Origin of the sequence: uncultured Eubacterium sp. (assembly GCF_934525195.1) — a bacterium.
Taxonomy (GTDB): Bacteria; Bacillota; Clostridia; order Oscillospirales; family Acutalibacteraceae; genus Eubacterium_R.
In genome coordinates, this window is the sequence record NZ_CAKSZA010000003.1 from 57,672 (window position 1) to 288,357 (window position 230,686).

A 230,686-nucleotide genomic window follows, 5' to 3' on the forward strand; every position below is an offset into this window, starting at 1 on the left:
GCACTTTTGGGTGCACTTTCCGCTCAAATCGGCTACAACACTCCGTCAATCGGCGGTAAGGACTCAATGAGCGGCAGTTTCAACGACCTTGATGTTCCTCCGACCCTTGTTTCATTTGCAGTCGGAATCAGCAAGGCAAGCGAAACCGCATCTGCACAGTTCAAGCAGAACGGCTCAACCGTTAAACTTGTTAAACTTCCTATTGACGAAGCAACAGGACTTCCAAAATACAACGAAGCTCTCGACCTTATGATCGCTGTTGCAGAGGGAATCAAGAACGGCACAGTTCTTTCGGCAAGCGTAGTCAGAGAGGGTGGCTCGGCAAGTGCTGTTTGCAGAATGGCATTCGGCAACAAGACAGGCTTCACCTTTGCTCAAAACCTTGACAGCAAGGATTTGTTTGCACCGCTTCAGGGCAGTTTTGTGCTTGAACTTGCAGACGAAAACGCATTTGACGGCGTTGTTTTGGGTACTACAAACGATAACAGCGTATTCATCATTGACGGCACGGTTTACACCTGTGACGACCTCATTGAAGCGTGGGCAGGCAAACTTGAAAAGGTGTTCCCAACCGATTCCGGCAAACAGGCAAAAATGTACGAAGATGTGCCTCTTTACAAGGAGCGTTCAATCTTTGTTGCAAAGAACAAAATTGCAAAGCCGAGAGTATTCATTCCTGCATTCCCGGGCACAAACTGCGAGGTTGACTCTGCCCGTGCATTTGAAAAAGCAGGCGCAGATGTTTCCGTTCTTGTTGTAAACAACCTTTCATCATCAGCCATCAACGAAACAATCGACAAAATGGCTGAAGAAATCGAAAAGAGCCAAATCATTATGCTTCCGGGCGGTTTCTCCGGCGGTGACGAGCCTGAAGGTTCGGGCAAGTTCATTGCAACAACATTCCGCAATCCGAAAATCAGCGAGGCTGTTCAAAGACTTCTCAACTGTCGTGACGGTTTGATGCTCGGTATCTGCAACGGCTTCCAGGCACTCATCAAGCTCGGTCTTGTTCCGTACGGCGAAATCAAGACAATCAACGAGGACGACCCGACTCTTACATTCAACACAATCGGCAGACACATTTCTTCTATGGCATACACAAGAGTTACAAGCGTTAAGTCACCTTGGCTCTCAAGCGTAAATGCAGGCGATATGTTTGCAGTGCCTATCAGCCACGGCGAGGGCAGATTTGTTGCAAACGAAAATGTGATGAAGAAACTTATCGAAAACGGCCAGATTGCAACTCAGTATGTTAACCTTGACGGCGAAGTTGTTGCCGATATGCCGTTCAACCCTAACGGCTCTGTTTGCGCAGTTGAGGGTATCACATCACCTGACGGTCGTGTACTCGGCAAGATGGGTCACTGTGAGCGTAAGGGCGACAATCTCTACAAGAATGTTCCGTTTAAAAAGGATATGCTTCTCTTTGAAAGCGGTGTAAAATACTTTAAGTAATCGGCAGGTACAATATGAGTGATTCAAAGCACAGACATCACCATCATCATTCCGAGGAGCACAGGCGTGAGGTTTCAAACCGTCTTGCCCGTGCCATCGGTCACTTGCAAAAGGTCAAGCAAATGGTTGACGATGACGAGGATTGCAGTGATGTGCTGATTCAGTTGGCAGCGGTCAAATCCGCAATAAACAACACCGGCAAGGTGATACTGAAAGACCATATGGAACACTGCATTGTTCACGCTGTTGAGGACGGCGACACGGATATGATTGCCGAACTCAACGCTGCGATTGACAAATTTATGAAATAAAGGAGAAGCTATGCCTACTTTAGCACTCAGCCCAATGCTTATATTGGAAATTACAATCGCCTTTTCGTTTGTAATCACATCAATATTTATGTTCAAACCAAAGGGCAACGAAACCGTGCACATCATATTCTTTTGGCTTGCGGTTGCACTCAATGTGCTTGTAACATTCATCAGTGCCACCTCTCTGCCCGACAACTATATGCGTGAGGTCATCATTGCTTGGTGCGGACTGATAATTTCCGCTGTCGGCATAGTCATCCGCATTGCCAAGGGCAAAACAAGTGCTGTCGCAAACATCCTTGTTATGCTCTCCACAGTTTACGGCGTGCTCGGATACTTTTTGTTAGCGTAAAATTTTGATATAACACAAATACGGCTCCCCTAATGGTTAGGGGAGCTGTCGTACTTTAGTACGACTGAGGGGTTATCATATAAAACCCCACCGCTTCGTTGCACTCAGCACCTCCCCTTGCTTCAAGGGGAGGCAAAAAATAAGGCTCCCCTAACCATTAGGGGAGCCGTTTAATTATATATTATTTTTTATATATTCTATATACCTATTTATAATGTCAATGTCGGTGAGGTCATAGACCATTCGTGCGCCGACAGTGTCCTCAAATTCGTTGAACACCGCTTTGCCGTGATTGAACACAAAATCAACGCCGTAATAGTGTGCACCGAGCGGAGTGGCATAATCAATGATTTTTTGCACCAATTCTCGTTCTTCGGTTGACAAATCATACAGTTCCGCCCTGCCGCCGAGGCAATAATTTGAGCGAAAATCGGTATCCGACACACGCAAAATCGAGGTGACGATTTCTCCGCCGAGCACCCACACTCGCAAATCTCGACCCAGGTCGGAAGCAGGTTTTTGGCACACCTGATTTTCATCGTATTCCTCTGCGCTGTGGCACATCACAACACCGTTTCCGCCGTGAGAATTCTTCGGTTTTTTCACAAAAGGAGGGGTTGAATACCTTATCGGCATAATCTCAATTCCACATTTTTGCACAAAATCATAGCTTGCCTGTTTGTCGTTTGCAAGACGGGTAAATTCCGCACCGTTAAAGACCTTTGCCCCCATTTTGCTGTAATAATTTGCAACCGCAAAATCATTGCTTCGGTTGATGACAACATCCGCCCGCACCCTCTCTGTCGGGTCAACAAGATCTGCGCCAAGCTGTTCCTCAAATTTTTTCACAACAAAAGAATTACGTTGCGCTTCTTCGAGTGAATAAACCAAAATCGTTTTCATATCTGCTTAATTCTCTCTGATATCTCGTCAAAAATCAACGGTGCAACATCCACGCCCGTTGCGTTCATAATGTTGATTATATGGGCATTTGAATTGACCTCGCACACCGCACCGTTTGGCAAAATATCAACTCCGCCAAAAGTCAATCCAAGTTCTTTGCACACTGCAACCGCCGTGGCAATTTCGCTGTCGGTCGGGGTGTATTTCTCGGCAACACCGCCGTTTGTGATGTTTGAACGAAAGTCGTTTTTGTTGCTTCGCTTCATACTCGCAACCACCCTGTCGCCCACAACTTCGAGCCTTACATCCGAATTGTTGCACTCAACATATTCCTGCAAAAGAAACGGCTTGCCGTTGATGCAATTCATCACCTCGTCAACCGTTCGGCACAAATGCACCTGCTCACCGAACGAACCGCAACGCTCCTTAAAAACAACGGGAAATCCGAGTTTTTCCACCGCTTTGCCGACAAACTGTGAATAATCCACGGCAAAAAACGAAAGCGGTGCAATGATTGTTTTCGGCTGGCTGAATTTATTTTCAAGGGCAAGGTAGGTTTTCGCCTTGTCATCGCAAATTTCGATTGAGCGTGACGAATTAAAAACAGGAACGCCCCTGTTTTCAAAAGCCTTTGCAAGAATTGTGTCCTTGTCCCAAAAAAGCACAAAATCAGGTTTTTCGTCCAAAAAAACCGCATTTTCGTTGGTCACAATCTCCAAATCTACACCTTTTAATTTAGCTGTTTTCAACAAATGCTCGTGCAGTTCGTTGTACTTTCCGCCGTGCAAATAGTGATTAACTACCAAAAAGCCGTGCATTGCCTCGCCCCTTTTCTACATATTGTCTTAAATATTGTATCATTCTCACTTGAAAACTTCAACAAAATATTGTACAATAATAACCTATGGTAATTTTATTATAGAATAACTATCTAAAATTATAGGAGTGTAGTAATGACAGAGTATAAGTTGAAATACGGATGCAACCCAAACCAAAATCCGGCAAGAATTCATATGGACGGCAAAGAGCTTCCGTTCACCGTTCTTAACGGTGCGGCAGGTTACATCAATTTGCTTGACGCTTTCAATTCGTGGCAACTTGTCAGAGAATTAAAAGAAGCAACGGGACTTCCGAGTGCCGCAAGCTTCAAGCATGTTTCTCCGGCAGGCGCAGCAGTTGCACAGCCACTTGACGAAGCAGACAGAAAGGTTTGTATGGTTCCCGACGGTCTTGAGCTTTCTCCGATTGCACAGGCTTATGTCAGAGCAAGAAGCACAGACAGACAATCATCATTCGGCGATTTTGTTGCTCTTTCCGACGAGTGTGACGAATCCGTTGCACAGTTTCTTATGAAAGAGGTGTCGGACGGTATCATTGCTCCGTCATACAGCGAAAAAGCACTTGAGCTTCTCAAATCAAAGCGCAGAGGCAACTTCCTCATCATCCAAATGGACAGCGATTATGTTCCTGAGGAGATGGAAACAAAGCAGGTTTTCGGCATTAAGTTTGAGCAAAAGCGCAACAATGCAAAAATCACTATGAGCCTTTTTGACGATATGCCTACAAAGGTTAAGGAAATTCCCGAAATCGCAAAAATCGACTTGCTCATTTCTATGATTACACTCAAATATACTCAGTCAAATTCTGTTGTTTACGCACAGGGCGGTCAAACCCTCGGTGTCGGTGCAGGTCAGCAGAGCAGAATTCTCTGCACAAGAATGGCAGGCTCAAAGGCAGATATGCTTTGGCTCAGAAGAAACGAGAAAGTTCTCAATCTTCCGTTTATTGACGGCATCAGAAAGTGCGATGCAGACAACGCTATTGACCTTTATATTTCGGACGATTACGAGGAACTCCTCAAAGACGGCGTTTGGGAGAGATACTTCACAGTTAAGCCTGAACCGTTCACAGCAGAAGAAAAAGCCGCATGGCACGAAAAGATGGACAATGTTGCACTCGGTTCGGACGCATTCTTCCCGTTTGAGGACAATATCGAGCGTGCCGTTAAGTCGGGCGTTAAGTACATTGCACAGCCGGGCGGTTCGGTCAGAGATGAGAATGTTATCGAATGTTGCGACAAGTACGGCATCGCAATGGCAATGACAGGAATTCGTTTGTTCCATCACTAATTATATTCATCAAACCTATTTAGCCTCCACTTATTGTAAGGGGTGCGGGTCTCCTGTGGAGACCTCTGCATTTTTAATGCAGAAGCACCGACCGAACCGGTAGGTGAGACGGTGGCAACACGAAGTGTTGACGGTAGGGTTAAACAACCAATATAAATTTATATAAAAATCACCAATTTATCACTAAGGAGAATAAAAATGGTACGAGCAATAGTAGGCGCCAACTGGGGCGACGAAGGCAAGGGTAAAATCACAGATATGTTTGCTGAAAAGAGCGACATCGTTATTCGCTTTCAAGGCGGTGCAAACGCAGGTCACACCATCATCAACGAACACGGCAGATTTGCACTTCACTTGATGCCGTCAGGTGTGTGCTATGACCACACAACCTGCATCATCGGCAACGGTGTTGCACTCGACATCAACAAGTTTATTTCTGAACTTGAGGATATCAAAAAGGCAGGACTTAATCCAAAGCTTCTTGTAAGCGACAGAGCACAAATCCTTATGCCATATCACATTTTACTTGACACATACGAGGAAGAAAGACTCGGCAAAAACGCATTCGGTTCAACAAAGAGTGGTATTGCGCCTTTCTTCTCAGACAAATATTCAAAAATCGGCATTCAGGTTAACGAGCTTTTCGATGACGAAACTCTCAAAGCAAAGCTTAAGAACATCTGCACACTCAAGAACCTTACTCTTGAGCATGTTTACCACAAACCGCTTCTCAACGAAGAAGAACTTTACAACACCTGTGTTGAGTACAGAGAAAAGATTGCACCATATGTTTGCGACACTCACAAGTACATTGCACAGGCACTCAAAGACGGCAAAAACATCTTGCTTGAAGGTCAGCTCGGCACTCTCAAAGACCCTGACTTCGGCATTTATCCAATGGTTACTTCATCATCAACACTTGCAGGCTACGGCTGTGTAGGTGCAGGCATTCCGCCTCACGAGGTTAAGGACATTGTTGTTGTAACAAAGGCATATTCTTCTGCAGTCGGCGCAGGTGAATTTGTTTCTGAAATTTTCGGTGACGAGGCTCAGGAACTCCGTATCCACGGCGGCGACAAGGGCGAATTCGGCGCAACAACAGGCAGACCGAGAAGAGTCGGTTGGTTCGACTGCGTTGCTTCTCGCTACGGCATTGAATGTCAGGGCGCAACTCAAGTTGCTATGACTGCTCTCGACTGCCTCTCATATCTTGAAGAAATCAAGGTTTGCGTCGGCTACGATATTGACGGCGAAATCACAAAGGATTTCCCGACAACTCCTGTCCTCAAAAAGGCAAAGCCTGTCTTCAAAACACTCAAAGGCTGGCACTGCGACATCAGAGGCATCAAGGACTTCAACAAGCTTCCAAAGGAAGCACAGGACTATGTTCTCTTTATTGAAAACGAACTCGGCCATAAGATTAATATGGTTTCAAACGGCCCTGAAAGAGAAGCAATCATCTACAGAGACTAAAATTAAATATTTCGTAGGGGCGAACTGTGTTCGCCTCAGACTGTCGATAAAGTTCCTGAAACACGCCAAAATATAATTAACCGAATTATGCCTCCTCTTATTTATAAGGGGAGGTGGCAACACGAAGTGTTGACGGTGGGGTTTTAAAATGCTGTAAGTTTGATACTTACAGCATTTTTTGGCGTTTTTCGTTTTTTGCTCAGTCGAGGTATTTATATACATCTTCCCTCGCAAGAAAACGAAATTCAGAACCTTTCTCAACAGCCTGTTATCCATCAAAAACACTTTTCCTATAATAAAATAATACTTTTCCAATAATAAATTGTTGTTGAAATAATGTATCTTAAAATATATAATATAGGTATGAGAGAGCAAAAGAAGTTAAACACGATTAGAAAAATTGAATCAAAAAACAGCGAAGCATTCTTTCTTGTGATAAGAGGGCTTGAGGTTGGCTTGGTTGCCGGCTTGATTGCAGTACTGTACCGATATATGTTGTCCGTAGCGGAGGACGGACTCAACAAGGTTTTAACCTTTATTCACGGTAGCTGGTGGAAAATTGCAATTTGGTTTGGCATTTTATGGCTGATTGGCACTTTTGTGTCGTACATCATCAAATGGGAGCCTGCTGCCGGCGGTTCTGGTATTCCGCAAGTTACGGGTGAAGTAAAAGGCAGAATGTCGCCGTCTTGGTGGATGGTACTTGTTGCAAAGCTCATCGGCGGAACTGCGTCGGTGTTTGCGGGTCTTTCACTCGGCAGAGAAGGTCCGAGCGTTCAGCTTGGCGGTATGGCGGCAAAGGGCGTTGCAAGAATCACAAAGGCAGACAAAACAACCGAACTTCGTATGATTTCCTGCGGTGCAGGTGCAGGTATGGCGGCTGCGTTCAACGCTCCGCTTACAGGAATTATGTTTGTGCTGGAGGAAATTCATCATTCTTTTGACAAAAACATTCTTTGTATGGGAATTGTTTCGACCGTTATTGCCGACTTTGTGTCAAAAATGTTTTTCGGTCAAAACACAATTTTCAACTACAGCACCGTTACATTCCCGCTCAAATATTATTGGATTCTTATTTTGCTCGGAATCATTCTTGGACTTTCGGGTGTTGGATATACAAAAATTATGCTCAAAATTCAGGACTGCTTCAAGGGACTGAAAAATATTCCGAACAATGTAAAACTTCCGATTGTTTTCGTTTTCAGCGGAATTGTCGGTCTTATCTGCCCACAGGTGCTTTGCGGCGGACACTCAATGGTTGAGTTTTTGATGAACGAAAAGCCGGGATTCGGTGTGATGTTCACTCTGCTTGTTGCAAAGTTTTTATTTGGCGCAATTTGTTTTGCGTGCGGTGCGCCGGGCGGAACACTTTATCCGCTTTGCATTTTGGGCACATATCTCGGTGCGTCATTCGGTATGATTGCACTCAACATTTCGGGGCTTCCAAACGAATTGTGGCAGGAATTTGCCGTTATCGGTATGGCAGGATTTTTCTCGGCTACAATAAAAAGCCCGATTACGGGCATTGTTTTGGTGTTTGAGTTGACAGGAAATATGAACAACCTGCTTCCGCTCGTAACCGTTGCGCTCATCAGCTTTGCGGTGTCCGACCTTATGGGAAGTGAGCCGATTTACGAAGCTTTGCTTGCAAGACTTTCGACTACTCCGGAAGAAATCAAAGAAAAAGACATTGCCAAAAGAGAAAAAATCATCAAGTCCTTTGTTATTCCGACAGGAAGCGACCTTGCAAACAAAAAAATCAAAGACATTGATTGGGGCAGACACGCTCTCATCATCACGGTTGAGCGTGGCGAGGACAGCATAACGCCAAACGGTGATGTTGTGCTCAATGCCGGAGATGAAATAGTATTTTTGGTTTCGCAGAGGCGACTTGCAAAAACAAGCGAGCACCTTGAGAAACTGTTTGAGGACCAATACAAACCGTCAACAACTGCATAATCCAAAGGAGAAATGCTATGACCTTTAAAGAAAAATTCAACGACAAAATCGGAAAAATAGTGACCAAATTCACCTCTGTTTCGCAAGACGAAAACGGAAATACCGATGTTGAAAAAACAATAACAGACGGTATGCCGGAACTTGCCCGTCAAGCAGCGGCAGAGGGTGCGGTTTTGTTGAAAAATGACAATGTTTTGCCGTTAAAAGAGGGCACAACCGTGTCGCTTTTCGGCAGAACATACAAAGATTACTTTTTTGTCGGCTACGGAAGCGGCGGAGATGTAATCAGACCGTACAACATTGACATTGCACAGGGAATTGAAAACTGCAACAAGCTGAATCTCAACTACACCCTGCACAACATTTATATGGAATGGCGAGAGAAAAACCCTGTATCTCACGGATACTGGGCACATTGGCCGCTGAGATACGAAGAAATGCCGTTGACTGACGAGATTGTTGCATCTGCAAGGACAGAGAGCAACACGGCGGTTGTCACAATCGGTCGTTCATCGGGCGAGGACAGAGATTGCGACCTTGCAAACGGCAGTTATTATCTTGATGACGAGGAAATCGAAATGCTCGACCTTGTCACCGCCCATTTTGAAAAGGTAATCGTCATCCTCAATGTCGGCAACATCATTGATATGAGCTGGGTTAAGCATTACGGCAAAAAAATCGGCGCTGTTATGTACGCTTGGCAGGGCGGAATGGAAAGCGGAAACGCTGTTGCCGACTTGCTTTGCGGAAATGTCAACCCTTGTGGCAGACTGACCGACACCATTGCAAAAAACTACTATGATTATCCGTCATCGGCACAGTTCGGCAACAAAAAAACCAACGAATACACCGAGGATATTTTTGTAGGCTACAGATATTTTGAGAGTTTTGCAAAGGAAAAAGTGCTTTATCCTTTCGGCTTCGGTTTGAGCTACACGGATTTTGACATCAAGTGCGACAAGGCAGAAGCTGTTGACAACGGCTTTGAATTTGAGTTCACCGTTACAAACACGGGCGAAGTTGCAGGCAAGGAAGTTGTGCAACTTTATCTCAACAAGCCTTGCGGAAAACTCGGCAACCCTAAAAGAGAGCTTGTCGGCTTTGCAAAAACCGAACTTATCGAGCCGAACGGCAGTCAAAAAATGACTATAAGCGTTGATATGTATCAGCTCACATCGTATGACGACTGCGGTTCGACAAACAACGCAAGTTCGTATGTAACGCAAAAAGGCGAATACGATTTTTATGTCGGCAAAAATGTGCGTGACACCGAAAAAGTGTTTACATATTATCAGGAAAACACCGAACTTTGGGAACAGTTGAAGCAAGTTTGTGCACCAAAAACCGATTTTCTTGTGTGGCGTGCGGAAGAAAAGCACGGCAATTACTTCCTCAGCACAAAAATGGTTGCAAAGGAAAAATACGACCTTGCAACAAGAATTCTCAACAATCTCCCTGCCGACATTGAACAGACGGGCGACAAGGGAATCAAGCTTCAAGATGTAAAAGACGGCAAGGCAACACTTGACGAATTTGTGGCACAGCTCAACAACATTGAACTTGAAGCAATCACAAGAGGCGACTACAAAATCAATTCTCCGCTTGGAGCAAACGGCAATGTGGGCGTTTACGGCGGAGTGCTTGAAAGCCTGCGTGACAAGGGCATAAAACCGATTTGCACAACTGACGGACCGTCGGGAATTCGACTTGTTTCGTGCTGTTCGTTGCTTCCTATCGGCACACTTCTTGCGTGCACATTCAACACCGAACTTGTTGAAAAAATATACACAGTCCTTGCCGGAGAAATGAAAGAAAAGGGCAGTGATGTACTTCTCGCTCCGGGTATGAATATCCACAGAAATCCGCTTTGCGGTCGAAACTTTGAATATTTCTCGGAGGACCCGTATTTGAGCGGAAAAATGGGAAGTGCCTGCGTAAAAGGTATTCAATCCCTCGGCGGTTCGGCGTGCCCAAAGCACTTTGCCTGCAACAATCAGGAACTTGCACGCACAACAAACAATTCGCAAGTCAGCGAAAGAGCGTTGCGTGAAATCTACCTCAAACCTTTTGAAATCTGCATAAAAGAGGCAAAACCTAAAAACATAATGACCTCATACAACAAAATTAACGGCGTGTGGAGTCACTACAACTACGACACCTGCGTGACCGTTTTGCGCAGAGAATGGGGCTACGAGGGCAATGTTATGACCGACTGGTGGATGCACCCGTCAAAGAGCATTGAATTCCCAAAAATGCGTGACCAAGCATACAGAGTCAGAAGCGGTGTAAACCTGCTTATGCCGGGCGGTGACAGAGTTACAAACGGCAGACCCGACGGCACATTGTTTGCAACACTCGGCAAGCCGTTCGGTATCACTGTCGGCGAGGTTCAACAAAGTGCAAAATGGATACTCAAATCCGTTATGGAAATTGAATAACAACGTAGGGCGAACTGCGTCGCTACAAAAAGCGTAGGGGCGAACTGCGTTCGCCTCAAACTGAACTATAAAAAAAGGTTGATATTTGTTTATCAATGTATTATACTATAATCGAATGAGTAGGAATACTCAAAATTTAACAATATAGGAGAGTAAAATTATGTTAGTTTCCGCTACAGAAATGCTTAAAAAAGCAAAAGAAGGCCACTATGCAGTTGGTCAGTTCAATATTAACAACCTTGAATGGACAAAGTCTATTCTTCTCACAGCACAAGAACTCAACAGCCCTGTTATCTTGGGTGTTTCAGAGGGTGCAGGCAAATATATGACAGGCTTTAAGACCGTTGCGGCTATGGTTAAGGCTATGGACGAAGAACTCGGAATCACAGTTCCTGTTGCACTTCATCTTGACCACGGCACATACGAAGGCTGCTACAAGTGCATCAAGGCAGGCTTCACATCAATTATGTTTGACGGTTCACACTATCCAATCGAGGAGAATGTTGCAAAGACAACAGAGCTTGTAAATGTTGCTCACAACCTCGGTCTTTCTATCGAAGCAGAAGTTGGTGCAATCGGCGGTGAAGAAGACGGCGTTATCGGTGCAGGTGAATGTGCTGACCCTAACGAATGCAAGATGATTGCAGACCTCGGCGTTGATATGCTTGCTGCAGGTATCGGCAACATCCATGGTAAGTACCCTGCAAACTGGGCAGGTCTTTCATTTGAAACTCTTGATGCTGTTCAGCAAAAGACAGGCGCTATGCCACTCGTTCTTCACGGCGGTACAGGTATTCCTGACGATATGATTAAGAAGGCTATCGACCTCGGCGTTTCAAAGATTAATGTAAACACAGAGTGCCAGCTCGTATTCCAGGAAGCAACCCGTGCTTACATCGAAGCAGGCAAGGATTTGGAAGGCAAGGGCTTCGACCCTCGTAAACTCCTCGCTCCTGGTGCACAGGCAATCTGCGACAAGGTTAAGGAAAAGATGGAACTCTTCGGTTCTGTAAACAAGGCATAAGGTTAAACCTATCTCGGCTCCCCTAATGGTTAGGGGAGCTATTTTTACTTATCAAGGCACCCCTTGTTGCAAGGGGAGCTGGCAAACCGCAGGTTTGACTGAGGGGTTAATTTTAGTAAGATAAAACCCCACCGTCTTTTTGCTTTGCAAAAATCCACCTCCCCTTACATTTAAGGGGAGGCAAACTTTACATAAACGATGCAACGGTGTCAACTATATCCGACATTTTGTTCATCGTTTTTTTCATAAATTTTTTGGTTGATGACGAAGCGGAATTTGAACAACAACCGCCTGCAACTGCCATCACCGAGCAAATTGCGAGCGTTGCACCGACGCACTTCATCATTATTCTTGATGTTCTGACATTCATAAAAATACCTCCGTTTTCATTACAGCGTTTTTGCCATATCGGCAATAATAGTTTGTGCTTTTGGCTGTAATAATAACAGAGGTAATTTTTTTATTTTATATCGATTTTGTCTGCGACTCTGACGAACTGACCGTCAATTTCTTCCGCCGATTTAAGGAATTTATTTCCAAAAAATTCGCCGTTCGGGAACAACTCCAAAAGCGGTTCAAGAACAAATCTGCGTTCGGAATATCGAGGATGAGGGCAAACAAGATTTTCGGTGTTTATAACCTTATCTTCCGCAAAAATAAGGTCGATATCCAAAACTCTCGGACCGTCTTTAATCACTCTTATTCTGCCAAAACCTGCTTCAATGCCGAGGCACACGCCGAGCATTTCGTGAGGGTCAAGCTCGCTTTCAACAAGAACAACCGCATTGTAAAAATCGTCCTGCTCGTCATAGCCGACAGGCTCTGTTTCGTAAATTGAGGAGCAAGCGATAACCGAAGTTTTAGGCACAAGATTTATCGATTCAACCGCATTGTCGATGTTTTCTTTGCGATTGCCGATATTTGTGCCGAGTGCAAGAACATAAGTCATAATTTTCCACCTTGTATTACCTTTCTCTTGTGATTGAAACCGCAACATAATCAAAATCGGCGCTGATTGGTGCTTCCGGCTTTTTGAGAGTCACTTCAACCTTGAAAATGTCCTCAAATTCATCAAGCACCGCATCTGCGATAACCTGACTCGCTCTTTCGATTAAATCATATTTTTCTGCGATGAACACACGGCGAATTGTTTTGACAACTTTTGCATAGCTCACCGTGTCGTCAAGGCTATCCATTTGGCAAGCCTTGTTTATGTTTACATAATAATCCAAATCTATAACAAAATTTTGACCGTTTTCTTTTTCCTCCGGATTCACTCCGTGGTAGGCAAAAAGTTTTAAGCCTTTGATTGAAATCTTATCCATAATTATCCTTTACTTTGCATTTTTTTGATTGCGTACGCCATATCTATGCCCTGTTTTTCGGCTTTTACATTGTGCAGGCGAATTATATCAACTCCGCCCAAAATTGCCGCCGTATCGGCTGCTATGTTGCCGTAATCACGGTTTTTAGCCACGCTCTCGCCGCCGTACTCGCCTATAACACGCTTTCTGCTCGTTCCGAGTAACAGAGGGTATCCGTCAACCTTATAGTCGCTTACACGGGAAATCAGAGCCAAATCCTGCAATCTGTCCTTGCCAAAGCCGATTCCCATATCAAAGCAAATCTGTGCCCTGTCAATTCCGAGTGCATCGCACTGCTGTGCGGATTCAACGAAAAATTTGTTAACCTCATCAACTCCGCCTGCTCCGTTGTGCATAATTATCCAACCCGCTTGGTTATTTTTCACAACATTTGCCATCTCTTTGGTTACAACACCGCTGACATCATTGATGATGTTTGCGCCCCATTCAAGCGTGTTAAGCGCAACAACAGGAAAATAGGTGTCAATGCTTATCGGCACATCCGTCTGTGCTCTGACTTTTGAAATAATCGGTTCAAGCCTGTCCAATTCTTCAAGAGGCGTAATCTCGGTGTAGCCGGGTCTGGTGCTCTGTGCGCCAAAATCCAAAATATCGGCTCCGTCCTCTACCAATTTGAGAGCACATTCAATCGCCGATTCTGGCGAAAAATGGTCGCCGCCGTCCGAAAAACTGTCGGGTGTGACATTCACAATGCCCATAACAAGCGGTCTGTCACCGTATTCAATATTTTTGTCCGTACATTTCCAAATCATAACTTTACCTTTCTGCCGAAAATATTTCATATACAAAATGCGACAGCTCCCCTAAACTAAGGAGAGCCGTATTTGATTTTATCTTTGAAGCAAGGACAAAACCTCTGCTCTTGTGCGTGCGTCTTTTTTCATAATTCCACGGAGTGCGGAAGTCATTGTTGACGAACCCGAAGCCTTTGCACCTCTGATGTTCATACATGTGTGTTCCGCTTCAACGATAACAGCGACTCCCTTTGGCGAAAGATTTTCTTCCAAAAAATCGGCAATGTCCGAGGTCAATCTCTCCTGAACCTGCGGTCTTTTTGCAAAATTGTCAACTATTCTCGCAAATTTTGAAAGCCCGATAATCTTATTATCCGACGGAATATACGCAATATGTGCCTTGCCGACAAACGGAAGCAAATGATGCTCGCACATTGACGAAAACGGAATGTCACGCACAATGACCATCTCGTCATTTGATCTTTCATCAAACAATTTGAGGTGTTGCTTTGCGTCGCTGTCAAGTCCGGCAAACATCTCCTCATACATATTTGCCACTCTTTTCGGCGTTTCGATAAGTCCCGGACGGTTTACATCCTCGCCCACCGCTTCAAGAATGTCACGAACGGCATTCATAATTTTTTGCTTGTTTTCTTCTGTAATCATAATAATTCCTCGTTATAGTTTTGTATAAAACAATATTTACTTGCTGAAATAACCCTTGATTTCCTGCACGGATTTCGGAGTGAGGACATTCGACTGCGAATACTTGACCTTTGCCGAATAAACCGCAATATCTCTGTTCTTTTTGCAAAAGACCTCAAGGGAGTCAATATTATCCTGAAAATCACGAACCGTGATGTTTGTTGTTGAACTGTTAATGAACAATCTGAATATTGCCTCGGCATTTTCAAAATTATCTGCGTTAAACAGCTCTGTAAGCCCGTAAAGGATAATTTGATTTGCTTTGGAATAATCTACCATATCATTTGAATAATAACGCAAAATATCGGCTGTTTCGGAGCCTGACAGTTTTTGTTCGCCTTTGCCGATACGAACCGAATATTTGTCGTCCTCATTTTCATTGCTGAATCTGATTGCCTCGGTTGACGGATAAATATATGTGCCGAGTTTGTTGACGAATTCGATGAAATCATCCGTTTTCATTGAAGCGTAGTAATCAATGTCCACGCCGAAATAAGCGGTTAACTTTGTTTGAATTGTTGCTCCTCCGCCGAGCGAATACAAATCATAAAGCGATTGACCGTCAATGTCGGTGTTAGGCGAAAGAGTGCAGACCTTGTAGCTTTGAGTATCCTTGTCTGCCTGCACCAAAAATGCAAAGTGAATGACCGACTCCTCGTTATCTGTTTCTATAATCAAAAAGTTGCTTTTGCCGGAAATTTTAGGCAATTCTTCAATCGCATTTGCCTGTTCGGTGACGGTGACATTTTCGCCTGCAAAAAATTCCTTGACCGACGAATATTTCTGCGACAATATGCCGAAAAAAGCAACTGTAAATATTACAATTACCGCAAGCAGAATAAGCAAAATATGCTCTTCTCTGCTCTTTTTACCGTTTGATTTGCTGATATAAATATCACCACGGTGTTTAAAAATTTTCATATTCTGTCTTTCCTATATTTTATATTGGATTTTATTATAAAATAAATACATTCAAATTGCAACCTAAAATGAAAGATGTTGACCCTGCCGTTTTTGTTTGGTTTTGCTCATACATCTTATACAGTATATATATTATAGAAGTATATAATTATTATTTTATTTTAAATATTTATTGACTTAAAGTCTTTTATTTATTATAATAGATTATGTATTATTGTCTCAATCTTGTTTTAAGCAAAATACATTTTAATATTTTAATAAAAACAAATTTTTACATAACGGAGATTATTGAATTTTATGGATACATACCAAGAATTATGGCAAAATGTTCTCCTTTATTGCAAAGAGCAAACAAATCAAACAGCATACAATTTGTGGTTTGCTCCGATAGAAATGACTGAATTTAACGGAAACGAGGCAACTCTCAAATTTGCCAACGAGTTTAAGAAAAACACGGTTGTCGGCAGATACGGAAAATTGATTGAAGAAGCATTTATGGTTATTTGCGGATTTGAAGTTAAAATCAATTTTTATTGCCCTGAGGACGAAATGAGTCAGAAGCAAAAAACGGAAATCAGCTTTGCCGATTTTAAAAACGAAACTTTTACGTTTGACAATTTCATTGTCGGTCCGAGCAACAGATTTGCTTATGCGGCGGCAAAAGCAATTGCGGCAGACCCTGCGGGTCAAATCAGCAACGGTGCAAAATACTACAACTACAATCCGCTTTTCATTTACGGCTCGAGCGGTTTGGGCAAAACTCACTTGCTCAACGCTATCAGCTATGAGGTCAGCCGTAATTATCCTGAAATGCGAATTGCATATGTTAAGGCAGAAAATTTTGCAAACGAATTTATCGAAAGTCTCGGCAAAAAAACCGTAGACGAATTCCATAACAAATACAGAAACAATATTGATTTGTTTTTGGTGGACGACGTTCAGTTCATCGCAGGTAAAACACAGACGGAAGAAGAATTCTTCCACACATTCAACAGCCTTGTTGACAACGGCAAACAGATTGTGTTGACCTCCGACCGTCCGCCGAAAGAAATTAAATCTCTCACCGAACGTCTTTGCTCAAGATTTGAAAGCGGACTTTTGGCAGATGTTCAGTCCCCTGAATTTGAAACAAGATGTGCCATCATCAAAAGAAAGGCACAGCTTCTTGATTTTAAAATTGAGGACGACAATGTTGTTGAATACATTGCTCAAAACATCAAAACAAATATTCGTCAACTTGAAGGCATCACAAAAAGATTGCACGCAATATGCAAATTCAGCGAGCAAACACCGACCATTTCGCTTGCACAGGGTGCAATTAAGGCGGTTCAAAATGATGTTCGCCCAATCGGTGATGTGCTCAAAATCATTGTTGAAGAAGTCAGCAGAACAACAGGCGTTTCTGTTGAGGATATTTACAGCAAGAAGCAGACAAGCGATGTTTCCATTGCAAGAAAAATGTGCTTCTACATTATCCGTGAAGTAACCGATATGAGTTTTAAGGCAATCGGCGAAAAGTTCGGCAAGGACCATTCAACAGTTATGTACAATGTGGAAAAGTTTGAAGAAAAAATGAAAAACGATTCCGCACTTGAATATCAGGTCAGCGACATAATCAATAATGTAAAAGAATAACAGGCGAACTGTGTTCGCCCCAGACTGTTGATAAAGCCCCTGAACCACGCCAAAATTATTTCAGCGTGATTTTATAGGGGATAGGCAAGCCTATCCCGAAACATTATTGTTTCAATAATACTATTTAAAGAAAAGTGCCGCAAACATTGAGTTTGCATCACTTTTGGCGTTTTTCGTTTTTTGCTCGGGGGCGGTACCATCGTACAGCTCCCACTCGCAAGAAAACAAAATTCAGAAACTTTCTCAACAGCCTACAACGTATCAATAATACTTTATTATTTTAGGGTGCGTTTTAGATAATTTATTACAATTATTTTCCACAAAATTTTAAGTTTCCACACTTATATTTTTCACACAGTAGGTGGAAAACCAAAATTTTACACATTTTAAACATTTTTTTCACAAACGGTATGTTAAAATTTTTTGGAGCAAAATGCTTTGTTTAAAACGGTTTTGAGAGTTTTACACATTTTGCACCGCCTCTAATATTATTACTACAATAATGATATATTGTGATAGCAAATTGCATTCCCAAAGTCAAAATAAGGCAAATAGCCTTGTAAATTTTCAACATAGATAAAAAATAAATTAATTAGCCGTTTATAGCTATATCATATAAGAGGAGCATCGGTATGAAATTTATATGCAATACAAAAGAATTATCGTCTGCCTGCAACAATGTAATCAGAGCGGTAAGCACAAAGGTAACAATTCCTACCATTGAGGGTATACTCATAGAATGCGGAAGCAACACATTGAGCCTTACGGGTTACGATTTTGAATTCGGAATCAACACAATTATGAGTGTTGACGTTATTGAGCCGGGTGCAATAGTAATTAATGCAAAAGTGCTTTGCGATATTATCCGCAAACTTAATAATGAAGAAGTTACTATTGAAACAAACGGTAGTTCTGTATCAATCATCAGCGGTGCGGCTCAGTACAATATTTCGGGCATTGACGCAGAGGACTACCCTGAACTTCCGTCTGTTAACAACGGTGACAAGATTGAGCTTGACCAAAAGCTTATGTATTCAATGATAAGTCAAACTGTATTTGCGGTTGCAGACAACGAATCATCAAAACCTGTTTACACAGGTCTAAAGTTTGAAATTGCAGACGATACAATCACAATGATTGGTGTTGACGGTTATCGTCTTGCTATCAGAAAAGAAAAAATCAGTTATAACGGCGAACCTCTTGACTTTGTTGTTCCTAAAAAGACAATTAAAGAAATCACAAAACTTTTCAATTTGGAAGAGGACAAGAGCGTGAATATGCTCATCAGCAAGCGTCATATTGTGTTTGAAATTGAAAATTACAGCATTATCAGCCGACTTCTTGACGGTGAATTTATTGATTATACAGCCGCAATTCCAAATGTACAAAAAACAACCGTGCTTATCAACACAGATGATGCGATTGATTGCATTGAAAGAACATTGCCGGTTATTGAAAATAATCAGAAAAACCCGATTAGATGCTTGTTTGACGGCGACCAAATGAGGGTGTCAACCGTATCAAGCCTCGGCAGAGTTGTGGACTACACACACGCAAACACTTCCGGTGACAGAGTTGAAATCGGCTTTAATTCAAAATTTATGCTTGATGCACTCCACGCAAGCGACACAGATGAAGTGAAGATTGAACTTTGCGGACCTGTAAGCCCTGCGGTTATCAAGCCTATTAACGCAGACAACTTTATTTTCCTTGTACTTCCAATGAGGTTAAAAAATGAGAATTAAGGTAAAAACAGCAGAACATCAAAAAGAAACGGTAAAAATAAATACCGAATTCATACAATTGCAATCATTCCTTAAATTTAAAGGAATTGCAGAAACAGGCGGTCAGGCAAAAGAATTCATACAAGACGGAATTATCCGTGTGAACGGCGAAGTTTGCACTGCAAGAGGTAAAAAAATCAGAAACGGCGATGTTGTAACGGCATTTGCGGTTGACTATACAATAGTAAATGAAGATTAATTCAATTACACTTGAAAATTATAGAAATATAAAAGAACTGTCGGTTGATTTTGATGATGTGAACATCATTTGGGGCGAAAATGCACAGGGCAAAACCAATTTGCTTGAAGCAATATATTTGTTCAGCGGTGCAAAAAGTTTCAGAGGTGCAAAGGACAAAGAACTTGTTAAATTTGATTGCGACTACGCAAAAATGAAACTCGATTTTTTTGCGAACGGCAGAGAACAAACAGCCGAAATCAACATTAAAGACAGAAAAACGGTGACCCTCAACGGCATTAAAAAAAGAAGTTCGGCAGAACTCGGTGACGAAATCAAAACGATTATTTTCAGTCCCGACCATCTGAATATGATTAAAGAAGGACCGAACGAACGCCGAAAATTTATTGACGGGGCACTGTGCCAAATAAAAAGCAATTATCGTACATTGCTGAAAAATTACGGCAGAACTCTTGTTCAGAGAAATTCTTTGCTCAGAAATGCAGAGAGCGTTGATGTGGTTGCACCTATGCTTGAAGTGTGGGATATTAACCTGGCAAACTTGGGTGCAAAAATAATTTATCAACGAATTATGTACCTAAAGGCGATTAAACCGTACCTTAAAGACATATTTGAGGGCATCAGCGGTGGTAAAGAGGACATTGAGCTTGTTTATATCGGAGCAGACACTTACACGGATGATGTGAATGATATTGAACAAAGGCTGTATAATAAAATCAGAAGCCACAGAAAAATTGATGTGCTCAATCACACGACAACCAAAGGTCCGCACCGTGACGACATAGAAATTATGATTAACGGCAGGAGCGTAAAATCCTTTGGCAGTCAGGGTCAGCAAAGAAGCTCGGTGCTTGCGCTCAAATTGGCGGAAGCAAGTCTGCTTCGAGAAATGACAGGCGAAAATCCGATTGCATTGCTTGACGACGTTATGAGCGAGCTTGACGAAAAACGACAGGATTATATTCTGAACCACATCAAAGATTTGCAGGTTTTCATTACCTGCTGTGACAAGGAAACCGTGCTTCGACTGAAAAAAGGCAAAACTTTTCATATTGCAAACGGAGCACTCTCGGAGGGCTGACAATGTATTTGCACATAGGCGAGGACACCCTCGTGAGAGATAAGGAAATTATCGGTATTTTTGATATGGACACCTCGACCGTAAACAAAGCGACAAGGGACTATCTCAAAAAAGCCGAAAAAGATAAAAGAGTAATTTATGTAAACTATGACTTGCCGAAATGCTTTGTCGTTACGGACAAAAATATTTTTGTAAGTCCGATAAACACGGGCACACTCAACAAGCGTGCCAAATAAATGGGGTTAAAAAATGGAAGAAGAAAAGAACTTAACCAACCTTGAGGAAGAGGATATCAACACCGTTGTAACAGAAGAATACAATGCGGATGATATTCAGGTACTTGAGGGACTTGAGGCGGTTAGAAAAAGACCGGGTATGTACATAGGCTCAACAGGACCGAGAGGACTCCACCACCTTGTTTACGAGATTGTGGACAACTCTATTGACGAGGCTCTTGCAGGCTATTGTACTCATATTGAAACCGAGATTTTGCCGGGCAACATCATCACAGTTCGTGACAACGGCCGTGGTATTCCGACCGGTATTAATGAAAAAACAGGGCTTCCTGCCGTAACCGTTGTTCTCACGGTTCTCCACGCAGGCGGTAAATTCGGCGGTTCGGGCTACAAGGTTTCGGGCGGTTTGCACGGTGTTGGTTCATCGGTTGTAAACGCACTTTCGGAATGGCTTGAAGTTGAAGTAACTCAAAACGGCCACATTTATGCACAGAGATTTGAAAGAGGCATACCTGTAAATGATTTGCACATCATTGGCGACAGTGACGGTCAAGGCACATTTATCAAATTCAAGGCGGATGACGAAATTTTCCAAGAAACAACACAATATGATTTTGACATCCTTGAAAGACGACTTCGTGAGCAGGCATTCCTCAACGCAGGTCTTTCAATCAGCCTTACAGACAAGAGAGAACTTGCCGAAAAGCCTGAGGGCGACAAGTACGGCGAGGATGAACACACTGCCGTTTATTGCTACGAGGGCGGTATTCGCTCATTCGTTGAATGGATAAACGAAAGCAGAGGACTTACTCCTATTCAGCCTGAGGTTATTCATATCTCAACCACAAAAGACGACAGAAGTGCGGAAGTTGCACTTTGCTATACAGACAGTTATTCCGAAACAAAACTTTCATTTGCAAACAACATCAACACTGTTGACGGCGGTACTCACGAAACAGGATTTAAGACTGCCCTTACAAGAGTGTTTAATGATTACGGCAAAAAATACGGAATTCTCAAGGACAGCGACAAGAAATTTACAGGTGACGATGTTCGAGAGGGTATCACCGTTGTAATTTCGGTTAAACTTACAGAGGCTCAGTTTGAGGGTCAAACAAAGGGCAAACTCGGCAACACAGATATTACGGGTCTTGTGTCGGGTCTTGTTTACGACAAACTTATGACTTATTTTGAGGAGCACCCGCAGGTTGCGAAAACACTCCTCAACAAATCGCTTGACGCTTCCCGTGCAAGAGAAGCAGCAAGAAAAGCAAGAGAAAACGCAAGAAGAAAATCCCCGCTTGAGAGCAACTCTTTGCCGGGCAAACTTTCGGACTGCACATCAAAAGAACCTGAAAAATGCGAAATCTACATCGTAGAGGGTGACTCTGCGGGAGGTTCCGCAAAGCTTGGCCGTGACCCTAAATATATGGCAATTCTTCCGCTTTGGGGTAAGATGCTCAACGTTGAAAAGGCACGACTTGACAAGGTTTACGGCAACGAAAAACTTGTGCCTGTAATCACGGCACTCGGCACGGGTATCGGCGAGGACTTCGATATTTCAAAGCTTCGCTATCACAAAATCGTGCTTATGGCGGATGCCGATGTCGACGGTGCACATATTACAACTCTTTTGCTCACATTCTTCTTTAGATATATGCCGGAACTTATCGAACACGGACATATCTATTTGGCAATGCCACCGCTCTTTAAGGTAACAAAGAATAAAAAGAGCGAATACGCATATTCCGACGAGCAGAGAGATGAAATCACCCAAAAAATGGGCGGAGATTGCGATGTTCAGCGATACAAGGGTCTTGGTGAAATGGACCCTGAACAGCTTTGGGAAACCACAATGGACCCTGAGTTCAGAACAATGAAGCGTGTTACTGTTGATGACGCACAGATTGCAAGCGAAAACTTCTCTATCCTTATGGGTGAGGATGTTGAGCCGAGACGACAGTTTATCGAGCAAAACGCAAAGTTCGTTAAGAACCTCGATATTTAATTTTAGAATAGGAGATATTACAAAATGGCAAGAAAAGAAGTAGTGCGTGACAATATTGACTATTCTAACCAAAAAATAGTTGATGTTGAAATCAGCAAGGAAATAAGAAGCGCCTTTCTTGACTACTCAATGAGCGTTATTGTTTCCCGTGCCCTCCCTGATGTCAGGGACGGCTTGAAGCCTGTTCACAGAAGAATACTTTATGCAATGTACAACACCGGACTTTATCCGGACAAGCCTTACCGTAAGTGTGCCACCACCGTCGGTGAAGTGCTCGGTCACTATCACCCACACGGTGACGCATCCGTTTATGATGCTTTGGTAAGAATGGCACAGGACTTTTCGCTCCGTCATCCGCTTGTTGACGGTCACGGAAACTTCGGTAGCGTTGACGGCGACCCAGCCGCCGCATACAGATATACAGAAGCAAGAATGAGCAAAATTTCGCTCAAAATGCTTGAAGATATTAAAAAAGACACAGTAAACTGGGTTCCTAACTTTGACGACACGGAAGTTGAACCCGAAGTTTTGCCTACAAAGTTCCCGTGCTTGCTCATCAACGGCTCATCGGGTATCGCAGTAGGTATGGCAACCAATATTCCGCCTCACAATATGGGCGAGGTTGCAGAGGGTGTTTGCTGTCTTATTGACAATCCCGATGCCGAACTTGAAGAAATTATGCAATACATCAAAGGTCCGGACTTCCCGACCCACGGTATTATTATGGGCGCAAAGGGCATCAGAGAAGCATATTCAACAGGCAGAGGCAAAATTATTGTTCGTGCAAGAGCCGAAATCAAGGAAACCAAGAACGACAGATACAAAATTATCGTTACCGAACTTCCTTACAGCGTAAATAAAAGACGACTTATCGAAAAAATTGCCGAACTCATCAAGGACAAGAGAATTGAGGGCATTGCCGATTTGCAGGACTATACCGACAGACACGGTATGCATATCGAAATCACAATAAAGAGAGATGCAAACGCACAGGTTGTGCTCAATAATCTTTACAAAATGACCGAAATGCAGACAACTTTCGGCGTTATCCTCCTTGCTCTTGACGGAGGAGTTCCTAAAATTCTCACACTCAAGCAAATTCTTCAAAAATACATCTCGTTCCAAGAGGAGATTATCACAAGAAGAACAAGATTTTATCTCAAGAAAGCCGAAGAGCGTGCTCACATTTTGGAGGGTCTTGCAAAGGCGCTCGACATTGTTGATGAGGTTATCGCAACAATTCGTGCCTGTCGTGGCGGACAGAGCGAAGCAAAGCAAGCCATTATGGACAAGTTCGGATTTGACGACCCACAGGCAGCAGCTATCGTTGCTTACCGTTTGGGTCAGTTGGCAGGTCTTGAAATCGAAAAGATTTTGAACGAGTTGGAAGAACTCCACGAAAAAATCAAGGACTACCATGACATTCTCAACAACGAGCAGAGAGTGCTTGAAATCATCAAGACGGAAATCCGTGAAGTTGCCGACAAATACGGTGACGAAAGAAGAACGGAAATTTCCGCATTCACAGGCGATGTTGACGATGAGGATCTTATTCCTGTTGAAGATTGTATTCTCACACTCACCGAGCGTGGCTACATCAAGCGTCAGACAGTTGACACCTACAAAGCTCAAAACCGTGGCGGCAAGGGCATTATGGGTATGTCAAGACGAGAAGAAGATGTTGCAAAGAATATGTTTACATGTTCAACTCACGATGCTATACTCATCTTTACTAATATGGGCAAGGTGTTCAAGCTGAAGGGTTATCAAATTCCCGAAGCTTCAAGAACAAGCAAGGGTATGAATGTCATCAACCTTTTGCCGATTGAACAAGACGAAAAAGTTACTGCAATGGTTAAAGTGCCAAAAGAGGGCGACAGAGAATATCTCTGTATGGTCACACGAAACGGCGTCATCAAGCGTACAGCACTTGACCAATACAACAACATCAGAAAAACAGGCATTATTGCCATCAATCTTGACGAGGGTGACGAACTCTGCTGGGTTGAAATCACAGACGGCGAACGCAATCTCATTGTTGCCACTCATGACGGTATGGCTATCTGCTTCAAGGAAGAGGACGCCCGTCTTATCGGCAGAACCGCAAGAGGTGTAAGAGCTATTCAGCTTGCCGAGGGCGACTATGTTGTCGGCTTTGCAGTCGCAGTTGAAAATATGCAACTCCTCACCGTATCTGAAACAGGCTACGGCAGAAGATCAGATTTTGAGGATTATCGTGTTCAGGGCAGAGCCGGCAAGGGACTTATCAATTACCACACCGACAAATACGGCAAGGTTGCTATGATTGCTCCTGTTATGGAAGAAAATGATGTTATTATGATTACCTCCGACGGTGTAGTTATCCGCACCCACGCCGACCAAATCTCGCTCATCAAGAGAGGCGGCAAGGGCGTTAAGGTAATGACCGTTAAGGACAACGAAAAGGTTGCAACAATAGGTATTGTTGAACGAGCAAACGATGAGGAAGAAATCACCGCTCCGGAGCAAACAGATGCCGAGGCACAGGATGAAGATGTGCCGAACGAGGAATAATAACCGTCAGTGATGACGACAGAGGAGTAATTTATGGAAAAAGGATATAATATCGACGATATTCTCTCGGAGGTGCAAAAACGCCGTGAGGAAAACGAGGCTCAGATTAAGTCGGACAGCGAAGCCGCAAAAAGAGTTGTTGACGAAATCATCAACAGCAAAAAATCAGAGCCTGTCGTTGAGGATATAACTCCAAGCGAAGAGCCTGAGGAGGAATCGCAGGATACTTATTCTCAAACCACAAATGATGAAACACAAGAGCCTGTTCAAGAGGCACAGCCTGTTAATCGAAAAGTGCCTGAAATCAAAGAGGAAAAGCCTGTAAAAAAGGCTGAACCGCAGGCTCATTCTGTAAAAAAAGTACCAAAAACGGACACAGCTCCGCTTGAACCGATAAATTTTGCACCGAGAAAGAGCAAGAAAAAGGCAAAAAAAGCGGATGACGAGGACTTTGTTGATGTTAAGGAAATAGTTGACCAAAACAACGACTACGAAAATTACTACATCAACACTTCCGACAAGGATGCCCGTGACAGAGCCCGTGCAAGAAAGAAAAAGAAAAACGAGAAGAAGAAAAAGAAGAACACCGCAGTTCGTGTTATTCTCATTCTGCTTGTTATCGTTCTTTGTGCAGGAATCGGTGTTTATTGGTATGTCAACAATATTTTGGAGACCGTGACGGACGATAATGCGGACAAGCAAGTCAGCGTTACCTCATTCAGAATGGACGAGCGAATTGAGAGCTTTGACCCGATTGAAGAAGCAGACGCATCGGAAATCGGCTCGCTCAAAGATATGATTAAGAAGTGGTACAGGAACGGTTCGCCTGCATCGTCAACAAGAGTGCTCAACATTATGCTCATCGGTGAGGACACCCGTGGCAAAAAGGTGCTTGAAAGCGGAACAAGAGCCGATTCTGCAATCATTGCAAGCGTAAATCTTGACACAAAGCAGATTAAACTCACATCAATTCTCCGTGATGCCTACGCTTATTGGGAAACCACACCGGGTGACGAATCAACAGGTCATTTCGGCAAAATCAACGGCGCAATGTCAACTTACGGCGGCGATATTCACACCTACATTTCGGCAGTTGAAAATCTTTATAAGATTAAGATAGACAACTATGTCATTGTTAACTTTACGAGTTTTGAAAAGATAATCGACAATTTGGGCGGTGTTGAGCTTGAACTCACAAGTTCTGAAATTAACGAAATCAACAACCACCAAAAGAGATACGGCGGTGTTCACATCGACAAAACCTTTGACGGAAACAAGGGCACTCTCAAGCTTTCGGGCAAGCAGGCTCTCGCTTATTGCAGAATCAGAAAGATTGACTCCGACAATATGCGTGCAAACCGTCAAAAAATTTGTATCACCAAGGTGCTTAATAATTTGAAAAACGCTTCAAGCGTTCAGCTTCTCAAAATTCTCAACGATATGGTGCCTTATATCCGCACCGATATGCCAAAGAGCAATATCGTTTCAACCGCAAAATATGCGCTCAAAGAGGGCTGGATGAACTATGCCGTTAAGACATCAAATCTTCCTGAATACAGAAATGACGAGAACGGCGCAGGCGGTAGCTTTTACGGTGCTTGGTGCTGGAAAGCCGACTATCCGATGGACGCATATATGCTCCAAATGGATATTTACGGCAAGAGCAGTATCACACTTGCACGCACAAGAGTTGATTACATCAATTGCCGTGAAACAGGTTTTTATTCGGAAACAGGCTATGCCGTGCAGGCAACCTACACCAATGAAAACTACGGCGAAGTAACCACCCGTGCACCGGAAAAAACCGACGAAGAATAAACCAATTAAGGCTCCCCTTGCAACGCATACAAAAGGGTAAAGCTGTCGCAAATATAAACCAATTATGGCTCCCCTTGTTGCAAGGGGAGCTGTCGTGCTTTATGCACGACTGAGGGGTTAAAAGGAATAATTAATATAAAACCCCACCGTCTTTTTGCTACGCAAAAATCCACCTCCCCTTTTTTAAAAGGGGAGGCATAAATTTTAGGCGAACACAGTTCGCCCCTACGAAATAAAGAAACGACCTATTAAATATAATAGGTCGTTTTTGTTGACAGATATTTCAGAATAATATATAATCTTTTTCGGACAAGGAGATTTGTCTTGAAAAACGGATAGGCGGTTAAATCTTACCTCCGAACTTCATTTGAAGAACGAGGAGGTGGTATTATGGATTATCTTATTATTTTAACGGTTTTCGTTATAGTATATACAGGATACATAATTGAAATAAAGAAGAAGTAATCGCCCAAACTTCCAAATGAGTGCGATTACTTCATTGCTCAATCAAGGAGGTTGACCGTCTGTCGGACTGCTCCTTGTTCATTTTTATTATATATAATTAGTTTGAATTTGTCAACACTATGTTATTTTTCCAATTCGCTCAACGATACGGGTACGGTGTCGATGACTTCAACTTTTTTGCCCTGCATCCAAATTGACGGTGTGATGCGGAGCTTGTAGCCATAGCCGGCATCCATTTGCCAATGCGCCATAGGTGCTTCGGGCAAGCCATAGCACGACAAAATCGTCATCAAAACTCCTGCGTGCGACACGATGGCAAACTTTTCCGTGCCTGTTGACACGCAACCCTCAACGACCTGTTCAAACGCTTTGCAGACTCTCTGCACAAATTCTGCGTTGCTTTCGCCAAACGGCGGGCGTGCATACATATCGCCGTGAAGCCAGTTTTTGAAGTCCTCGTTGTCTTTCAAATCCTCTGCCGTCAGTTCCTCAAACTCGCCAAAAGAGTACTCGATGAAGTTATCTATTACAATTTTGTTATTTTTTGGATACATAATGTCAGCCGACTCCATTGCCCTTTTTAGTGGAGAAACGAACACGGCATCCACCTCCGGGTATGGGTGCTCTTTTTTTATCTCTTTGAGTTGTTCTATACCAAATGTGGACAAAGGATAATCCGTGTGCCCAATATACTGTGCGTTAAGATTGCCTTTTGTGAGTCCGTGTCTTAATAAATACACTGTGTATGATTTCATTATTTAAAACCTCCGTGAGAGTGATTTTTAACCAAATTATTACAAATATACAACAAATAGAAAATAGTTCTTTACAAAATGTATAACGAGTGGTAATATGTATGAGGATTACAAATTGTATAGTGTTGAAAAGAGAACTATCGCTTTGTTCTAATATTTATGAATTGACATAAGGGGAAGCTATGAAGAACGAAACAGAAAAGCTGTCCAAATTCTCCCAAATGCTTTCAAAAATGAGAAAAGAGAGAGGCATCAGCCAAAAAAAGGCTGCCACCGATTTGGGTATTTCTCAAGCACTTCTTTCTCATTACGAAAAGGGCATAAGAGAATGTGGGCTTGATTTTGTTATAAAATGCAGTCGATATTACGGAGTCACTACCGATTATCTGCTTGGCGTGAGCGAAAGCAGAAACGGATTGAACGGTGACGTGCTTTCCGCTCTTAACAGCAACGGTGAGGGTCGTTCAATCAAATCTATGGCTCTCGCAACAAAATATTTGCTTGAGCTTGCAACCGCAGGCACAAACAATACACAAAGCAATTTTGTGTACGATTACTTTATGCTTTGCATATATCGTGGTGCATTGACCCTTGCAAAAGCAGGTGATTTGCCAAAAGAGTTGTTCAGAATTGATTATTCTGTTGCCCGTGACTTGGCGTCGGCGGCTATTGCCGTGCAGGATGCAAAGTTTGTGCTTATCGAGGATAAGTCACGCACAGGCTTTGAGGAAAACCAATTTGCTCCGCTCAAGGACTTAATCACCGAAGCAGAGGAATACATTTTGTCAAACTACATTTTAGAGTAAACTATCAGGCTTTGCCTGAGCAAGTCAGATTGCAATATATATCGAAACGGAACGGCAGTTGTTGCCGTTCTTTTTCATTGACGGTGAATTTTCCGAATATTTTGATATGTTCGTAGGGGCGTTATTGTTAGGCGAACACAGTTCGCCCCTACGGTTTTGTGGATGATTTGTCGTTTGATTACAATTCAAACTGTGTTTTTTGGGTTTTGATGTATTCAAGGATGATGTCGGTGCTGATTTTGGCAGCAATCATCTTGAAGGTCGGATAATCCATCTGTGCATTTGCGTCGCCGCCGTCGCTGATAGAACGCAAAACAGCGAACGGAACGCCGTTTGCCTTGCAAGTGTGACCGATTGCTCCGCCCTCCATTTCTCCGCAAATTGCGTTAAACTCGGTTGAAATAAGAGTTTTAAGTTCCTGCGATGCAATAAAGGTGTCGCCCGAAGCAACCGTTCCCCTGTGGATTTTTTCTCCGCAACGGATTGCACATTGGCTGAGCGCTTCTGAAATCTCCTTGTCGGTTTCAACCTTGATGACGTTCAGTCCGTTGATAAATCCCCTCGGTTCGCCGAGGGCGGTTATGTCAATGTCGTATTCGCATACATCGTTTGCAATGACAACGTTTTTGATGATTACATCGCTTGAAAGCGAACAGCCGACACCCACGTTGATGATTGCGTCAGGCTTGAAGCGGTCAATCATAATCTGTGTGCACAGCGAAGCGTTCACCTTGCCCGGTGAGCACTGTGCCACAGTGACCATAACATTTTCGATTGTTCCGCAAACAAAGACTATGCCTGCAATTTCGGTTTCAACAGCATCCTTGACCTTTGCCTTGATGCTTGTTACTTCCACATCCATTGCTCCAATGATTCCCAGCATAATTCGTTCTCCTTGATTTTTTCTATTATAAATTTGTAAATCACACAGCCGAGGATTGCCCCCAGTGCGTTGAGTATAACATCATCTATATCGGGGTCGCCGCATTTAAAAAAGTATTGATAAAACTCCATTGAAATGCTGATGACAACGGGCAAACAAAAGCCCCAAACCGCTCTGTGACGCTTTGCAAATTCTAAAATCACAATAGCCATAGCGGTGAAAAACATCACATTGCCCGCATCTCTGACAAGAAGTTCGGGAGCACCGCTTTTTATGAATTCGCTCATTTCACCCTGAAAAGGAATGAAGTTCGGCTCGCTGAAGTTACTGTTATAATATCGTGTGACAATATAAATCATAAAAAAGCCGACAAGCAAAACCGCAGTTGCGCCCGAAAAAAACGCTCTTGAAGCTTCGACATAATGATTGTTTGGCTCTTTGTTGCGTTGCCTGATTATAGTAATCAGTGTCATCACCACAAAAACAGAAAAAAACGTTTCGAGTCCGTAAGTGAGATGATACAGCGAAAGCGTTTTATCGAGCGACCACATAACCCGAAAGGTCAGGCTGTCAAGCACAAACAAAACGGAAAACAAAACCATAACCGTTGCCGTTCGGTCGGCAATAAAAATCAAATTGTGATTTATTATATAATGAATAACCGTAATCGCTGTCGGCAAAACAAATGAAAGCAGAATTTTCAGCCATTTGTAATCGTATTTTGCAATGGCTAAATTTATCTGCAAAGCGTCAATAAAACAGCACGAGGTGAAAAAAATGGTGAAAGTGAAGATGAAATTTGAAAACTTTTTTATGTTAAATTTCGTCTTTTTAGTTGTTGACACCATACTCACCCCCAACATATAGTGCCATTATATAATATATTTAGAATAAATACAAGTTTTTGTTGACAAATTGACATATTTTATAATATAATATCAAGGCTAATAGTATGTGTGGTAGTTTTGCCACATATCAAAAAAGCGTTTTGCCTGTGCTATACCGCACAGAGATTATAAAAGATTAAGACGAGTTTAGTCTTTGCGAAAGGTAGTGAAAAAGAATGAAGAGAACATTTCAACCAAAGAAGAGACATGCACAGAAGGTTCATGGCTTCAGAAAGAGAATGTCAACAAAGAACGGTAGAAAGGTACTTGCTCGCCGTCGTGCAAAGGGCAGAAAGTCACTTTCTTACTAATTAGCAAGTAAAGGAACGATTTTGTGAAAGGTCAAACCTTAAAGGAAAATAAGGATTTTCGCAGATTGTATTACAGGGGCAAAAGCGAAGCAAGCTCTGCGCTTGTTACCTACGGAATGAAAAGCCGTAGGGGCGGTGTCCGTTACGGAATAACCACAAGCAAAAAAATTGGCGGTGCAGTTCAGCGCAACCGTGCTCGCCGAGTTATTCGAGTAGCCTTTAGGAACATTGAGCCACTCATCGAGGGCAGTTGGGATTTTGTTTTTGTTGCAAGAACAAGAACAACCGAGTGCAAGGAGGATGTTGTGGAGAGGGCTATGCTCAAGCATATGCAGGCAATAGGTGCTGTTAAGAATGAAGAAGATTAATGCTTTTATCAAAAAGATTATGATATTTTTGATAAGAATCTATCAGGTGACTCTGTCGCCGAGGTTTTCGCACGGTGCTTGCAGATACACACCAACCTGCTCGCAATACGCCATTGAGGCAATACAAATTCACGGAATATTCAAGGGCACATTGCTTGCCATAAGGAGAATATTGCGTTGCAATCCTTTTTTTAAGGGTGGATACGACCCTGTTCCGATGAAAAAAACAAAGCAAGAGGACAATTATCGGTGATAACTACTATTACTATGGCTGTATCAAACGGTATGGGTTTGTTTAAACCGCTGTACTGGCTGTTCGGTAAGTGTATGGAAGGCTTGTTGATGCTTTTCAACGACCAATATTTCCTTGCTCTTATTGTGTTCACCATCGTCACCCGTTTGGTATTGTTCCCATTAAACCTCAAACAGCAAAAAACAATGGCAAAGACATCCCGTCTTCAGCCGAAAATTCAAAAAATTCAAAAGAAGTACGCAAATTCAAACGACCCGAGAGACCGTCAGAAAATGCAAGAGGAAATGCAGGAGCTTTACAATCGTGAAGGTCATAATCCTATGAATATGGGTTGCGGTCCTATGGTCTTTCAAATGGTATTTTTGATGGGTATTATCGGTATTATTTACTATCCTATCCAATATATCATCGGCGTTGATATTGCGTCAAACAGTGATGCGATTTTCAAGGCACTCAACAAGGTGCACGAAATTAAGGGCAATTATTTCCAGATTGAAATTCTCCAGAATTTCGATATTTACAAGGATGTGCTTGCAAACAAGTTCCCTGAACTTTTCACTGAGGCGAAGCTTAATGCGATTGCCGACTACAAGGCACATATGTTTATCGGAAACCTTGATATGACTCAAATTCCGAACTTTAAGAACTGGAAAGACCCTATAATCATTATCCCAATTCTCTGCTTGGTTACTTCTTTTGGCTCAACACTGTTGTCACAGCAGATTCAGAAAAAGCAAAATCCGGCAGCTGCCGCTCAAGGTCAGCAGATGATGATTATGATGCTTATGATGCCGTTTTTCTCTTTCTACATCTCATTCAAGGTTTCAGCCGCAGTAGGCTTCTATTGGATTATTTCCAACCTTGTTGCAACTGCACAGCAGGTGTTTATGGCAAAATTCTTCCCGCCAAAGCGCAATGTTGCCCGTCAAATGATTGAGTCAACTATTGAGCGCCGTTCGAGAGAAGAAAGCATTAAAAAGACAAAATAAATCGGAGATTTATATATGATTATAGAAAGAATCGGTTCCGGCAAAACCTTGGAGGACGCTGTTGCCGCCGCAAAAGCATTGCTCAATGCTCCTGTAGGCGCCGACATAAAGACCGAAGTGCTCCAAACAGGAAGCAAAGGTTTTTTAGGTTTCGGCAAAAAGGACTTTGAGGTTAAGGTTTCTTTCGATGACGGCAAACGCCCTGAAAAGGCAAAAAAGCCGACTCCGGAGAAGAAACCGGCACAGCAAAAGCCGGCACAAAAAAAGCAAGTTGCTCCAAAGAAGCCACAAGCTCCAAAGAAGCAGGAAGCTCCGGCAAAACCTGCTCAGGCGCAAGAGGCAAAGAGCGACCAGCCTAAAAAGGAATATCCAAAGAGCGTAGACCTTGAATATGCAAAGAGCTACTTCTTGACAATTCTTGAGGGCTTAAAGATTGTTGACCCAAAAATTGAAGCGTCTTATGCCGAGGGCGTTGTAACAATCGACCTTGATTGTGAGGATTACGGAATTGTAATCGGTCACAGAGGCGAAACACTCGACAGCATTCAGTATCTTCTTTCTCTTGTTATTAAGAAGAGCACTATGGAATATGTCAGAGTTGTGATTAATGTCGGCAACTACAGAGAAAAGAGAGCTTTGACTCTCTCAAATCTTGCAAAGAAAAACGCTCAGAGAGTTCTTCGCACAGGCAGAAGATACACATTTGAGCCGATGAATCCGTACGAGAGAAGAATTATCCACACAGCAGTGCAGGAAATTGAGGGTGTTGAATCCCGCTCAATCGGATACAATCAGGACAGACGAGTTGTTCTTGAGCCGACAGGCGGTGCAAAGAGAAACGGAGGTAACGGCGGAAACTATCGCAGAGGCGGTAGAAATCAGGCTGTAACAAAGGCTCCGGAAAATCACACACCAAAGGCTGACAGAGCAGATTTGCCAAAGTTCGGCAAGATTGAAGTGAATAAATAAAGAATGTTGAGAAAGTACCTGCATTCCGTTTTCTTGTGAACGGGTGCTGTACAAAGGTACTGCCCCTGAACAAAAAACGGAAAGCACCAAATATATTTTGTTTGCAAAATATATTTACAATCCCTCCGTCAACACTTCGTGTTGCCACCTCCCTTTACACAAAGGAGGCGGAATAAGGTTTGTTTTATTATATGGTGCGTTGCAGGGAGTTTATCGACAATCTGTAAGCAGGTGAAAGGTGCAGTTACTTATTATTGTAATAGGTATTTTGCACCTTTTTTGCATAAATTTTTAGGAAGTGGGAGAAGGAGTATGTCAACTATTGCAGCAATAGCAACCGGTAACGCGGCAGGCGGAATCGGTGTAATCAGAATAAGCGGTGACGAGGCAACAGCGGTTGCGGACAGAGTTTTCAAGGCTATGGACGGCAGTTTGCTTGCAAACCTCGGTGGATACAGAGCAAAATTCGGCAATGTTATAATCGGCGGTCAACCGAGCGACAATGCGGTTGCGCTTGTGTTCAAAGCTCCAAAATCCTACACGGGCGAGGATGTTGTGGAAATCAGCGTCCACGGCGGACTTCTTATAGTTCAAAAAACCTTGGAAGCCGTGCTTGATGCAGGTGCAAAGCCTGCCGAGGCGGGCGAATTTACAAAGAGGGCGTTCCTCAACGGCAAAATGGATTTGACCCAGGCGGAATCGGTGGCAAGCCTGATTTCCGCACAGGGCGAAGCGGGAATGAAAGCCTCTTTCAATGCCTTGCAGGGTTCTTTGAGCGATAAGATTAATTCGGTGCTCCAAAAATTGCTTGATATGTCGGCACTTATGTCGGCTTGGGTTGATTATCCCGATGAGGAAATTCCCGAACTTGAAGAAACAGAATTGCTTGCAACTCTAAAAGAGTGTGAGGGCGAGCTTGACGAGCTTCTTCAAAATTACGACAACGGTCAAACCGTGATTGACGGAGTTGACACGGCAATTGTCGGAATGCCGAATGTCGGCAAAAGCAGTTTGATGAATATGCTTGTCGGCAGGGACAAGAGCATTGTCACCCAAATTGAGGGCACAACCCGTGACATCGTTGAGGAGAGCGTTCGCCTCGGCGACCTTGTTCTTCATCTGCGTGACACGGCAGGTCTGCGTGAAAGTGATGATGTGGTTGAAAGCATCGGAATTGACAAAGCGTACAAGGCGCTTGACGAAGCACAGCTTGTTCTTGCGGTTTTTGACAACAACAAACCGCTTCAACGACAGGACAGAGAAATTCTTGAAAAGGCAAAAAGCAAGCCTGCCGTTGCGGTCATCAACAAGGTTGACCTCGAACAAAGGCTTGAAACAAACGAGATAGAAAACGCATTTGCCAAGGTGGTTTACATTTGCGCAAAGGAAAACAAAGGGCTAAAGGAGTTGTCCTCGGCGGTTGAGGAATTGCTCGGCGTTCAGGATTTTGACACGGGTGCTCCGATTTTGGCAAATCTTCGTCAAAGACAGAATTGTCAAAATGCCAAGGAAAACATTGCCGAAGCAATCGGCGGAGTCGAGATGGGCGTGACCTATGACGCAGTCAATGTTATGGTTGACAGTGCGGTTGAGGAGCTTCTCTCGCTCACAGGCAAAAAGGCAACAACAGAAGTAGTTAACAACATTTTCAGCAAGTTTTGTGTTGGAAAATAATTTTAGTGGAGAATTATGGAATATTTTGGCGGAAAATATGATGTAATAGTTATCGGTGCAGGCCACGCAGGAATTGAAGCGGCGCTTGCATCTGCAAGGCTCGGCGTGAAAACCGCCGTGTTTACAATAAATTTGGATTGGGTCGGCAATATGCCGTGCAATCCGTCAATCGGAGGCACAAGCAAGGGTCACCTTGTCAGAGAAATTGATGCCCTCGGCGGTGAAATGGGCAAGGCGGCGGACAAATATTCACTCCAAAGCAGAATGCTCAACCTCGGCAAAGGCCCTGCGGTTCATTCGCTCCGTGCTCAAATTGACAGGCGTGAATACTCGGCAGGAATGAAGCACACCCTTGAACTCACCGACAATCTCGACATTCGTCAGGGCGAAATCGTTGACCTCTACAAAGACGGTGACGAGTGGATTGTTAAGACAAGGCTTGAAGCGTTGTTCAGCGCCAAGGCTGTTATTATTGCGACAGGCACATTTTTGGGTGGCAGAGTTTACATCGGTGATGTAACATACGAGAGTGGACCCGATGGTATGTTCCCTGCCAACGAACTCAGCAAGGCACTTTACAAACTCAACATTCCGCTCCGCAGATTTAAGACGGGAACTCCGAGCCGTGTCAACAGGCGAAGCATTAACTTCGACGGTCTTGAAGTTCAAGAGGGCGACGAGGTTACCGTTCCGTTTTCGTTTGAAACCGAGAAGCGCCCCGAAAACAAGGTGGTTTGCCACATCACATATTCAAATGAAAAAACGAAGCAAATCATTCTCGACAATCTCGACCGCTCACCGATGTACAGCGGAAAAATCGAGGGCAAAGGACCTCGCTATTGTCCGAGCTTTGAGGACAAAATCGTTCGATTTGCCGACAAGGAAAGACATCAGCTTTTCATCGAGCCTTGCGGCGAAAACACAGAAGAAATGTACTTGCAAGGTTTGAGCTCCTCGCTTCCCGAGGATGTTCAGCTTGCGTTTATCCACACAATCAAAGGTCTTGAAAATGCGCAGGTTATGAGGGCGGCTTACGCCATTGAATATGACTGCGTTGACCCGACCGCACTCAAAGCGACTCTTGAATTTCTCGACATTCCGGGTCTTTACGGCGCAGGACAGTTCAACGGTTCAAGCGGTTACGAGGAGGCTGCGGCACAGGGTCTTGTTGCAGGAATCAATGCCGCACTCAAAATTAAGGGAGAAGAACCGCTCATTCTCGACCGTGGAGGTTCGTACATCGGTACTTTGATTGATGACCTTGTTACAAAGGGTTGTTCCGACCCGTACAGAATGATGACGAGCCGAAGCGAATACCGTTTGGTGCTCCGTCAGGACAATGCGGACATTCGCCTCACCCCGACAGGTCACAAAATCGGACTCATCAGCGACGAAAGATTTGTCGAGTTCAACAAGAAACAGGAACTCATCAAGCAAGAATTCAATAGAGTTAAGAATTTGTCCGTGCCGATGACCGATGAGGTTCAGCAAATTTTGACATCCAAGGGTACTGCCCCACTCAAAACGGGTTGCAAAATGATTGAACTTCTCCGCAGACCGCAGATTACATATGACGACCTCAAAACGATTGATGTTGACCGCCCGGAACTTCCGCTTGAAGTTTTTGAGCAGGTTGAAATCAGCATAAAATACGAGGGCTACATCAAAAAGCAGGAAGCGCAAATCAAGGAAATGCGCCGAATCGAGGCAAAGCAAATTCCTGCCGATATTGATTATACTGCCCTGAAAGGCTTGCGACTTGAAGCTATTGAGAAGCTGTCAAAAATCCGTCCGCAAAATCTCGGACAGGCAAGCCGAATCAGCGGAGTTAATCCTGCCGACATTACGGCGCTGAATATTATTTTGGAGAGTATGCACAATGATTGACAAAAATCGACTTTGTTCCCTTGCAAAAGAAAACGGAATAATTCTTGACGAGCAGGCACTCGACAGGTTCGACAGGTACGCCGAGATTCTTGTGGAGTGGAACGGCAAGATGAATTTGACCGCAATCACCGAGCCTGAGGAAATCGAGGTTAAACATTTTCTCGACTGCCTTATGCTCCCAAAATATTTTGATTTGGAAAATGTCAAAACGGTCATCGATGTCGGTGCAGGAGCAGGCTTCCCAAGCGTGCCGTTACTCATCTATAAACCAGATTTGTGTCTAACTATGATGGACGCTATTAACAAAAGATTAACATTCTTGGATACAGCCATCCACGCTCTCGGACTTGAAGCACAGCTCATTCATTCTCGTGCAGAGGACTCAGGACAAGACAAAAATTACCGAGAAATGTTCGATTTGGCGACAGCAAGAGCCGTTGCGCCTATGAATGTGCTCGCCGAGTACTGCCTGCCGTTTGTAAAAGTCGGCGGATACTTTGTTGCTCTCAAAGGAAGCAGCGACGACACCGAATCGGCAAAGGACGCAATTTCAACCCTTGGCGGTGAGGTTGTAGAAAATATTTCATATAAACTTAACGGAACAGAACCACGCTCAATTGTTGTGATTAAAAAAATATCGCAAACTCCGACACAGTTCCCCCGTAAGTCCAAAAAAATATCAACAAAGCCTTTGTAAAAAGCGACTTTTTGACGAATTATAGGGATTTCTCTCGATGAGAAATCCTTTTCTTTTTGCTATGTTTATGATAATATAGATATATCGAAAGGACAGGCTTATGAACAACATCTCATATATAGCAACCGAAAAGCTGTTGCCTAATCCGAATCAGCCGAGGCATCAATTCCAATCCGAAGAAATGCTTGCACTCGCCAATTCAATCAAAGAAAACGGAATACTTCAACCGCTGCTTATTCGCAGAATGAACAACTCCGACTATTGCGAAATCATTGCAGGAGAACGCAGACTTCGTGCGGCAATTTTGGCAGGCATAGACACCGTGCCGTGCATAGAAATGGAAATCGACCGAGAGCAATCGGCGGTCTACTCCATTCTCGAAAATGTGCAGCGAGAGGATTTGTCCTTTTTTGAAGAAGCGGTGGCAATCGGACAGCTTATGACGGTGTTCGGGATGACCCAGCAGGACATATCGAAGGCGCTCGGCAAGAGCCAATCGGCACTTTCAAACAAGGTGCGTTTGCTCAAACTTCCCGTTGATGTGCGGTATTTTATCGAAAAAGAGCACCTCACCGAGCGACACGCAAGGGCGCTCCTTGCCATTGAGGACGAAAAAGACATCTGGACGGTGCTCAATGTAATCAAGGACAGACACCTGAATGTTGCCCAAACGGAAAGCTATATTGCAACTTTTTATGCAAAGCCAAAGCCTAAAAAACGAACAAATCATCCTATATACAAGGATTTCAGAATATTCGTCAACACGGTCAACAAGGCAATCAAAACGATGCAGGAATCTGGAATTGATGCCATATCCGACCAAACGGAAACCGATGAGTACATTGAGTATCGAATTAAGATACCAAAGGCTGTCGGTCAAAAATCGGCTTAAAATGGGTAACACCATTTTAAACATATTCTCCTCTTTTCATCACAGCGGAACGGACAGGTTATGCCTGTCCGTTTTGCGTTGTTTCACATGAAACATATTTTGCTTTTTTAGCTTTTATCTGTAGGGGCGAACTGTGTTCGCCTATCAGAATGATAACATCCTCCAACGAATATATAATAATAATGTTTCACATGAAACGTTCAAATCCACATATTGATGTTTCACGTGGAACATACACCATATATTCACCTTGATATATAATCGGTATAGTAGTATAATAATATCAGTATAAAAATGAGGTGACTTTATGAGCAAAACTGTTGCAATTTTTAATCAAAAAGGCGGAGTCGGCAAAACCACAACCTGTGTTAATATGGCTGCCGGTTTAGGTCAAAAGGGCTACAAAACCCTCCTTATTGACATCGACCCACAGGGCAATTCCACATCAGGTGTCGGCATTGACAAAAGCGAAGTTGAGTTCAGCACATACGATGTGATGATTGGCGAGCAAACCGCCCGTTCCGTTATGATTGAAACCGAGTTCAAAAACTTGTATCTTCTCCCTGCCAATATGAATCTTGCAGGCGCAGAGGTGGAAATTGCAGAGCTTGAAAACCGCAACAGCGTGTTGAAGCGTTCAATCGCAACTCTGATTATGGAGTTCGATTATGTAATCATCGACTGTCCGCCGTCACTCGGATTGCTGTCAATCAACGCTCTTGTGGCAGCCGATACGCTCATTGTTCCGCTTCAATGTGAATATTATGCACTTGAGGGACTCAGCCAACTCATTTCAACTGTTCGCACAATCAAGCAGCACTACAATGAACACCTCGAACTTGAGGGCGTTCTCTTCACAATGTATGACGGCAGATTGAGGCTCAACCAAATGGTAATTGACGAAGTGACTCAATACTTTCCGGGCAAGCCGTACAAAACGGCTATCCCTCGTTCAGTCAAGATTGCGGAAGCGCCAAGCTTCGGCAAACCTGTAATCTATTACGAAAAATATTCAAAGCCGTCATTCGCATACAAAAAATTTGTTGAAGAATTTTTGAAAAATCAATAATACCAACCGCCTTAATATGAAAGTGATAGGGTGATGCTATGAAAAAGCCTGTAACAGATAAAACGATTGCAGTCATATTTGAAGTGATTGCAGGACTTTTGTTGCTTATTAATTTAAGCAATGTTCTTGTCGGCATAAATTCTTACTTTGGAATATTCAGTTCCATATACTATATGTTGCCGTCGGTTCTTGGCTCTTTGCTGTTGCTTGTAATTATGCTTTCGAGAACCTCATCGCCAAGGTTGATTTCGGCACCATTCTTTTTTATCGGTTTTGCCGACTTGGTGAAATTTGCATATTTTGCAATCATCTTAGCACAGGTCGGTGATGATTGGATGGTTGCTTGTGCAATTAAAATCTCCACACTTATTGTGTGCGGATTCATTTCGCAACGGTGCCATCAAAACAGCAATAAAATGAGGTATTGCCTGTTCCTGCCCGTGCTTCCGTCAATCTATCAATCTCTGGCTGTTATTAATAAGCACGATGAAATTTTTACTTACGGCATTGATGCGTATAATGATATGTCGTATATTTTGAGGGAGATGGACGCAGGCGAATGTCTTGTTATTCTTGCGGTTGCACTCTTTGCGTTTTCTCAAACCGACTTGAGCAGGCTTGTGCAAAGTATAAATAATGTTTCAGCGAAACGACAGCAGAAAGAGAAAACGATTGTAATTCCTCGTGTGGCTTGGCAGAAAAATCCGAGCGTGGACTTTTCATTGGACATTTCGCAGGAAAAGATAACGAACAAGGCAAGTTTTGCCGTTTCATTCGTGTTTTTCGCAATATCAATCATTATGCAATTTGTCATTGCAATGGTCTTTGTTCTCGATAATTGGTTTAATTTTAATAACAAGTTCTGTTTGGATTATATGATTTACGGCGGAAGTTCAAGCGTACTTACATTTCTTATGATTTTGCTTATCGGTGTAGAATTAGGCTTGTGCATTTATTATGCCGTTAAGGCTTCACAACGAACATTTATGTTGAGAAATACGACAGCGTATTTTCTTTACGCACTCGTTTCACATTTTTTGCTCGGATTTATAATTATCAATGCGCTGGGCGGTATAGGCGAAGGTTTGTTTGAAATGCTCGGCGGATTTGCTGTGTATTACTTTTCCACTCCGATAATCCTTGTGCTTTTCATCGTGCTTATCAGTTTTGCACGGCGTGGACCTGTTTTTGATGTAAACGGCAATGTGGTGTACAGGCAGGAATACAGAGCGGTAATGTTTGTTTTGTCGGTTTTGTTTTTCTTGGCAGTCGGCATAGCGATAAGCGTATCGGGACTTACTTATTACGATTTTGATTATGGATTTGTAGATATGTTCGGGTGGAAAAGCGCTCCGATTTACTTGTACGGCGAATCGGGAAAACCTATCTATTACGACAGCATATTCAATGTGATAGTGATTATAAAATATATAGCATTGGGATTGGGTGTCGGTTGTGTAATCGAATCCGCCAACCGCAACAATTTCAAAATAGGAGGAAAATATGGCAAAAAAGTCAGGACTCGGTAAGGGTTTGGGTGCGTTGATGATTGAAAACAACACCGATTCGATGGTGTCAACAAGCACTCTCAACATCAACGAAATCACCCCGAACAAAGAACAACCGAGAAAAACATTTGACGAAACGGCACTTGAAGAACTCGCCGATTCCATTCGTCAGCACGGTGTGCTTCAACCGCTTTTGGTTCGACCGCTTACAAGCGGAGGCTATCAGCTTGTTGCAGGTGAGCGCCGTTGGAGAGCGAGCCGTTTGGCAGAGCTTAAGGAAGTTCCGGTAATCATCAAGGAACTTTCCGACACCGAGGCTATGGAAATAGCTATCATCGAAAACTTACAGCGTGAGGATCTTAACCCGATTGAAGAAGCGGAGGGACTTCAGGCGCTTATCGACAAATGCGGATACACTCAAGAACAGGTGGCAACATCTGTCGGCAAGTCAAGACCCGCAATCACCAACGCTTTGCGACTTCTCAAATTGCCTGAAGAGGTAAGAGATATGGCAAAGGACGGCACAATCTCGGCAGGCCATGCGAGGGCACTTCTTGCATTTGACAATCAGCCGATGATGATTGAATGTGCAAATCAAATCGTTTCAAAGAAACTTACTGTACGTGATGTTGAAAAAATGGCAAAGCGTCCTGCATCAAGTTCAACAAAAACAAAAACCTCTCAAAGACGAGACAGTTTTTATGACGAAGTTGAACTTTCGCTTACGGAGGCACTCGGCACAAAGGTAAAGGTGTACAATGGCAGAAACAAGGGAACACTCGAAATTGAATTTTACACCCTTGATGACCTAAAAAATATTGCAAATGCCATTGCAAAGTAATATAATAAATATTTGTAACAAATAAAAATAGGAGATAATAAAATGCTCGATATTAAGTTTTTAAGAGAAAATCCTGACGTTGTTAAGGAAAATATCAAAAAGAAATTCCAGGAGCACAAGCTTCATCTTGTAGACGAGGTTATTGAGCTTGACGAGGAACGCCGTCAGGTTATTGCGAGAGCAGACGAACTTCGTGCAAACAGAAACAAGATTTCAAAGGAAATCGGTGCTCTTATGGCACAGGGTAAAAAAGAAGAGGGTATGGCTCTCAAAGAAAAGGTTACCGCTCAGGCAAAGGAACTTGACGAACTTGCAGGCAAGGAAACCGAGCTTACAGAGGAAGTAACAAAAAGAATGATGATGATTCCAAACATCATTGATGAGTCTGTTCCGATTGGTAAGGACGACAGCGAAAATGTTGAAGTTCAGCGCTTCGGCGAGCCTGTTGTTCCCGATTTTGAAATCCCTTATCACACCGATATTATGGAAACATTCGACGGCATTGATATGGAGGCTGCCGGCAGAGTTGCAGGCAACGGTTTCTATTATCTTATGGGCGACATCGCACGACTTCATTCTGCTGTTATCAGCTATGCCCGTGACTTTATGATTGACCGTGGTTTCACATATGTTGTGCCTCCGTTTATGATTCGTTCAAACGTTGTAACAGGCGTTATGAGCTTTGAGGAAATGGACGCAATGATGTACAAAATCGAGGGCGAGGACTTGTATCTTATCGGTACTTCCGAGCACTCAATGATTGGTAAGTTTATCAACACTATCACACCTGAAGAAAAACTTCCTCTCACTCTCACTTCGTATTCTCCTTGCTTCCGTAAGGAAAAGGGTGCTCACGGTATTGAGGAGCGTGGTGTGTATAGAATTCATCAGTTCGAGAAGCAGGAAATGGTTGTTGTCTGCAAGCCTGAAGAATCAAAGATGTGGTTCGACAAACTTTGGCAGAACACCGTTGATTTGTTCCGTTCACTCGATATTCCTGTAAGAACACTTGAATGTTGTTCGGGCGACCTTGCAGATCTCAAGGTTAAGTCGGTCGATGTTGAAGCATGGTCACCAAGACAGAAGAAGTATTTTGAAGTCGGCTCATGCTCAAATCTTACAGACGCACAGGCAAGACGCCTCAAGATTCGTGTTAAGGGCGAAAAAGGCAACTACCTTGCTCACACTCTTAACAATACAGTTGTTGCTCCGCCGAGAATGCTTATTGCATTCCTTGAAAACAATCTCAATGCAGACGGCACGGTTTCAATTCCTGAAGCCCTCCGTATGTATATGGGCGGTAAGGACAAAATCGTTCCTAAAAAGGACTGTTGATAAAGTCCCTGAAACACGCCAAATTATAAATTACCACATTAGCCTCCTCTTATTTATAAGGGGAGGTGGCAACACGAAGTGTTGACGGTGGGGTTTTAAAAATGCCGTAAGTATTGAACTTACGGCATTTTTGGCGTTTTTCGTTTTTTGCAAACAAGCAAATATAAGGCTTCCAAAAAATCTGTGGATTTTTTGGAAAGAGGAAAAACATATGTAGTATACTTACAAAACTTTGTTTTGTTCTATACGGAATATGTTTTGACGAGGTACAGCTCCCACTCGCAAGAAAACGAAATTCAGAAACTTTCTCAACAGCCTATAGCGTGTCGAAAATACTTTATCGACAGTCTGGGGGATAGGCTTGCCTATCCCTTTGTTCATATAAAAAAGGGTCAAGCAAGCCTGACCCTTACAAATAAAAAAAACACTCACCGATTTTGGTGAGTGTTTTCGTTTGGAGCGGATTACGAGACTCGAACTCGCTACCTTCACCTTGGCAAGGTGACGCTCTACCGGATGAGCTAAATCCGCAATTGCAAGACTTATTATAACCAAGATAGTTACATTTGTCAAGCATTAATTTTATTTTTATGAATTTTTATATTCTTTAAAATAAGCCTTTGGCACTTTGCAGAGCGGACAAACCTCAGGTGCGGACTTGCCGACAACGATATGACCGCAGTTCATACAAATCCAAATTGCCTCGCCGTTTTTGGTGAAAACCTTTTGATTTTTCACATCTGTCAAAAGCTGACGGAACTTGCTTTCGTGCTGGGATTCCACCTTTGCGACAAGGTCAAAAAGCTTTGCAATTTCTGTGAAACCCTCCTCCGACGCCGTCTTTGAAAATTCTGGATACATATTCACCCATTCAAAATTTTCGCCGTCTACCGCTTCGGTCAAATTTGTTTGTGTGTCGGGCATTTCATCGCCGTGGAGATACTTATACCACAATCTTGCGTGGGCAAGTTCGTTTTTTGCGGTCTGCTCAAAAATGTTGGCAATCTCGTTGTAGCCGTCATTTCTTGCCTTTGTCGCAAACAGCGTGTACTTTGTGTTCGCCTGTGTTTCGCCGTTGAACGCAGCAATCAAATTTGCTTCGGTTTTTGTTCCCTTGATACTGTGCATAAAAAAATCCTTTCCGTTTTTTATTAGTTTTAGAAAAAACGAAAAGGATATTCATAATGTTTGAAATTATTATATCTCCATAATCTGCTCGATTGCGTAGGCGATGCCGTCCTCGGTGTTCGCTTTTGTCACAAATCTTGCGTGGCTTTTACATTCGTCGGTTGCGTTGCCCATTGCAACTCCGTATTTGCAAAATTCGAGCATTTCAATGTCGTTGCCTGCGTCACCGAATGCCATACACTCAGCATTTGTGATGCCGAGCACCTTGCACATTCCCTCAATCGCCGTGCCTTTGTTGACATTTGCCATTGTGAACTCCATACTTTTCGGAAACGAGGAAGCAAGATACAGTTCCTTAAAACCGCTCAAATAATTCCACGCTTTGTCGTAGTCGGCTCTGTCGTCAAAATATGCGGTGAATTTTTCAATCTCATTGCCCTCAAGTACAGCTCTCAAATCTTCAACACCGCTCATTTTTCCGAGCAATTCGTCAACGAATTCCTGTGGCAAAGCATGCTTTGGATAAAATTTTTCTTTGTCGAGTTGATAGTAGCTTACGCCGTCAACATACACTTCAAAGAATGTCGGCATTGTGTTGAGCGTGTCGTAAATCGGTGCAACAAGCTCCCACGGCATAAATTTGGAATATATGATTTTTTGGTTGCGTCGGTCAAGAACGCCCGCTCCGTTTGAGTAAATCACATAGTCAATTTCGGGAACTTGCTGACAGATGTCGCCGATAATCGCAACGGTTCTGCCTGTGGCAATAGAAATCTTTGCTCCGGCGTCGTGGGCACGCTTCAAGGCGTCCCTTGTTTTTTGTGTAACAGTCATATGGTCGGCAGAAGTGAGCGTGCCGTCCAAATCAAGTGCAATTAATTTTACCATATCATCATCTCCAAATATAAATCATCAAACCTTATGAGCCTCCTCTTATATCAAGGGGAGGTGTCTGCGTTGATATGCAGACGGTGTGGTCTATTCAATAATTCCACGTAACAAGGCCGATATATACTCTATAATCTAATAATACACCACTTTGGCAAAAAATTTCAAGGTGACAAAATGCACGAACAAAGGCGTGAGTTTGGGCTTTTCTTTGTGACGGATAGATAAAATAGTTAAAAAAGTGTGTCAAAGTAAAAAAACTGTTGAATTTTGTTCCTTTATAATATAGAATATATGTGTATTTTGGAAGATAGGTGGATGTAACTATGGATTTGTTAAAGAAGAAAATTCTTGAAGAGGGACAGGTTTATGCCGGTAACATCCTAAAAGTAGACTGTTTTCTCAACCACCAGATAGATTGCGGCTTCTTGGCAGAAGTGGGCAAAGAATTTCATAGATTATATCAAAATGAGGGCGTCAATAAAATTCTGACTATAGAGGCATCGGGTATTGCTATCGGTGCGATGGTAGCACAGGAGTTCGGATGCCCTTTAGTATTTGCAAAGAAAAACAAAACAAAGAATATTGCCGGTGATGTGTACACTGCTCCTGTTGAGTCGTTCACTCACGGCACAACCTATAATATTATGGTCAGCAAAAAGTTCCTCAATCCGGGCGATAAGGTTCTCATTGTTGACGATTTCCTTGCTATCGGCAATGCACTTAAGGGCTTAATCAGCCTTGTCAAAGAGAGCGGTGCGGAACTTGTCGGCTGTGGCACGGTTATCGAAAAGGGCTATCAGCACGGCGGTGACCAGCTTCGTGCAGAGGGCATTCGTGTTGAATCACTTGCAATCATCGAATCTATGGATGCCGATAAGGGCGAAATTGTGTTCAGAGATTAAACTTTATGATGCTTAACCCCACCGCCTCGTTTCACTCGGTACCTCCACTTATTGTAAGGGGGAGGCATATGCGGTTTGGTTTAACTATTTTTTCATTTGGTTATATGGCAATAGTGCCTGTAATATAAATCATTTTTTTCAACGGAGGAAAACGAAATGAAACTCACAAAAAAAGTTTTGGCTGTTCTCCTTGCTGCTTTGTTTGTAGTAGCTGCATTCGCAGGCTGTTCTGCTTCAAAGAGCAACGATGACGCTCAAGACAAATCATCAGACGCAAAAACAGTTAAGTTCGGTTTGATTACTCTTCATGATGAAAACTCAACTTACGACAAGAACTTCATCTCTGCTGCAAAGGAAGCTGCTGAAGCTTGCGGCGTAGAGCTTGTTCAGAAGAACAACATCGAAGAGGGTCAGGCTGCATATGAAGCAGCTGCTGAACTTGTTGACGAAGGCTGCAACCTCATTCTTGCAGACAGCTTCGGTCACGAGGACTACATCATTCAGGCTGCTAAGGAATTTACAGATGTACAGTTCCTTCACGCAACAGGTACAAAGGCTCACACAGAGAACCTTCCAAACTACCACAACGCTTTCTCTGCAATCTACGAGGGCAGATACCTTGCAGGTGTTGCAGCAGGTGAAAAGCTCAACCAAATGATTGCTGACAAGAAGATTACTGCTGACCAGGCTAAGATGGGTTATGTCGGTGCATATACTTACGCTGAAGTTATTTCAGGCTACACTTCATTCTATCTTGGTGCAAAGAGCGTTTGCCCATCAGTAACAATGAAGGTTACATTCACAGGTTCATGGTATGACGAAACAGCCGAAAAAGAAGCTGCTCAGAAGCTTATCAACGACGGTTGCGTAGTTATTTCACAGCACGCTGACTCAATGGGTGCTCCAACAGCTTGCGAAAAGGCTAATGTTCCAAATGTTTCATACAACGGTTCAACAGAATCAGCTTGCCCTAACACATTCATCGTTTCTTCAAGAATCAACTGGGCTCCTTACTATGAGCACTGCATCAAGGCAGTTCAAGAGGGTAAGGAAATCGAGGCTGACTGGGTTGGCACACTTGCTGACAATTCTGTATGTCTCACAGACTTCGGTGCAAAGGCAACAGCTGACGGCACAGCAGAAGCAGTTGAAAAGGCAAAGAAGGGTCTTGAAGACGGCACAATCCATGTATTTGATACTTCAACATTCACTGTTACAGTAACAAAGGACAAGAATGTAAACGCTAAGGTAGATGCTGACGGTCACCTCACAAGCTATATGGCTGATGTTGACACAGACGCTGACTACACTCCTGATACAGAGGCTGTATCTGACGGTTACTTCCACGAATCAGAATATCGTGCAGCTCCATACTTCGATGTTCAAATCGACGGTATCGAATTGCTTGATGTTGCTTTCTAAGTAACGCTTTAATAAACTACACTCCGTGGCGAGGGATTACCCTCGTCACGGTATAGTTGTTTATACAGAAGTATAAAAATGTCAAAATTTATTCTTTTATGATGATTTAAGAGGTCACAATGAAAAACAAAATAGCTTTGGAATTAAAGGGTGTCACCAAAAGATTCGGCAAGGTTGTTGCAAACAACAATGTTTCGCTTGTGGTTCACCACGGAGAGATTTTGGCTATTCTCGGCGAAAACGGTTCGGGCAAAACCACACTTATGAATATGGTTTCCGGCATCTATTTCCCTGACGAGGGTCAAATCTTTGTTGACGGAGATGAGGTTGTCATCAAATCTCCTAAAGACGCATTTAAGTATAAAATAGGTATGATTCATCAGCACTTCAAACTTGTTGATGTTTTTACCGCTACCGAAAATATAGTTCTCGGTGTAGAGGACGGCAAAAAATATAATATCAAAGAGGCAAAAAAGCGTGTTAAGGCTATCACGGATAAGTACGGCTTTAACATTGATTTGGACAAAAAAATCTACAATATGTCTGTGTCCGAAAAGCAGACCGTAGAAATCATCAAGGTACTTTACAGAGGTGCGGACATTCTCATTCTTGACGAGCCGACCGCTGTTCTTACCCCACAGGAAACAGAAAAATTATTTGATGTTCTTCGCAATATGCGCAAGGACGGTAAATCAATTATCATAATCACTCACAAGCTCCACGAAGTTTTGGAAATTTCCGACCGTGTTGCAATTCTCCGCAAGGGCGAGCATGTTGACACCGTGCTCACAAAGGATGCCAACGAGCAATCACTTACAGAGGCAATGATGGGTGAAAAGGTAGACCTTAATATCATAAGAGAAGAACCGAAGAATGTAAAAGAGCGACTTGATGTTGAGCACCTCACCGTCATCAAGCGTGACGGCACAAAGGCGCTTGACGATGTCAGTTTCAAGGCTTACGGCGGCGAAATCCTTGGCATCGCAGGCATCAGCGGTTGCGGTCAAAAGGAATTGCTCGAATCAATCGCAGGACTTCAGCAAACAACAAAGAAGTCGAGCATTTTGTACAAGCCCGATGATTTAGGTCCGCAACAGCTTGTCGGCAAATCACCGAGAGAAATCAGAAAACTCGGCATTGCTCTTTCGTTCGTTCCGGAGGACAGACTCGGTATGGGTCTTGTCGGCAATATGGACATTGTTGACAATATGATGCTCCGTTCGTACAAGGGCGGAAAAACCGCATTCCTCAGCAGAAAAGAGCCGAAACATTTGGCAGATGATATTATCGAAAAACTCGAGGTTGTCACTCCGAGTGCTTCAACTCCTGTAAGACGACTTTCGGGCGGTAATGTTCAAAAGGTTCTTGTCGGCAGAGAAATTGCGTTAGGTCCAAAGGTTCTTATGGTTGCTTATCCCGTAAGGGGTCTTGACATCAACTCATCATACACCATTTACGGATTGCTTTCTGAACAAAAAGAAAAGGGCACAGCCGTTATTTTCGTCGGTGAGGATTTGGATGTTCTCATCGAGCTGTGCGACAGAATTATGGTTATTAACTCAGGTGTTATCACCGGAGTGGTAGATGGCAAAACCGCTACAAAGGAAGAAATCGGTCTTTTGATGACCAAAAACGTTGACAGGGAGGTAAACACAGATGGCAAAGAATAATTCAACCGTGCGTGAACCTCTTTTTCATATAGTCAAAAGGGACGGAGTGTCAAAGGCAAAGTCCTGGGCAATCAGAATTATTGCGATACTCCTTGCTCTCGTTTTTTCGGGCATTATCACAATGCTCCTCACAGGCGAAAATCCAATCAGCGTGTACGCCACAATGTTTGAGGGCGCATTCGGTTCAAGCCGAAAGGTGTGGAAACTTCTCCAAAACCTTGCAATGCTCCTCTGCGTTTCGCTTGCGCTCACCCCTGCGTTCAAAATGAGATTTTGGAACATCGGCGGTGAGGGTCAGGTGCTTATCGGCGGTTTGGCAACAACCGCTTGTATGGTGCTCCTCGGCAACAAAGTGCCAAACGCACTTCTCATCATCATTATGATTGTTGCTTCCGTTGTTGCAGGTGCTCTTTGGGCACTCATTCCTGCCGTGTTTAAGGCAAGCTTTAACACAAACGAAACCTTGTTCACTCTTATGATGAACTATGTTGCGATTCAGCTTGTTTCGTATTTCTGTATGCTTTGGGAAAATCCAAAGGGTGCAGGCAAAATAGGCATCATCAACCGTGAAACAGAGGCAGGCTGGCTTCCTGTAATCGGGGATAAAACCTATCTCCTCAATATCTTGATTGTTCTTGCAATCACAATTGCAATGTACATCTATCTCAAATATTCAAAGCACGGCTACGAAATTTCGGTAGTCGGCGAATCTGAAAACACTGCAAGATATATCGGCATCAATGTTAAAAAAGTTATTTTGAGAACTATGGCACTTTCGGGTGCTGTGTGCGGTATCGCAGGACTTCTCCTTGTCGGCGGCACAGACCACACAATCTCAACCACAACTGCCGACGGTAGAGGCTTCACCGCAATTATGGTGTCGTGGCTTGCAAAGTTCAATCCTATTTATATGATTTTGACCTCGCTTCTTTTGGTGTTCCTCGAAGCAGGCGCAGACCAAATCTCAATGATTTTCGGTCTTAATCAGAGCTTTTCGGAAATCATCACCGGTATAATTTTGTTCTTCATTATCGGCAGTGAGTTCTTCATCAACTACAAATTGCAGTTCCGCACTTCATCAAAAAAGGAGGTAAAGTAATATGTTTGCAACTTTGATTACTTTTCTTCACAGAGCCATTATGCAGGGCATTCCGCTTTTGTTCGGCTCAACAGGTGAAATTATTACAGAAAAATCGGGCAACCTCAATCTCGGTATTCCCGGCATTATGTATATCGGCGGTATGAGTGGCGTTATCGGTGCGTTTTTCTACGAAAATTCACTCACCGACAAGGCAGACGCCAACGGCTTTCTTGCAATTTTTATTCCGCTCATTTCTTGTATCTTGGGTTCGCTCATCGCAGGTATGATTTATTCGTTCCTCACCGTAACCCTCAAAGCTAACCAAAACGTAACGGGTCTTGCGCTCACAACTTTCGGCACAGGCTTCGGTAATTTCTTCGGCGGTTCGCTCATCAAGCTCACAGGCGCAGATGTTCCGTCGGTTGCTCTTTCAACAACTTCTGCTTATTTCAGCAAAACTCTCCCTGTTGCAGAAACAACAGGTTGGTTCGGCAAGCTGTTTTTGAGCTACGGATTTTTGGCATATCTTGCAATCGTCATTGCTCTTGTTTGTTCATATGTGCTCAACAAGACAAGGGTTGGCTTGCATCTCCGTGCAGTAGGCGAAAACCCTGCAACTGCCGATGCAGCAGGCATTAATGTTGAAAAAACAAAGTACATCGCAACAAGTATCGGCTCTGTTATCGCAGGTCTCGGCGGTCTTTACTATGTTATGGACTATGCAAACGGCGTGTGGTCAAATGACGGCTTCGGCGACAGAGGTTGGCTTGCAATCGCACTTGTTATCTTCGCAGTGTGGAAGCCGAATATGAGTATTCTCGGTTCAATCGTTTTCGGCGGACTTTACATTGTTTATCTCTATGTTCCGAGCGCACTCCGCACACAGGAACTTTTCAAGATGATTCCTTATGTTGTTACAATTCTTGTTCTCATCCTTGTCAGCGTAAGAAAGAAGAAAGAGGATCAAGGTCCTGCCGCTCTCGGATTGTCTTATTTCAGAGAAGAACGATAAATTTTAATTGATAAAAGGAGATTACTATGGCTAATCTTGACGATAATATTGAAAAAGTGCTTGTCACCAAAGAGGAGCTTGAAGCAATCAACGCTCGCCTCGGTGCACAAATCACAAAGGATTTCGAGGGCAAAAACCTCCTCGTTGTCGGCATTCTCAAAGGCTCGATTTATTTCTTGTCCGACCTCACAAGATATATCGATTTGCCGCTTAAACTCGACTTCCTTGCAGTTTCAAGTTACGGCGGCGGCACTCGCTCATCAGGTGCGGTAAAGATTATCAAGGATATCGACATCGACCTTGCAGGTTATGATGTTTTGCTTGTTGAGGATATTCTCGATTCGGGCAGAACTCTTGAATATGTCAGCAAAATGCTTTCTGCAAGAGGTGCAAACAGCATTTCAATCGTGACACTTCTTGACAAGCCTGAACGCAGAGTTGTTGACATTCACCCTGATTATGTCGGCTGTGATGTGCCTGATGAATTCGTTGTCGGCTACGGTCTTGACTATGACCAGGAATACCGCAACATTCCGTATATCGGCTCACTTAAAAGAGAAATTTACGAATAATCGCAATATATAATAAGAATGTAGGCAGATTTAGTTTTGCCTACATTTTTTGTAATATAGTGGATTTTTTATTAATAGTATGTTATTATATAAAAAAAGGAGGTTTTTTTATGAAAAAAGCTTTATCCGTTTTATTATCATTAGTTTTAGCAATCGGTATGTTCGGCGGAGTTTCCGCAACGGCTTTTGCCAAAGACCAAGAGGTTGTAACCGTAAAATTTGAACAAACCGAAGCACGCAAAATGCTCACACTTGTCAATGAATTCAGAACATCGGGTTCGTGGTGTTGGGATGAATCAAATTCAAAAAAGGTGAAATATCCTGCTGTTAAAGCGCTCAAATACGACTACGATTTGGAAAGGTCGGCTATGATTCGTGCGGCGGAAATCACCAAATTGTATGACCACACCCGTCCAAACGGCAAAGGACCCGAAACTGCACTCAACGATTACGGCACCTGCGGTGAAAACATTGCGTGGACAGAGGGCTACGGTTTAAGTGCCGAGCATGTTTTCGGCCTTTGGAAAGAGGAAGACAAACTTTACGAAGAGCAAGGACACAGAAGAAATATGCTCAACGGCGAATACGGCGCAATCGGCATCGCTTGTTGCTATGTAAACGGCAGATATTATTGGGTGCAGGAATTCCGTGATTTTGTTATCGACCCAAACAAGTCACCGGCAAATGACGGCTACACCGATGCCACTATCGATTACACCGGCACCGTCAAGCCAAGCCTTGTGGGAGTCAAAGCTCCGGCGCTCAAAGCACCGACCGTCAAGGTTACTTCTCCAAAGAAAAAGGCTGTTAAAATCAGCTGGAATTCTCAGCCGAATATCAAGAACTATCAGCTTCAGTATTCCTATAGCAAAAAGTTCAAGAACAAAAAGACAAAGAATATTGACGAGCGTTACGGCTCAATGACCATCAACGGAATGAAATCAAAGAAAACCGTTTATGTTCGTGTGCGTGCAAAGAGCAAATCAACAGGCAAGTACACAAAATGGTCAAAGGTCAAAACCGTAAAAATTAAATAAATAATTTTACCTATCTGCCTCTCTGTTTAAGGGAGGCAGATTTTTTGTTGCAAGCCTCACATTGATGTTTTTCTGCCTCCCCTTGAAGCAAGGGGAGGTGCTGAGTGCAACGAAGCGGAGGGGTTTTACATTGTCTTAACCCCTCAGTCGCACATAAAGTGCGACAGCTCCCCTTACCATAAGGGGAGCCGTGATTGGTTTATACGATTTATATTTACGACAGCTCCCCTTGCAACAAGGGGAGCCTGCATATCAAATTCGTATTTATTTTATGAGTTCGAGCACATCTTCTTTTTCGATGTAGCCGATTGATTGGATGACCTGCTCGCCGTTTTCAAAAACAATGAGGTTCGGGATGGTCATAATGCCGAATTGAAGCGCAAGATCTCTCGCTTCGTCACAGTTGACCTTGCAGAATTTGACATCGTCAACTTCTTCCGAAACTTCCTCGATTACAGGGCCGAGCATCATACACGGTCCGCACCATTCTGCCCAAAAATCAACAAGCACCTTGCCTTTGTAATTGAGCACTTCTTCATCAAAATTTTGTGCTGTAACTTCAACAGTCATTGCCATACCTCCTATTGTTTGTTTTGTCCTGCAAGTGATGTGAGCATCGCAAGAAATTCCTTGTCCTCCTCACACACTCTGAAATTTGTGCGAATTTTGTTGCCGTCAGGGGTCGTGACAGAAAGTTCAAGCACAGCGCCCGTGTCTATTCTGCTTCCTGCGTCTTTAAAAAACATTGCCAGCTTCGGGTGGCGAGAGTTGAAACCCTCTGCCTTTTCCTTGATTTGAAGCAATGCCATTGGATTGAATGCCATAATTCTTCGGATTGCGTGGTGAATTGAGCACCTCAATGCACGCCTCGCAGTCCCACTCCTTTTTAATTACTGTACCTTTACTGTAATTCAAAAGTCGAATTATGTCAAGAAAAAGAAAATGAATTTTGTTTTAATAATCCAAATCAAGCTCACTTATGATGTCTTTGAGCATTTCGGCAGATTTTTTAACCGCCGTTTCTTCTTCTGCATTGAGGGACACTTTTACATTTTTTTCAACGCCGTTTTCGCCCACAACGGCAGGCATACTTAGTGCAACATTTGATATTCCGTGTTGCCCCGTCTGTATGCACGATACGGGCAAAATCGATTTTTGGTCAAGCACCACCGCCTCGCATATGCGTCTTACACTCATCGCAATGCCGTAGTAGGTGGCTTTTTTCTTTTTGATGATTTCGTACGCCGAATTCTTTACATCTTCGGCAATTTTTTTCATTTTGTCTGCGTGGCAGATGTTGCCGCAGTTGTCGGTACAAAACTGTTTGAGCGGAATACCCGATACATTTGCACTGCTGAATGCCGCAATTTCGCTGTCGCCGTGTTCCCCCAAAATAAATGCGTGCACGCTTCTCGGGTCAACTCCGAGGTGTTCACCGAGCAGATATTTAAGCCTTGCCGTGTCAAGCACCGTGCCCGAACCGAACACTCTGTTTGACGGCAAACCCGACAATTTAAGTGCTGTATAGGTCAAAATATCCACGGGGTTTGATACTATCAGCAGTATGCCTTTGAAGTTTCGCCCTGCGATTTGCGGAATAATTGATTTGTAAATGTCCACATTTCTGTGCACCAAATCAAGTCTGGTTTCACCTTCTTTTTGCCCTGTTCCCGCCGTTATGATAATGATTGATGCGTCGCTTATGTCGTCGTATGTGCCTGCGTAAATCTGCATAGGCTTTGAAAAAGGCAGACCGTGGCTGATGTCGAGTGCCTCACCCTCGGCTCTGTCTGTGTTTGCGTCAAGCAAAACAATTTCGCTGAAAAGTCCGCTTTCCATAAGTGCAAACGCACACGCACTGCCTACAAAGCCGCAACCGATTATCGCAACTTTTCTTGCGTTAGAATTTGTCATATTGTCACCCTCTTACCAGACTGTCGATAAAGCCTCTGAACCACGCCAAAAGATAACTACATTTGCCTCCACTTGAAGCAAGGGGAGGTGGCAACACGAAGTGTTGACGGTGGGGTTTTAAAAATGCTGTAAGTATCGAACTTCAGCATTTTTTGCGTTTTTCGTTTTTTGCGAACAAGCGGTACCATTGTACAGCAAAGTTCGCAAGAAAACGAAATTCAGATCCTTTCTCAACAGCCTATGTTTTAAATAAATATCCGTCTTTTACATAATTTTAATCCGTTATTAAATGCAAAACCTGTGGTTGCCGATTTCCTTGATTACCGTGCGGGAGTGCATAAATTTGTCGTTGGTTTTGGCAGGGTTGAAGTAGTACACCGCACCGCCCGATGGGTCCCATCCGTTGAGTGCGTCCGTGGCGGCACGCTTGCTTGATTCTGCCACAGGCTGATACCAGTTGCTGTCGTTCACGCAGGAAAATGCACCTTTTTGATACACTACACCCGACAACGAATCGGGGAATGACGGGTGTGCAACTCTGTTGAGGATGACCGCACCGACCGCAACTTGCCCTTCGTAGCTTTCGCCACGAGCCTCTGCCGAAATCACTTTTGCAAGCAATTCAACATCCGCACTCGAATATGCACCGTTTGAACTGCTTGATGACGAACCGCCGAGTCCGAGATACAAAAGCGTGGTTTTTCCGCAAATACCGTCTGCCGTCAGTCCGCAATTTTTCTGAAAAGCGGTGACGGCTTTTTTCGTTGCCGAACCGTAAATGCCGTCAATCGCACCGTTGTAGTAGCCGAGAGATTGAAGTTTTTGCTGAATTTTCTTGACTTCACTTCCGCTTGAACCGAGCTTTGACAGGGCATAAACGCTTGTTTCTTTGATGAATGTGTCGTACACAATCAGTCCTGCTCCGGCAAAACCAAAGATGATTGCAAACGCAAGCATAAGGCTGACTAAACTTTTGATTATCTTGTTTTTCATAACTTTCTCCTTGTTTTTTATAAAATGTTGAGGTGGCTGAGCAAAAATGTAATCCCTGCTCCCGACAGCACGGTCATTGCGGAATAGCCGATAATCACCGCCGCTTTTCGCCCGTCAATTTTTTGTTTCGGCGGTTTCACGGCGGTTGAAGTTGAGATTTTTTCAGCCTCTTTGTGTAGCTTTTTTGCGTCTGTATTTTGTGATGACGGCCGTACAAAAAAGATGATTTTTTCAAAATACGGCGATTCGGGATTGGTGATTTCGAGTATTTGCTTGTTGACTCCCTTGAGCATAAACATCTTCCTTTTTTGCGTGCCAATTTTTCGGCACTTAATTATACAAATAGTGTTTGAATATTACACAAAATTTATACATTTCCGCTTTGGGCATTTTCTACATTTCGAACAGATTTTTACCCTTGACAATCGTTTTCAAAAAACTTTTCGTATTATTCCACCGATGTTTAAAATGTGGAAAACTATGTGGAAAAGGTGTAAAACTTTCACCGAAAACACTATATTTAAGCACTTTTAGGGTGTTGAAAACTTAAAATATGCAAATCTTTCAACATTTTACACATAGTTTTCAACAAAAAAGTTTTTTCAAAAATTTTGTATAAATTGCTGTTTTTCACTTTTAGTCTTGACAAAAAAATGATATAATTCAATTATTACAAATAGTCAAAAAAGGAATTTTGATTTTTGCAAACGGCAAAATTTTTGTTGTCGTTTGGCAAAGCGGTATATATAATATGAAAGTAAAAGTTGAAAAAAATAATATAATTGTAAACGAGGTTTCGTGCCTTGACCTTGACTTGACTCTTGATTGCGGTCAGGCTTTTCGCTGGGAGCGTCAAGAGGACGGCTCATACAAGGGTGTTGCCGGCGGTCACTTTTTGCACATTGCAAAGGACGGCGACTCGCTCATTTTTTATGATACGGACGAGGCGGTCTTTTATTCCTTTTGGGTGAATTATTTTGATTTGAATAAGGACTATGATGAAATCTGCAACCGTTTGAAGCAGGACACCTTGCTTGCCTCAACGATTGATGAATATTACGGCATCCGAATTCTCAATCAGGACAGTTGGGAAGCACTCTGTTCTTTCGTCATCAGCCAGCAGAATAATATAAAAAGGATAAAGCTGATTATTTCTCGGCTGTGCAAAGCGTACGGTGACGAGGTTGCAGACGGTTGGTATTCGTTTCCGTCAGCCGAAAAGTTGAGTACGCTCGGCGTTGAGGACTTTGAGGCTCTCGGCACAGGCTACCGTGCAAAATATCTTGAACGCCTGTCAAAATCCGTTGCGTGCGGTGAGGTTGATTTGGATTATATAAAATCATTGCCACTTGCCGAAGCGAAAAAAGAATTGCTCAAAATCTACGGCGTCGGCGAAAAGGTCGCAAACTGCGCCTTGCTTTTCGGTATGCAGTTTTATTCCTGTTTTCCGCTTGATGTGTGGATGAAAAGGGTGATGGCGTATTATCCCGACGGCTTGCCTCGGTGCTTTGACGGCGTTGAGGGCATAGCACAGCAATACTTGTTCTATTGGGCAAGAGAAAATTTATGAGGTGAAAAATGCAAAAGTTATTTGTTGAAAATATCAGCGATGAAAAAATTATTCTTGACGGCGAATCTGCCCGACATATCGCAAAATCCCTGCGTATGAGGGTGGGCGATGTGATTTGCGTAACCGACGGCGGCGGAGAGGACTACGGCTGTCAAATCGAGGAAATCACAAAAGATGAGGTTGTCCTAAAGGTCTGCTACAAGCAGGCTTGCGAAAGTGAGCCGACTTGCAAAGTGACGATTTATCAGGGTGTGCCGAAAAGCACAAAACTTGAGGATATAATTCAAAAATGCGTGGAACTCGGCGTAACAGAAATTGTGCCGACTCTCACAAAGCGTTGCGTTTCCCGTCCCGATGACAAATCGGCAGGCAAAAAGAATGTCCGTTATCAAAAGATTGCGCTTGAAGCTGCTCAGCAAAGCGGAAGAGGCATTGTGCCGAAAATCGAAAATATGAAAACCTTAAAACAGGCTTTGGCAGAGGACAAAAGCGAAGTCAAAATCGTGTTCTTTGAGGGCGGCGGCAAAAAACTCACCGATATAATAGATAAAAATACAAAGAGTGTGAGCATTTTCATCGGTCCTGAGGGCGGATTTGAGGAGGCGGAAGTTGAGCAAATCGAATCGGCGGGCGGTGTCCGTGCAACCCTCGGCAAGCGAATTCTACGCACCCAAACCGCACCTGTTGCAGGGCTTACGGCTATTATGCTCTTGACGGGTAATTTAGAGTAAAAATATTTATGGGTAGTATAAAGAATTTTTATTGATTGTAAAAAGTCGGTAAAAATGTTTCATTATGAATGTGGCAAATCCTGTTGACTTTAACGCTTTTAGGTGCTAAACTGAATGAAAATAAACCAAAGGACAGGAGATTTCCACAATGAGAAAATTAACAAAGAAAATTGCGGCAGTTGTTCTTTCGGCGGTAATGGTTGGCGGTGTATTCGCAGGCTGTTCCGCTACAAAGGACAACAATGAAACCCCGGAAAAGAAAACATCATACAAGATTGGCATTTGCCAGCTTCTTCAGCACGATGCGCTCGATGCGGCAACCAAAGGATTTGAGGACAAACTCAAGGAGCTTGGCGAGGCAGAGGGAATTACATTTGAATTCGATTATCAAAACGCTTCAAACGATTCCGCAAACTGCACAACAATCGCAAACAAGTTCGTTTCGTCAGGCTATGATTTGATTATGGCAAACGCAACACCTGCACTTCAGGCTTGCACAACAGTAACAGCAGCTTCGCAAATTCCTGTTGTCGGCACATCCGTAACCGATTATGCGGCTGCACTCGACATTGATATGGGTCCTACAGACGCAACAGGCATCAATGTAACCGGTACAAGCGACCTTGCACCGCTCGACCGTCAGGCAGACCAGATTATGGAACTTTTCCCTGAAACAAAGAAAGTCGGCGTAATCTTCTGCTCGGCAGAAACAAATTCAAAGCCACAGGCAGACGGTGTTAAAAAAGCACTCGAAGCAAAGGGCGTTACTTGCGAATACTATGCTTTTTCCGATTCAAATGATATTTCGGCAGTTGCAAAGAAAGCCGCTTCAGAGGTTGATGTAATCTATATTCCAACCGACAACACAGCAGCTTCAAACGGTGCGGTAATTGATGACGCTTGTTCACACGCAAATGTTCCGATTATCGCAGGCGAAGAGGGTATCTTTAAAAACACAAAAGCCGTTGCAACTCTTTCAATTTCGTACTACACACTTGGACAGATAACTGCTCAAATGGCATATGATATTCTTGTAAACGGCAAGAATCCTGCTGAAATGAACATTCAGCAAACATCGGATCTTACTTACAAGTACAATCCTGACCAAGCAAAGAAGTTTGGCGTTACAATTCCTGACGGCTACGAGGCTGTAACCGAGGAACCAACCACAGAAGAATAATTAATTTATTAATTAAAAAAGCTCCCCTTGTTGCAAGGGGAGCTGTCGTAAATATAAATCATATAAACCTATCAAGCCTCCCCTTATTATGTGATTAAGGGGAGGTGTCTGCATTTGATATGCAGACGGAGGGGTTAAAAGGACATAACAAGGAATTAGGCGAACACAGTTCGCCCCCTACGGTTTGTCGAAAAATCAATAATCAAATACAATCAGTTATGTGCAAATTAACAGTTGACTAATTCAACGCTTTAAAGTATAATGATGAAGTATAATTGAATTTTGGGCTTTTGTTTAGAAGTCCGAGAAATGAGGTAGAATTTATGGGATTCTTAAATGCTCTGCCGGGTGCTGTCGGTCAGGGACTTATATGGGGCATTATGGCAATCGGTGTGTACATCACATTCAGAGTGCTCGATTTCGCCGACCTTACAGTTGACGGAACTTTGGCAACAGGCGGTGCTGCTATGGTTATGTCACTTATGGCAGGATGCAATGTTTATCTTGCACTTCTCATCGCATTTGTTGCGGGATGCTTGGCAGGACTTGTGACGGGTATACTCAACACGGCGTTCGGTATTCCGCCGATTTTGGCAGGTATTTTGACACAACTTGCACTTTATTCAATCAACTTGCGTATCTTGGGCAAGGCAAATCAGCCTGTTTCGGGATATAAGTACAATCTTATTTGCTCAATGACAAAGCTCAATCAAGCGCTCATTGTTGCAACAATCTTTGTTTTGGTCATCATTGCATTGCTCTATTGGTTCTTCGGCACAGAAATCGGCCACGCAATCCGTGCAACAGGCACAAACGCCAATATGGCTCGTGCAAACGGTATCAACATCAATTCAACAAAAATCATCGCACTTGTGCTCTCAAACGGCTTGGTAGCACTTGCAGGCGGACTTCTTGCACAGTATCAGGGCTATGCCGACATCAATATGGGCAGAGGCGCAATCGTTATCGGTCTTGCCGCCGTAATCATCGGCGAAGTGCTTTTCGGCAAGATTTTCAAGAACTTTGCGCTCAAGCTTTTGGCTGTTGCAATCGGCGGTATCATCTACTATATCGTTATGCAGTTCGTTATCAGCCTCGGTCTTAACACCGACGACCTCAAGCTTCTCACAGCGGCAGTAGTTGCTGTATTCCTCGGTATTCCATACATCAAGGGCAGATATCAGGAAACTCATATTAAGACTGCAAAAAAGGAGGTTAAGTGATATGTTAGAAATTAAGAATGTACATAAAACCTTCAATCCGGGAACTATTAATGAAAAAAAGGCGCTCAACGGCATTGATTTAACTCTCAACGAGGGCGATTTTGTCACTGTAATCGGTGGCAACGGCGCAGGTAAATCAACAATGCTCAATATGGTTGCAGGCGTTTATCCTGTTGACTGTGGCTCAATCGTTATTGACGGTGTGGATGTCACAAAACTTCCGGAGCACAAAAGAGCAAAATATATCGGCAGAGTTTTCCAAGACCCAATGACAGGTACTGCTGCCAATATGCAAATCCTCGAAAACCTTGCGCTTGCTTCAAGAAGAGGCAGTCACAGAGGTCTCGGCGCAGGTGTAAAGCGTAAGGAAAAGGAAGAATACAAAGAGGTGCTCAAGCATCTTGACCTCGGTCTTGAGGACAGACTCACTTCAAAGGTTGGTCTTCTTTCGGGCGGTCAGCGTCAGGCTATCACACTTCTTATGGCAACTCTCCGTAAGCCAAAACTTTTGCTCCTTGACGAGCATACTGCTGCGCTCGACCCAAAAACCGCAAAAAAGGTGCTTGATTTGACAGAAAAAATCGTTGAAGAAAATCACCTCACAACTATTATGATTACTCATAATATGAAAGACGCAATCAATATCGGCAACCGCCTCATTATGATGAATGACGGCAAGATTATCTATGATGTTCAGGGCGAAGAAAAGAAGAAGCTCACCACAGCGGACCTTCTTGCAAAGTTCAAGTTGACATCGGGCGAGGAATTAGAGGACGACAAAATCCTCCTTTCCGAAGCAGAAAATTAACAGCAAACTAATCAGCCTCCTCTTTTTAAGGGGAGGCGTTGCATATTAATAGGATAAAATAAGGAGGTGCGCATTATGCCTTTGCCAAAAGACCCGTTTATTCTTTTCAGTATGATAAATATGAAACTGCGTGACAGCTATTCGTCACTCGATGCACTTTGTGATGATATGCACGAAAATAAGGACGAGATTATAAGAACGTTGTCGGCAGTCGGCTTTGAATATGACGAAGCCACAAATTCATTCAAATAATAAGGCTCCCCTTGTTATGTAATCAAGGGGAGCTGGCAAACCGCAGGTTAGACTGAGGGGTTAAAAGGAATTAGGCGAACACAGTTCGCCCTAGCGTGTCGAAAAAGTGTTTTCGACACGCTGTAGGCTGTTGAGAAAGTTTCTGAATTTCGTTTTCTTGCGAGTGGGAGCTGTACATAGGTACCGCCCCCGAGCAAAAAACGAAAAACGCCAAAAATGCTGTAAGTTCACTACTTACAGCATTTTTAAACCCCACCGTCAACACTTCGTGTTGCCACCGTCTCACCTACCGGTTCGGTCGGTGCTTCTGCATTAAAATGCAGAGGTCTCCACAGGAGACCCGCACCCCTTGCTTCAAGAGGAGGCATAATTCGGTTGATTATATTTTGGCGTGTTTCAGGAGCTTTATCGACAGTCTTAAAAAAATCCTTGACATCTTGCTTGTCAACTGCTATAATACTAACACTTGCAGTATGTCTTAATGCAAGTAAATTTTCCTTGCGTATGGATAATACGCCAAAGTCCAAAAGGAGGTGCTGAAGAATGGCATTAAAAGACTATGAAATCGTAATGGTTTTCTCTCTTTCAAAGGGAGAAGAGGCAGTAAACGCTCTCAAGACAAAGTTCACTGACCTCATCTCAAAGAATGGCACTCTCGGCGAAGTAGAGGAGTGGGGCAAGAAGAAGCTTGCTTACGCAATCAACTACGAAACCGATGGTTACTACGTTCTTATCAACTTCTCATCAGATGAGTCTTTCCCTGCTGAGCTTGACCGTGTAATCAACATTACTGACGGTGTACTTCGCTCACTTATCGTCGCTAAAGGCGAATAATTAGGAGGCATACTATGATTAATATGGTAGCCCTTATGGGTAGACTTACCTTTGAGCCGGAACTCCGTACAACTCCAAGCGGTGTATCTGTTCTTCGTTTTCAGGTAGCGTGCGATAGAAATTATCAGCGTTCGGGTCAAGACAGACAGGCAGATTTCATTGACTGTGTTGCATGGCGTCAAACTGCGGAATTTATCAGCAGATATTTCCACAAAGGCTCAATGATAGCTGTTGAAGGTTCAATCCAAACAAGCAGCTATACAGACAAAAACGGTAACCAAAGAAAACAGGTCGAGGTTGTTGCAAACAACGTATCATTCTGCGGTTCAAAGAACGATTCGGGCACAGGAGCTTCTGCTGTAAGCGGTGGTTTCAATGAGCCTGCACCGTCTTATGCAAGCGCAGACAACAGCGATTTTGAAGAAATCGTTGATGACGATGACGACCTTCCGTTCTAACATCTTATTTTAATTAAGGAGGAAACCAAAATGGCATATAACGCTAAGGGCCCAAGAAAGAGCCGTAGAAAAGTTTGTCAATTTTGTGTAGATAAGGCTGAAAGCATTGATTACAAGGACACAACAAAGCTCAAGAAGTTCGTTTCTGAGCGTTCAAAGATCCTTCCTCGTCGTGTAACAGGCACTTGTGCAAAGCACCAGAGAATGCTTACAACAGCTATCAAGAGAGCAAGACATCTCGCTCTTTTGCCTTACACATCAGACTGATTAAGCAAATAAAAGAAAGCAGTTCATTGCGAACTGCTTTTTTTATATGCCTCCCCTTGAATGTAAGATGAGTCTTGATGTTTTTCTGCCTCCCCTTGATTACATAACAAGGGGAGCCGTATTCGGTGGTTTTTTATAACAAATCCGCTAAGGTTTTGGAATTGAGGAAATTCATAATGATTTCGTTCAGCTCGTTCCACATCGGACGGGTGAGGCAGGATTCCTCTTTTTTGCAGGCGTCACAATCAACGCACGCAACGGGTGCAAGCGTTTTTTCGGTCAAAACCAAAATTTCGCCCACAGAATATTCCTCCACTTTGCGGTTGAGTTTGTATCCGCCGCTTTTTCCTCGTGCGCTGTCAACAAGCCCGCCCTTTGAGAGCTTTGCGATAATCGCTTCAAGGTATTTCATAGAAATTTCGAGTCTTTCGGAAATATCTTTGAGTGAAATGTAACTGCCGTCGTCGTGTGCGGCAAGGTCGAGCATAATGCTTAAGGCATATCTGCCCTTTGTTGAAATCATCATAATGTTTTGCTTCCTTAAAATATTCGTCAATCTCTGCGATTAACGGTGATTATTATTCAAAAAATTCTTGTGCAATTCTGACGCTTTCCATTGCGTCTTTTGCGTACCAATCGGCGTTTATCATCTTTGCGTAATCTCTTGTGAGCACCGCACCGCCGACAAATACCTTTGCGTCGGTGTTGTCGTGCAAAAGTTTAATTGTCTTTTCCATATTCGGAACGGTCGTTGTCATAAGTGCCGACAAGCCGACAAGTTTGACATTTTGCTTGATTGCTTCTTCAAGTACAAGTTCGCATTTGACATCCTTGCCGAGGTCGATAACATCAAAACCGTAGTTTTGCAAAAGCACCTTAACAATGTTTTTGCCGATGTCGTGGATGTCGCCCTCAACGGTGGCAATGATGATTTTGTCGCCCTTGACCTGCGGAGTTCCGCTCATAACAATGTGGGCTTTAATCTCGTCAAATGCCGATTTTGCGCTGTCCGCACTCATCAGAAGCTGAGGCAAAAACAGCGTGTTTTTCTCAAATCCGTCACCCACAAAATCAAGTGCCGGAATGATGTAGTTGTTGATTATTTCAAGGCTGTCCGTGGTTTGAAGAAGCTCTTTTGCGCACTTTGCACTTTCCTCTTTCATACCCTTGATGATAGCCTGCTTCAAATCAATTTTTGCACCCTCGGCAACAACCTCAACAGGGGTCGCCGATTTGATGTATTCCTCGCAGTTGTCGTCAAGTCCCGCAAGTGCCTTGTAGCTGTAAAATGCGTTCATCATCGACTTTGATTTTGGATTGATGATGCCTGCCGATAAACCTGCGTTCATTGCCAAGGTGTAAAACGCCGTGTTGATTGCCTCTCTGTTCGGCAAGCCGAAACTGATGTTCGACACGCCCAAAACTGTGTTCACGCCGAGCGTGTTGCGGATGTAATCAACAGCCTTTAATGTTTCCACAGCGTTGTTTTTGTCGGTAGAAATCGTCATAGTTAAAGCGTCAACAACAAGGTCTTTCTTGTCAATTCCGTATTCCTTTGCGGTGTTGATAATCTTCTCTGCAATGGCAATTCTGCCCTCTGCGGTTGACGGAATACCGTCCTCGTTAAGACAAAGGCACACAACCACACCGCCGTATTTTTTGGCAAGCGGAAAAATCTCTTTCATACACTTTTCCTTGCCGTTTACGGAGTTGATCATTGCCTTGCCGTTGTATATGCGGAGCGCCGATTCCATAGCTTTTGCGTCCGATGAGTCAAGCTGAAGCGGTGTCGGAAGCACGGATTGAAGCTCAAACACCGATTTGCACAGCATTTCTTCTTCGTCAATTTCAGGCAAGCCCATATTCACATCAAGGATGTGCGCACCTGCGTCTTTTTGGGTGATGCCCTCACGCAAAATGTAGTCCATATCCTTATTGCGGAGTGCCTCTTTGAGCAGTTTTTTGCCTGTCGGGTTGATTCGTTCGCCGATAACCACACCGTCGGAAATGTTAACGCATTGAGAATAAGAGGTAACAAGCGTGTCGGTCTTGAAATTCGGTACTCTGTCGGAAATGTCCTTTGTTGCCTCAATCATAGCTTTGATGTGTTCGGGCGTTGTGCCGCAGCAACCGCCGAGTATAGAAACGCCCATTTCGGCAATTTGCTTCATATAGTCGGCAAATTCCGTTGGGTCAACATTGTAGATTGTTTTGCCGTCAACGCTTTCAGGCAAGCCTGCGTTCGGCATAACAATGATAGGGGTTGAACAGCATTTTTCAAGCTCCTCAACAAGCGGAATCATCTGCTTTGGACCTAATCCGCAGTTGAATCCGATTGCGTCTGCACCGAGTCCCTCGGCAACCGCACAGGCGGTTTTTACATCCGCACCTGTCAGCAATCTGCCCTTGTCGTCAAAAATCATAGACACAACAAGTGGCAAATCGCAGTTTTCTTTGACCGCAAGCATAGCGGCTTTCAGTTCGTAAACATCGCCGAAAGTTTCGCAAAGAACAAGGTCTGCGCCGTCTTTGCCTGCCTTGACCATATCGGCAAAAACATCCACGCATTCCTCAAAATCAAGGTCGCCCATCGGTTTCAACAGTTTGCCTGTCGGTCCTATGTCGAGCGCAACTTTTTTGCCTGTTCTGCGTGCATTTTGCACGGCAGCCCTGACGAGTTCGTCTGCGTTGTCGTATTTCAATTTGTTTGCGCCGAAAGTGTTGGCTGAAATAATGTCACAGCCTGCCTCGGCATATGCCTTGTGGATGGCAAAAATTCTCTCCGGGTCGGAAAGATTCAAAAGTTCGGGAAGCTCACCTGCTTTGAGGTTGAGCATTGTTCCCATTCCGCCGTCAAAATATTTTATCATAATTCGTCAATTCCTATAAATGCCGTAACGCTCTTTGTCGGCAACATTTCGTATGTGTCCGTGAGCGTCAGTCCGATTCGTTTTTGTAATTCGAGCAGAGAAAAGAATTTCTTTTGTTCCTTGATGTCAAGGTCAAAGTACCCCGGTGAGTATCTTTGACGGAGCGAAACCCCGTGTTTTGCGATGATTTCCTGCTCAAGATTGTCGCAAACCTCCTCGATTTTGTCTGCCGAGGTTGCCTGCAATGCCATTGCAAGTGCCACATCCGTTGCCGTTGCGATTTTTATCTGCCTGTCACATTCCGTGCCGAGTGTTGCACCAAACACAACCACCCTCTTACAGCCCTTTAGGTTATCCGCAAGTCGGGTGCTGAAAAATTCGGTGTCGCCGATAATCAGCGATTTGTCCGTCACCTTGCAGTCAAAAATTCTGTACAGCGTTTTTGGTGTAACAGTTGAATTGATGATGTCAATCGCCTTGTCAACAAGTGCCAAAATCTGCGGGTCGTCGGTTTTTGACGAGGTTCGCATATATCTTAAAATGTCTGCCTTATTCATTGATGATGCTCGAAAGTCCGCCCATGATTGCCGCCGCAACATCAGGCTTGTTCATTGTGTAAATGTGGATGTTGTTGAAACCGTTTGCCATAAGGTCAATGATTTGCTCGGTGGCATAGACGATTCCTGCTTGCTTCATCTTGTCAGGATCGTCACCGAACCTCTCCATAATTCTGAAGAACTTTGGCGGAACGCTCGAATTCGAAAGCTCAATGCTTCGTTTGATTTGGTTTGCGTTTGTAATCGGCATAATGCCTGCGATAATCGGCACATTTATGCCTTTGATTTGGCACATTTCGTAAAAATTGAAGAACTTTTCGTTGTCAAAAAACATCTGTGTTGTCAAAAATTCAACGCCATAGTCAACCTTTTCTTTGAGTCGTGCAATGTCATCAACTCTGTTTTTGCTCTCAGGATGTAATTCCGGATAGCACGCCGCACCGACACAAAGGTTTGGGTTCATTGCCTTAATTTCGTTTACAAGCTGGTATGCGTGAGTAAAATATTGCTTGTCCGTAAATTCAAATCCTTGCGGAATGTCGCCTCTGAGCGCAAGGATGTTTTCAATTCCGTTCTCCTCAAGTTCGCCGACTACCTGATGAATTTTGTCCCTTGTGGAAGTCAAACAAGTGAGGTGCGAAAGCGGAGATACGCCGCAATTTTTTATCTCGTTCGCAATTTCTGTTGTAAATCCCGATGTTGTGCCTGCCGCACCGTATGTCACCGACATAAATGACGGGGAATATTTGCACATTTCTTTTACTGTATTTTTTGTTGTTTCAAGCTTGTCCCACTGCTTTGGCGGGAATACTTCAAACGACACGGTTACTCTGTTGTTTTTGAGTATTTCGCTTATTTTCATATCCTGTCCCTCACATATATTTATATGTATATAGTATAAATTATTATAATAGTCATTTCCCACTTTGTCAATAGGAATTGAAAGGAGGCTTAATATAAATTATGGAAGCAAAAAGACGGTGGGGTTTATATTATGACTTTACTTATTATTTTTGCAAGTTTGATATTTTTTCCGTGTATCGGTTGCAAGTTTTGTGTAAATGTGATAAACTTAACTTGAAATATTCATTTGGAGGTCTTGTTATGGATTTAACAAAAATTATTAACAAAAAAGACGAAGCCGCTCAATATATGATTGACGAAATCACTCATATTATCAAGACTTTTGACAAAAGAGACCCCGGCTCAAAGGGTGAACGTCAGGCTTGCCAATATATGGCAGAGGTTCTTCAAAAGGATTGTGGCTGTGAGCAGGCAGATGTTGAGCCGTTCAAGGAAAATCCGGGCTCATTCTATGGCTGGATTTATTTCACCATCACATTTGTAATCGCAGGTGTTGCACTTTCATTCTTTGCACCGATTTTGAGCATTATTCTCATTGTTGTCGGTCTTGCAATTGTAATTGCACAGTTCGGTTTTTATCTCAAACTCATTGACTGGGCTTTCCCTGAAAAAACAGGTCACAATGTAACTGCTATCAAAAAGTGTGCAAGCGGCACACCAAAAAGAAGAATTCTTTTCAACGGTCACCCTGACGCAGCTTGGGAATGGCCTATGAACTACAAGTTCGGCGGTGTCGGCTTTGAGGGTCACGCTATTCTTTGCGGCGTAGGTGCACTTTATTATCTTGTAATCGCAATCATCAAGTGCGTAAAGTTCGGTGTTTTCGGCACAGTTCCTGCATCCGAACCAATCGTTAAGGCAAGCCTTATCGGTCTTATTTTCCTCATTCCGCTTGTTGGTCTTTATTGGATGGTTAACTATCGCAGAGTAGTTGACGGTGCAAACGATAACCTTTCGGGTTGCTATATGGGTATCGCTGTTATGAAAGCACTCAAGGACGAGGGTATCGACCTTGAAGATACAGAAATCGGTTGCGTTCTCACAGGTTCCGAGGAAGCAGGGCTTCGTGGTTCAAAGGCTTGGTGCGAGGCTCATAAGGGCGAATTCCAGGATTGTCCAACTATGATTATCTCTTATGATACAATCCACGACCCTAAATATTTGATGGTTAACTACCGTGACCTTAACGGTACCGTAAAGGCTGATAAGGATTATTCCGACCTCTTTATGGAAGCTGCTGAGGCAGTAAATGTTCCTTGTAAAAAGGGTTGGGTTCCACCACTTGGCGGTGCAACCGATTCAGCTGCTTTTGCACAGGCAGGTTTCCGTGCAGCAGGTATCACAGGTCTTAACCATAATCTTGAAGACTACTATCACACCCGTCGTGATACATACGACAATATGAACGCCGAAGGTCTTGCTAACTGCTATGCAGCAACAGTAAAGGCTTGCGAAATGTTCATCAACGGTGCAAAGCAATAAAACCTTAAATGGGCGCTTTTCACTTTTTCGCTCGGAGGCAGTATCTTCATACAGCTCTCCTCCCGAGAAAAGCGAAAATCATCCCATTTCTCATAATACTAAATATAAAATGCCTTGATTTTCAAGGCATTTTTCTTTTCCGTTTTTTGCTCAGTCGAGGTATCTATATACATCTTCCTTCGCAAGAAAACGAAATTCAGCTCCATTTATGGTCTTATTATTTGTTATACCGATTTATAAATTTTATATTGCTATTTCGTAGGGGCGAACTGTGTTCGCCTCTTTGTTTTTGCTTTTACACCGTTACAATTAAAAAACGGACGGAATTTCCGTCCGCTTTTATTTACTTTTCAATCACACCGGAACAGGAACAACTGTCAGGCTTTTCAGGAGGGAAGAACTCATCCACAGGGAATTCCACACCCTGAAATGCACTGCACGGGTCTTGCGTTGAGCAGTTGCACTCTCTGTCAGGAATGCAAAAATCATATGCAGGAATGGTCATTTGCACATCTCTTTCCATTTGAATAATCGAGAAAAGTCCGAGCGTTACTAGCACGGCTCTGCTTGATGCAACAGGAATTCCGCCCTCGTTTGAGCCTTGCATAATGCTTTGTGGGAAGCAGGTGCAAAGCGGAATCGGGCAGTTGCAGGTTTCCACAACTTCGCTTGAAAGCACAACCGGGTCAACGGCTTGCACCTTTGCGGTTGGGTTTGTGTACTGCGGTGCTTCGGGGCAGTCCGTTCTTTCGTCACAAAGGTTGGATGTAAAGATTTTGACATCACCCTCCGAGCCGTAGAGTATGCACTTCTTTTCAAAATCGGTGTAGCCAACAGCCACCTGCGGTGTTGAGCACGGCGAGTTGTAGCAATCAAAGCAGAGCATAAAGTAAAAATGCACATTTGCGCTGTAAAATCCTCTGTTGAACGGCACTTCGTCAACATCAATGCTCACCGCTTTAATCACACAGCTGCGGCATTTTACGGTTGTTGCCTCGTCAATAAGTCGCTGGCTTGCACCAAAAAATGTAACTCTTAAATCTTCCAAGCAGTCCTTGCTGACGCACGAATCGTAAATTCGCTTTGTGTCAATGCAAACCGCCTCGCTTATCTGTCTGTTGCAATTTTTAATAATAGGATTGTCGGGCATAAAAATTCTCCTTCACAGTATTGTAAGATAAGGATGTTATCCTTTGCTTCACTTCATACTATGAGGGAGAATTGTTTTTGTTACTGCAAAAAATTATTTTACCGAAAATCTGAATTCGGTTGTGGTTTTGAATTCCTCATTTGCTTTTACAAAGCGTGATGGGAATACATCCGCAAAATGCACGGTGTCAGGGTAGAACTGTGTTTCAAGTGCCGCACCTCTGCGGTATGTTACTTTGCCGTTTGCCTTGCCCGGATTGCCCTGCTTTGCAAGCCATCCGCCGCAATAAAGCTGAATACCCGGCAAATCTGTGAAAACTTCAAGCACTCTGCCAGATTCTTTGTGCTCAAGCACAGCAGCTTCTTGAAGTGTAAAATCTTTTTTGTACAGGCAGAAATTGTTGTCGTATCCGATTCCGTCAATAACGGCTCTGAACGGCTTGTCGATATCTCTGCCGATTTGCTTGCTCTCTCTGAAATCCATCATTGTGCCCTCAACCTCGGCAAGCTCACCTGTCGGAAGCTGGTCGTCATCGGTTTCGGTGAAATAGTTTGCGTTGATTTTGAGGAAGTGAGTTTCAACGGTTTCGTCAGGATTGCCCGAAAGATTGAAATATGAGTGGTTGGTAGGGTTTGCAACGGTGTCCTTGTCCGAAAGAATGCTGTATTCAAGTCGGAGCGTGTTGTCCTCGGTGAATGTGTACTTCACTCTCATTGTGATGTTTCCGCCAAAGCCGTCCTCTCCGTCAGGTGAAAAACGCTTGAAAACAACACAGTTTTCGCCTGTTTCTTCAACATCCCACGGCGTAAAGCTGAAACGACCGCCACTGTGCAAGGTCCACTTTCCCTGATTCATAGGTGTTGTGTATTCCTTACCGTTGAATGTGAACTTTGCGCCTCTGATTCTGTTTGCCCATCTGCCGACAATTAAACCCTGATAGCCAAGGTCGGGATTTGTGTAATCTTGCGGATTGTCAAAACCGAGCACAACATCTGCAAGCACGCCGCTTTTGTCGGGCACATTGATTGATTGAATACCTGCACCGAGAGTTTGAAGCGTTACATATGCACCGCTTTTGTTTGTAATTTTGTAAAGGTCAATAGCTGTTCCGTCGGCAAGAGTGCCGAAAATGCTTTTTTCTACCATTTTTTATTCCTTTCTTAAATTTGATACACATATATTATAGAATAATTGTTAACAATTTTCAAGTAACTTGACAATTTCGGCAAAACTTAATAAAATTATTATGTATTAGCTTGTCTAAAATGCTTTTTTGGCATGCTGTAGGCTGTTGAGAAAGTCCCTGAACCACACCAAAAGATAACTACATTTGCCTTCACTTGAGACAATGGGAGGCATAATTCGGTTGAATATATCGGCGTGTTTCAGGAGTTTTATCGACAGTCTAAATGTATTATAAAGAGGGGTATTTTATGGACTACCTTATTATGATTTTGCGATATATTGCTCCCGTTGCCGCCGTGGCAATCCTTTCAACCTGTATTATATCGCTGTTCCGCAACCGCCCGAGAGTCCACAAACTTGCACGGCTCATCGACCAAAATGACGGCAGTATTGTGGAAATCACTCATTGGGAAACTTCAATCGGCAAGAGCAAGGCTAACGATATTGTTCTTCCGCTTCCGACCGTTGCCCGCTTCCACGCAGTTATTGCAAAAAAGCGAAACGATTGGGTTGTAACCGACACTTCCGCCCGTGCAATCGGCATTTTGGTGAACGGCGAAAAGGTGGACGGCAGTTGCGTAATTGAAAACAACGATATAATCACAATCGGCAATATTCCGCTTCGCTTTGAATGTGAGGAGGCTCTTTCTTCACGCAGTAAAAAGCAGATTAGAAGCGAGGCACAGCCAAAGAGCGACAGGGCAAAAACCGTTGCTTACGGCGTTCTTGTTGACATAAAAACAAAGAAGCCGATTTACCTCAAAAAACAGGATGTCCTCATCGGCAGGGGCGAGGACGCAGACATCAGAATTATGTCGCAGGCGGTCAGCTCACATCACGCCCGAATTTACAAAACATCGAGAGGTTGGGCACTTTCCGATTTGGACAGCCACAACGGAACAAAGCTCAACGGCAGATTTTTGACACAGTCACAGCTTATTTTTGATGAAGATATGATAACATTCGGCGACCGAGTGTTCATCTTCTATGAGAGGTAAGATTATGAAAGATAAAATTAAAAAGCCGGTCAGAATAAAGCCGGTCAATAACTTTGCGTTGCTGTTTGTGCTGTCACTTTTTCAGCTTGTAACAGGCTTTGCGGGCGCAAATTGCGGTGACGCTTTTGAGCCAAAAGTTATGATAGCGTTGGCACTTCTCATTGCAACGGAATGGGTGTATTTGATTTTCTTTTACACCGTTTTTCACAGACGAAATTTTGAACTCGAAATCATTGCGTTTTTCCTGTCGGGAGTGGGTCTTGTGACCATCGGCAGTAAAAATGCGGACGCCGCTTTGAAGCAGTATTTTATGATTTTGGCAGGAATTTTGATTTTCATATTTTTGATGTTCTTGCTCGGTTATGTTGATTTATGTATGAAACTGCGTTTGTATGTGGCAATCGGTGCGCTTTTGCTCTTGCTTGTCAATCTCGTTATTGCAAAAACAACGAATGGCGCACGAAATTGGATAACCATCGGCGGAATTACGCTCCAACCGTCGGAATTTGTCAAGGTTGCGTTCATTTTTGTCGGCTCGGCAACGCTCGAAAAAATCCAAACTTCAAAGAATATCATTGCATTCATCGGCTTTTCAATGGCAGTTGTCGGCTCACTCATCATCATCAAGGACTTCGGCACGGCGCTGATTTTCTTTGTCACTTTCCTCATCATTGCATTTATGAATTCCGGCGACATCAAAACCATTATTTTGGCAGTTGCTTCGGCTGTGATGGGCAGCACTATCGTGCTAAAATATCGTAGCAATATCAAGAATAGATTTGCGGTTTACCGCCATGTTATGGAGCCTGAATTCTACTATTCAACAGGCTATCAGCAGAGCCGTGTGCTTGTCGGCCTTGCAAGTGGCGGACTGCTCGGACTCGGCATCGGCAACGGCAATGTTCGCAATATCGGCGAGTCAACAAACGACCTTATTTTCGGCGTAATTTGCGAGGAATGGGGCTATCTTTTCGGTATCGCACTTGTGCTTTCTTTCGTGTGCATTGCGGTGTCGGCGCTGATGAATTCCATTGCTTCACGCTCAACATTTTATTCAATCGCTTCCATTGCAAGTGCGGGAATGTTGCTTTTCCAAACCGCACTTAACATTTTCGGCATAACCGATATTTTGCCGCTCACGGGTGTAACGCTTCCGTTCGTCAGCCAGGGCGGTTCAAGTATGATGTGCTGTTGGGCGGTGCTTGCGTTCATCAAGGCTTCGGATGTCCGTACCTACAATTATCTTGGAGGTGCAAAGAAGAAATGAAAATGATTACCAAACGAGGAATTTTCCTCTGGATTATGTCGCTTGCGTTCGTTGTCGGTCTTGTTTTTATGACCGTTTCACTTGTGCAAAACGGCGACACTTGGGTTATGAAACGCTTTAATCACCATGTTTACAGCAACGGCGAACTTATCGGCGCAGGCACGATTTATGATAAGGACGGCGACGTTCTTGCCGAAACGAAGGACGGCGACCGTGTTTATTCCGATTCTGCCACAACCCGAAAGTCAACGCTCCATGTTGTCGGCGACCCAAAGAACTTTATTTCAACAGGCGTTCAGTCTGTTTATTCCGCAAGGCTCACGGGATACAGCCTGCTTTTTGGCGTGCATAATATTCAAAAATACGGCAAGGGCAACGACCTCAAACTCACAATTGACCGTGATATTTGCGATGAAGCGTACAAGGCGCTTGACGGCAGAAAAGGAACTGTCGGAATCGTAAATTACAAAACGGGCGAGATTGTTTGCTCCGTTTCGTCACCGTCGTATGATGTTGAGGATGTTCCCGACAACCTCTTGACAAGCGAAAAATACGAGGGCGTTTACATCAACCGCCTTTTGGGTGCTCACTATGTTCCCGGCTCAACTTTCAAGCTTGTCACAGCAATCTGTGCAATAGAAAATATACCCGATATTTATTCGAGAGAATGGGTGTGCAACGGCGAATATCAGCCTAAAAGCGGTGTCGCAATCAAGTGCAACGCAAATCACGGCAAGCACATCAATTTTAAGGACGCACTTGCAAAGTCGTGCAACTCTGCATTTGCCCAAATTGCCATTGAACTCGGTCAGGAAAAACTTGCAACCACCGCAAAGGAACTCGGTATCGGCTCTGCCGTAACCGTCAGCGGAACGATTGATTCCTATGCAGGACATTTTGACACAACCGATAAAATCAAACTCGGTGTTGACGCTCTCGGTTGGACAGGCATCGGTCAGGGTAATACCCGAATTGCGCCGATAACTATGCTCAGAATTGTGTCGGCTGTTGCCAACGGCGGAAATGCCGTTTCGTTCAATATTGTTGATTCTCTTGCAAATCAGGCAGGCAAGGCGCTCGATTTCACTTTGCCGAGCAATCAGCTTTCCATGATGAATTCCGATGTTGCGGCAAAACTCAAGGAAATGATGCGCTATAATGTCACAAATCATTATGGCGAAAGCAGATATAAAGGGCTTAATCTCTGTGCAAAATCAGGCACGGCGCAGATTGACAGCAACGAAAATCACAACATTGCGTGGTTTGTCGGCTTTATGGACGACAGCGAGCATCCGTATGCCTTTGTTGTGGCTATCGAAAACGGAAATTCAGGCTCACAAACAGCAGGCCCTGTTGCAAAACGAGTCCTCACAAAGCTTGTCGAAACCGATTAAGGCTCCTCTTGTTGCAAGGGGAGCTGTCACGAAGTGACTGAGGGGTTAAACAACTTCAACACGAGGCGGTGGGGTTTAACCTATTCAATTTAATTCATAACAACCCTGATATTCGCATATAATCCTTTGGTGATAATATGCGAATGTTAACTTTTAAACTAAAACCCAAAACTGCGTTCGGTCTGATTCTTCTCCTGACGGGAGTAATCGTAATTCTTGTGACCTTTGTCGGCAATCATCCGGCAAAACCTGCTTCAAAATTGCAGACGGTTTCGTGCAAAACAGCCGAGGAACGAGTGAATTATATCAATTCTCTTGGCTACAAAACCGATTCTTGCGAGGAAAGCAAGGAGATAATCATTCCGCAAAAATTCAACGAAGTGTACAATAAATACAACGAAATTCAAAAACAGCAGAATCTCGATTTGACCGCCTACAAGGGCAAAACTGCTGTGATGTACACATATCATATTACAAATTACGGCGATAACGACAATGTTATTGCCAATCTGATTGTCCTTGACGGCGAGCTTATAGGCGCAGATTTGTGCGATACCTCGGCGGATGACGGATTTTTGGTAGCACTCAATGACAAGACTTGACAAAATTTTATCCACACAACTTAATATTTCACGCACCGATGCCAAAGCGCTGCTCAAAAAAGGCAGGGTTTCGGTCAACGGCACGGTCACAAAAACGGCAGACACCAAGTGTGCCGACAGCGACATTGTCACAGTTGACGGCGAGCAAATTGCGTACTCAAAATTTGTCTATATTATGATGAACAAACCGCAGGGCGTGATTTCCGCTTCCGACGGTAAGGGCGAAAAAACCGTGGTTGATTTGCTCCCCGATGATATGAAAAGGCGAGGTCTTTTTCCGGCAGGCAGACTTGACAAGGATACAACCGGCTTTGTTTTGCTCACGGATGACGGCGAGTTCGCTCATTCGATTTTGTCACCGTCAAAGCATATCGACAAAACCTATGTTGCTCACCTTGACAAGCCGATTACCGCAGAATTGGTCGAGGATTTCAGGGGTGGAATGACCCTCAACGGCGAAAAATTACTTGAAGCCGAGGTCACCCCGATTGACGGCGATTTGACCGTCTGCAAAGTTGTGCTTAGGCAGGGTCTGTACCATCAGGTCAAGCGGATGTTCAAAAAGCACGGCATAACCGTCACCGCACTTGACCGTGTAAAAATGGGCAATTTGTCGCTCGATTCCTCTCTCAAACCGGGCGAAAGTCGATATTTGACCGCCAAAGAGCTTGATTTGATTTGCGGTAAATAGTGGTTTTTTGCTGTCCAAAACACAATATATTGTGTTTTATGTAAACTGTTAGTCAAATAGCACAAAATTTATAAAAATATTTGGTAAAAAGGTTGCAAATTCGTCAAACCTCTTGTATAATATATACAACAGGTTTGATATTTTTTTGTGCAGTATTTGAATGTGTTGCACATTGGAGGAGTTTTTATGCCTAATAGATTATTCCAAACGATAATTAATCAAATGCGTGATGCAACAGACAGAACAATCGGCGTTGTTGACGATACCGGCTCTGTTATTTCGTGCAGTGAACTCGGTCTTATCGGCGAGTCACGCAAGGGCGTTGTTGCAGCAGGCGTTTTCAGCGGTGCGCATGTTTGTGTTGACACCTGCACATACAAGGCTTTCGGTGATGAAGTTCATCCTGAATATGCTTGTTTTGTTGACGGCACGGACGAAACCGCACGCCGTTATGTGTCAATCATTGCGGTTGCACTCGACCAAATCAAAAAGAATAATGATGAAAAGTTTGACCGTTCAAACTTCATCAAAAATGTAATTCTCGACAATATTCTTCCGGGCGATATCTACATCAAATCCCGTGAGCTTCGCTTCAACAACGATGCTACCAGGGTTGTGTTTATCATCCGAGTTGCGGAGCACACAGATGTTTCCGTGTTCGATGTTGTGCAAAATTTCTTCCCGGACAAAACAAAGGACTTCGTCATCAGCATCAGCGAAACCGATATTGCGCTTGTCAAGGAAGTTCGTCCAAATGTTGATTCAAAGGATTTGGAGAAGCTGGCGCAGTCCATTTGCGACACACTCTCAACCGAGTTCTATTGCCAGGCTGTTGTCGGCATCGGCACTTGCGTAACAGGCATCAAGGACCTTGCAAAATCTTTCAAGGAAGCACAGGTTGCACTTGAAGTTTCCAAGGTTTTCGATAATGAAAAAACTATCATTAACTATGATAATTTGGGTATCGCCCGTCTTATCTATCAGCTTCCTACCACACTTTGCGAGATGTTCCTCAAGGAAGTGTTTAAAAAGGGCAGTATCGAGTCGCTCGACCAGGAAACATTGTTCACCATTCAAAAGTTCTTTGACAATAACCTCAATGTTTCCGAAACTTCAAGAAAGCTCTTTGTCCACAGAAACACCCTTGTTTACCGTCTTGAAAAAATCAAGAAGCTCACAGGCCTCGATTTGAGAGAGTTTGACGACGCAATCGTGTTCAAAGTAGCACTCATGGTTAATAAATATCTTGACTCTACTCCAATAAAGTATTAATATATAATATATACCTATTATATAAACCCGTAGGGGCGAACTGTGTTCGCCTAATACTATGGAATTGTTGGTTTTATATATTTCGGCTATATCCGACTTTGTCGGTTTGGCATATAAATGTAATCGGCTTGATTGAGTCATTCCAAGGTATGTGTATTTTGTACATAGACAAAGCTAAGCAATTATTGTCCTTTAAATCTTTTTTAATAAAAAAATGATTTTTAGGAAAATTTTTGTTGACTTTTTTGTACGCTTATACTATACTTATGGTGTGATCTAATCAAGAACTTTGGATTGCAATCTGATTTGGGAGGTAATAATTTAAGAATTAACACACTAAAGACTGCAGAACGAGAACAATCTGCGAAACAAACAAAAACAAAAATTCAAGGAGGAGTTTTATAATGAAACTTGCAAAGAAAACATTATCAGTTGCACTTGCTGCTGTTATGGCTGCTTCTTCACTTGCTGGTACAGTTTCAGCTTTCGCTGCACCAAACTTCTATGTACCATCAGAAGCTAAGTATCAGAACGTAACAGTTGGTACAACAACAATTACACCAGACGTAAAGTTTGACACAAAGTATGCACAGAAGAAGGCTGACATCACTGATGCTAACAAGAACATGAACAATCAGATCGATCAGACTACTCTTAACAACTACTATGCATTCACACCTGCTAAGACCGGTGTTTACACAATCAGCGTAACTTCAACAGCTGTATTCAAGGGTATCGATAAGAGAACATATGATGCTGCTCCATCATACTTCAACGATGCAGAGAAGAAGGAAGCTGCTACAAAGTATGCAAGCAAAGTTGACGGTCTCTACAAGACTGGCACATGGGCTGAAGCTGACAAGCTTACAGCTGCTGATGCACTCGACTCTGTAACAATTTCTGATGTTAAGGGCAAGGATGCTTTCCTTACAACAACAACAGTAACAAGCAAGGACACATCAACATCAACTCCAGTTGTATTGTCATACAAGTATGACGCTGCAAAGAAGGCCATTGTAGTTGAGAAGGAAGTTAAGACAACAACAGTTGGCAAGCCTGTAGCTGTAAATGCTGCATATCTTGTTGCTGGTAAGACATATTACTTCCAGGCTACAGTTAAGAATTTCCTTGAGACTGAAGAAGTTAAGGATTCTAAGGGCGACGTTTATGTAAACGTTAAGAAGTCTGCTGCAGCTCCATCTGCAAAGCTTACAATCGCTATGGAACAAGGCGAAAAAGTTGATACAACATACACAACAACTACTCAGAAGGTTGAAGTACCTTTCGATTTCGTTGGCGGTAATTATGATGCAAAGACAGGCAAGTACTATGTAGAAAAGACTGTTTCTGTTCCTGCAAAGACAGTTACATATGCTGGTCTCGCAACAACATACACAGTTAAGGATACAGTTGACGGCGTTAAGGTTGAGAAGTTTGTAAACAACTCATCAATCAGAACACTTACTCTTGGTAAGTTCGTTAAGACTGTTGAAGGCTGCAACAAGTCTGTTCTTAAGAACGTAACAATCACAAACCCTGATTTCGTTGTTAACTTCGGTGACTTCAATGCAGAGGCTAAGCTTGTAGTTCCTGCAAACTCAGTTGCTCACTACACAGCAGTTAAGGCTGGTTATGATGTAACAACAGCTTGCACTCACAAGTGGGGTGTAACAAAGGCTGCTACAATCTTCGCTGCTGGCGAAAAGAAGTGCTCAGAGTGCGACAAGGTTGAAGCTATCGCTAAGCTTGCATTCGCTCCAACAGCTAAGGCTTCTAAGAAGAAGATCGTTGTTAAGGGCAACGCTGGTAAGGTAGCTAAGCTTGCAGTATGGGTTTACAATTCAAACGGTAAGCTCGTAAAGAAGCAAGTTAAGAAGAACGTTACAAAGAACACAGTTAAGGTTGCTAAGGCTGGTAAGTACACTGTAAAGGTTAAGGCTTACGGCACAAACGGCGCTAAGACTGCTTCTGTAAAGAAGACTGTAAAGGTAAAGTAAGTTTTTAGTGTATTTTAAAATTAAATTATTATAGTTCTCAAAGTGGCCCGGTACTCTGTTAAAGAGTACCGGGTTTTACTCTGTCCAAATAAGGAACACAGCCTCCCCTTGAAGCAAGGTGATTCCCCCGTTAATCGGGGGAAATGTCTGCAAGGCAGACAAAAGGGGGCGTCTACGCAGTAAAGGTGGCAACACAAGGTGTTGGCGGTGGGGTTAAATATAAAAAACCCACGGAAGAATCTTCGTTCTTCCGTGGGTTGTATTTATTTGTTCAATTAGTCAGAAAATACTTCCTTGAAAATGTCAACATTTGCCATTCTCATAATTGAGCTGAAGAGCTTTGAGCCGTAAACAGGCATAAGGCGGTTGAAAACGCTCATTGCGTGTGCGTCAAAACCGTGAACCTGCATAGGTGTCTTGTGCTCAATGCCGAACATAATCATTTTAACCATCTTGTCGCAGTCGGTTGAAATCATATCCATAACCTTTGCGCCGTTGCTCATATCAGCATCGCCCTGACCGGAGAAAATGTCTGTCTTTGTGAAGCCCGGGCAAACAAGACCAACATACATCTTGCCTTGGAACTCAACACGAAGTGCTTCTGTGAAGCCCTTGAGTGCAGCCTTTGAAGCAGAATACATTGATGTGCCTGCAAGTGTCATAAGAGCGGCAGATGAGTCAATGTTGATGATAGCCGGTGTGCTTGACTGAAGAAGCATCGGCAACATTGTCTTAACCGAATATACGCAAGAGTAGAAGTTGATGTTCATTGCTCTTTCGATTTCTTCATAAGAATATCTGTCAAATCTCTTGAACTTTGGAAGAATACCTGCGTTGTTGATAAGAACATCAACCTTAACGCCCTTTTCCTGAAGCTCCTCTGCAAATTTTTCCCAATTTTCTTTTGAACTTACATCAAAAAGCTCATAAGAAAACTTCTTTGCATAAGTTTCGCCAAGCTCATCAACGAACTTAAGCATTTTCTTTTCGTTTCTTGCCACACCAATAACGGTACAGCCGTGTTTTTTAATAAGAGTTGCGGCAATGCCTGCACCCATACCGCCTGAAGCGCCGGTAACAACAACAGTCTTGCCTTGAAGCCAACATGTGCTCATATTTATTTCCTCCGTTAATATATTATCATACTCAATAATAATACACCATTTTTTGCTAAAAGTCAATTATATTATAAGATAGATTGTTGAGAAAGTTTCAGGAATTTTATCGGCAGTCTGACATTATAGGTACAATTTTATGTTCATCAACTTGATATATAATGTATTATAATGTATAATCATATCGTAGGGGCGAACTGTGTTCGCCTATCACGGGATGAACTGTGTTCGCCTACCGAACATATTTTGATATTAACCAAACGAAAGTGAGATATATTATGAATTTTAACGAACTGCCAAACGGTATGGTTGAGGGCTTTGTGCTCCTCAAAAAATGTGATGAAAAAAAGACAAAATCAGGCTCAATTTATCTTGATGTCATCATTTGCGACAAAGACGGAGAAATGAGCGGAAAATGGTGGGATTATCAGCCAAACGGCATTTTTTCATCAGATATGATTGTCAAAATTCGTGGCAATCTCGAACAATACAACGGCAGGGATCAGTTCAGAATTTCACAGATGCGACCTGCTTCTTCAAATGATAATTACAGCCTTGCCGACCTTGTGCCAAGCGCAGAAGTCGGCGGTGCACAGCTTTTTGATATGCTCCACAAAAGGGTTGAGGCTTTTGCAGACAAGGACTTGAAAGCAATCGTGCTTGCAATTATTGACGACAAAAAGGACAAACTCGTGACCTATCCTGCCGCACTTCGACTTCACCACGCAATCGTCGGCGGTCTTATGTACCACACAATGAGCATCGTGCGTATGGCAGAGGAAATCTGCAAAATTTATCCAAACATCAACAAGGATTTGCTTCTTTCGGGCGCAATTCTTCACGATGTCGCAAAAACTTGGGAGCTTGAAACCGCACAATCGGGACTTGCAAGCGGTTACAGCACCGAGGGTGAACTTATCGGACACCTTGTAAAAGGTGCAATGTATGTTGAGGAAACCGCTAAAAAACTCGGCATTTCAGGCGAAAAGGTGACTTTGCTTGAGCATATGATTTTGTCGCACCACGGCGTGCCTGAATACGGTGCAGCAGTTCGCCCGATGTTCCTTGAGGCGGAAATCTTGTCAACTCTTGACTCGCTTGACGCAACGATTTATGAGATTAACAACGCAATTGACGGCGTTGAAAAAGGCGGTTTTTCGGACAGACAGTGGGCGCTCGACAACAGAAAATTGTATAATCACCATCTCGGCGACCCAAGCCACAAGGTAAATTTCTGATTAAAGGAGAAAATTATGGGAATGACTAATGCAGTTGAGCAGGACAGCTGGACGGAAATCGCTGTTACTGTTGACACAAAAGACATCGAATCCGCAGGCGACATTGCAAATATGGTTGTGCCGTACGGAATTTATATTGAGGACTATTCCGCTCTTGAAGAGGAAACAATGGAGATTGCCCACATTGATTTGATTGAAGAATCCTTGCTTGAAAAGGACAGAACAAAGGGCATAATTCATATTTATATCAATCCTGATGAAAATCCGCTTGAGTCCACATCGTTTATCAGCGAGCGACTTGATGCACTCGGAATTAAGTACGAAATCACAATTTCCGACTGTAAAGTTGAGGACTGGCAGAACAACTGGAAGCAGTATTTTCACCCTATGCTGATAGGTAAGAAGTTACTTATCCGCCCTGTTTGGGAAGAAAAATATGATGCGGGCGACCGCAAGGTGCTCGATATTGAGCCGGGTCTTGCTTTCGGTTCGGGCTCTCACCCGACAACACAACTTTGCCTCGAAACGCTCGAAAAATATGTTGACGAAAACAGCACCGTGCTTGACATCGGTTGCGGTTCGGGTATTCTTTCTATCGCAACGCTTCTTCTCGGCGCAAAGACCGCATTCGGCGTTGACATTGACGAACTCGCTGTCAAAACTGCCAAGGAGAACGCACTCCAAAACGGCTTTGGTGAGGACAGATTCACCGCAGTTCAGGGCGATTTGTCCGATAAGGTGAGCGGCAAGTTCAATGTTGTTGTTGCAAATATCGTTGCCGACATTGTTATGCAGTTTAACACACAGGTTGGCGAATTTCTCACAGATGACGGCGTTTACATCACGGGCGGAATTATCGAAAGCCGAGAGGACGAAGTGCTTTATTCCTTTGCGCAAAACGGCTTTGAGGTTATGGAACGCCTCGAAAACAACGGCTGGCTCGTTTTCGCCCTCAAAAAAGCATAATAATTGTTAATTTTGCACTTTGTTAAAATCAAAAGTGCAATTTTGCACAACAAAAAGGTTCCCACATTGGGCGCACTACATAAAGAATAAATGCTCAAAAATCAAATAAACAGCGAAATACTGCGTTAAATTTACAGTGAAGGCGGTAAGCTTGCCCTGTAAATTATGCCTTGTCCTTCATCTGTTTCTTTGGCTTTTTGAGTGCAAGGCAGTTTAAGCAAACTGATTTTGTTCAGTGTGCATTAACAAAATCCCGTTAATACGCAAGTATTGACGGGATTTTTTAATAGTGCAGTGGGCAAAACTCAGAAAGCTTAAACCAATTACTTCCTTATGCAGTGTGCCCAATGTGAGAACCTTTTTGTTAATTAATCTTGATAATCTGTATACGAATTCGGGCTGTCGGAATATTCAAAAATAATATATTCCGTGCCGTTTTCCGTTTGACTTGTTATTTGTGCTATATTGTTTTCACTTGTATAAGTGTAGGTGTCGGTTGTCAATTCAAATTTTTCGGTATCTGTGTTATATGAATTTGTAACTACCGAAGCGACATTGCCGTCTTCATCATACGAATATGTAGTTTCACATCGCATTTCTTCGGTTGAATTGTCGTCAACTAGGTATTTTGTTTCATTTATAATTCGATTTTGCTCGTCATATTCGTACACAAATTTTAAAGTGACATTATTGTTAAATTTGTAATCATTGCAAAATTCCGTTACAACGGATATATTACCGTTTTCGTCTTTTTCATAGGTGAATGAATATGAATCATATGCATCTAACAAATCGCCCGTTTTGTTTGACAACTGTCCGTCACTGTCATAGGTGAAATAACTTTCTGTGTTTGTATCATCGGAATATTTGCTTAATTTACCGTCGTCGTCATAAGTGTATCCGTAATACTCATCATCGTATTCTGTACCGGTTTTTCCAATATCATATGAATGATAAGCTTCTAATTTATCATTATGATTTATTCCACGAATAAAAAAGTATTTATAACTTAGCCTTGCCTCTTCACCGATTTCATCTCGGTAGGATAGTTGAACCTGTATTGATTTGTTTTTTGAATCACCATCTAAGAATGAATATGTGTATTTTTTGTGGTAATTGTTTTCGTAATCATTAGATATTTCGTTCGGGTCGACTTTCAAATAATAAATATTGCTTAAATATTCTTTTCCGTTTGTTTGTGCATAATTATAATATTTTTTAGTGTTTGTCGGTATTGTTTTTTGCAAAACATTTTTTACTGTATATTGCTTATTTGTGCCTTTTTCGGTTGGCTCAATAACAGAACTGTTTGATGAGCCGTAATTATTTGCGGAATGTGAGAAACAACCTGTAAACATTGTTATTATACAAGCAATGGATATTATTATTGATATTGATTTTTTCATATGTTCTCCTCCTAAAAAAGGCTCTCAAATTTATTACATTTTGAGAGCCTGCGTTGTTTTTATTTTGCTTTTACGCTTTTAACATTTGACCATGCACCGTAGATCTTTGAGCCGTTTGCGGTTTTGTACGCTCTGACTCTTACATAGTACTTTTTGCCCTTGGTAAAGTTTTTGCCTGTGCATGATGTTGCGTTTCCGACAGCTTTGCCTGCAACATATTTTTTGCACTTGCTGTCTTTGTACCAGCAAACCTGATAGCCACTCGCCTTTGAAGCCTTGCTCCAGCTTGCGCTGATTTTGTGGCCTTTTTTAGTGGCTTTTACTGATTTTAATGACGGCTTACCCGGTTTGCTTACAGCAGGTGCCTTTTTAGGAGAGTTTATTGAAAATCTGTAAAAAGCTCCATCGTACTTATTGTTATCATAAACTTTCAAGCAATATGTTCCGCTGCTTAATGACACACTCATTGAATCTTGTGCATATCCGGTTGAATCATTTACAGAAAAACATGAACGAGTAATATTTTCGCCCGTCATTGTATATATTCCCATACCAAAATAACCATCTGATTTTACATTGATTTTATATGTCCCCGATGATACTGTAAAACGGTAAAAATCTTGAGGATCAAAGCGACCGATTGCCCCTTTGTACGATGTATTCAAAGAAATATCATTTGCATTTCCGATAATGTCATCGTCAGTTGACAGACTTTCATAAAAGCTTTCGTTTGCAGATTCGAAAGAAGTTGAGATTGAGTAATTTTGATTATCGCTACCATCTACTTTAAAATAATATGTTCCTCCCACAAGCATAATTGTATATTCATCATAGCTTTTTCCTAAATTATCGTTAAAATTAACATTATTATAGTCAAAACGATATGATAAGTCATTTTCGGAATAAATATCATAGTGATACGATTTTGAACCCGAAGCGGTAATTGACAATCTGCCTGACTCAAATAATGTGAATTTGATGAAATCACCGTTGCTGTTTTCTGCAAATGTTCCGCCGATTGTTGAACCTATGGTGTAATCCCTTGCCTTTGCGACGGTGTCATACGCACCTGCGGCATAAGCCGTAATGCCTACGCTTGCAGTAACGCTCAGCGCCATAATCATTGACAAAACCAAACTTAAAAATTTTTTCATAATTTTTTCTCCTTTAATTTTACTTATTAAAATTATATTATCATATTTTCGTGTAAATTACAAGTATAAAATTAAGTGCAAAAATAGCATATATAAAACACCCATAAAGTAATATATACTATTACCGTGAGGTGATATTGTGTTTAAAGTAAAAAAAGAAGAATTTACAAACAAAACATTTCGTATGCCCAATGATTTGATAGAACAACTCCAAAGTGTTGCACAGGAGCAGAGCGTGTCACTCAATCAGCTTGTTATACAGTGCTGTCAATATGCACTTGATAATTTGGAAAAGTAAGAATTTTGCAGCAATGCAAAGTTCTTTTTTGTTTTGGACTATTATCCCCTTGCATTAATTTGGGATATACTATATAATAATTGTGTATTTAAAATTTTTAGATTGCGAGAAAGATATGGAAAAGATTTTAGTTTTGGACTTCGGCGGTCAGTACAATCAGCTTATTGCCCGTCGTGTGCGTGACCATCATGTTTATGCCGAAATTTTGCCTTATACCACCCCGCTTGACACTATCAAAGCAAACGGTTACAAGGGCATTATTTTTACAGGCGGACCTAATTCGGTTTTTGATATGTCGTCACCGCATTATACAAAGGATATTTTGGAACTCGGCGTGCCTATTCTCGGCATTTGCTACGGCTGTCAGCTTATCGCTTGGATGGGCGACGGCGAGGTTAAAACCGCTCCTGTGTCCGAATACGGCAAGATTGAACTTAATGCCAAGGACTCCGTGCTTTTCAAGGGCGTGCCTGAAAAGTCGGTAGTTTGGATGAGTCACACAGACTATATTGCAACTCCGCCGCAGGGATTTGAAATTATCGGCTACACCGATGACTGTCCGTGTGCCGCAATGGAGAACAAGGCAAAGAATATTTACGCTGTTCAGTTCCACCCTGAGGTTACTCATTCCGAGTACGGCAAGCAGGTGCTTTACAACTTCCTTTACGAAGTTTGCAAGTGCTCGGGCGACTGGGTTATGGATAATTTTATTGACAATACTGTTAAAGAACTTCGTGAAAAAATCGGCGATAAGCATGTAATTTTGGGCTTGTCGGGCGGTGTAGACAGTTCCGTTGCAGCAGGCTTGCTTTCTCGTGCAGTCGGCAAGCAACTCACCTGCGTTTTTGTTGACCAAGGCCTTATGCGTAAGGACGAGGGCGACTTTGTAGAAAAGACTTTTACAGAGCTTTTTGATATGAATTTTGTTCGTGTAAATTGCGGCGACCACTTTATGGAATGTTTAAAGGGCGTTACAGACCCCGAGCAAAAGCGAAAGATTATCGGCACGGAATTTTACAAGGTATTCTGGGACGAAGTCAGAGCAAGAGCCGCAGAGGGATTCTTTGCACAGGGTACAATTTATCCTGACAGAATTGAGTCCGGCAAGGGCAAAAGTGACGGCAAGGCACAGACTGCCGTTATCAAAACTCATCATAATATGGTTGAAAAGCCAAAGGATATTTTGTTTATTGACACAATCGAGCCGCTCGGCGACCTTTTCAAGGACGAAGTAAGAGCAGTAGGTGAAAAACTCGGAATTCCTCACGAGCTTGTATGGCGTCAGCCGTTCCCGGGTCCGGGTCTCGGCGTCAGAATTATCGGCGAAGTTACTGCCGAAAAAGTAAGAATTTTGCAGGATGCCGATTGGGTACTCCGTGACGAAATGAGCAAAAACGGTTACGAGAGCAACCTTGCGCAGTTCTTCTGCGTTCTTCCGGGCGTCAACTCCGTAGGCGTTATGGGCGACCACAGAACATATGACAATGTGGTTGTCATCAGAGCCGTTACAACCGATGACTTTATGACTGCCGACTGGGCAAGAATTCCGTATGATATTCTCGCCAAAGTCAGCAACCGCATCACAAACGAGTGTGCGCATATCAATCGAGTGGTTTATGATATAACCTCCAAACCACCCGGAACAGTTGAGTGGGAGTAACTCCGCTGACTCGATTAACGCCCTATTTACAAGGCGTTCGGGAGTTTTGCAATCCAAAATGGCAACATTTTGGCAACAATAAAATATTCACATAAAACTAAGAGCTATCAGACATCAAGTCCGATAGTTCTTTTTGTGTTGGTAATATTCTATTTTATATTTGGTATATCATTAAATTGGGAATCGACAAGTGCAAAACAAATCATTCTATGTTTATATGTTCTTTTAATCATAAATCCCATTTAAAACAACTCATCAAGCAAAATATAATACTTATATTTCTGTTCATCAAAATTCATACCCAGTTCGTCTAAAAGCATTTGAGGATTGAAATCAAAAATCTTATCTCCGCCGGTATATTTGCCGTCAAAATTGTGCTTTAGGCTTCTTATTGCGATGGCGACATCCTGCCATCGGTCAGCCGGTCCCATTTTGCCGATGTCTATGAATCCGCTTATTTCATTTTCTTTTACGAATATGTTAGGCAAGCAATAATCACCGTGAGTAAGAACAATATCCTCTTCCGGTTGATTACTTCTCAACCAATTAAGAAGCTCCTTTGGATTGGCGAAGCCATTTTTCCCAAAGGTTTCAGGCTCCGCACTGCTTAAATCAACCAAATTATTATACACATTATATTCTGCGATTTTCAATCGTTCATTAAGTCGGCTCGTTTGATACGGGCAATCTTTTACATCAAACTTCCATAGTTGCTTTAAGCCCTGTGCAGCAAGATTTATCAGTTTTTTCGGTTGTTCAAGGTACTCGGCAGAGCAGAGCATTTCCCCTTTGATTTTAGTCATAAGCGTATATGAAATACCGTTCACAATACAATATTCAATTATTGTGGGAATCGGGATTTTATTGCTGACCCACCTCGCAATTTCAGCCTCGTTGCCTGTTTCTATGCTTTGCGGTTGAATTTTTAAGACAAATTCATCATAAATACGCACTTGCGAGTCCGACATTCCGACATTATCCACCGAATATTCCTTTGTGCCGATAATCGACTGAATTATTTCTGGAATACAAACCTGCTCCATTTATCCTCTCCTCTTTTGGTATCATCTGCTATCAGACTTCTATATGCTTACCTATACAATCATTTCAATAGTATGTTCAAAATAATATGAACGATGTTTTTTGTCAATGATTTACTGATTTTCTGCACGCACTTTTTATTGTTTGCGTGATTTTATTGTAACACAAGGCAATGAAAATTTACAACTATTTTTACACGAATATAAATGTTATGCGTGTAAAAAATAAAAAGCGGGTGCAAGATTTCCGACTTTGTATCTAAATGACACTAAAAATATTTTTCGACAAAATCTTTGTAAAAGTTGAATTTTTGGGAAAGGGTCTTTCAATTGTTAACAAAATGATAAAAAATGCGACAATTTTCTTGGGAAGCATTGACAAAAATTGGATTATATGATATCCTTTTTAAAGATATAATTTTAGGAAATTTACACAGAAAGCGGGGCGTTGCTTTGTACGGGTTGCACAAAAGAATGCACGCTTTTTCTTTTTTTACGGCATTTTTGATTTTGATTTCTTGCGCCGTCGGCACTGATGTTTATGCCTATAATTCGACTCGTTTGGACGACTCTTCGTGGGTTGATAATGAGTCGGCTGTGACGAAAATTCTTAATTATGACAATGGCGAAAGCGGAACGATGGATTGTGCGGTGTCTTATCTTGTTGATGAGGCAAACAGCGCAGTCTATTTTCAAATTCTGACAAGTAATTTTGAAGTTTCAAAAAACAGCGATATTCGTATTTATTTTGATGTGGCTTCCGACGGTCAACATCATTTATTTTATTTTGATAAAGACGGAATTCATTGCGACAGCAAAGACGAAAAATTGTTTTCGGGCGGAAGCAATTTTCGCACGGCAAGCACCATCGGTGCAGGCACTTATCTTATTGCACTTGATGTAAAGACAAAAGCAAATACTAATGCCTTTCATTCGTATTTGTCGATTAACAACAAGAAATACGACTTGATCGAGGGCGTTGTTCTGAATAAACCGACAACAACGAAAAAGCCCGCTACAACAAAAACAAAGTCGATAGCCGTAAATTCAAACAAAAACAAACATAACACAGCCGAAAACACAACCGGTGTGGACATCAATGTTGACAAGCTTGATGACAAAAAATCATCTGCCGAAAAAGAAGCCGTCACCAAATTCAGAGGGCAAAACAAATATCACACAACGACAAAAATCGGCAAAAAACACAAGCAATCATCCGCAACTGTTTATCCAGATAAAGTCGAGAAAACAGAACTTAATGCAACTTCGCCTGTTTGGAACACATACAGCCGAAAGTCGGCTTTAAAAATCAATAAAAACAAGGTTATATTTATATCCGCAATAGTTGTCGGAACGGTCGGATTGGTCTTTATGGGATTTGCACTTGGTAAACTTTCGGTCAAATCGGAGGATGAATAATATTTATGATAAAGCAAGAGTTGCAAAAGGTTTGTGAGCAAATCATAAATATAATTTATGTAGATAAAAGTGTTTAAGATTGATTTACAGGGGGCGAGTGTGAATAATTAACAGAAGGCTTGAAGTGGTTAGGGGACTGAGTTTTGAGTGTTTGACGACTTCGTTCAAATGATGTGTTTTTGATATTTGTCCGCTAATCAAATACAAATATACCCCCATAATGTATGATGTGGTTCATATGTTAGGGGGCATTTTTATTCGGCGTTTTTACTGCGTTTATCAGTTGGGTTTGTTCAATTTGCACAGATGGTCGGAGATATGTTTGTGAGGAGAGAGCCTGTTTTGTTGTTTTTATGACATAGTTTTGCATATCGGTTGATTTTAGGTTTTGCTATGATATAATTTAATTGAAAAGAAAAACGCGTTTTCTTTATTGAATAACAAAGGAGGCGACTTTATGAAAAATTTGTTTAATAACTTAAAGCCGATTATTGTCTATTGGGCAAGTGTTTCGATATATTTATTATCTTTGCTTTCTGATATTTTGAGTTTCGAAAGCTGTGTTGCTGTTTTGTGGATTTCATTTTTGGTTTTGAGTATTATTATGAGCGTTTTTAACAAGTTGAAAGATATATTCATAGGAACGATAATACTCGAAGTTCAGTTTTTGATTTGCGGTGCGATTTTTCTGTTTGAAGCAAGCAAATCTCCGCAAGAACCATCCGTAACTCAAAACATTGCAAGCTTTGGCAACTTCTTTATGGTAGGCTTTAAAAATCATAATGTTTGGGAATTATTGGCGACAATGCTTATGCCGTTGATACCGCTGATAATTGTTGGGATAAAGCAATATATAGGCGTTGGGGATGACGAAAAAATAAACGATTTCAAGAAAAACGAATCCGCCAAAGCCTTGCTTAATAATTTGAAACCTATCGTTGTTTATTGGGTTTGCGTGGTGCTGTATTTCAACATCGGTCTTTTTGATTATTTCAGCTACAAAACCCTTTGCATAATTATGTGGAGTGCGTTTGTGATTTTCAACATAATTATGGGCTTGTGCAACAAACCGAAAGATGTTTATATCGGAATGATTATTGTTGAACTGCAATTTATGATTTGCGGAGCAACATATATGTTCTTCAGCGGAACTATTAAATCGGGTGAGGATATGACAATTCTTCAGGAAATTATATCGTATGGCAACTTTATGATGACTTGCTTTGACGATATTAATGTTTGGAGGCTTTTGTTGACTTTGCTTTTGCCGTTGACAGCTTTTGTGGGATTTGAGTTAAAAAATCTGTGCGAGCAAAAGAAAAAAGCCTGATTTTTGAGCATTTATTGCTTGTGTAATTGTGTTCTTTAATATTGAATTTTATTTTGTCAGCTTTTAGGTTTGGAAAAAATATTCATCAAAAAAACAACCCCGGGGGAGGGTTGCCTTGGATTTTTGGGTATGATAATATACAAGTGTATAAATTATATTTAAGGAGAAATGTTATGCACATTCCTGAAAACTACCTCTCCCCGGCTACTTGTGCGGTTATGACAGCCGCCGCTATTCCTGCGTGGGGATATTCAATAAAAAAAGTATCTAAAGAAATCACAAAGGACAAAATGCCTCTTTTGGGTATCTTTGCCGCTTTTTCATTCGTTGCAATGATGTTCAACATTCCTATTGTCGGCGGTTCAACCGGTCACGCAGTAGGCGGAACGCTGATTGCCATATTGCTTGGACCGGAGGCGGCGTGCCTGTCGGTCAGCGTAACGTTGATTTTGCAGGCGCTGTTGTTCGGTGACGGCGGTGTGCTTGCAATCGGCGCAAACTGCTTTAATATGGCGTTTGTTTTGCCGTTTGTCGGCTATGCCGTGTATAATCTTATTACTCGCAAAATGAAAAACAAGACCGGCAAGTTTATCGGTGCGGCAGTTGGCAGTTATGTCGGCATCAACTGTGCGGCGCTTTGTGCGGCTGTTGAGTTCGGTATTCAACCGCTTCTGTTCAAATCCGCAGACGGTCAGGCGCTTTATTGCCCATACGGACTCAATGTTTCACTCCCTGCAATGATGGCGGAACACCTCACACTTTTCGGTTTGGCAGAAGCAATTTTCACAGTTGCAATGCTTGCATTTGTTGAGTCAACTTCGCCTGAAATTATGGCAAAAAAGCCAACAACCAAAAAGGGCAACACCTTTATCGGAGTACTTCTTGCAGTGCTCACCCTTGCAACACCTATCGGACTTTTGGCAACAGGAACAGCCTGGGGCGAATGGGGTGCAGACGAGATGACCGACCTTGTCGGCTATGTTCCGAGCGGTCTTGAAAACGGCCCACTCTCCGCATTTGAAGCAATTTGCCCGGACTATTCAATCGGCGGTTTGCCTGATTGGGTCGGATATATTTTGTGTGCAGTAATCGGAATTGCACTTTCAACAATTCTGTTCAAGCTCGCAAGCACATTTATGAAATCAAAGGTTAACTATGACTGAAAATGAAATACCGTCTTGGTTGACGGTAAACGAGGACTACACACCGCCAAAGGACAAAAGCGGATTTATCACAAAATCGCAAAAATCCGTTGTGGCGGTGATGTCAAAATTTAAAGTTAACAAAGGCTTATATAAGACGAAGGAGGCGAACACCTCTGTTCGTCTTTTTGCCGTTTTATTGCTGATAATTCTCACAGCATCGGCAAAAAATTACAGCTTCGTTTTCTTTATGCTCGGCATAACTGCGGTGAGAGTTGCCCTGCTCAAAGCAGAAAAAATCAAAGCACTTTTGCGTGTTTTGTGCCCTGCATTGTTGATTTCAGCCGTCATTCTGCTTCCTGCCGTTTTTATGGGACATCCTAAAACATTGCTGACCGTTCTCGGCAAGGTTGCCGTCAGTACAAGCTTGATTATGGCAGTCAATTTGACCGCACCGTTCAACAGCATAACGGCATCGCTCAAATCGTTTCGTGTTCCCGATGTGGTAATTTTCACCTTTGACATCACGATAAAATACATCTTCATTTTGAGCGAAATCTGCCTTGAAATGCTTGACGCACTGAAAATCCGCTCAATCGGCAAGAACGACAACAAAAAAGCATCCGCTTCGGGAATACTCGGCACGGTTTTCATCAAAGCTAAACAATCGGGCGAAGAAACAGTCAAGGCTATGGAATGTCGAGGATTCAGCGGAAAATACACGGTCACACGGCACGAAAAATTAAAAGCGAGAGATTTTTTGTACCTCCTGCTGATTGCATGTGCGGTGGGAATATTTGTTTATTTTGAGGTGATTGCAAAATGATAAAACTTGACGATATTTGCTTTGCGTACGACAGCACCCCCGTGTTGAAGCACTTCGGCACGGAAATCGCAGACGGCGAATTTGTTGTCATCAAGGGCGACAACGGCTGTGGCAAAAGTACACTTTTGAATATTATAAACGCTCTTGAATTTGCCGAAATCGGCACTTACACCTTTGACGGCACCGTGATTGACAAAAAGGCTATGAAGGATGAGCAATTTGCAAAAGCCTTTCATCAAAAAATCGGATATGTGTTCCAAAACACAGACGCACAGCTGTTTTGTTCAAGCGTGTACGACGAAATTGCCTTTGCTCCACGCCAAATGCAACTTGACGAAGCGGAAATTGCAAAGCGAGTTGACGATATGCTGAAACTCACGGGCACGGAACACCTCAAAGAGCGTGCACCGTTCCACCTCTCAATGGGCGAAAAGAAAAAAGTTGCCGTGGCGTCGGTGCTTGCAATGAATCCGCAAGTTCTCATTCTTGACGAACCGATGAATTTCCTCGATAAAAAAGCAAGGCAATGGCTTGTTGATTTTCTGAATCAAATGCACTCTGTCGGCAAAACAATCATAATCGTGTCGCACACCGATGATTTTGACAAAATGGCAGACAAGGTTATAAATTTATAAAGGATTGTAAGTAGGTTAAGTGGTTGAATGAAATATAGTCATAATAAAAAACTTGTTCCAAATGCAAAAGAGTTACGAAAAAATATGACCAAAGAAGAACGACATTTATGGTACGATTATTTACGAAACAAAGACCTTAGGTTTGTTCGTCAAAAAATAATAGGTAATTATATAGTTGATTTTTATTGTGCGAAAGCAAATTTGGTGATTGAAATTGATGGCTCTCAGCATTTTGAGAAAGAAGCAATTAGATATGATACCGAGCGAACAAAATATCTTGAAGAATTAGGACTTTTTGTTGTTAGAATTCCTAATAACGAAATTAATACTAATTTTGGTGGTGTTTGTGAATATTTGGATAAAATAATATTGAAATCCCTCAGTCACTTACGGTGACAGCTCCCTTTACAAGGGAGCCTAATGGCTTTTAGTGCCTCCCTTGTAAAGGGAGGTGGGTGCGATTTATCGCACTCGGAGGGATTATAAAGTATATAAATTATTATTTAAGGTAATTTATTATTTAACACAAAAAAGCTCCCGATTGGGAGCTTTTTATGTATGACATTTAATTTATCAGTCGATTTCAACAATCCAGCCTTCAGGAGCTTCGATTTCGCCCATCTGAATGCCTGTGAGTGTTTCGTAAAGTTTCTTAGTGTATGGACCCATTTCTTCCATACCTGACGGGAAGCAGATTTCCTTGCCGTGGTCAACAATCTTGCCGACAGGAGAAATAACAGCTGCGGTTCCGCAAAGACCACATTCTGCAAAATCCTTGAGTTCGTCAAAATAAACCTCTCTGTGTTCAACAGGCATATTGAGATAGTGCTCTGCAACATACACGAGTGAACGGCGAGTGATTGACGGAAGAATTGAGTTTGACTTTGGAGTTACAAGCTTGCCGTCCTTTGTGATGAAGATGAAGTTTGCACCGCCTGTTTCCTCAACCTTTGTACGAGTTTGAGGGTCGAGATACATATTTTCGTCAAATCCGCAATTGTGAGCGTCAACAATGTTGTGGAGCGACATAGCATAGTTAAGACCTGCCTTGATGTCGCCTGTTCCGTGAGGAGCAGCTCTGTCAACATCGGAAACTCTGATTGTAATCGGTTTTGCGCCACCCTTGAAGTATGGACCTACAGGAGTTGCGAAAACTCTGAATTGGAATTCGTTAGCCGGTTTTACACCGATGATTGAATCATAGCCGAATACGAACGGACGAAGATACAAGGTTGCGCCTGAACCGAACGGCGGCACATAATCCTCGTTTGCCTTAACTACCTGTTTAACCGCATCAATAAATTTTTCTTCAGGTACTTCAGGAATTTCGAGTCTACGGCAAGATTCCGCAAGTCTTTTTGCGTTCATATCAGGGCGGAAGCAAACAGTTCTGCCGTCCTTTGTTGTGTATGCCTTCAAGCCCTCAAATACTGTTTGAGCATATTGAAGCACGCAAGCACACTCGCTCATTGAGATGTTAGCGTCCTTTGTGAGAGCGCCGTCATCCCATTTGCCGTCCTTGAACCACGAAACATATCGTTCGTCTGTCGGAATATAACCGAAGCCGAGGCTTGACCAGTCAATATTCTTTTTTGCCATTTTAAACATCTCCCTTGTTTGTTATAAATATAATTTTATTATAGCACTTTGAATGATTTTGTAAAGAGTAAATTATTCTGCTGAGCAGGTGATTTTGCCGTTGTGATTTGATGATACAAATCCAATGTAAGACTTGCCCTTATTGACCGAAAGAGTGTTGCCCACAGCGTCTTTTAAAACAAGCTTGCCGTCTGCAACCTCCCAAGTGATGTCGGTTACTGTGCCGTTAGAAATATATTTGCCGCTGCCCGATGTCCACTTGTAGTTCAAATAAGTTGTGGTTGAGCCTTTGTACGGTACGGTGATGTAGGTTGACTCGGCTTTCAAGATGATGAGATTTTGGAACTTAACCTTTTTCTCCCAATCGTTTGTGCTGTACTTGCCATCCTCTGCGTTGTATGTAAATTTTCTTGTGTCGGTTCTGTCAGAGAATTTTACGCCGACAGAAGTTGCACCGTCCGCACCGGCAGGAGCAACGGTTGAATTGAAGTGAAGCTGTGAGAAAGAACTTTCTTTAAGTTCGGTTCTGTAGCCTTTTTTCTCGATGGCTTTGCTTATTTTTTTTCCGTTGAGAACGCCTCTGTGCTCGCTCGACACTTTTCTTGATGTGTCACGGCTGAAAAGTTCGCCGCCCGACATACCGTCAATATCGTTGACTTTTTCTTTTTTGATTGTTTCGTATCCGCCTGTGTAGTTCTTTGTGCTGTGGCTTCCGCCCCAATGGATGAAAATCGCATCAAAAAACTTGCTGAATTTTACATAGCTTGGTCGTGCAGAACGGAGCGGACCGACCTTTTCGGGTACATCCTTGACATCTGCATAGAGCCAAAGCATACGGCTGATACCGCCCTCAACTTCGCCCTCACAGATGATGTCGGGTGAGGTGATGCCCCATTGCGGTCGTGCAGGACGGAGGTTTTCAACAACGATTGCAATCGGTCGCTTGCCGACTGCCGATTCGGAAAAGCCCTCATCGCCTGTCAACGGATTGAGCACGGGCGCTTTTGTTGTGGTTTCGGTTACAGGCTGTGTGGTTGTCGGTTCTTCGTCTTGCTTTGCCGAGCAACCAAACAGTGCAACCACCATTAATATTGCCAATAAAACTGCTGTGATTTTCTTCATTTTTCATATCTCCCAAAAGTTAATATAAAATAATTTTACCACTTGGAATATACAATTTCAATCGGTTAATAGGTAGAAATTCACAGCAAAATTTTGTACAGATTGAAAGATGACGAAAATCGGATTGTTTAATTGTTCGACTCCTCAACCATTGTTTGCGCAAAAACGGCATAGCCTTTTTGCGGATTGCCGACAATAACATGGGTGAGTGCGCCCACTAATTTGCCGTTTTGAACAATCGGCGAGCCTGACATTCCTTGAACTATTCCACCCGTTTTATCGATTAAATCCTTGTCCGTCACCTTGACAATCATATTTTTTTCACGGTTGTTTTCGTTGAAACCTATTCGGGTAATTTCAATTTCGTATTCCTTTGGCTGTCCGTTTTCAACAGTTGAAATCACGGTCGCCTTGCCTTTTTTCACCTCTTGAATTGATGCAACGGGGTATTCCTTTGCACAGTCCGACACCTCGGCATATGCGCCGAAAATTCCGCAATCCGTGTTTCTGAGAAGTCTGCCGAGCGTTTGATTTGTAAAATCACATTCGAGCGAACCCGTTGTGCCCCTCGTGCTTTTTTCGATTTTTGAAACCGTTGCCCTGACCGCTTCGCCGTCAAGCATCGGCATAATTTCCTTTGTGTCAACATCATTGATTTGGTGACCGAGCGCCCCGAAAATTCCGCTGTTTTTGTTGTAAAAAGTGATTGTGCCGATACCCGCCGTGGAATCTCGCACCCACATTCCTGCCTTGTAGCACCCCTCTCGTTCGCAATAAACGGGAGTCACTGTGAAATCCCTGAACCTCTCGCCTCTCTTGATTTTTACATCAAAACTGCCGCCGTTGTTTGCGCCCAGAATTGCTTGAACCAGGTCGGAAGTGTAGACATTTTCGCCGTCAATGGCAACGATAATATCACCCACTTCTATCCCTGCCGAACCTGACGGACTCTTTTTACCCGAATCGGTTTGAACATCCTGAATACCGACAACAATCACGCCGTCTGTGTACAGTTTTATGCCGAAAACTTCACCGCTGACCATAACGGTTTGCTGTGCTTTTTCGGTTACGCTGACTTCTTTGACTGGGATAACGCCAAACATTTTCAGGTTTTCCCGTCTGGGACTTGACGACTGCCTGTCCACCGCAAGACTTGTGTCCTTTGCCGTGTATGTGAACACCTTTGCAATGGGCGAATTGTTGCCGTCATATGTCACAACTCTGTCGGGCAGGGCAATATTTCCCCAAATGATCACGCCGAAAATCACACTGCAAACAAAAAACAAAATTACATCAAAAATTCTGATTGCTTTTTTCAAATTTAACACCTCGTTATAGTTTTGCCGAGTCAAGCAAAATTCATACTTGAAACCATATATTATATGTGCTAAAATATTTTGTGTATAAATCTGACAGAAAGGTATTTTTTAATTATGAGCGGACATAATAAATGGAGCACCATTAAAAGAAAAAAAGGTGCAAATGACGCTGCAAGAGCAAAGGTATTTACAAAAATAGGAAGAGAACTTGCCGTAGCGGTTAAAAACGGCGGTGCAGACCCAAACAATAACGCAAAGCTTCGTGATGTTATCGCAAAGGCAAAGCAAAACAATGTGCCAAACGACAATATCGACAGAATGTTAAAGAAAGCTGCAGGCGACGCAGACACCACAAACTACGAAGAAATCGTATACGAGGGCTACGGTCCGTCAGGTGTTGCGGTTGTTGTTGAGGCACTTACAGACAACAGAAACAGAACTGCCGGCGAAGTAAGACATTATTTTGACAAGGCAGGCGGAAATATGGGCAACCCGGGTTCTGTAACCTTTATGTTTGAAAAACTCGGTGTAATCATCATCGAAAAAGAGGACACAGACGAGGATCAGCTTATGGAGGACGCACTCGAAGCAGGTGCTTCCGATTTCCTCACCGATGAAGAGGATATTTTCGAAATCCGCACAGAGCCAAACGATGTCGGTGCAATCCGTGATGAACTTGAAGCAAAGGGCTACACGGTTATTTCAAGTGAGGCCGCATATGTTCCAAGCACCTACACCCGTCTTGAAAGCCAGGATGATATGAAGAAAATGGCAAAGATGATTGAAATGTTCGAAGAAAACGACGATGTTCAAAACATCTACCACAACTGGGAAAACGAAGACGAATACGAAGAATAATGATTATAACAAACAGCTCTCCAATAAGGGGAGCTGTTTGCTTCTTATATGCAGTTTTAGGCGAACACAGTTCGCCCCTACGATTTGTGTGGAATGTCAGACGACATTCCGTTTTATTTCACCCAAACACGACATCCAAAATCATCATCACGCAAAATCCGATTGCAAAGGAGAAAGTTGAAACATTGTTGTGCGTGCCGAGGCTTGCTTCGGGGATGAGTTCGTCCACCACGACATAAATCATTGCGCCTGCCGCAAATGCCAAAAGATAAGGCATTGCAGGCGAAATTATGCTGAACATCAAAAGGGTCAGCACCGCAAAAATCGGCTCGACAGCACCGCTTAAAGTTCCAATCAAAAAGGCTTTTCCTCTGCTTTTGCCCTGTGCAAGTTCGGGCAGGCTGACTATTGCGCCCTCTGGGAAATTTTGAATTGCTATGCCGATTGACAATGCCATTGCGTCTGCCAAAGTCACATTACATTCGGGCGACAACATTCCCGCAAAAACTATGCCGACCGCCATTCCCTCAGGGATATTGTGCACGGTTACGGCAAGGACTAATTTTGCGGTTTTGGACAGATTAAGCCTCGGCAGGACTGCATCAACCGCAGGCAAAAGACCCACTCCGCACATCAATCCAATCGTTGCAGGCAAAAACGACAGTTTGCCCATTTTCTCGCTCTGCTCTATGGCAGGGATGAGTAACGACCACACGGAAGCCGCCACCATAACTCCTGCCGAAAATCCCAAAAGCGGTTTTTGGAGCGACGGTTTCATTTGTTCCCTGAACAAAAGCACACACGCCGCACCGAGCGTTGTTCCCAAAAACGGAATAAGTATTCCTAAAAATGTCATAGTATCACCTATCTATACTATGAACAGACTCAAAACTTTGTTAGTAATATTCTACCAAAAAACAAAAAGGCTCCCCTTGTTATGTAATCAAGGGGAGCTGTCGCACTTTATGTGCGACTGAGGGGTAAAAAGGAATTAAATATAAACCCCACCGTCTTTTTGCTTACGAATCGTAAAAAGTCTGACCGTGCTCGGTTTGAATTCGCTCCTCAACAGGATATTCAAACCCAGGATTGTCGTTGAGAATGTCGGCAAAAAGTTTTGCTTCATACTTTGCCATATTCAAATCGTGAAGAATATAGTTGCCGCAGTTCTTTGGATTTGCACCCGGAACTTCGCCCTCATAATCCGCACAGTATTCAAACGCTCTGATCATCAAAGGCAAAATCTCCTGCGGAGTAGGATGACCTTTAACAATCAAATAACAGCCTGTGAGGCAACCCATAGGACCCCAATAAATAATTCTGTCCTTCCACTCCTCATCATTGCGAAGGAATGTTGCAACGATATGCTCGATTGTGTGCATAGCGTTTGGATGAATGACAGGCTCTGCGTTTGGCTTCTTCATTCTTATGTCAAAAGTTGTGGCAAACTCATCGCCGAGAGTGTCGAGCCTTGATTCATAAATACCCGGCACAATGCGGTTGTGGTCTACCTGAAAGCTTGGAATTAAGTCCATATTATATCTCCTTTGTTTGTTGGTTTTTGTATTTTAATATTACAAATTCAACGGTCAAATCAATGTCGCCTGCTGTTTTCAGGCGATTTTTGTTTTCTTCGCTTGTGCGATAAAAATACGGTGTCATAGAAAACAGTTCGTACAAATCATCATTTGAGATGTGCACCGTGTTTGCCACCTTTTCACGCTCAACAAGTTGCAAAATCTCGCTGTCGGGAGCTTTTTCGTCATTTCTGTACGGAACATCATACAAAAGCTCTTTCATCTCGATAAGATGATTTTCGCCCGGAATAACGCTGTAAAGCACGCCGTCATCCTTGAGCACCCTTGAAAACTCCCTGTCGTTGAACGGAGCGAAAAGGTGAATTGCCGTGTCTATGCTTTTATCTTCAATCGGAATTTGCGAAAGGTTCGCAACAAAATATTTGCCGTTTTTATTGCTCTTTGCGGCAAGTCGCACCATTTCTTTGCTCAAATCAAAGCCGTAAAGCTCGCCTTTATATGTATCGTAATACCCCTCGCCGCAGCAAATGTCAAGAACCGTGCCTTGCATCTTTTTGGCGATGGCGTTTTTGAGCACATCATAATAACCCTTTGCCAAAAAATTATGCCTTGCGTGTGCAGACTCCCTGCTGTCGCCCTTTTTGTCACCGCTCTTGTTGGTGAGGAGCAAATTAACATACCCCTCCCTTGAAAAATCAAAGGAGTGGTTGTTAACACATCTTAAACTGTTGCCGTCAATGCTCAGCTTTTCTCTGCACTTTGGACAAATAACAATCCCCATCACTTTGTGAAGAAAGTCAAGAATGCCTTGTACGCCATATAAACATCAACCTTTGCAACAACCTCGTAAGGTGCGTGCATAGAAAGAACAGGCACACCGACATCAATTGTGTCTACATCCAAATTTGCAATATACATAGCGACAGTTCCTCCGCCGCCTGCATCTACCTTGCCAAGCTCGCCTGTTTGCCACAAAACATGGTTTTCTTCAAGCAAAGTCTTAACCCAGCTTGCATATTCGGCGCTTGCGTCCGAAGTTCCGCTCTTGCCTCTTGCACCCGTAAACTTTGTTACGCAAACACCGTTGTTGATGAAGCTTGAATTGTTCTTTTCAAACGGAGTTGACCAAGTTGGGTCGTAGGCTGCATTTACATCTGCGCTGAGGCACTTTGAATTGCGAAGAACATCTCTGCCCTCGTATCCCTCAAGTCTTGCCAAATCTTCAATGAAATATTTGAGATAAGAAGAATTAAGACCTGTGTTTCCGTCAGAGCCTGTTTCCTCCTTGTCGGTAAGAACCGTGATTGCCGTGTATTCGGGAGCGTCATCAATGTTGAGAATAGCCTGAAGTGCCGGGTATGAGCAAACTCGGTCGTCATGACCGTATCCGCCAATCATACTTCTGTCAAAGCCGATATCGTCAACGGTGAAAGCAGGCACGAGTTCAAGCTCGGCAGAAAGGAAATCACGCTCAACAATGCCGTACTTTTCATAAAGAATTGAAAGAAGATTGAGCTTGATTCTTTCGCTTTCTTCATCATCCTTGAACGGACGGGAACCGATGACAACATTGAGTTCCTCACCCTTTACAAGTTCGTTTGGCTTACGAGTAAGCTGGTCTGCACAAAGGTGTGGGAGAATGTCTGTAATGCAGAACTTTGGCTCGCCTTTTTCTTCGCCTATACGAACATCAACAAATGTTCCGTCATTCTTGCAAATTCTGCCGTGAAGTGAAAGCGGAATAGCTGTCCACTGATATTTTTTGATTCCGCCGTAGTAGTGGGTCTTGAAATATCCCACACCGTCCTGCTCGTAAACAGGACATTGTTTGAGGTCAAGACGAGGTGAATCAATATGAGCGGCAGAAATTCTTACGCCGTCTTTGATGCTTCTCTTGCCCTTTACGCAAAGAATGATTGCCTTGCCTCTGTTCATATAGTAAACTTTTTCGCCCGGTTCAAGAGCGTCGCCGAATTCATCAAAACTTTGGAAACCGTTTGCCTGAGCCAAATCCTCAACCCAAGCGGCAACCTCTCTTTCGGTTTTGCAAGTGTACAAAAAGTCCTTGTAGCCCTCGCAAAAATCATCACATTCCTTGAGTTCGTCGTCGGTCATAAAATCAACACCGCTCTCTTTTTTGTTAAAAAGCATTTCTTTCAACTGCTTTGCCTTTTCACTCATAAGATTACCTCCAAAATGTTATCTGTTTGAACGGCAACATCTTCGCCGTTGTTATAAATTATATAGTCGCAATTGTCAATAAAATAATCCCTGTCAAGCTGTGCCGACATACGAAGCCGTGCCTGCTGTTCGGTTATATTATCCCTTGCGACAATCCTCTTTATTCTTATATCGTCATCGGCAAGAACACCGATTACCTTGTAGCAATCGTTTTGCAAATTTGCCTCAAAAAGCTGTGACGCATCAAGCACGGTCAAGCCGTTTGCCTCCTCCTTGCACTTTTTGATAATTGCAGGGTGAAGAATTGCGTTGAGCCTTTTGGTGTGCTCCGCCGTGTCAAACGCTCTTGAAGCAAGAAGTTTTCTGTCAAGTTCGCCGTCTTTGACAACATCCTCGCCGAATTCCTTTGCAAGTTCTGTCAAAATCGGAGCGTTTTTCGCAGTCAGTTCGTGTGCGATTTTGTCGCAATCAATCACCTTGAAGCCTTTTTGCCTGAAAATTTCGCAAACATAGCTTTTGCCTGCACCTGTCGGACCCGTAAGTCCAACGGTGAACGGCTTTGTCAAATCGATAATGCAAAAAGCCGCCGCACGAATCAGTCGATTGTAAACCGCCATACCTACTCCGTCTTTGTGCGGAATTCGTGCATAAACCTTTTTTGCGCCCATTTCGTCAAGTTCTCGCAAAGCGTCAAAAAGTTCCTTTGCCTGACTCAAATCATTGTTTTCTTTGCCAAAAGTTATCTTTGGAATTGTCACCTCGTCATCATCAAAGCAAAGCGCAAAAGCGTCTTTTCGGGAATTCACAAAATCCTCATAGGTCTTTTTGTCTGCATTGACGATAACAACCTTTGCCTTTGGTGCGTAGTGCTTGTATTTCATACCCGGTGAAGCGGCAACTTCATCGTTTTTCATTCCCTCAAGCACAGCGGGAGCAACCGTGATTTCGCCGATTACTTCTTCAATCATTTCCTTGGTAACTGCACCCGGACGAAGCAAGGTCGGAACATCGGTTGCAAGAGTGATGACCGTACTTTCCACACCGTACTCACAATCTCCGCCGTCAATAATTCCGTCAATCTTGCCCATCATATCATCAATGACATATTTTACCCTTGTCGGTGACGGCAAACCCGAAGTGTTTGCGCTCGGTGCGGCAATCGGACAACCGCTCGCCTTAATCAGCTTGCGTGCAATCTCATTTTTCGGCATACGCACGGCAACGGTGTCAAGCCCTCCGCTGACCACTTTGCCGACTTTGTCGGATTTTTTCAAAATAATCGTAAGCGGTGCAGGGAAAAACGCATCAATAAGCGCCTTTGCCTTTGGCGTCACCTCTTGCACAAGAGGCACAATATCTTCTTTTTCTGCAATGTGAACAATCAGCGGATTGTCCGACGGTCTGCCTTTTGCAAGGTAGATATTACGCACCGCTTCTTCATTGAGAGCGTCTGCACCCAAGCCGTACACGGTTTCGGTAGGGAAAGCAACAAGTTTGCCCTGCGCAATCATTTTGCCCGCCTCGGCAATATCATATTCACTTGTGCCGAACAGCTTTGTGTCAATCATTATTCTTCTCCCTGTGAAGCCTTTAGTTTTTCAGCGGTGTCCGCCGTGATAAGTGCGTCAATAAGCTCGTCCATATCGCCGTTGAGGATTTGTTCAAGCCTGTACAATGTAAGTCCGATTCTGTGGTCGGTAACTCTGCCCTGCGGATAATTGTAAGTTCTGATACGCTCGCTTCTGTCGCCTGTGCCGACCTGTGCCTTGCGCTCGCCTGCGATTTCTGCATTTTGCTTTTCTCTTTCGGCATCAAGAAGTCTTGCACGGAGCACAAGAAGTGCCTTTTCTTTGTTTTGGTGCTGTGAACGCTGGTCCTGACATTCAACAACCGTTCCTGTCGGAATATGTGTTACTCTGATGGCGGATGATGTTTTGTTGATGTGCTGACCGCCCGCACCCGAAGCACGGAATGTGTCTATCTGCAAATCCTTGTCAAGAATTTCAAAATCAACCTCTTCCGCCTCGGGAAGCACCGCAACAGTTGTTGTTGAAGTGTGAATTCTGCCCTGACTTTCGGTTTCAGGCACACGCTGAACTCTGTGAACGCCCGATTCAAACTTAAATCTTGAATAAGCGCCGTCACCCGTGATGCTAAAGCTGATTTCCTTATATCCGCCAAGCCCTGTTTCGCTTGCAGACAAAACCTCTGTCTTGAAACCCTTTGACTCTGCGTACATAGAATACATACGATAAAGCACACCTGCGAAAAGTGCACTTTCCTCACCGCCTGCACCGCCACGGATTTCAACAATAACATTCTTGTCATCGTTAGGGTCACGAGGAAGGAGAAGCACCTTGAGTTCTTCGCCGAGTCGCTCCATTTCGTCCCTGCTGCTCTCGAATTCTTCCTTTACCATAGCGGCAAAATCTTCGTCAAGAGAGCTGTCGCCGAGCATTTCACGGCTTTCCTCATTTGTTTGCTTTGCGGTTTTATATTCTCTGAATTTTTCAACAATCGGAGTGAGCTGTTTCATCTCTTTCATCAAAGCGGTGTAGCGTTCCATATCTGCCACAACCTCGCTCTGACAAACAAGCTCATTCACTTCTTCAAATCTCTTTTCTACTTCTTCAAGCTTATCAAACATTGCAAGTCCTCACTAAAATTATTCTTCGTTCCGCTTTACATTGCGGATGTTTTTTTCTATCTTGCTTCGTGCAACGGTAACAAGATGTCCGCAACCGAGGCATTTTATTTTGAAATCTGCGCCGACACGCAAAACTTCAAACTCCTTGCTTCCGCACGGATGCGGTTTTTTCACCGTCAAAACATCGCCTATTTGAATATCCAAAATGTCACCGTCCTTAATTAATCTATAACTAAAATATTATATCACTATTTTATATCTTTATCAATAACATATTTTGTTGCGTTCTCTCATAGACTTTACTACTAAAGTAAAGGAATGATTAGAATGAATTATTATCCGGAGGGTATAAATTTTACGGACAAAAAATTCACCACGGTGAAGGAAATCAAATCGGCAATTGCAAGCGGTGAAATCATCGAGGGCAAAGTTTTGTTGTGCGACAGGGAACATAATCTTCACATTGATTTGGGGGTTATGAGCGGAATTATTCCGAGGTGCGAGGGTGCTCTCGGAATAGAGGAAGAAACCGTGCGTGACATTGCTTTGATAAGCAAGGTGAACAAGCCCGTAGCCTTTAAAATAGTGGCTGTTCGACAGGATGACTACGGCAACGACTATGCGGTTTTGTCACGCAGAATTGTTCAGCTCGAATGTATGCGTGACTACATTTCTCCGCTTGAATGCGGCGACATAATAACCGCAAGAGTGACCCACCTTGAACGGTTCGGAGCGTTCATAGATATAGGTGCGGGAATCAACTCGCTGATACCGATTGATATGCTGTCGGTGTCACGAATCAGTCACCCGAGAGAACGAGTATACATAGGACAAATTATACAAACCGTATTAAGAAAAAAGGAAGAACACAAAATGACCTTTTCTCTTAAAGAGTTGCTCGGCACTTGGGAGGAAAATGCGTCGATGTTCAGCGTTGGCGAAACCGTGACGGGAGTTGTGCGAAGCATTGAAACCTACGGCGTTTTTGTTGAGCTTGCGCCAAATCTTGCAGGTCTTGCCGAGCCTTGCAAAAACCTTGAACCGGGGCAACGGGTGTCGGTGTTTATCAAATCGATTTTGCCCGATAAAATGAAGGTAAAATTGGTCATCGTGGAAGCATTTGACGATTTTGATCCCCCTGCCGAACTTTCGTATTTTATCGACAGCGGAAGAATATCGCATTGGAAATATTCACCCGATAACGCAATAAAACTGATTGAAACAAAATTTTAGCTTTTTCGAGGCAAATCGGTTGATTATTTTTCGGCGTGGTTCAGGGAGTTTATCTACAATTTAAAAGTCTATTGCAAAAATCAATCTTTTATGTTAGTATGTAAAATAGATTTATATGCTTTATAAGAGGAGGTGATATTATGCGCAGGCAGAAATACAACTACTTTGACGACGACCCCGAGGAGGAAAAACTCCAAGAGGAAATTCAAGAACTTGTTGACGGGTTCACGGAATCGCAAGAGCAAGTGCCGATCCTGATTGAGCACAAGGCGAAAAAGCATTCGGTCATCCACAAAATCATCGACTTTTTCAAATCACTGTTTTTGGGTTTGGTGCTTTTGGTAACAAACACCTACAAGAGCATCAAAAAAGACATTGACGACACAGCCGAAGAAGCAAGGGTTGAAGAACTCAAAGAGCAGTACGAAGAAGAGCTTGAAGCCGACGGCGAAGCTCCCGATGAAGCACGGAACGAAGCGGAATTGATGTACGCCGAGACTGAAGAAGAAATCCTGCAAAGACGCACAATGTCACCGTGGCTCAGGGCAATTATCGTATTTTTGACGGCAATCATTTTGATTGTTGTAATCATTGTAACTGCGGTTATGAATTCGGCAAACGCTGTTAATTCCAGACACCACGAGTTTGAAAAGGACGCCAACAAGGTCTACACTCAGTACACCGAAAAATACGGCATTGCAAACTATAAATATATGAGCGAATACGAAGTTAAGGGTTATATGCTCACAGGCGTTTGCATTGTCAGAGAAATTGATTTTGACGACAACGGCAAGTCCGAACTTCTCATTTGCTACAACGACAACGACGAATATTACGAAGATGTTTGGGGCTACAAGGGCAACAATTTTGAACAGCTCTATCACAAAAAAGTTCCTCAGTCATCGAACAGAAATGATGATGTATGGGTAAGCGTTTATTCAAACGGCAAAACTTTTTATCTTTCCGAGCACAGCGCTTCGGATTTATCAAAAGTCACCCTTTTAAAACTATCCGGCGGTGAGTTTAAGAAGAAAACAACCGCTGTGTACAATACGGAAAAGTATTCGTTTGCAATCAAATCACGCAATGTGACCGACAATTTTGAACGCATAAAATTTGCGGTTTTGCGTGAAAATGCAGCGTCAACCACCGTTGACAGAACGCTTGACGCAACAGATTCTTATGCAGAAAAGACCACGAAAAAGCACATTCAAAATTCTGCCGACACGGCAAAATCCGCATACTATTCAATAGTTAAGGACTACACCGCAAAATACGGCGAAGCAAAGCTTGAATCAAGCGCAAAAATGCCGTACATCAGCGGTCTTGCAGGGGTTAATCTTATTGACTTTGACGGTGACGGGCAAGAGGAATTGATGCTCATTTATAAGCGTTCTGTCAGCGAACGTGATGAGGACTACGAGGGCAACTATGTGTCCGTTGAAAAGGAAAAATATTATTGCGACATCTATTCGTGGAACGGTCACAATGCCATTCAGGTTTATCAGGATGACGGAATAAGCAATTTGTATGATGACGAGGACTGCGCATATTACATCCTCAAAAAAGACGGCAACAGATATTTTTATTGTTCAAACAAGTTCAAATCGGATGATTACGGCAGAACCGTAACGGCAACATCTAAGATGATGCGTTTCAACGGTCAAAGTTTTGAACAGCAGTTCAAAGCAAACTACGAAACCGAATACGGCTACACGAAGTATTACATTGACAACGAGCGAGAATATAAAAATTCGTTCACTAAAAACGGCGGATACACCGTTCCGTTCTTTGACGGCGAGAATGAATTTGACAACAGCAAGTGGAATGTATGCTTCTTGAAAGGCGACAAGGAACGACTCAACAACATCAAGCTTCAGCTTGAAAAAACGCAAAACAACATCAAATCGCTTCAACAAAAAGATTGATATATCCGTTCAAACAAAACTCTCCTTAAATTAAGGGGAGTTTTATTTTTTTAAAATCATCTGTATTTGAATATTTTGTCGGATAGTAAATTTTTTATAAAGTAAATATAAAGTTATTGTAAAGGATTTTTTTGAGTGTTATAATATTTTTGTTTAATTTTTTAATAAAGGAGTTTTTCTATGGCTAAAAACAAAAGCGCTGTTGCGGAAAAGCCGACAACAGGAGCAAAAAAGTACATGAAGCCATCAGAGATTGCCACCTTTGGTATCGGACTGTTCGGTGTCGCTTTGCTGACCGGATGGATGCCTGACTACACGATGACATTCTTTGCTGACTTTGCATTCAAGGGCAAGGGATTTGATTCCGCCCAACTTGCACACGTTATCCCGATTGTTTTCGGTGTTGCCGGCATTGTCGGTGCGTTGTGCGAACTCATCATCGGTGTTTTGGTTGACAGAACACGAACACCGCTCGGCAAGGTTAAGCCTTGGGTCGGCTTCGGTGCAATTCCGCTTGCCATCATCTCAATGCTTGTGTTTGTTGCACCAAACACATCATCATTCACCCTTGCAACAATTTGGATGTTTGTGATTTACGCACTTTACACTGCGATTTCCTGTGCGGTTGAATCACCGTCAAACTGCTTCGGCGCACTCTGTTCGCCAAATCCGAGCGAGCGTTCAACAGCGATTTCCATCGCTTCGTTCCTCCGTTCGGTAGGTCAATCGGGCGGCCAGGTTGTAATCATTGTTGTTCCGCTTATTATGAAAGCGCTTATGGGTCAACAGCAATACAAAAACGCCGAAGGTCAAGGTCTTGACCTCATCATTTCAACGGCTGTTTGTGCTCTCGGTATGGTAATCTTTGTTATGATTTTCTTTGCAAACAACAAAGAGCGTGTGCCGTACACAAGCGAAAAAGTTTCGCTCAAAGAATCCATCAAGCTTGTTTTCACAAACAAAAACCTGCTTATGGTTTCGCTCACAAAATTGTTCGGCTTCGGTCGTGGCGTTTACGGCACAGTTTCGCTTTACATAGCCGTTTATCTCCTCGGCTCAAAGGGACTCAAGCTTGCACTTATGCTCCCTATGGGTATCGGCACAGCGGTCGGCACTTTGCTTGTTAACCTTGTGCTCAAAAAGTTTTCAACAAAGCAAACATTCATCCTTTTCTGCGTTTACGGTGCATCTGCAATGGCAATTTTGTACCTTGTATCAAAGGGTGTAGGCTTCAACAGCAACCTCATTGTTCCGTTCCTCATTCTCAATTTCTTCTGCGGAATTCAGCACGGCAACACAAACACAACACCAAACATTATGATTGCCGACTGTATTGACGAAATGGAATACAAAACAGGCAAGCGACAAGAGGGTCTTGCTTATGCCGGCTACGGTCTTTTCTCAAAAATCGCATCGGCAGGCACAAAATATCTTGCTCCTTTCCTTGTTTATACTTGGTCGGGCTACCACTTCTCAACAAGCCAAAATGTTGCTTATGCCGCACAGTCGGACGAGGTTCTCACAAAGTTCCTTGCAATTTATACGGTAATCCCTGCTATCTTTGTAATTCTTCAATTTGTCCCTATTCTTTTCTATGATATGGTAGGCGAAAAGAAAGAGAGAATTACCGCTGCCCTCCTTGAAAAGAGAGCAAAGGAAGAAGCAGAAAAAGCAGAAGAAGCCGAAACCGTTTCGGCAGAAATTGCGGAATAAGGAGGGATATGCTATGACAGAATCAAAAAAAGGCTTTAAAGCAGGACTTTACGGCTTAGTTGCAGGCATACTTTGTGCCGCAATTCTTGTTGGAATGACTGTTTTTGCATTCACCACCAGATACAATGCTTTTTCTCCTGAAAAAGTTGCACAATCTTATGCCGACACAATCGTTCAAACAGGCGACGGCTACAATGCACTCAAGGTTTCCTTGGTTTCCAAAAATCAAAAGTTCGGCAATTTTGTAATCAACGCTTATATGGCTCCTTATGTAAACGACAATAAGGGCAAGAAAAAGGGCGAAAAAAAGATTGAGCAGAACAAAGAAATCGGCACAGGAAGCAAGAAAGAAGCAAAGCTCCTCGACACAGTTTACAACACAATGTACGACTACTATGACGAGCTTATGAAAACAGTCGGACTCCAAAATTACGACGAGTTTTACAGCCTCTATTTTGCAAAACTCAAAGAGGTCAGAGTGGCTGTTCTTCAAGACGATTATATGGACACAGACTTTATGTTCAGCGTGTTTGAATCCAATGTTCAGACCTATGCAAACAAATTGACAGGCACGGAAAAGAAGCTTGCGGCTGATGAAAAAACCGTTATCCAAAAGGCTTCGACAGGTGTTTATCAAGAACTTTACGGTAAAAAATACAAGCTCACAACAACCGTAACCGACACAAAGGAATTACCTGCCGACGAAGTTAAGGCTTATGCCAAAGGCTACAAGGACAGAGTTGCTCCTATCATCCAAAAGAGCGAAACGGTTGCCGACACGCTTGATGACAAAAAATCCGAAGCAATGAAGTCTGCGTTTGAAAATCTCGATGTTGCAGACAGCATTGAAGCTGTTGACGAGTGCACCGTTGAGGTTACAAATCAAAACGGTGATGTCGTTGCAAACACAAAGGTTTATGTTGTAAGAATCGGCAACAGCTGGTATGTTGACAATTCAAACACCGACACCACTCCGCTTTACATCACTATTGCATAAATAAAATCAACGACCTTCCCTTTGCAAAACAAGGGGAGGTTTTTATTAGCCAATTGGAAATATTTACAAATGTGTTACAAAATTTACAAAATGGCAACATAAAATACTTGATATTTGTGTGATTATGTTATATTATATATATACTTATTGGGTAAAACCGAATTTTACGATTTTTATTACTTGATATAATTATTCACAAAAAGATAGGAGTGAGCGCTGTGATAGAATTTAGAGATGTAACAAAAGTCTACGGCAGCAACGATACACACGCTCTCGAAAATGTAAACATCAAAATCGAGGACGGCGAATTTGTATTCATTGTCGGCTCATCGGGTGCAGGTAAAAGTACTTTCTTGAAACTTATTATGCACGAGGAAAAGCCGACTTCGGGTGAAGTTATTGTAAACGGATATGCTTCAACAAAAATGAAAAAGCGTCAGGTTCCGTACTACAGAAGAACAATGGGAATAGTTTTCCAGGACTTCAGAATTATTCCGAAAATGACCGTTTACGATAATGTTGCATTTGCAATGCGTGTTATCGGAACAAAAGAAAAAGAAATCAGAAAAAGAGTGCCATACATTCTTCAGCTTGTCGGACTCAGCCAAAAGGCACGCTCAATGCCAAACGAATTGTCGGGCGGTGAGCAACAGAGAGTTTCGCTTGCGAGAGCACTTGTTAACAATCCCGACCTCATCATTGCGGACGAGCCTACAGGAAATGTAGACCCTGAGATGAGCCACGAGATTGTTGAACTTCTTACAAAAATTAACAACAACGGCACAACTGTTGTTATGGTTACACACGAGCACGACCTTGTGCGTACATTCCAGCGCCGTGTTATTGTTATTCAAAAGGGTAAGGTTGTATCAGATACCCCTGACCCGACTTTTGCAAAATTCAAGACCAAAGAAACAAAGAAAGAAAACGATATGTTCTACTTTGAGCAGGATGTCAAAAACGAAAACCTGACAGAAGTTTTTGAGGACTTGGAAGAAAGTGATGCACTCAACACAGACGGCATTGCTTCATTGGCAGACGACAAAACCGAGGGCACTGTTGACCTCAACGAATTGGCACAGGGAGGTGAGCAATAATGTCCGGAGCAAGTTTCAGATACCTTGTAAAAGAGGGCTTTCGCAACACTTGGACAAACCGTATGATGTCTGTTGCATCAATATGCGTATTGCTCAGCTGTTTGGTTCTCATCGGTTCGGCTTCAATGATATTTTTGAACATCAATTCTCTTGTTCAAAAAATCGAAAACGAAAATGTTATTATGGTGTACATTGATGATGAAGCAACAGATGCCGACATCGACGAATTGGGCATTGAACTTCAAAACCTCAACAATGTGCAAAAAATCGAATTTGTTGCAAAAGAGGACGCTTGGGCAGAGCAAATTGCAACAATGGACGAAGCTCAGGCAGAATTTTTCACAGAGCAAACAGATGAAATTCCGTTGCCTGACGCATACAAAGTTACGGTTAAAGATTTGGAGCAATTCACCTCCACGGTTAAGCAAATCAAAAAGCTTGACCATATCGACACCGTAAGACAAAACACCGACCTTGCAAAGAAGCTGGCAAAGATTTCAAACGGAATCAGCATTATTTCAATCGTTATAATTTCCGTTCTCTTTGCAATTTCTCTGTTTATTATTTCAAACACAATCAAACTCACCGTATACTCTCGCCGACTCGAAATCAGCATTATGAAATCGGTTGGCGCAACAAACAGCTTTGTTCAGCTTCCGTTTGTTGTTGAGGGCGTTATTCTCGGCGTTGTGGCAGGAGTTTTGTCGTTGTTCGCTGTTTGGGGAATATACGAGCTTGCCATCAGCAGATTTGGAGATGTGTTCAACTCCATAGGCTTAGATCCGCTTAACTTTATGGATTACGCTTGGATTATGCTCGGCGTATTTGTTGCTATCGGCATTGTCAGCGGTGTCGGCGGTTCACTCATTACTATGAGAAAATATCTTACAAAGGAAGGCAGTGAGATAAGTGCGGTTTAACGGTAAAAAAATAATTTCTTTGATATTGTCATTGGCATTTGCTTTCAGCGTTGTGGGCGGAACATCATCCACCTACGCCGCAAGCACTTCTGCCCTTCGTGACAAGCAGAAAAAAATTCAAAGTCAGATTGACGCAGCTCAATCAAAAATCAACAAACTTGCCGGTCAAAAGAAAAACACAGAGGAGTACATATCTGCTCTTGATGTAAAAATTCAAGCACTCAAGGACAAAATCAGCACCCTTAAAGCAGAGTCGAATGCACTCCAAAGCAACATCGACAAGGTTAAGAAAAACATTTCGGACACAGGTGCGCAAATCGACAAAATACAAGCCGACATTGACGCAAAGCAGGCTGAATTTGACAAGACCTTTGACGAATATTGCCAAAGACTCCGTGCAATGTATGTTTCCGGTCACGCAAGCAACCTTGAGGTGCTTCTCACAAGTTCCGACATCAGCTCAATCCTCACTCGTTCGGAGATGATTAAGTCTGTTTCGCAAAAGGACAGCAAAACTCTCAACGACCTTATGGACAAGATGAATGAAATTGAAAAAGACAAGGCAGACCTGGAACAAAAAAGAGCAGAACTCAAAAAAGACAAGGAAAAACTCCAGTCACAAAAGAACAAGCTCGACAGCAACATTGCAACAGTCAACGCTTCAAAGAAAGAACTTGACAAAGAGGTCAGCGAAGCAAACGCAATGATGCGCAAACTCAACAGCCAAACTGCCGAATACAAAGAAAGCATTTCGGACAACGAAGATGAAATGGCTCGAATTGAGGCACAAATTGCAGAAGAAATCCGCAAGGCTCAGGCTGCAAACACAGGCTCAACAAGCGGTTCGCACGGAAGCGGTGCATACAGTGGAACTCTTGGTTATCCAACAAGTTCACGCAGAATTTCCGCAGGCTATCCAAACTATTCAAGCGGTCGTTACCACGGCGGTGTTGACTTCCCTGTTCCGTCAGGTTCAGCGGTTCATGCTGCTGCATCCGGCACGGTAATCATTGCCAAAAACCTCAACTACAGCTATGGTCACTATCTCGTAATCGACCACGGCAACGGACTTTCAACTCTTTATGCTCACAACACCACACTTCTTGTAGGTGTCGGCTCACATGTCACAAAGGGTCAGGTTATTGCTCGCAGTGGTTCAACAGGAAACTCAACGGGTCCGCACTGCCACTTTGAGGTGCGTGTGAATGGTACAAGAGTAAATCCATTCAACTATCTATAAATTAAACCTTATTACGGCTCCCCTTATTAAGGGGAGCTGTCGCACTTTATGTGCGACTGAGGGGTTAAACTAAAACCCCACCGACTCGTTATACTCGTCACCTTTACTGCGTAGACGCCCCCTTTTGTCTGCGTTGCAGACATTTCCCCCGATTAACGGGGGAATCACTTTGCTTCAAGGGGAGGCATATTGTTATGTCATCAATAGAAGTTTTTATTCATAAAATAAGCATAATTCTTTATTTTTTAATATAATGTAAAAAATATAAAAAATAAATAAAATTCCTTTTACTTATAATACTAATTGTGGTAAAATTATTATGTAGAATTTTACGGAGGTGCGGAATGAATAGATATGTTAAAAAATTAGTTTCTGTTTTGATGAGCGCGTGCTTGATATGCACAAGTGCGGCAATCTGCACACCCGTTGGCGCAAGTCCCGCAAAATCGCAGGAACAACGCAAGGAAGAACTCGAAAAGCAGCTTGAAGAAACAAACAAAAAGCTTAAAGAACTCGGAAAAGAAAAAACCGATGCACAGGAATATCTTGATGTAATTGACACCAAGCTTGATACACTCAAGGAGCAGTATTCAATCACCTTGAGTGAAGTGAACGAAACCGAAAACAGAGTGCATAAAACTCAGCAAAGCATAAGTACAAACACCCAAACGCTCAAGGAAATTGAAGTGAGCCTAAAGGATATGGAGGCTCAGTCGGCAACACTTGAAGCGGAATACGATGATGTTTGGCAAAAATACTGCCAAAGAGTCAGGGCGATTTATGTTAGCGGCGAAACCGAAAGCGTGCTTACATTTTTGCTTTCTTCCGACGGAATTCAAAATTTTTTGACAAGACTTGAAATGGTGTCAGCCGTTGCAAAAAAGGACAGCAAACTTCTGAAAGAAATGAACACAAAAATTGAGCAAATTCAGACTTCACGCAAGGCGCTCGGCGAAAAGCGAGAGGAACTGAACAAAACTCAAAAGGTGCTCAAATCGGACACCGAAAGTTTGAAAGTTCAACAGGTTTCGCTCAACGAAAAAGAAGCCGAAATGAAGAAGAAAAAATCGGCTATGGAAAAACAACAGATTGAGGCAAACACAACACTTCAAAAAATCAACGACCAAACAAAGGAATATTCGGAACTTCACGACATAACTCAGGAGGAAATTGACCGAATCGACAACGAAATCCAAGAGGCAATCAAGAAGTACCAAAACAAGCAAACAACGACCAAAAAGAAAAAGAAGCCGACCACAACAAAGCCGACTACGACCAAACCGACAACAACAAAGAAAAACGAAACAACCACAAAGCATGTGACGGAAACAACGACCGAGGAGGAAACAACCGAGGAAGAAATTCCCTCCGACTTCATCAATATGACCTATCCTTGCCCTGATCACACAAGAATTACCTGCCCGTTCCACGGCTACACGGGTCACAACGGTTGCGACTTTTCAACAAGCGGAACAACGGGTCACAAAATCGTTGCTGCAGACAGCGGTACGGTCATCATTTCTAAGGACATCACCTGCAATCGCAACACCTGCAAAAAAAGTTACCACGGCAACGGATATTGCAGCTACGGCAGATACATTGTTATTATGCACGACCACCCTAACCGAAACGGACAAACCGTTTACTCACTTTATGCGCACAACAGCGTTCGCACCGTATCGGCGGGTCAGCATGTAAGCAAAGGTCAGCAAATCGCACTCAGCGGTTCAACAGGAAATTCAACAGGACCTCATCTTCACTTTGAGGTCAGAGTCGGCGACGGCTCATACGGCAGCGCCGTAAATCCGGCAATTTATTTGCCATAAATCTAAAAGCAATCAAAACAAGGGGTCTTCACTTTGAAACCAATTATAAAAAAATCCGTAGCAATCATACTTTCTTTGACAATGCTGTCAACCGCAAGTGTCAGCGTGTATGCAAACGAAAGCACCACAGCAAGCCAAAATTCAACCGAAAAGCAAACCACCACGGGTGTGGCAATGACCGACGCAAACGGCAAGGCAGTCACCAACCAAAGCGGTGAAGCTGTGACAATGTCGCCAGAGGAGGCACTCAACCAACAAAAGGTTGACCTTGAAGCAAAGCTGAAAGAAAGCGAGGAAAAACTCGCAAAATATCAAAAAGGTCAAATGGCAACCGAGGAATACATCAATTCGCTTGATGAAAAAATCGGATATATGAACCAAGATTTGAGTGTGCTCGACAGCCAGATTTCCACCGCCCGTGAAAAAATCAGGGGCTTGAAGCAGGAAACAAAGCAGTTGAAAAAAGCGATAAAGTTGGTTCAAAAACAGTATGACGAAACTACTGAAGAAATTAACGCGCTCAATAAATCGTTCCAAAAAACCTACAACGCATATTGCCTGCGAATGAGGGCAATGTACATATCGGGTTCGGACAGCATACTTGTTGCTCTGCTCACAAGCAAGGACATCGGTCAATTTTTGTCACGATACGAAATGATTAAAGCTGTGTCAAAATCAGATGCAAAGCTGCTCAAAGAAGCAAAGAAAAAGACAAAGCAAATCAGCGAAAAGAGCAAGAAAATCGCAGAACAAAAAGCAATGCTTGAAAACAGCAAGGCTGTGCTTGACGAAAAAAGCGCCATCATCGAAAACGAGCGTGACGGAATTGAAAGCAAGCAGTCTGAAATCGCACAAAAGAAAATTATTCTTGCTCAGGACAGAGCCGAAAGTGACGCACTTCTTGCGGAATATGCACAAAAAACTCAGATGTATTCCGAATATAAATATGAGGATGAGGAACTTTTGAAGCAGGTTGATGAGGAAATCAACAGCGTTTTGAACGGACTCAAAACCCCTGAGGAAGCAACCACCGCCGTAAAGAGCGACAAGAACAACAAAAAGCACAACACCGCAAGCGAAAGCAATTCTTCTCCGCTTTACTACAATTCGGCAGGTGTGCTCAACATGACCTACCCTGCACCGGGGCATTATTCCGTTTCCTGTGCATTCGGCAGATACAGTTCGGGCAAGGCTCACACGGGTACAGATTTTCCTTATCCTGTCGGGACAAAGGTTGTTGCCGCACAAAAGGGTATCGTAATCAAAACGAGAGAACTTAATTATTCATACGGCAAATATGTTATGATTTATCACGGCACAGATAATTTGGGCAGAAAAATAGTAACCCTCTATGCCCACAACTCACAGCTTCTTGTAAGCACGGGACAGACCGTTGCCAAGGGTCAGCAAATCGCAAAGGGCGGTTCAACAGGTAATTCAACAGGACCTCACTGCCATTTTGAACTCATAATTGACGGAAACAAGGTGAACTCTGCACCGTATTTGAGCAAATAAAATGAACAAGATAAATTGTCAAAAGGAATTAGACAAAATCACAGACAGCCTAAACGGAGATGTTCCAAAACTGTTTTTGCATTCGTGCTGTGCTCCGTGTTCAAGCTACACGCTGGAATATTTGAGCAATTATTTTGACATCACGGTGTACTATTTCAATCCGAATATCTCACCGAAGGCGGAGTTTGACAAAAGATACGCAGAGCAAAAAAGGTTGATAGATGCTCTGCCGTCAAAGCACCCGATAAAGTTGGTGCGTGGCGAATATGACTACAACGATTTTTTGGAAATAGCAAAAGGCTACGAGGATGTTCCCGAGGGCGGAGAACGCTGTTTCAGATGCTACCGTATGCGACTTGAAAGCACGGCGAAGCTTGCAAGGGAGCAGGGATTTGATTACTTCTGCACAACGCTTTCAATCAGTCCGCTGAAAAACAGCCAAAAAATCAACGAAATCGGCTATGAAGTTGCAGAAAAATATGGCATAAAATGGTTGCCGTCGGACTTCAAGAAAAAAGAGGGCTACAAGCGTTCTATCGAACTCAGCCGAGAATATCAGCTTTACAGACAGAATTTCTGTGGCTGTGTTTTTTCAAAGGAGAACAAAGATGAATAAACCGTTGGCAGACAGAATAAGACCAACCGAACTCTGCGATGTTGTGGGGCAAAAGCACCTGCTCTCCCCCGACAAAGCACTATATAATATGATTGAAAACGGCGACATTCCAAACCTGATATTCTACGGGCCTTCGGGTGTCGGCAAAACAACGGTCGCTTCTATCATTGCAAACAAAACAAAGCGTGCGTTGAGAAAGCTCAACGGCACATCGGCTTCAACACAGGATATCAAGGATATTGTGGCAGAAATAGGCACTTTTTCCGCTCCGAACGGAATTTTGCTTTATCTTGACGAAATTCAGTATTTCAACAAACGTCAACAACAATCCCTCCTTGAATACATAGAAAACGGCAAAATCACACTTATTGCCTCCACCACCGAAAACCCGTATTTTTATGTGTATTCGGCAATACTTTCCCGCTCAACGGTTTTTGAATTCAAAGCACTTGACTGCGATGATGTTATGCCAGCCGTGGAGCGAGGTTTTAAATTTTTGGAAAAAGAAAACGACATCAAAATCACCTATCCCGATGAGGTTGTAAAAAAGATTGCGCTCGGCTGTGGCGGTGATGTTCGCAAAGCGCTCAACAGCGTTGAAAATTGCTATTTTGCCACTCCGACGGTTGACGGCGAAAAATCAATCACAATCGAAACTGCGGAAGAACTTACGCAGAAATCGGCAATGCGCTACGACAAGGACGGCGAGGAGCACTATGACATTGTGTCGGCATTTCAAAAAAGTATGCGTGGCTCGGACACAAATGCCGCTTTGCACTATCTTGCAAGATTGCTTGAAGCGGGGGATTTGCCGTCGGCTTGCAGGCGACTTATGGTGTGTGCCTGCGAGGATGTCGGGCTTGCGTATCCGCAGATTATTCCGATAGTCAAGGCGGCGGTTGATGCGGCAATGATGGTCGGCTTGCCGGAGGCGAGAGTTCCGCTTGCCGATGCGGTTGTTCTTGTTGCCGAGTCGCCAAAATCAAACAGCGCCTACGAAGCGATAAACTCGGCAATGTCGGATGTGAAAAAAGGCAAATTCGGCCCTATTCCACGACAGCTTCAAAACAAGCATTATGACGGCGAGGACGCAGAAATCAAGGGACAGCACTATGTCTACCCTCACGATTTTCCAAATCATTGGACTGAGCAACAATATCTGCCGGACAAACTCAAAGATGCAAAATATTACGAATACGGAACAAACAAAAACGAACAGGCTCATAAGGATTATTGGAGCAGAATAAAAGGCGAAAAATGACGAAAAAGGAAAGAGCGTTAAACGCAATAGAGGTTCTGAAAAAAGAATATCCCGAAGCGATTTGCTCACTCAATTCCTCAAATCCGTTTGAGCTTTTGGTGGCGGTCAGATTGTCGGCGCAGTGCACCGATGCAAGAGTAAATCTCGTCACCCCTGCGCTTTTTGAAAAATACAAAACGCTTGACGACTACTGCAACGCCGATGTCAAGGACATTGAAGAAATTATCCGTTCCTGCGGTTTTTATAAAAGCAAGGCGACTTCCATAATTGATATGGCTCACGGCGTGCGTGACCGATTCGGAGGAGTCGTGCCCGACAATATTGATGATCTCATCACCCTCAACGGAGTTGGCAGAAAAACGGCAAACCTCATTGTCGGCGATGTTTACGGCAAGGAGTCAATCGTTGTTGACACTCATATGATTAGAATTGCAAACCGAATCGGACTTGTGAATGAAAAAGATCCGAAAAAAATAGAGTTTGCTCTCAAAAAAATAATTCCGAGCGAAGAAGGTTCGGATTTCTGTCACAGAATTGTGCTTTTCGGCAGAGATATATGCTCGGCAAGAAAACCGAAATGCGAAATCTGTCCTATGGAATATAACTGCAAAAAGGTTGGACTAAAGTAATGAACAGGGAAAACATAATATTGATTGGAATGCCGGGCAGTGGAAAAAGTACTTGCGGTGTGCTTGCTGCCAAGGCTTTGCTGAAGAATTTTTTTGATACGGACCTGTTGTTTCAGGGTCTTGAAGAAAAGAAACTTCAGGATATAATTGACGACAACGGCATTGAATATTTTTTGGATGCCGAGGAGCGAACAATTTTGTCGCTCGACATAAACGCAACCGTTGTTGCAACGGGCGGAAGCGTTGTCTACAGCGACAAATCTATGGAACACCTAAAGAAAAGCGGAAAAATCATTTTCCTGAATTTGAGCTACGACACTATGGTTGATAGAATAAAAAACATCACAACCCGTGGAGTGGTTGTCAAAAAAGGCGATTCGCTCAAAGATATGTACAACGAAAGACTGCCTATGTATCAAAAATGGGCAGATGTGGTTATTGATTGCGACAACAAAACAGTTGAGGAAACCGTAACTGAAATTGTAAAAGTTGCCGAGAAATAAAAAAGTCTTGATTTCATACACTTAAAATGGTATGATAGATAAAATATTCTAATATTATAATTTAATGGGAGGTTGTTATGAAAGAATACGGTGAAAAATTTGTAAAGGAAGGACTTACATTTGATGACGTTTTGCTTATTCCTGCAAAATCCGATGTAACTCCTGACGGTGTGTCGCTCAAGACAAAACTTACAAAGGATATTAGTCTTAACATTCCGCTTATGACTGCGGCTATGGATACTGTAACCGAATCAAGAATGGCTATTGCTATTGCTCGTGAGGGCGGCATCGGTGTTATTCACAAAAATATGACAATCGAGGAGCAGGCTACCGAGGTTGATAAGGTTAAAAGAAGCGAAAACGGCGTTATTCTCAATCCGTTTTATCTCTCCCCTCATCACAGCGTAAAAGACGCAGATATGTTGATGGGTAAATACAAAATCAGCGGTGTGCCAATCTGCGAGGACGACGGCACTCTTGTTGGTATCCTCACAAACCGTGACCTTCGATTCATTCAGGATTACAGCGTAAAAATCTCTACCGTAATGACTCCAAAGGAGGAGCTCATCACAGCTGTTGCAGGCACAACTCTTGATGAGGCAAAGAACATCCTTATGAAGTCAAAGGTTGAAAAACTTCCTCTTATTGACGAAAACGGCAAACTCACGGGTCTTGTTACAATCAAGGACATTGAAAAAGCCGTTAAATATCCAAACACAGCTCGTGACAGCAAGGACAGACTCCTTTGCGCAGCTGCTCTCGGTGTAACAGACGATGTGCTCATTCGTGCACAGGCTCTTTACGAAGCAGGCGTTGACGCATTTGTTCTTGACTCGGCTCACGGTCACTCGGAAAATATCATCAGAAATGTTGCAAAAGTTAAGGAAGCGTTCCCTGATGTTTCTCTCATCGCAGGCAACGTTGCAACTGCCCAAGCAACAGAAGCTCTCATCAAAGCAGGTGCAGACGCTGTTAAAATCGGTATCGGTCCGGGTTCTATCTGTACAACTCGTATCGTTGCAGGTATCGGTGTTCCGCAGATTACAGCTATTTACGATTCAGCTGCTATGGCTGACAAGTACGGCGTGCCTGTAATCGCAGACGGCGGTATCAAGTATTCAGGTGAAATCGTTAAGGCTATCGCCGCAGGCGGCAGCGTTGTTATGGTTGGTTCACTCGTTGCAGGTTGTGACGAAGCACCGGGCGAAACAGAAATTTATCAAGGCCGTCAGTTTAAGGTATATCGTGGTATGGGCTCACTCGGTGCTATGAACCACGGTTCTGCCGACAGATACTTCCAGAAAGGCTCAAAGAAATTTGTTCCGGAAGGCGTTGAAGGTCGTGTTCCTTACAAGGGAGCTGTATCAGACACAATCTATCAGATGATGGGTGGTTTGCGTTCGGGTATGGGCTATGTCGGTTGCCACACAATCGAGGAGCTTCGCCAAAACGCACAGTTCATCAGAATCACAGGCGCAGGTCTTGTTGAATCACATCCTCACGATGTTTACATCACCAAGGAAGCACCAAACTATTCGGGAAATAAATAAGATTACATCAATCACACAAAAACCGCCTGCACACATTGCCGGCGGTTTGATGTTCTGACAGGGTGAAAATATGGCGAAATCGGAGAAACGCAAAAAACGAATAGAAAAGTTTAAGCGGTTTTTAAAACGGAATATGACACCCACATGGGCAAAGCGGTTTACATATCAGGTTGTGGCGTTTTTGGTCAGCGTTTCAATGCTTGTTGTGGTGGTGTCTTATGCCTTCAACAAGACTTTTGATGAGCACGAACTGACGTTTGTTGACGGCTTCACAATCACGGCTCACACGGGTGCATACAACACTCCCGACAACTCCATGGAATCTCTTGAAGCGGCGATTGCCCACGGCGACCAATCTTTTGAAATGGATGTGCGACAGCGACCTAACGGCACAATCGTTATGAGCAGCGACATCATCAACACAAATTCCGACGGCACGGAAATCACTGCCGCATTTCAGTTGGCTAAGGAATCGGATTTGCACCTTAATTTGAATATTAAGGAAACAAGGGTGCTCAAATCACTTCACGATTTAATAGTCGATTATAGCCTGACCGACCGTGTAACTCTTACGGGAATTGAGGTTTTTCAGGCAAATAAGGTTAAGGAAAATTGCCCCGGAATTGAATACTATGTCAATTATATGCCGAGCAGAATTAATATTTTTACCGAAGATTATCAGCAAAAGATCATTGAAATGCTTGAAAAAACGGGAGCAATCGGCATAAATTGCAACTATAAGTATGCGTCACGAACATTGTCGTTGTTGCTTCACAAAAACGGCTATAAGCTTTCTATTTGGACGGTTGACAGAAAGTACCAAATCAAACGTGCACTCATCAACACCGCCGATAATATTACAACCCACAATCCACCAAAGGTTCAGCACATCATCAACAAATGGGGCAAATAGCCTTATAAAACAATAATTAAAACCTCCTACGGCAGAGCAAACTGCTGTGGGAGGTTTTGTTAATTATGATTACATTTTATCGGTTGTTTTGTGCTTTTTGTCGGTGTAAACCTCAGGTTGCCATTTTGACGAAAGCCAATATGGATTGTGCTTTTTGTGAACGTCGTACCAAACCTGCGGATAGTGAACCTTTTTGTTTTTAACCGCATCGGTGTATGGGGTTACTTTGCCGTCAACTTCAACGCAAAGAATGACAAATTTAAAGCTTTCCATAAAATCGGTATCAACATTTATGCTCAAATATTTGTCGGTATATGACATATCAAATGCTGAATGATAAAGCGAACGGCAGTAAACTCTGTCCTCGTATTCGTTAAAGCTGTCTTCGGTCAAATCACCGTGGGCATAGTAAGGAAAAATGTAGCCGTTGTCGTCGCTTGCGTTGATGTTTGCATAGTATGCGGCGATTACTTGGTAGGTCTTTCTTTTGCCGTAAATATCGGTGAGCGTAACTTTTTGAGTGCAGTTGTTGTAGCCTTTAACGGATGAATATAACTTTTCGATTTCGGTTGATGAGCTGTCAAGTCCGATTGATTTAATCTGCTTGTTGTCATCAATAGCCGAACCCGAATCGAAGTGATTTCCGCTTTGATAAACGTCACTGGTTATAAACATCTTTTCGTCGGTATCGTCAAAGCACAACATTCCCGAAACTTCGGAATTTATGCCGTAAGCATCGCAAAATTCTTCTGCAATGTGACGAGGATATTTGATGTTGTATTTCTTTTCGTACGGTTTCAAATAAGCTGTAGTAGCGGCATTGATGATTGCAATGGCAATCAAAACCGCAATTAGCGAACCGATACAAATAATAGGAAGTTTATATTTTTTTACCATTTCGGCAGATGAAGATTTATTTTCCTTTTTCATTATTTAATCACTGTCTTTCTTGCACCTTCAACAGCTCTTTGGATGAGAGCTTCGCTGTCGAGTGCTTTTTCTGCTTCAAGTATTTCTTCGATTTGTGGTCTTGTTTTTGGATGCTTTGGAGTGAATACTGTGCAACAGTCCTCGTACGGCAAAATTGAAGTTTGGAATGTGTCAATTTCTCTTGAAACTCGCACAATTTCGTCTTTATCCATACCGATGCAAGGTCTGAATACAGGAAGTTCTGTCGCAACATCGGTGCAGCCGAGTGCGTAGATTGTTTGGCTTGCAACCTGACCCACGCTTTCGCCTGTGATGAGTGCGGAACAATTTTGGTGCTTTGCAATGATTTCCGCAATTTTCATCATATATCTTCTCATAATGATTGTGAAGTAAACTTCAGGGCACTTGTCCCTGATAGCCTCCTGAAGTTCGGTAAACGGCACAACATAAGTTGTAATCGGTCCGCTGTACTGTGCAACTTTGTGGAGCAAGTCCATAACCTTTTGCTCGGCAAGTTCGGTTGTGTACGGAGGGGAAGCAAAGTGAACGGAAACAAGTTCAATTCCACGCTTTGCCATCATATAAGCTGCAACAGGGGAGTCGATTCCGCCGCTGATGAGCACCGCACCTCTGCCGCTTGTGCTGACAGGCATACCGCCTGCGCCCTTGATATTGTTGCCTCTGATGAAAGCATATGTATCTCTGATTTCAACCGTAACGGTGAGTTCCGGATTGTGCACATCAACCTTTAAATCGTGGTAGTTTGAAAGAATGTGACCGCCGAGTTCTCTGCAAATTTCAGGTGATTTGAGCGGAAACTTTTTGTCGCTTCGCTTTGCTTCCACCTTAAAGGTTTCTGCATCTTCAAAACGCTCACCGAGGTATTCAATGGTCTTTGCCTTGATGTCGTCCATATCCTTTTTGGCAACAAGTGCTCTTGAAAGTGCCGCAATGCCGAAAACTTTTTTGAGACGCTCAACTGCATCATCAAGGTCGATGTCGTCATCATTCGGCTCAACCATAATTGTTGACTGACTTTTTTTGAAGGTGAACTCGCCGATTTCGGCAAGTGCCTTGCGCATATTTTTTATGAGAATGTCCTCAAAGGTGTTTCTGTTGAGTCCCTTGAGCACAAGCTCGCCGTTTTTGATAAGTATAATTTCTCTCATTTTTTGTTCCTGTTGTGTTGAAAGTTTGTTATGTTCCGAGCGGATGGGATCCGCCCCTACGGTCGTTATAGTGGATATTTTTCCACAGTTTCCCTGATTGCCGAAGCAAGTTCGTCAATGTCGGTTTTTGTGTTCATTCTGCTGAGGCTGATACGGATTGATTTTTCAATTACCTTGTCGCCGAGTTTCATAGCCGTGAGCACGTGGCTCTTTTTGCCTTTTGCACAGGCTGAGCCGTTGCTGACGTAAATTCCGTATTGGCTCGAAAGGTGCTGAACAATCGTCTGGCTTGTCATAAAACTTGGGATGTACACATTGAGAATGTAATCCGATGAGTCGGTGCTGTTGTTGATTTTGACACCGTTAATTTTTTCAAGCTCCGCCCTTGCATAAGCGTTTAATTCGTGAATTTCGGCAGTCTGTTTTTTGAGGTCGGGGAACAGCGAAACCGCTTCGCCGAATCCTGCAATAAGAGGGGAAGCCTCTGTGCCGGGTCTGATTTTGTGTTCTTGTTCACCGCCGTATGTTCTCGGCACAATTCGTGTGCCTTTTTTGATGTATAACGCACCCGTGCCCTTTGGGCCGTGCACTTTGTGAGCCGTGATTGTCACCAAATCCGCACCCAGTTTGGCAGGTCTGATTTCGTACTTGCCGTATGCCTGAACGCAGTCGATGTGCACAAGTGCAGGTGCTTTTGCTTTTTTGACAGCTTTTCTTATGCTTTTGACAGGCAAAATCGAGCCGACCTCGTTGTTGACATACATCATCGAAACAAGGATTGTGTCGCTGTTGACAGCCTCAAAAATCTGCTCCTCGCTGATGTTGCCGTCGCTGTTCGGTTCAAGCCTGATAACCTCAAATCCCTGTTTTTCAAGCTCTGCCACCGATTCAAGCACACTTTCGTGCTCAATGGCTGTTGTTACAATTCGGTTGCCCTTGCGCTTGTTTGCCATTGCCGAGCCAAAGATTGCAAGGTTGTTTGCCTCCGTGCCGCCCGAGGTGAAGAAAATCTCTTCACTCTCGCACGACAGAGATTTTGCGATTATATCTCTTGCTTTGCGAACCTCCGCATTTGCGTCCAATCCCTCTTTGTGGAAAGATGACGGATTGCCAAAATGCTCGGTCAACATTTGATAAACTTTTTTTGCAACTGCCTCCTCAGGCTTTGTGGTTGCGCTGTTGTCTAAATAAGCACTCATTATTTTATGTTTCTCAATTCCTTTAGTTTAAATGCGGCTGCAATGGTTTTTGCATCTGTGATTTCACCGCTCATAATTTTTGCGATAAGGGTGGACAGCTTCATCTTTGTCACCTGCAAAAATTCGTCCTCGTCAAGTTCTTGCTCAACCTCGGTCAAGCCTGTTGCCGCATAGAGGTAGATTTCTTCGTTTGTGTAGCCCGGTGACGGATAAATTTTGCCGAGGTCAATATAATTTTCTGCTATAATACCGCATTCCTCGTGGAGTTCTCTCTTGCCTGTTTCAAGCGGGTCTTCGCCTTTTTCACGCTTGCCGGCAGGTATTTCGTATATGGTTTCCTTGTACGGATAGCGGAATTGACGCACCATATATACGCACTCGTCGTCGCTCAATGCGATAATTCCAACGCCGCCCGGATGGTCAACAACCTCTCTGTTTGCCTTGTCGCCATTGCAAAGTGTGATGTCGTCAACGTGGAAGGTGAGTACTCTGCCGTTGTAAATGCCTTGTGAATTCTCGGTTCTTTCATACATACCGAGAGCAATGGATTCAACGTCCTCAATCTTGTCGATAACATAATCCGCACCGCTTTCGATAAGTTCAAACTTGTTGCCAAATCCCCACAAAACGCCTACGCTTGGAACTCCGGCTTCTCGTGCACCGTCAATGTCATAAAATCTGTCGCCTACCATAATTGCATCGCAAGGTTCAATGCCGAGTTCATTTAGGCAACGGCTCAAAATACTCTGCTTTGATTCGCAGTCCGCATTAAAGCTGACCGCACTTATGCAGTCAAAATATTCCTTGAGATCTGCTTTTATCAAAAGTTCCTCAACATAGTTGATAGGCTTTGATGAGGCAACGCCAAGCTTGAAGCCCTCGTTTTTGAGTGCTTTTAAAAGTTGTGGGATTCCCTCGTAAAATTCGCTTTCGTATAGTCCGATGTTTGTATATCTTTCGCGATATTTTTTAACAAGTTTTTCAGCGTCCGTCACGCTTTGGTTGAATTTTTCCTGAAATGTCACAAGCAATGGAGGTCCGATAAAGAAGTCAAGCTCCTCCCATTCGGGAGCATCGATATCAAAAGCGTCAAGCGCGTATTTTGCACTTTTTTTAACGCCTACTCCGGTGTCGCAAAGTGTGCCGTCAAAGTCAAAAACAACTGCCTTAACCATTATTTTGCCTCCACTTTTTTCATAAAACGCACGCTGTCAACAACAAATCTTTCGATTGTGCCTTTGCCGATTACCGTGCCGTCCTCCTCGCAAGCCTTAACGTCAAAGATGAGCTTTCTGCCCTGCGTTTCTCTGAGTGTTGCGTAAGCAATTACAACTGTGCCCACACCGCTCGCCTTGTCGTGAGTGACATTGATTGCTGTGCCGACAGTTGTTTCGTCACCTTCTAAAAAATCAGAAATAGCCGTGCAGGTTGCCTTTTCCATAAGTGCAATCATAAACGGTGTGCCAAAAACAGGCAACGAACCGCTCTGTGCCGCAATGGCGGTGTTGGTGGAATTAACAATAGTAAGAGCCTCGCCCTTAACCTCTGTAAAAATCTCTTGCATAAGTTCACCTCGCAATTTATTCGATATATTATAACATATAATTGTAATTAATACAATATATAGGCAGAGTTTATTTGTGTTAACAAATTGCCTGATATTAGGATTTTGCAGGCGAACACAGTTCGCCCCTACGGCATTTTTAAAACCCCACCGTCAACACTTCGTGTTGCCACCTTTACTGCGTAGACGCCCCCTTTTGTCTGCGTTGCAGACATTTCCCCCTATTAACGGGGGAATCACCTTGCAACAAGAGGAGGCAAATCGGTTGAATATATTTGGCGTGTTTCAGAGACTTTATTGACAGTCTGGGGCTGTATAAAGAAAAAAGAGCAGGTGTAACACCTACTCTTTTCCCTCTCTGTCTATAACAAACTATAGGAGGACAGGTTACCCAAAACGGTTGCGGCTCCGTTTCGAGCGTACCAACATTATAGTAGAAATTTACCAACTTGTCAAGTGAAAAGTTAAAACATTTTTGGTAAAATATACAAAAACGGGAATGAAATTTTATGATGAACCTCATAAAATTAAATTATCACCTTTTAATAGACAAAAACAACAATATTTGTACCATTTGTCGATTTTTGTCGAGAAGTTTTTTGGACTTTTTATTCAAAAAATATTGACACAATACAAATGTTCGACTAATATATGCAGTAGACATTGCGAAATTTGAACATAAGTTCGATAAATGCTTGTCTAAAATCGACAAACCACTCAAGTTGATTAATATATATGGAAAGAAGGGCAGAAGATGACAATTAATGAATTGGCTCATGAATATGAGCAACAATACAAGGTGCTTAGCGCAAAACTTGACGCAATGAAGCCGTTGCTGTCTGTGTATCGCGGCGAAGACCTTGTGTCGTTGAGAAGAAAAATTAAAATATATTACGATATGGCTTGTGAATGCAGAAGAACGGCATCAATGCTTTTTGGATATTATGAGGAGGATCACGACAATGATAGACTTTATCAATAATTATTATTACGAGGACTATTCTGCGGTGGAGGGAATGGATAGGGAAAAGGCAAAGAAAAAGGCATTTTCGGCTGTTTTGCCTTTGATTATGCAGGAGGAATTGACGCCGATGCAGAGCGTTTGCCTAAGATATAGATACGAAAACAACAAAACACAGGCTGAAATTGCGAATTTGCTGAAACTTTCTCAGCCGACAGTTTCGCGACATATTTCCTCCGCTAAGGAAAAGATGAACAATTCGCTCGGCTACTGCTATATTGCACTTTCAAAAGCGATTGATGAATACGACCGCCTTGCAAATTCGTTGGAATAAAGCGATATATGTTATCAGGCAGAAAATGACAGCTATTCACGGCATCACGCACTGTCACCCCGTATTTGCCTGTTATCTTACATAATATAATATGAAAAAAAGGGCTTTACGGTTACACGCCGTAAAGCCTCAGACTGTCGATAAAGCCCCTGAAACACGCCAAAATATAATCAACTGATTTACACCCATTTAAATGTAAAGGAAGCCGGTAATACAAAGTGTTGACGGTAGGGGTCTAAAAAAAGCTGTAAGTATTGAACTTACAGCTTTTTTGGCGTTTTTCGTTTTTTGCGAACAAGCGAATATAAGGCTTCCAAAAAATCCTTGGATTTTTTGGAAAGAGGAAAAACATATGTAGTATACTTACAAAACTCTGTTTTGTTCTATACGGAATATGTTTTGACGATGTACAGCAATGTTCGCAAGAAAACGAAATTCAGAAACTTTCTCAACAATCTTTTATAAAATATCAGATGTACTTTTGGATTTTGATTTTGTCGAGGACTGCACCAACGATGATGAATACGATTGCCGAGCCGACTGCCTGAATGCAAGAAAACGGAACGGATGTGATTGCTGTCGGGAACGAATACATAATGCCCTCTGCCAAGAGGTATCCGCCGACTGTGATAAGACCCGAAACTATGGTCATCGGAACTGTCCATTTTGTGATGATTTTGTGATTTGTATTTCTGCAAATAAGGATGAACGGAACTGCGTTGAGCGCCTTGATGACTGCGGTTGCCGGTGCCCATTGCGGTGCTCCGGAAATGACATCTGCAAGCGCACCGCCGATAGCTGCCGCAAGGGAAGCCCACGGACCGAGCAAACATCCTGCAAGATAAATCATACTGTCGCCAAAGTGAAGATAGCCTGAATTTATGCCTGTCGGCATTTTGATGAAAGCGGTTGCAACGCAAACAAGTGCCGCCATAAGACCAGTTATGCAAACACGCTTAACCTTGTTGTTTTTTGCTGTTTTTTCCATAAAATATTCTCCTGTCGGTTTATTATGAGAATATTATATAGTATGCTTAACCATTTAAAAAGATATAATATTAATAAAATTTAGGTGTACAGATTAATAAGTCTTAATCATTTCAAAATCCATAGATTTGAGGGTGTCGAGCAAATCGGCGTTGTTGCGAATCGGCTTTTCGGTGATGATTCCGCCCCTTGCAAGCTGTTTCGGCACATGAAAATCCGAACCCGACACCATCAGCTTATTGTGCTTTTTCGCCCAAGTCTCCGCTTTTTCGTTTGACTCCTTTGGAGTTTTGCCGTTGTAGACCTCAATTCCGTCAAGGTAGTCGGGATTGCATCGTGTAATCGCAGGTCGAAACGGGTGAGCCTGATACACCAAGTAGCCCTGACTGTGCATAAGCTCGCACATCTGCTTTTCCCAAAGTGCAAGCAGATTGCCCTGTTTTCTCAGCCAGTTTTCGTCAACACCGTAAACAAGGTAGTCGTTTGCGGTTGCATAGTGGCGAATTTCCATTCCGAACATAACGGAAAAATGCTCGTCCTCGTATTTTTTCATTTCAAGATACGGGTCGATATAGCAGTCGATGAACTTTTGCGGATTGAAATATCCGTGAGCCAAATCAAAAGTCAGCGGGCTGTAATGGTCGGTTAGGACAATGCCCGAATAGCCTTTTTCCTTGTACATTCTTGCAATGTCTTTCGGCTCGGTTCTGCCGCATTGACGAGAACCGTATTTTGTGTGAGTGTGTAGTTCGTATTTGTATTTCATCAGTAATCCGTCTTTCTGAACATATCGGAAATTTGCCTGCAAAGCTCAGGGAAATTGTCAAGATTCGGGTCGTCTTTGAGGATGAATTTTGCACATTCTTGGCATTGCTCAAGAATTTTTGTATCCTCAAGCATATCCGCAATTTTGAGCTGTGGCAAACCGTGTTGTCTTGTGCCGAAGAAGTCGCCCGGACCTCTTGTTTTTAAGTCGTAGTCCGCAATTTTAAAGCCGTCATTGGTTGATTTAAGCAATTTTAAACGCTCAACAGATGACTCCGATTTGTTGTCGGACACCAAAATGCAAAAGCTTTTGTCCTTGCCTCTGCCGACTCTGCCACGAAGCTGATGAAGTTGCGACAAGCCGAAACGGTCGGCATTTTCTATGAGCATAACGGTTGCGTTCGGCACATCAACGCCAACTTCAACAACCGTTGTTGAAACAAGAATTTGAACATTACCTTTTGCAAATTCCTGCATAACTTTGTCTTTTTCTTTCGGCTTCATTTTGCCATGGAGAAGTCCGAGATTATATCCCTGAAAAACCTCGGTTGAGAGCTTGTCGGCATATTCTTTTGCCGAAAGCAAATCGCTGTCGTTGTCGTCAACAAGTGAGCAAACAATGTATGCCTGATTGCCGTTGTCAACAGCTTTTTTGATAAATTTATATATGCGTTGATGGTAAGCGCTCGTCACCAAATCTGTGCGAATTTCCTGTCTGCCCGGTGGTAGTTCGTCAAGCACGCTAATGTTTAAATCGCCGTAAATAATCAACCCCATTGTGCGTGGAATCGGGGTTGCCGACATAACAAGCAGGTGCGGATTGTTGCCTTTCATAGCAAGGCTGGAGCGTTGCTCAACACCGAATCGGTGCTGCTCGTCCGTGCACACCAATCCTAAGTTTTTGAATTCAACATCATTTTGAATAAGTGCGTGAGTGCCGATAATCAAATCAATTTCGCCGTCGTAAAGTGCAAGCTTGATTTTCTTTTTTTCAGCCGCCTTTGTTGAGCCTGTCAGCAGGGCAATTTTTATATCCGTGCGGTCAAACAGCTTGCAAAAGCTCTCGTAGTGCTGGGTTGCAAGGATTTCGGTAGGCGCCATCATTGCGGTTTGAAATCCGTTTTTTATGACGGTGTACATAACCGCACCCGCAACGGCGGTTTTGCCCGAACCGACATCACCCTGAATAAGTCTGTTCATCTGCCTGTCGCCGTTTAGGTCGGCAATGCAGTCGGCAACCGCTTTTTTCTGTGCGTTTGTCGGGTCAAACGGCAGAAGCGAATAAAATTCTTCGCTGAAATCAAGAGGCATTTTCAACAAATTCTTTGTTGCTCTCTTGCTTTTTAGTTTCATCAAACCGAGTTGGAGGGTCAATAGTTCCTCAAAAATCAGCCTGCGTCTTGCGATTTCGATATTTTCCTCTTTGTCAGGGAAGTGAATTTGCCTGATTGCGAAGTTGAGCGAACAAAGATTGTATTCGGTCAGCAGATATTCGGGCAGAGTGTCGGGAATTGCTCCGACTTTGTCAAGACCCACCTTGACCACCTTTTCGATAATCTTTGACGAAAGGTTTGTGGTTGCGGGATAAATCGGCTCAATGCCTGTCGCTTTTTCTGCTTTTTCGATTTGAGGCGAGCTCATAGACGCCTCAGTGAATGTTCTGTCAACCTTGCCGTAAAGAATGTAGTCGTCAAAGGTTCGCAAGGCTTTTGCAAGATAGGCGTTGTTGAAAATCGTAACGTGGATGACGGTTTCGCCGTCTGTAAAATTGCATTTGTAGAGGGTGAGTCCTTTTCTTATTTTTGCCTCTTTCACAGGGGTAATCATAGTTGCCTTGATGAAAGCAGACTCTCCTGATTTGACATCTTTGACCGTGAGCGTTTTGCTCCAGTCAATGTATTTTCGTGGATAATAATTGATAAGGTCCTGCAAAGTGTAAACGCCCAACTTATTGAAAAGTTGGGCTCTTTTATCTCCTACACCTTTTATGAATTGAATGTTGTAATCACTGTAATCCATAATTATTGACCTTTAATAGAAAGCGAACGCAGTTCGCCCCTACGATGTATTATTCTACCGAAATAAGATAGTAGTACACAGGCTGTCCGCCGTTTACGATACTTACCTCGATGTTGCTTCCGTATTTTTCGGTGAGTTTTTCTTCAATCTTTTGTGCGTCCTCCTCGGTTGCGTCCTCACCGTAAATAATTGTCACAAGTGCGTTTTCGTCAGGGTTGAACAGTTCGTCTGTTGCGGAAAAAGCAATTTCCTCTCTGTCCTCGCCGATGAACTTGATGGCGCCGTTGCAAAGTCCCATAATCTGGCCTTCTTTGATTGGTTTGCCGTCAACCTCGCTGTCACGAGCCGCAAAGGTAACCGATGCGGTTTGAACATTGCCTGCCGCCTGCATCATTGTGTCAATATTTTCTTCCTTGTCTGCCGTTTCGTCAAAGGCAAGCATAGCGGAAATTCCCTGAGGAACTGTCTTTGTTTCAAGCACAACAACCTCTCTGTCGTTCACGCTGTTCTTTGCCATTTGCGCCGCCATAATGATGTTCTTGTTATTTGGCAAAACATACACAATTTTTGCCGGAACTTTCATAATAGCCTTAATGATGTCGTCGGTTGACGGATTCATTGTTTGACCGCCGCTGACAACAATATCTGCACCGAGGTCGGAGAAAAGTTCCGTGAGTCCCTCGCCTGCACAAACCGATACAAAGCCGTAGTCATTTTCAGGCTCTGCAATTTCGTTTTCGTCGGTTTCGTTTTGCTCCTCCTGTTTTGGAGTTGCAAGATTTTGAATGTTTATGTCAAAAAGTTGACCGTATTTTGTGGCAGTTTGCACAATAGTGCCGAGTTGCTCACTTGTCACCTTAACGGCGATTTTGCCGTTTTCCTCGTGAACTTCAACGTCACTGCCGATAGCTTCAAGATAAGCTCTGAGTTTGATTGAGTCGCTCTCTTTTGCACCGTGTTCCTTTTGAATAACAAATTCGCAACGGTATCCGCTTTGAGCCTCATCGCTTGCAGAAGATTTTTTGTCTGTGATTGCTTCCTCACCGATAGGGCGGATAATCACATTGTTGATGAACACCGATTTCATACCCTCAAGGATGAGTAAGAAGCCCTGACCGCCTGCGTCAACAACTCCTGCCTGCTTGAGGACAGGGAGCATTTCAGGTGTTTTTGCGAGCGCTTCCTTTGCCGCTTCAATTGCCGCTAAGAATACTTCGATAGGTTCGTTGTTGCTCGGTGCAAATTCTTCTGCCGCCTCTGCAGCACATCTCACTACTGTGAGGATTGTGCCCTCGGTTGGCTTCATTACTGCCTTGTATGCCGCATCGCTTCCCATACGGAATGCGTGTGCAATATCGTTGCCGTCAGCTTTTTCAATACCCTTGAAAGCCTTTGAAAAGCCACGGAATATAAGTGAAAGAATAACGCCCGAGTTTCCTCTTGCGCCGCGAAGAAGGGCTGAAGCCACTCTTTTTGCAACATCGCCGAGGTTGCTGTCGTCCTCCATATTTTTTATATCGTCCGATGCCGATGCAATTGTCATCGACATATTTGTGCCCGTGTCACCGTCAGGAACGGGGAAAATGTTGAGTGCGTCAACTGCCTGTCTGCTGTTTGCTATGTTGTTTGCGGCGGAAATAACACCGTCACGAAACATCTGTCCTGTAATCATGGTTGTCCTCCGAGTTTAGTTAATACTGTCGATGCCTTCGACATGAACATTTACTTCGGAAACCTTCAAGTCTGTGGTGCTTTCGATAGTGTAGCGAACTTTGTTAACAATGCTGTCCGCAATGGCATTGATGTTTACACCGTATGACACAGCGATAGAAAGGTCAACCACTAATGCGCCGTTGACGCTCTTGATTGTTACGCCCTGATTTGATGTGTCAAGGTCAACGCCGTCAACTCTGCTTTTGATGGCATACTTTATTGTTTGCACAGGGTTTGCATTCACCATTCTTGTAACGCCGAAACAGCTTTGTGCCGCATTACCGACAAGTCTGGCAAAATAGTTGTTGGTGATTTCTATATATCCGTTTGGATTTTCGTATTTAATCATAGATTTCTCCTTTTCGATTAAGTCGGTGAAAATATTAATTATAGTACCAATCTTCAATGTTGGCAAAGAAATTGCCGTAATATCCCTGCATATCTCCGTGCATAGCCTTTGAATAGCAGATAACTCCTTTTCTGTACACAATCGGCACAAAAGGAATTTCGTTTGAAAATGAAAGAATGAATTTTCCCAGCTCACCGCCGTTGTTGAGATAATCTCTGTATAGCTTTGCGGTTTCGCTCTCGGTGCTCATACCGTAATGAGTTTTGCCCGATTTGTCAAAAAATGACGAGAGCCTCATATCGTTCGGTATTTTCGTTTCGGCAATATATATGTCGTAGTTGTTGTATTTGAGTGCTTGCTTGAACACCTTTTGACTGTAAACCTTGACGGTCGCCTTGAATCCGACAGCCTCCAACTGCTGTGCCGCAAGTTTCGCTATCGCAATTCTGCTTTCGTTTTCGTTCACAACGATTTTAAGAGTGAGTTGGCTTGATTTGTATCCGCTTTTTGCGATTGCCTGCTTTGCCGCCGCCGTGTCTGCCGAATCAGAAAAAATCTTTGTTTCCCGTCCGAGTTTCGACATTGGATTGAACAGGGAAGTTGCAGGTCGTGCGTAGCCTTGATAAGCACTTTTTGCAAGTATGCCACGGTCAACCGCAAGCGAAATCGCACGGCGAATGTCTGCATTTGATGTGATTCCCATTGAGTTGCGAAGTCCCAAGTAAACCATATTGTTCAGGTTAACCTGTTTTTTGTTGCACTTGAGCCTTGCCACCGTGTCATTGCTGACATCACGGTATGCATAACTGATGTTGCCTATGTTCATAGCGTTGTTGATTGATTCCGCCGACGGAACATTGACAAGCTGAATTTTTGTAAATCTCGGATTGAAGCTTTCTTTGTATTCCTTGTTTTGCTCAACATACAGTTTGCCGTTTTCTTCAAGGAATTTGTACCGTCCGCTGCCGAGCGGATATTTTGATTTTGACGAATTCTTTGCAACATAAAATGTCAAAAGCTGATGTGCATACGGGTTTGCATACGACAGTTTGAATTTTACTGTCGTGTCGCTCACAACCGATGCGGAATATATCGGCTTCAGGCTGTTTTTCCATCTTGGCGAAGCCTGAGCCTCGTGGAATGAACTTACAACATTGCTTGCCGTAAGAGGTGACCCGTCCGAAAACTTGAGACCGCTGACTATGGTGATTGACAGCGTGTGCGAATCTTCATATGTGTATGAACTTGCAATTTCGGGAACTGCCTCAAACGATTCATCTATTCTGAACAGCGGTTCGTACACAAGGTCGTTCGCTGTTTGGTTGTTTAGTGTGTCCGCCTCAAACGGATTGAGCGAATCCGACTGGCTGTAGCTGATTTTGAAATTGTCTGTGTCTTCGGTTACCTTTGCCGTGGTTTGCAAAACAAGTTCGTGTTTTTGCTCGGGCACATTGTTTTTACAGCCTGTGAATAAGGCGGTGATTATGGCAATTACACACAGAATTGCCACTGCCTTTTTGGTCATTTTCTGAACCTTTCTATATGAGTGGTTTTGCCGGTCGTTTCGTCTATTTCAATCACAATGCCCTCCAAGGTGCACGGACCGTCGGGGTTTGTAAATCTAACCGGCAAATTTGTTTTCATTTTTTGTATTGCAACTTCGGGAGTGACGCCCAAAACGGAATAATACGGACCCGTCATACCGATGTCGGTGATGTAGCCCGTGCCGTTTGGCAAAATCTGCTCATCGGCGGTTTGCGTGTGGGTGTGAGTGCCAAAAACAGCGGAAACCTTGCCGTCAAGGTAAAATCCCATACCCTTTTTCTCTCCCGTTGCTTCTGCGTGAAAGTCGATTATGATAATGTTTGCGCCGTCATCCTTGACCTTTTTGATTTCGTCATCAATGCTGTCAAACGGATTGATGATGTTGTCAAGATAAACAGCACCTTGCAAATTGATGATTGCCACTCGGTTTTTGCCCTTGTCGAGAATAACCGAGCCGTTGCCCGGAGCAGAAGAATGGTAGTTGCACGGACGGATGATGAATTCGTTTTCGTCAAGAAAATCCGCAATTTCGGGTCTGCGAAGCGAATGGTTGCCGAGGGTGATAACATCTGCACCGCTTGTAAAAATATGCTGTGCACTTTTTGGTGTCACGCCGTTGCCGACTGCGCTGTTTTCGCCGTTTACAATAACAAAATCTGCCTGATACTCTCTTTTTAGCTTTGGCAAATTATCACGCAAATAATCACAGCCTTGACTCGACACAACATCACCGATGGCTAATATTTTCACTTTTTCACCGCCCATTACCGTATAATCGATTTTATTATATATTATATTATTCTAAAAAACAATATATAATTTGTAAATAAATTTGGCTCCCCTTGATTATATAACAAGGAGAGCCGTGATTGGTTATTATTTTACATGTTCGTTGAGGTGTTTCTTGAACGCCTCCAAGGTTTTGTCGGAAATGACATGTTCCATTTTGCAAGCGTCCTGCGCTGCTGTTTCCTTGTCAACACCAAGCAAAACAAGTGTTTTGGTGAGGATTGTGTGACGCTCGTAAATCTTCATTGCCAAATCCATACCCGAGTCGGTAAGTTCAAGATAGCCTTTTTCGTCAACGGTCAAATATCCGTCACGCTTGAGTATGTTGACGCCTCTGCTGACGCTCGGTTTTGAAAATCCCATTTCCTCTGCCACATCAATGGAACGGACATTCTGCTGTTTTTGATACAAAACATATATCGTTTCAAGATACATTTCGCCTGATTCGTGCAATTTTTACACCCCTTTTTTGTGAAAATTACTTGATTTTTTTAACTTCTTCAAATGCCTTGATAATATCCTCGTCAGGAGCTTTTGTGCAAAGTGAAACAATAACGTTCACCGCAAGACCTGTAAGGAATGCCGGCAAGAGTTCGTAGATGTTGAAAATCGGTGAAAGTCCCGCAATGACAAACTTCCAAAGGAAGACCATTGCACCGCCTGCAAAGATACCTGCGATTGCACCGTATTTGTTTGAACGCTTCCAGAAAAGTGAAAGAAGAACAACAGGACCAAACGCAGCACCGAAACCTGCCCAAGCAAACGAAACAATGCCGAATACGGAACTGTTTGAATCCCAAGCGATTACAACGCCGATAACTGAAATGATGACAAGAGTGAGTCTTGCAACAACCATTTTTGCGGTTTCCGAAAGGTCAAGTTTGAAAAGACCGCCGAGGAGGTTTTCGCTTGCCGATGACGAAGCAGCCAAAAGCTGACTGTCCGAAGTTGACATTGTTGAAGCAAGGATACCTGCAAGGATAACACCTGCGATAAGAGCCGGAACAATGCCCTCTTGACTCAATGCATTTGAAATTTGGATGATGATTGTTTCGCTGTCCTTGAAGTGCTCGATTGCACCGTTTGCAACCATTCCTCTGCCGACAACGCCGATTGCGATTGCGATGAACATAGAAATTACAACCCAAACAGAAGCAACACGGCGGGAAATCTTGATTTTGTTAGGATTTTCGATAGCCATAAATCTGAGGAGAATGTGAGGCATACCGAAGTAGCCGAGTCCCCAAGCGAGGGTTGAAACAACGCTTATTGTGCTGAATGCCGTTGATGTGTTGCCCTCGTCGTGGTGCACGGCGAACAGGTCGAGATAGCCGTTGAGCTGGTGTGCGTTGTTCATAACAGCGTCAATACCGCCTGCCTTTGAAACACCGAAAACAAGCACGATAACAAGTGCAACTGTCATAATGATTGATTGAATAAGGTCGGTTACGGAAGCAGCATTAAATCCGCCGAGTGAAGTGTAGCCGACAATGATGATTGCCGACACAACCATTGCAATGTGGTAGTCAATGCCAAACAATGTGCCAAAGAGTTTTCCGCAGGCGCTGAAGCCCGAAGCCGTGTAAGGAACAAAGAAAATGATGATAATCAACGCTGCAAGAGCCATAAGAATTTTCTTGTCGTCCTTGTATCTCAATGAAAAATAATCGGGAATTGTGATTGCGCCAATGTGTGCCGAATAGTTACGAAGCTTTTTTGCAACGATGAGCCAGTTGAGATAAGTGCCGACTGCAAGACCAATAACAGTCCAGCCAACCTCTGCACAACCCGAAAGATATGCAAGTCCCGGCAAACCCATAAGCAAATAACTGCTCATATCCGATGCCTCGGCGCTCATTGCAGTAACGATAGGACCAAGCTTTCTTCCTCCGAGATAAAAGTCGCCTACATTTTTTGTCTTTTTTGCATACACAATGCCTATCAACAGTACGCTGAGTAAATATACCACGATAGAAATCATTATACACACTTGTGCTGATGTCATAAATACTGTCCTCCATTTATATGATTTAAAAATATACCATAAAATTATATCATAAATAGTATAATAATGCAAATATTTTGAACATTGAAAAATCATTTTGTATGTGATATTATCATATTCAGTAAAGATAAATTGTCAAAGAAGGCGTAAAAATGAACAACAATCCAATCGGATTTTTAGATTCGGGAATAGGCGGAGTGACCGTTTTGCGAGAAACGGTCAAGCTTTTGCCAAACGAAAATTATTTCTTTTTCAGCGACTCGGCACACAATCCGTATGGCGACAAAACAGATGAAGAAATCATTGCAAGGTGTGACGAAATCGTGAGCCTTATGCTCCAAAAAAATTGCAAGGCGGTTGTCATTGCGTGCAACACCGCTTCGGCAAAGGCGGCAAACTTTTTGAGAGAAAAATACAGCCTGCCGATTATTGCAATTGAGCCTGCCTACAAAATGGTGCACGACCTCAATCCCGACGGTGCAACCCTTGTTATGGCAACAAAGGGCACTATCGAAAGCGAAAAATTCCACAGGCTTTTTTATAAATATTACAATGAGAATACTGCTCTTATGCCGTGTGTCGGTCTTGCGGATATTATCGAACAGGGCGACAAGGAAAAAATCAAGGCATATCTGAAAGAAGCACTTTCGGATTATGTCGGACTGATTGACAATGTGGTGCTCGGTTGCACTCATTATCCGCTGATAAAAGACGAAATCAGCGCCGTTTTGGGTGATGTAAAATTCTTTGACGGTTCTGTGGGCGTGTCGAAGCAACTAAAAAGAGTGCTTGCAAAAGACGACCTTTTGTCATCATCACAAGCACCCGGAAGTGTTGAATTTTTTGACAGTTCGGCGGACGAAACTATCCGAATTGCAAAGCAAAAAAGATTTTTTGAGTTTTTAGAATAAATTATTGCCGTGTTTTTACCTTAGGGGCGAACTGTGTTCGCCTCTGAGTGTGTCAAAAATTCGGTGGGTTTAAAATAATTACTTTTATAGCTTACATTAAATTATATAAATGAATGTTCGATCACCATCACAAGTTCAAGTGATGGGTCTTTTTCTTTAAAGCGTTTTGTGAGGTCGGCGCTGATTTTTGCCTTTTCGCTGTCGTCACAAAACGGGATAATCAAATCAAAAATGAGGTTTGTGTGCGTTTCGCCCTTTACAACCCTAAAATCGTGGAAGGTGAAACTGCTGTCGTAATCTGCAATAATCTCTTTTGTAAGAGCCTTGTAGCGGTCAACCTCTTTGTCGTCAACAACAATCGGGTCCATATGTATGCACATAATTATGCCGAGTTCCTTGTTGATTTTTGATTCAACATTGTCGATGACATCGTGGAGTTTCATCACATCAATGTTGGACGGAACTTCTGCGTGAGCACTTGCGATAATTCTGCCCGGTCCATAGTCATGAACAATCAAATCGTGTACGCCGAGGATGTATTCGGGCTCAAGCATAATGCGTTCGATATTGTCAACAAGTTCTTTTTTAGGCGGTTGACCGAGAAGCGGAGAAATAATCTCCTTTGCAATGTCGATACCGCCCAAAAGAATGATAACAGCAACGCACAAGCCGATTGCACCGTCTATCCAAGCAATCTTGAAAATGTGGGTTATGCAAAGTGCAAGGATTGTTGCGCCTGTTGAAATGCAGTCGTTGAGGCTGTCCTGACGAACTGCTTTTAGGTTGATGTTGTCGGTGTGCTTGTAAAGCTTGTTGTTGAAATATGCCATCCACAATTTAACAAGGATTGACGCACCGAGAATAATAATGTATACAAAGCTGAAATTCAGTTCTTCGGGATTGATGATTTTTTGCACAGAACTTTTTGCAAGTTCAAAGCCCATAATGAGGATAAGTGCCGATACGGCAAGAGCCGAGATGTATTCCATTCTGCCATGACCGAAAGGGTGTTCCTTGTCCACAGGCTTTTTTGAAAGCCTTGCACCGACGATTGTGACGCCGTTTGACGCAACATCAGAAAGGTTGTTGAGTGCATCAGCCGTGATTGAGATAGAGCCTGACAACTTGCCGACTATGAATTTAAAAACAGCAAGAAAAATGTTGCAAATAATGCCCACTCCGCCGCTCATAACCGCAAAAGCTTCTCTGTCAAATTTTTTCTTTTCACCGAGATTGATTAAAAATCGAGTCAACATATTCACCTCGTTAGATAATATTTTTATATTATACCAATTATTACAGGCATTTTCAACCAATATATACAATCTCAGCCCATACTTATGCGGTCAAAAGTGAATTTATTATAAAATAACTATTAATAATTGCTAAAAAGGTGGATTTTTATTTATTAATTAGTTATAATACCGATACATCGCAAAGATTAAGGAGATATGCTATGAACACACCAAAAGCACCATGGCTCAAATATTTCGGAGATATGCCGGCTCATCTTAATTATCCGACAGGCTCAATGTATGAAGCAGTAAAGGAGTCTGCCGAAACAAAAAAGAAGATGAACAGCGTTGCGTATGAGTTCCAAGGTAAAAAGACCAACTACAAGCAATTTTTGAACAAGATTGAAACTCTCGGCAAGGCTTACAAAAGCATCGGTATCAACGAGGGCGATATGGTCACAGTTTGTATGCCGAACACTCCGCAGGGCGTTGACACATTCTATGCTCTTAACCGAATCGGTGCTGTTCCGGCAATGATTCACCCGCTTTCGGCAGTAGGCGAAATCGCATTTTACATCAACACAACTCAAAGCAAGGCTGTTTTAGTTCTTGATTTGTTCTACGAAAAGGTGCTTGAAGCACTCAAGCAAGTCAAATACCCTGTTAAGGTGGTTGTTGCTCACATCAAGGACGAACTTCCGTTCCCACTCAATATGCTTTATCCGCTTACGGTAAAGGATAAGCCGGCTCCGCTTCCAAAGGATAACATGAATGTAATAGACTGGCCTGATTTCATTTCAGGAGGCAAAAAGGTTACTCTTACAAACGAACTTCCAAAGGCAGAGGACACCGCTGTTATTCTTTTCTCGGGCGGTACAACAGGCACATCAAAGGGTATTCAGCTCACAAATATGAATATGAACGCACTCGCAGCACAGGTTGCGGCAAACGCAGGCTTCACAATGGAGGGACTTCGTATGTTCTCCGTTATGCCTTTGTTCCACGGCTTCGGCTTGGGTGTCGGCATTCACACAGCACTTATGGCAAGCGGAACTTGCATCATTATTCCGCAGTTCACAATCAAGACCTATGCACGAGATGTCAAGAAGTATAAGCCGAATGTTATCGTTGGTGTTCCGACACTTTATGAGGCACTTCTTCGCAGTGACGGCTTCAATTACGACCTTTCATTCCTTCGTGGTATGTTCTGCGGCGGCGACTCACTTTCTGTTGAGCTTAAAAAGAAAGTTGACAAGTTCCTCAAGGAACACAACGCAACAATTCAGGTAAGAGAGGGTTATGGCACAACAGAGTGCGTAACAGCTTCTTGCCTTACTCCGTATGATATGTACCGTGAGGGCAGCATCGGTATTCCTCTTTCTGATACATATTATGCTATTGTAAATCCAAATAACGACACCGAACTCCCATACGGCGAAGAGGGCGAAATCTGCATTTGCGGTCCGACAGTTATGAAGGGCTATCTCAACAACGCAGAAGAAACCGCTTCAACTCTCCGCAGACACGAGGACGGCAACTTGTGGCTCCACACGGGCGACCTCGGATATATGGATGAGGACGGATTTGTTTATTACAAGCAGAGAATGAAGCGTCTCATTATCGTTTCGGGCATCAATGTTTATCCGTCACAGGTTGAAAATGCGATTGATGCACATCCCGATGTTCTTCTTTCTTGCGCTGTCGGTATTCCTGACCCATACAAAATGCATGTTGTAAAGGCATTTGTTGTTCTCCGTCAGGGCGTTGAACCGTCAGACGAGATTAAGAAAGAAATCATCGAAAACTGCAAAAAGAATGTTTCTCGCTATGGTGTTCCGAGAGAAATCGAGTTCCGCACCGAACTTCCAAAAACTTTGGTAGGCAAGGTTGCATACAGAGTTCTTGAGGAAGAAGAAGCCGCAAAGTACGAAGAAAAGAAAAAAGCAGAAACCGAAGAAAATAAGCAATAAATCTGTCGCAAATATAATAATACCTACTAAGGCTCCCCTTGTTGCAAGGGGAGCTGTCGTTATTTATAACGACTGAGGGGTTAAAAGTTAAAATCTCCTCGTCATTTTTGTATTTTGCACAAAAATCAATAGGCAAATATAGAAATAACGATAATTGTATTTTGTATGGTTATGTGATAATGTATAATTAAACAGAATATAAAATAAAAGGAGGGCTTATATGAAATACGAAATCAAAGGCGGAAATTTTCCTGCCGTAGTTTGTCAGCTCGATTCGGGCGAAACAATGGTAACCGAAAGCGGCGGAATGAGTTGGATGTCGCCGAATATGAAAATGGAAACCGTGGGCGGTGGACTCGGCAAGATTTTTGGCAGAATGTTCTCAGGCGAAAGAATGTTTCAAAACAAGTACACAGCAGTTGGCGGATGCGGAGAAATTGCGTTTGCAAGCAGTTTTCCGGGTGATATTTTGGCATTGGAAATTTCACAGAACAATGAATATATCGTGCAAAAATGTGCGTTTCTCGCTTCAACAGACGGTGTTGATTTGTCTGTTTTCTTCCAAAAGAAATTGAGTTCAGGCTTTTTCGGTGGCGAGGGTTTCATAATGCAAAAACTTTCTGGCAACGGCGTTGCTTTTGTCGAAATTGACGGAGCTGCCATTGAATATGAACTTGCAGCAGGTCAGCAGATTATTGTTGACACGGGTCATGTCGTGATGATGTCAGGCTCGTGCACAATGGAAGTGCAAACCATCAAGGGCGCAAAGAACATAATTTTTGGCGGAGAGGGACTTTTCAACACGGTTGTAACCGGTCCTGGCAAGGTTGTTCTCCAAACAATGCCGACTATCAAACTTGCGGAGGCGCTCATTCCGTATCTTCCCACTCAATCATCTTCAGATTAATTTGAAAAATTAATAAAACTCTAAAAGACCGTGACGCAGGGCATTTCGCTTTGCATCACGGTCTTTTTATGTGTGCAATGCGGTTAAAATAAGAAAATCGGTATTAATTGCGATTTGTTGTACAAAATATTACAGTAAAAATGAAAATGAATTGGAGAGGTAAAAATGAAAGCAACAGGTATTGTCAGAAGAATTGACGATTTGGGCAGGATTGTTATCCCAAAGGAAATCCGCCGTTCGTTCAGAATTAAAGAGGGTGACCCGCTGGAGATTTATACGGACAGCGAGGGGGAAGTTATTTTTAAGAAGTATTCGCCGATTGGGGAGTTGTCCAATTTTGCGGGGCAGTATGCCGAGGTGCTCCACAAGGATGCTGGGATGCCTATCGTTATTACGGATAACGACCATGTTATCGCCGCTTCGGGCATCAGCAAAAGGGAAGTGCTTGAACGCAGAGTGAGCAAAAGTCTTGAGGAACTTATGGAAAATCGGCAGATTCACATCAAGACCGACAAAGTGCCGTCGATGAATGCTATTGAGGGTTTTGACCGCCGTGCGCAGATTGTTTATCCTATAATTTATGGCGGCGATGTGAGCGGTGCGGTGGCTGTTTTTGATGACGAAAACGGAGCATTGCCGAGCGAAGCAGACATAAAACTTGTGCAGGTGGCAGCTTCTTTCCTTGGCAAACAGATGGAATAACATTGTGCAATTTGCACAAAAATTTCAATCTAAGTTTGTGTATACTATCCAACACATAGAATATGATAAAATCCTCTTGCATTTTTTGAAAAGGATATTATAATAGGGTGCAAGAGAGAGGAAAGTTAGGCAAATGATTGGATTTGTCAAGATTACGAGGCGTATTCTATGAAGAAATTTGAAAAGGAAGCATATGGCTACATCAAAGATATGTTCGTTCAGCATAATATGTTCAAGCGAATTGTCTTTACGGTAATTTCAATTATCGTTATGGGCTTTGGAATTGCACTTTTCAATGTTTCCGGATTTGGTGTTGACCCCTTTACATCAATGAATATGAATATTTCCTCCACCTTGGGAATCGGCTACGGAACATTTCAGCTGATTGTCAATGCCGTAATCATCGTTTTTGTCGTGATAGTTGCTCACAGAGGACTTATCGGCGTAGGCACGGTGATAAATATGGTTGGCGTCGGTTATTGTTGCGAATTCTTCAGCGGTCTTATTTCTCCTCATGTAAGTAATAGCTTTGCGGTTCGCATCTGTCTACTTGCGGCAGGCATAATTGTTCTGTGCTTTTCCTGCTCTCTGTTTTTTGTTTCAAACATCGGCGTCGGTCCTTATGACTCGATTAGCTTTATGCTCAGTCAATTTACTCCTATACATTACAAATGGCTGCGAGTTATGACGGATTTAGCCGTGATTATAATAGGTCTTGTAGTGAGCGGAGGTTTAACCTCGCTCCTCAAGGGCGATGTTTCGGGCGTAAAGAACATCGGTATCGGCACAGTTATCACAGCCTTTATGATGGGACCGCTCGTAAACTTCTTTTCAAAGCATATCACATCAAAGATTTTGGATGTTGATTATGCCGGATTAAGCCGTGATATTGCATTCTTTATGATTAAAGGCGCAATGGTTAAGAACAGAGTTCCTGATAATTATGACCCGTCGGAGTTGAACATTGACTCTCCTGATTGTATGGTTATCACTCAAGGCAAAATTACTGAGCTGAAAAATGCAAAAGAGATTAACAACGCAACCAAGGTTGTATGATTAATTTCATCAACCTTTTAATATAGCCCCTTTTAGATTTTTATATAAATTTACTCCAAGTGCTTGCTACAAGCACGAAAAAGCGACTCTCGAATGATTCGAGGGTCGCTTTTTCTATGCAGATATTTGTTAAACCCCACCGTCTTTTTGCTGTGCAAAAATCCACCTCCCCTTAATTTTTAAGGGGAGGCTGTTAGGTTTAATTATAGATTAGAAATTCTGAAAACCTTTACATCGTGAGATGCAACGGCTGTTTTGATTGTGTCGGAGTGGAAGATTTCCTCGCTCCAAAGGTTCTTGATTTGAGCCTTGCCGATGCGTGAAATGTTGAGATATTTCTCGTCTTTAAGAGTTGAAAGGTCAAACTCGATTTCCTTTTTGTTTCTGCCCATATTGAAGAAGCAGAGAGCAATGTCGCCGTTTGAAAGCGGTCTTGCAAGAATGTCGATTGTGCCTTTTCTTGCGATACGCTTTGCAGGTTTTACAAGTGAGTCTTGGTCAACTCTGATAAGGTTTTCGTTTGTAACAATTTTGAGGATTGCGTCGTTTTTCTTTGAGCCGTTGGTGAGTTCTCTCAAATCGTTGCCCAAAACAAGCGGAGCAGCCATCATACACCACAATGTGAAGTGTGCACGGTTCTCCTCGATAGTGAGTTTGCCGTTGCCGACTTCAAGCATATCGGGGTCGTTTACATGCCCCGGAGAAGCGTTTTTGTAAAGTCTGATTGTATGGTTATAGATTAAGTAAATGCTGAACCATTTTGGCATAATATCGTGGGTCGTACGCCACATATTGCCGGCCTTTGCACCCCAAGTCCAAGGGTGGTTTGTGCCCCATTCGCAGATGGAATATGTGATTGGCTTTTGAGGTTCGCCCGAATACATTGACCAAGCGTGAGAAGCATCTTCAAGTGCCTTGCCCATTCGTCTGTACTGAATGTATGATGAATCGGCACGGGTGACAACAGGGTTTTGAAGTGTAATGATGTTTTCGCCTGGCGAAAGCTTGATGACTGTCTGAAGTCTTGCATCGGGAGTGAATGCCACACTTGGCGGGAAGAACACTTCGTTGATGTTGCCGTTGACATCAATTTGAAGATAGGTTTCTTTTTTGCTTGCAAGTTTTTTGAAATGAATTGTGAAAACATATTCTCCGCTTTGAGGAATGTCTACCTTGAATTGCGCCTTGCCTGCGCCGTGGTTCAAGAAAGCAATACCTTTTTTTGTAGGAAGTTCATTGACGGCGATTTTCTTTGCTCTGCCAAAATACTTTGCACGGTCGGGAGTGAGCTTGATTGACTCTCTTTCGCCTCTGCGGCTGATTCCCACGTATTCAATAATCGGAGTTTTACCGCTGATGTATTGGTGGTGGCAGAAGTCGTATTTGAAGAATTCTGCACCCCAAGATGCAAAAGTCTTTGCGTCAATTTCTTCGTTGCCGAGAGAAGCAGGCAAGTCCTCACAGGTGAGCGAGCCGTTAGATGCGTAAAGACCCATTTTAAGACCGAGTTGATTGATTTTTCTGCCGAGTTCTGCCATACCGCTCGGGAAAGTTTCAAGGTCGCCCTGAAGCATTCCGTTTTCATCTCTCATAGAACTTTGCCAGCAGTCGTCAATGTTGATGTATTCGTAGCCTGCGTCTGCAAGACCGGTGTCTACCATAGCTTTGCCCATTTCAAGGATAGTGTCCTCGTCAATGTGGTTGCGCAAGGTGTTCCAGCTTGACCAACCCATAATCGGCGTTTTGCTGCCGCCGTTGTAGTCCTCGTCTTTTTTGTAATCGATAGTCACTTTTGACGGCGGAAAAGCCTTCAATGCACAGAGCGGACAGTTTCCGTCTGCCTTGGTTGAGAAAAACCAAGTAATAAAACCAACAACTGCCACTGCGAGCAGTACAATCAAAATAATAAGGAAAATCATAATAATCCTATCTCCTCAAAGTAATCAATCTCTTTTTGTGCCTCTCGCTTTGTTTCATCACTGCCAAGGCCGGAGGTCGCTTCAATCAAAAAATCTTTTTTGTTTTTTAAGTTATATATAATTCTGTATATCCATCCAAACGGAAGCAAATACGGTCTGCCGTCTATAAACTTTGCATACGGAATATTTTTCATTTTTTTGTATGACGGAAAAAGAAGCGTCAGTTTTGTCATAAAACCGGTTTCGTGACCGTCCTCAATCGCTTTGCGCCTGACAACAACTGCTTTGTTGCGATTGATGTTGCCAAATGCACCGAAGCTGATCAAGAAATTTTTTGTGCTGTCGGTGTCGGCAGTGAAGCTTTTGCCCACCCCAAACCAATCGTAGCAGATTGAAAGGATGATTTGCGAAAAGCGTTTTAGTTTCAGTGCGTCCATTTTTTCAACAACAATGTCGAGGTTGGGCGACAACTGTTTGATGAACACCGCAAGGTCAAGTATCATCTTGACTCCCGCACCGTAAAACCAAAAATGGTGAGCAATGTGAGTCAGCAGATACATCAAATAGTATTCGGAATTGAATTTTCCGCAAAAATTGTCAAAACTTGCGTGATTGATTGCATCTTCAAAATAAGATTCTGCATCTGCGTTGCCGACCTTACCGCTGACAATCTTTGTGTGACATTCGAGTATTTGGTCGTTTTTGCGGTAGTTATAAACAGGACCGTTGTCCTCGGTCAATTCAAAGCCGTTGTCGACAAAAAGCTTTTTAACTTTTGGTCGGTCTTCAAGCCTTATCAGCACGTCAACATCGCCCATAAGCCTAAGCTCAGGGGACGGATAAAGTTCTTTTAACTGTGCACCTTTGAAAAATATGTGCTCAATTTTGTTTTCGGTCAGCAAGCTGTCGACCTCGTCAATAATTGCTTTTTGCATATCGTAGGTGACGATTGCATCGTAAAACGTATCTTTAAAGGCGTTATAAGCTGTTTCGTTCTTTTGAAAGGAACGATTATCTCTGATTACAGAAAAGACAATCGGGGCTAAATTGTGAGCCGTAGAGAACGAATACAGCTTGTTCCAATTAACGTTGTAATCAATATTCGGTTTTTCTTCGTTAAAATATGCTCTCAAACAGGCGAGCAAACATTTTTGTTCATTAATCATCAAAATACTGCCATATTAAAAACTTTGGACAAAATTGTCATTATCACTCCGGCAAAGAAAACACCGATGCAAATTACGCCGAAGCTCTTTTTTCTGTCAAGATTGAGCAGGGAAGCGAGAAGCGAGCCTGTCCAAGCACCTGTGCCCGGCAAAGGAATGGCAACGAAAATGAGTAATCCCCAAATGCCGTACTTGTCAATTTTGTCTCTTTTTTTCAGTGTCTTGGCTTCAAGCCAATAAATCGGTTTGTTTATTCCCGGAATTTTTTTCAGCCACTCAAAAATCTTGTTTATGAGAAGCAGAATGAACGGAATAGGTAATATGTTACCTAAAAAGCTGATAATGAAGCCTTTAAAAATATTCATTTGAAGCAGGCTGATTGCCGTGAACATACCGAGTCTGCATTCCAAAACAGGGCAGACGGATATGATGAAAACAACAAGCCAATCCGGAATACCGTGCGAAGTTAAAAATTCCTGAAACGTTGTAACAAACTCGTGCATAAAATCACCTTTAAATTATATTGTGTTCATTAAGAAAATTATATGCACCTGAGAGAATGTTTTTGTCATTTTCAAATCTAAGCAAATTCATTGCCTTGTCATAGGTCAGCCAAATATAATCTTCAATTTCTTCTTTTTGAATAACGGTTGATGTGTCTTGCGTTGTGCCGACAAAGATGGTAACCATTTTGTCAATCTTGTCGCGGATTTTGTACTTTGACACACAGCTGAATCCGTCAATCAAATTGACGTGAAGTCCTGTTTCTTCAAGCACCTCACGATATGCGGTTTCCTCCGGAGTTTCTCCCGGTTCGATATGACCCTTTGGAAAACCCCAATGAGCCGAGCGATTGTTTTTGATTAAAAGGTATCGCACTTCGCCTTTTATGTCCCTAAAAACGACTGCTCCGCAACTGCATTCGTAAAGGCATTCAAGTCTGTAAGTAGGGAAGTCTTTTTCAACATCAATGTATTCCTTGATGTCATTGATTATGAAGCGGGTACTTTTCGGCGCAACAACCCAAATATAATGATTTTTCTTCCTGTCGCACAGGATTGCGATAACCCTGCCGTCAAAATTGCGAACGGGATGATGGATGCCCATAACAAACGCATCTTGATTTTCCGTATTGTATACAGTGCCGAAATTTAATGGATAGGTGTAGCCCGCTTCGTCCGTTGAGCCGATAGGATGTTCTATCTTGACTCTAACATATTTTCCGAGCATTTTTTCACCACCGAGTATAAAGTTATATATGGGTTTATTATACATAATTTTGGCACGATATACAAGTGTTTGTGTGCAAATAATTATATTTTATGGAGGTAGAATGGTTGCCACTATTTTTTTGTATATTAAGGAGGCGTCGGAATACATGCCTTCCCTTAAATGTAAGGGGAGGTGACGAGTGCAACGAGTCGGAGGGGTTTTACTGCTTCAACCCCTCAGTCGTGCAATTCGTATGTTTAGTTCCTTTAACCCCTCAGTCAAACCTGCGGTTTGCCAGCTCCCCTTGCAACAAGGGGAGCCTTATTCGTTCGCCATAAGCGGAGGCTAAATTGTTGCAAACTAAAAGGCCATCCTCGATTGAGGATGACCTTTATGTTTTGAGTATTCAGTTGTAAGCCGTTAGTTATTAACTATTAGCCTGCGATTGACTGAAGCAACTCTACAAGGCTTTCGATAACAGGGTCAGCGTCGCCCTTGAGCATACCGAGTACCTGGTCAACTACGCCTGAGATACTGTCGCCTGCGCCGCCGAGAAGTCCGCCAACGAGAGCAACAATCTTGTCGTAGTTATCCTTGTAGTTGATTGTGTTGATGAGGTATCTGAGAACAGCGATGAGAGTTTCATCCTGGTCTGATTCAACAGCAATTCTTGTGCCGAATGTTGCAACCTGTGAAGTTGTTGAAACAACCTTACCGTGGCTTGCAAGCTGGAACCAATCAATTTCAGGGAGAACCAAGCCGAGTGGTTTACCCTTAATCTTGACTGTGCCGAGAATACCGTTGAGAAGTGATACAACGCTTTGTGAACCGATTACAGGTTCAAGTGTACCCTTAAGGTCATAAACATCAACCTTAACATTTGCCTTGATACCAATCTTGCCGAGGAGAGCATTAACATCAACGCCGAGTACATCAAGTACAACGTTTACATTAATGATTGGCTTAACTGCATTGAGAAGTGCAGAAACAGGTGTCAAGAGATTGTCAATCAACTGAAGCAAACCGTTGTTTGCAAAGAAGAGTGAAAGGTTTGGAAGAATATCTGCAAGCATTTCGATAGGTGCATTGAGGATATCCTCTACCTTATCCATAAGAGGATTGAGAATGTCGAGGAGAAGTGCGTCATATGCCTTTTCCATATCCATTCTGTAATCATACTGAGTCTTAATGTTGTATACACCGAATGCCTCAAGGAGAGGAACGATGAATGATGTGTAGCCGTTTGAGCCAGGAATGCTGAGCATATTGAAGAGGTTGAGGTTGCCGTTGTTCAAGAGAACATCAACTACACCGTAAACCGGACGAAGAACTGCAACAAGTGCATTGAGGAATGACTCTCTGTCCTTAACGCCCCACTTGAGGTCTTCTTTCTTAACATTCTTCCAGCTGCCTGCCTTAGCAATAACTCTTGCAGGCTGGCTAAATGTCTTGCCGTATCTCTTGTCTGTGAGGAGGCTTGCAACATTTGATGTTGTGAAGTCGATGTTTGTCTTAGCAAGAAGTGCTGTAAGTGAGCCCATATCGCCGAGGTCAACACCGTCAACTGCGCCGTAAAGACCTACTGCAAGAGAACTGATGATGTCGTCTTTGTATACCATATCGGTGATAAGACCGAGGAGACCGCCCTTGTCAGCAAGGAGACCGCCAACCAAGCCGTCAAGCATTGGAGCGAGCTTTCTGCAGAAGTCCTCATCCATATTACCGAATGTGAAGTCATACTTCTTTGTTACGAAGTTGCTGTAATCGAAGAATGAATCCATTGCACCGTTTTGTGTAAGGAAGTAGAATACAGCTCTTACGATATCATCCTTTGTTGCAACCTTGAGTGATGAGAATACACAGTCAAGGATGTCTTTGATTGTCTTGTTGTTCTTGATAGCGTCAATGCCACCGAGAAGCTTGTTGAGTGTTGTTGCGTTCTTGATAAGAACATCGCCAACGTATCTGAGAAGAGCAACAAACATCTTGCCCTTGTCAGCCTTAACCATCAATCTTTCGTAGTCGCCCTTACTGTTCTTTGCAGCACTGTCTGCCTTAACGATCTTGCCGTAAGAAGCGATGCTTGCGAATGAGATGTTAGGAATCTTGATGTTAATCTTGTTCTTCTTGAGAATTGACTTAACAAGAGGAATAACGATTACCTGAACATTGCAGCTTGCAAGGTCTGTCAATTTAAGGTTAAGTTTTGCGTTGATGCCGAGAGCATCTGTTACAACCTTGCCGAGTGACTTGCCTGTGATTTGCTTGATGAGCTTGTCAACATTAAGTCCGTTCTTGTCAAGAATGCCGATAAGGCCGTTTTTAGCAGTAATAGGAGCAAGGAGATTGCTTACTGCCTGAGCCAAACCGTTGCTGTCAATGAAGTATGCAAGGTTTGGAAGAACAGCTGTCAATGTGTTAGCAGGTGATTCAAGCACTCTGTTAACCAAGCCTACGATTGGGTTGAGAATGTCGATAAGAAGGTTATCCTTAGCGTCTTCATAATCAGAAAGATATTCGTCATATGTTGCAACATCTTCGCAAAGGAATGCTTCAAGAAGTGGGATAATTGCATTTTCATATCCGTTTGTGCCAAGACCGAAGCCTGACTCTGAAGCCATATCGATCAATGTTGCTGCAACGCCGTTGATGTCAAGTTTGAATGTTGAATTCTTGTCGCTTGCGTTGCTGTCGATTGTGATGATAAGAACGCCGTTCTTGATTTCAAGATAAAGTTTGCAACCGTATGGATCCTTATCTTTGATACCGCCGATTTCAGACTTCTTAACATTGATTGTCTTAACCATCTTAATGATTTCAGCCTTTGAGTTTTCGTCAAGGTTGAGGTCAAGACCCTTGCCCTCTGCAAGGAAGATTGAAAGTACGCCGTTTACAGGACGAAGAAGTGCTGCAAGAGCATTTACAAATCCTGTCTGAGCCTTTGAAGAACCATCCTTGAAGCCCCAGTTGAGTTTCTTAACATTCTTCCAGCTCTTAGCTTTCTTCAACTTAGCGGCAGCTGAAGAGTAAGTCTTGCCGTAGCTGTCATCCATAAGGATTGCAGCAACACCCTTAGGTGAAACATCAAGACCGATTGATGCAAGAAGTGCTGTGATGTCAGCCTTCTTAGCTGCATCGTAGATACCGCCGTAAACTGTTGTTGTAAGTTTTGTAAGGTTTTCGTTTGTGAAGAGCAAGCCGTTTACAACTGACGACAAGTTCTCTGCATCGAGTACGCCCAAATCCTTGAGGAGAGGGAATATATTTTGTACAAGCTTGTCGAGGTTGTCAACAGCCTCGTCAGCTTCGTTTGCTGTGATACCCTTAGGGTAAACAAATGTGTTTGTAAGCTTTCCTGCGTATTCCTTGAATGTCCAGTAAACCTCAGTTGGGCTTTGTGTTACATCAAGAATTGCGCTGAGCATAGCAAGGATTTGAGCAGGATCAAGAGTTTCAAGAAGTTTTACAAGTTCAGGAGCAGAGTCCTTAACCAAGCCGAGAATTGCAGGTGAGCTCAATGCAACATCTACAAGATAGCTGAAGATGAGGAGAAGCTTTTCACCGGCAGTGCTTGCACTTGCAAGTGCCTTCCAGTCAATGCTCTTGAGGGCAACAAGCTGACCGAGAGTCATATTGATGCTGCCAATCTTAATGTCCTTGAGAAGATTTACAATGATGTCCTTCTCAGGAAGAGCAAACTTAATTGTGAAGTTTGTTGTAATAATACCGTTTGTCTTTGAATTGAGTAATTCGCCGAGGAACTTAACGAGTGTCGGTGCGTTGAGCATTGAGCTGTTGCCAATTACATAAGCAGCACCGTCAAATACGTTTACAACGATACCCAAAGCATCATTGACAATCTTTGTAAGTGCGTTATCCTCAAGGATTTCGCCAAGTGAAGCAACAAGGTTTACAAGGAATGATGCAGGAGCTTTGTAGAACTGTGTAAGGATATTTGAAAGCGGAGTCAAAATACCCTTGATAAGTTGCTCGCTACCGTTGAGTGAGTTCCAAGTTTTGCCTGAAATAACGCCTGTTGCACCTGTGTGCTTAGCGATTGCACCGAGTACAGGCTCCAATACAGCTGAGTAAAGGTTGTCTGTATGAGTTGAGTCTGTGTATGTGTAGGTGAGTACAGCGCCCAATACAGCGGCAACTGTTGAAAGTGAGTCGCCAAGTGCATCGTAGAAGCTTGTTTTGTCACCGTTTGAGATGCCAAAGCTAATGCTCTTAACATCGCTCCAGTGCTTCTTGCCTTCAAGATCTCTTGCAGCCCATCTTGATGACATGCGAACTGAAAGTGAATCAGGTGAGTAAACGCCGTTGATAGCCGATGCAATGGTGTGATGTGGGTCACAACCTCTGAGAACACCGCTTGATGGATCGTAGAATACATAACCGATGATGTTTTCAAGCAAACGATATGTGCTGATTACAAGGTTTGAAAGGTTAGAATCTGAATATACCTTGTCGGCATCAACCTTTCCGTCCTTAGCTGTTGTATCGAATACCTTGAGATATTCATCAATTAATGTAAGCAATGAATTAGAATTCTTTTCACCAATGTAGTTTGATGCAGTTGTAAGAACGCCTGCAAGAATGTTTTCGTTTGAATTCAAAGCGAAATCATTGAGTGAAGAATTTGCAAGGAGAGATGCAAGAAGTGTATCGAGCTTTGAGAGCAACTCATTTGCTGTCTTAATGTTCTTGCTTGTTAATACTTTATCTTTGTTATACTTTTTGTTAGCCTTTGAAGAGTTAACAAGAGTTGGTTTCTTTGTTTCGGCAGGTTTTGATTCTGTCTTGTCAGAATCTGTTGAAGCTGAGCCTGATTTGTTTGGAGTCTGAGCTGCAACGCCTGCTTTGATTGATTCAATAAGAGGAATAAGACCCTTTGCTTCCTTAGTTGTCTTGTCAAAGTAAACAACGTTTGCAATGAGGAAGTAGCCTGATTCAACTGACAAGCCTGAGAAATTCTTTACGGCACGGTTCTTGAAAGTGAATGAAGCTGTGTCTTCTCTTGTAAGACCGAAGAAACCGTTGAGAATGTCTGTAATAACGCTTGTTTCGCTGATGCCGCCGATAGAATTGAGCAAGCCTGCAATCAATGGAATGTTGTATGTAAGCTTGTTATCTGTTGTCAAAGCATCGTTCAAGAAGTCGAGCAAGCCGTTAATCCATGTGCCGACCAAAGCGTTCATGAATGCATCAAGATTGTTGACAGCATTTTCTGTGTTTGCTTCTCTTGAAGCACCTGCCTTAAACTCTTCAAGACGAGCGTTAGTTGTTTGTGTAGCTGTACCGTTGCTGAAAGTCTTGCTCTTTGAGCTGAACTTTCCGCTGTAAAGGTAAGTCCAATCGGTGTTAACACCGTACTTGTTGAAGAACTTTTTGCCAAGTCTGTCAAGAAGATTTGGAAGAGCTACAGGAATGTTGTTCAAACCTGTCTGAGCAATAGCGATTTCTTTTGTTGCGTCAGCCTTTGTGTATCTGTAATCAGCGTGTGAAGAATCGTTCTTGCAATCATCAAGGTATTCATCAGCTGCTTCGTAACCGAATGAGCCAACTTCCTGAATGAGTTCATTCAAGCCTGTTGCCAATGTAGCGTCTAATTTACCGTTAGAATCCTTAACGATATCCATAATATCAAAGTTTTCTAAATATTTATCTACTATATAGAAACCTGTGATAACCTTAACATTGTCAACCAATCTTGACTTAGAATCTGTTGAATCTTCACGGATGTTTGAGAAACCGTTAGATTGCAAATAGTCGCCGTAAGTGGTGAGAGCACCGCCCTTAGCATACTTAGCCACTGCTGCAGTCTTGTAAGCATCGTTGCCTGAAAGGTAAGCAAGTGCGATAGGCAAAACTGTGTTCAAGTCGAGTGTTTTGATGATTGAACCTGCGCCAATCTTACCATTGCTGTCTCTGTTGATTTGCTTAGCGCTTGTATCTTTGCCATTTTCATCCTTAACGCTTACCAAAAGTGAAGCACCCAATGTTTCAAGAAGAGCTGACAAGCTAATCAACGGACTTGTGTGGTTAGCATCTACAGGTGCTGAAGTTCCAAGATATGTATTTTCACCGTTGATAACAGTCGGAACCAAGAATTCATCAACAACAACCATTAAAACAGGAAGAATGTTGAAAATCGTTTCAACAGGCTTGTTGTAGAGATTTAACCATAAGTCTTTAAGTACGCCTGTTTCGTTTCCTGCTGCATCCTTATACAATACGATGTCAGAGTCAACAAGTGATTTAACAAGATAACCGATACCGCTTGGGTCATTCTCGTTTAAGAGGGCGTCAAATACTTTTTCGTTAAGCAAAGTATTGAGGCTTTCAACATCAGCATAAGAACCTTGAGTAGATTCGTTGTAAGCGTTGATTACTTTTTCATTTTCCATCTTAAAGAGGAATTTGCCATCTTTGTCCTTAGCTGTATATCTATATTGGATAGAATTTTCACTGAAATGAGTTTTTATAGTCTTATAATACTCATTTTCAATACTATCATATACAGGTGACGAAATATCACCGTATTGACCTGTGACTGTAGAAAAAGCGTTGTATGTTACATAACCTGAAGCGATTTCATTAAAGAAATCAACAGGGTTAACACGAGCATCATCAGGATGTCTGAATATTGTATACTTACAAAGATTATATCTTGCATTGTTTATTGGACAAACAATGTTCTTTGCATCTTCAAAAGTTTCAGCTTTCTTTAAATTCTGATAAAAGTCGTTCAAGTCACCGTCACTCATTGAGTTTTGAGTAAGGAATTTTTTAGCTTCCGGTGACAAATCACAGTTGTTTGACTTAATAAATGTTTTAAAATCTTTAGAACTTTTAAGGTGAGGCTCTTTTGCAGCAGCCCAAAGAAGTTTGTACTGTCTTTCTGTGATTTTTGCATCGTTAATCTTCTTTTTTGCATATTCACGAGCTTCGGAATATGTGAAGTTTTTATCGTCAGCTCTTACAATCAATTCACGCTCTGCAAGAGTAGCGATGTTAATTGATTCAAATGAACTTGATGCAAATGCGTCTAATCTACCTTGTTTTTTAGCAGTTTCAAGTGTTAATGAAGTGCTGTCATCAAGCAAGTCGCCAAGACATTCAACAACAGCCTTTGTAATGTAAAAGTATTCGTTTGAACCTTCAACATAACCTGCAAATCTTTCGTCACCGTTGTCGCGGAGCTGCTTAACATAGCTCTTAACAAGTGCTTCATAGTTGTTTACAGTAAGCTTTTCATCAACGCTGCCGCCGATTCTCTTAGTGTTAAGAGGAGTGCCGCCAAGTTGAGCGAGTCTGATGTATTCTGTGGCGTTTTGGTATGTGCTTCCGTTTCTTGCTGCGGCAATACTTGTTGCAGCATAGTTGTTGGTAGGGAAAAATGTTTGAAGACCTGTTGTAAATGAATAGTAATATACAAGTGCTTCGGCAACTGTGCTGATCTTTGCAGTTGAACCTGATTTGTACAATGCGGTTTGAGCTTCAGAAATACCGTTATTGAAGTATTGGTTTTCAATCAATTCGTTGATGCTCATAGATGCGATTGAAACAGTTTCTTTAGCAACGTTCTTGAATGTGAACGCAGGAACGACGAATTCACCGATTTCTTCAAGTGACGCGCCTTTGCCAAGGAATGTCTTATCTTTCTTAACGATTGCTTTTCTGAGTGCGTCATATGCGATGTACGCATCTCTCTTTTTGGTGTTGTATCCTTCAGCGGAATCGTTCAAGAAACCGTTGAGGTAACCCATAAGAGCGTCCAATCTTTCCAAAGTCTGTGTGCAGTATTCTGCAATTTCAGGCTCAGCGTTGGACTTGTTAGCTTCACAGAAGTTGTAAAGGTCGATAAAGCTGATGTCGTTGTCACCTGCTTTAGGGTCGATTAAGTATGTGTAGTACTTACTGAATACTTCCCATTTACCTGTAGTACCTTTTGCAAGACCTGAAATTGTGCTGTGGTTGCGCAAGAAAGTTTCAAGATCTCTTGTGGCAGTTTTTGAACTGCCGGAAGGTAAACTAAGCAAACCGCTCAACAAGTCTGCAATTTGCGGGCTGGCTTTTGCCAAAACCTCTTGCAATGTGGCTGTTTGAGCCTGTTGTTTGCTCCATCCGAGGGAACTGTAAATCTTTTCGCCGTTGATTTCCATATTCAAAATGGAAGGTAGGGCGTAAGTGATTATGCCATCGATAGCGTCAAACGCATCTTTGGCTTCCGTTACATCATTCCAGTAGCTGTCGGAAGCTGCATTTTTGTCTTCCGCGAATGCGGTAAATCCGACAGAGCATGAAGTAACGATCATTACTACAGCCAAGAAAAAGCTGAGTAACTTTTTGCTCGTTTTTTTCATAATCATCTCTCCTTTTCTTTTAATGATTTTTACAGCAGACGAAATGTAAAGCAAATTGCTTGACACTGCGTAAAGCGTTTTGCTTTACAGCTGTAAGTGGAATCATAGGGACTTTTTGAGCCTTATTTTGAATTTTGGCGCAAAATACCCCTATGCACGAACAATATCCAAGATTATTTATAACAAATATAGGACACAAAGTCAATAACTTTTTACAGATTAATAACTTTTACTTAACAAACATATAGTAAAAATTCACAGTTTTTGTGACAAATCCACTCAAATTTATGTTTGAAAAATAGCCGATTTTGTGTCTAATCCGCATAAATAATCTCTTGTCCACAAGTTGTTGTGTGTACAAAAAATGTTCAAAAATTTTTGATAATTTTTTGACAAAATGTAAAAACATTGTAAACAATTTGTGAACTTTTAAGTAAATCTTACATCATAAAATACAAAAAATCAATAGAATTGCGTGATTTTCTTGCAACTTTCACAAATCGAAATATTGGGTGTTTGTGCAAATGTTACGAAAAAATTAACAAAATTTCTCCCTTTAGTATAATGTTATTAATAAGGTATCATCTTGATTTTAGTTGTTAAATGTGATTTAATATATATGCGTGAAATGGTTCATCGTGAATTAATCGTATGTTAATAATTATGTTTTCGGGGAACATCCCATTCTTTCTGTTGCGAGGTATTGCAATACGGTCAGAGAAGGTGACAGATACGTAATCGGGGAATCATTATCGTAATTAAAAATGGAGGAAATTTAATAAAGTGAAAAAATCTAAAAACTTTGCACGTAAAATTATTGCAATAGTTTTGTCAGTACTTATGGCAATGTCAACTTTCACAGGCGTTCTTACAGTTTACGCTACATCAAAAGATGACTTCCATGATGACAATCTTGCAGCAAACTTTATGGCATGGGCAGAGACAACAGATGAGCAAACCTGCGAAGCACTTCTCGACTGGGTTGACGAAATGCTTGGCAATGCTGATATAGCACCTATTCATTTTTACCTCAACGCAGTAGTTGCTCAGATTGATCTTAATGGTTATCTTGACAGCGTTGACGGCGCACTTGATCTTGTGGGTCAGGTTAACAAATATGTTGAAGACTTGAAGGGTGTAGTTGGTAGAGATGTAAAGAACCTTAATATTACACCAATCGGTACATACGATGCAAGTGGTGCTCTTAAATATACAAAAGAAGCACAATATGTTGTTTCTAAATGCGGTAAATCATACCGTGCAGTAAATAACGCCAAGGACATCGTAATGGCTTTGGCACAAGCATTATGCTTCAATACAAATGATGATTATTATGGTAATAACCAAAACCACAATGTTATCGGTTCATTCTTGAAAGGTACTCTTCACCTCGGTGTAGCAAACGGCTTTGTTGACGTTTATGGTTTGATCGGCGGTATCGCAGGTCTTAATATGTGGAGCGGTTATCAGTCAAATCTTGTCTACAACCTTGTAGCTCAGATTCTCTTTACAAAAACAAACTGGTTCACAGAAGAAGAAGCTAACGGATTCAGAGAATATCTTAAAGATAACAATAAAGGTAATAGATGGAATTATGATGAGCAGCTCCTCAATAAGCTTTCAACAGAATTCCTTAGCAAAATCTCAATCGAGATGACTTATGCTCTTGAGAAGCAGGAAGATGAAAACGGCAATATCACATTTGCTCAGACTGATTCTTCAAAAACTCGTTATAAGAAGATGGTTGCATACCTCAAGAAACAGGGTAAGGAAGATACCGATGAAAACCTTGTTGAGGCATCAAAGCATTTTGGATATGATCCAAACCTCAGATACGACAGAAACGGCGAGGGTATGATCTATCTCTTTAGATATGGTCAGGTAGGAAATGAGGAAACATTCTCAATCGCTCCTCAAGACAATTTCTATACTTTGTTAGACAAAGCTTTCAAGCTTGCTTGGAAGACAGGTCTTAAGCCAACTCTTGAAACAATGCGTGTAAACAACGATATGGGTTGGTACGAGGGCCACGGCGGCAACTTTGATAATGTATATTATTATTGGTTGGCAGAAAACGGCAAGCTCGATAAGACTAATTGGGAAGCTAACTACACAGACCCAAAGTTCAACGAATTTGCAAATGCTGTTTATAAAGACAAGGAATACAACTGTGCTACTGTTGACGAATTTAAGAACATGGTAAGAGATTCTCTTGTTTATGAAAGAACAGTTGTTGAAAATCCACAGTATAACTGGAGAGATATTTCAAAGAGCAACGACTATGTAACAGCACAAGACAGCAGAGAAAGCCTTATCTTTGGTAAGCTTCGTTACAGCCCGCTTGCTGATAAGGTTTTCAATATTCAGACAGGTCCTCTTAATCTCTACTTTATGCAAACAGGCTTTAAGAATCTTGCTCATTTCATTGATTCTTATGTAGAGAACAACACTGTTGACGGCGTTAAGTATAACAACCTTGCCGAAGCTCTCAACGACTGCCTTGTAGCAGCTGTTAAGGACTTCTTCCCTCAGTCTGAACACGTTGGTATGACTGTAAACGGTCAATTCCAGTCTGTAAATGTTCCTGAACTTAAAAAGACAGGCGCAATCACAGATAACAAAACATTGGCATTGACTGTTTCTAAGACACTTGTTGGTAATTTGTGCAAGATATTTGAATATACTTTTAATACAACAGATGAAAATATCCTCAACGCATTTTACAATAAGACCGGTGTTGCTGATGCTCAAAAGGTAACATCTTCAAATCTCGCTGAAACAAATCTTGAGGAAGCTTTGGTTCCTTTCCTTGTTTCTTGCATCAGAATTATCAAAGCTACTCGCAGCATCCACGATGAGGACTTTGATCATGCAAAGGACGCAGAGGGCGTTGCATATGTAGTATTGAGAGAATTCCTTTCATTCTCACAGCCTGAAAAGAATTATGGCGAAGGTTTTGTAAAGGTTGACCCTAAAACAGACTCTTATGTTGCAGAGAACGATATCAACGGTGATGGTGAACCTTCATTGTTTGAAGACGCTCTTCTTCCAATGGCTCGTGACGCAGTAGGCTATCTCCTTAGCTCAATCGTTCCTTGCCGTGATGCAAACGGAGACGTTTGGGATTATAAAAAGTCAAATCCTATTACAGATAAAACAACATTGTTTGATCTTTTGAATTCTGTTGTATGCTACTATGGTTCAACAGATACATTTAAAGAACCAAGCTATGGTATTCGTCAAACAACAAAGGGTATGGGCGTTGCAGCACTTCTCGGCGTTGTTAATCCGGATGGCACATGCAAGGTTACTATGGAGAATAACCTTTGGCAAAACATTTCTGCAATAGCTAACAGCATTTGGCCGACAATCGGTGTATTGCAGTATGGTACATCAGATAAGGTTGGACAGGCAGATGCTCACTTCCTTATTTATGAAACATTGATTGAATCAGCTCTCGATATCGGTAAACTTCACGGTGACGCTCAGGTTGGCGGTATTACAAATATCATCAAGCAGCTCCTCACTGTATTTACATCAGAGCCGATTATGAACAAGGGCATTGATGCTCTCGTTTATGATGACGTTCTTGCTTCACTCGTAAACGGTATTTTGGGTGCTAAGCTCAACAATCAAATTTATAAACACGTTATCCCAACAACATCAGAAATGGGTAACACAGCAACACCGTTTGACTCATTGGTTAGCAAGCAATACCTTTGCGACTATAATGGTGGCGACGGCAAAAATGCTACAGGTGTACTTGGCATTTTGATTGCTAACATCTACTGTGGTTTCGGCGGTGTAGCTTCAACTACAAACGCAACTTGCGGTGCAGGCGCATGGCAGGGTGCAATGTTTGCAGTTAAGGCAGTAAGCTATTTCGTTAAGGGATTCCTTCCACAGTTGGGCGACCATAAGTTTGGTCCTGCTTCAATTTCTGTAAATGATCCTTCTCGTTCAGACTTTGCGTTTAACGAACCTATTACCGATACTTATCTTACTATTAAGAATGAATCAGTAGGTCTTAACAGATTCTATAAAGAAAATGATAAAATCAAATATGATAACAGATATTTTGTAGAAGTAAAGAGCTTGAAGATTGACGGTGTAACCGGATTTTCAGCTGATGTTAAAGCAGGAACAATGATCGCTCCTGAAGAAAGCTTGAAGGTAAAGCTTACAGCTGACTATCCAAGTGAATCATCAACTGCTACATTTACTCTTACATACAATATCTATAAGGGTACAAATACAAATCAAAAGGCAGAATTGGTTTATGAAAATCAAATTGCTCAATGTACAATGAATTTCTCATCAGAGTTGGGTTGGTTTGGTACACTTACCGGCGGAACTGATGTAAAGTATAACGATGACAACGCTGTGGGAGACATTTCGACTTTAAGAAGACCTGAAACAATCATTATTTCAAGCACAAATCCATCTCAAATAGAAAAAGTCGGTGCATATACACTCTATGACGGTGTATATGAAGTTGACGAAAACAATAACGCACGTGTATCATATTCAGTAGGAAAGAATGAAGCGGGCGAAGATGTCATCAATGTAACAAATGTTGACATGGTTGACTATCGTGCAGATAAGATTGATACAGAAGGCAATGTAACTAACAAGGGCGAATGGGTATGCGGTGAGCAAGTTCAAGTTGGCAACGCTACTTTCACTACAGGTGTAACCGAAGACGAAGTTAACACTAAGTACAAGGATAACAAAGAATATAGTGTTGTAACAAGAACACATATTGCAGCCTCTGTTGTTAAGGGTCAAGAAGAAGGTTCTGAGATTCAGCCTATTTATGATGCCAACGGCAACATTGTAAGCGTTGGTGTTAATCCTGTTGCAGTTCAAACTGGCTGCGTAACAGCTACTTCTACCATCCAAGGCATCAACTTCTTGCGTGGTATGAGCGCCGTTGAAGGCGAAGACGGCTACAAGAGATGGCTTAAGGTACAAAAGGGCACAACATCAGTTGAACCTGGTACATACACATTTACACTTAAGGGTTATGATGAAAGCTCAACAGATCTTGATGCAGGCGAACCATTTGAAGTTGTAGTTGCTGACACAGGTTATGCAAGCAATCTTGAAAAATCATACAAGGCTGCAAAGGCTCAAATCGACGCTTATCAGCCAAGTGACTACAAGCAGCTCACCACTTACAATGATATTCAAACTCTCTTTGCAGAAACTCTTAATGTAATTGCAGCAGCTCCAACTGCGGAGAATGCTTCACAATTTATTACCAATACAGAACTTGTTCCTGTAACAACAACTGTTAAGGACACTAAGGGTGATGCAGTTTACAAGAAACTTTCAGTTAATGGAAATGTTTCGGATTACGTAAAGAAGAACTATCATGCTTATGGTGGTTATTACTACTTAGATGAGGATCACGTTTATCCTATCTTCACAAATCAGCTTGCTGATGATAATGACATTGCTAATGGCAAGTATGCCGGCCGTAGTGTTCAAAAGATCGGTAATACATATTATTATGTAAACGATTTGGAATATGTAAACGGTTGGGATACAGAAACATATTCTGTTCCATATTATGGAAAGACAGAAACTGTTTCTCAGTATGAAGAAACAGTAAACGGCGTAAAGGAAATGAAGAACTATTACGCTAAAGAAAATCATATGTACATCTTTGAATCAGGCTTGAGTGCTACTTCAAATGCTGATTGGGCATATACATATACTCAGGTTCAGAGAGTTACAAAGCCAAATGATAAAGCAAAGAAGATTGACTATCGTAACTTGTATCAACTTGCTGAAGACAAGATGGAATATGCAGTTCAGAATACTATTGCAACAGGAATCAACACTGCCGCAATGGATGGTATTGTAAATCCTGAAAATGGTATTATGGCAAAACGTGCCGGTATGGAAAGTGCAAACTACGATGTTGCAACATACGAAAGAATGGTTAAGGTTGCTAAGGAAGCTGAGGCTCTTGTAACAAAGAAGGCAGACGGTTCATACACAACAACTGCTGCTTCTGCACAGCTTAAAGAAGCAATCAAGGAATTCAATAAGTATTATGGTCTCATTGAGTCTCGTCCTTTTGCAGGCTCAAAGATTGAAGCTGAAATTGCACATTTAACCGGAACAACAAAGAATAACATTACTGCTAAAATTACCGAAAATAAGGTAGAAAACACAACAACTTATACAAACGGTTCTGTTACTATTACAGGCGATCCTAGCGTTAAATACGGTAAGCTTGTAGGCGGTGTACTTACTAACGATGGCTACACTGAAAAATCATGGACTGACTACATTAATATGCTTGCAAGAGCTGTTAAGGTAGCACAAACTGAAGCTCCTGCAACTATCGTTGACGTATACGTTGCTAAGAAGGAACTTGTAATGGCTGAGAATGCTCTTGAAAAGGCTGTAGCTGCAACAACATTTACTGTTTCAGGTAAGGTTACAGAAGCTATCGACGGCAAGGGTACTGCAGGTACTTATGGTATCTCAGGCGTTACAATCGAGTATAACGGCAAGACTGCAATGACAAAGGCAGGCGGTTCATTCTCAATCAACCTTCCTATCGGTCAGACTACTGAGGTTACATTCAAGGGCGCTAACGGCTTTGAAAGAAAGGTAACATTCAGTGCTGCCGCAACAGATGTAAACGTTGGTTATGTTGCTATTGATTACAATGGCGACGGTAAGATTAACTCAACTGATATCGCTCTCGCTTCCGTAAAGGGAGAAATCGGTGACGGCAAGAAGATTACTGCCGGCCAGTTCAAGAGCATTATGAAGTCAGGAGTTAATTACGCTGCACTTGCATAATTAACGAATTACAGCACTAAATTAAATTCCGCTAAATTAATTACGATTTAGTTAATGTCCTACGATGCCTTGCGCAGGGACAACTTTGTGTGAGGCATCGTATCAAAAAACAAGAACTTTGGGGGTTTCATAATATGAAACATACTTTTAAAAGATTCTTAACTACCCCATTCGTTTGTTTAGTATTAATAATTTCGATGCTTGCTTTACCAATGAATGCAAGCGCCGTGGGTGGAACCCTCGGAAAAGAAACACCTAAACTAACTTGCGTATTTACCGACGCAAAAGGGAAAGCGGCAAATGGCAATATGCTCAAAGCGGGCACTTACAAAGTTGACATTGTCCTTTCCGGAATGAAGGCTGTTTCTATAATTGAGTTAACTGCAACATACAAAGAACCAATCTCGTCAGTTACTTATTTAAGTTGCTACGGAACAAATCATGAAGATATGAACGAGAGCGGTCACAAGATCGATTCAACAACAGTTTCTGTTATGCAGGTTGCTGAAGGTGATGATACTTGTGCAATCGATACAAATGGGACTGTAATGGTCTCACTTTCTGTTACGGTCACATCCTCTTGCGATTTTGCAGAAGTGTTTGAATTTTCACCAGACCCGCAATTATGCTTTGTACAGGCATCTTATCTTGATGGTAAGGAGAAAGGTTATGTACTTCAACCAAGTCTTGCAGATGGAATGTACAAGTTGCAAGCAGATGCATCTCCTGAATTCATTATTACAGAATTTGATGTAACCGGTTCTGTAACTATTGCAAGGGATTATCAGGGAGCTGCGTCAAGTGCTCCGGTAAAAGGTATCACTGTTTCAATCGAAGGAAAACCTGAAAAAACAGTGGTTACAGATGCTGATGGTGCATATACTCTTACAGAGCTTAGCGAAGGCGAGTATACACTTGTATTCAGCGGAGCAAACACTATTGACAGAAAGGTTAAGCTCGTGGTTTCTCGAGATAAGGCTGACGATTATGGTCAGCTTAACGTAGAGGAAATCGGAATTTGCGTTCTTGATTACAATCAGGACGGCAAGATTAACTCAACCGATATCGCACGATACTCGATGCAAAAAATCGATCTTAACGGCGACGGTCAAATTGACGAAGAAGATTATAAAATCTTTAGGTCATTTTTGAGAAAAACTGTTGCATATACTCAAATGGAATTATAAAATAATTGGAGGAAACTATATAAAATGAAAAAATCATTTAAAAAAGCAATAGCAATCCTCTTAGCAGTAATGATGATAGTTTGTTCTTTCCCATTGACAGTTTTGGCTGCCGGTGAAAGCAGAACAAATATTGATCTTCGATTCGGTGATGTTTCAAATACAGCAACACCTAAGACTTATTTACAGAAGGCTCCAAATAGCCTTACTAATTTTGATAAGTACACCGGATTGAATTCTACCGCATTGGATTACGATAAAAACACCGGAAAAATTGACGGATATAACAAGGGTGATTTCTTTACAGTAACCGTTCTTATGAGAAATGTTACTGAGCTTGCAGCTGCCGAAGTTGCTATTAACTATTCTAAAAGTATTACACCTGCTTATATTAGTAGTAGGAAAGTTGCTAATCAACCTCTTACTCATACTTATGGTGAAGAAGCAGAGTATGCTGCCGCACCAAAATATCCTTCACTTGAAGCACTTCCTGAACAGAGCGGTAACGCCATTCATAACAATGGCACTTTCACAGTAGGCGAAACATCATATATTGATGCTGAAAACAATGTGATGTATGCTAACTTTGCTGCTCAGACAGGTGCACCGAAAGTTGACACAAAATCTGTAACTGTTGGCAAGGAAACATTCACAAACACTGCTGTTTTGGCAACATTTATGTTCAAGATTGTTTCTGATGACCCAATCACATTTAATATTGCCACAGACGCTGCTGATAAGTATAAGACTTATTATCTTAACACAGCTGCTAACGGCGGTAAGGTTTCAGAGTATGAACTCTATGATAAAGTAGACACAGAATCTCCTGCACTTGACTTCTTGGGCGAAAACGAGTATAATGAACCTAGTGTTAAAACTTATACCATCACATTCGTAGATGCTGAGGGTGTTAGAACAGAAAAGACCTATAATCAAGGTGACGCTGTTGAAATTCCTGCACTTCCTGCAGTTTCTCACGATAATGCAAAGCACTACACTTACGCTTGGGATGTTCAGCCTGAAGCTACCGCTACAAAGGACGCTACTTACACAATCATCAAGACAGGCGCAGCTCACGAGTGGAACCAAGGCGAAGTAATCAAGGAACCTACAACGACTGAAACAGGTATCAAGAAATATACATGTACATTTGACGGTTGTGGTGCTACAAAGACAGAAACACTTGATAAGCTTCCGGAAGCTCACGTACACAAATGGGGTGAGTGGAAGTACAACGGCGATGCCAAGTGGGATGCAACAGCTAAGGTTGGTACAAATGGTACTCAAACAAGAACATGTACAGAGTGTGGCAAAACTGAAACTAAGGAAGCTCCACACACTGATAGACTTTGCAGACAGGCTACACAGTTGTCTATTGATTCAGCAATCCTTGTAAAGACATGGGTTCCTAAGGATGTTTGTGATTATTATGATAGCTTCTATATGTCAGTTACATATACTACTAGAGAAGGCGTAAAGACTGAAGTAGTAGATGAATATGGAACAGGCACAAGCAAGGGAGTTACATATTATACATTCTCCTTTGATAAGATTATGCCTCACACTTTGAATGAGGAAGCTACGTATACTTTCTATGGTATAAAGGATGGCGTGACTTATTGGGGTGATGCATATAATTATGCAATTACCACATATTTGAAATCACAGCTTGATAAGTATAATACTACTGCTTATCCAACATCATATTCAAATTACAGAAGATTGTTAGCAGATATTATTTGGTATGGCTATAAAGCTCAAATTCAGCAAGGCTATGGTATTACAAATGGTAATAAGAAACCTATGACTGATTATATCACTCCAGAACAGTTAGCTTATAGAACAACCGAAGACATTACTCTTAAGACTATTGATGATAAGAACTATGTAACGATTGATAACCCATCGGCTCAAATTGGTACAAACCTTAGAATGGGTGCTTCAGTTGACCTCGTAGTTGTTATGGCTAAAAAGACCACATCCTGTCCAGAACTTGACACATTGCAGGTTGAAGTAACAAAGGAAGGTCAACAGCCAGAAATATTTACAGTTGAAAACAATCCTGATATGTTCCAAGTATCAGGAAAGTACCTCAACTTCTACTATAATGGTGTAAAGGGTAATGAGGCAAGTATTCCTGTATATGTAAGACTTCTTGATGCAAATGGAAATGTAATTTCTAATACAAGAAGAATGAGTATTGAGTCATATTGCTATTCACAGATTACAGGTACAAAGGCAACTCAAGCCCTTAAGGATGTTTGTGATGCAATTATGCGTTATGCAAAATCTTCAGCACAATATATTGCCAATAAAAAAGCCTAAATAGTAGTTACATACTATTCTAGAGATTTTGTAATGGGAGGTGAAACTATAATGAAGTACACAAAGCCAGTAGCTGAACTTGAAAAGTTTGCAGTAGTTGATGTTGTAACAACATCAGGTAACGAAGGTGACCTTGAGCCTGAATTCTAACGCTAAAAAGAGACACGGTGGATTTATCCACCGTGTTTTTTTATATTTATATTGATTAGAATATATAAGGGTGGTATAATAAATTATGAGGTGATAAATTTGAAAAAATCTTTAGTAATAATTTCGATAGTTGTTTTAATTATGATGTTCTATACTTCTTGTTCAAATGATAAAAATGTTGAGAAAGAACAAACAGATATTAATACCACTGCAAATGTCAGTGAAACGGTAAGTAATCAGGAAACAGAAGAATTACACATTACAGAAATGAAAACTACAAAAAAAGTATCAAAAAAAAATAAAAACAAAAAACAAAAAAATAAAACAAATGAAAAAGAAATGGTTTCTACAAAAGAACATTCAACAAAAATAAAAAAATATTTAGTTGTTAAAGATGGAACTACAAGAGAGATGACTTCTATTGATTATGTTACAGAACCAACTACAACCACAACTACAAAATTAAATAAACATACAACAACATCTTCAACAACTGAAGAAGTAACTACTAATCCACATGATTTAGAACCGGATTTTGATTGATGAGAGATATGATGTATAATTTTGAAAATTGTGATATTGACATTGTAAAAGCAGTTGATAATTATATGCCTGAATTACGAAATGCAAATTGTCAATATATCAGCGAAATCATTGATGATATTTATGCTTCAAAAGAAAAATATCGATTAAGAAGATATGATGAGTATTTTAAATATGATTTTATAAATCTTCCAGATGAAAAAAGAAAATCTTTTATTGGTGCGGAAGAGTATTTTGATTATGTAAAAAGTTCTTTTGATGGAAATTATGATGATTGTATGATTTTTAAGAATAAAATTGATACATATAATATTTATAAAGACTATTATCATAGAGATGTAGTTGGAATAAAAAACTTTAATGATTACATTAATTTTGAGAACTTTGCTAAAAAAAACAAAACCTTTATTGTAAAAGATGAAATGGGATCATTGGGCATTGATGTCAAAAAAATAACATTGACCAATTCAAAAGAAATAAAACCGGCTTTTTTTAGTTTGCTTCAATATGGTGGATGTATTTGTGAAGAATGGATAAACCAGTGCGATGAGTTTGCCGAGTTTTGTGACACTTGCGTAAATACAATTAGATTTATCTCTGCTTTTGATAATGGGGAACTAACAAGAATTTATGCATTGTTTCGAACCGGAAGAAAAGGGAGTATTGTTGACAATACTAGCATGGGTGGAATTGCTTCAGCTGTTGATGTTGAATCAGGTATAGTTATTTCAGACGGATATTCTAAGACAAATCTTGAATATTTTGAAAAACATCCTGATAGTGGGAAAAAATATAAAGGATTTCAAATTCCTCGTTGGGATGAATTGATTGATTTGGTTAAGCAATTACATTGCTTATATAAAAAAAGCCGATTTGTCGGTTGGGATTTGACTTTGACTAAGAATGGTTGGATTTTGGTAGAAGGAAATGGCAAACCAAATTTTGACACAATACAAATTATTAATTATAAAACTTTTGGGCACGGTTTACGTGACGAATTAATAAATGCATTGGGAAAATATAAAAACCAGCAGTAGGATTTCTACTGCTGGTTTTTATACTGAAATTTATCCGTTAAGGATTTCGAAATTCTTTTTATTGCATTTGTAGAGGTTTTTGAAGACCTCGAAGTTGCGGTCGTAGACCGCTTTGTTTGCTTTGTTTGGATGGTATGTAATCTTTGCGGGGATGAGCTTCTTGACCTCGGTCATTGAACTGATCATTCCTGTGCCGACAGCGATACAAGCTGCTGCGCCGACTGCACCGATGTTTTGCGGTGAGTCAACAACCTCAACATCTCTTTGGAGAATGTCGGCAAGGATTTGGCAAGTTGAAGCACCGAGTGCACCGCCGCCGCAGAAACGAACAGCGTTTGTTGTCTTGTACTTTGCAACCTTTTGTTCCTGACGCTCAAGCATCCATCTCATATGGAAGCAAACGCCCTCAACAACAGCTCTGATAAGCTCGGTTTTGCCTGTTTCAAGGTGAATGTTGAAGAACATACCTGCGGCATTCGGGTCCTCAAACGGACATCTGTTGCCGTGAAGCCACGGAGTGAACACAACGCCGTCAGAGCCCGGATTTGCTCTGTCGATAACCTCTTCAAGATAATCATAAAGGTTGAAACTTTCCTCCTCCAAGTCGTCCTTCTTGTGACCGTATTTTTTGAGGAAAACGCCGATTTCGTCAAGTGCAAGGTGGTCCTTAACCCAACCCATACATTTGTTGGAGGTTTCAAGCTCGGCAAAATAATTGTAAGTTTCAGGATTTGCGCCAACGATAGCCGCCATCATAGCACCTGCGTCAACAAGCTGTTCCGGAACAACGGTTCCTACCCAGCCCGAAGTGCCTGAATAAATGTGAGTGTCGCCGACTTCGGTTGCACCTGCGCCTACACCGATGAGCGAAGCGTCACCGCCGCCGCCGTAAACAGCCGTGCCCTCTGCAAGTCCGAGTTCCTCGGCAGCCTGCTTTGTGATTTCACCGACCTTTTCGGTGCTTGCCTTGATTTCAGGCATATGTTCAATATTAACACCGACCATATCGCAAATCGGTTTGCACCAACCCTCGTGACCTTTGCGTGTGTCATAAAGAAGTGTGCCGAATGCGGAGTCGTTTGTCATAACAAATTCACCGCTGCAACGGAGAATCATATATTCCTTAACATCAAGCCATTTGTAAATTCTCTTGAAGTTTTCAGGCTCGTGAGCCTCAACCCACTTGTATTTCCAAATCGGGTCTTTAACAGATGACGAAACCGCACCTGTGTATTTGAGATATTTGAGAAGTTTTGTAACCTCAGCACCTGCAATCTGAACACCGTGTGCAATACCTTTTTTGATTTCTTCTCTTGCACGCTGATCCATATATGTCATCGGACGGCGGATACATTTGCCCTCTCTGTCAACGAGAACAAGTCCCTGCATAGCAGAACAGAAGCTGATGCCCTCAATCTGCTCTTTCTTGATTTTGCGGCACTTTTTCAAAACCTCTTTGGTGGTGATGCACATTGCACTCCACCATTCGTCTGCGTCCTGCTCGCTTCCGCCCTTAACGCCTGTTTCCTCGTCAACATAGAGGTTGTATCCCTCTGTTGCGGATGCAAGAATTGTTATCTCTTTGTCGATTTCGATAAGGCAGGTTTTTATGCCTGTTGTACCGATATCGTACGCCATTACATACTTACTCATAGTATCCTCCGTATATAAATTAAGTTTATTAATTATTTTTCAAAGGTAAACGCAGACTCAATGAACTTGAGCAGCTGCCTTACAATCTGATCTTCCGAAAGCTCCGCTACATTAACGCCTGTGTATATCTCAAGCCTGTTGCGATAGTAGTCGCATGTGAATGAGAATTGCAGGGAAGTCAGCAAATTATCAAGGAAAAATGCAAAAAGGCGTGGGTCCATATCCTGTCTTACATCACCCTTTGCAAGTGCATCGGTGATACATTTTACATATTTTCTGCTTGTTTCGCCCTCAATAGCCTTGGCAAACTCCATAGCCTTTTCGCTGTCTCGCTCCGAGGTTATCTCGTTGTACAGCTTGACATAGTTTGCATCACGCTGGCTGAGCTGACAGGTTGTTCGGATGAGTTTTTCCGCCTTGACAATCAGCTTGTCATCGCTTTGCAAAATTTCGTCTACCGCATCGTCAAGAATTGACATCCCACGCTGAATACAGGTGATGAACAAGTCCTCTTTGGTGCTGAAATATTTGTACATCAGTCCAATGCTTATACCGGCTTTTTTTGCAATTATATTTATATTGGCTTTTTCGTAGCCTTTGGAAGCAAATTCTTTGATGCCGACTTCAAGGATTTTTTCCTTTCTCTCATCGGTAGCCCTCTCAAATGCTTCTTTGTATCTCTTTTCAAACATAAAAAACTTGATTTTGTAGCCTTGCACAAAACAGCAACTTTTCATTTGTGCAAATGCTCCAAATCTCCTTTGGTGAGCATTAATTCACTAAAGGTATATTACCATTTTTAATTGTATATTGCAACAAAAATAACAAAAAAATCAAGGTTTGAAGTTGACAAATCGGTGAAATGTGATATACTTAATTTGTAAAAACCGTGAGTACCGGCTCACCAATTAAATAGTGAGTGACCGCTCACTATAAAATCTAAGGAGGATTATTTTATGGATACAAGATTCGCTATTACAGAGTATCCTAACGCTGCTGCACTCACAGCACAGCTTGATGCGTTAATTAAAAAACCAATCTACTCTATCAGCAGAGCTGCTCTCAAAGAGTATGAAGATGAATACTTCGCAAAGAAGTGTGCTAAGTCAAAGGAAATGATTACTGAAGCTAAGCAAGTAATTCCGGGCGGCGTTCAGCACAACCTTGCGTTCAACTATCCGTTCCCAATCGTTATGACAAAGGCTAAGGGCAACAAGCTCTGGGATATTGACGGCAACGAATATTTTGACTTCCTTCAGGCAGGCGGCCCTACAATTATCGGTTCAAACGACGATGTTGTAAAAGAAAAGGTAAAGGAACTCCTTGATGACTGCGGTCCGTCAACAGGTTTGTTCCATCCTTATGAATATAAACTCGCAAAGAAAATCAGCGAGTGCGTACCATCAGTAGAAATGTTCCGTATGCTCGGTTCAGGTACTGAGGCATGTATGTGTGCTGTTCGTGTTGCTCGTCTTGCAACAGGCCACAAGAATATCATCAAAATGGGCGGTGCTTACCACGGCTGGTCAGATCAGCTTGCTTGGGGTATGCGTGTTCCGGGTACACTTAACCTTCAATCACACGGTGTTCCATTGTTTGTATTCAAGCACACACAGGAATTCTTCCCTAACGACCTCAAGGATCTTGAGAAGAAGCTCATCATCAACAAGTTCCGTGGCGGTACAGCTGCTGTATTCATCGAGCCTTGCGGACCTGAATCAGCTACCCGTCCTGTTGATAAGGACTTCCCTAAGGGCGTGCAGGCACTTTGCCGTAAGTACGGTGCTCTCCTTGTTTGTGACGAGGTTGTAACAGGCTTCCGTATCGGTTTGTCAGGTGCGCAGGGTTACTATGGTATCGACCCTGATATCACAATTTTCGGCAAGATTATCGCAGGCGGCTATCCGGGTGCAGGCGGTATCGGCGGTCACAGAGAAGTTATGAAGTATCTTGGCGCAGGTCTTGATAAGGCTGAGGGCAAGAAGATTCACAAGGCAATGTGCGGCGGTACAATGGCTGCAACACCGATTTCTTGCTGTGCAGGCTACACTGTAATTTGCGAAATCGAAAAGAGAAATGCTTGTCAGGTTGCAGGTCAAATGGCAGACAGACTTGTTAAGGGTCTTAACGAATCAATCAAGAAGTACGACCTTCCGTTTGTATGCTACAATGTTGGTTCTATTTGCCAGCTTCACACAGTTGCAACAATGCACTTCAGAATTAACTGGAGAAAGCCTTGGACAATTCCAACCGTACTTAAAGAAACAGGCATCCGCCAGACAGAAATGCAATATATGGGCGCTGCTTATATGGCAGAGGGTCTTGTAACTCTTGCAGGTTCTCGTCTTTACACATCAAGTGCATACACCGAGGAAGACATTGACGAATGCATCAAGAGATTCGACAAGGTTCTTTCAAAGTGCGAAAAGATTGATTATTAATTAATGACATAAAAAGGGCGGCGCAACAACCGCCCATTTGTCGCTTTATAAATTACATAAATATAAGGGGAAAAATATGGCTTACGAAATTGAAGAAGCTAAAAGATTAGTTGTTGAAGCAGGCAAAAGGCTTGTTGAATCCGGTCTTATTGCTCGCACATGGGGCAATGTTTCTGCTCGTATCAGCGACACACAGTTTGTTATCACTCCGTCAGGCAGAGCCTATGAGGACCTTACACCTGAGGAAGTTGTAGTTGTTAACATTGCTGACTGCTCACACGAGGGCGACATCAAGCCATCATCGGAAAAAGGCGTTCACGCAGCTGCGTATCGTCATCATCCGACAGTTGATTTTGTTATTCACACTCACCAAAGAGCAGCTACAATCGTTTCCATCACAGGTATGGATATTGTAAATGTTTATGATGAGTTCAAGGGCGTTTTGGGCAACAAAGTTCCTTGTGCAGATTATGCTATGTCAACAACCGATTCTCTCCGCAGAAAGGTTGAGAGATGTATTGAAATGACTCCGAGTGCCCGTGCAATTATGCTTATGCACCACGGTGCTCTTGTTATGGGCGATGATTACGACCACGCATTTGCTCTTGCAGAAAATCTTGAAAAGTGCTGTGAAAAAGTAATCAAGGATAATTATCTTCGCCATTCTTGGGATAAGACTTATTCTGATGACGCAAGAAGAGCATACTTCCTTAAAAAGAACGGTGCAGACGAAATGCCGTCTGAAATTTGCGACCTCGGTTCATCTGTAAGAAGCGGAAACCGTTTCACTCTTAATGTTGGCGGAAAGACTGTTGATGTTGACCTTGAAACAGGTCTTGGAATCAACGGCATTGCTCCAAAGGTTGAAAAAATCCATAGAGCAATTTATAATTCGGAAAATGTTTCTATGATTAAGCACCTTGCAACTCCTGATGTTGTTGCAGTATCTTGCCTTGATGAAACTATGGACCCTATGATTGACGATTTTGCTCAAATCGTTGGTCTTGATGTAAAATGCGTCCCATGGATTAACGGCGACACAGACGAATGCGCAAAGGAAATTGCAAAATCAATCAAGGACAGAAACGCTGTTCTCATTCAAGGAATGGGTGCAATGATTACAGGCAACAATGACGGTGACCTTCAGGCTCTTGATATTATTATGGACAAGGGCGCTGCCGCTCAGATTGATTGCAATATTTTCAATCGTTCACACTATGTTCCAAAGGCAGAATGCTTCCTTATGAGAACTGTTTATCTTGCAAAGTACAGTAAGCAGATTGACAAAAAGTAACTATAGGCTGTGATAAAGCTTCTGAATCACGCCAAAATAAAAATTACCACATCAGCCTCCTCTTATTTATAAGGGGAGGTGGCAACACGAAGTGTTGACGGTGGGGTTTTAAAAATGCTGTAAGTATCGAACTTACAGCATTTTTGGCGTTTTTCGTTTTTTGCGAACAAGCGGTACCATCGTACAGCAATGTTCGCAAGAAAACGAAATTCAGAAACTTTCTCAACAGCCTATATCACTTCTGAAAGACTTTTCAAAAAACTGTTGACATTATATAGGTTTTTATATATAATATAAATGCTGATTTGCCGGCGTGTCGGAATTGGCAGACGAGACAGACTCAAAATCTGTTATCCGTTTGGGTGTGTGGGTTCAAGTCCCACCGCCGGCACCAACGACGAGGTTTTTACCTTGTCGTTTTTTTAATATAAAAAATTCGGTATATAATAAAGTAAAGGAGTATGATTTTATGTGCACAGCCGCAACATATAAAACAAAGGATTTTTATTTTGGCAGAACACTCGATTATGAATTTTCTTACGGTGACAGCATCACGGTTACACCTCGTAACTATCCGTTTGATTTTCGCTTTGAGGGCAGAAATGACAGTCACTATGCCATAATCGGTATGGCGCATATTGCAAATGATTACCCGCTTTACTATGATGCCGTAAACGAAAAGGGCGTTTGCATTGCGGGGCTTAATTTTGTGGGCAACGCTGTTTATGCAACCGAACCTTGTGATGGCAAGCAAAATGTTGCTCAGTTTGAATTTATCCCGTGGATTTTGTGCCAATGCAAGGATATGTCGGAAGTGCGTGAGCTTCTCTGCAATATAAACATCACAAACACTCCGTTCAATGAGCAATTCACTTCCGCACAGCTTCATTATATTATTTGCGACAAAAACGAGTGCATAACTCTTGAATGTATGGCGGACGGAATGAAAATTCACGACAATCCAATCGGCGTGCTCACAAACAATCCGCCGTTTGATGTGCAGATGTACGAGTTCAGCAAGTATATGTCGCTTTCCCCACAGCAACCGAACAATAATTATGATTTGGATTTAAAGTATTTCAGCAGGGGAATGGGTGCACTCGGTTTGCCGGGTGATTTGTCGTCACCGTCACGATTTGCAAAGGTTGCGTTCACAAAACTCAATTCCAAATCTGCCGATGACGAAAAATCAAGCGTCGGTCAGTTCTTTCACATTCTCGGTTCTGTTGACCAGCAACGGGGCTGTTGCGAGGTGGCAGACGGCAAGTATGAAATCACGATTTATACATCTTGTTGCAATGCCGACAAGGGAATTTATTACTACACAACCTATAATTGCCACAAAATCAATGCGGTTGATATGCACCGAGTTGACCTCGACAGCGATAAACTGTTTGCATATACATTAATTGATGAAGAAGAATTTTTCTTCCAAAATTGAATTTGAGGTATTAAGAAAACTCCCGAAGCGTATTCGCTTCGGGAGTTGATTTGTTATTTGGCGTGGTTCAGGGAGCTTTATCGGCAGTCTTATTAGTCCGGGTAGCCGTTAGGATTTTGACTCTGCCATCTCCAAGAATCTTCGCACATTTCTTCAATGCCTCTTTCAGCCTTCCAGCCAAGCTCCTTGAGAGCCTTAGACGGGTCGCTGTAGCAAGTTGCAATGTCGCCTGCTCTGCGTGGCTTGATTGAGTAAGGAATCTTTACTCCGCTTGCTTTTTCAAAAGCGTGAACAACATCAAGAACGCTGTATCCGATACCTGTACCGAGGTTGTAGATGAACAATCCCTTGTCTGCTCTGACCTTTTCAACAGCCTTGAGGTGACCGAGTGCAAGGTCAACAACATGGATGTAATCTCTGACGCCTGTGCCGTCAGGTGTATCGTAATCGTCGCCGAATACACCGAGTTCTTCTCTCTTGCCGATAGCAACCTGAGTGATGTATGGCATAAGGTTGTTTGGAATTCCGTTAGGGTCTTCACCCATTGTGCCGCTCTTGTGTGCGCCGATTGGGTTGAAGTAACGAAGCAAGCAGATGCTCCAGTCATTGTCGCTTGCATAAAGGTCTTGGAGCATACATTCAATGATGTACTTTGTTCTGCCGTATGGGTTTGTTACACCGCCAACCTGCATATCCTCGGTGAGAGGAGAAATGTTGTTCATTCCGTAAACGGTAGCCGATGATGAAAATACAATCTTCTTGCAACCGTTGTTTCTCATAACATCAAGCAAAACAAGTGTGCCTGTGATGTTGTTGTCGAAGTATTCAAGAGGTTTTACACAGCTTTCGCCAACAGCTTTAAGACCGGCAAAGTGAATAACGCTGTCGATGTTTTCAGCCTCAAAAACCTTTTGCATACCTTCTTTATCTCTGATGTCTACCTGATAGAAAGGGAAATCCTTTCCTACAAGAGCCTTGATTCTGTCATAAGATGACTTTTTGCAGTTGTAAAGATTGTCTACAACAACAACATCAAATCCCGCATTCATAAGTTCAACGCATGTGTGCGAACCGATGTAGCCGAGTCCGCCTGTTACTAATACTGACATAGTAATGCCTCCTAAATAATATATGTTACATTATTTCATCGTTAGAGCGATTTGCTTCGCCCTGACGGTTTTTGTTTTTGTTAAATTAATAAGCCTTGCCCCAGTATACCATACATTTGGCAGGTTTGCCGCAGCATACGCACTTGTCGTCAAGATTTTCTTGGTCAAGCGGAATGCAACGAGAACCGACACCGGTAACTTCCTTTACCTTGTCCTCGCAAGCTTCGTCACCGCACCACATAGCTTTTACAAATCCGTCGCCGTTCTTTTCAAGGTCGGCAATGATTTCGTCCATATTGTGTGCAATGTATGTTCTGCGTTCTCTGTTTTCAAGAGCCTTTTCGTAGATACCGTTGCGTACTTCTTCAAGTTTTTCAAGGATAACTTCTTCAATCTTGTCAAGAGGAACGATTGCCTTTTCTCTGTTGTGACGGGTAACAACAACGCATTGACCTGCTTCGATATCTCTCGGACCGAGTTCGATTCTTACAGGAACACCCTTCATTTCGTATTCCGCAAACTTCCAGCCCGGAGTGTTGTTTGAATCGTCAATCTTTGCTCTGCAAACCTTGTTTAGTCTGTCGCAAAGTTCGTTTGCCGCATCAAGAACGCCGTCTTTGTGCTGTGCAACAGGAATAACGATTGCCTGAATCGGTGCAACAGCCGGCGGAAGAACAAGTCCGTTGTCGTCACCGTGTGTCATAATGATTGCGCCGATAAGACGAGTTGTTACACCCCAAGATGTTTGATGAGGGTATTGGAGCTGATTGTTCTTGTCTGCAAACTGAATGTCAAATGCTTTTGCAAAGCCGTCGCCAAAGTAGTGGCTTGTGCCTGCCTGAAGTGCCTTGCCGTCGTGCATAAGTGCCTCGATGCAGTATGTTCTTTCAGCACCTGCAAACTTGTCGCTATCTGTCTTTTGACCCTGGATAACAGGCATAGCCAAATCCTCTTGGCAGAACTTGGTGTAGATGCCAAGCATTTTTTCTGTTTCCTCAATTGCCTCCTCAGGTGTTGCGTGGAGTGTGTGACCTTCCTGCCACAAGAATTCTCTTGAACGGAGGAACGGTCTTGTTGTCTTTTCCCATCTTACAACAGATACCCACTGATTGTAGAGTTTAGGCAAATCTCTGTGAGAGTGAACAATGTTTTTGAAGTGCTCGCAGAAAAGAGTTTCGCTTGTAGGTCTAACGCAAAGACGTTCCTCAAGCTTTTCGTTTCCGCCGTAGGTTACCCACGCACATTCAGGCGCAAAGCCCTCAACATGGTCGGCTTCCTTTTGGAGCAATGACTCAGGGATGAACATCGGCATACAAACATTTTCGTGACCTGTTGCCTTGAACATTCCGTCAAGTATTCTTTGGATGTTTTCCCAAATTGCATAGCCGTAAGGTCGGATTACCATACAGCCCTTAACGCTTGTGTATTCGATAAGCTCTGCCTTTTTGCACACATCGGTGTACCACTTGGCAAAGTCCACATCCATTGATGTGATGTCATCAACCATTTTTTTCTGATTATTTGCCATAACTATCTCCTATAATAATATTATTATATATTCGTTTCAGCCTTTTATTATAAATGATATTTCCAAAAAAGTAAACCGATTTTTGAAAATAACCTGACTCTTTGCAAAGATATTACATTCAGTATGGTGGTATAGCACAACTTATATACATATAGTAAAACAGGCGTTAACGATAGGTATAAAGTTGCACAAAATTACTTCACTTTTCTTGGCTATTTTTATCATATAAATGTCAAAAAAATGAAAAAGCTGTATTGCAAAATTCAAATTTCGTAGTTATAATGAGAGTAAAAGCAGGTGAAAAAAATAACAATCTTTTCAAACCTGCAAATATATGGGAAATGGAGGAATGACGATGACAATAGCACCAATTAGTATGAGCGTCGATTTGCAGGAAGAACTCCAAAAGCAGCTCAACATCGACGAAGTGTTCGGCTTTGATGTCAATGGCGTACACATCGGCTTTGATGAGAGTACGGTTGTTTCCTGGATTATAATTGTCGCTGTGACGATTTTGGCTATATTTCTCACCCGAAACCTAAAGGTTCAGGGCGAAATAACCAAGCGTCAGATGATACTCGAAATGTGCTATGAAAAGGCAGAAGCATTTTTCAAAACCATTATGGGTCCAAAGGTAGAAAGGTATATACCATGGCTTATGAGTATGGCTTTGTTTATCGGCGTGTCCAATATGATTGGACTGTTGGGATTCAAGCCACCTACAAAGAGTATGCAGGTAACTGCGGCTATGGCACTCACTTCTATCGTGCTCGTAGAATATTGTGCCTTTAAGGATAAGGGTGTCCTCGGCAGGTTCAAGCAATTCACAAAACCTGTGTGGATAGTTACTCCTATCAATATTCTTGAGGTGTTCACCAAACCGCTTTCACTTTGTATGCGACTTTTTGGTAACATCATTGCAGCGTTCACCATTATGGAATTAATCAAGGCAGTGCCGTTTATGAAGTTCGGATTTCCGGCTGTGTTCAGCCTCTACTTCGATTTGTTTGACGGACTGTTGCAAGCGTACATTTTCTGTTTCTTGACAGCTATTTATCTTCAAGAAGCTGTTGAAGAAGAGGAAGAAGAGCCAAAGGAAGCAAAGAAAATGCGCAAGGCTCAAAAGAAAGCCGAAAAGTTGGCTAAAAAACAAGCAAAAAAACAAGCTAAAGCTACGGCTTGAGCATATAAACAACGATTTATATTTTAAGGAGATAAAATTATGACAGGATCAATTATTGCAATCGGTGCAGGTATTGCACTTTTGTGTGGCATTGGCGCAGGTATCGGTATCGGTATCGCAACAGGTAAGGCAGTAGAAGCTCAGGCTCGTCAGCCTGAAATCGCAGGTAAAATTCAAACAACTCTTATTCTTGGTGCCGCTTTGTCAGAGGCAACAGCTATTTACGGCTTGATTGGTGCAATTTTGATTATCTTTATGGTAAAATAGTTCGCCGTTCATTATTGATTGAAAGGAAATTAACAAATGTTAAAGTTTGATTTTAATTTGCTTTGGACAATAGTCAATCTTATTATTTTCTATCTTTTGATGAGATTTTTCCTTATCAAGCCAATCAAAAAGACACTTCAGGCAAGAAAGGAATTGATTGATAATCAGTTCAAAGAGGCTGAAGATACGGTTAACGCCGCAAATGAAAAAATGGCTGATTATGAGGATAAAATCAAAAATGTCAACACCGAGGCAAAGGAAATTATTTCCGATGCAAGGGACAAGGCAAAGGTTGAATATAACAAAATCCTTGACAAAGCAAATAATGATGCCACAAGACTTAAGCAAGACGCTCAAAAGCAAATCGAGTTGGATACGGAAAATGCCCGCCGAGATGTTAAGGAAGAGCTTGCAAAACTTGCTATGGAGGCAGCACAAAAGGTTGTCGGCGAAAGCGTAAGCGCAAAAACCGATGCAGAGATTTATGACAAATTTTTAAACGAAAGCAGTGAAGATTAATGATTAAAAATCAAGATTTATATATCCAAAACCTGCTTTCAAATCAAGTCAGCGTGGGTAGCTTGGAAGATGCGTTGAGATTGTACAACAGCAGCGAGGAACTTCGTGAAACACTCAACAATCCAAACTATCCTGCCGAGGAAAAACAGCAGGTAATCAACGATTTGTTTGCTCCGTCCGTAAGAGAATTTTTGGGCGAGCTTGCCGAGAAGTGCCAGTGTGGCGACCTCGAGGAGCTTATTGAGGCATATATCGTTGAAGGTGACAGAAAAAAGAATATCGTTCATGCAACAGTAACTTGCATCAACCCTCCTGACGAAAAGCAACTCAAGGGTATTGAGGACTTCGTTCGTAAGGAAACAAAGAGCGAAAATGTTGTTGTTGACATAAAAAAAGATGCGTCTTTGGTTGGCGGTTTTGTAATTGCCGTTGAGGGCAAGGAGTATGACTTCTCTCTCAAAACAAAGATGCAGACTATCAAGGAGCAAATTCTTCGTACTGCCAAGGAGAGTACCGGAAGCAACAAAGAGGTGCTTGAAGTTTTGCGCAAGGATATTAAGTCCTTCAAAGATAATCTTCAGGGCGAAGAAGTCGGTCAGGTAGTCAAGGTTGGCGATAATATCGCAACAATCGTTGGACTCGGCAATGCAATGTACGGCGAAATCGTTGTGTTTGAGGACGGCACAAAGGGTATGGTTCAAAACATCAACCACGACTCAATCGGCTGTATCCTCTTTGGTTCGGATGAAGAAATCGAGCAGGGCACAAAGGTTAAGCGTACAAAGAGAAAAGCAGGCGTTCCGGTAGGCGACAATTTTGTCGGCAGAGTTGTAAATGCTCTCGGCGAGCCAATTGACGGCTTGGGAGATATCGAAGCAAGCGATTACCGCTTGGTTGAGCAACCGGCTCCGTCAATCGTTGACAGAAAATCGGTTTCAAAGCCGATGGAAACAGGTATTCTTGCTATCGACTCTATGTTCCCGATAGGCAGAGGTCAGCGTGAACTTATCATCGGTGACCGTCAGACAGGTAAAACATCTATTGCAATTGACACTATCATTAACCAAAAGGGCAAGGACACAATCTGTGTTTACAATGCCATCGGTCAAAAAGCGTCAACTGTTGCAAAACTTGTTAACACACTCAAAAAGAACGGTGCTATGGATTACACAATCGTTGTGTGCTCAACAGCATCGGATGCGGCTTCACTTCAATATATTTCTCCGTATTCGGCAACGGCTATGGCTGAATACTTTATGTACAAGGGCAAGGATTGCCTCATCGTGTATGATGATTTGAGCAAGCACGCTGTTGCTTACCGTGCAATCTCTCTGCTTTTAGGCAGACCGCCTGGACGAGAGGCTTATCCGGGTGATGTGTTCTATTTGCACTCAAGACTTCTTGAGCGTTCAAGCCGTTTGAGTGACGAGCTTGGCGGCGGTTCAATCACTGCCTTGCCTATCATCGAAACTCAGGCAGGCGACGTATCTGCATACATCCCAACAAACGTTATTTCAATTACAGACGGTCAGATTTATCTCGAAAGTGACCTTTTCTTCTCAGGTCAAAGACCTGCGGTTAATGTCGGTCTTTCCGTATCCCGTGTCGGCGGTGCGGCTCAAACAAAGGCTATGAAGAAAGCAGCAGGCTCACTTCGTGTTGATTTGGCACAGTTCAGAGAAATGGAAGTGTTCACCCAGTTCTCCTCTGATTTGGATGATGACACAAAGATGCAGCTTAAGTATGGTTCGGGTCTTATGGAACTTCTTAAACAGCCGCTCACACATCCTATGTCACTTGCACAGCAGGTTATCACTCTTGTTGGTGCAATCGGCAAGAAGTTTGTTGACGTGCCAAAGGACAAACTCAAGAGCTATCAGGGTGAAATGCTCGAATATTTTGAAAATCATCACAGCGACCTTGTTGCTGAAATCGACACTCAAAAGGTGCTTGATGATGATTTGAAGGCTTCAATCCTCGATGTGATTGATGAATTCGGAAAGGCAAATAATGGCTAATGCAAGAGAAATCCAGGGCAGAATAAAGTCTATCAAGGACACTATGAAAATCACAAATGCAATGTATATGGTGTCCTCGTCAAAACTTCAAAAAGCCCGCAGAGATTTAAAAAACACAGAGCCTTATTTCTTTATGATTCAAGACAGTCTTGCAAAGATTTTGGATGTTGCGCCGGAGGTCGGTTCGGTATATTTTGACGAAAGACCAAACAAAGTCGGCGATGACAGAATCGTTGCATATCTTGTAATTACTGCCGATAAGGGCTTGGCAGGTGCGTATAACCACAATGTTATCAAACTTGCCGAGAAGTGCACAGTTGATGACGGTTGCAACAATATGCTTTTTGTTGTCGGTCAGCTCGGCAGACATTTCTTTGAAAAAAAGGAAATTCCGATTGACATTAATTTCAGATATGCGGCACAAAATCCTACTGTTAACCGTGCAAGACATATCAGCGAAAAAATCGTTTCGATGTTTCTTGACAAAAAGATTGACGAGGTTCATGTTGTATATACAAAAATGGTCAATTCAATGACGGTTGAGGCGGTCAGCACTCAGCTTCTTCCGTTGAAGAAGGGCAGTATCAATATGCAAAGCAACGAACTTGTTGAGCACTATAACGATGCAGTATTTATGCCTGATGTAAAAACTGCGTTTGACTCGATTGCTCCAAGCTATATTGCAGGCTTTGTGTACGGTGCACTTGTGGAGAGCTATTGCAGCGAGCACAACGCTCGTATGATGGCAATGCAAAACGCATCGGACAGTGCCAATTCTATGATTAAAGATTTGTCCATTCAGTTTAACAGAGCACGACAGGCAGCGATTACACAGGAAATCAGTGAGGTTTGCGGCGGCGCAAGTCACGCTGCTCAAGAGGCTCAATAACAACCTTTCAGAAAGGTAATAATAGTATGAATTACGGTAAAATAACACAAGTTATGGGACCTGTTGTTGATGTACAGTTTGACGGAGAACTTCCAAAAATCAAGGAAGCGCTCGAAGTCGAAAACGACGGCAAGCGTGCCGTTATGGAAGTTGCACAGCATATCGGCGGAAACACAGTTCGTTGCATTATGCTTGCCGCTTCTGAGGGCTTGTACAAGGATATGCAGGTTGCCGCAACAGGCGATTCAATCAAAGTGCCTATCGGCGAAAAAACTTTGGGCAGACTTTTTAATGTTGTCGGCGAAACCATAGATGATTTGGAAAATTTGGATAACGAGGAGCATTGGTCAATTCACCGTAAAGCTCCGAGCTTTGACGAGCAATCGGACGAAGTAGAGATTTTGGAAACAGGTATCAAGGTTATCGACCTTCTTACTCCTTACCAAAAGGGTGGTAAAATCGGTTTGTTCGGCGGTGCCGGTGTAGGTAAAACCGTACTTATTCAGGAACTTATCACCAATGTTGCAACTCAGCACGGCGGTTATTCCATCTTCACAGGTGTCGGTGAGCGTTCAAGAGAGGGTAATGACCTTTGGAACGAAATGAAAGAGTCGGGCGTAATTAACAAGACTGCTTTGGTTTTCGGTCAGATGAACGAGCCACCCGGAGCAAGAATGAGAGTTGCCGAAACAGGACTTACAATGGCAGAGTATTTCCGTGACAAACAGCATCAGGATGTGCTTCTTTTCATTGATAATATCTTCAGATTTATTCAGGCAGGCTCTGAGGTTTCCGCTCTTTTGGGCAGAATGCCGTCAGCCGTTGGTTATCAGCCGACTTTGGCAACCGATGTCGGCGAACTTCAGGAGAGAATTACCTCCACAAAGAACGGCTCAATCACATCCGTTCAGGCTGTTTATGTTCCTGCCGATGACCTTACAGACCCTGCTCCTGCAACAACCTTTGCTCACCTTGACGCAACTACCGTTCTTTCTCGTAAGATAGTAGAAAAAGGTATTTATCCTGCGGTTGACCCTCTTGAGTCCAACTCAAGAATTTTGGAAGCTGATGTTGTAGGTGAGGAACACTATGAGGTTGCCTGCAAGGTTCAGGAATATTTGCAGAAGTACAAGGAACTTCAGGATATCATCGCAATCCTCGGTATGGAGGAATTGTCCGATGATGATAAGCTTTCTGTATATCGTGCAAGAAAGATTGAAAAGTTCTTGTCACAGCCGTTCCATGTAGCAGAAACATTTACAGGCTTAAAGGGCGTTTATGTTCCGCTCAAGGAATCTGTAAGAGGCTTCAAGGCTATTGTTGACGGTGAAGTTGACGACTTGCCTGAAATGGCGTTCTTCAATGTCGGTACTATTGATGACGCTATTGAAAAAGCAAAAACACTTTAATTGGTGATTTATATGAACACTTTTAAATTGAAGATTGTTGCGTCAAATCGCATCTTTTTTGACGGCGAGGCGCAAAGTCTTGTTGTGCCCGTTGCGGAAGAGGGACTTTGCGGATTTTTGGCAAACCACGAAAACACGGTTGCACCTATCGAATTTGGCGAAATGAAGTTCACGGATGTCGAGGGCAATGTGACAGAAGCGTTTGTCGGTTCGGGACTTTTGGAGTTCTTCGACAATCGTGCAAACCTTGTGTGCATTTCTGCAGAACTTCCCGAAGAAATCGATAAGCGCCGTGCTCAAGAGGCTGCCGAAAGAGCGGAAGAGGAACTTCGTCAACAACATTCGCTTGATGAATATTACCAAATCCAAGCAAATCTTTCTCGTGCGATGGAACGACTTAAAATTAAAAATAAGCATCAAATATAAAAGTTTAATACTGATTTTTAACAATAAACCGATTTCGTTTTTTAACGGAGTCGGTTTGTTTTTGTTTTGTGAAAATTCACTATGATACTGTGCCTAATTTTGTGTACTATTATTGCAGAAATTTTGTTGAAAACGCCAATACTGTATGATAAAATAAATTTGATATATCTTGATATATGCGGGGGAAACTCTGTAATTTCTACAAAAGGGGTATTGCTATGCAAAAACTAAAGGTGGGCATTATCGGTGCCGGAAGAATCGGACAGGTTCATGCAAAATCAATCACTTATCATATTCCGCAGGCGGAAATCGTTTCAATTTCGGACATTTATTTGGAAGGTGCAATGAAAGTTGCCGATGAATTGGGAATTCCAAACGCGTGTGCGGATTATCACGAAATCCTTAATAACCCAGAAATTGAGGCGGTTCTCATTTGCTCGTCAACCGACACACATGCAGACATTGCGGTTGAGGCTGCTGAGGCAGGCAAGCACATTTTCTGCGAAAAGCCTGTTGATTTGACCGTTGCAAAAATCAAAAAAGTTGTTTCTGCTGTTGAAAAAGCAGGTGTAAAACTTCAAATCGGCTTCAACAGAAGATATGACCACAACTTTGCCGAAATCAAACGCCTTGCAAATGAGGGCAAACTCGGCAATCTTCAAACAATTAAAATTACATCTCGTGACCCTGAGCCTCCGGCAATCGAATATGTCAAGGTGTCGGGCGGTATCTTCCTTGATATGACGGTTCACGATTTTGATATGGCTCGCTTTATCGGCGGTGAGGTAGAAGAAGTTTATGCCAACGCAACCGTTATGGTTGACCCGGCAATCGGCGAGGCGGGAGATGTTGACACCGCACTTGTTGCGCTTAAGTTTAAGAGCGGCGCAATCGGCGTTATTGACAACTGTCGTAAGGCTTGCTACGGCTACGACCAAAGACTTGAAGTTTTCGGTTCGGGCGGTCAGGCTTCTGCGTCAAACGACACTCCGACAAATGTTGCTTACATCAATGATGACGGCAATCGCACCGACAAGCCTCTTTATTTCTTCCTTGAAAGATATATGCAGTCGTTTGCAGACGAAATGAAAGAATTTATCAATGCCGTTCAAAATGATGTTCCTACAAAGACAACGGTAAATGACGGCTTGGAGGCACTCCGTCTCGGTTTGGCTGCAAAGTTGTCGGTTGCAGAACATCGTCCTGTTAAGCTTTCAGAAATTGAATGTTGATAACGGGGTGACGGTATGAAACGAGAAAGATTGACAATGGCGCAGGCTCTTGTCAAGTTCCTTGATAACCAATACATAGAAGTGGACGGAGTTGAGTCAAAATTCGTCAACGGAATTTTTGGAATTTTCGGCCACGGCTGTGTAGTCGGAGTAGGTCAGGCACTTGAACAGGGCGGCCATAACTTAAAATTTTATCAGGGCAAAAACGAGCAGAATATGGCTCTTGCCGCTGTTGCTTATGCAAAACAAACAGACAGAAAGGCGATTATTCCGTGCGTTTCGTCTATCGGACCCGGTGCAACCAATATGGTGACCGCTTGTGGCTGTGCAACGGCAAACAGAATTCCGCTTCTTGTCCTGCCGGGTGACACATTCGCTTGTCGTCAGCCCGACCCTGTTTTGCAACAGGCAGAATTTTTTGACAATTACGGCAGAACGGTTACCGATGCGTTCAAGGGTGTTTGCCATTATTTTGACAGAATTATTCGCCCCGAACAGCTTATGACTGCCTGCATAAACGCAATGAGAGTGCTCACCGACCCTGCCGACACGGGTGCGGTTTGCCTTGCAATGCCTCAGGATGTTGAGGGCGAGGCATATGATTATCCGGAGCACTTCCTCCAAAAACGAGTTTGGCATATAGACAGACGACCTGTAAGTGCTTCACAGCTTGACCGTGCAACACAGATGATTAAATCCGCAAAAAAGCCGATTATCGTTTGTGGCGGCGGTGTTAGATATTCAGGCGCAGAAAAAGAGCTTCAGGCTCTTGCCGAAAAATACAACATTCCTGTGTCCGAAACTCAAGCAGGCAAGGGACTTATTGATTGGAATCATCCGCTTAATTTGGGCGGTATCGGTGTAACGGGTGGCAAGGCGGCAAATGTTATCGGCAGAGATGCAGACCTTGTTATCGGCGTCGGCACAAGATTTACAGATTTTACCACTTCGTCAAAATGGCTTTTCAGCGAGAACAGAAAGGTGCTCGGTATAAATATTTGCCCATTTGATGCGTACAAAATGGACGCGGAGGCTATTGTTGCCGATGCCAAGGAAACTTTGACGGCACTTATTGAGTCGCTTGACGGCTATAAAACCGCATATACAACCGAAATTGCGGACGCCAAAAAAGAGTGGGACGCTATTGTTGACGAATATTATTCAACCGAGCTTGAGGGAGGACTCAATCAAACTCTTGCTCTCGGTATTATCAATGAATTTATGAGCGAGGGCGACATTGCTCTCGGTTCGGCAGGTTCACTCCCCGGCGATATGCAACGACTTTTCAGACCTAACGGCGTCAGAACTTACCATATGGAATACGGATATTCAAATATGGGATACGAGGTCAACGGTGCTTTAGGTGCAAAACTTGCAAAGCCTGAAGCAGAGGTGTACACTTTCTGCGGTGACGGTTCGTTTCTTATGGGTCACAGCGAGTTGTACACAGCTATTCAAGAGGGCTTGAAGATTAATATTTGCCTTTTTGACAATCTCGGTTGGGGCTGTATCGAAAATTTGCAAAACAATCAGGGCACAGATACTTTCGGTACGGTGTTCCGTGCAAGAAATCCAAAAACAGGTATGCTTGACGGTGACGAAATCGCTGTTGATTTTGCAAAAATCGCAGAGGGTTACGGCGCAAAGGCATACACAATTCGCACATCGGCAGAGTTGAAATCGGCTCTTGAAGATGCTAAAAAGCAGGAAAGACCTGTTTTGTTCGATATCAAGGTGCTTCCAAAAACCATGACTCCGGGATTTGAGTCGTGGTGGAGAGTCGGAGTTGCCGAGGTGTCAAAGAGCAAAAAAGTTGCCGAGGCTTATGATGATATGCAAAAACACATTGCACAAACCTTTGATTATTAACATAAAAGGAGAACTAAGATGCTTAATCCTAACAAAGTTAAATTGGCGATTGCGCCGATTGGATGGACTAATGATGATATGCCTGATTTGGGAGCGGAAAACACTTTTGAACAGTGCATTTCCGAAATGGCACTTGCAGGCTTCAAGGGTAGCGAAATCGGAAATAAATATCCGTCAGACCCTGATGTTTTAAAGCCTTATCTTGACATCAGAGGACTTCAAATTTGCAATGCGTGGTTCTCGTCATATCTCACATCAAAACCTTATGAGGAAACTATCGAGGCATTCAAGGCTCATTGCGACAAACTTCACAAGCTCGGTGCAAAAGTTATCGGTGCATCGGAGCAGGGCAATTCTATTCAGGGCGATTTGACAAAATCGATCCTTGACGAAAAGCCTTATTATACAGATGAGGAATGGGCTGTCGTTGCAAAAGGCTTTAATGAAATGGGCGAATATGCACGAAGCAAGGGTATGTATTTCACCGTTCATCACCATATGGGCACAGGTGTTCAGACAGTTGAGGAAATCGACAAACTTATGGAACTTACAGACCCTGAACTTGTCTATCTTCTTTTTGACAGCGGTCACCTTACATTTGCAGGTATCGACCCTGTTCCCGTGCTTAAAAAGTATGTTGACCGAATCAAGCACGTTCATCTCAAAGATGTTCGTCTTGATGTTTATAACAACGAGGTTGTGCCAAATCATATGTCGTTCCTTGATGCGGTCAGAGCAGGTGTGTTCACTGTTCCGGGTGACGGAGATGTGGACTTCAAGCCGATATTTGACATTTTGGAGGAAGCTGACTATGAGGGTTGGGTTGTTGTTGAAGCAGAGCAAGACCCGGCAAAGGCAAATCCGTTTGAATATGCCGTTAAGGCACGCAAGTATATTGCAGAAAACACAGGGCTGTAAATTCTCCCTTGATATTAATGAACAGGAGGGATAAGTATGGAGGATTACAATAATCAATATTATCAACCTAATCAAAATCCAAACCAACCACCGTATCAACCGCAGTATCAACAGCCGATTTATCATCAGCCGTATGACCCGACAACTGAGGTTATGAGTATCGGGGCATATATCTTAATGTTCGTACTCTCGGCAATCCCTGTTGTGAATATTATTTGTTGGATTGTGTGGCTTGTCAGTCCAAACACAAACAAAAACAAAAAGAACTTCATTTGGGCGCAAATCATTATGGTTGTTATTGCATATGCATTGGTGATTGTTTTAGCCACAACAACAAGCTTGGGAGTAAATTATCTCAATGATTTAATGATTGCGTTGTTGTAAAAATAAAACGCTGTGAGCTTTTGGGTTTACAGCGCTTTTTCTGCCGAAAATATTTGTAAAGAAAAAGTCTTGACAAACACCACGTAATGTGGTATATTATTTGCACAACAAAGCAGAGCGAATGTTCTCCCCTTCAGCGTGAAGTAAAAAGGGCAATAATTTTTGAGATTATTGAGTACAGGCGTTTTGCGTTTGTACTTATTTATTTTTTAAAGAGGTGTTTTTTATCAGCAAGGATGCTCCACAGCTCAACGGCGAAATCAGAGATAAGGAATTAAGAGTAATTTCTGATTCGGGCGAACAATTAGGCATTATGAGCGCAAAAGAGGCACAGGCACTTGCAGATGCAAGAGGCGTTGACCTTGTAAAAATTGCTCCTATGGCTAAACCGCCGGTTGCAAAAATTATGGACTACTCAAAGTATCGCTATGAGCAAACCAAGCGTGAAAAGGAAAATCGCAAAAAGCAAAAGACTGTTGAAACAAAGGAAATCAGACTTTCGCTTAATATTGATATCGGCGACTTTAATACCAAAGTCAACCAAGCACGCAAGTTCCTTGCAAAGGGCGATAAGCTCAAGGTGTCTATCCGCCTTCGCGGCAGAGAGATGGCTCACCCGGAGCTTGCCGAAACCAATATGCAAAGATTTGCTGAACAGCTTGTTGATGAAGCAAATATTGATAAAAAACCAAAGCTTGAGGGACGCCAAATTCTTATGTTTATGTCCCCAAAGACAAAGTAATTAATTTTAACGGAGGAAATAAATATGCCAAAAATTAAGACACACAGCGGCGCTAAGAAGCGTTTTAAGACAACTAAGAGCGGCAAGGTAAAGAGAGCTCACGCTTACACTTCACACATTCTTACTAAAAAGACAACAAAGCGCAAGAGAAATCTTCGCAAGACTGCAGTTGCAGATGTAACCAATCAGAAGCAGTGCAAGAGACTTGTTCCTTATAAATAAGAAGAACGATTAAGACTTACGGAGGTAATTAACAATGGCTAGAATTAAAGGCGCTATGGCGACTCGTAAAAGAAGAAAGAAAGTATTAAAGGCAGCTAAGGGCTACTATGGATCAAAGCACACCTTGTTCAAGACTGCTAAACAAGCAGTAATGAAGAGCGGTCAGTATGCATATATCGGCAGAAAGCAGAAGAAGAGAGATTTCAGAAGAATTTGGATCACTCGTATTTCTGCAGCAGCAAAGATGAATGGTATGAACTATTCATCATTTATGAACGGTCTCAAGAAGGCAGGCATCGACCTCAACAGAAAGATGCTCTCAGAGATTGCAATCGCAGACCCTGCAGGCTTCGCAACACTTGTTGAAGCAGCAAAGGCAGCACTCTAATCAATAACGATTAAACAAAAAAGCATCCGTAATCACGGATGCTTTTAGTTATGTATGATTATCAAATTTAGTTGTTGCTGACTCTGTTGAGGATGTCATGGAGGACTGCGTCTTTGTCAACGCTTTCGTCAACGGCAGGAGCAACAGGTGCTTGTGCTTCGGTTTCCTGAACAACTGCTTGTACAGGTTCTGCATTTACCTCTGCTTTTGGAGCAACAGGAACTTCAATAACTTCTGTTCTGATTGCCTTGCCCTTTGTTTCTGTTTGGAACGAATCGAAAAATTCTTTGTATTCCTCTGCGACTGCCTGTGCCTTGTCGGCGTTGGCGGTCTTGATTTGCTGAATTGAGTCCATTGCTGTGGCAATTTCTGTTGCCTTTTTAATCATTGCGTCTGTGTTTGCGGAAACTGCGTTAATCTCCTTTGTGAGATTTGTGAGCAATGCCTTGATGTCGGTATTGATGAGGTTGTATGCGTTGATTGCTTTTTGAGCCTCTGCTTTTGCTTCAGCCGACACATCCTCGATTTTCTGCAAAAATTCCTGTGAGCCTGCGGTTGCATCGTCGGTGATTTTTGCTCCGCTTTCGTATGCGGAATAGAAAATTTGACCGATGCTTGCGATGTAATCATTGTTTGATTTTTCGGTTTCTGCAAGCTTTTCGTCACATTCTGCAAGCTTTTTGTTGAGTTCTTCAACAACTTCGTTGAGCTGTGCAACTTCGTTGTTGAGTTTTGTGTTTTCGTTGTAATATTTATCAGCCTTGAGTGCGTTGTGCTCTGCAAGGTCAAGTGCTTTTTTAAGGATTTCGTTTTCGCTTTCAAGCTTTGAAACATATTCGTTTACGGATTTTTTGCTGTATCCGCCGATAAATGAGGACTTGAATTCTGCCATTTTTATCTCTCCTTTTATTTTCGGTTATAATATTATATCACAAAACCGCACCGAATACAATGCGGCAGATAAGGTGGAACAATGCCGAGGAGCACCTACATATAGATTTAATCATCATAGTTTTCAAGGAAATTGTGCTTTATGCCGTCCTTTTTGTAGGCAATTACGGTGTCGATATTTACATTTTCAACACTTCTGAAAATGTTGCTTTCAACTTGCGGATTGATTTTTGCCATTTCTCTAATCATATTTTTGATTTCCTGACGCTTTGATGAGGTCTCAAAGTCATCGGATGCACATTCCTCGGTGAATTTGCACGCACATTGGATGAAATGCAAATTGTTGTAGTCACGCCAACGCTTGATGTCGTCCTCACGGATGAGATACATCGGGCGAATAAGCTCCATTCCTTCAAAGTTTGTTGAGTGAAGCTTTGGCATCATTGTTTGTACCTGACCGCCGTAGAGCATACCCATAAGCACGGTTTCGATGACATCATCATAGTGATGACCGAGTGCGATTTTGTTGCAACCGAGCTCCTTTGCTTTGTTGTAGAGATAGCCTCTCCTCATCCTCGCACAGAGGTAACACGGCGATTTTTCGATGTGCAAAACCGATTCAAAAATATTCGATTCAAAAACCGTGATAGGTACATTTAACAGCTTTGCATTTCTTTCAATAATTTCTCTGTTTTCGGGGCTGTAACCCGGGTCCATAACAAGAAAAACAACTTCAAACGGGAACTTGTTGTGCCTTTTTAGTTCCTGAAAAAGCTTTGCCATAAGCATTGAATCCTTGCCGCCCGAAATGCAAACGGCGATTTTGTCGCCCTCCTCAATGAGTTTGTAGTCGTTGAGTGCGGCGGTGAATCTGCTCCAAATTTGCTTGTGGAATTTTTTGTTTATGCTCCGTTCAACATCTTTTGAACGGTCGGAGTCAACTTCTGATTCGCTGAGCATATAGCCGTAATATCCGTCCACGAGATAGACCGCACAAAAACCGCTTTCTCTCAATTTTTCGGCAGTAGGCTTGCTGAAAGTTCCGTTTTTGCAACAGATAATCAAGAGTTTGTCCTTTGGCAAGGTGTCGAGTTGTTCGTCTATTTTATTTTGCGGAATGTTGACAGCACCGTTTATTGAGCCATAGGCAAACGCTCTTTCGTCACGAATGTCAACAACAATGTAATCGCTACAATCTAACGACTTCATTTCGTTAACAGAAATTTCTTTGATTTTGTTAAAATCGTTTTTTGTCATACCGCACCTGCCAAAAGTAATTATTTTCACCAATATTATAGCAGAAAAGAGCAGAATTGCAACAGAAAACTCAATTTGCAGTTGTTGTTATGTTTTGCTTTATGACAGCAAAAGCACGGCTTTCTTTATCAAATCTTAGTTATTCCTTGGTTAGTTCTTTGTTGACTCGGTTATTTTGGATTGATATAATGTAGACGGTGATGGATATGAAAAAAGGGATAAGAACAATCATAGGCTTATTTGCTTTCGTGATTGCTGTTTTTTATATAGGTCCGCTTGTTACAACCGGCGAAATAAACATCGGTGTTGTTGCAGGACTTGGTGTTGCAGGTGTTTTGCTTTTGTATGCACTGTTCTATGATAAGGTTAATCTTGCCGTGAATAAGTTTAATTCAAAAGCTATAGGAAAGATTATCACTTCGGTTGTGTGTATTGTGCTTGTTGTCGGAATCGGCGTTGGAGGATTTGCGTTGGGAAATGTTGTGACGCATAGTGGCAAAAGCAATCACAAAACGGAATATGCTATTGTCCTTGGTTGTGTTGTCAGAGGCGACCAACCCGGTATTTTTTTAAAAAAGAGAATTAACTCGGCATATGAGTATTTAAAGGAGAATCCAAACTCTAAAGTTGTTTTGAGCGGTGGACAGGGTAACGGCGAAAATATTTCTGAAGCGCAATGTATGTATAATGAACTTACTCAAATGGGGATTGAATCAAGCAGACTTATTCTTGAGGACAAGTCAACTTCTACACAAGAAAATTTTGAGAATTCAGTAAAACTTTTAAAAAATAATGGTGTGGAAATTGATGAAATAACTGTTGTTACAAATGATTTTCATGAATACAGAGCAAGTAAGTTTGCTGAAAGAAGCGGACTGAAAGCATATCAATATCCGTGCAAAACCCCTTGGAACGGATATATGCCGTTTGCTACTCGTGAAGCGTTTGCGGTTGTTTATCAAATATATATGAATTGAATATCAAGCTCTCCAAAATGAAAAAGGGGAGCTTTAGACTGTCGATAAAGCTCCTGAACCACGCCAAAATATTCAACTGATTTGCCTCCACTTAAATGTAAGGGGTGCGGGTCTCCTGTGGAGACCTCTGCATTTTAATGCAGAAGCACCGACCGAACCGGCAGGTGAGACGGTGGCAACACGAAGTGTTGACGGTGGGGTTTTAAAAATGCTGTAAGTATCGAACTTACAGCATTTTTGGCGTTTTTCGTTTTTTGCTCAGTCGAGGTACCATCGTACATCTTCCTTCGCAAGAAAACGAAATTCAGAACCTTTCTCAACAGCCTACAGCGTGTTGGAAACACTTTTTCGACACGCTGATTGTTTTTGTTTTGTGCTTTTGCGTCAAAAAAGATAATATTCTTGTAATAAGATTGAAAATATATTATAATAATTTTTATGGAATATAATTATGAAAGACTGTCGGACAATATAAAAATCGCAGTCAGCCCCGACCACACTTTTGGCACGGATGCGGTGCTTTTGTCGCATTTTGCAAAGCCGAAATACAAGGACAAGGCGCTTGATATGGGCACAGGTTGCGGAATTATTCCGTTGTTGTGGCTTCGTGATGAGAGGCAGACGGATGTGCATTGTCTGGATATTCAACAAAATGCCTTTGAGCAGGTTAATGCTTCGATAAAATATAATAATTTGAACGGCAGGCTCACACCGCACCTTTGCGATTTGAGGAAAATCAACGAGGAATTTTCGGCGGAATGTTTCACCCTTGTCACGATGAATCCGCCGTACAAGCCGATTAACACAGGCTTTGAGTCGCTTGGTGAAAGTGCAAGGATTGCTCGCCACGAGGTGTGTTGCAACATTGAGGATGCAGTCAAGGCGGCTTCGTATCTGCTCACTTATGCAGGCAGATTTTGTATGTGTCACCGCCCGGAAAGGCTGGTTGATGCACTTGCGATTATGAGGCAATACAAAATTGAACCGAAACGACTTCGATTTGTGATTGACAAGCAGGGCGAAGAACCTTTTTTGTTTTTGGTAGAGGGAAAAAAGGGGGCAAAACCGTTTTTGCGTGTTGAACCTACTTTGGTTATCAAAAACGAGGAGAGCAAGTTCACTCCCGAGATGATAGAAATTTACGGCTCTTATGCCGACGGATACGAGGATAAAATCAGATAATGAGCGGAAAATTATATGTTGTGGGCACTCCGATCGGCAACCTCGGCGATTTTTCTCCGAGAGCGATTGAAACGCTTGAAAATGTGGATTTCATTGCCGCCGAGGACACGAGAGTTACCCTGAAACTGCTTAATCATTTTGGCATAAAAAAAGAAATGGTTAGCTATTTTGAACATAACAAAAATGAGCGAGGCGAGGCGATTATTTCTCGACTTGCAAACGGCGAAACCTGTGCAATATGCACGGATGCAGGTATGCCGGCAATTTCCGACCCGGGTGAGGATTTGGTCAGACTTTGCCACGAAAACGGCATTGCGGTGGAGAGTGTTCCCGGTCCGACCGCCTTTGCCACGGCGCTTGCAATTTCGGGTATGAACACAAGAAAGTTCACTTTTGAGGGCTTTCTCTCTGCGAACAAAAAGGAACGCAGGGCAGAACTCGAAGAGGTGCAGAACGAAAAACGCACACTTGTTTTTTATGAAGCACCGCACAAATTGACCCAAACGCTCAAGGATATGTATGAGATTTTGGGTGACCGTGAAATCGCCCTTGTAAAAGAAATCACAAAAATGCACGAAAGCGTTGTTCGCACAGATTTGGCAACGGCTTCGGCTATGTTTGATGAGGAAAAGCCAAAGGGCGAATTTGTTGTTATTGTTGACGGAAAAAAGGCGGAGGAAAAGGAAATATCGTTTGAAAGTGCGGTCGAGGAGGCAAAGCGTCTTATGGCAGAAGGAATGAGCACAAACTCTGCCGCAAAAGAGGTTGCAAAGGTGACTTCCTTTAAGAAAAACGATATTTACAAGGCTTTGCTATGATTTGTAATGCGTGCCCAAGAGGGTGTAATGTTGACCGAGAAGTGTCGCTTGGATATTGCAAAAGCCCTGAGAAATTTAAGCTTGCCCGTGCTTCGCTCCACTATTGGGAAGAGCCGTGCATAAGCGGAAAAAACGGTTCGGGCGCAATCTTTTTCAGCGGTTGCAATCTCGGTTGTGTGTTCTGCCAGAATTATGAAATCAGCCACGGATGCAAAGGCGTTGAGGTCAGCGATGACGAGCTTGTTCGCATTATGAAACGGCTTGTTGACGAGGGTGCAAACAATATCAATTTTGTCAACCCGACTCATTATTCGCTTCAGCTTTTGCGTGTGCTGGAAAAATACAAACCGCCTGTTCCGATTGTGTACAACACTTCTGGATATGACAGCGTTGAAACCTTGAAAATGCTTGACGGGGCGGTGGATATTTATCTGCCCGATTTTAAGTATATAAGACCTGATAAGGCTTTGAAATACAGCAAGGCGGAGGATTATCCGCAGGTTGCCGAGGAGGCACTTGCAGAGATGAAACGGCAGGTCGGCGGTGATGTTTTTGACGAAAACGGCATAATGCAACGGGGTATGATTATCCGTCACCTCGTTTTGCCGTCAAACACAAATTCGTCAATTTCGGTGCTTGATTATTTGGCGGAGAATTTTGGAGATACATACATTTCGGTTATGGCGCAGTATGTGCCGTGTGGGGATTTAACCGAATACAAAGAAATCAACAGACGCCTTACACAAAGGGAATACGACAAGGTGGTAAATCATATTTTCGACCTCGGACTTCAAAAGATTTTTGTGCAGGAACTTGAGTCTGCGGTGACAGACTACATTCCCGATTTTGATTTGACGGGTGTGGTTGATTTTTAGCACTTTATCTGCTAAAATATTTTTTAATGGAGTAAAAAATATTTATTATATAAAAGGGGTTTTATTATGATAAAGAAAGAGTACACTTACAAAAGTGCTTCAGGCATTTGTGACATCAAGGCTTGGCAGTTCGCACCCGAGGGCGAAGTAAAGGCTGTTATTCAGATGCACCACGGTATGGCTGAACATACAAACAGGTATCGCAATTTTATTTCTGCGTTTACCGACAAGGGCTATGCGATTTTCATCAACGATATGCTCGGTCACGGTCAGTCGAATGATGACAAGGATTTGCTTGGCTATTTTGGCGACAAGGACGGCTACAAGAACATCCTTGCCGATGCAAAGGCTCTTACAGACATTGCAAAAAAAGAATATCCCGACAAGAAGTTCCTTATCGCAGGTCACTCAATGGGCTCACTTATTATGAGATGCTACATCAACGAGTACGGCAATGATTTTGACGGTGCTGTGTTTATCGGCACGGCAGGACCTACTCCGCTTGCAAAGATTGGTATTCCGATTATGAAATTGATTGCAGGCATCAAGGGCAAAAAGTATCACAGTCAGTTCCTCAACAATCTTTCTCTCGGCGCATACGACAAGCCGTTTGAGCACAGAACCCACTATGATTGGGGTATGAGAGATACAAAAGAGGTTGACGAATATGTTGCAGACCCGCTTTGCGGATTTCTCTTTACCGTTGCAGGCTTTATGGATTTGAGCCAGCTCACAATTCAGTGCAATGAGGACAGATGGTTCAACAATGTTGCAAAGGATAAGCCGGTTCTTTTGATGTCGGGCGATATGGACCCTGTCGGAAATTACGGCAAGGGCGTAAAGGAAGTTTATCAAAAGCTTCTTGACACAGACCACAAAAATGTCACACTCAAGCTTTATCCTGAGGCTCGCCACGAGATTCTCAACGAGATTAACAAGCAAGAGGTTTATGACGATTTAGACAAATGGATTGAGGAGAATGTTCTTTGATTTACAAAAACATTTTTGACACACATTCTCATTATGACGATGAGGCTTTTGACAGCGACCGTGACGAGTTGATTTTGTCGCTTTGGGACAAGGGCGTTGTCGGTGTTGTCAGCTGTGGATGTGATATTCCGTCAACGGCGGCAAATCAAAATTTGGCGCATAGATTTGATGATTTTTATTTTGCAGCAGGCTTTCACCCCGAAAATTTGGAGGAATACGACATTGACGATTTGAGCCTCCTTGATGAATATTTGAGTGATGGAAAGTGCGTTGCAGTCGGCGAAATCGGACTTGATTATCATTGGATGGAATCGACCAAGGAAAAGCAAAAGGCTTTTTTTGAAGCACAGATTGAAATTGCCAAGAACCACGATTTGCCTGTGATTGTGCACGACAGAGAGGCTCACGGCGACACTCTCGATATTCTCAAAGCAACCAAGCCGAAAGGTGTTTTGCATTGCTTTTCGGGTTCAAAGGAGATGGCGAGGGAGATTATCAAGCTTGGTATGTACATCGGCTTGAACGGCGTGGCAACATTCAAAAACGCTCGTAAGAGTTTGGAAGTTGTCAAGGAAATTCCGCTTGACCGCCTTGTGCTCGAAACGGATTGTCCGTATCTTGCTCCCGAACCTCACCGTGGCAAACGCAACGATTCGTCCTACATTCCTTTCATAGCGGAACGAATAGGCGAAGTGCTCGGAAAGTCGGCACAGGAAATACTTGATGTAACACATCGAAACGCATTAAATTTGTATAATTTATAAAAACAATACGCAACGACTTTGTAATAAAGCAGTTGCGTATTTCTTATTTTATGCAGTTTTTTCGGGTGCAAGACTGACATCAAGTTCAAGGATTGTTTGCTGAAGCACGGTCGCAAGGGTGATGGGGTTGAACAGCGGAATGCTGTCGTCAACCGTCACCGTGCCGTCCGTGATTTCGCAGTCTTGCGCAATGTTTTTTGTTGTGTAAATTACCGTGTCAGCGCAGGAATATTTGATTGCGTCAATGTACGGCATAACAATCGGCATTGATGCGCTGTTGCTGATAATCGGCACAATCAATGTGTTTTTCAGTTCAAGACAGCTTTGCGCAATGTCGTATATCGGCAGGGCAAAGGCGGTTTTTCCTGCAATCAGCCTGAATTTTTCCGCAACTGCTTGCGCCAACGCTTCGTCTGTTGAATATCCGCAGAACACGATGTTGTCGAATTTTCCAATGAAATCAGCGACATTTTGCAATTCTTTTTCGCTGTTCGGTGTGAACGACAGCTTGCCCGGGAGCATTTGTGCAAGTCGCAGCGAAACGCTCATATTGATTTTTGACATACACCCGAGCGCTTCACCGAGATACATCGAAAGCATTGCAACGGCAAGGTATTCGTTTTGGAATGTGCACAGGCTCGTGTCGCAATCGGTGAGGTGCACCTTGCTTTTGCACATTTTTGCAAGGGTCGAGTCCTTTGCCGTCACCGCCACAACTTTTGCGCCGTTGACCAACGCTCGCTTCACCGCAGAGATTGTGTCGTCGCTTTCTCCGCTTTGCGAAATTGCTACGACAAGTGCATCACGGTACAGCACGCCTCTTGTGCCTTTCAGCAATGCCGATGGGATTGCATAGGTCGGCAGTTCGGTGAGCATTTCGGTGTTGTGCGCCATTGCCTGTGCGGTGCAAAACGATTGCCCCGAGCCTGTCAGGATTATTTCCGACAAGCCTTTTATTGCGTGCCTGCTCATTTTCAATGTCGGCAAAAAGAGTTTGTCTTTTTGTATCACTTCGTTCAAAAAATTTCTTATCGACTGTGCAACCTCGCTTATGTCGTTTTCGTACAAATTGCCGAGTCCCAAATTATCAGTCATTCAGTTTCGCTCCAATCTTGCAAAAATTATACTCATATCGTCTGCTTTTTTGTCTTTCATTTCCTCTTTTGCACAGTTCAAAATGTAGTCAGCACCCTCTTGCACGCCGTTCGGCATATCGGATATTGCGTCTTTGAGCCATCTTTCTCCCAGGTCGGTTATGCCGTCACTCATCAAAATTATGCTGTCGCCGAGGCTCAAAACCGCCGTTCGCTTTGCAAATTCTATGCCTCGCAAAATTCCTGCCGGCATAGAGGTCAACTCGCATTTCGTCAGCCTGCCGTCTTTGATGATGTAGCTTGCCGGTGCACCTGCTTTGAACAGTTCGCACTTTCCTGTGAAAAGGTCGATGTTTGCAATGTCAAGCGTTGCAAGGCTTTCGTCATTGGATTTGACAAGCAGGGCGGAGTTGACGATTTTCAGCGCCGAATCAAATCCAAATCCCGAATTGATGAGTTTTGACAAAAGTCCTGCACCCATCGCACCGTCAAGTGCCGCACGACTGCCTTTGCCCATTCCGTCACTTATAATAAGTATGGAATGACCTTTGCTGTCGTTGATAATTTTCACCGTGTCACCGCACAGTTCGCCCTCTGCACTGAATTGTGCAAAGCCGACTTCAAGCGAATAATTCGGTTTTTCGGAAAAAGAAAGCATACTTTCATTTTTGAAGTTTGTGATTCTGCCCGTGTCAAAGTATCGGTTGCAGATTTTGCCTATTTCGTTTTTCAGTTCAATTCCCGTCAATTCCGCACTTGATGACGAAAGCAGAATTTCAACCCTCATTCTGCCGTACTTATCAACTATTGCGGAAATATTTGTCGGATAAATTTCGTATTCGCCGAGCAGTCGCCTGATTTTGTTGCTTGCGTTGCAGTCAAAGATTTCTGCTTCGTCAAATTCTTTTGCAAGGTCGTTCAGCATGCCCGATATTGAAATGAATTGGTCGGATGCAACCATTCGGATTTGGTTTGTTTTTTCAAGAATAATCTCCCTCGTGATGTATTCGGTGTCACTCATTGTGTCACGCATTGCCTCGTTTTGCCTGCGTGTCACATCGTTTATTCGTTCTCGCACTTCGTCCACGCTGTCCGATATTGCTGACATCGCATTGGATGCAAATCGCAGTTTCAGTACAAGGTTTTGTCGCAGAGTGCCGTCCGGCGGCAAGTCTGTTCCGAGGTCAAAAAATTTCTCGATTTTGTCGGTTATCCCTGTCGGCATCAGCACGAAAATCAGCGAGCCGATTATTCCGTCAAGAAACAGCGATAACCCCACTTCTTCGCCTGTGGCAATCGAAAAGAAAGTGATTGACGCCAAAAATGCACCTGCCGTTGAGAATATTGAAGCGCTTGAAAACAATCCTGCAACGAGCGTTGAAAATCCGAAAGCACCGCATAAAAACAATGCTTCTTTGCTGTGCACTCCGAGAACGAATCCGAGCGACAGCGACAAAATCATTCCGAGCCGTTCGCCTGCATAGTAGGTGGTGGTCAGCACCAAAACAACGGCGATTATTCTTATCGGATAGAGTCGCCAAATTGCTACATTGCCGAGGCTTAAAAACAAGGTCGACACGGATATAATTATGTATGCAAGCTCCGAAATCGGCAGTGCTTTGAATCTCATTTGGCGAAGATTTGCGTTTATTCCTTTGTAGTAGCAGTAGGTCACGCCTGCGCTCAACATCGTTTCTGCCAAGAGGAGAAAATATGCCTCACTGCCTGACGAAAGCCTGATGTTTACAAATATTCCCGTTGAGAGAATTGACACCGTGCCGATGATAATTGAAAACAGCGGGTTGTGGTATGCGTCAAGCAGGTCAATCAAAAACGCACCGAGCGCCGTTAAAATCACAGCGCACATATATCGCATGTTTTGTGCGTTGAACCCTGTCAGCAGATAGCCGATTACAGCACCGAGCGCCGAAAATATGTAGCCTTTTTTTCGTGCCGAGGCGGTCAGCGCCACGCCAAAAGGCTTCAGTCCGCCTACCGCAGAGCCGAACGAGGTTATCAGTCCCGCAAAAAAATATCCTGCAAATATTCCTGCCCTTTTGAGCACCTCGCTTTTCACATTCTCCTCTAACCTTTTCTTGATTTTAACTTCCATATTTGCCTCTTTTTGTTGTTATTTCTCCTGCATTATATGGCAGTTTGTACAAAAAATATGTCGCAATAGGTCATTGGCTAAAAATAGGTTGAAATATATTTGCCGTTGTGATAGAATATTGTGGATTTTAGATATTAGAAAGGTGAGGGATAGATATGATTTCAGCAAATGATATTTCCGTTCAGTTTGGCGGTCGCTCTTTGTTTGAGAGAGTAAATGTCGCTTTTACACCGGGCAACTGTTATGGTATTATCGGTGCAAACGGCGCAGGCAAGTCAACATTTTTGAAGGTGCTCAGCGGTGACCTTGAACCGTCAAAGGGTGAGATTCACATCACTCCGGGCGAGCGTCTTTCTGTGTTGAAGCAGGACCACTTTGCTTATGATGAATACGAGGTTGTTCGCACAGTTCTTATGGGCAACCCAAGACTTATTGAGATTATGGAGGAAAAGGACGCACTTTATGCAAAAGAGGATTTCTCCGAGGAAGACGGCGTAAAGGCAGGCGAACTTGAAGCAGAATTTGCCGACCTTGACGGATGGAATGCAGAGAGTGATGCGGAATTTATGCTCAACAAATTGGGTGTTCCCGATGAATTCCATTATCTCAAAATGGCAGAGCTTCCGTCTGATTTGAAGGTTAAGGTGCTCCTTGCACAGGCTTTGTACGGCAACCCTGATATTCTTCTTCTTGACGAGCCTACAAACCACCTTGATTTGACAGCTATCAGCTGGCTTGAAAACTTCCTTTTGGATTTTGAAAATACGGTTATCGTTGTATCTCACGACCGTCATTTCTTGAATAAGGTATGTACTCACATCTGTGATGTTGACTACGGCAAGATTACTCTTTATACAGGTAACTACGATTTCTGGTACGAATACACCCAGATGCGTCAGCGTCAGGCAAGAGACCAAAACAAGAAGAATGAGCAGAAAATTAAGGAATTGCAGGACTTTATCAACCGTTTCTCTGCAAATGCCGCAAAGTCAAAGCAGGCAACTTCTCGTAAGAAACAGCTTGATGCTCTTGAAATGATTGAGATGCCTGTTTCGTCTCGCCGTTTCCCGTATGTTGACTTTAAGCCGGACAGAGAATGTGGCAACGATTTGCTCCGTGTTGACCATTTGACAAAGACAATCGGCGACCGCAAGGTGCTTGATGACATCAGCTTTGTTATTCACCCAAGAGAAAAAGTTGCTTTTGTCGGCTCGGATGTTGTTGCAAAGACAACACTTTTCAAGATTATTATGGGCGAGCTTGAGCCTGACGAGGGTAGCTTCAAGTGGGGTGTAACAACTTCTCAAAGCTATTTCCCAAGTGACAACAGCAGTTATTTTGACGGCGTTGACCTCACTCTTGTTGACTGGCTCAGACAGTACACAACCGAACAACTTGAGGCAGACATCAGAGGCTGGCTCGGCAGAATGTTGTTCTCAGGCGACGAAGCTCTCAAAAAGGCAAATGTTTTGTCCGGTGGTGAAAGAGTTAGATGTATGCTCTGCAAGATGATGCTTTCGGGTGCAAATGTTCTCATTTTTGACGAACCGACCAACCACCTCGACCTTGAATCCATTGCAGCGCTCAACAACGGTCTTATCCGCTATCCTGAAACTGTACTCTTTACTTCTCACGACCATCAGTTTGTAGAAACTGTGGCAGACAGAATTATCGAGATTTCGGGCAATACCTACATCGACCGCAAGGGAAGCTATGACGAGTTCCTTTCTACATTTGATGAGGAACAACTGAAACATTTATAATCAAAACAAAAGACTGTCGATAAAGCTCCTGAAACACGCTAAAATTATAATCAACCGATTTGCCTCCACTTAAATGTAAGGGGTGCGGGTCTCCTGTGGAGACCTCTGCATTTTAATGCAGAAGCACCGACCGAACCGGCAGGTGAGACGGTGGCAACACGAAGTGTTGACGGTGGGGTTTTAAAAATGCCGTAGGTATCGAACCTACGGCATTTTTGGCGTTTTTCGTTTTTTGCTCAGTCGAGGTACCACCGTACATCTTCCTTCGCAAGAAAATGAAATTCAGAAACTTTCTCAACAGTCTGAAAAGACTGTAAGTTGAGAGGCTTACAGTCTTTTTTACATATTAAGTATATTTGTTTATCTGTTTGTGCTCAATTTGTCTGCCAATGTCAAAATAGGAGAGTCGATTTGTTCTTCGCTGTTTTCCTCAACATTCATTGTTGCAAGGGTAAACTGATTTTGCACATCAACGGTGCGTGCCTTATCGGTCATAAATTTGTCCGAATTTTGATTTGTTGCGTTAAGGAGTTTTTTCTCCAATTTCTTTGTTACCCCGTTATTGTAGGTGTAAATATAACCGTAAAAGGTTTGTCCGTAGTGTGACGAAAGATTTGAGTAGGTTACTGTGTTGAAATATCTTCCATGCCAATGTGATTCTGAAAGAGTGATGCCGTTGTCGTCAATTTTTTCAACCACGGCAACGTGTCTGCTCCAGCAGGCAACTGCGCCGAGTTTTGGCTCACTTCCGTATTCGTAGTAGCCGTTTGATTTGTTGATGAAATACCAATCACCGGCGCTGCCGTGAGTGATAAGCGGTGCTTCACCGTTCATTTCGTAAATTCTGCCGTAGGCATATGCCACACAGTTTGGCATACCCGAGCCAACCTGAAAGTAACGGTTAAGCTCTCTGTTGTAATATGCGCTTGATGAACTTGGCGCTGTCAAACGAGGCTCATAGTCGCTGTCGTCTGCATAGCAAAGTGCAGGAGTAATGAGCGAAAGCACGAGGCTCATAATTATTACAAACGGAATTATAAGCAGGGTTTTCTTCTTAGTCATAGATGCCTTCCTTTTTCTTTGGCGAAAATAAAACTATATTCTCGCTTTTTGATGATTACGAAAATCAATGTTTTCGATTCAACTCGCTTAATATGTATTTGTTTGTTGTTGCTTTGACACAACGCTAATATTATACCAAATGTGACATTTTGTAATCTATGTGAAAAATATACAACAGATTTGTAACCTTTATGTAACTTTTGTAACTTTTTACAAAAAATCGTCATATCACTTGACAAAAAACAGCCGTTTTGAGGATTTGTTTGTTGTAATGTTGAAATTATTGTGATATAATTATTCTATTTTGAAGAGGTGAATTTTATGAGTGAACATAATCATACACACCACCACGATTACGAAAACTGCTGTGATAATCACACTCCGGATAATCACGGCTGCGGTTGTTGCGGTGAGGATCACTTTAATGAGCATAAAAAAGAAAAACTCACAAAGATTATCATAAGTGCGGTTTTCTTTGCGGCAGGATATATTATCAGCGAATTTACTGAGCTTCCGAGCTATGCTTATCTTGTGTGCTATCTGATTTCTTATCTTATGGTTGGCTTTGATATTGTGAGAGATGCGGCAGACAGCGTTATTCACGGCAGATTTTTTGATGAAAACTTTCTTATGAGTTTTGCAAGCCTTGGTGCATTTGCAATTAAGGAATACACCGAGGGCGTTGCGGTTGTGCTTTTGTTTACGGTTGGAGAGTTTATTCAGGGTCTTGCGGTTTCAAAAAGCAGAAAATCGATTGACGTAATTCTTTCTCAAAAACACAAGACGTACACATTGCCTCGTCATTATGACAATGAGGAGAGCAAAACCGAGCAAATGATTACCAAATTTGCAAGGATATACACACCGGCTATTTGCATAATTGCGGTTGCAATTGTTGTTGTTCCTCCGCTTTTCTTCAAAGCAGAGTGGCACGAATGGTTGCACAGAGGCTTTGCCGCACTTGTTGTCGGTTGTCCGTGTGCGATTGTAATTTCAATTCCGCTTTGCTACAGCGCAGGAATCGGAGCTTGTTCAAAGGACAATGTGTTTGTTAAGAATACTTCAACTATGGACGAAATCAATGCTTGCGACACCGTGATTACTTATGAGGATGACAAGAGCATTGACGACATCAAGGTGCTTCAAAACAACGGTCACAAGGTTATTTATCTCGGCAAGGGTCACAACGATTTGACAATGCTTGAGGCTGCCGACATCGCTGTTGCAGTTGGGGAAGATTGCACGGGAGATGCGGTTAATCTTGCAGATATGGTGATGATTAATTATTCCGACAGCGCAATTGATGATGTCAAGAAGAACGCAAAGAAAATTCACGCAATTGCAATGGAAAATATTTACTTCTCCGTTGCCGTAAAGCTTGTAATTTTAATTCTTGATGTTGTGCTTGCAAAGAGTATTCCTATGTGGTTTGCGATTTTTGGCGACATAGGCGTGTGCCTGCTTGCAGTTGCAAATTCCGCACGAGCAATTTCAATCAAACGAAAATAATTTTAAAGGATATATTCTCAAACGAATATATCCTTTTTTTCTTGTTAAATGAAAATTTATGTGCTATATTAAAATTACAGAATATAATTATAAACAACAGGAGGTAATTTATTATGAACACAGGAACTATTGTTTTGATCGTTGTTGTTGCTTTGATTGTGCTTATCGGGGTGTACATCGGTGCAACCTACAACAAGCTTGTAAAATCGAAGAACAGCGTTGAGGAAGCATTTTCAACAATGGATGTTTATCTCAAAAAGAGATGGGATTTGATTCCAAACATTGTTGCGTCTGTCAAGGGCTATGCAAAGCACGAGGCGGAAACACTTGAAAAGGTTATTTCTGCACGAAACAACGGCTATTCGTCAATGAACTCACAGCAAAAGCTTGAGGCAAATGCGGAGCTTAACACAGCCATAAAGAGCCTCAATGTTGTTGCGGAGCAATATCCGGAACTCAAGGCAAACCAAAACTTTATGGATTTGAACGCTCAACTCAAAAAGACAGAGGAGGACATTTCAAACGCAAGAAAGTTCTACAACGCTGTTGTAAAGCAGTATAACAATACTGTTGAGATGTTCCCGTCAAGCATTGTTGCGTCTATGTTCCGTTTTGAAAAGAGAGATATGTTTGTAGTGGGAGATTCTGTTCAAAGAGAGGCTGTAAAGGTTGAATTCTGATGAAAAAGGTTAAATATGTGTTTCTGTTTGTGCTGTGCCTTGTGCTTTCTCTTGGCTCAAGCGTGACGGCGCTTGCAGAAGATTATTCAACTTATCCGTATTATATCAAGAATTATGATGTGAATATTACCGTAAACGAGGATAACAGCTATCATATCACGGAAAATATTGACTGCTTTTTTAACCAGTACAGGCACGGTATTTATCGTTATATTCCGATTCGCTTCACTGTGTACAGAGCAGACGAAAGTTCAAGCAATGTCAAGGTGAAAATCAGGCACGCAAAATGCAGCGACAAAACGAGTAATTCCATAGAAAATAACAATTTTGTTATGCAAATCGGTGACGAGGACGAAACCGTAATCGGCGAAAAATCCTACACCATTTCGTATGATTATTATGTCGGACCCGATTATGTGGCAGATGCGGATGAGTTTTATTTCAACATCATCGGTGACGGTTGGGACACGGCTATTGACAAGTGCAATTTCACCATCACTATGCCAAAGGAGTTTGACAGCTCCAAGCTCGGATTTTCAACGGGTAACTACGGAGTTGTCGGCACGGATATTGTTGACTACAAGGTTGACGGAAATGTGATTAGCGGTCACACAACCGCACCGTTGAGAGAGCACGAAGCACTTACCGTCAGGACAGAACTTGACGAGGGATATTTCACCTTTGATTATGCTCACGAAAAAATGCTCGATGCGTTTATGATTGGACTTCCAGCGATTGCGTTTGCCGTTGTTCTCATCATTTGGTTGAAGTTCGGCAAGGATAAAAAGGTTATCGAAACCGTTGAATTTTATCCGCCGGAGGGTATGAACAGCCTTGAAGTTTCTTATTGGTACAACGGAAAAGTTGAGAAAAAAGAAATTGTTGCGATTCTCATTGAACTTGCAAACGAGGGATTTATTGAAATAACGGAGGACAGCAAGGACACCTATATCCACAGGCTTCGCAATTATGACGGCGATGACGAGGACAAAAGGCAGTTGTTTGATTCGTTGTTCAAAAACGGCAAACTCAAAGGCACTTATGTCAAGGAATTGCAATATCGTATGGCAGGCACAGCCGAAAAGATTGCAAACAGGTATGTTGTCAGAGTAAATCAGGCAAAGGCGTTCGATTCCAAATCGCTGTTGCTTCGTGTTTTGTGCTGGGTGATTTCCGTCGGTTCGTTTGCTTTGTCGTGCGTTATTTCTACATTTACATTTGTTCCGAAAACAACGGCAACTGCTTTGCGTATAGGTTTTGTGCTTGCTGTGATTAGCTTCTTGCTCTCGTTCTTTGTGCGAAAAAGAAGCGATGAGGGATACGAAAATCTTTGCAAGGTCAAGAGTTTCAAGACCTTTTTGGAAACAGCCGAAAAGGAAAGACTCGAAGCACTTGTTGAGGAAAATCCAAGTTATTTTTACGACATTTTGCCGTATGCCTATGTTTTGGGCGTGTCGTCAAAGTGGATAAGAAAATTTGAAAAGATAGCTATGGACCCACCTCATTGGTATTACGGCAGTAACCCGTACACCTACATTTGGATGGCAAACTTTATGCGTAGCAGCGTGCCACGAATGGGCGACACCATTGTAACTCCAAAACCGTCAGAGCATAACGGCAGTTCGTATGGCGGAGGCGGTGGCTTCAGCGGTGGCGGCGGATTTTCAGGCGGAGGCTTCGGCGGAGGCGGAGGCGGAAGCTGGTAAAAGAATAGACACAAAAATAAAAGTGGAGGGCAATCCTCCACTTTTTTATTTTGGTGAGTTTTATATTTTATGGGAAATAGGTTAGATTCTTGCTACGCCGTCTTTGCGAGCTGCTTCTGCAACTGCGCTTGCAACTGTGTCTTTGATTCTTTCATCAAATGCGTATGGAAGAATGTAGTCCTCGTTGAGCTTGTCGTCATCAACAAGTGAAGCGATAGCGTAAGCTGCCGCAATTTTCATATTCTCTGTGATAGCAGATGCTCTTACATCAAGTGCACCTCTGAAAATGCCCGGAAATGCAACAACATTGTTGATTTGGTTAGGGAAGTCCGAACGACCCGTGCCGACGATTTTTGCACCTGCCGCCTTTGCTTCGTCCGGCATAATTTCAGGTGTAGGGTTAGCCATTGCAAGTACAATAGGGTCTTTGTGCATTGTTTTAATCATATCTTCGGTGAGAACGCCCGGAGCGGAAACACCGATGAAAATATCTGTGCCGACGATAGCGTCCTTAAGTCCGCCTTTAACCATTCCACGGTTTGTAACCTTTGCAATTTCAGCTTTTGACGGATTGAGTTTTTCTCTGCCCTCATAGATGGCACCTGTTCTGTCACAAAGGATAACATCCTTTAAACCGAGTGTCATAAGAAGTTTTGCGATTGCGGTGCCTGCCGCACCCGAACCGTTGATAACAGCCTTGCATTCGCCTAAATCTTTGCCGATAATCTTTGTTGCGTTGATGAGAGCGGCAGAAACAACAACTGCTGTGCCGTGCTGGTCATCGTGGAAAATAGGAATGTCGCACATTTTCTTGAGCTTTTCTTCAATCTCGAAGCAACGAGGAGCAGAAATATCCTCAAGGTTGATACCGCCGAATGAGCCTGAAATGTTGTAAACAGTTTGAACAAACTCGTCTACATCCTTTGTTCTTACGCAAAGAGGGAATGCATCAACATCGCCGAATTCCTTGAAAAGTACGCATTTGCCCTCCATAACAGGCATACCTGCTTCAGGTCCGATGTCGCCAAGACCGAGAACAGCAGAACCGTCTGTGATAACCGCTACAAGATTGTTTCTTCTTGTGAGTTCATAGCTTTTGTTGTAGTCCTTTTGGATTTCAAGGCAAGGTTCTGCAACACCCGGTGTGTATGCAAGTGAAAGTGACTTGCTGTCGTTTACCTTTGCTTTGGCAACAACTTCAATTTTTCCGTTCCATTCGTAGTGCTTTTGGAGTGATTCCTCTCTTATATTCATTTTAAATTATTCCTTTCGCTTTATGCAATAGTTTTATTATGTGAAAAATTGTGAAAATAATAACAAAAAAGGAGCAGGTCGCACTCGGACAGAAGCCCGAGGGCATCCCGCCCCTTATTTTTATGCTGTTTTTATGAGATTACTTTCTCTCGATGTGAGAAGTAATCTTTTCTTCCTTTTCATAAGGAACATAGTTGTCTTCCCATGGGAATGTGTAAGAAAGACCGAGCTTATCTCTAACATCGTTGATTTCCTTTTGAACTGCCTCGTTGATAGGAACACCGCTGTTTTCTCTTTCTTTCCAAACAAGATATTCTTTCTCGCCTGCTGTGTAGATTCTGTCCTGACCCGGAGCTTTCTTTGATGCTCTGATTTCACGGAGAATTTCGCCTGTCTTCTTTCTTGCAGCTTCTTCACCCATAAATTTTGATGTGTCGATAGCAAGGAAGAAGTGACCGAGATGATAAGGAACAAGGTTGCCGTTTTCATCTTTGCCGTCAAGAGCCTTGCCGTAGTTACCGTCCTGAAGAACAGCAGAGAGAAGCTCAATAATCATAGCGTAGCCGTAGCCCTTGTAACCGCCGAGTGCTTCGCCGATTCCGCCAAGTGCTGTAAGAGCTGCTGTGCCCTGACGAATTCTCTTGAGTGCTTCGCCTGCGTCGCCCTCAACAGGGTTGCCGTCAAGACCGATGATTGTGCCCGGATGAACAGGCTCGCCGATTCTTGCGTAGTATTCAATCTTACCGTTTTGTGTGATTGATGTTGCACAGTCAAGTACAAAATCAAATTCTTCATCAGACGGAATACCCATTGTGAGTGGGTTTGTACCAAACATACCCTCAACACCGAATGTAGGTGCAACTGACGGTCTTGCGTTTGTGCCTGTGAAGCCGATGCATCCCTGCTCGGTAGCCTGTGTTGCATAGTAGCCTGCGATACCATAGTGGCAAGAATTACGAACTGCAACCATACCAAGACCAAATTCCTTTGCCTTGTCAATAGCCATCTGCATAGCCTTGTAGCCGATAACCTGACCCATACCGTCATGACCGTCAACTACTGCTGTGCAAGGTGTTTCCTTAATAACCTCAAAATTTGTTACAGGGTTTTGGATACCTGCAACGATTCTGTCGATATAAATAGGCTTGAATCTGTTACAGCCGTGGCTTTCGATACCTCTCTTATCTGATTCCAAAAGAACATCGGTGCAGATTTCTGCATCCTCTCTCGGAACACCGTAACCAACAAAAGCGTCAGTTACAAAGTCGGTGATTAAATTCCACGGACATACAACTTTTCCCATAATTAATAAAACTCCTTTTTGAATATAAATTATTTTGCCAAAGACAAAATTTTAACTGATTAAATTATCTTTCCCAATTTCTGCTGCGTTCAACCGCACGCTTCCAGTCGGAATATTGCTTGTTGCGCTTTTCTTCCGGCATAGACGGGATAAAGATTTTGTCAACCTCACGGTTTGCTTCAATCTCTGCTGTGTCTTTCCAAACGCCTGTTGCAAGACCTGCAAGATATGCTGCACCGAGAGCTGTTGCTTCTCTGTTCTTCGGACGGTTAACGTTGCAACCGGTCATATCTGCCTGAATTTGCATCATAATATTTGAAATACTTGCACCGCCGTCAACACGCAAATCCTTGAGTCTGATGTCGCTGTCGTTCATCATAGCTTCCAGCAAGTCTGTCATTTGATATGTAATGCTTTCAAGCACTGCACGGCAAACGTGCTTTTTGTTGATAGAACGGGTGAGACCAACCATAATGCCTCTTGCGTACATATCCCAATACGGTGCGCCCAAGCCTGTGAAAGCAGGAACAAGGTATAAGCCGTTGCTGTCCTCAACCTGCATTGCAAGTTCGTCACATTCAGCGGCGGAACTGATAAGTTCAAGTTCGTCACGAAGCCATTTGATAACTGAGCCTGCGTTGAATGCAGAACCCTCAAGGTCGTATGTGATTTTGCCGTCAAGTCCCCAAGCAATACCTGTGAGGAGGTTTGAACGGCTCTCAATTCTCTTTTCGCCTGTGTTCATAAGCAAGAAGCAACCTGTGCCGTAGGTGTTTTTAGCTTGACCTACTTCAAAGCAACCTTGACCGAACAATGCGCCCGGCTGGTCGCCGATAGCACCTGCAATCGGAACACCCTCAAGGTCCTCAATGCCTGTGATTTTTGCAACATTGCCGTAAACACAGCTTGATGGCTTAACCTCAGGCAAAATGCACATTGGGATGCCAAGCTTTTCGCAAAGGTATTCATCCCAGCAAAGATTGTCAATGTCAAACAACATTGTTCTGCAAGCGTTTGAATAGTCGGTAACATGAACCTTGCCGTCTGTCAAGTTCCAGATGAGCCATGTGTCGATAGTACCGAAAAGTACTTCGCCTCGCTCTGCCTTTTCTCTTGCGCCCTCAACATTGTCCAAAATCCATTTGATTTTTGTTGCGCTGAAGTATGCGTCAATCAAAAGACCGGTAGTGCTCTTGATGTAATCTGAAAGTCCCTGCGATTTGAGTTCTTCACAATAATCGGCAGTTCTTCTGCACTGCCAAACAATAGCGTTGTAAAGCGGTGCGCCTGTTTCTTTGTCCCAAAGGATAGTTGTTTCTCTTTGATTGGTGATGCCGATGCCTGCGATTTTCTTTGGGTCAACTGTGCCTTCACGCAATGCACCGATCATAGAACTTACAACAGAGAAAAGAATTTCGTGTGGGTCGTGCTCAACCCAACCGTTTTGCGGATAGAACTGTGTAAATTCGTTTTGATTTTTAGCGACGATTTCGCCCTTTTTGTTAAAGATAATAGCACGAGAACTGGTAGTGCCCTGGTCAAGTGCCATTACAAACTTTTCTTCTGCCATAATTAAACCCCTTTTTATAGCATATATATTATTTTATCATATATAGTAATTCTACTATTTATTGCGACAAGTGTCAACATTTAAACTAACTAAATTTTTATTGATTTTATGGTTAAATTGACAAAAAATTAACAGGCAGAATATGCCTGTTATATATTTTGCTGTTTTTGTATAATTTTGTCGCTTAGTCTTCGGTGGTTGCACCTTCGATAAAGTTGACAACATCCTCAACCGTTTTCATATTTTCGATAACGCTGTCAGGAACTTCAATGCCGTATTGATCCTCGATGCTCATAACAATGTCAATGGCGTCGAGAGAATCTGCACCGAGATCGCTTGAAAGGTCTGAGGACATTTCGATTGTGTCAGGGTTGACATCAAGCTGTTCTGCCAAAATATCTTTTACTTCGTCAAAAATCATAAAGCAACGCTCCTTAAAAATTTGTTGTTATGTTTAATGTAATATGTTATTATCATATTAGTAAGTTTTGTTTGATTTGTCAATAATTTTCTTATAAACAATATCTTAAAAAATTCGGAGGACAAAATATGAAAGTGGTGAAAACGAGGAGATATCTTTATGGGCTTACGGGCTATCCTCTCGGTCATTCAATCAGCCCTGTGATTCATAAGGCACTTTTTGAACTTTGCGGTATAGATGCCACTTATCTTATGGTGGAGACTTCGCCCGATGATTTAGAAAAAGTTTTTGCCGAAACTCTCAGCGGTTTGCGTGGGTTCAATGTCACAATTCCGCACAAAATAAATATCATCAAGTATTTGGATGAGCTTTCGCCAAAGGCAAAGTTGTTTGGTGCGGTAAACACAGTTGATGTGCGCGAGGACAAAATTGTTGGACATAACACAGATTGTGCGGGTTTTTTGTCGGCACTTCAAATGGCGGATATTGAACTTGCGGACAAGGTGCTTCTTTGCGGAAGCGGCGGAGTTTCGCGTATGATTGCGTTTGAATCCGTTTTGGCAGAAGCCGATTTGACTGTTGCGGTCAGAGAATCAAGTTTTGCCGCCGCAAATGAACTCAAAAAAGAAATAAAGGACAAGCTCAACAAGGATATCAGGGTTATAATGCTGTCGGATGCAAAGGGAGAGTATGATTTGATTATCAACGGAACTCCCGTCGGAATGTATCCAAACACGGATGCGTGTCCTGTTTCAAAAGAGGTTGTTGCAGGAGCAAAGGCGGTTTTTGATGTTATTTATAATCCGCAGGAAACTGTGCTTTTGAAATATGCGAAAGAGGCGGGGATTAAGTATTCAGACGGTCTTTCGATGCTTGTTTGGCAGGCTGCCGTTGCACAGGAAATTTGGAACGGCGTCAAATTTTCAAATGACGACATTGAAAAGGTAATCAAAATTGCCCAAAAGGAGCTGGAGAAAAATGAATAATATTGTTTTGTGTGGCTTTATGGGCAGCGGAAAAACCGTTGTCGGCAAGGAACTTGCAAAGATTTTGGGCGTCAAATTTGTTGACACCGATGAAATTATAGAAAAAGAGCAGGGCGTTGCGATAAAGGCTATTTTTGCTATTCACGGCGAAGATTATTTCCGTGACCTTGAGCACGAGGTGTGCAAAAAAATTCCTGAAATGAAAGGCGCTGTTGTTTCAACCGGCGGAGGAGCTATGACCTTTGAGCGAAATGTTGAAGCGGTCAAGCAGGGCGCAAAGATTGTTTTCTTGGATGCATCGTTTGATGTAATTTGCGAAAGAATAGGCGACAACACCACCCGACCTCTTTTTCAGGACAAAGAAAAAGCAAAAAAACTCTATGATGAACGCAAGGAAAAGTATCTTTCGGCTGCCGATTTTGTCATAAATGGGGATATGGGAGCAAGAAAAACCGCTATGCAAATAGCTGATATTTTCAGATAATAGACCGTAACCGCTGTTTGCGTATGTCTAAAAAGTTACGAAGTTGTAACCTATTAATAAAATATGTTGAAAAATAGTATGGCATATGATATAATGGCACAGATTTAAGACAGTCGTGATAAACGGGAAAAAACAGAGGTGTTCAATTCAATGAGTACTGAAGAAAAAAAAGAAGAACTTAAGCATTCCTTTAGTATGTTTAACAAATACAAGGATTTGCTTATGGAGCTTACAAGAAAAAATGTAAAGCTCAAGTACAGAAATTCTTGGCTCGGTATATTCTGGAGCTTCTTGCAACCGCTTCTTAATATGATAGTTTTGTCTGTCATTTTCGGTGCGCTTCTTGCAAGGAAAAAGGACGGAATCGTTTGCTATCCGGTGTATTTGTTTTCGGGTAGATTGATTTTTGAATTTTTCGTAACATCAACCAAGCAATCGCTGACGGCATTTAGGCGCAACGCTTCAATTATTAAAAAGGTATATGTACCAAAGTATATGTATCCGCTGTCATCAACGCTTTCAACATTTGTTACTTTTGCAATTTCAACACTTTGCTATGTTTGCGTTTGGATTTTCTTCAAACTGACAGGCATAAGCGGCGGTGCAGGGCTTACACTCAGCTGGAAGATTGTGCTTGTGTTCCTGCCGATGATTTTGCTCCTGATGTTCTCAACAGGTGTGGGTCTTATCCTCTCGGTTGTGAATGTTTATTTCAGAGATGTTGAGTACATTTGGGATGTTTGCACAAAGCTTTTGATGTATATGGTTCCTATCCTCTATTCAATGAACAGATTTGAGGGCAGAAAAATTATCTATTTCATCAAACTCAATCCGCTTTATTCAATGATTGAGTTGTTCAGACAGTGCGTGCTTTACGGCAACACCTTGCCGACTCAGCTCCTCAGCTGGAAGTTGGTGCTTTATGCAACCGTGATGTCAATCTTGTCACTTGCAGTCGGCATCATCATTTTCAACAAGTATTCCGACAAAATCGTATATCATCTATAAAATCAAATTCCCGTACAATGCAAATTGTACGGGAATTTTTATTGTACGGGAGTTTTTATTGTTCGTTTTCTTCTTCGTATTCCTTGGAATATTCAATGTTTTCGGGCGAGGGGATTGGCACACCCATTTCGGTCTTGCCGTCGGGCTGGACGGTCGGGTTGTATGCGTTTTCGCAGTATCTGTCGGTCAGCTTTGCGTTGAGCCTGTATTTTTTCTTATAGCTGTCCGTCATAGTCGCCCACCTCGGTCATCTGCGACACAATGTCCTTCAAATCCTCAAGGCTTGTTGCCGAAAATCCCGAATGTGTGAGTTCCTGCTTGATGTTCATCGGCAGGGAATCAAAGTAGTTTTTCATTTCGTTTGTCATATTAAAAGAGCTCATAATATCATCCTTTCAAGATTAGTATTATCAGCCGATATTCAATTATTCGTATGACAATTATTCCGCTTGCAAGATTTCGATTTGCTTTTGGATGAATCTTTTTGAATATTCTGCGGTAAAAGTTTTTTCCGACAGCATTGCATATTGTATATATGAGGTGAATGATTCAATCAAGTCGGCGTCCCCGCTGTTGAAAACAACTTGCGTTCCGAGGTTAAGTTCGGAATTGTCGTTGTCGTCCGAGTACGAAATTAAAAGTTGATTTTTGCAAGCTTCAATATTTACTTGAATTTTGTCAAGTGTTGTGTATTTTGGGTTTGAAACAAAAACATTTGAGCAATTTTTTAATATAGCCGACAAAATTTCTGCTCGATGCTTTGGCTTCAGATTTTTTGCAAGTCCGCTTGGGAAGTCGTACAGCTTTCCCGTGTTTACAAAGTCCATCAATCCCTCGTACGAAATAATCATCGAGTCAATGCTTTCTTGAGGGGCTTCTATCAAAAGGTCAAAATGAGCCTCAAGCTGTTGAAACACCTGTGCGGTGCTTTTGATTTGGTCGGTTGCAATGTCATCAATAATCTCTTTGTTGACTCCCACGCTGCAAATATGGTTGTCAAGCGAAAGAATATTTGAATATTCTTTTTTGTCCGAAATAACATCAAGGTGATACATATATTCAAATGCATTGTGAAATATTGCAACATCCGTTTTTGCGCTGAGTTTTACTTTTTCGTTCATCTGAATGATGTAGTCGCAAAGCTCTGCGTTTTTTATTATTATACCGTTTTCAATTTCGCTGTCGTACATAACGGTTGAGTCGCCGCACATAATAAATTCGGGAAACAGCAGGCTGAAATCCTTGCGGTCGTTTATGTAGGTTATGCAGTCCTCTTTTGCATATGCAATGCTGTTGAAAATGATTTGAACATTCTCTTTTTCGTTGTCGGTGTATTTTGTATAATGATAAAATTCTTTGAACTTTTTGTCCTTGCAGGCGTTGTAAACAATTCGATTAATTTCTGTTTGGTCGAAGTCAAAATCAGAAACGAAAATGTTGTTGTCACTTGAATTGATAATCGTGTAAATCGCCGACAAAATGTTTCTCTTGCCGTTTAAAAATGTGCAATCGCTTTTGAATTCGTTCAAACTTACGGAAACATTTTTTTGCAAATCGTCCGTGAATTTTTTACTTAAACAATAGTTGCAGTATTCAAAAAATGCAGGTTTGTTCTCGTCATATTCTTCTTTGAAAAAAGCGTCGCAAAGGTTTTTGATTTGCTCTGCGGTGAAATATGTTGAGTTGAGCAGAGTATTGAGTCGTCCTTTTGGGAACTTCTTTTTTTCGCTGAGAACGTTTTGAATTAATGTGCGGTTTATGCCCGTTTCTTTTGAAATTTGATAAACGGGAACACCTTGCTCGGTGATGTATTTTTTGAGTAATTTGCAAAACTTAGCCATATTTACCTCTTTATGTATAGTGGTTTTGTTACTGCTGAAAAAACTTTAGGTAACATATAAATAATATACTCGTATTATGTCGGCGTTTCAATATGTTTCCTGCTTAAAATGACAAGGTAACAGTTGGGAAACATATTGCAAATAATTTGATTTTGTGCAATACTTTATTCGCTGGTTAGTTTTGTACGACTGTGTTTGAAGCTATAATTTCTTTAAGTGTTTTGCTTTGAAGTTTGGGACTTAATTACAAAACATTGAGTTGTTGTTAAAACAGGCTGTACCGCCTATGGGGTGACTGCTGATGCAAATCGGCGGTTGTGATGAAATGAATGAGCTACGACTGTGGAAATTCTTTTGATGATGTCATTGGAGAGAAAAGAGAACGCATCATCAGGGGAGTTTCATATTACATAAGGCATACGGTTAGAGGAGAATCAGAGAAACCAGGGCTAATAAGAGATAAATGTGCAACAGCACAACGGCGGTAAAAAGAAATTATAGCTAAACAAGTTAAAAACTGAATCGAACAGAAAACCCTCCCCGAATTGGGGAGGGTTTCGTTTTTATGAGTTTTTTACATTGTAGAGCTTGTCAGGATAGTCTGTCATAACGCAGTCTGCACCCATTTCAAGCAAGTATTTCATATCTTCTTCGTCATTGACTGTCCAATATTGCACAGCCATATTGTGCTTGTGTGCATAATTAATCATCTGTGCTGTTGCAAGGTTAAATCCAAGATTTTTGTACGGAGCACAGAATGGAATTTGCAAAACGTTGCAAGGAGGCTCGTAGTTTGGATCGTCTTTAAGTGCGGCTTTCCAGAAATCAACAACCTCAGGAATTGATGTGCTTCGTGCAAGGTCAGGATATTTTTCGTCAACGTAAGCACTTACTTCCTTGTGGAATGTGCCGAACACTACATTTTCGAGAATGCCTTTTTCAATCAAGGTGTTGTAGAGAATGTCTACGCCCTCTTTGCCCAAATCGTCGCCGTTTTTGATTTCGATGATGTATTTGTATCTGCCGCCGCCCTGAGCAATGAGATAGTCAAGAATGTCGTTGAGTTTGAGAATTCTCAAATCATCGGGCACTTCGTCACCCTTGAGGTCGGCATATGGTGTTTCGCCGTCCTCGTTTTCAAACTTTGCACCCATATTGAGTGTTCGGAGTTCATCGTATGTCTTGTCCTCAGGTCTGACTTTCTTTTCGCCGAAAACTTCAAGGCTGTCGGATGTTCTGTCAAGTGTGTCATCGTGCAAAAGGATGAGTTGCTTATCTTTTGTGATGTGCAAGTCGAATTCAAAAACATCGATGCTGAAAGCAGGGTTCTCCGCACAGTTCTTGAATGCAAGCATTGTTTCCTCAGGCTCGATTCCGCCGCCGCTTCTGTGACCCGAAATGTCGGTTTCCTCAAGTATGTATTTGTTGTCGGTTTCGTAAGTTATAAGCTGGTCAGGTGTTGAGCGGTGCTTACCCGATACAGTCATTACTGTTGCAAGTGCAACAATCAGCAAAACAACGATAGCCAAAACTATCCATTTTGTCTTTTTTTTGTTTGCTTTTTTGGTTTGTGTTTCTGCCATAATTATCCCTCTCTGTAAATATTATACAAATAATTTTACACAATAAGCACAACAATGTCAACAAAAGTTTTCCACAAATTATACAAAAAATTGTGATTATATATAAAAAGACTTCCCGTTGTTTGAGGGAAGCCTTTGAAAGATAATTTGGGTTATTCTGTTTTGCTCATAACATTCAACGGGTTCACAGGCTGACCTTTTAGCTTAGCGGAAAGGTGCAAATGTGCGCCGTCACCGACTTCGCACGGAACTTTTCCGAGTGTGCCGATTGTGTTGCCGATGTCAACAAAGTTGCCCTTTTTCACGGTTGCGCTTTCAAGTCCGCAGTATCTCACAACGAACTTTCCGCCGTGGTCGATTTCAACACATAAGCCGTACATTGAATCGGTGTAAACCTTTGTTACAAGACCGTCGTTGATTGCCGTCACCTTGTCGCCGATTGCACCGCTGAAATCAACCGCCGTATGTGCTCGATAATCGCCCATGGTTTTGTCATAGGTCAATTCCTCGCTGTAGCCCTTTGAAACAGCGTCTGTGAGCGGGTATTTGTAGTAACTCTTGTACGGGGTGTTGCCCTTGCCTTGTGACATTGTAACATCCTTTTTTACAGTTGCTTTTTGTGTTGAAGTTCTTGCTTCGGTCGTTGCCATTGTTGTGGTTTCCTTTGCCGTAACTGCGTGTTGAACTTCGGTTGTTTCAACAATCGTTGTCGGTTCGTTTACCGTGCTGTCCTTGCCCTTTTGAGCGGTGGAAAAGTAAACTATCAAGCCAAGCGACACAATGCACAGGCACACAACGGAAAACAACGCTTTTACATTTTTGTTGTCGTTCTTTTTTGAATTTGATGTAGACATAAAAAACACCTCGGTTATATTATCAACCGAGGTTTCGTTTTTTATTCATTTTTGACAGAGTCGCTCAAAAGATTGAGTGTGTCACGCACGCATCCGATTGTATCACCGCCGATGGTTTCAACCGAAATGAAGGTCTTTTTGCCGGAATTCAGCTTTGCTCTGCCACGCATTTTTTCATTGAGCGCAATGAGGTATTCGGGCTTAACATCGTTCAAGAAAAATTTTGCGTTTATGCCTGCTTGCCTGATTTCATAAATACCGAGTTGCATTGCGGTGTTTCGCAAAAGTGCAATTTCAACAAGACCGTACACGCTTGCCGGCGGAACGCCAAAACGGTCGGTGAGTTCGTCATAAACATCGTTTGCTTCTTCGTTTGAACGGATGTTGGCAATAGTCTTGTACATATCAAGCCTTTGCGGAGTCGAGGTGATATATGTTGACGGAATACTTGCGTCAACAGGCAGGTCGATAAGACATTCTTGCTCTTTTTCGTCAGGAACAGCCTCGCCCTTTTCTTCGCTGACCGCCTGTTCAAGCAGTTTGATGTACATATCGTATCCGACGCTTTCCATATGACCGTGTTGCTTGTTGCCGAGCAAAGAGCCCGCACCTCTGATTTCAAGGTCACGCATGGCGATTTTGAATCCTGCACCAAACTCGGTGTACTCTCTGATTGCTTCAAGTCGCTTTTGTGCAATGTCGGTCAGTTCCTTGCCCTTTGAAAAAGTGAAGTAGGCATATGCACGCCTGCTGCTTCTGCCGACTCTGCCACGGATTTGGTGAAGTTGAGCAAGTCCGAGTTTGTTTGCGTTTTCGATTATCAATGTGTTTACATTCGGCACATCAATTCCCGTTTCTATGATTGTTGTGCACACCAAAATGTCAATTTCGGCATTGAGGAGTTTTTGCCAAACATCGGATAATTGCTCCTCGGTCATTTGACCGTGTGCAATTCCAACCGTTGCATCGGGGAGTTCTTTTTTTATCTGCATTGCAATGTGGTCGATGGTTTCAATGTCGTTGTGCAAATAGTAGCATTGACCGCCTCTTGCAAGCTCTTTTTCCATAGCTTCGATTATGATGCCGAAATCGTATTCGATAACATAAGTTTGCACGGGTTTTCTGTCGCCCGGTGCTTCTTCAAGCAGGCTCATATCACGGATTCCGCTCATTGCCATATTGAGTGTTCGTGGAATAGGAGTTGCCGAGAGGGTGAGAACATCAACTCGTGGGAATTTTTCCTTGATTTTTTCCTTTTGAGCAACGCCGAAACGCTGTTCTTCGTCAACAATCAGCAGTCCTAAATCTTTGAATTTGATGTCACCGCCGAAAATTCTGTGAGTGCCGATTAACAGGTCAACCTTGCCTTTTTCAAGGTCACTCAGCACCTCTTTTTGCTTGGCTGCCGATACAAATCTGCTGAGCATTTCTATTCTCACAGGGAACGCTTCCATTCGTTTCAGTGCTGTTTGAAAGTGTTGCATTGCAAGAACGGTGGTCGGCACAAGAATTGCGCATTGCTTGCCGTCACCGATACATTTGAATGCCGCACGCAAAGCAACCTCCGTTTTGCCGAATCCTACATCACCGCAAAGCAGTCTGTCCATAGGTGCGGTTTTTTCCATATCGCCCTTGATTTCGTCAATCGAACGGAGCTGGTCGTCTGTTTCTTCGTATGCAAAACGAAGCTCAAAATCTCGTTGCATATCGGTGTCTTCTGAAAAGGCAAAACCCTTTGTGTGCATTCGCTTTGAATACAGGGCAATAAGCTCTTTTGCCATATCCTGAAGCCCTGCACGAACTTTGGATTTCGTCTTGCTCCAGTCACCCGAACCGAGGCGGTTAATCTTTACTCTTGAATCGTCACGAGGTCCGATGTATTTTGAAACAAGGTCAAGCTGAGTCACGGGAACATAAAGATTGTCGCCCTTTGCGTAACTGATTTTGATATAATCCTTGCTGACATTGTTTATTTCGAGAGCTTCAATACCCTGAAAAATACCGATACCGTGGATGTTGTGAACGATGTAGTCGCCGATAACAAGTTCATCAAGCGAATGAATGGCGTCCTTTGAACTGAAATGCTTGTGCTTTTTCTTTGCTTGGTTAACTTTGCCGTAGGTGATGAGTGCAAATTTGCAAGTCGAAAGCTGAAATCCTGCCGAAGTTGTGCCCGACATAACGGTTACAAGACCGTGGGCAAATTCGTTCGGATTTTTGTCGCAGTAAATCGCTTGATAGCCCATTTCCTGCAAATCGTAGGCAAGTGTTTTTGCCGATTTTGCTGTGCCTGCAAGTATGCAAACGGCGTATTTTGTTTTGATGAGAGGGAACAGTTCGTCTTTTAATTGGCTTAATGTTCCGCTCCAAGAATTGAAAGTTTGACAGGTGAACGACGCAAGGTGTCTTATCGGCGTGTCGAAGCTTCCGCGAGGGAATGAATCGAGATAAATCGCCTTGCAGTTTTCGTAAACGCCCAAAAGGTCGGTGAAATCAAGGCTGAACTTGTCGATGCCCTTGCATATTATGCCGTCCTCAAGAAGCCACTTGATGTCCTCAAGCATAAGCTTCTGCTGATTTTCGCATCTTTCTTTGCACTTTCCGCTTTCAAGCACAAACAGCAGACCGTCAAAATAATCAAACAGTCCGTTGCTGTTGTATGCAAGCGGAAGATATTTGTCGTTGCACGGCAGATTCACACCCTGCTTGAGTTTGTCGCTGTCGGCATAGAGCTTTTCTCTTGCTTTGATTGCTTTTCCTTTTAGTGAGCCTGCAAGTTCGTCAATTTTCTTTGCTTGAATTTCCTTTGACGGAAACAAAACCTCTGTTGCGGGAATGATGTCAATCTTGTCAACAATATCATTTCGCCTTTGGGTTGAAATATCAAATTTTGCGATAGAATCAACGGTGTCGCCCCAAAGTTCAATTCTCACCGGGTCGTCAGCTCCGGGAGGAAAAATGTCAATAAGTCCGCCTCTCACGCTGAACTGACTTGTGCCGTCAACTTGGTCAAATCTTGTGTAGCCCGCTTTTACAAGTTTGTTGACGGTTTCGTCAATGTCTATGTCCTCGCCCTCACTGATGGTGAACGAACGGTCAATGAGAGCCTGCGGAGGCATTGTCATTTGGCAAGATGCTTGCACGGATGCAACAACAATGTTGTATTCGCCCTTGATGATTTTTGACAGCACGCCGAGCCTGATGTGCTCAAATTCACGGCTTATGCCCTCAACATCAAGGAATGTAAACTCTCTCCTCGGATAGAGCAAAACGCCGTTAGTCATTGCGGACAAATCCTCGTAAACCTTGATTGCGCTTGCTTCATCGGGAGTGATTACAAAAGCCTTTTTGTCGAGGTCGTCACACAGGGAGTGAACGATATGCACCTTGTTGATTTCGGGCAAACCAACAGCGCCCACAGGAAATTCGTGAGCGTTAACTGCTTCTTTTAAATTTTGGTATTCGTTGTCTTTTTCAAATATTTTTGAATAACAGCTCATATTTCGCCTTGTGCCTTTAACTGTTGTATTTGTTCATGGCTTCATCGATTTTGCCGTTGACCATAAGCCTTACTGCCTTTGTTGCATTTTCAAGGGAGGATTGAAGTTCCTCCGATTTGTCTTTTGGAAATTCGCTCAAAACCCATTTTGCAAGGTCGTATGACTGATTTGGCTTTTTATCAACTCCGACTTTAATTCGTGGAAATTCCTCAGAACCGAGGCAGGAAATAATGCTTTTTATTCCGTTGTGACCGCCGGCGCTGCCTTTTCTTCTGATTCTTGTTTTGCCTATGTCAAGGCTGATGTCGTCATATATTACTATGATGTTTTCGTTTGGAATATTATAGTATTCCGCTGCTTCCATAATTGCCTCACCGCTGAGGTTCATCATAGTTTGCGGTTTCATAATCAAACAACGCTTGCCGTCAACCATTTCGTCCGCAATAAGAGCCTGAAATTTGGATTTTTTGATTTCAAACCCCTCTTCTTTTGCAAGTTGGTCAACCGCCTTGAAGCCTGCGTTGTGTCTTGTGTTTGCGTATTTCGGCCCCGGATTTCCAAGTCCCGCAATGATGTATTCTATTTTTCCTCGTCTGAATGAAAACATTTGTTATTCCTCGTTTTGTTCTTCGTTTTCTGTGATGTTTTTTGTGACTTTGACCTTTTCGGCTCTGCGTCCGTCGGTTTCCACAACCTCAAAATGCAGGTCGCCGTAGTCAAAGCAGTCGCCGATTTCGGGTATTTTGTCTGTGTTTTCCATAACCCAGCCGTTGAGCGTGGTAACATTGGTGTTTTTGTCGTTGATTTCAAAGTATTCAAACACATCGTCAAGGTTTGCCATACCGTCAACAATGCAGGTTGTGTCGTTAATTTTTTCAATGTCAACTTCAACCTCGTCGTGCTCGTCCCAAATTTCGCCGACAAGTTCTTCAATGATGTCCTCAAGGGTGACAATGCCCTCTGTGCCGCCGAATTCGTCAATAACAACGGCAAGATGAGTTTTGTTCTTTTGAAAAATCTTCAAAAGTTTGCTTATTTTCGTGTCGGGACTGACGGTCGGAACAGTCTTGATGATTGTGCGCAACGACTTCAATCCACGGCTTCTGATGTCCTCAAAATCACGGTGGTGAATGATGCCCACGATGTTGTCGATGTCGCCGATATAAACAGGCAAACGGCTGTATCCGCTTGATTTGAATATCTTTTCAATGTCGGATAATTTTGCATATTTGTCAACCGCTTCAACATCAATTCTCGGAGTAAGAATGTCGCTTGCGTAAAGGTCGTCAAATTCAATTGATGAGCGGATGAGTTCGCTTTCGTTTTCGCTGATTTCACCGCCCGTTTGAGCTTCGTCAACATAAGTTTTCAGTTCTTCTTCTGTTACGGAACTGTTTTTTTCAAGGTGGAACATTTTGTTGAGCAGAAGCTTCCAACCTCTGAACAGCATATTGAGAGGGTAGAACAGAAACACAAAAAACTTGACAGCCGGAGCAACTGCAACGGCAAAGGTTTCTGCCTTTTCTTTTGCAATGGTTTTTGGTGTGATTTCGCCGAAAATCAAGACAACGATGGTCATAACAACCGTGCTCACGGTTGCACCGAGGTCGCTGTTGTCACCCAAAAGTCCCGTGAAAAACAGAGTTGCAATAGAGGTTGAAGCAATGTTTACGATGTTGTTGCCAATCAAAATTGTTGAAAGAACAATGTCAAAATCGTCTGCCAACTTCAATGTTCGCTCGATTTTTTTGTTTTTTTCGCCTTGTTCCATAGCTTTCAGCTTCACCTTGTTGAGTGAAGAAAAAGCCGTTTCGGCTGACGAAAAGAATGCCGAAAACATTACTAATACAATCATTACGATTAATAAGGATGTGTTCATTTCTGCTCCTTTGTTTAAAATTGCTTTAAAGGGCATATCTGTGTGATATGCCCTTATTTTGTTTATACGAAAAACCTGTTATTATTCAGTTTTTTCAAATTCGTTAAATTCTCTTTCAGAATCATCTTTTTCGTAGTTGTACATATTTTCATCTTTAACATGCTTTGCAATGTACTCATCTCTGTCAAACAATTCTTCTGCCTTAACTTTCCAAGCCTTTGCAGCTTCGATTGTCTTGTCAAACAATTCGTTTGCACTTTCAGGGTGTTGCATTTCTGTTGAATATGCACCTGTTTCGGCAACCATCTTGCTGATAGCACCCGGGTTGTCAAGTACAGGACATGGACGAAGCATATTGTTTGAGAACGGCTGATTCTTCTTGTAAGCCATAAAGAGTGGACTTTGAAGTGCGTCCAATACGCTGCATTCCTTGATGTTTACATTTGAATAGTGAACAAATGCACATGGCTCGCAGTCGCCGTTTGAATTGATGTGGAAATAGTGTCTGCCGCCTGCGATACAGCCCTGAACATACTCGCCGTCGTTCCAAAAATCAAGAGCAAAGATAGACTTTGTCTTGCGCCATTCGTGCATCTTTTTGTACATAAGAGCACGCTGTTCAGGCGATACCATAAGATCGGTAACAGCGCCGTTGCCTGTTGGCATATATGTAAAGAACCAAGCAAACTTTACGCCCTGCTCGATGAGCCAATCCATATATTCGTCCGATGCCAAAACATCAGTATTCTTGCTTGTGTAGCAAAGAGAAGCACCAAATGGTACGCCTCTGTCTTTAAGACGCTTCATAGCGGCTGTGCACTTTTTGAATGTGCCGTTGCCACGGCGGAAGTCGTTTTCTTCCTCGTATCCCTCAATAGAGAATGCAGGGTAGAAGTTACCGACCTCTTTGATTTCGTCAGCAAAGCTATCGTCAATCAATGTGCCGTTTGTAAAGCTGAGGAATGCACAATCGGGATTTTCACGGCAAAGACGCATCAAATCTGCTCTTCTCATTGTAGGCTCACCGCCTGTGTAGAGATACATATATGTGCCGAGTTCCTTACCCTGTCTGATGATTCTTGCAAGGTCGTCATATGAAAGACTGCTTGTATGGCCGTATTCGGCAGCCCAACAGCCTGTGCACTTGAGGTTGCATGCTGCGGTTGGGTCCATAAGGATTGCCCAAGGCACATTGCATCCGTACTTTTCGATAGCCGCCATACGCTTTGTGTAGCTGTTTACGGCAACATTCATAAGCGGCGGAACAAGCTTTTCGAGAACATGCTCGTCTGTGTTGCAAATGATGTCCTTAACAAACTTCATCCAGTTGTTGTTTGGGTCGTCCATAACCTTGTGGAGACCTGCATATGTTGAACGATTAACACGCTTTACATCTGCTTTTTCAATTAAATTCAAAATTTTCGGTGCGTTTCTGTCAAAATCTTTTCTCGCATACTTGATAGCATTTCTGATAGCAAAATCAACTACCTGCTCTTTAAGTGACATGGTTTTACCTCTCTTACGGGGCACAGCCCCTCTTTCATCTGATAAATTCAATTAAACCTTTAATTGCTAATTATAATATTACTTATAAAACTGTTTGTCAAGATAGATTTGTATAAATTACATTTTAGTAACATTTCTAAAACCTAAGCTGAAATTTTAGACGATATGTTTTATCTGTCTTGTTTTTGTATTTGTCGTTGCAATGTGCGCCCCAGCTGTCGTATCCGCCGACACCCTGCTGTCTTGCGATAACTCTCACAACGGTTTTGTCGTATTCCGGCAAATCTTTTTCGTGCCAGGTGTTTTCAATTTCCTTTGGCAGATAGTGGCAGGCGTTCAATTCGCAAACAGGCTCTGCAACAATGCCGAATGACTTTTTGTCGCCGATGAGGGTTGCGTATCTCACACCTGTTCTGTTTCCGCATTCCTGCGGTTTGAGATAATTCACCCACATATCGCTTACTGTCGTGGTGTACAAGCCGATTTTTGCAGACGCACATCTGTCAATGTAGTTTTCGTCAGGACCTGCGCCAAGATATGTGATGCTTTCAAAATCCTTTGGAAGTTCAAACAAAAGGCTGACTTCCGGAATTTCAGGCAATGTTTCGTTTGGCTTGAATTCAAGGCTGATTTCCATACCCTTCGATGTGATTGTGTAAACCACAACGGCTCTTGAAACAGGCTGGGTGCAAACTTCAGCTCCGCCCACAACAATAACTTTTTTGCCGTTGTCGAGGATTTGATAATTCTCGATTCTCCACTTTGTGTTGTTGAAAATGCCCGGTGTGTCGCCCGCATCTCTCCAGCAACCGAGTCTGCTTCCGGCTCTTGAACCTCTGTCGTTGTCGGTGAGTGCTCTCCAGAAATTGAGTCGCATAGGTGCTTGGAGCATTTCTTCGCCGTTGACTTTGATTGAGTAAAGCTGATTACGCTCTCGTCTTTCAAAGCGAATGTTGATGTCGTCGCTGATTATGCGGAGCGAACCGTAGGTGTCGTCAACAAGGAGAGGAAGATCCTCCTCCAATTCATCGTATGTGTTGACGAATTCATTTATAACAAATTGCTCCTCTGCAACAATGTGACCCGCCTTGCACCAAGAGGTGTCCTCTTTTGTGCGAAGCTCAAGGTTGAGATAATATTCGGTTGATGACGCCTTTGCAAGTTCAAGATTGATTGTCTTTTTGTCGAACGGCTCAAGGTCAACCGTGATTGTGCCCTCGCTGAATATGCCCTTGTCGCTGCATTGGCTCCAGTGCAATTCGTATTCGTTAAGGTTTGTGAATATATTTTTGTTTTTGATTTCAATTATTCCACGCTCTGCGTCAATAGGCTTGAAATCAACATTTTGATATAGCTTTTTGATTTCCGCAAGCTTCGGAGTAACGGCTCTGTCACCAAACAAAAGACCGTTTCCGCAGAAGTGTCCGTCGTGTGGATTTTCGCCGAAATCACCGCCGTATGCAAGATATTCCTTGCCGTTTTCGTCGGTTGTCATTATGCTTTGGTCAACCCAATCCCAAACAAATCCGCCTTGCAAGCAAGGATATTTGTCCCAAAGTGCGGTGTACTCGTCTGTTGAACCGCAGGAATTGCCCATTGCGTGTGTGTATTCGCAGAGGATATACGGTCTGCCGTCTCTGCCTG

At 42.6% G+C, this 230,686-nt stretch carries 202 protein-coding genes, 2 tRNA genes and 1 pseudogene (2 of these 205 only partly in view); 123 read left to right on the forward strand and 82 right to left on the reverse strand.

Annotated features, from left to right (window positions below; all coding sequences use genetic code 11):
- The 3 genes in view from Q0E03_RS03840 to Q0E03_RS03850 are tightly spaced (at most 14 nt apart) and all read left to right on the forward strand, a layout consistent with a single transcriptional unit that may run on beyond the window.
- Positions 1–1,455, forward strand: partial view of a phosphoribosylformylglycinamidine synthase gene (locus Q0E03_RS03840; protein ID WP_297129691.1) — the 3' portion only. It extends 2,301 nt beyond the left edge of the window; the window shows 1,455 of its 3,756 coding nt (coding positions 2,302–3,756); the start codon falls outside the window, past its left edge; its stop codon occupies positions 1,453–1,455.
- 14 nt (positions 1,456–1,469) lie between these two features.
- Positions 1,470–1,766, forward strand: a complete 297-nt coding sequence (locus tag Q0E03_RS03845; RefSeq protein WP_297129692.1) for a metal-sensing transcriptional repressor — start codon at positions 1,470–1,472, stop codon at positions 1,764–1,766.
- A gap of 10 nt (positions 1,767–1,776) precedes the next feature.
- Entirely contained in the window at positions 1,777–2,118 is a 342-nt protein-coding gene (locus Q0E03_RS03850) for a hypothetical protein (protein ID WP_297129693.1), read from the forward strand.
- A 174-nt stretch (positions 2,119–2,292) separates the two neighbouring features.
- Here Q0E03_RS03850 and Q0E03_RS03855 read toward each other — a convergent pair whose 3' ends face one another.
- Positions 2,293–3,021, reverse strand: a complete 729-nt coding sequence (locus tag Q0E03_RS03855) for a RimK family alpha-L-glutamate ligase (protein WP_297129694.1) — start codon at positions 3,019–3,021, stop codon at positions 2,293–2,295.
- On the reverse strand, positions 3,018–3,839 hold the full coding sequence (locus tag Q0E03_RS03860; protein WP_297129695.1) for a RimK family alpha-L-glutamate ligase: 822 nt from the start codon (positions 3,837–3,839) through the stop codon (positions 3,018–3,020). Before Q0E03_RS03860 ends, Q0E03_RS03855 begins: the two co-directional genes overlap by 4 nt.
- 135 nt (positions 3,840–3,974) lie before the next feature.
- On the opposite strand from Q0E03_RS03860, the gene Q0E03_RS03865 reads away from it, so the two are divergent.
- From Q0E03_RS03865 to fba, 5 genes are all read left to right on the forward strand, one after another.
- Positions 3,975–5,150, forward strand: a complete 1,176-nt coding sequence (locus Q0E03_RS03865; RefSeq protein WP_288528377.1) for a phosphoribosylaminoimidazolecarboxamide formyltransferase — start codon at positions 3,975–3,977, stop codon at positions 5,148–5,150.
- A gap of 198 nt (positions 5,151–5,348) precedes the next feature.
- Positions 5,349–6,623, forward strand: a complete 1,275-nt coding sequence (locus Q0E03_RS03870; RefSeq protein WP_297129696.1) for an adenylosuccinate synthase — start codon at positions 5,349–5,351, stop codon at positions 6,621–6,623.
- 363 nt (positions 6,624–6,986) lie between these two features.
- Positions 6,987–8,582: a ClC family H(+)/Cl(-) exchange transporter gene (locus Q0E03_RS03875; protein WP_297129697.1), complete on the forward strand. Its 1,596-nt coding sequence runs from the start codon at positions 6,987–6,989 to the stop codon at positions 8,580–8,582.
- A 17-nt stretch (positions 8,583–8,599) separates the two neighbouring features.
- Entirely contained in the window at positions 8,600–11,020 is a 2,421-nt protein-coding gene (locus Q0E03_RS03880) for a glycoside hydrolase family 3 C-terminal domain-containing protein (RefSeq protein ID WP_297129698.1), read from the forward strand.
- Positions 11,021–11,180: 160 nt separating this feature from the next.
- Positions 11,181–12,044: a class II fructose-1,6-bisphosphate aldolase gene (gene fba / locus Q0E03_RS03885; protein WP_288313543.1), complete on the forward strand. Its 864-nt coding sequence runs from the start codon at positions 11,181–11,183 to the stop codon at positions 12,042–12,044.
- Between the two features lie 187 nt (positions 12,045–12,231).
- Here fba and Q0E03_RS03890 read toward each other — a convergent pair whose 3' ends face one another.
- The 6 genes from Q0E03_RS03890 to Q0E03_RS03915 form a co-directional block, all read right to left on the reverse strand.
- Positions 12,232–12,414, reverse strand: a complete 183-nt coding sequence (locus Q0E03_RS03890; protein WP_294836001.1) for a hypothetical protein — start codon at positions 12,412–12,414, stop codon at positions 12,232–12,234.
- Positions 12,415–12,504: 90 nt separating this feature from the next.
- Positions 12,505–12,993 carry a 2-amino-4-hydroxy-6-hydroxymethyldihydropteridine diphosphokinase gene (gene folK, locus Q0E03_RS03895; RefSeq protein WP_297129699.1) on the reverse strand — a complete coding sequence of 163 codons (489 nt, stop codon included), beginning with the start codon at positions 12,991–12,993 and terminating at the stop codon, positions 12,505–12,507.
- A gap of 16 nt (positions 12,994–13,009) precedes the next feature.
- Positions 13,010–13,369 (reverse strand): dihydroneopterin aldolase, encoded by a 360-nt coding sequence (gene folB / locus Q0E03_RS03900; RefSeq protein ID WP_297129700.1) that lies wholly within the window; start codon positions 13,367–13,369, stop codon positions 13,010–13,012.
- Positions 13,370–13,371: 2 nt separating this feature from the next.
- Complete coding sequence (folP, locus tag Q0E03_RS03905; protein WP_297129701.1) at positions 13,372–14,181, reverse strand: dihydropteroate synthase; 810 nt, start codon at positions 14,179–14,181, stop codon at positions 13,372–13,374.
- A gap of 78 nt (positions 14,182–14,259) precedes the next feature.
- On the reverse strand, positions 14,260–14,829 hold the full coding sequence (gene folE, locus Q0E03_RS03910) for a GTP cyclohydrolase I FolE (protein WP_078768643.1): 570 nt from the start codon (positions 14,827–14,829) through the stop codon (positions 14,260–14,262).
- Between the two features lie 36 nt (positions 14,830–14,865).
- A complete protein-coding gene (locus Q0E03_RS03915) occupies positions 14,866–15,789 on the reverse strand; it encodes an LCP family protein (RefSeq protein ID WP_297129702.1) in 924 nt (307 codons plus the stop codon).
- Positions 15,790–16,086: 297 nt separating this feature from the next.
- On the opposite strand from Q0E03_RS03915, the gene dnaA reads away from it, so the two are divergent.
- The 8 genes from dnaA (at position 16,087) to Q0E03_RS03955 (ending at position 27,103) form a co-directional block, all read left to right on the forward strand.
- Entirely contained in the window at positions 16,087–17,424 is a 1,338-nt protein-coding gene (dnaA, locus tag Q0E03_RS03920) for a chromosomal replication initiator protein DnaA (RefSeq protein WP_294836011.1), read from the forward strand.
- A gap of 632 nt (positions 17,425–18,056) precedes the next feature.
- The gene (dnaN, locus tag Q0E03_RS03925) at positions 18,057–19,169 is read left to right on the forward strand and encodes a DNA polymerase III subunit beta (protein ID WP_297129703.1); all 1,113 of its coding nucleotides are present in this window, start codon (positions 18,057–18,059) and stop codon (positions 19,167–19,169) included.
- Positions 19,159–19,407, forward strand: a complete 249-nt coding sequence (locus tag Q0E03_RS03930; protein WP_078768639.1) for an RNA-binding S4 domain-containing protein — start codon at positions 19,159–19,161, stop codon at positions 19,405–19,407. Before dnaN ends, Q0E03_RS03930 begins: the two co-directional genes overlap by 11 nt.
- Positions 19,397–20,488 carry a DNA replication/repair protein RecF gene (recF, locus tag Q0E03_RS03935; protein ID WP_297129704.1) on the forward strand — a complete coding sequence of 364 codons (1,092 nt, stop codon included), beginning with the start codon at positions 19,397–19,399 and terminating at the stop codon, positions 20,486–20,488. Before Q0E03_RS03930 ends, recF begins: the two co-directional genes overlap by 11 nt.
- 2 nt (positions 20,489–20,490) lie before the next feature.
- Positions 20,491–20,724: an extracellular matrix regulator RemB gene (gene remB / locus Q0E03_RS03940; protein ID WP_297129705.1), complete on the forward strand. Its 234-nt coding sequence runs from the start codon at positions 20,491–20,493 to the stop codon at positions 20,722–20,724.
- A gap of 13 nt (positions 20,725–20,737) precedes the next feature.
- A complete protein-coding gene (gene gyrB / locus Q0E03_RS03945) occupies positions 20,738–22,732 on the forward strand; it encodes a DNA topoisomerase (ATP-hydrolyzing) subunit B (RefSeq protein WP_297129706.1) in 1,995 nt (664 codons plus the stop codon).
- A 24-nt stretch (positions 22,733–22,756) separates the two neighbouring features.
- A complete protein-coding gene (gene gyrA / locus Q0E03_RS03950) occupies positions 22,757–25,285 on the forward strand; it encodes a DNA gyrase subunit A (RefSeq protein ID WP_297129707.1) in 2,529 nt (842 codons plus the stop codon).
- Between the two features lie 33 nt (positions 25,286–25,318).
- Complete coding sequence (locus Q0E03_RS03955; RefSeq protein WP_297129708.1) at positions 25,319–27,103, forward strand: LCP family protein; 1,785 nt, start codon at positions 25,319–25,321, stop codon at positions 27,101–27,103.
- Between the two features lie 587 nt (positions 27,104–27,690).
- On the opposite strand, the gene Q0E03_RS03960 is transcribed toward Q0E03_RS03955, so the two are convergent.
- Positions 27,691–28,323, reverse strand: coding sequence for a histidine phosphatase family protein (locus Q0E03_RS03960; RefSeq protein WP_297129709.1), 633 nt, complete (start codon positions 28,321–28,323; stop codon positions 27,691–27,693).
- A gap of 182 nt (positions 28,324–28,505) precedes the next feature.
- Here Q0E03_RS03960 and Q0E03_RS03965 point away from each other — a divergent pair, with 182 nt between their 5' ends.
- Complete coding sequence (locus Q0E03_RS03965) at positions 28,506–29,129, forward strand: helix-turn-helix domain-containing protein (RefSeq protein ID WP_297129710.1); 624 nt, start codon at positions 28,506–28,508, stop codon at positions 29,127–29,129.
- Between the two features lie 178 nt (positions 29,130–29,307).
- Here the strand turns inward: Q0E03_RS03965 and Q0E03_RS03970 are convergent, their stop codons facing one another.
- Positions 29,308–30,012 carry a 5'-methylthioadenosine/adenosylhomocysteine nucleosidase gene (locus tag Q0E03_RS03970; protein WP_297129711.1) on the reverse strand — a complete coding sequence of 235 codons (705 nt, stop codon included), beginning with the start codon at positions 30,010–30,012 and terminating at the stop codon, positions 29,308–29,310.
- Complete coding sequence (locus tag Q0E03_RS03975) at positions 29,976–30,860, reverse strand: VanZ family protein (protein ID WP_297129712.1); 885 nt, start codon at positions 30,858–30,860, stop codon at positions 29,976–29,978. Before Q0E03_RS03975 ends, Q0E03_RS03970 begins: the two co-directional genes overlap by 37 nt.
- Before the next feature lie 215 nt (positions 30,861–31,075).
- On the opposite strand from Q0E03_RS03975, the gene rpmH reads away from it, so the two are divergent.
- The 13 genes from rpmH to serS all read left to right on the forward strand — a co-directional run bounded on the left by rpmH (position 31,076) and on the right by serS (position 43,692).
- Entirely contained in the window at positions 31,076–31,210 is a 135-nt protein-coding gene (rpmH, locus tag Q0E03_RS03980) for a 50S ribosomal protein L34 (RefSeq protein WP_078768629.1), read from the forward strand.
- A gap of 23 nt (positions 31,211–31,233) precedes the next feature.
- Positions 31,234–31,578, forward strand: a complete 345-nt coding sequence (gene rnpA / locus Q0E03_RS03985) for a ribonuclease P protein component (RefSeq protein WP_078768628.1) — start codon at positions 31,234–31,236, stop codon at positions 31,576–31,578.
- A complete protein-coding gene (yidD, locus tag Q0E03_RS03990) occupies positions 31,565–31,831 on the forward strand; it encodes a membrane protein insertion efficiency factor YidD (RefSeq protein WP_297129713.1) in 267 nt (88 codons plus the stop codon). Before rnpA ends, yidD begins: the two co-directional genes overlap by 14 nt.
- Entirely contained in the window at positions 31,828–32,820 is a 993-nt protein-coding gene (locus Q0E03_RS03995; protein WP_297129714.1) for a YidC/Oxa1 family membrane protein insertase, read from the forward strand. Before yidD ends, Q0E03_RS03995 begins: the two co-directional genes overlap by 4 nt.
- A gap of 15 nt (positions 32,821–32,835) precedes the next feature.
- Positions 32,836–33,789 (forward strand): RNA-binding cell elongation regulator Jag/EloR, encoded by a 954-nt coding sequence (jag, locus tag Q0E03_RS04000; protein ID WP_297129715.1) that lies wholly within the window; start codon positions 32,836–32,838, stop codon positions 33,787–33,789.
- Positions 33,790–34,101: 312 nt separating this feature from the next.
- Positions 34,102–35,463: a tRNA uridine-5-carboxymethylaminomethyl(34) synthesis GTPase MnmE gene (mnmE, locus tag Q0E03_RS04005; protein WP_297129716.1), complete on the forward strand. Its 1,362-nt coding sequence runs from the start codon at positions 34,102–34,104 to the stop codon at positions 35,461–35,463.
- Between the two features lie 15 nt (positions 35,464–35,478).
- Positions 35,479–37,350, forward strand: a complete 1,872-nt coding sequence (mnmG, locus tag Q0E03_RS04010) for a tRNA uridine-5-carboxymethylaminomethyl(34) synthesis enzyme MnmG (protein WP_297129717.1) — start codon at positions 35,479–35,481, stop codon at positions 37,348–37,350.
- Positions 37,343–38,047 (forward strand): 16S rRNA (guanine(527)-N(7))-methyltransferase RsmG, encoded by a 705-nt coding sequence (gene rsmG / locus Q0E03_RS04015; protein ID WP_297129718.1) that lies wholly within the window; start codon positions 37,343–37,345, stop codon positions 38,045–38,047. Before mnmG ends, rsmG begins: the two co-directional genes overlap by 8 nt.
- 100 nt (positions 38,048–38,147) lie before the next feature.
- Positions 38,148–38,939, forward strand: coding sequence for a ParB/RepB/Spo0J family partition protein (locus Q0E03_RS04020; RefSeq protein WP_297129719.1), 792 nt, complete (start codon positions 38,148–38,150; stop codon positions 38,937–38,939).
- 307 nt (positions 38,940–39,246) lie between these two features.
- Complete coding sequence (locus tag Q0E03_RS04025; RefSeq protein WP_297129720.1) at positions 39,247–40,008, forward strand: ParA family protein; 762 nt, start codon at positions 39,247–39,249, stop codon at positions 40,006–40,008.
- Between the two features lie 38 nt (positions 40,009–40,046).
- On the forward strand, positions 40,047–41,537 hold the full coding sequence (locus Q0E03_RS04030; protein WP_297129721.1) for a hypothetical protein: 1,491 nt from the start codon (positions 40,047–40,049) through the stop codon (positions 41,535–41,537).
- Positions 41,512–42,357 carry a ParB/RepB/Spo0J family partition protein gene (locus Q0E03_RS04035; protein WP_297129722.1) on the forward strand — a complete coding sequence of 282 codons (846 nt, stop codon included), beginning with the start codon at positions 41,512–41,514 and terminating at the stop codon, positions 42,355–42,357. Before Q0E03_RS04030 ends, Q0E03_RS04035 begins: the two co-directional genes overlap by 26 nt.
- Before the next feature lie 42 nt (positions 42,358–42,399).
- The gene (serS, locus tag Q0E03_RS04040) at positions 42,400–43,692 is read left to right on the forward strand and encodes a serine--tRNA ligase (RefSeq protein WP_297129723.1); all 1,293 of its coding nucleotides are present in this window, start codon (positions 42,400–42,402) and stop codon (positions 43,690–43,692) included.
- 455 nt (positions 43,693–44,147) lie between these two features.
- Here serS and Q0E03_RS04045 read toward each other — a convergent pair.
- The 3 genes from Q0E03_RS04045 to Q0E03_RS04055 form a co-directional block, all read right to left on the reverse strand.
- Positions 44,148–44,223: transfer RNA gene (locus tag Q0E03_RS04045), tRNA-Gly, on the reverse strand.
- 57 nt (positions 44,224–44,280) lie between these two features.
- Entirely contained in the window at positions 44,281–44,820 is a 540-nt protein-coding gene (gene rbr, locus Q0E03_RS04050; protein WP_297129724.1) for a rubrerythrin, read from the reverse strand.
- Between the two features lie 69 nt (positions 44,821–44,889).
- Entirely contained in the window at positions 44,890–45,708 is an 819-nt protein-coding gene (locus Q0E03_RS04055; protein WP_297129725.1) for a Cof-type HAD-IIB family hydrolase, read from the reverse strand.
- 326 nt (positions 45,709–46,034) lie between these two features.
- Between Q0E03_RS04055 and Q0E03_RS04060 the strand changes: the two genes are divergently transcribed.
- The 7 genes from Q0E03_RS04060 (at position 46,035) to Q0E03_RS04090 (ending at position 53,407) form a co-directional block, all read left to right on the forward strand.
- Positions 46,035–46,613 carry a xanthine phosphoribosyltransferase gene (locus Q0E03_RS04060; protein ID WP_297129726.1) on the forward strand — a complete coding sequence of 193 codons (579 nt, stop codon included), beginning with the start codon at positions 46,035–46,037 and terminating at the stop codon, positions 46,611–46,613.
- Between the two features lie 156 nt (positions 46,614–46,769).
- Positions 46,770–48,035, forward strand: a complete 1,266-nt coding sequence (locus Q0E03_RS04065) for a BMP family ABC transporter substrate-binding protein (RefSeq protein ID WP_297129727.1) — start codon at positions 46,770–46,772, stop codon at positions 48,033–48,035.
- Positions 48,036–48,154: 119 nt separating this feature from the next.
- The gene (locus Q0E03_RS04070; protein WP_297129728.1) at positions 48,155–49,705 is read left to right on the forward strand and encodes an ABC transporter ATP-binding protein; all 1,551 of its coding nucleotides are present in this window, start codon (positions 48,155–48,157) and stop codon (positions 49,703–49,705) included.
- Positions 49,692–50,804 (forward strand): ABC transporter permease, encoded by a 1,113-nt coding sequence (locus Q0E03_RS04075; protein ID WP_294836048.1) that lies wholly within the window; start codon positions 49,692–49,694, stop codon positions 50,802–50,804. Before Q0E03_RS04070 ends, Q0E03_RS04075 begins: the two co-directional genes overlap by 14 nt.
- A 1-nt stretch (position 50,805) precedes the next feature.
- Positions 50,806–51,798 (forward strand): ABC transporter permease, encoded by a 993-nt coding sequence (locus tag Q0E03_RS04080; protein WP_297129729.1) that lies wholly within the window; start codon positions 50,806–50,808, stop codon positions 51,796–51,798.
- A gap of 26 nt (positions 51,799–51,824) precedes the next feature.
- Positions 51,825–52,370 carry a hypoxanthine phosphoribosyltransferase gene (hpt, locus tag Q0E03_RS04085; RefSeq protein WP_294836050.1) on the forward strand — a complete coding sequence of 182 codons (546 nt, stop codon included), beginning with the start codon at positions 51,825–51,827 and terminating at the stop codon, positions 52,368–52,370.
- A gap of 110 nt (positions 52,371–52,480) precedes the next feature.
- On the forward strand, positions 52,481–53,407 hold the full coding sequence (locus Q0E03_RS04090) for a CAP domain-containing protein (protein ID WP_297129730.1): 927 nt from the start codon (positions 52,481–52,483) through the stop codon (positions 53,405–53,407).
- A 264-nt stretch (positions 53,408–53,671) separates the two neighbouring features.
- On the opposite strand, the gene trxA is transcribed toward Q0E03_RS04090, so the two are convergent.
- The 5 genes from trxA to Q0E03_RS04115 form a co-directional block, all read right to left on the reverse strand.
- A complete protein-coding gene (gene trxA / locus Q0E03_RS04095) occupies positions 53,672–53,977 on the reverse strand; it encodes a thioredoxin (protein ID WP_367270226.1) in 306 nt (101 codons plus the stop codon).
- Between the two features lie 11 nt (positions 53,978–53,988).
- Positions 53,989–54,231, reverse strand: coding sequence for a hypothetical protein (locus Q0E03_RS04100; protein WP_177663271.1), 243 nt, complete (start codon positions 54,229–54,231; stop codon positions 53,989–53,991).
- Positions 54,232–54,361: 130 nt separating this feature from the next.
- The gene (locus Q0E03_RS04105; protein WP_297129732.1) at positions 54,362–55,321 is read right to left on the reverse strand and encodes an L-lactate dehydrogenase; all 960 of its coding nucleotides are present in this window, start codon (positions 55,319–55,321) and stop codon (positions 54,362–54,364) included.
- 285 nt (positions 55,322–55,606) lie between these two features.
- Positions 55,607–56,314, reverse strand: a complete 708-nt coding sequence (gene sleB / locus Q0E03_RS04110) for a spore cortex-lytic enzyme (RefSeq protein WP_297129733.1) — start codon at positions 56,312–56,314, stop codon at positions 55,607–55,609.
- A gap of 17 nt (positions 56,315–56,331) precedes the next feature.
- A complete protein-coding gene (locus tag Q0E03_RS04115) occupies positions 56,332–56,607 on the reverse strand; it encodes a hypothetical protein (protein ID WP_297129734.1) in 276 nt (91 codons plus the stop codon).
- 458 nt (positions 56,608–57,065) lie between these two features.
- Here Q0E03_RS04115 and Q0E03_RS04120 point away from each other — a divergent pair, with 458 nt between their 5' ends.
- The 9 genes from Q0E03_RS04120 (at position 57,066) to rpsR (ending at position 63,637) form a co-directional block, all read left to right on the forward strand.
- Positions 57,066–57,884 carry a DNA-3-methyladenine glycosylase gene (locus tag Q0E03_RS04120; RefSeq protein ID WP_297129735.1) on the forward strand — a complete coding sequence of 273 codons (819 nt, stop codon included), beginning with the start codon at positions 57,066–57,068 and terminating at the stop codon, positions 57,882–57,884.
- An 8-nt stretch (positions 57,885–57,892) separates the two neighbouring features.
- Positions 57,893–58,615: a 16S rRNA (uracil(1498)-N(3))-methyltransferase gene (locus Q0E03_RS04125; protein WP_297129736.1), complete on the forward strand. Its 723-nt coding sequence runs from the start codon at positions 57,893–57,895 to the stop codon at positions 58,613–58,615.
- A 148-nt stretch (positions 58,616–58,763) separates the two neighbouring features.
- Complete coding sequence (locus Q0E03_RS04130) at positions 58,764–59,795, forward strand: ABC transporter substrate-binding protein (RefSeq protein WP_297129737.1); 1,032 nt, start codon at positions 58,764–58,766, stop codon at positions 59,793–59,795.
- A gap of 323 nt (positions 59,796–60,118) precedes the next feature.
- On the forward strand, positions 60,119–61,018 hold the full coding sequence (locus tag Q0E03_RS04135) for an ABC transporter permease (protein ID WP_277657837.1): 900 nt from the start codon (positions 60,119–60,121) through the stop codon (positions 61,016–61,018).
- Between the two features lies 1 nt (position 61,019).
- On the forward strand, positions 61,020–61,826 hold the full coding sequence (locus tag Q0E03_RS04140) for an ABC transporter ATP-binding protein (protein ID WP_288528244.1): 807 nt from the start codon (positions 61,020–61,022) through the stop codon (positions 61,824–61,826).
- Positions 61,827–61,901: 75 nt separating this feature from the next.
- The gene (locus Q0E03_RS04145; protein WP_078768599.1) at positions 61,902–62,078 is read left to right on the forward strand and encodes a DUF4250 domain-containing protein; all 177 of its coding nucleotides are present in this window, start codon (positions 61,902–61,904) and stop codon (positions 62,076–62,078) included.
- 543 nt (positions 62,079–62,621) lie between these two features.
- Positions 62,622–62,912 (forward strand): 30S ribosomal protein S6, encoded by a 291-nt coding sequence (gene rpsF, locus Q0E03_RS04150; RefSeq protein ID WP_273338465.1) that lies wholly within the window; start codon positions 62,622–62,624, stop codon positions 62,910–62,912.
- A gap of 14 nt (positions 62,913–62,926) precedes the next feature.
- Positions 62,927–63,370 (forward strand): single-stranded DNA-binding protein, encoded by a 444-nt coding sequence (locus Q0E03_RS04155; protein ID WP_294836064.1) that lies wholly within the window; start codon positions 62,927–62,929, stop codon positions 63,368–63,370.
- 30 nt (positions 63,371–63,400) lie between these two features.
- Entirely contained in the window at positions 63,401–63,637 is a 237-nt protein-coding gene (gene rpsR / locus Q0E03_RS04160) for a 30S ribosomal protein S18 (RefSeq protein ID WP_297129738.1), read from the forward strand.
- 133 nt (positions 63,638–63,770) lie between these two features.
- Here the strand turns inward: rpsR and Q0E03_RS04165 are convergent, their stop codons facing one another.
- The 4 genes from Q0E03_RS04165 to metF are packed head-to-tail and all read right to left on the reverse strand — an operon-like array spanning position 63,771 to position 67,926.
- Positions 63,771–64,163, reverse strand: a complete 393-nt coding sequence (locus tag Q0E03_RS04165; RefSeq protein WP_297129739.1) for an Rrf2 family transcriptional regulator — start codon at positions 64,161–64,163, stop codon at positions 63,771–63,773.
- A gap of 52 nt (positions 64,164–64,215) precedes the next feature.
- Complete coding sequence (locus tag Q0E03_RS04170) at positions 64,216–66,507, reverse strand: homocysteine S-methyltransferase family protein (protein ID WP_297129740.1); 2,292 nt, start codon at positions 66,505–66,507, stop codon at positions 64,216–64,218.
- Positions 66,504–67,064, reverse strand: coding sequence for a vitamin B12 dependent-methionine synthase activation domain-containing protein (locus tag Q0E03_RS04175; protein WP_297129741.1), 561 nt, complete (start codon positions 67,062–67,064; stop codon positions 66,504–66,506). The genes Q0E03_RS04170 and Q0E03_RS04175 overlap by 4 nt, the downstream gene beginning before the upstream one ends.
- Complete coding sequence (gene metF, locus Q0E03_RS04180) at positions 67,057–67,926, reverse strand: methylenetetrahydrofolate reductase [NAD(P)H] (RefSeq protein WP_297129742.1); 870 nt, start codon at positions 67,924–67,926, stop codon at positions 67,057–67,059. Before metF ends, Q0E03_RS04175 begins: the two co-directional genes overlap by 8 nt.
- 242 nt (positions 67,927–68,168) lie before the next feature.
- On the opposite strand from metF, the gene Q0E03_RS04185 reads away from it, so the two are divergent.
- Positions 68,169–69,410: a M28 family metallopeptidase gene (locus Q0E03_RS04185; protein WP_297129743.1), complete on the forward strand. Its 1,242-nt coding sequence runs from the start codon at positions 68,169–68,171 to the stop codon at positions 69,408–69,410.
- A gap of 343 nt (positions 69,411–69,753) precedes the next feature.
- On the opposite strand, the gene Q0E03_RS04190 is transcribed toward Q0E03_RS04185, so the two are convergent.
- Complete coding sequence (locus Q0E03_RS04190; protein WP_297129744.1) at positions 69,754–70,560, reverse strand: hypothetical protein; 807 nt, start codon at positions 70,558–70,560, stop codon at positions 69,754–69,756.
- A 93-nt stretch (positions 70,561–70,653) separates the two neighbouring features.
- Positions 70,654–71,706 carry an aldose epimerase family protein gene (locus Q0E03_RS04195; protein WP_297129745.1) on the reverse strand — a complete coding sequence of 351 codons (1,053 nt, stop codon included), beginning with the start codon at positions 71,704–71,706 and terminating at the stop codon, positions 70,654–70,656.
- A gap of 287 nt (positions 71,707–71,993) precedes the next feature.
- On the opposite strand from Q0E03_RS04195, the gene Q0E03_RS04200 reads away from it, so the two are divergent.
- The 7 genes from Q0E03_RS04200 (at position 71,994) to Q0E03_RS04230 (ending at position 79,966) form a co-directional block, all read left to right on the forward strand.
- The gene (locus Q0E03_RS04200) at positions 71,994–72,743 is read left to right on the forward strand and encodes an FHA domain-containing protein (protein WP_297129746.1); all 750 of its coding nucleotides are present in this window, start codon (positions 71,994–71,996) and stop codon (positions 72,741–72,743) included.
- Positions 72,744–72,747: 4 nt separating this feature from the next.
- Positions 72,748–74,010, forward strand: a complete 1,263-nt coding sequence (locus tag Q0E03_RS04205; protein ID WP_297129747.1) for an FtsW/RodA/SpoVE family cell cycle protein — start codon at positions 72,748–72,750, stop codon at positions 74,008–74,010.
- On the forward strand, positions 74,007–75,404 hold the full coding sequence (locus Q0E03_RS04210; RefSeq protein WP_297129748.1) for a penicillin-binding transpeptidase domain-containing protein: 1,398 nt from the start codon (positions 74,007–74,009) through the stop codon (positions 75,402–75,404). The genes Q0E03_RS04205 and Q0E03_RS04210 overlap by 4 nt, the downstream gene beginning before the upstream one ends.
- A gap of 143 nt (positions 75,405–75,547) precedes the next feature.
- A complete protein-coding gene (locus Q0E03_RS04215) occupies positions 75,548–76,006 on the forward strand; it encodes a DUF4830 domain-containing protein (protein WP_288528213.1) in 459 nt (152 codons plus the stop codon).
- Positions 75,993–76,697, forward strand: a complete 705-nt coding sequence (locus tag Q0E03_RS04220; protein WP_297129749.1) for a pseudouridine synthase — start codon at positions 75,993–75,995, stop codon at positions 76,695–76,697. The genes Q0E03_RS04215 and Q0E03_RS04220 overlap by 14 nt, the downstream gene beginning before the upstream one ends.
- Positions 76,698–76,883: 186 nt before the next feature.
- Positions 76,884–77,969 carry a CdaR family transcriptional regulator gene (locus Q0E03_RS04225; protein ID WP_078769007.1) on the forward strand — a complete coding sequence of 362 codons (1,086 nt, stop codon included), beginning with the start codon at positions 76,884–76,886 and terminating at the stop codon, positions 77,967–77,969.
- A gap of 404 nt (positions 77,970–78,373) precedes the next feature.
- Complete coding sequence (locus tag Q0E03_RS04230; RefSeq protein WP_297129750.1) at positions 78,374–79,966, forward strand: hypothetical protein; 1,593 nt, start codon at positions 78,374–78,376, stop codon at positions 79,964–79,966.
- 275 nt (positions 79,967–80,241) lie between these two features.
- Here the strand turns inward: Q0E03_RS04230 and Q0E03_RS04235 are convergent, their stop codons facing one another.
- Entirely contained in the window at positions 80,242–81,081 is an 840-nt protein-coding gene (locus Q0E03_RS04235; protein ID WP_297129751.1) for an SDR family oxidoreductase, read from the reverse strand.
- Positions 81,082–81,359: 278 nt separating this feature from the next.
- Here Q0E03_RS04235 and Q0E03_RS04240 point away from each other — a divergent pair, with 278 nt between their 5' ends.
- Both Q0E03_RS04240 and prmA read left to right on the forward strand, forming a co-directional pair.
- Positions 81,360–82,319 (forward strand): 3'-5' exoribonuclease YhaM family protein, encoded by a 960-nt coding sequence (locus Q0E03_RS04240; protein ID WP_297129752.1) that lies wholly within the window; start codon positions 81,360–81,362, stop codon positions 82,317–82,319.
- Between the two features lie 15 nt (positions 82,320–82,334).
- Positions 82,335–83,285, forward strand: a complete 951-nt coding sequence (gene prmA / locus Q0E03_RS04245; RefSeq protein ID WP_297129753.1) for a 50S ribosomal protein L11 methyltransferase — start codon at positions 82,335–82,337, stop codon at positions 83,283–83,285.
- A 368-nt stretch (positions 83,286–83,653) separates the two neighbouring features.
- Here the strand turns inward: prmA and Q0E03_RS04250 are convergent, their stop codons facing one another.
- Positions 83,654–84,691, reverse strand: a complete 1,038-nt coding sequence (locus Q0E03_RS04250; RefSeq protein ID WP_297129754.1) for a hypothetical protein — start codon at positions 84,689–84,691, stop codon at positions 83,654–83,656.
- Positions 84,692–84,750: 59 nt separating this feature from the next.
- The gene (locus Q0E03_RS04255) at positions 84,751–85,845 is read right to left on the reverse strand and encodes a fibronectin type III domain-containing protein (protein WP_297129755.1); all 1,095 of its coding nucleotides are present in this window, start codon (positions 85,843–85,845) and stop codon (positions 84,751–84,753) included.
- A gap of 139 nt (positions 85,846–85,984) precedes the next feature.
- Here Q0E03_RS04255 and Q0E03_RS04260 point away from each other — a divergent pair, with 139 nt between their 5' ends.
- Both Q0E03_RS04260 and guaA read left to right on the forward strand, forming a co-directional pair.
- The gene (locus Q0E03_RS04260) at positions 85,985–86,143 is read left to right on the forward strand and encodes a toxin-antitoxin system HicB family antitoxin (protein ID WP_177663080.1); all 159 of its coding nucleotides are present in this window, start codon (positions 85,985–85,987) and stop codon (positions 86,141–86,143) included.
- A 115-nt stretch (positions 86,144–86,258) separates the two neighbouring features.
- Positions 86,259–87,803 (forward strand): glutamine-hydrolyzing GMP synthase, encoded by a 1,545-nt coding sequence (gene guaA / locus Q0E03_RS04265; RefSeq protein ID WP_297129756.1) that lies wholly within the window; start codon positions 86,259–86,261, stop codon positions 87,801–87,803.
- A gap of 242 nt (positions 87,804–88,045) precedes the next feature.
- On the opposite strand, the gene Q0E03_RS04270 is transcribed toward guaA, so the two are convergent.
- Positions 88,046–88,846, reverse strand: a complete 801-nt coding sequence (locus Q0E03_RS04270) for an APH(3') family aminoglycoside O-phosphotransferase (protein ID WP_297129757.1) — start codon at positions 88,844–88,846, stop codon at positions 88,046–88,048.
- 471 nt (positions 88,847–89,317) lie between these two features.
- Here Q0E03_RS04270 and Q0E03_RS04275 point away from each other — a divergent pair, with 471 nt between their 5' ends.
- The 6 genes from Q0E03_RS04275 (at position 89,318) to Q0E03_RS04300 (ending at position 94,591) form a co-directional block, all read left to right on the forward strand.
- Positions 89,318–90,262: a hypothetical protein gene (locus tag Q0E03_RS04275; protein ID WP_297129758.1), complete on the forward strand. Its 945-nt coding sequence runs from the start codon at positions 89,318–89,320 to the stop codon at positions 90,260–90,262.
- 457 nt (positions 90,263–90,719) lie between these two features.
- Positions 90,720–91,592 (forward strand): hypothetical protein, encoded by an 873-nt coding sequence (locus Q0E03_RS04280; RefSeq protein WP_297129759.1) that lies wholly within the window; start codon positions 90,720–90,722, stop codon positions 91,590–91,592.
- A gap of 173 nt (positions 91,593–91,765) precedes the next feature.
- Positions 91,766–92,755, forward strand: coding sequence for a cobalt transporter CbiM (gene cbiM, locus Q0E03_RS04285; RefSeq protein WP_297129760.1), 990 nt, complete (start codon positions 91,766–91,768; stop codon positions 92,753–92,755).
- Positions 92,748–93,560 (forward strand): energy-coupling factor transporter transmembrane protein EcfT, encoded by an 813-nt coding sequence (locus Q0E03_RS04290; RefSeq protein ID WP_297129761.1) that lies wholly within the window; start codon positions 92,748–92,750, stop codon positions 93,558–93,560. Before cbiM ends, Q0E03_RS04290 begins: the two co-directional genes overlap by 8 nt.
- Positions 93,557–94,195, forward strand: a complete 639-nt coding sequence (locus Q0E03_RS04295) for an energy-coupling factor ABC transporter ATP-binding protein (protein ID WP_297129762.1) — start codon at positions 93,557–93,559, stop codon at positions 94,193–94,195. The genes Q0E03_RS04290 and Q0E03_RS04295 overlap by 4 nt, the downstream gene beginning before the upstream one ends.
- Positions 94,196–94,222: 27 nt before the next feature.
- On the forward strand, positions 94,223–94,591 hold the full coding sequence (locus tag Q0E03_RS04300) for an endonuclease domain-containing protein (RefSeq protein WP_288314242.1): 369 nt from the start codon (positions 94,223–94,225) through the stop codon (positions 94,589–94,591).
- A 177-nt stretch (positions 94,592–94,768) separates the two neighbouring features.
- Here Q0E03_RS04300 and Q0E03_RS04305 read toward each other — a convergent pair whose 3' ends face one another.
- From Q0E03_RS04305 to spoIVB, 3 genes are all read right to left on the reverse strand, one after another.
- Positions 94,769–95,794 (reverse strand): branched-chain amino acid aminotransferase, encoded by a 1,026-nt coding sequence (locus Q0E03_RS04305; protein WP_297129763.1) that lies wholly within the window; start codon positions 95,792–95,794, stop codon positions 94,769–94,771.
- A 72-nt stretch (positions 95,795–95,866) separates the two neighbouring features.
- Positions 95,867–96,916 (reverse strand): DUF3048 domain-containing protein, encoded by a 1,050-nt coding sequence (locus Q0E03_RS04310; RefSeq protein WP_297129764.1) that lies wholly within the window; start codon positions 96,914–96,916, stop codon positions 95,867–95,869.
- 128 nt (positions 96,917–97,044) lie between these two features.
- Complete coding sequence (spoIVB, locus tag Q0E03_RS04315; RefSeq protein ID WP_297129765.1) at positions 97,045–98,235, reverse strand: SpoIVB peptidase; 1,191 nt, start codon at positions 98,233–98,235, stop codon at positions 97,045–97,047.
- 114 nt (positions 98,236–98,349) lie between these two features.
- Here spoIVB and Q0E03_RS04320 point away from each other — a divergent pair, with 114 nt between their 5' ends.
- Complete coding sequence (locus tag Q0E03_RS04320) at positions 98,350–99,093, forward strand: YebC/PmpR family DNA-binding transcriptional regulator (RefSeq protein WP_297129766.1); 744 nt, start codon at positions 98,350–98,352, stop codon at positions 99,091–99,093.
- Between the two features lie 118 nt (positions 99,094–99,211).
- Here the strand turns inward: Q0E03_RS04320 and Q0E03_RS04325 are convergent, their stop codons facing one another.
- The 7 genes from Q0E03_RS04325 to Q0E03_RS04360 form a co-directional block, all read right to left on the reverse strand.
- A complete protein-coding gene (locus Q0E03_RS04325) occupies positions 99,212–99,949 on the reverse strand; it encodes a ZIP family metal transporter (RefSeq protein ID WP_297129767.1) in 738 nt (245 codons plus the stop codon).
- A gap of 163 nt (positions 99,950–100,112) precedes the next feature.
- A complete protein-coding gene (locus Q0E03_RS04330; protein ID WP_276972727.1) occupies positions 100,113–100,628 on the reverse strand; it encodes an S-ribosylhomocysteine lyase in 516 nt (171 codons plus the stop codon).
- A 1-nt stretch (position 100,629) separates the two neighbouring features.
- Positions 100,630–101,412 (reverse strand): putative RNA methyltransferase, encoded by a 783-nt coding sequence (locus Q0E03_RS04335; RefSeq protein WP_297129768.1) that lies wholly within the window; start codon positions 101,410–101,412, stop codon positions 100,630–100,632.
- Positions 101,412–102,812, reverse strand: coding sequence for an aminopeptidase (locus Q0E03_RS04340; RefSeq protein ID WP_297129769.1), 1,401 nt, complete (start codon positions 102,810–102,812; stop codon positions 101,412–101,414). The genes Q0E03_RS04335 and Q0E03_RS04340 overlap by 1 nt, the downstream gene beginning before the upstream one ends.
- Positions 102,809–104,380, reverse strand: a complete 1,572-nt coding sequence (locus Q0E03_RS09090) for an L-threonylcarbamoyladenylate synthase (protein ID WP_367270228.1) — start codon at positions 104,378–104,380, stop codon at positions 102,809–102,811. Before Q0E03_RS09090 ends, Q0E03_RS04340 begins: the two co-directional genes overlap by 4 nt.
- Complete coding sequence (gene prfA / locus Q0E03_RS04355; protein WP_297129770.1) at positions 104,380–105,459, reverse strand: peptide chain release factor 1; 1,080 nt, start codon at positions 105,457–105,459, stop codon at positions 104,380–104,382. The genes Q0E03_RS09090 and prfA overlap by 1 nt, the downstream gene beginning before the upstream one ends.
- 18 nt (positions 105,460–105,477) lie before the next feature.
- A complete protein-coding gene (locus tag Q0E03_RS04360) occupies positions 105,478–105,663 on the reverse strand; it encodes a DUF951 domain-containing protein (protein ID WP_294837069.1) in 186 nt (61 codons plus the stop codon).
- 123 nt (positions 105,664–105,786) lie between these two features.
- Here Q0E03_RS04360 and Q0E03_RS04365 point away from each other — a divergent pair, with 123 nt between their 5' ends.
- The 15 genes and pseudogenes from Q0E03_RS04365 to Q0E03_RS04435 all read left to right on the forward strand — a co-directional run bounded on the left by Q0E03_RS04365 (position 105,787) and on the right by Q0E03_RS04435 (position 123,400).
- On the forward strand, positions 105,787–106,692 hold the full coding sequence (locus Q0E03_RS04365) for a S1 RNA-binding domain-containing protein (RefSeq protein ID WP_297129771.1): 906 nt from the start codon (positions 105,787–105,789) through the stop codon (positions 106,690–106,692).
- 140 nt (positions 106,693–106,832) lie between these two features.
- Entirely contained in the window at positions 106,833–108,620 is a 1,788-nt protein-coding gene (locus Q0E03_RS04370) for a hypothetical protein (protein WP_297129772.1), read from the forward strand.
- Between the two features lie 180 nt (positions 108,621–108,800).
- The gene (locus Q0E03_RS04375) at positions 108,801–110,333 is read left to right on the forward strand and encodes an MFS transporter (protein WP_297129773.1); all 1,533 of its coding nucleotides are present in this window, start codon (positions 108,801–108,803) and stop codon (positions 110,331–110,333) included.
- A 13-nt stretch (positions 110,334–110,346) separates the two neighbouring features.
- Positions 110,347–111,330: a hypothetical protein gene (locus Q0E03_RS04380; RefSeq protein WP_297129774.1), complete on the forward strand. Its 984-nt coding sequence runs from the start codon at positions 110,347–110,349 to the stop codon at positions 111,328–111,330.
- Between the two features lie 218 nt (positions 111,331–111,548).
- Positions 111,549–112,205: pseudogene (ftsE, locus tag Q0E03_RS04385) on the forward strand (cell division ATP-binding protein FtsE); the annotation flags it as partial.
- Between the two features lie 221 nt (positions 112,206–112,426).
- The gene (gene ftsX / locus Q0E03_RS04390; RefSeq protein ID WP_297129775.1) at positions 112,427–113,347 is read left to right on the forward strand and encodes a permease-like cell division protein FtsX; all 921 of its coding nucleotides are present in this window, start codon (positions 112,427–112,429) and stop codon (positions 113,345–113,347) included.
- 25 nt (positions 113,348–113,372) lie between these two features.
- Positions 113,373–114,587, forward strand: a complete 1,215-nt coding sequence (locus Q0E03_RS04395; protein ID WP_297129776.1) for a murein hydrolase activator EnvC — start codon at positions 113,373–113,375, stop codon at positions 114,585–114,587.
- Positions 114,588–114,931: 344 nt separating this feature from the next.
- The gene (locus Q0E03_RS04400; RefSeq protein ID WP_297129777.1) at positions 114,932–116,413 is read left to right on the forward strand and encodes a murein hydrolase activator EnvC; all 1,482 of its coding nucleotides are present in this window, start codon (positions 114,932–114,934) and stop codon (positions 116,411–116,413) included.
- A 33-nt stretch (positions 116,414–116,446) separates the two neighbouring features.
- Positions 116,447–117,928 (forward strand): murein hydrolase activator EnvC, encoded by a 1,482-nt coding sequence (locus tag Q0E03_RS04405; RefSeq protein ID WP_297129778.1) that lies wholly within the window; start codon positions 116,447–116,449, stop codon positions 117,926–117,928.
- 1 nt (position 117,929) lies between these two features.
- Positions 117,930–118,544: an epoxyqueuosine reductase QueH gene (locus tag Q0E03_RS04410; protein WP_297129779.1), complete on the forward strand. Its 615-nt coding sequence runs from the start codon at positions 117,930–117,932 to the stop codon at positions 118,542–118,544.
- Entirely contained in the window at positions 118,537–119,805 is a 1,269-nt protein-coding gene (locus Q0E03_RS04415; protein ID WP_297129780.1) for a replication-associated recombination protein A, read from the forward strand. The genes Q0E03_RS04410 and Q0E03_RS04415 overlap by 8 nt, the downstream gene beginning before the upstream one ends.
- Positions 119,802–120,434 carry an endonuclease III gene (nth, locus tag Q0E03_RS04420; RefSeq protein ID WP_297129781.1) on the forward strand — a complete coding sequence of 211 codons (633 nt, stop codon included), beginning with the start codon at positions 119,802–119,804 and terminating at the stop codon, positions 120,432–120,434. Before Q0E03_RS04415 ends, nth begins: the two co-directional genes overlap by 4 nt.
- Positions 120,434–120,937 (forward strand): shikimate kinase, encoded by a 504-nt coding sequence (locus tag Q0E03_RS04425; RefSeq protein ID WP_297129782.1) that lies wholly within the window; start codon positions 120,434–120,436, stop codon positions 120,935–120,937. The genes nth and Q0E03_RS04425 overlap by 1 nt, the downstream gene beginning before the upstream one ends.
- A 77-nt stretch (positions 120,938–121,014) precedes the next feature.
- The gene (guaB, locus tag Q0E03_RS04430; RefSeq protein ID WP_297129783.1) at positions 121,015–122,487 is read left to right on the forward strand and encodes an IMP dehydrogenase; all 1,473 of its coding nucleotides are present in this window, start codon (positions 121,015–121,017) and stop codon (positions 122,485–122,487) included.
- Positions 122,488–122,620: 133 nt separating this feature from the next.
- The gene (locus Q0E03_RS04435) at positions 122,621–123,400 is read left to right on the forward strand and encodes a glycerophosphodiester phosphodiesterase (RefSeq protein WP_297129784.1); all 780 of its coding nucleotides are present in this window, start codon (positions 122,621–122,623) and stop codon (positions 123,398–123,400) included.
- Positions 123,401–123,469: 69 nt separating this feature from the next.
- On the opposite strand, the gene Q0E03_RS04440 is transcribed toward Q0E03_RS04435, so the two are convergent.
- From Q0E03_RS04440 to Q0E03_RS04460, 5 genes are all read right to left on the reverse strand, one after another.
- A complete protein-coding gene (locus tag Q0E03_RS04440) occupies positions 123,470–124,330 on the reverse strand; it encodes a hypothetical protein (protein ID WP_297129785.1) in 861 nt (286 codons plus the stop codon).
- Entirely contained in the window at positions 124,330–125,499 is a 1,170-nt protein-coding gene (gene thiI / locus Q0E03_RS04445) for a tRNA uracil 4-sulfurtransferase ThiI (protein ID WP_297129786.1), read from the reverse strand. The genes Q0E03_RS04440 and thiI overlap by 1 nt, the downstream gene beginning before the upstream one ends.
- A gap of 65 nt (positions 125,500–125,564) precedes the next feature.
- Positions 125,565–126,698 (reverse strand): cysteine desulfurase family protein, encoded by a 1,134-nt coding sequence (locus Q0E03_RS04450; protein ID WP_297129787.1) that lies wholly within the window; start codon positions 126,696–126,698, stop codon positions 125,565–125,567.
- Positions 126,698–127,873 carry an HAD-IA family hydrolase gene (locus Q0E03_RS04455; RefSeq protein WP_297129788.1) on the reverse strand — a complete coding sequence of 392 codons (1,176 nt, stop codon included), beginning with the start codon at positions 127,871–127,873 and terminating at the stop codon, positions 126,698–126,700. The genes Q0E03_RS04450 and Q0E03_RS04455 overlap by 1 nt, the downstream gene beginning before the upstream one ends.
- Positions 127,873–128,262: a thioesterase family protein gene (locus Q0E03_RS04460; protein WP_297129789.1), complete on the reverse strand. Its 390-nt coding sequence runs from the start codon at positions 128,260–128,262 to the stop codon at positions 127,873–127,875. The genes Q0E03_RS04455 and Q0E03_RS04460 overlap by 1 nt, the downstream gene beginning before the upstream one ends.
- 754 nt (positions 128,263–129,016) lie before the next feature.
- Between Q0E03_RS04460 and Q0E03_RS04465 the strand changes: the two genes are divergently transcribed.
- Complete coding sequence (locus tag Q0E03_RS04465; protein ID WP_297129790.1) at positions 129,017–129,244, forward strand: hypothetical protein; 228 nt, start codon at positions 129,017–129,019, stop codon at positions 129,242–129,244.
- Entirely contained in the window at positions 129,225–129,557 is a 333-nt protein-coding gene (locus Q0E03_RS04470; protein WP_297129791.1) for a sigma factor-like helix-turn-helix DNA-binding protein, read from the forward strand. Before Q0E03_RS04465 ends, Q0E03_RS04470 begins: the two co-directional genes overlap by 20 nt.
- Before the next feature lie 469 nt (positions 129,558–130,026).
- Here the strand turns inward: Q0E03_RS04470 and Q0E03_RS04475 are convergent, their stop codons facing one another.
- From Q0E03_RS04475 to Q0E03_RS04515, 9 genes are all read right to left on the reverse strand, one after another.
- On the reverse strand, positions 130,027–130,545 hold the full coding sequence (locus Q0E03_RS04475) for a TIGR04002 family protein (protein WP_297129792.1): 519 nt from the start codon (positions 130,543–130,545) through the stop codon (positions 130,027–130,029).
- A gap of 93 nt (positions 130,546–130,638) precedes the next feature.
- Positions 130,639–131,310, reverse strand: a complete 672-nt coding sequence (locus tag Q0E03_RS04480) for a PHP domain-containing protein (protein WP_297129793.1) — start codon at positions 131,308–131,310, stop codon at positions 130,639–130,641.
- Positions 131,310–133,328, reverse strand: a complete 2,019-nt coding sequence (recG, locus tag Q0E03_RS04485; RefSeq protein WP_297129794.1) for an ATP-dependent DNA helicase RecG — start codon at positions 133,326–133,328, stop codon at positions 131,310–131,312. The genes Q0E03_RS04480 and recG overlap by 1 nt, the downstream gene beginning before the upstream one ends.
- Positions 133,329–133,377: 49 nt before the next feature.
- A complete protein-coding gene (locus Q0E03_RS04490) occupies positions 133,378–135,000 on the reverse strand; it encodes a DAK2 domain-containing protein (protein WP_297129795.1) in 1,623 nt (540 codons plus the stop codon).
- A 15-nt stretch (positions 135,001–135,015) separates the two neighbouring features.
- A complete protein-coding gene (locus Q0E03_RS04495) occupies positions 135,016–135,390 on the reverse strand; it encodes an Asp23/Gls24 family envelope stress response protein (protein WP_288528708.1) in 375 nt (124 codons plus the stop codon).
- A gap of 34 nt (positions 135,391–135,424) precedes the next feature.
- The gene (locus Q0E03_RS04500; RefSeq protein WP_297129796.1) at positions 135,425–136,915 is read right to left on the reverse strand and encodes an ABC transporter substrate-binding protein; all 1,491 of its coding nucleotides are present in this window, start codon (positions 136,913–136,915) and stop codon (positions 135,425–135,427) included.
- Positions 136,912–137,685: a TIGR00282 family metallophosphoesterase gene (locus Q0E03_RS04505; RefSeq protein WP_297129797.1), complete on the reverse strand. Its 774-nt coding sequence runs from the start codon at positions 137,683–137,685 to the stop codon at positions 136,912–136,914. Before Q0E03_RS04505 ends, Q0E03_RS04500 begins: the two co-directional genes overlap by 4 nt.
- A gap of 126 nt (positions 137,686–137,811) precedes the next feature.
- Positions 137,812–138,177 carry a metal-dependent transcriptional regulator gene (locus Q0E03_RS04510; protein ID WP_297129798.1) on the reverse strand — a complete coding sequence of 122 codons (366 nt, stop codon included), beginning with the start codon at positions 138,175–138,177 and terminating at the stop codon, positions 137,812–137,814.
- Positions 138,178–138,202: 25 nt separating this feature from the next.
- A complete protein-coding gene (locus Q0E03_RS04515; protein ID WP_297129799.1) occupies positions 138,203–139,729 on the reverse strand; it encodes a sodium/proline symporter in 1,527 nt (508 codons plus the stop codon).
- Positions 139,730–139,881: 152 nt separating this feature from the next.
- Here Q0E03_RS04515 and murI point away from each other — a divergent pair, with 152 nt between their 5' ends.
- Positions 139,882–140,640: a glutamate racemase gene (murI, locus tag Q0E03_RS04520; RefSeq protein ID WP_297129800.1), complete on the forward strand. Its 759-nt coding sequence runs from the start codon at positions 139,882–139,884 to the stop codon at positions 140,638–140,640.
- Positions 140,641–140,741: 101 nt separating this feature from the next.
- Here murI and Q0E03_RS04525 read toward each other — a convergent pair whose 3' ends face one another.
- A complete protein-coding gene (locus Q0E03_RS04525; protein ID WP_297129801.1) occupies positions 140,742–141,896 on the reverse strand; it encodes a cation diffusion facilitator family transporter in 1,155 nt (384 codons plus the stop codon).
- A 200-nt stretch (positions 141,897–142,096) separates the two neighbouring features.
- On the opposite strand from Q0E03_RS04525, the gene Q0E03_RS04530 reads away from it, so the two are divergent.
- The 4 genes from Q0E03_RS04530 (at position 142,097) to Q0E03_RS04545 (ending at position 146,510) form a co-directional block, all read left to right on the forward strand.
- Complete coding sequence (locus Q0E03_RS04530) at positions 142,097–143,845, forward strand: class I adenylate-forming enzyme family protein (protein WP_297129802.1); 1,749 nt, start codon at positions 142,097–142,099, stop codon at positions 143,843–143,845.
- A gap of 220 nt (positions 143,846–144,065) precedes the next feature.
- On the forward strand, positions 144,066–144,752 hold the full coding sequence (locus Q0E03_RS04535; RefSeq protein ID WP_297129803.1) for a TIGR00266 family protein: 687 nt from the start codon (positions 144,066–144,068) through the stop codon (positions 144,750–144,752).
- Between the two features lie 165 nt (positions 144,753–144,917).
- The gene (locus Q0E03_RS04540; protein WP_297129804.1) at positions 144,918–145,454 is read left to right on the forward strand and encodes a stage V sporulation T C-terminal domain-containing protein; all 537 of its coding nucleotides are present in this window, start codon (positions 144,918–144,920) and stop codon (positions 145,452–145,454) included.
- A gap of 168 nt (positions 145,455–145,622) precedes the next feature.
- Positions 145,623–146,510 carry a YitT family protein gene (locus Q0E03_RS04545; protein ID WP_297129805.1) on the forward strand — a complete coding sequence of 296 codons (888 nt, stop codon included), beginning with the start codon at positions 145,623–145,625 and terminating at the stop codon, positions 146,508–146,510.
- 203 nt (positions 146,511–146,713) lie between these two features.
- Here the strand turns inward: Q0E03_RS04545 and Q0E03_RS04550 are convergent, their stop codons facing one another.
- The 5 genes from Q0E03_RS04550 to Q0E03_RS04570 form a co-directional block, all read right to left on the reverse strand.
- Positions 146,714–148,429 carry an alpha-galactosidase gene (locus Q0E03_RS04550; RefSeq protein ID WP_297129806.1) on the reverse strand — a complete coding sequence of 572 codons (1,716 nt, stop codon included), beginning with the start codon at positions 148,427–148,429 and terminating at the stop codon, positions 146,714–146,716.
- On the reverse strand, positions 148,426–149,562 hold the full coding sequence (locus Q0E03_RS04555) for a nucleotidyltransferase family protein (RefSeq protein ID WP_297129807.1): 1,137 nt from the start codon (positions 149,560–149,562) through the stop codon (positions 148,426–148,428). Before Q0E03_RS04555 ends, Q0E03_RS04550 begins: the two co-directional genes overlap by 4 nt.
- Positions 149,563–149,594: 32 nt before the next feature.
- Positions 149,595–150,098, reverse strand: a complete 504-nt coding sequence (locus Q0E03_RS04560; RefSeq protein ID WP_297129808.1) for a small multi-drug export protein — start codon at positions 150,096–150,098, stop codon at positions 149,595–149,597.
- Between the two features lie 10 nt (positions 150,099–150,108).
- Entirely contained in the window at positions 150,109–150,825 is a 717-nt protein-coding gene (locus tag Q0E03_RS04565; protein ID WP_297129809.1) for a bis(5'-nucleosyl)-tetraphosphatase, read from the reverse strand.
- A gap of 416 nt (positions 150,826–151,241) precedes the next feature.
- Entirely contained in the window at positions 151,242–159,176 is a 7,935-nt protein-coding gene (locus Q0E03_RS04570) for a hypothetical protein (RefSeq protein ID WP_297129810.1), read from the reverse strand.
- 783 nt (positions 159,177–159,959) lie between these two features.
- Here Q0E03_RS04570 and Q0E03_RS04575 point away from each other — a divergent pair.
- The 5 genes from Q0E03_RS04575 (at position 159,960) to Q0E03_RS04595 (ending at position 171,240) form a co-directional block, all read left to right on the forward strand.
- On the forward strand, positions 159,960–166,001 hold the full coding sequence (locus Q0E03_RS04575) for a hypothetical protein (protein WP_297129812.1): 6,042 nt from the start codon (positions 159,960–159,962) through the stop codon (positions 165,999–166,001).
- 134 nt (positions 166,002–166,135) lie between these two features.
- Positions 166,136–167,188, forward strand: a complete 1,053-nt coding sequence (locus tag Q0E03_RS04580; RefSeq protein ID WP_297129814.1) for a carboxypeptidase regulatory-like domain-containing protein — start codon at positions 166,136–166,138, stop codon at positions 167,186–167,188.
- A gap of 24 nt (positions 167,189–167,212) precedes the next feature.
- The gene (locus Q0E03_RS04585) at positions 167,213–169,510 is read left to right on the forward strand and encodes a hypothetical protein (RefSeq protein ID WP_297129826.1); all 2,298 of its coding nucleotides are present in this window, start codon (positions 167,213–167,215) and stop codon (positions 169,508–169,510) included.
- 249 nt (positions 169,511–169,759) lie between these two features.
- Positions 169,760–170,203 carry a hypothetical protein gene (locus tag Q0E03_RS04590; protein ID WP_297129828.1) on the forward strand — a complete coding sequence of 148 codons (444 nt, stop codon included), beginning with the start codon at positions 169,760–169,762 and terminating at the stop codon, positions 170,201–170,203.
- The gene (locus tag Q0E03_RS04595; protein WP_297129830.1) at positions 170,203–171,240 is read left to right on the forward strand and encodes a sugar-transfer associated ATP-grasp domain-containing protein; all 1,038 of its coding nucleotides are present in this window, start codon (positions 170,203–170,205) and stop codon (positions 171,238–171,240) included. Before Q0E03_RS04590 ends, Q0E03_RS04595 begins: the two co-directional genes overlap by 1 nt.
- A gap of 30 nt (positions 171,241–171,270) precedes the next feature.
- Here Q0E03_RS04595 and Q0E03_RS04600 read toward each other — a convergent pair whose 3' ends face one another.
- Both Q0E03_RS04600 and Q0E03_RS04605 read right to left on the reverse strand, forming a co-directional pair.
- Complete coding sequence (locus Q0E03_RS04600) at positions 171,271–172,893, reverse strand: FGGY-family carbohydrate kinase (protein ID WP_297129832.1); 1,623 nt, start codon at positions 172,891–172,893, stop codon at positions 171,271–171,273.
- A gap of 32 nt (positions 172,894–172,925) precedes the next feature.
- Positions 172,926–173,630: a TetR/AcrR family transcriptional regulator gene (locus tag Q0E03_RS04605; protein WP_297129834.1), complete on the reverse strand. Its 705-nt coding sequence runs from the start codon at positions 173,628–173,630 to the stop codon at positions 172,926–172,928.
- A gap of 219 nt (positions 173,631–173,849) precedes the next feature.
- On the opposite strand from Q0E03_RS04605, the gene Q0E03_RS04610 reads away from it, so the two are divergent.
- From Q0E03_RS04610 to bsh, 4 genes are all read left to right on the forward strand, one after another.
- Complete coding sequence (locus Q0E03_RS04610; protein WP_297129836.1) at positions 173,850–175,334, forward strand: aspartate aminotransferase family protein; 1,485 nt, start codon at positions 173,850–173,852, stop codon at positions 175,332–175,334.
- A gap of 76 nt (positions 175,335–175,410) precedes the next feature.
- Positions 175,411–176,628 (forward strand): class II aldolase/adducin family protein, encoded by a 1,218-nt coding sequence (locus Q0E03_RS04615; RefSeq protein WP_297129838.1) that lies wholly within the window; start codon positions 175,411–175,413, stop codon positions 176,626–176,628.
- 307 nt (positions 176,629–176,935) lie between these two features.
- Positions 176,936–177,022: transfer RNA gene (locus Q0E03_RS04620), tRNA-Leu, on the forward strand.
- 75 nt (positions 177,023–177,097) lie between these two features.
- On the forward strand, positions 177,098–178,069 hold the full coding sequence (bsh, locus tag Q0E03_RS04625) for a choloylglycine hydrolase (RefSeq protein WP_297129840.1): 972 nt from the start codon (positions 177,098–177,100) through the stop codon (positions 178,067–178,069).
- Positions 178,070–178,161: 92 nt separating this feature from the next.
- On the opposite strand, the gene galE is transcribed toward bsh, so the two are convergent.
- Positions 178,162–179,178: a UDP-glucose 4-epimerase GalE gene (galE, locus tag Q0E03_RS04630; protein ID WP_078768840.1), complete on the reverse strand. Its 1,017-nt coding sequence runs from the start codon at positions 179,176–179,178 to the stop codon at positions 178,162–178,164.
- 85 nt (positions 179,179–179,263) lie between these two features.
- Positions 179,264–180,706, reverse strand: a complete 1,443-nt coding sequence (gene proS, locus Q0E03_RS04635; protein ID WP_297129842.1) for a proline--tRNA ligase — start codon at positions 180,704–180,706, stop codon at positions 179,264–179,266.
- 355 nt (positions 180,707–181,061) lie between these two features.
- Here proS and Q0E03_RS04640 point away from each other — a divergent pair, with 355 nt between their 5' ends.
- From Q0E03_RS04640 to rplT, 14 genes are all read left to right on the forward strand, one after another.
- Positions 181,062–181,889: a F0F1 ATP synthase subunit A gene (locus tag Q0E03_RS04640; protein ID WP_297129844.1), complete on the forward strand. Its 828-nt coding sequence runs from the start codon at positions 181,062–181,064 to the stop codon at positions 181,887–181,889.
- Between the two features lie 39 nt (positions 181,890–181,928).
- On the forward strand, positions 181,929–182,156 hold the full coding sequence (gene atpE, locus Q0E03_RS04645; protein WP_078768842.1) for an ATP synthase F0 subunit C: 228 nt from the start codon (positions 181,929–181,931) through the stop codon (positions 182,154–182,156).
- Positions 182,157–182,192: 36 nt separating this feature from the next.
- Entirely contained in the window at positions 182,193–182,675 is a 483-nt protein-coding gene (gene atpF / locus Q0E03_RS04650) for a F0F1 ATP synthase subunit B (protein ID WP_078768843.1), read from the forward strand.
- Complete coding sequence (gene atpA, locus Q0E03_RS04655) at positions 182,675–184,693, forward strand: F0F1 ATP synthase subunit alpha (protein WP_297129848.1); 2,019 nt, start codon at positions 182,675–182,677, stop codon at positions 184,691–184,693. Before atpF ends, atpA begins: the two co-directional genes overlap by 1 nt.
- Positions 184,686–185,582: an ATP synthase F1 subunit gamma gene (gene atpG, locus Q0E03_RS04660; RefSeq protein WP_294837221.1), complete on the forward strand. Its 897-nt coding sequence runs from the start codon at positions 184,686–184,688 to the stop codon at positions 185,580–185,582. The genes atpA and atpG overlap by 8 nt, the downstream gene beginning before the upstream one ends.
- 26 nt (positions 185,583–185,608) lie before the next feature.
- Entirely contained in the window at positions 185,609–186,991 is a 1,383-nt protein-coding gene (gene atpD / locus Q0E03_RS04665) for a F0F1 ATP synthase subunit beta (protein WP_288527457.1), read from the forward strand.
- Between the two features lie 12 nt (positions 186,992–187,003).
- A complete protein-coding gene (locus tag Q0E03_RS04670) occupies positions 187,004–187,417 on the forward strand; it encodes a F0F1 ATP synthase subunit epsilon (RefSeq protein ID WP_297129851.1) in 414 nt (137 codons plus the stop codon).
- A 218-nt stretch (positions 187,418–187,635) separates the two neighbouring features.
- Positions 187,636–188,649 (forward strand): inositol 2-dehydrogenase, encoded by a 1,014-nt coding sequence (iolG, locus tag Q0E03_RS04675; RefSeq protein ID WP_297129852.1) that lies wholly within the window; start codon positions 187,636–187,638, stop codon positions 188,647–188,649.
- Between the two features lie 15 nt (positions 188,650–188,664).
- Positions 188,665–190,518, forward strand: a complete 1,854-nt coding sequence (gene iolD / locus Q0E03_RS04680; RefSeq protein ID WP_297129854.1) for a 3D-(3,5/4)-trihydroxycyclohexane-1,2-dione acylhydrolase (decyclizing) — start codon at positions 188,665–188,667, stop codon at positions 190,516–190,518.
- Between the two features lie 18 nt (positions 190,519–190,536).
- Positions 190,537–191,436, forward strand: a complete 900-nt coding sequence (iolE, locus tag Q0E03_RS04685; RefSeq protein WP_297129856.1) for a myo-inosose-2 dehydratase — start codon at positions 190,537–190,539, stop codon at positions 191,434–191,436.
- 36 nt (positions 191,437–191,472) lie between these two features.
- Positions 191,473–191,820, forward strand: coding sequence for a hypothetical protein (locus tag Q0E03_RS04690; protein WP_297129859.1), 348 nt, complete (start codon positions 191,473–191,475; stop codon positions 191,818–191,820).
- 217 nt (positions 191,821–192,037) lie between these two features.
- On the forward strand, positions 192,038–192,562 hold the full coding sequence (gene infC / locus Q0E03_RS04695; RefSeq protein ID WP_297129861.1) for a translation initiation factor IF-3: 525 nt from the start codon (positions 192,038–192,040) through the stop codon (positions 192,560–192,562).
- Positions 192,563–192,586: 24 nt separating this feature from the next.
- Positions 192,587–192,784 (forward strand): 50S ribosomal protein L35, encoded by a 198-nt coding sequence (gene rpmI / locus Q0E03_RS04700; RefSeq protein WP_078768793.1) that lies wholly within the window; start codon positions 192,587–192,589, stop codon positions 192,782–192,784.
- A 34-nt stretch (positions 192,785–192,818) separates the two neighbouring features.
- Positions 192,819–193,172, forward strand: coding sequence for a 50S ribosomal protein L20 (gene rplT, locus Q0E03_RS04705; RefSeq protein ID WP_297129863.1), 354 nt, complete (start codon positions 192,819–192,821; stop codon positions 193,170–193,172).
- A gap of 67 nt (positions 193,173–193,239) precedes the next feature.
- On the opposite strand, the gene Q0E03_RS04710 is transcribed toward rplT, so the two are convergent.
- Positions 193,240–194,064 carry a hypothetical protein gene (locus Q0E03_RS04710; RefSeq protein ID WP_297129866.1) on the reverse strand — a complete coding sequence of 275 codons (825 nt, stop codon included), beginning with the start codon at positions 194,062–194,064 and terminating at the stop codon, positions 193,240–193,242.
- A gap of 107 nt (positions 194,065–194,171) precedes the next feature.
- Positions 194,172–195,320 carry an ATP-binding protein gene (locus Q0E03_RS04715; protein WP_297129868.1) on the reverse strand — a complete coding sequence of 383 codons (1,149 nt, stop codon included), beginning with the start codon at positions 195,318–195,320 and terminating at the stop codon, positions 194,172–194,174.
- A 206-nt stretch (positions 195,321–195,526) separates the two neighbouring features.
- Here Q0E03_RS04715 and Q0E03_RS04720 point away from each other — a divergent pair, with 206 nt between their 5' ends.
- The 6 genes from Q0E03_RS04720 to Q0E03_RS04745 all read left to right on the forward strand — a co-directional run bounded on the left by Q0E03_RS04720 (position 195,527) and on the right by Q0E03_RS04745 (position 200,926).
- Complete coding sequence (locus Q0E03_RS04720) at positions 195,527–196,297, forward strand: YdcF family protein (RefSeq protein WP_297129869.1); 771 nt, start codon at positions 195,527–195,529, stop codon at positions 196,295–196,297.
- A gap of 438 nt (positions 196,298–196,735) precedes the next feature.
- Positions 196,736–197,479 carry a tRNA1(Val) (adenine(37)-N6)-methyltransferase gene (locus Q0E03_RS04725; RefSeq protein ID WP_297129870.1) on the forward strand — a complete coding sequence of 248 codons (744 nt, stop codon included), beginning with the start codon at positions 196,736–196,738 and terminating at the stop codon, positions 197,477–197,479.
- Positions 197,479–198,297, forward strand: a complete 819-nt coding sequence (gene rsmI / locus Q0E03_RS04730; RefSeq protein ID WP_297129871.1) for a 16S rRNA (cytidine(1402)-2'-O)-methyltransferase — start codon at positions 197,479–197,481, stop codon at positions 198,295–198,297. Before Q0E03_RS04725 ends, rsmI begins: the two co-directional genes overlap by 1 nt.
- Complete coding sequence (locus Q0E03_RS04735) at positions 198,294–199,172, forward strand: radical SAM protein (RefSeq protein WP_297129874.1); 879 nt, start codon at positions 198,294–198,296, stop codon at positions 199,170–199,172. Before rsmI ends, Q0E03_RS04735 begins: the two co-directional genes overlap by 4 nt.
- Positions 199,173–199,238: 66 nt before the next feature.
- Positions 199,239–200,162 carry an alpha/beta fold hydrolase gene (locus tag Q0E03_RS04740; RefSeq protein ID WP_297129876.1) on the forward strand — a complete coding sequence of 308 codons (924 nt, stop codon included), beginning with the start codon at positions 199,239–199,241 and terminating at the stop codon, positions 200,160–200,162.
- The gene (locus Q0E03_RS04745) at positions 200,159–200,926 is read left to right on the forward strand and encodes a TatD family hydrolase (protein WP_367270229.1); all 768 of its coding nucleotides are present in this window, start codon (positions 200,159–200,161) and stop codon (positions 200,924–200,926) included. Before Q0E03_RS04740 ends, Q0E03_RS04745 begins: the two co-directional genes overlap by 4 nt.
- Positions 200,927–200,974: 48 nt before the next feature.
- Here the strand turns inward: Q0E03_RS04745 and Q0E03_RS04750 are convergent, their stop codons facing one another.
- The gene (locus Q0E03_RS04750) at positions 200,975–202,021 is read right to left on the reverse strand and encodes an SIS domain-containing protein (protein WP_297129878.1); all 1,047 of its coding nucleotides are present in this window, start codon (positions 202,019–202,021) and stop codon (positions 200,975–200,977) included.
- A complete protein-coding gene (locus tag Q0E03_RS04755) occupies positions 202,022–204,133 on the reverse strand; it encodes a SpoIIE family protein phosphatase (protein WP_297129880.1) in 2,112 nt (703 codons plus the stop codon). It lies immediately after the preceding gene.
- A 155-nt stretch (positions 204,134–204,288) separates the two neighbouring features.
- Here Q0E03_RS04755 and Q0E03_RS04760 point away from each other — a divergent pair, with 155 nt between their 5' ends.
- Positions 204,289–205,896: an ABC-F family ATP-binding cassette domain-containing protein gene (locus Q0E03_RS04760; RefSeq protein WP_297129882.1), complete on the forward strand. Its 1,608-nt coding sequence runs from the start codon at positions 204,289–204,291 to the stop codon at positions 205,894–205,896.
- A gap of 360 nt (positions 205,897–206,256) precedes the next feature.
- Here the strand turns inward: Q0E03_RS04760 and Q0E03_RS04765 are convergent, their stop codons facing one another.
- Positions 206,257–206,958, reverse strand: a complete 702-nt coding sequence (locus Q0E03_RS04765; RefSeq protein ID WP_297129885.1) for a CHAP domain-containing protein — start codon at positions 206,956–206,958, stop codon at positions 206,257–206,259.
- A gap of 321 nt (positions 206,959–207,279) precedes the next feature.
- Here Q0E03_RS04765 and Q0E03_RS04770 point away from each other — a divergent pair, with 321 nt between their 5' ends.
- The 3 genes from Q0E03_RS04770 (at position 207,280) to Q0E03_RS04780 (ending at position 210,853) form a co-directional block, all read left to right on the forward strand.
- Positions 207,280–208,467, forward strand: a complete 1,188-nt coding sequence (locus tag Q0E03_RS04770) for a hypothetical protein (protein ID WP_297129887.1) — start codon at positions 207,280–207,282, stop codon at positions 208,465–208,467.
- A gap of 113 nt (positions 208,468–208,580) precedes the next feature.
- Positions 208,581–209,147, forward strand: a complete 567-nt coding sequence (locus Q0E03_RS04775; protein ID WP_297129889.1) for a LemA family protein — start codon at positions 208,581–208,583, stop codon at positions 209,145–209,147.
- Complete coding sequence (locus tag Q0E03_RS04780) at positions 209,147–210,853, forward strand: DUF2207 domain-containing protein (protein WP_297129891.1); 1,707 nt, start codon at positions 209,147–209,149, stop codon at positions 210,851–210,853. Before Q0E03_RS04775 ends, Q0E03_RS04780 begins: the two co-directional genes overlap by 1 nt.
- Positions 210,854–210,934: 81 nt before the next feature.
- Here the strand turns inward: Q0E03_RS04780 and Q0E03_RS04785 are convergent, their stop codons facing one another.
- From Q0E03_RS04785 to acpP, 4 genes are all read right to left on the reverse strand, one after another.
- Positions 210,935–212,107 carry an NADP-dependent malic enzyme gene (locus Q0E03_RS04785; protein WP_297129894.1) on the reverse strand — a complete coding sequence of 391 codons (1,173 nt, stop codon included), beginning with the start codon at positions 212,105–212,107 and terminating at the stop codon, positions 210,935–210,937.
- A 139-nt stretch (positions 212,108–212,246) separates the two neighbouring features.
- Positions 212,247–213,410 (reverse strand): Ldh family oxidoreductase, encoded by a 1,164-nt coding sequence (locus tag Q0E03_RS04790; protein WP_297129896.1) that lies wholly within the window; start codon positions 213,408–213,410, stop codon positions 212,247–212,249.
- 64 nt (positions 213,411–213,474) lie between these two features.
- Positions 213,475–214,980 (reverse strand): glycerol kinase GlpK, encoded by a 1,506-nt coding sequence (glpK, locus tag Q0E03_RS04795; RefSeq protein WP_297129898.1) that lies wholly within the window; start codon positions 214,978–214,980, stop codon positions 213,475–213,477.
- A gap of 184 nt (positions 214,981–215,164) precedes the next feature.
- Positions 215,165–215,401: an acyl carrier protein gene (gene acpP / locus Q0E03_RS04800; protein ID WP_297129899.1), complete on the reverse strand. Its 237-nt coding sequence runs from the start codon at positions 215,399–215,401 to the stop codon at positions 215,165–215,167.
- 128 nt (positions 215,402–215,529) lie between these two features.
- Here acpP and aroE point away from each other — a divergent pair, with 128 nt between their 5' ends.
- From aroE to Q0E03_RS04815, 3 genes are all read left to right on the forward strand, one after another.
- Positions 215,530–216,387 (forward strand): shikimate dehydrogenase, encoded by an 858-nt coding sequence (gene aroE / locus Q0E03_RS04805; RefSeq protein WP_297129901.1) that lies wholly within the window; start codon positions 215,530–215,532, stop codon positions 216,385–216,387.
- The gene (locus Q0E03_RS04810; protein WP_297129903.1) at positions 216,380–216,871 is read left to right on the forward strand and encodes a shikimate kinase; all 492 of its coding nucleotides are present in this window, start codon (positions 216,380–216,382) and stop codon (positions 216,869–216,871) included. Before aroE ends, Q0E03_RS04810 begins: the two co-directional genes overlap by 8 nt.
- Before the next feature lie 150 nt (positions 216,872–217,021).
- Positions 217,022–217,879 carry an ABC transporter permease gene (locus Q0E03_RS04815; protein ID WP_297129905.1) on the forward strand — a complete coding sequence of 286 codons (858 nt, stop codon included), beginning with the start codon at positions 217,022–217,024 and terminating at the stop codon, positions 217,877–217,879.
- A gap of 55 nt (positions 217,880–217,934) precedes the next feature.
- Here Q0E03_RS04815 and Q0E03_RS04820 read toward each other — a convergent pair whose 3' ends face one another.
- From Q0E03_RS04820 to Q0E03_RS04865, 10 genes are all read right to left on the reverse strand, one after another.
- Positions 217,935–218,111 (reverse strand): hypothetical protein, encoded by a 177-nt coding sequence (locus tag Q0E03_RS04820; RefSeq protein WP_297129907.1) that lies wholly within the window; start codon positions 218,109–218,111, stop codon positions 217,935–217,937.
- A complete protein-coding gene (locus Q0E03_RS04825; RefSeq protein WP_294836714.1) occupies positions 218,095–218,262 on the reverse strand; it encodes a hypothetical protein in 168 nt (55 codons plus the stop codon). Before Q0E03_RS04825 ends, Q0E03_RS04820 begins: the two co-directional genes overlap by 17 nt.
- A 57-nt stretch (positions 218,263–218,319) precedes the next feature.
- Positions 218,320–219,720: a hypothetical protein gene (locus Q0E03_RS04830; protein WP_297129909.1), complete on the reverse strand. Its 1,401-nt coding sequence runs from the start codon at positions 219,718–219,720 to the stop codon at positions 218,320–218,322.
- A gap of 563 nt (positions 219,721–220,283) precedes the next feature.
- Positions 220,284–221,303 carry a glycerophosphodiester phosphodiesterase family protein gene (locus tag Q0E03_RS04835; protein ID WP_297129912.1) on the reverse strand — a complete coding sequence of 340 codons (1,020 nt, stop codon included), beginning with the start codon at positions 221,301–221,303 and terminating at the stop codon, positions 220,284–220,286.
- Positions 221,304–221,455: 152 nt separating this feature from the next.
- Positions 221,456–222,157, reverse strand: coding sequence for a M23 family metallopeptidase (locus Q0E03_RS04840; RefSeq protein ID WP_297129913.1), 702 nt, complete (start codon positions 222,155–222,157; stop codon positions 221,456–221,458).
- 41 nt (positions 222,158–222,198) lie between these two features.
- The gene (mfd, locus tag Q0E03_RS04845; protein WP_297129915.1) at positions 222,199–225,657 is read right to left on the reverse strand and encodes a transcription-repair coupling factor; all 3,459 of its coding nucleotides are present in this window, start codon (positions 225,655–225,657) and stop codon (positions 222,199–222,201) included.
- Positions 225,658–225,673: 16 nt separating this feature from the next.
- On the reverse strand, positions 225,674–226,264 hold the full coding sequence (pth, locus tag Q0E03_RS04850; RefSeq protein WP_297129916.1) for an aminoacyl-tRNA hydrolase: 591 nt from the start codon (positions 226,262–226,264) through the stop codon (positions 225,674–225,676).
- Positions 226,265–226,267: 3 nt separating this feature from the next.
- Positions 226,268–227,512, reverse strand: coding sequence for a hemolysin family protein (locus tag Q0E03_RS04855; RefSeq protein ID WP_297129918.1), 1,245 nt, complete (start codon positions 227,510–227,512; stop codon positions 226,268–226,270).
- 105 nt (positions 227,513–227,617) lie between these two features.
- A complete protein-coding gene (locus tag Q0E03_RS04860; RefSeq protein ID WP_297129920.1) occupies positions 227,618–229,066 on the reverse strand; it encodes a radical SAM protein in 1,449 nt (482 codons plus the stop codon).
- 112 nt (positions 229,067–229,178) lie between these two features.
- A protein-coding gene (locus tag Q0E03_RS04865) for a glycoside hydrolase family 2 TIM barrel-domain containing protein (protein ID WP_297129922.1) crosses the window boundary here: on the reverse strand, positions 229,179–230,686 show its final stretch. The gene runs 1,552 nt beyond the window's last position; only the last 1,508 of its 3,060 coding nucleotides appear in the window; its start codon lies beyond the right edge, outside the window; the stop codon is at positions 229,179–229,181.

Excerpts from the sequence above, each read along its gene's own strand:
- Q0E03_RS03845 (WP_297129692.1), top strand. The coding sequence starts at position 1,470 with ATGAGTGATTCAAAGCACAGACATCACCATCATCATTCCGAGGAGCAC.
- Q0E03_RS03850 (WP_297129693.1), top strand. The coding sequence starts at position 1,777 with ATGCCTACTTTAGCACTCAGCCCAATGCTTATATTGGAAATTACAATC.
- Q0E03_RS03855 (WP_297129694.1), bottom strand. The coding sequence starts at position 3,021 with ATGAAAACGATTTTGGTTTATTCACTCGAAGAAGCGCAACGTAATTCT.
- Q0E03_RS03860 (WP_297129695.1), bottom strand. The coding sequence starts at position 3,839 with ATGCACGGCTTTTTGGTAGTTAATCACTATTTGCACGGCGGAAAGTAC.
- Q0E03_RS03865 (WP_288528377.1), top strand. The coding sequence starts at position 3,975 with ATGACAGAGTATAAGTTGAAATACGGATGCAACCCAAACCAAAATCCG.
- Q0E03_RS03870 (WP_297129696.1), top strand. The coding sequence starts at position 5,349 with ATGGTACGAGCAATAGTAGGCGCCAACTGGGGCGACGAAGGCAAGGGT.
- Q0E03_RS03875 (WP_297129697.1), top strand. The coding sequence starts at position 6,987 with ATGAGAGAGCAAAAGAAGTTAAACACGATTAGAAAAATTGAATCAAAA.
- Q0E03_RS03880 (WP_297129698.1), top strand. The coding sequence starts at position 8,600 with ATGACCTTTAAAGAAAAATTCAACGACAAAATCGGAAAAATAGTGACC.
- fba (WP_288313543.1), top strand. The coding sequence starts at position 11,181 with ATGTTAGTTTCCGCTACAGAAATGCTTAAAAAAGCAAAAGAAGGCCAC.
- Q0E03_RS03890 (WP_294836001.1), bottom strand. The coding sequence starts at position 12,414 with ATGAATGTCAGAACATCAAGAATAATGATGAAGTGCGTCGGTGCAACG.
- folK (WP_297129699.1), bottom strand. The coding sequence starts at position 12,993 with ATGACTTATGTTCTTGCACTCGGCACAAATATCGGCAATCGCAAAGAA.
- folB (WP_297129700.1), bottom strand. The coding sequence starts at position 13,369 with ATGGATAAGATTTCAATCAAAGGCTTAAAACTTTTTGCCTACCACGGA.
- folP (WP_297129701.1), bottom strand. The coding sequence starts at position 14,181 with ATGATTTGGAAATGTACGGACAAAAATATTGAATACGGTGACAGACCG.
- folE (WP_078768643.1), bottom strand. The coding sequence starts at position 14,829 with ATGATTACAGAAGAAAACAAGCAAAAAATTATGAATGCCGTTCGTGAC.
- Q0E03_RS03915 (WP_297129702.1), bottom strand. The coding sequence starts at position 15,789 with ATGAAAATTTTTAAACACCGTGGTGATATTTATATCAGCAAATCAAAC.
- dnaA (WP_294836011.1), top strand. The coding sequence starts at position 16,087 with ATGGATACATACCAAGAATTATGGCAAAATGTTCTCCTTTATTGCAAA.
- dnaN (WP_297129703.1), top strand. The coding sequence starts at position 18,057 with ATGAAATTTATATGCAATACAAAAGAATTATCGTCTGCCTGCAACAAT.
- Q0E03_RS03930 (WP_078768639.1), top strand. The coding sequence starts at position 19,159 with ATGAGAATTAAGGTAAAAACAGCAGAACATCAAAAAGAAACGGTAAAA.
- recF (WP_297129704.1), top strand. The coding sequence starts at position 19,397 with ATGAAGATTAATTCAATTACACTTGAAAATTATAGAAATATAAAAGAA.
- remB (WP_297129705.1), top strand. The coding sequence starts at position 20,491 with ATGTATTTGCACATAGGCGAGGACACCCTCGTGAGAGATAAGGAAATT.
- gyrB (WP_297129706.1), top strand. The coding sequence starts at position 20,738 with ATGGAAGAAGAAAAGAACTTAACCAACCTTGAGGAAGAGGATATCAAC.
- gyrA (WP_297129707.1), top strand. The coding sequence starts at position 22,757 with ATGGCAAGAAAAGAAGTAGTGCGTGACAATATTGACTATTCTAACCAA.
- Q0E03_RS03955 (WP_297129708.1), top strand. The coding sequence starts at position 25,319 with ATGGAAAAAGGATATAATATCGACGATATTCTCTCGGAGGTGCAAAAA.
- Q0E03_RS03960 (WP_297129709.1), bottom strand. The coding sequence starts at position 28,323 with ATGAAATCATACACAGTGTATTTATTAAGACACGGACTCACAAAAGGC.
- Q0E03_RS03965 (WP_297129710.1), top strand. The coding sequence starts at position 28,506 with ATGAAGAACGAAACAGAAAAGCTGTCCAAATTCTCCCAAATGCTTTCA.
- Q0E03_RS03970 (WP_297129711.1), bottom strand. The coding sequence starts at position 30,012 with ATGCTGGGAATCATTGGAGCAATGGATGTGGAAGTAACAAGCATCAAG.
- Q0E03_RS03975 (WP_297129712.1), bottom strand. The coding sequence starts at position 30,860 with ATGGTGTCAACAACTAAAAAGACGAAATTTAACATAAAAAAGTTTTCA.
- rpmH (WP_078768629.1), top strand. The coding sequence starts at position 31,076 with ATGAAGAGAACATTTCAACCAAAGAAGAGACATGCACAGAAGGTTCAT.
- yidD (WP_297129713.1), top strand. The coding sequence starts at position 31,565 with ATGAAGAAGATTAATGCTTTTATCAAAAAGATTATGATATTTTTGATA.
- jag (WP_297129715.1), top strand. The coding sequence starts at position 32,836 with ATGATTATAGAAAGAATCGGTTCCGGCAAAACCTTGGAGGACGCTGTT.
- mnmE (WP_297129716.1), top strand. The coding sequence starts at position 34,102 with ATGTCAACTATTGCAGCAATAGCAACCGGTAACGCGGCAGGCGGAATC.
- mnmG (WP_297129717.1), top strand. The coding sequence starts at position 35,479 with ATGGAATATTTTGGCGGAAAATATGATGTAATAGTTATCGGTGCAGGC.
- rsmG (WP_297129718.1), top strand. The coding sequence starts at position 37,343 with ATGATTGACAAAAATCGACTTTGTTCCCTTGCAAAAGAAAACGGAATA.
- Q0E03_RS04020 (WP_297129719.1), top strand. The coding sequence starts at position 38,148 with ATGAACAACATCTCATATATAGCAACCGAAAAGCTGTTGCCTAATCCG.
- Q0E03_RS04025 (WP_297129720.1), top strand. The coding sequence starts at position 39,247 with ATGAGCAAAACTGTTGCAATTTTTAATCAAAAAGGCGGAGTCGGCAAA.
- Q0E03_RS04030 (WP_297129721.1), top strand. The coding sequence starts at position 40,047 with ATGAAAAAGCCTGTAACAGATAAAACGATTGCAGTCATATTTGAAGTG.
- Q0E03_RS04035 (WP_297129722.1), top strand. The coding sequence starts at position 41,512 with ATGGCAAAAAAGTCAGGACTCGGTAAGGGTTTGGGTGCGTTGATGATT.
- serS (WP_297129723.1), top strand. The coding sequence starts at position 42,400 with ATGCTCGATATTAAGTTTTTAAGAGAAAATCCTGACGTTGTTAAGGAA.
- rbr (WP_297129724.1), bottom strand. The coding sequence starts at position 44,820 with ATGCACAGTATCAAGGGAACAAAAACCGAAGCAAATTTGATTGCTGCG.
- Q0E03_RS04055 (WP_297129725.1), bottom strand. The coding sequence starts at position 45,708 with ATGGTAAAATTAATTGCACTTGATTTGGACGGCACGCTCACTTCTGCC.
- Q0E03_RS04060 (WP_297129726.1), top strand. The coding sequence starts at position 46,035 with ATGGATTTGTTAAAGAAGAAAATTCTTGAAGAGGGACAGGTTTATGCC.
- Q0E03_RS04065 (WP_297129727.1), top strand. The coding sequence starts at position 46,770 with ATGAAACTCACAAAAAAAGTTTTGGCTGTTCTCCTTGCTGCTTTGTTT.
- Q0E03_RS04070 (WP_297129728.1), top strand. The coding sequence starts at position 48,155 with ATGAAAAACAAAATAGCTTTGGAATTAAAGGGTGTCACCAAAAGATTC.
- Q0E03_RS04075 (WP_294836048.1), top strand. The coding sequence starts at position 49,692 with ATGGCAAAGAATAATTCAACCGTGCGTGAACCTCTTTTTCATATAGTC.
- Q0E03_RS04080 (WP_297129729.1), top strand. The coding sequence starts at position 50,806 with ATGTTTGCAACTTTGATTACTTTTCTTCACAGAGCCATTATGCAGGGC.
- hpt (WP_294836050.1), top strand. The coding sequence starts at position 51,825 with ATGGCTAATCTTGACGATAATATTGAAAAAGTGCTTGTCACCAAAGAG.
- Q0E03_RS04090 (WP_297129730.1), top strand. The coding sequence starts at position 52,481 with ATGAAAAAAGCTTTATCCGTTTTATTATCATTAGTTTTAGCAATCGGT.
- trxA (WP_367270226.1), bottom strand. The coding sequence starts at position 53,977 with ATGACTGTTGAAGTTACAGCACAAAATTTTGATGAAGAAGTGCTCAAT.
- Q0E03_RS04100 (WP_177663271.1), bottom strand. The coding sequence starts at position 54,231 with ATGGCATTCAATCCAATGGCATTGCTTCAAATCAAGGAAAAGGCAGAG.
- Q0E03_RS04105 (WP_297129732.1), bottom strand. The coding sequence starts at position 55,321 with ATGACAAATTCTAACGCAAGAAAAGTTGCGATAATCGGTTGCGGCTTT.
- sleB (WP_297129733.1), bottom strand. The coding sequence starts at position 56,314 with ATGAAAAACAAGATAATCAAAAGTTTAGTCAGCCTTATGCTTGCGTTT.
- Q0E03_RS04115 (WP_297129734.1), bottom strand. The coding sequence starts at position 56,607 with ATGCTCAAGGGAGTCAACAAGCAAATACTCGAAATCACCAATCCCGAA.
- Q0E03_RS04120 (WP_297129735.1), top strand. The coding sequence starts at position 57,066 with ATGAAAGTAAAAGTTGAAAAAAATAATATAATTGTAAACGAGGTTTCG.
- Q0E03_RS04125 (WP_297129736.1), top strand. The coding sequence starts at position 57,893 with ATGCAAAAGTTATTTGTTGAAAATATCAGCGATGAAAAAATTATTCTT.
- Q0E03_RS04130 (WP_297129737.1), top strand. The coding sequence starts at position 58,764 with ATGAGAAAATTAACAAAGAAAATTGCGGCAGTTGTTCTTTCGGCGGTA.
- Q0E03_RS04135 (WP_277657837.1), top strand. The coding sequence starts at position 60,119 with ATGGGATTCTTAAATGCTCTGCCGGGTGCTGTCGGTCAGGGACTTATA.
- Q0E03_RS04140 (WP_288528244.1), top strand. The coding sequence starts at position 61,020 with ATGTTAGAAATTAAGAATGTACATAAAACCTTCAATCCGGGAACTATT.
- Q0E03_RS04145 (WP_078768599.1), top strand. The coding sequence starts at position 61,902 with ATGCCTTTGCCAAAAGACCCGTTTATTCTTTTCAGTATGATAAATATG.
- rpsF (WP_273338465.1), top strand. The coding sequence starts at position 62,622 with ATGGCATTAAAAGACTATGAAATCGTAATGGTTTTCTCTCTTTCAAAG.
- Q0E03_RS04155 (WP_294836064.1), top strand. The coding sequence starts at position 62,927 with ATGATTAATATGGTAGCCCTTATGGGTAGACTTACCTTTGAGCCGGAA.
- rpsR (WP_297129738.1), top strand. The coding sequence starts at position 63,401 with ATGGCATATAACGCTAAGGGCCCAAGAAAGAGCCGTAGAAAAGTTTGT.
- Q0E03_RS04165 (WP_297129739.1), bottom strand. The coding sequence starts at position 64,163 with ATGATGATTTCAACAAAGGGCAGATATGCCTTAAGCATTATGCTCGAC.
- Q0E03_RS04170 (WP_297129740.1), bottom strand. The coding sequence starts at position 66,507 with ATGATAAAATATTTTGACGGCGGAATGGGAACAATGCTCAACCTCAAA.
- Q0E03_RS04175 (WP_297129741.1), bottom strand. The coding sequence starts at position 67,064 with ATGAATAAGGCAGACATTTTAAGATATATGCGAACCTCGTCAAAAACC.
- metF (WP_297129742.1), bottom strand. The coding sequence starts at position 67,926 with ATGAAAATAAGCGAAATACTCAAAAACAACAGAGTAACCGTGTCGTTT.
- Q0E03_RS04185 (WP_297129743.1), top strand. The coding sequence starts at position 68,169 with ATGGATTTAACAAAAATTATTAACAAAAAAGACGAAGCCGCTCAATAT.
- Q0E03_RS04190 (WP_297129744.1), bottom strand. The coding sequence starts at position 70,560 with ATGCCCGACAATCCTATTATTAAAAATTGCAACAGACAGATAAGCGAG.
- Q0E03_RS04195 (WP_297129745.1), bottom strand. The coding sequence starts at position 71,706 with ATGGTAGAAAAAAGCATTTTCGGCACTCTTGCCGACGGAACAGCTATT.
- Q0E03_RS04200 (WP_297129746.1), top strand. The coding sequence starts at position 71,994 with ATGGACTACCTTATTATGATTTTGCGATATATTGCTCCCGTTGCCGCC.
- Q0E03_RS04205 (WP_297129747.1), top strand. The coding sequence starts at position 72,748 with ATGAAAGATAAAATTAAAAAGCCGGTCAGAATAAAGCCGGTCAATAAC.
- Q0E03_RS04210 (WP_297129748.1), top strand. The coding sequence starts at position 74,007 with ATGAAAATGATTACCAAACGAGGAATTTTCCTCTGGATTATGTCGCTT.
- Q0E03_RS04215 (WP_288528213.1), top strand. The coding sequence starts at position 75,548 with ATGTTAACTTTTAAACTAAAACCCAAAACTGCGTTCGGTCTGATTCTT.
- Q0E03_RS04220 (WP_297129749.1), top strand. The coding sequence starts at position 75,993 with ATGACAAGACTTGACAAAATTTTATCCACACAACTTAATATTTCACGC.
- Q0E03_RS04225 (WP_078769007.1), top strand. The coding sequence starts at position 76,884 with ATGCCTAATAGATTATTCCAAACGATAATTAATCAAATGCGTGATGCA.
- Q0E03_RS04230 (WP_297129750.1), top strand. The coding sequence starts at position 78,374 with ATGAAACTTGCAAAGAAAACATTATCAGTTGCACTTGCTGCTGTTATG.
- Q0E03_RS04235 (WP_297129751.1), bottom strand. The coding sequence starts at position 81,081 with ATGAGCACATGTTGGCTTCAAGGCAAGACTGTTGTTGTTACCGGCGCT.
- Q0E03_RS04240 (WP_297129752.1), top strand. The coding sequence starts at position 81,360 with ATGAATTTTAACGAACTGCCAAACGGTATGGTTGAGGGCTTTGTGCTC.
- prmA (WP_297129753.1), top strand. The coding sequence starts at position 82,335 with ATGGGAATGACTAATGCAGTTGAGCAGGACAGCTGGACGGAAATCGCT.
- Q0E03_RS04250 (WP_297129754.1), bottom strand. The coding sequence starts at position 84,691 with ATGAAAAAATCAATATCAATAATAATATCCATTGCTTGTATAATAACA.
- Q0E03_RS04255 (WP_297129755.1), bottom strand. The coding sequence starts at position 85,845 with ATGAAAAAATTTTTAAGTTTGGTTTTGTCAATGATTATGGCGCTGAGC.
- guaA (WP_297129756.1), top strand. The coding sequence starts at position 86,259 with ATGGAAAAGATTTTAGTTTTGGACTTCGGCGGTCAGTACAATCAGCTT.
- Q0E03_RS04270 (WP_297129757.1), bottom strand. The coding sequence starts at position 88,846 with ATGGAGCAGGTTTGTATTCCAGAAATAATTCAGTCGATTATCGGCACA.
- Q0E03_RS04275 (WP_297129758.1), top strand. The coding sequence starts at position 89,318 with ATGCACGCTTTTTCTTTTTTTACGGCATTTTTGATTTTGATTTCTTGC.
- Q0E03_RS04280 (WP_297129759.1), top strand. The coding sequence starts at position 90,720 with ATGAAAAATTTGTTTAATAACTTAAAGCCGATTATTGTCTATTGGGCA.
- cbiM (WP_297129760.1), top strand. The coding sequence starts at position 91,766 with ATGCACATTCCTGAAAACTACCTCTCCCCGGCTACTTGTGCGGTTATG.
- Q0E03_RS04290 (WP_297129761.1), top strand. The coding sequence starts at position 92,748 with ATGACTGAAAATGAAATACCGTCTTGGTTGACGGTAAACGAGGACTAC.
- Q0E03_RS04295 (WP_297129762.1), top strand. The coding sequence starts at position 93,557 with ATGATAAAACTTGACGATATTTGCTTTGCGTACGACAGCACCCCCGTG.
- Q0E03_RS04300 (WP_288314242.1), top strand. The coding sequence starts at position 94,223 with ATGAAATATAGTCATAATAAAAAACTTGTTCCAAATGCAAAAGAGTTA.
- Q0E03_RS04305 (WP_297129763.1), bottom strand. The coding sequence starts at position 95,794 with ATGGCAAAAAAGAATATTGACTGGTCAAGCCTCGGCTTCGGTTATATT.
- Q0E03_RS04310 (WP_297129764.1), bottom strand. The coding sequence starts at position 96,916 with ATGAAGAAAATCACAGCAGTTTTATTGGCAATATTAATGGTGGTTGCA.
- Q0E03_RS04320 (WP_297129766.1), top strand. The coding sequence starts at position 98,350 with ATGAGCGGACATAATAAATGGAGCACCATTAAAAGAAAAAAAGGTGCA.
- Q0E03_RS04325 (WP_297129767.1), bottom strand. The coding sequence starts at position 99,949 with ATGACATTTTTAGGAATACTTATTCCGTTTTTGGGAACAACGCTCGGT.
- Q0E03_RS04330 (WP_276972727.1), bottom strand. The coding sequence starts at position 100,628 with ATGGACTTAATTCCAAGCTTTCAGGTAGACCACAACCGCATTGTGCCG.
- Q0E03_RS04335 (WP_297129768.1), bottom strand. The coding sequence starts at position 101,412 with ATGGGGATTGTTATTTGTCCAAAGTGCAGAGAAAAGCTGAGCATTGAC.
- Q0E03_RS04340 (WP_297129769.1), bottom strand. The coding sequence starts at position 102,812 with ATGAGTGAAAAGGCAAAGCAGTTGAAAGAAATGCTTTTTAACAAAAAA.
- Q0E03_RS09090 (WP_367270228.1), bottom strand. The coding sequence starts at position 104,380 with ATGATTGACACAAAGCTGTTCGGCACAAGTGAATATGATATTGCCGAG.
- prfA (WP_297129770.1), bottom strand. The coding sequence starts at position 105,459 with ATGTTTGATAAGCTTGAAGAAGTAGAAAAGAGATTTGAAGAAGTGAAT.
- Q0E03_RS04365 (WP_297129771.1), top strand. The coding sequence starts at position 105,787 with ATGAATTATTATCCGGAGGGTATAAATTTTACGGACAAAAAATTCACC.
- Q0E03_RS04370 (WP_297129772.1), top strand. The coding sequence starts at position 106,833 with ATGCGCAGGCAGAAATACAACTACTTTGACGACGACCCCGAGGAGGAA.
- Q0E03_RS04375 (WP_297129773.1), top strand. The coding sequence starts at position 108,801 with ATGGCTAAAAACAAAAGCGCTGTTGCGGAAAAGCCGACAACAGGAGCA.
- Q0E03_RS04380 (WP_297129774.1), top strand. The coding sequence starts at position 110,347 with ATGACAGAATCAAAAAAAGGCTTTAAAGCAGGACTTTACGGCTTAGTT.
- ftsX (WP_297129775.1), top strand. The coding sequence starts at position 112,427 with ATGTCCGGAGCAAGTTTCAGATACCTTGTAAAAGAGGGCTTTCGCAAC.
- Q0E03_RS04400 (WP_297129777.1), top strand. The coding sequence starts at position 114,932 with ATGAATAGATATGTTAAAAAATTAGTTTCTGTTTTGATGAGCGCGTGC.
- Q0E03_RS04410 (WP_297129779.1), top strand. The coding sequence starts at position 117,930 with ATGAACAAGATAAATTGTCAAAAGGAATTAGACAAAATCACAGACAGC.
- Q0E03_RS04415 (WP_297129780.1), top strand. The coding sequence starts at position 118,537 with ATGAATAAACCGTTGGCAGACAGAATAAGACCAACCGAACTCTGCGAT.
- nth (WP_297129781.1), top strand. The coding sequence starts at position 119,802 with ATGACGAAAAAGGAAAGAGCGTTAAACGCAATAGAGGTTCTGAAAAAA.
- Q0E03_RS04425 (WP_297129782.1), top strand. The coding sequence starts at position 120,434 with ATGAACAGGGAAAACATAATATTGATTGGAATGCCGGGCAGTGGAAAA.
- guaB (WP_297129783.1), top strand. The coding sequence starts at position 121,015 with ATGAAAGAATACGGTGAAAAATTTGTAAAGGAAGGACTTACATTTGAT.
- Q0E03_RS04435 (WP_297129784.1), top strand. The coding sequence starts at position 122,621 with ATGACACCCACATGGGCAAAGCGGTTTACATATCAGGTTGTGGCGTTT.
- Q0E03_RS04440 (WP_297129785.1), bottom strand. The coding sequence starts at position 124,330 with ATGAAAAAGGAAAATAAATCTTCATCTGCCGAAATGGTAAAAAAATAT.
- thiI (WP_297129786.1), bottom strand. The coding sequence starts at position 125,499 with ATGAGAGAAATTATACTTATCAAAAACGGCGAGCTTGTGCTCAAGGGA.
- Q0E03_RS04450 (WP_297129787.1), bottom strand. The coding sequence starts at position 126,698 with ATGAGTGCTTATTTAGACAACAGCGCAACCACAAAGCCTGAGGAGGCA.
- Q0E03_RS04455 (WP_297129788.1), bottom strand. The coding sequence starts at position 127,873 with ATGGTTAAGGCAGTTGTTTTTGACTTTGACGGCACACTTTGCGACACC.
- Q0E03_RS04460 (WP_297129789.1), bottom strand. The coding sequence starts at position 128,262 with ATGCAAGAGATTTTTACAGAGGTTAAGGGCGAGGCTCTTACTATTGTT.
- Q0E03_RS04465 (WP_297129790.1), top strand. The coding sequence starts at position 129,017 with ATGACAATTAATGAATTGGCTCATGAATATGAGCAACAATACAAGGTG.
- Q0E03_RS04470 (WP_297129791.1), top strand. The coding sequence starts at position 129,225 with ATGATAGACTTTATCAATAATTATTATTACGAGGACTATTCTGCGGTG.
- Q0E03_RS04475 (WP_297129792.1), bottom strand. The coding sequence starts at position 130,545 with ATGGAAAAAACAGCAAAAAACAACAAGGTTAAGCGTGTTTGCATAACT.
- Q0E03_RS04480 (WP_297129793.1), bottom strand. The coding sequence starts at position 131,310 with ATGAAATACAAATACGAACTACACACTCACACAAAATACGGTTCTCGT.
- recG (WP_297129794.1), bottom strand. The coding sequence starts at position 133,328 with ATGGATTACAGTGATTACAACATTCAATTCATAAAAGGTGTAGGAGAT.
- Q0E03_RS04490 (WP_297129795.1), bottom strand. The coding sequence starts at position 135,000 with ATGATTACAGGACAGATGTTTCGTGACGGTGTTATTTCCGCCGCAAAC.
- Q0E03_RS04495 (WP_288528708.1), bottom strand. The coding sequence starts at position 135,390 with ATGATTAAATACGAAAATCCAAACGGATATATAGAAATCACCAACAAC.
- Q0E03_RS04500 (WP_297129796.1), bottom strand. The coding sequence starts at position 136,915 with ATGACCAAAAAGGCAGTGGCAATTCTGTGTGTAATTGCCATAATCACC.
- Q0E03_RS04515 (WP_297129799.1), bottom strand. The coding sequence starts at position 139,729 with ATGACATCAGCACAAGTGTGTATAATGATTTCTATCGTGGTATATTTA.
- murI (WP_297129800.1), top strand. The coding sequence starts at position 139,882 with ATGAACAACAATCCAATCGGATTTTTAGATTCGGGAATAGGCGGAGTG.
- Q0E03_RS04525 (WP_297129801.1), bottom strand. The coding sequence starts at position 141,896 with ATGTTGACTCGATTTTTAATCAATCTCGGTGAAAAGAAAAAATTTGAC.
- Q0E03_RS04530 (WP_297129802.1), top strand. The coding sequence starts at position 142,097 with ATGAACACACCAAAAGCACCATGGCTCAAATATTTCGGAGATATGCCG.
- Q0E03_RS04535 (WP_297129803.1), top strand. The coding sequence starts at position 144,066 with ATGAAATACGAAATCAAAGGCGGAAATTTTCCTGCCGTAGTTTGTCAG.
- Q0E03_RS04540 (WP_297129804.1), top strand. The coding sequence starts at position 144,918 with ATGAAAGCAACAGGTATTGTCAGAAGAATTGACGATTTGGGCAGGATT.
- Q0E03_RS04545 (WP_297129805.1), top strand. The coding sequence starts at position 145,623 with ATGAAGAAATTTGAAAAGGAAGCATATGGCTACATCAAAGATATGTTC.
- Q0E03_RS04550 (WP_297129806.1), bottom strand. The coding sequence starts at position 148,429 with ATGATTTTCCTTATTATTTTGATTGTACTGCTCGCAGTGGCAGTTGTT.
- Q0E03_RS04560 (WP_297129808.1), bottom strand. The coding sequence starts at position 150,098 with ATGCACGAGTTTGTTACAACGTTTCAGGAATTTTTAACTTCGCACGGT.
- Q0E03_RS04565 (WP_297129809.1), bottom strand. The coding sequence starts at position 150,825 with ATGCTCGGAAAATATGTTAGAGTCAAGATAGAACATCCTATCGGCTCA.
- Q0E03_RS04570 (WP_297129810.1), bottom strand. The coding sequence starts at position 159,176 with ATGAAAAAAACGAGCAAAAAGTTACTCAGCTTTTTCTTGGCTGTAGTA.
- Q0E03_RS04580 (WP_297129814.1), top strand. The coding sequence starts at position 166,136 with ATGAAACATACTTTTAAAAGATTCTTAACTACCCCATTCGTTTGTTTA.
- Q0E03_RS04585 (WP_297129826.1), top strand. The coding sequence starts at position 167,213 with ATGAAAAAATCATTTAAAAAAGCAATAGCAATCCTCTTAGCAGTAATG.
- Q0E03_RS04595 (WP_297129830.1), top strand. The coding sequence starts at position 170,203 with ATGAGAGATATGATGTATAATTTTGAAAATTGTGATATTGACATTGTA.
- Q0E03_RS04600 (WP_297129832.1), bottom strand. The coding sequence starts at position 172,893 with ATGAGTAAGTATGTAATGGCGTACGATATCGGTACAACAGGCATAAAA.
- Q0E03_RS04605 (WP_297129834.1), bottom strand. The coding sequence starts at position 173,630 with ATGAAAAGTTGCTGTTTTGTGCAAGGCTACAAAATCAAGTTTTTTATG.
- Q0E03_RS04610 (WP_297129836.1), top strand. The coding sequence starts at position 173,850 with ATGGATACAAGATTCGCTATTACAGAGTATCCTAACGCTGCTGCACTC.
- Q0E03_RS04615 (WP_297129838.1), top strand. The coding sequence starts at position 175,411 with ATGGCTTACGAAATTGAAGAAGCTAAAAGATTAGTTGTTGAAGCAGGC.
- bsh (WP_297129840.1), top strand. The coding sequence starts at position 177,098 with ATGTGCACAGCCGCAACATATAAAACAAAGGATTTTTATTTTGGCAGA.
- galE (WP_078768840.1), bottom strand. The coding sequence starts at position 179,178 with ATGTCAGTATTAGTAACAGGCGGACTCGGCTACATCGGTTCGCACACA.
- proS (WP_297129842.1), bottom strand. The coding sequence starts at position 180,706 with ATGGCAAATAATCAGAAAAAAATGGTTGATGACATCACATCAATGGAT.
- Q0E03_RS04640 (WP_297129844.1), top strand. The coding sequence starts at position 181,062 with ATGACAATAGCACCAATTAGTATGAGCGTCGATTTGCAGGAAGAACTC.
- atpE (WP_078768842.1), top strand. The coding sequence starts at position 181,929 with ATGACAGGATCAATTATTGCAATCGGTGCAGGTATTGCACTTTTGTGT.
- atpF (WP_078768843.1), top strand. The coding sequence starts at position 182,193 with ATGTTAAAGTTTGATTTTAATTTGCTTTGGACAATAGTCAATCTTATT.
- atpA (WP_297129848.1), top strand. The coding sequence starts at position 182,675 with ATGATTAAAAATCAAGATTTATATATCCAAAACCTGCTTTCAAATCAA.
- atpG (WP_294837221.1), top strand. The coding sequence starts at position 184,686 with ATGGCTAATGCAAGAGAAATCCAGGGCAGAATAAAGTCTATCAAGGAC.
- atpD (WP_288527457.1), top strand. The coding sequence starts at position 185,609 with ATGAATTACGGTAAAATAACACAAGTTATGGGACCTGTTGTTGATGTA.
- Q0E03_RS04670 (WP_297129851.1), top strand. The coding sequence starts at position 187,004 with ATGAACACTTTTAAATTGAAGATTGTTGCGTCAAATCGCATCTTTTTT.
- iolG (WP_297129852.1), top strand. The coding sequence starts at position 187,636 with ATGCAAAAACTAAAGGTGGGCATTATCGGTGCCGGAAGAATCGGACAG.
- iolD (WP_297129854.1), top strand. The coding sequence starts at position 188,665 with ATGAAACGAGAAAGATTGACAATGGCGCAGGCTCTTGTCAAGTTCCTT.
- iolE (WP_297129856.1), top strand. The coding sequence starts at position 190,537 with ATGCTTAATCCTAACAAAGTTAAATTGGCGATTGCGCCGATTGGATGG.
- Q0E03_RS04690 (WP_297129859.1), top strand. The coding sequence starts at position 191,473 with ATGGAGGATTACAATAATCAATATTATCAACCTAATCAAAATCCAAAC.
- rpmI (WP_078768793.1), top strand. The coding sequence starts at position 192,587 with ATGCCAAAAATTAAGACACACAGCGGCGCTAAGAAGCGTTTTAAGACA.
- rplT (WP_297129863.1), top strand. The coding sequence starts at position 192,819 with ATGGCTAGAATTAAAGGCGCTATGGCGACTCGTAAAAGAAGAAAGAAA.
- Q0E03_RS04710 (WP_297129866.1), bottom strand. The coding sequence starts at position 194,064 with ATGGCAGAATTCAAGTCCTCATTTATCGGCGGATACAGCAAAAAATCC.
- Q0E03_RS04715 (WP_297129868.1), bottom strand. The coding sequence starts at position 195,320 with ATGACAAAAAACGATTTTAACAAAATCAAAGAAATTTCTGTTAACGAA.
- Q0E03_RS04720 (WP_297129869.1), top strand. The coding sequence starts at position 195,527 with ATGAAAAAAGGGATAAGAACAATCATAGGCTTATTTGCTTTCGTGATT.
- Q0E03_RS04725 (WP_297129870.1), top strand. The coding sequence starts at position 196,736 with ATGGAATATAATTATGAAAGACTGTCGGACAATATAAAAATCGCAGTC.
- rsmI (WP_297129871.1), top strand. The coding sequence starts at position 197,479 with ATGAGCGGAAAATTATATGTTGTGGGCACTCCGATCGGCAACCTCGGC.
- Q0E03_RS04735 (WP_297129874.1), top strand. The coding sequence starts at position 198,294 with ATGATTTGTAATGCGTGCCCAAGAGGGTGTAATGTTGACCGAGAAGTG.
- Q0E03_RS04740 (WP_297129876.1), top strand. The coding sequence starts at position 199,239 with ATGATAAAGAAAGAGTACACTTACAAAAGTGCTTCAGGCATTTGTGAC.
- Q0E03_RS04750 (WP_297129878.1), bottom strand. The coding sequence starts at position 202,021 with ATGACTGATAATTTGGGACTCGGCAATTTGTACGAAAACGACATAAGC.
- Q0E03_RS04755 (WP_297129880.1), bottom strand. The coding sequence starts at position 204,133 with ATGGAAGTTAAAATCAAGAAAAGGTTAGAGGAGAATGTGAAAAGCGAG.
- Q0E03_RS04760 (WP_297129882.1), top strand. The coding sequence starts at position 204,289 with ATGATTTCAGCAAATGATATTTCCGTTCAGTTTGGCGGTCGCTCTTTG.
- Q0E03_RS04765 (WP_297129885.1), bottom strand. The coding sequence starts at position 206,958 with ATGACTAAGAAGAAAACCCTGCTTATAATTCCGTTTGTAATAATTATG.
- Q0E03_RS04770 (WP_297129887.1), top strand. The coding sequence starts at position 207,280 with ATGAGTGAACATAATCATACACACCACCACGATTACGAAAACTGCTGT.
- Q0E03_RS04775 (WP_297129889.1), top strand. The coding sequence starts at position 208,581 with ATGAACACAGGAACTATTGTTTTGATCGTTGTTGTTGCTTTGATTGTG.
- Q0E03_RS04780 (WP_297129891.1), top strand. The coding sequence starts at position 209,147 with ATGAAAAAGGTTAAATATGTGTTTCTGTTTGTGCTGTGCCTTGTGCTT.
- Q0E03_RS04785 (WP_297129894.1), bottom strand. The coding sequence starts at position 212,107 with ATGAATATAAGAGAGGAATCACTCCAAAAGCACTACGAATGGAACGGA.
- Q0E03_RS04790 (WP_297129896.1), bottom strand. The coding sequence starts at position 213,410 with ATGGGAAAAGTTGTATGTCCGTGGAATTTAATCACCGACTTTGTAACT.
- glpK (WP_297129898.1), bottom strand. The coding sequence starts at position 214,980 with ATGGCAGAAGAAAAGTTTGTAATGGCACTTGACCAGGGCACTACCAGT.
- acpP (WP_297129899.1), bottom strand. The coding sequence starts at position 215,401 with ATGATTTTTGACGAAGTAAAAGATATTTTGGCAGAACAGCTTGATGTC.
- aroE (WP_297129901.1), top strand. The coding sequence starts at position 215,530 with ATGAAAGTGGTGAAAACGAGGAGATATCTTTATGGGCTTACGGGCTAT.
- Q0E03_RS04810 (WP_297129903.1), top strand. The coding sequence starts at position 216,380 with ATGAATAATATTGTTTTGTGTGGCTTTATGGGCAGCGGAAAAACCGTT.
- Q0E03_RS04815 (WP_297129905.1), top strand. The coding sequence starts at position 217,022 with ATGAGTACTGAAGAAAAAAAAGAAGAACTTAAGCATTCCTTTAGTATG.
- Q0E03_RS04820 (WP_297129907.1), bottom strand. The coding sequence starts at position 218,111 with ATGACGGACAGCTATAAGAAAAAATACAGGCTCAACGCAAAGCTGACC.
- Q0E03_RS04825 (WP_294836714.1), bottom strand. The coding sequence starts at position 218,262 with ATGAGCTCTTTTAATATGACAAACGAAATGAAAAACTACTTTGATTCC.
- Q0E03_RS04830 (WP_297129909.1), bottom strand. The coding sequence starts at position 219,720 with ATGGCTAAGTTTTGCAAATTACTCAAAAAATACATCACCGAGCAAGGT.
- Q0E03_RS04835 (WP_297129912.1), bottom strand. The coding sequence starts at position 221,303 with ATGGCAGAAACACAAACCAAAAAAGCAAACAAAAAAAAGACAAAATGG.
- Q0E03_RS04840 (WP_297129913.1), bottom strand. The coding sequence starts at position 222,157 with ATGTCTACATCAAATTCAAAAAAGAACGACAACAAAAATGTAAAAGCG.
- mfd (WP_297129915.1), bottom strand. The coding sequence starts at position 225,657 with ATGAGCTGTTATTCAAAAATATTTGAAAAAGACAACGAATACCAAAAT.
- pth (WP_297129916.1), bottom strand. The coding sequence starts at position 226,264 with ATGTTTTCATTCAGACGAGGAAAAATAGAATACATCATTGCGGGACTT.
- Q0E03_RS04855 (WP_297129918.1), bottom strand. The coding sequence starts at position 227,512 with ATGATTGTATTAGTAATGTTTTCGGCATTCTTTTCGTCAGCCGAAACG.